Genomic DNA, 230,686 nt, shown 5'->3' on the forward strand with positions numbered 1-230,686 from the left:
GAGTCCATTTAGATAAGAGGTGAGTACCAAATCGATTGATAAAATATTTTTGTACCAGCCATTCCAGATTAAAAAGCAAGTAATTAACGTTTTTAAATCTTGTTCTAAAGGCTTACTTTCATCTTTTAGTATATTTAAACCATAGAGAGCGAAATCCTGTCTGATATCGTTTTCTTTTAAATTTTCCACAAACGTTGTCAGGTCGGATTTTAATTTTTCTTGAGTGATGGCAGGAATGTCTAAACTCAACCCTTTCATTTTTATAAAATAGAAAGCGGTACAGGTTTGTAGGTTCTTGGTTTGTTTTTTTAGCCAATCTTCACTGTTTTTGAATGTGCTGCCATCCCATCCATCTAGTCCAATCGATTCACCAAAACGTAAATAAATGGACGATTTTAATTGCTCTCGCTCTCCAGGTTGAATGCCATTACCGTAAAAATTTTCAAATATTTCAGAGACTTCTTGTTCATTATATTTATTACTGCTGGCATGACCCGCCATGATCATCCCATCGACATTGGCTAAATTTTTATAATAAGCACCAAATTGATCAATGATGTTTTGCTTTTTCTCATGTTGTTTGGCTTTTGGGAGAAGGTGATCCGTTATTTTATGTTGTAGTAAAAATTCCCCTGTGATTTCTGATAAATCACCAAGCCATCCTGATGCCATCAATCGGTCTTCAACAACAGGGACAATATCTTTTATCTTATCCCAGATCTTTGGGTTTTCAATAATGCTTTCTGGTACTGGTGTGAGTGGGCCGTTATGGTTGTTAGCATCTAAAATGGCAAAGATATGTGCGACATCGTATAGATCGTTATTTGACAGCACAGTCTCATGGCTATGTTGCATTTTTTGCGTGTAATCACTGGCAGGGAAAGGCGTGATGTTTGCTGTTTCAGGGATGAGAAGTTTATTCCAACCAAATGAATTATAATATATTTTTCGAAATTTGGTTAACATCAGGTTTGTGTCAGTTTCTAAAGATGAATTGTCTGCTTCTACCGATTTCATAAAGCCGATATATTCTGACATTTTATAGGTGCCATTTTCTGGCTCATCATTATGGACAGACTCTCCGAAATTAAAATTAAAAAGTTCGACGTCTTGCGTTTGCATTTGATTACTCCTGTCAAATCGATAATTTAATACGATGTCTATTGTGTTTAGCTTTTATTCAAATAGGGTTTTATCTTGTTGCTTTATGAAAACTTGAAAGCAGCTATTCGACTAATTGTTATATCTTTTTTGATATAATGTAAAGAGATTACCCTATTTAATTGGGGGGATTTTTTACTAAATGCTAGGTGTGATAGGTCTTCGACAAATAGGCTGAACAGTATAACGCTTACCTTGCTGACAGGCGTTGGGTTGAGCGACTTGGAATAAGTCACCTCAATAAAAAACCACACTGAAAGATATTGACTCTCTCAGCATGGTTTTCGGTGTACTTATCGCTTTCGCTTTTATTGAAACATCATCCATACGGATATGATATGACAATCACCATCCGGTTACTTGGAATCCGGTTACTTGGTTAAACCCAAAGCTTCATTCATCACGTGGAAGATATAGTTTTGTTCTACAGCACCCTGAAAAAGATAAGCTTCAGGGCCGCGGGCAAAAATAGCAACATCTTCACCTGAGTGGGTCTCAGAGGACAGTCTCACCAGCGATTGCTGTCTGTAGTCTAGACCCAAGACTTCTTTTTCTGTGGGATTCGAACGCGCACCTTTGACAGCACCCGGGCCATTGCCGTATGACAGCGTTGTATAACGTTTACCGTAATCATCGACGTTGTACTGACCATTTCTCTTTGACAGACCGAGAATCGGGTTGCCACGATCAGCATAACCATTTGAAATCAAAGTATGTGCATGGTCTGCAGTCACAATGATAAGCGTATCTTCAGGGTTGGTTTTGTCTAATGCGGCTTTGATTGCATCATCATAAGCAACGGTATCAATCAGTGCTCGGGCTGCATTGCCAGCATGGTGGGCGTGATCGATGCGTCCGGCCTCAACCATGAGCAGATAACCCTCTTTATTTTGGGACAGGATATCAATCGCTTTTGAGGTCATTTCTGCAACGGATGGCTCACCGTCTCTACGGTCAGCTTCGTACTTCATATGGCTACTTTCAAACAGGCCAAAGGCTTGTTTGGTATGACCATTCAGTGTGTCAAACCCTGTTTTGTCATCGACGTACTTGGCATCTGGGTGTTTTGCCTGCCATTCCGAAATCAGGTTACGACCGTCTTTGCGTTTGCCTTTCTTACCCTCTGGACCAACGGTTGTGGACGGTAAGAACTCACGACGTCCGCCACCGAAGACAACATCCATACCTTGACCACCGTTGAAATTGATCAACTGCTGCGCGATATCAATACAACCTTGGTTTTTAGCAATATTTGGGAGTTTCGAGTCATTTTCCCAGTTACGATCGGCTGAATGAGCGTAAGTGGTTGCTGGTGTTGCGTGCGTAATGCGTGCCGTTGAAACCACACCAACGGACAGTCCTTTCTCCGCCGCCATTTCCCAAGCTGTTTTGGCTTCGTGGCCGATTTGGGTATTACAAAAGCCTCTTTGAACGTTGTCATCAACGCTGATAATACCTTGTTTGGTTTTAACACCGGTGACCATTGCACTTGCTGTACCTGCTGAATCAGGCGTTTGGGCATCCGTATTGTAAGTTTTAGAAAGCGCGACATAAGGCAACTGTTCCATTGCAAGCTGATACTCTTCGCCTTGCATACCGCGACGCTGTCCCTCATAAATTCGAGCAGCGGTGATTGTACCGACACTCATGCCGTCACCAACGAATAGGATGACATTTTTAGCCGGTTTCGCGATGGGCTTATTCGCTTTTGCTTTGGCAATTTGTTGCTGAGCCTGAACAAACCAAGCATCGTTTTTTTGCGGTGTATTCATTTGAGACATTTCACCGGTTGATGTACAACCGACAAGTGACGCCATCAGTCCACTGGCTAATAATAGATGGTTATTTTTCACAAAAATTCTCCGTGTTTTCTTTTTTATAATATCCACTGATACCACATTGAGATTCGTCTTCTATTAACACTGAAAAACATGAATCATTTGTGAATAAATCATTAAACTTTTGTGTGGCTATATTTTTTATCGGTTGATTCAGTATATTGAAGGCAAGAGAAATCAGTCCTTAAAATAAAGTTTTGGATGAATTTATGATTGAAAGAAATGCGGTTTGGTTTTTATTTTTCTTGATTGGGTTAGGCTTACTGTCTGATAGTGTCAGTGCGCAGACTCAGCAACAATCAGTCGTGACGTTATCATGGGAAGACTTAATTCCCAAGGGGGAACGACATCCCGATCCCCCCGTTCGCGCGACCCCCATTGACCATGACAATGATACCCCGCCACAGTTGAAAATTGGTGGTGTTCGCCACGATCTGGATGGAAAAATAGTGAAAATCCCCGGATTTGTTATTCCGCTGGAGGGCGACGATAAAACAGTGACGGAGTTTCTGCTGGTCCCATTTCTCGGCGCATGTATTCATGTGCCGCCGCCGCCGCCGAATCAGATCATTTATGTCAAATTTGAGCATGGGGCGCCGATCCGGCAATTATGGGATATTGTTTATGTTGTCGGTCAGCTCAAAACAGAAACAATGAATCTGGATTTGGGAGAAACGGGCTACGTGTTGTATGGGCAAGATCTTGACGATTATGAGTCAGACAATCGTGGATGAAGAACGAAGAGGACCAGAATTAAGCGGGCAATCTGCTGGTCTAATGACCAATTTTCTATTTTGACGATAGCGAGTTGGGACGTAGGTGACAAATCTGTATGTTGATGAATAGGTAACGCTATGAAGCGAAGGTTGTTTTGGTTATCCTAAGCCCTGAATCGGAGTTGGATGGAGGTCACGATGGCGAAGGATTGGGATGAACTCGCTACGGCTTGGGAATCTGATCAGGTCAATAGAGAGCTGACAGAAAAAGTATTTGCTGAATTAACGAAGAATATTCATTTGGAAGGCAAACACATTCTGGATTTCGGGTGTGGAACTGGCTTGTTAAGTGAGTTGATGTCGCCACAAGCTCGCTCGATTATTGCATTGGATTCATCAGAGTCCATGATCGAAGAGCTCGATAGAAAAGAACTGACAAATGTTGAGCCTGTTGTTGACGCTTTGACGAGAGGGCTCGTTGCTCAGCATCCAGCTTTTCGTAAACAGTTTGATTTGGTGGTTGCCGTCTCTGTGTGTGAATTTTTACCTCATTTGGCGGAATCTTTAGAGATTATTTACTCGCTGCTCAATCAGGGGAGTACATTTATTCACTGGGACTGGATCATTGATGATGAAGACCGCACATCGGGCTTAGGGATGGTTGAAATGCAGGATGAGTTAATTCAGGCTGGTTTTACTCATGTGAACGTCGCTCAGGTGTTTAAGATTAAAACAGCGCAAGGCGCCATGTCTGTCATGATGGGGATTGCGGTTAAATAATTTATTGTTACAACTCGACACGTTTCAATTGTCATTTCAATTCTCGTTTTAGAAAACAGCGCCATTTCATTGAGGCGCTGTTTTTTTATGCTTTCTTTTGCTTCAGTTTTCTCCCTTAAGCTTTTCTTAAGTTTCCTACCTTATTCTGATTTCAGGTCTTCAAGAGGGTTGAATGATGCAAGCAGCTCTGCGTAATGCTTCAATGACATTAGAGATAATTAGTGAGACGCACCCTATGCGTCATCAGGTTGAACGGTATATAGCCGAAAGATATTCATATGCATTTGATGCCAATATCGAGCAATTCATGCCACTGTTTTTAGCGTTGTTACAGGGAGAGGACATTCAGTCAATTTGTGGTTATCGAGCCGCCTCTGAAGCACCGTTATTTCTGGAGCAATATTTGGACTTGGCTGCTGAAAAGGCAGTTTCTGAGGCTTTTGCACAGACCATCGAGCGTACGACGCTGATTGAGTTCGGGCAACTTGCTTCGTTTTCCAAAGGGTTATCACCATTTCATTTTTATCTGATTGCCCAACGCTTGGTTGAGATGGGATATCAGTGGTGTATCTGTACGGTTACGGATCCGCTTTACGCCCTAATGAAGCGCTTAGGACTGAACCCAGTCGTGATTGCTCAAGCGGATGCTCGAAGAGTCGATCATGCCGCTCAGTGGGGACGTTACTATCAGCTTCGTCCCCGAATTGTCGCTGGCGATCTGCAACAAAGTCTGGCTCATTTGAAGCGTTATTGGTTGACTAAAGGTATCTGTACAGAATGAGGCATTATCAATGAGTGAAAGTATATTATCTGCATTATTTTCTCATGCGAGTCAGCGTCCGGATGCCATTGCATTTATCGGCCAGAATGCACTTGGTGAACCTGAGACACTGACGTTTCAACAACTGTCTGAACAGGTTCTTCACTATGCTGATGTGTTCAGCGAATTACAGTCACGTTGCATCGCCATTTATGCAGAGAACAGTTTGTCCTGGCTGATTGCGGATTTAGCCGCAATGTATGCACAAATTCCTTGTGTGCCGCTGCCTAAATTTTTTAGCCCTGCTCAGATTGAACACGTTCTTTCTCAAACGGGGACAGACACGCTTATCTATGATCAGCCTTTGCAGGGATTTGAGCCTTGCGGTGAACTGCAAGAGTGCGCCATTGGGCGGCGCGCTGAATTCAACAATGAGTCTGAACATTCTCATTGTGTTCACGGGGGAATTCTTCCGGGAACCGTCAAAATTACGTTTACCTCGGGTTCAACCGGGCAACCCAAGGGGGTGTGTTTGAGTCAGCAGAGTCTCGATCAGGTGACATCGAGTCTGGCGCAGGCGATGGCCAAACAGAGTGGCTTAGAAAAACATCTGGTGATGTTGCCACTGTCCACTTTGCTGGAAAATATCACGGGCGTGTATGTCCCCTTAGTGCTTGGTTTAACATCGGTGGTGTTGAATGGTGCATCTGTCGGGCTTCAGGGCTCTAGCCAGTTTTCTCCGGAGCAATTTGCAGGCGCATTAATGAAATACCAGCCTCATTCGCTGGTACTGACACCGGCGTTGTTACACGCGTTGATCGCTGTGACTCGCCATGTTCCCCAACTCGCCGGGTCGCTTCAGTTTATCGCTGTCGGTGGTGCCAGAGTCACCCCACAAACATTGGTTGAAGCCCATCGCTTAGGATTGCCGGTGTATGAGGGATACGGATTATCTGAATGTGGCTCGGTGGTCAGTCTGAATACGCCGGATGCCAATCGCCCCGGAACCGCAGGAAAAATTTTGCCCCATGCTGAAGTGCGGATCACGGATGATGGTGAGATTCTCGTCAGAGGCGCTGTTGCACTTGGATATATCAATCAGCCTTTGGCTTCAGAATGGGTCGCGACCGGAGATCTGGGGCATGTTGATGAGCGCGGCTTTTTATCGGTTCAGGGGAGAAAGAAAAATCAGATTATTACTGGATTTGGCCGCAATATTTCTCCTGAATGGATTGAATCAGAAAGCCAGCAATGGGATGCTCTGCGAAGTTTGATTGTTGTCGGTGAAGCAAAGGACCGGCTCATGGGGGTTGTTCTGTCTCAGGATGTGGAAAAAGTGACGACTGCGATTGCCGCGTTGAATTGTCAGTTGCCTGATTATGCGCATATTTGTCAGGTGATATTGGTTTTGTCACCGCAAGAATACCGAGCATTGCTGACAGCAAATGGGCGCCCTAAACGACATCTGGTTGAAGAACAGGTGGACTTGTGGTGCGGCAATATTGCGTCTTTTCAGAATATGATAAAGCGAATTGATATTTAATTTTAACATTGATTGTGGAGTAGAACAGATGAGTGATTTTTTTAATCAGTTACAACAAGCAACCCAGCCTGCCCGTGAGACGATGTTGTCTGCACCGATTATCGCTGCATGTCATCAGGGCAACATTAATCTGGCTCAGTATCAGGCATTTCTGACCCAGGCATACCATCATGTGAAACATACGGTGCCATTGCTCATGGCATGTGGGGCTCGCCTCGGCGAAGAGAAAGAATGGTTGCGGACTGCGATTGCCGAATATATTGAAGAGGAAATCGGTCACCATGAGTGGATTTTGAATGATATTGACGCTTGCGGTGGTTCTGCCGATGATGTGCGTCACAATCTGAATGATGGTGCGGTTTGTTCAGCGATTGAATTGATGGTCGCTTATTTATATCACCAGATTGACCGAGGCCATCCGCTGGCTTTATTCGGTATGGTTTGGGTCTTGGAAGGGACAAGTGTTGGTATCGGTGGGCAGGTTGCTCAACAGGTTAAGCAAACGCTCAATTTGCAAGATGATGCATTGACTTATCTGACTTCTCATAGTGAACTTGATCAGGAGCATATTCAGTTTTTTGCCCGCCTGATGGGTCAGATCACCGACCCGGATGAGCAGCAAGTGATTATCCGTTCTGCCAATATGGTATTTCAGCTGTACGGACAAATGCTACAGACGCTAACCCAATAAACGGCAATCAATTGTCGTCAAGGAGCAACAGGTTATGAGAGCGAGTATAAGAAAGCGGATAATGACAGCATGCTGCCTTTTGATCGGGTCATCATCCGTATGGGCAAGTGGTGCTGACCCACTGGTCACGATTCAGAAAAAGTGGGCCGAGTGCCAGTATCAATCAAAGGATGAGGATCAGCAAGTTTACTGTCTGGAGAATCTGGTTAAATTGAGTGACAGCTCGCTTCAACATGCCCCGGATCGCAATGATTTAAAAATCTGGCTGGCAATTAGTAAGAGTTCACTGGCGGGCGCAGATGGTGGATTAGGTGGCCTCTCTTTGGCAAAACAAGCGAGAGCCTTGCTGGAAGACGTAGTAAAAACAGCACCAGAGACATTAGACGGGTCAGCATATGTCACATTAGGAACGCTGTACTATAAAGTGCCGGGATGGCCCGTTGGGTTTGGCGATGATGACAAGGCTGAAGAGATGCTCAAAAAGGCTTTGAAATATAATCCGAATGGGATTGATCCCAACTATTTTTATGCTGATTTTCTGGCGGAAGATGGGCGTAAAGCTGAAGCGATTAAATATCTGAAACGTGCGGCGGTGGCACCGGCAAGAGAAACGAGACCGCTCGCTGATCAGGGACGGATGGCCGAAGTTCAGCGACGTTTAAAAGAGTTAGGTGCTCAATGAGACTATTGCTCGTCGAAGATGATGTGTTATTAGGAGAGTCGATGGTGACGGCATTGCATCGTCATGGTTACACCGTTGACTGGCTTGAACGGGGTTCCGGTGTTGTGACTGCTCTGAAAACAGAGCAGTTTACGGCGATTATTCTTGATCTCATGCTGCCTGATATTGGTGGATTTGAGGTTCTGAAAGCGGTGCGGCGTGCGGGATATTCACTACCGATTATGATTTTAACCGCGCGTGATGAAATTCAAGATCGCGTGAAAGGATTAGATGGCGGCGCTGATGATTATCTGGTGAAGCCATTTGCATTAGAAGAATTACTGGCCCGTTTACGCGTGATGATTCGGCGACTCTCCGGTGCAACTGATAGTCAGGTGGAAGTCGGTGATTTAGTGTTGTCTCTGGACAGACAGGTTGTATTGTACCAAGGACAGGCACTGAAGCTGACCAACAATGAATTTAAGCTGCTGGCATCGCTGATGAATCAGGCTGGACGGGTCATGAGTAAAGAGCAACTTCAGCAGTCGTTACACGGTTGGGATGAAGGCAGCAGTGATAATGCGATTGAAGTGCACATCCATAATTTGCGCAAAAAAGTCCCGGGCAATGTGATAAAAAACATTCGTGGTGTAGGATATATCATTGAAAAGTATTAAAAAAATATATTCTATAAAAAAGCGTATTACGTTGTCGATGATTGCGCTCTCTTCGGTGTTTATTCTTGTTTCTCTGTTTTTCAGCTATAGCTCATCACACCATGAGATTCTGGAAGTCTATGATGCGCGGTTGGGACAGACGGCCAAGCTCTTTTTATTAAGTCTGCCGGATTCCGGTACGCTAAAAGTGAACTCTGAAAATGTCAGACAGCTAGACAGCTGGATGCAAAATATCCGGGATGCGCATAGTGATGATAAAGCAACCGCTTATGGGCATCCCTATGAACAAAAATTACTGATTCAGTTGTATCGGGATGGCAAAGTCGTCTGGGGATCGCACCTGCGTAATCATGTGATCGTGCATGATCCGACTTATTCCGGGTTTGGCTATGTTGATGTCGCCGGCAAGCAGTGGCGGTATTTTCAACTTCCCTTGAAGCGATATAATTCGCAGCATTCCGAGTACATTATTGTTGCGGAGCAGCAAGCGGTCCGGAATGAGATGATTACCGAACTTGCATTTTCCACGGTGGTCCCACAGTTGGTGCTGATCCCATGCTTAGCGCTGGTATTGTACTTTTTGATTGATCGCCATTTTGCTCCGATTACCGAATTACAACAGGCCATTTCCCGACGGAGTGTGAGCAAGCTCGATTCCGTGACGGTCGGGCTTGATACGACCGAGTTGTCATCGTTAGTGACAACTTTAAATCGATTACTTGCTGAACTGGATAGTGCGTGGAAACGAGAAAAACGTTTTACCGGGATGGCGGCTCACGAGTTAAAAACACCATTAGCTGTATTGCGACTGAATGCTGAAAACGCCTTAAACAGTGAGCGTGAAGAGGATTTGCATACCGACTTACACAATATTTTGCGAGGCATTGAACGTTCAGATCGTCTGATTCAACAGTTGCTCACTTTAGCCCGGGTTGAAAACATCCACAGTATGGAACGGGCTGAGATCGATTTGAAACGCTTAGTTCAATATGTCATGGGAGAACTGGCACCGTTGGCGTTGCGAAATAAACAGGAGATATCACTGAGCGGTGATGACTGCCTGATCCCCGGAGATGAATCGTTATTGGGAATTCTACTGAGTAATCTGATTGATAATGCCATTCGCTATGCTGGTGAGGGGCAACAGATTACGGTGACGCTGAAAGATTTGCCGGATAGGGTGCAGGTTTATGTCACCGACACCGGCGAAGATCTTACTGCTGAAGCGCGTGAAAAATTGTTTGAAAGTTTTTATCGCTCAAATCGGGAAAGAGGTGATGGCGCAGGATTGGGGCTTGCGATTACAAGAGATATCGTCAAGCTGCATTATGGAACGGTTGAACTGCTGCCCCGAGAGAATCAGGCAAATACATTTTTGGTGTCATTCATGAAAAATCAGCATGAGCTTTAGCCTTCTTGGTCAAAAGCAGTCACAAGAGACAGAATCATAAAAGGAACATGGGGTATGGATTTGAAGCGTAAACGTATTTTGTTAACCGGAGCTTCAGGCGGTATTGGTCAGGCGATGGCGACGGAGCTGGCATCTGCGGGTGCGCATCTGTTTTTAGTCGGACGACATCACGAGAAGTTAGAAGCAGTCAGAGCCACTCTGGCTGAGCCGGAAAAACATGTGGTGTTTTCTGCCGATCTCACCTGCGAAGCGGATCTGGAACGACTCAATCATACCGGCAATCAGTTCAATCAGTCTGGTGAGGGAATCGACATCGTGATTAATAACGCGGGGGTGAATGAATTTAACTTTCTTGCCAGTCGCACCATTGCGTCTGTACAGCAGGAACTGAATGTGAATCTGTTAGCACCGATGTTAGTCAGCAAAATGGCGCTGAATTGGTTGAACCGCCCGGGCATTATTTTGAATATCGGTTCGGCATTCGGGAGCATCGGTTATCCGGGCTATACCGTTTACTGTGGCGCCAAAGCGGGAATGTACCGGTTTAGTGAAGCGCTGGATCGCGAATTGGATGGCTCTGGGATTCGGGTACTGTATGTCGCGCCCCGGGCAACGGATACTGATTTAAATTCATCGCTGGTAAAACAGATGAATCAGGAACTCGGAAACCGCAGTGACTCGCCACAGGTCGTTGCAAAACAGGTCATCGAGTCCTTAAAACATGAAACAACATCTCGTTGGATTGGTTGGCCGGAGAAACTGTTTGTCCGGGTGAACCAGATTTTCCCCGCCATTGTCGCTCAGTCAATTCGCCGCCAGCAAGCGAAAATCCATCATTTCATTGGTCTTATTCATCCTGAAAAATGATGGCAAAAATACAAATACAAACAGACAGACATTGAAGACGAGTTTTGAATGTTGGGGCTGACCATCGGTAAAATTTTGTTCCATATCGCGGTCACGTTCATCGCACTCTGTGGTATTTTTTTGCGAAATAATTGCTCACCAAGGGTGATAAACGTTCCATTTTTACAGTAACTCATTATTATGTATACCTAGTTTGTGGGAATACCTCAGGCGCAGCCCCCTTTTATTGATAAACAAGGAGTCCAACGCGGATGGGCGAATTGATACAACAAGGCGTGTCTGGCTCTTTGATTGGCGTGGCCATTTTTTACCTGCTCAGCTCATTGCTCGTCAAACAGTGGGTTCGTATTGATATTTACCAACTGCTCCTATTCATGGCCGTTGCGTTTCTTGTGGCTATTGTTTGTGAGGTTGGTCTTGGTAAGCTGTATTATCTCGTCATGGGCAAACCACTCTGGCAGTATCATGTCTGGCCCATTCACGATGGTTACACCTCAGCACTGAATTTCATCATTTGGCCAGTATATGGCTTTTACCAATACTGCTTTCATCATGTGCTGACCCGCAAAAACCTGCACTTACGCCCCTATTGGCTCATGGGTCTGGTATCCGGTCTCGATGGGCCGATACTGGAGATTCTTGCCAATGGCTTTTTCTTACTGTTTTATCAGACCTTCTACTTCTATTATTTACCTGAGGACATGAGACACTTCACTTCGATCCAAGTTGTGCCCTTGTACATGATTATGGGCGTGATTCTTACGGTGGTACTCAAGCAACTACGAGAGCGTCCCCCGAGTTGGCTATACCCGATTGTATTTTACTCTGCGGGTGCTGCTTTTATTTTCATCGGCTAATCAGTAAAAATTAAAATCATCTTGGATAACCGGAAGTGGAACTTTGCGTTGTTTGAGTATGTTGATCTGACGTTTTGACCATTGGCGCTCAGTCGATTCGTCGCCAGCCAGCCAGAATCCATCATTTCATTGGTCTTATTTATTCAGGAAAATGATGAAAAAATACAATAAATTCTTAAATTAATGAATTGGTGTGAATTGCACACAATGTCACAACTGTTTTTTGTTTGGTGGGATTTTTTTGACGCAAGTCACATATTTTTTGTAAGAAGTCACGTTTAATAGCTCAACTGCTTGAGAAAGATTAAAGCTGATAACGTCAGTTGCAAGTATCAGTAACAAGCGCGGTGACTAACAACGCTGGCTGAAACGAAAAAAAATATAATAAAGTATGAATAAGGGCCTGTCTGAGACAGGCCCTTATTCATTCTAGCGCAAAGGAATATAGTGGATTATTTGCTGTGTTCTGGTTGTGACCACATGCCCTCCTTCTGATGCCAGTAGGCTCGATAATAATCCTCACCTGAATCATGCCAAAAACCGAGCGGTTGATTAGGAAAACTGTTCGTGCATCTTAGATTTTGTTCCTCAATCAGGACATGACATCCTAATGCGGGTGTCGTGCTGTACTGCCTGTCCACATAAGCTCCTGTGTCCACATAATCCCTGTCCACATCAGCCATTGGGTGGCCGATCAAGAAAGAACCGGCAATATCTTCTTCTTGAGATGCAGGAATCACACATATGTCGGGTTGAATATAGGAATAGATGTATTCGAATGGGGGCGGATAGTTGATAGCACCGCTGACGATTAGTGCCTGTAAAGACTCCATGGCATAGACGTGCCCCGGAGAAAACACTTGTTCCCGTAGATGATCCAGATAGGCAGAAGACATATGGATGATGTTACTTTGTGATTCTTCTGCCAGCGACCATAGTGCATGCATATTGGGGAAGAAGGGGGCACCGTCGTAAAATACGAGGGTTGCTCCACTGGCCAGTGCTGACGTATGCCAGATCAAGGCCGTGCTACTGCATGAGCAATGGCTGAGCAGGCGAGTGCCTGGCTGAATATTACAATGGAGTTGGTGCTCTTTTAAATGATTGAGAATGATGCCCCCGACACGATGGACGACTCGCTCGTTCTTGCCTGAAGGTTGCTGATGGTGATGAATGAAGAGCGGATCATTAAAGCCGACCCGTTCATAGTTGATTCCTCTGGATAGATAACTGGCCAGAATTGCCTGCCAGTCTGAAAATGTATCGACATAGTTAGATGAAAACTGCGGGGTTTGCAGGTATTCGATCTGACATGTATTGAGCAAACTTGTCAGATGATCAACCAGCTTTCGATTATTCTCTTCTGTGTTGATGGTCGCACCGGCTCGGTTATACCCATTGCTACAGAATAATACTTTGGGGTGCAGTGGTTGAAAACACGCCATAGTGGTTTGGATATCAGTATCTTCCGGAGAGAGAGAAGACCAGATTGCGCCCAGACTGGTGACTGCCAGCAGAGCCACAATGGTTTCAGGGATATGGGGGAGATAGCCAACCACGACATCCCCTCGCTCGACACCGTTTTGAGTCAGCCATTGCTGGACGAGTGAAACTTGATCGCACAGTTGTTGCCAAGTCTGCGTTTTTGTCTGACCGTTTTCATTTTTAAACCAGAGTGCAATGGCATCAGGCTCCTGAAATGCATAGGAGAGTAAATTTTCAGCATAATTGAGCTGTGCCTGAGGAAACCAGATCGTATCTCGGGCCGCGATGAACTTCTCCCATTTGGTAACGGATTCGCCGAAGACGCAATCTCCCCGGAATCCGATGACATCACAGTATTGCCATACTTCCAGCCAGAATTGTTTACTGTGAGTCACCGACCACTGATGCAGTTGCTCAAAACCTTCAAGCGCTTCACCTTGCATGTTGATGTGCTCAATAAATTGGTAAAGGTTTGATGAACGAATCGATTCAGGACTCGGTGTCCATAATTGAGCATCATTTGCCATAGTTATATCTCGTTGTCGTATACAGAACAGATAAGTTAATTGGCGGTACTTACCATACTTATTGCTAGATCAACGGAATCATTCTGATGAGTACATTCATACCCAGAGACATCATCTGAAGATACATATCTAAAGTCTTGTAAGATTTGGTGAAAACGTCAAATAAGAAAGTGTTATTGGCGGCGCTGAATCACGAATAAAGTGAGGTGTCTGACAAAATCCAGATAAAAAAATAGCCAGCCACAATATTGTGTGACTGGCCGTAATTTATTGTGAACAAGTATTCATTCACTAACAACGTCAGTTGGCTAGGTGACCCTCGGCTTAAGAAGGGTCGCTTAGAATAAAGCATGAAGCGTGCCAACTACAAAATACCGTTATTTTGTGCGTTTTGTAGGCAAATTAAGTCATATGAGCTCTGTTTTTTGCATATCGCAAGTGCAAAATGCAAATGGCGAACAAAATGCTAGTGATACCGTTATCATATTAATGTTAGAAAAATGTCATATGAATTAAAAAATATTTTGTTATACATCTAAATATTTGACGTCTTAAGTTATATGGTGGGCTTTATATTTTTATTGATTTAAATCAGATAATTAGATTTTTTATGGCTGTTTTTGTCTAAAATTACGCTTGAAATAAGCACAAATCATATGTTAGTGTTTTGGAAAATTAATTAGAGTTCAAAATAATTAGGCATTATCATGATCACCAACATACCATGGTCAGAAATGGCTAGAGCGACACTAGAGCGAAATCGTTCGCAGTGGATTTTTAGAACCCCGATTCGTTCAGATGGTCAGCGGATTCACGAATTAGTCAGTTTGTGTCCACCATTGGATGAAAATTCTGCATATTGTAATTTTTTACAGTCAATTCATTTCCAAAAAACGTGCATTCTTGCTGAACAGCAAGATGATATTTTGGGATTTATTTCTGCTTATCGTAAACCGGACAAGCCTTCAGAGCTGTTTATCTGGCAGGTTGCTGTACATCCGTCTGCCCGAGGGAAAGGTTTAGCTTTTGATATGTTAAAGCAGCTGATTTCTCAGGAGAACTTACAGGATATCGAAGCGATAGAGACCACGATTACCAGAGATAATCAGGGCTCTTGGAACCTATTTAAGAAATTCGACCGTGCTAACGGTCTGCAAGGGCAGGTTTCAACGTTTCTTGATGAGACGCGACATTTCGATGGACAACATGAAACGGAATATCTGTACCGCATTCCGTTTGAGTCAATCCCACAGACGTAGTGACGACTAAACGTAAGTATTTACTGAAGTGACAAGTACACTCCAGCGATTGCTGTTGTCTGCTTGCCCAATTTACCCAATTCATACATAGCAAATTCAAACAAAGGAAATGTATTCAATTATGAATATTTTCAACGAGAAAGAGTCAAACGTACAATCGTATGCTAATCACTTCCCTGTCGTGTTCGCGACCGCAAAAGGGAGCTGTCTGTATTCCGAACGTGGTGACCGCTATCTTGATTTCTTAGCCGGTGCCGGTGCATTAAATTACGGTCATAACAATGCCATTTTGAAACAGGCATTGCTGGATTATATCGACCGGGATGGTGTCACGCATGGTCTGGATATGTACTCTCAGGCTAAGGCCGAATTTTTACAAGCATTTGAGCACCACATTCTTCGACCACGTATGCTGGATTATAAAGTTCAGTTTACCGGACCAACAGGCACCAATGCGGTTGAAGCTGCATTAAAACTGGCTCGTAAAGTCACCGGTCGCAGTAATGTTGTCGCCTTTACCAATGGTTTTCATGGTTGTTCGTATGGTGCGCTTGCCGCGACCGGCAATCAGCATCACCGCGGTGCAGCAGGACTACATTTACATGGCATTCAACGTCTGCCTTATGACGGATATGCGGGACAAGACGGCTTGAAATTGTTTGAAACTATGTTAACCGATGGTTCTTCAGGAATGGATAAACCCGCTGCCGTACTGGTTGAGACCGTACAGGGAGAAGGGGGGCTCAACGTGGCTTCCGAGAGCTGGTTACAACGTTTGAATACGCTTTGTAAACGCCACAAAATTTTGTTGATTGTCGATGACATCCAAGCCGGATGTGGCCGTACAGGCACCTTCTTTAGCTTTGAATCTGCCGGTATTACCCCCGATATTGTGACGTTATCGAAATCAATCAGTGGTTACGGTCTGCCGATGTCACTGGTACTGATGAAACCAGAGCTGGATATTTGGGAATCCGGTGAGCATAACGGGACATTCCGTGGTAACAACCATGCGTTTGTGACCGCAACCAAAGCCATTGAAACCTATTGGACCAACCATGATCTTGAGCATCACATTGGTGAGTGTGCTCAAGTGGTCACTAACATGATCGAGAAAATGATCCGTCGATATCCAGAGTTGCTTTCACACCGTAAAGGGCGTGGATTGATGCAGGGGGTGGCGTGTACTTCCGGTGAAGTGGCCGAAAAAATCGCCCGGGAATGTTTCAATCAGAGCATGATCATCGAAACTGCTGGTCCTGACGGTGAAGTTCTGAAGTTCTTCTGTCCATTGACAATCAGCTCCGACGAGCTGCAAGAAGGACTGGATATTTTTCAGCGTGCGACAGAGACCGTGGCACCGCAATACATCAAAAAAGCATCTTAAGGGATTGTTATGATTGTCAGAACATTAAAGGAATGTATTCAGAGTGAGCGACGTGTCGTCGCGGAAAACTGGGAAAGCGTCCGCATGTTATTGAAAGATGACAATATGGGATTCTCATTTCATATCACGACGATTTATCAGGATACCGAGACACATATTCATTATAAGAATCATCTTGAATCTGTGTACTGCGTCTCCGGCAGCGGGGAAATTGAAGTTGTCGGTGGAGAGACCTTCCCGATTGAACCGGGAACGCTGTACATCTTGGATCAGCATGATGAACATTATCTACGGGCATATCCCGGACAGAACATGGTGATGGCTTGTGTCTTTAACCCACCGTTGAATGGACAAGAAGTTCATGATGCGTCCGGTGTCTATCCGCTGAGTTAAGTCGTCGTCAAAGTTGATTGTGATGTTGGAGGAATGTATCTATCCGGACAGTCAGGAGACTGTCCGGTCATAACAAGGAGAAAACATGTCATTTACCGTAGAGAAAATCGGCGGTACATCCATGACTGCATTTGATGCCGTCATGGAAAATATCCTGCTACGGCCGGAAAATCCTTATCAACGTATTTTTGTGGTTTCTGCTTATTCAGGCATTACCGATGCGTTATTGGAATGTAAAAAAACCGGTCAGCCCGGTATTTATCAGTTAATCGCCCAAAGAAGTGAGAAGTGGCAGGAGAAAATGGAAGAGTTAGAGCAGCGGATGATGCTCATCAACCAGAATATTTTTGCTGACCCGATGTCTCGTCTTCGCGCCGATAAGTTTATCCGCTCCCGTTTGTCTGAAGCGAAGAATTGTATCCGCAATATTATGGATACTTGCCAGCATGGACAATTTTCGCTGAATCGTTATCTGCCGCAGATTCGAGAGTTTCTGTCTTCTCTAGGAGAAGCACACAGTGCTTATAATACGGTCTTGAAGCTGAAACATTTTGGTATTAATTCTCGTTTTATTGATTTATCGGGATGGAATGAAGATCACCACGGTAGTCTGGATGATGTCATTCGTCATGCATTTGAAAGCGTTGATGTGACATGTGAACTACCGATTGTAACGGGTTATGCGTATTGTGATGAAGGTTTGATGAAAACGTATGATCGAGGCTACAGCGAGATGACATTTAGCCGTATTGCTGCCCTAACGGGCGCCGGGCAGGCGATCATTCATAAAGAATACCATCTCAGTACAGCGGATCCGGGCATTGTCGGTGCGGATGTTGTGCGCCCGATGGGAGAGACGAACTTTGATGTCGCCGATCAACTGGCGAACCTCGGCATGGAAGCGATTCACCCCAACGCTGCAACTGGACTACGCCAGCAGAATATTCCTTTGATCGTCAAAAACACCTTTGAACCGGAACACACCGGGACACGTATTTCAGGCGGACACGATCCTGAGAATCATCGTGTGGAAATTATTGCTGGCCGCGATAAAGTGTTTGCACTGCATTTGTTTGATCAATCGATGGTTGGATTGGTTGATACCGTCAGCTATGAGATGGCAGAGATGATCGCTGAAGCGAAAGTGGATCTGATCGGAAAAGAGATGAATGCCAACTCGATGACTTATTATTTACATGGGCAGAGTGATAGTTTGAACCGTCTGCTCACGAGTGTAGAACAGCGTTATCCTGCGGCATCTGTTTCTGGAAAAATGGTTGCGTTGATCTCGGCGATCGGGGCTTCGATGGACACATGTGAAGTGTTGGCAAATGGTATGGTTGCATTGGGGCAGGGTAATATTCAGCCGATGGCCGTGCTCTCGTCACTCAGAAATGTCAATGTGCAGTTTTGTGTCGAAGATAAGCATTATCATCAGGCGATTTGTTTACTCCATGAAATGTTGATTGAAGATCATTGTCCGAAAAGAAATGTAAGAAGTTATGCCGCCTGATTTAGGTTAAATGTGCATCACAATACCGAAAACGGATGACAGAGACTGTCATCCGTTTTTTTATAATGCGTTGTTCGGAGACTTTGTAGAGAAACAATAAAATAAATGTGAATCAAATATTGACGATTATTTTATAGGATGTAAATGCAGGGTCAAAATATATATTTTCCTCATGTTTTATATCAATTGATTGGGTGACTCGACGTCCGATTACCTGATAAATTTTATTACAATTATTTAAATTGAGTTTATGAAATAATTATGATAAGTGAAGTTTATTTTTGACAGTCGCGATAGTATTCATCCTATATGTCATGGTTTTCATCAAATAACATTAATCAAACCTTTGAAACAGGATTAGAAAATTTTTAACAAAAAAGGTTTTTTATAAAATAAAATTTAAAATTGATAGGTCAATCTATAAATTTAATAAAAATATTTTAATTTTGATGTTTGTCAGGTTTTTTTGGGAGAAAATATTGCACAATTTAAGTGCAATTGGTCTTGGGACATCATGATAGAGTCCGATGTATTGATTATATCGGCTGATGCATATGTTTGGCATATATTTACGGACAATGATGAAAATAAGGACATTACCTTTATCTATATTCTACATACTTTTCGTTTAAGTACGAAACTAATTGCGATAAAGATTATAGAAATTAATTAAAAGGTAAATGAAATGAATAAAAAATATTTATCCAAAACGATGGCTGCGTTGATGCTCTGTACCTCTTTTGCTTCTTTTGCAAACGCGGATAAACCGACTGTCAAAATTTACGCAACTGGAGGAACCATTGCGGGAAGTTCTGAATCAAATATGGATACAACAGATTATAAAGCCGGCAAAATCGGTGTTGATCTGTTGATTTCTGCTGTACCTGAGTTAAAAGATTTTGCCCATGTGATTGGTGAACAGATTGCAAACACAGACAGTAATAATATTAATCAGAATATTTTGTTAAAGCTCAGCAAATCGATCAGTCTGCAACTGGCTGATGCCGATACCAGTGGTGTTGTGGTCACTCATGGGACTGACACACTTGAGGAAACAGCATTTTTCCTTGATTTGACGGTAAAAAGCAACAAACCTGTTGTCATTGTTGGTGCCATGCGTCCGGCAACTGCGATTAGTGCGGATGGTGGCATGAACTTGCTGGAAGCTGTCAGACTGGCGTCAGACGATGATGCGCAAGATCGTGGCGCAATGGTTGTACTGAATGACCGGATCGGTTCTGCATTCTATACCACCAAAACCAATTCAACGATGCTGGATACATTTAAAGCAACGGAACAGGGATTTCTGGGCGCATTCTTAAGTGGTGCACCGCACTTCTATTATGAGCCGACAAAACCAGTTGATAAGCCTTATTTCGATATCAGCCATGTCAAACAATTACCAAAAGTGAAAATCTTGTATAGCTATCAGGATCAAGATCCTGCGTTGCTCCATGCCGCAATTAAAGAAGGTGCAAAAGGTATTGTCATTGCAGGCACCGGTAACGGCTCTTTATCAGATGTTATGCTTGAAGCCGTACAAGAAACAATGGATAAAGGTATTCCGGTTGTGCGCTCAACCCGTACCGGTAACGGATTCGTGACGCCAAAACAAGAAGGTATCGGCTCCGGTGTTTATAATCCTCAGAAAGCGAAAGTGCTGCTGTCTCTGGCACTGGCTCACGGTGATAACCTTAAGACAATCAGAAATTACTTCGAAAACTAAGCGGCACTGATACATATCTGCTAAAGGGTCTGCGATGCGGACCCTTTTCTATTTTGTGCCCACTTGAGATTCAACGTTCAACCTCACCGTAATGGCGATGAATCGGCGTCTCCCATTTCTTTACGAAACAGCTTCATAAGACAGCTTAATAAAACAGCTTCACGGGAAAGCTCAACGGAACAGTCACTTTTAGTGCCGGCTAATACTTTAGCGAAATACTTTAGCGGGACAGACACTTTAGCCAGCCATCTCATCATATCTATCTTGACAGGACAGCCATCTTAACCATTCAGTAATGGATCTCACTAATTGATTTTTTTCTGCAGGTAATTTGTCTGATTTCCTTATCGTTAGCTATATTGACCATTATCTAAGCAACAATTGTGATAAGGACTCCGATTATGATTCGTCATCTGTCATCGATGATTTTTACCGTACTGCTATCATTTACTTCACTATTACCACTAACGTCTGTCCACGCCGAAGATGCACCTGACAGTCTGAACGAGTTGATCCCTAAATTGGACAGCTGGGGAAGAGATCCTGTTCTGATTGAGGCCGTGAAAGCACAAAATAAGCAGGAAGTCTCTCTAGATGAGATAAAAAAAATGGATGAGACATGGAGAAACACATCGGATGTCGATGATTTCATGTCCTCTCTGATGGGTAATAAAGCCGCGAAAAGGTTGTTGGAACTTGAAAATAGTATGCCGTTTCTTATCGAGCTTTTTCTCATGGACAATCAAGGCGCTAATGTGGCGATGACCAACAAGACCTCTGACTATTGGCAGGGAGATGAGGCTAAGTTCATTCAGTCTTTCAATGGTGGTCAAGGTCAGGTTTATATTGGTGAAGTGGAATACGATGACAGTGTTCTCAGCTATCTTGTGCAGATTTCTGTCCCAGTGATTGATTCTCAGGGAAAAACGATCGGTGCGCTGACCATCGGGATTAATCTTGATGAGTATGAAGACCAATAAAGTGTTGCGGGATTGATTATCTTATCATGAATTAAACCACCGATTTTAACCAAGAATTCTCATCATCATCAGACAAGAAATCGTCGGCGGCACCTCTCCTGTTTATCATCTATAACCGGAGAGGTGGACTGTTTGGGAGGGGATTGATGAATTATTTTAAACATTTGGGGATTCGCTGGAAGTTATGTATTCCATTGATTTTTGTCATGTTATTGGTATTAACATTATCGGGCAAGAGTTTGTATTCAGAAGGATTACAGGCTGAAGCGATTACCGTTGTGACCCGCCAAGAAATCCCGGCACTGAGTATGGTGCAGTTAGCCAATCGGGATCTGTATCAGGCTTGGGTCGCGGAACGGAGTATGTTGACGTTACCCGTCAAAAGTGAGCAGTATCAACTCATGCAGAAAATGCATGATGAAAGTATTACAAACGCCAGTCACAGTATGGAAAAGCTCAAGTCATTTCAGTTGAATGCAGAGATGAAGCAACTGATAGAACAATTCTGGAAGACTTATCCTGAGTGGGTGAAAGTCACGAAGAGAATTGAACAAGAACGGAGCTCAAACTCCCGGGCCGGGCGCAGTACAGCGATAGGTTTATCGTTCAATGAGGGGTTTGAGTTATTTCAAAAGACGCAACATCACCTTGAATTAATTACCGATGTTGTCGCCTTCAACGCTGATGAACGCACGGATAAGTTAGAAGAGATGCATCAAAATTATCGTTCAGGTCAGCTGTGGTTAGTTGGTTTCTCTTTGTTTACTTGTTTGGGGATTATCTGGTTTTTCCCATTACTGATTACCGGTGATTTGAAAAACATTACACAGCAAATTCAGGCATTGGCGAAAGGGGGCGGTGATTTAACCAAACGGTTGAAATTAGATCGCCGTGATGAATTAGGAGAGCTTGCCACTTATCTGGACGAGTTCATGAGTGAACTTCATCATCTCGTGACACAGATTATCAGTAATGCGCAAGAGAACAATGTTCATGTTTCCTCGTTAGGAGAGATGTCACGCAAGGCCTGTCAGACCGCCGAGAAACAGGTGATTTCTATGCGAGAGGTCTCGGCTTCTAGTCAGGAAATGAATGTTGCTATTCAGGATGTTTCTCTCAGTACATCCGAAGTGTCAGATTCTACAGCAAAAGCAGGTCAGTCTGCCAGTGAGGGGGGACAGCAGGTCAGTGCAACCCAGCAGAGTATTGGTTTACTGAATGAAAGTGTGGAGCAGGCCGTAGCTGCCATTTCTCGCATTGATGATTTCACCAACAAGATTAATTCAGTCTTAACCATTATTAGTGGCATTGCCGAACAGACAAATTTGTTGGCCCTGAATGCTGCGATTGAAGCTGCAAGAGCTGGGGATTCCGGGCGTGGCTTCGCTGTGGTTGCCGATGAAGTTCGAGGATTGGCGAATAAAACCCAAAGTTGTACTGAAGATGTGAATGAAATGATTACCAATCTAGAGAAGAGTGTGCGAGATGCTGTCCAGATTATGAATCAGGCGACTGAAAGAGCCTCAGTGACGAAACAAGCGAGTGAGAAAACCCAGCGAGCCATTGATGACATGATGATGTCGATGGATCATGTGACCGAAAGAACCGCGCAAATTGCTGCTGTGATTGTCGAGCAGAGTAAGATGGCTAAACATATTCAGGAAGAGATTCATGTGATTGAGGCTCAGTCTCAGGAAAGTGTTGAAGAGTCTTCTGAGGTTGATCAGGCCTGCCGTAAGCTGGATGAGCTCCATCGACACTTATCTCAGGTACTTGGAAAATTTACCGTATAAACATATTGACTGCGTGGTATTGGATCAACTTCAAATTTTTTGATGAAGAGGCTCGAATGCACCTTCTCATCATTCACGGTTGAGTTTTTTAGAATTTGCTTGTCATTTGAATCATAACCGGAGAGTACCTATGTCAAACGTACGGCAAATTCACCAAATTATCCCGGCTCAGCCGACTTCTGATGGAGATGGTGTCAAAATTCGTCGGGTCGCCGGTTTCAACCACCAACAGTTTTCACCGTTTTTGATGCTCGATGAACTTAAATCTGATGAACGGGCTGATTATGTCGGTGGCTTCCCACCCCATCCGCATCGTGGTATTGAAACACTGACTTACATGATGCAAGGCCATTTTCAACATCGGGATCATATGGGGAATGTCGGAGAACTTCGTTCTGGTGGAGCACAATGGATGGCCGCGGGCCGTGGTGTCATTCATAGTGAAATGCCAATGATGGAAGATGGTTCCCTACACGGATTTCAGATTTGGATTAACCAGCCCGCGAAAAATAAGATGCAACCGGCTCAATACCATGATTTCCAGCCGGAAGTTATCACCGAATATACGCATGATGAGACGGGGCTGTTGAGAGTGCTTGCCGGTCAAGCTGAAGTTGCTGGCCAGATGTTAAGTGGTCCTTTACTGCAAACGGGTGTCCCCTTGCTTGTTGCAGACTGGCGGGCGAACTTAGGCAAGACGCTTCATCTCAAAATACCGCAACAGCATCAGGCCATGATCTATGTTTATCGGGGTGAAGTTCAACTGGATTCCCGTGTCATCAAAGCCGGAGAGCTTGCTTTACTGACTCAGGGCGATAGCTTAATGGCGCAGTCCAATACGCCTGACAATGGTATGTTGATTCTTGCCGGTGAACCCATTCACGAACCTGTGGTACACTATGGTCCGTTTGTGATGAACTCGTATGCTGAAATTGAACAAGCGATTAACGATTACAACAGTGGTCAATTTGAGACTTATTAATTGTTCATAGAAGTTTAACTGCAGTCGTGTGCAGCTTGATGTTAAATTAAGCAATGCCATCCGCGACTATATTATTGATATGCAGACTGCGCTATTGGTTTGGTAGAGGTCTATTTTTAGAGGATATCTCATCGTTCTCGATTGTGTCCATGCTTAGAATTTGTTCCAATGGATATGAGCCTGACGATGATTATCTTTGATGATCAATCGTCCCTGAAGTGAAGAAAAGGAGCACACCATTGAAATCATTATTGGCAGTGCTGGGACTATTGCTTATCGGCTGTAGCGCAGTATTGATTTATATGAGTTATCAAGATTATACCAGCCCCAAGAAAGTTTACGGTGCTTGGTTGGAAACGCAAGTCATGCATGATCGGCGAGAAGTGATTACATTTAATAAGCGTGGGGTTTATCGAAATAGTCACCTGATTACCACAAAATTTGATTTTGATGGGAAACTGGTTCAGTTTAAAAGTGGTGGCCAGGAACATATCTATCAGATTAGTGGTACTGCTGCATCTCCTCAGTTAAAACGTATTGAGCCGAGTCAACCGGTTCAGGTATTGATTAAAAAAGGTTACGAACACACACTGGAAAAGCCCGATAACGCTTGGCGTCGGGTCAATACCAGAAGCTCTTTCGCCGAAGGGTTCACCAGCGGCGATTAGTCTATTTTTTTAACGATGTGATCATACTTGGTCAGAATCGTGTCGATGGTGTGGATTGGCGCTGGTGATATACGATATTTTTTGTTAGCGTTCGACTCACTGATATCGATAATTGACCTCGACTTATGAATTCATGGATTAACGACATTCTTTCATCTCCTATATGGCAAAGAGAAGACACAAATGTGCTCTTGATTACGCTTGCCAGTTTTGTCGCCTGGATGGTATGGCGCTTTATCTATCGTCATTTGAATCAAATCACTGAAAAAACCAAAGTTCATTGGGATGATCTTCTACTTCACGCATTGCGCTCACCGATCAGTGTATTGATCTGGCTTTGGCCGGCGACGATTTCCCTCGGTTTGTTACTCGAAGATTTGATTACCAGCCGATTAGACTGGCTGGAAACCCTTAAATTGGTGCTGTTGGTCTGTTGCTTTGTCTGGACGTTGGTACGGTTAGTCAACAATATAGAAGATTACGTATTGCAGACGAAAGACAAGGATAAAACAACCGTTCAAGCCATTTCCAAAGTCGTCAAGTTATTGGTGTTTGCGATTGGTCTGTTGTCGATCATGCAAACATTTGGCCTCAGTCTGTCCGGATTACTGACGTTTGGCGGGGTCGGTGGTTTAGTGGTCGGTTTTGCTGCAAAAGATCTGCTGTCGAATTTTTTTGGTGGCATGATGATCTACTTTGATCGCCCTTTTAAAGTCGGGGACTGGATTCGCTCACCGGATCGTGTCATTGAAGGGACTGTTGAACGGATTGGCTGGCGGATGACGGTGATTCGCACATTTGATAAACGTCCGCTTTATGTACCGAACTCGGTATTCAGTAGCATCGTGGTTGAAAACCCGTCGCGAATGCTCAATCGCCGTATCTATGAGGTCATAGGTTTACGATATGGGGATTCTGAGAAGATTGCTACAATTGTCACTGATGTAAAGCAGATGCTGGAGGAGCACCCTGATATTGATGTGAACCAGACACTGATTGTTAATTTTGATTCTTTTGGCGCATCATCATTAGACTTCTTCATTTACACCTTCACGAAAACGGTCAACTGGATGCGTTATCATGATGTAAAACAGGATGTGCTGTTAAAAGTCATGGAAATTATCCACCATCACGGTGCTGATATCGCTTATCCAACCCAAACCCTCAGATTAGAGCCTGAAAGTGCGGGCACTGAATCACTCGCAGCGCACCTAAGCCAAAGTTAATCTCTGATATTTTTGGTTTTCCCTCCATTCAATGACCCGAGCAGCGCTTCGTCTGCTCGGGTATATTACTTGGTTTGTTGATATGAAGTGCTCATTCTTGTATCTCTGTGGCAATTTTGGTCATGGAGAGAGTAGATGATCTATTTGAATTTGATGAAATGAAATTGATTGCATAATATTAAATTTTGTCAGTGATGAAAACTTCCTGACAATATGATGTGATTCGAACAAATTAATCAATTCAGTTCATATTACAAAACATGAATCAAGGAGGAAAGATGCGTGTTGATATCGTTGGTCGGCTTTTGGGGGATTTTTTTCTTGAAGCAAAAGTGGCAATCGCTGATATCGGTTTGTATTACGGACTGGATGTCAGTGATTATCCAGAAAATATGACATTAGAAATGTTGGTTTATCAGCAGGTGGGCGACAAGCCTGAACAAGGAGATTCCTTTTGCTGGCAGGGACTAACCTGGGTGGTTGCCCGTGCTCGCGACTGGCAGGTTCAACTCGTCGGATTAAAGCTACCGAGGAATTGAATGGTTACGGTTGATGTCCGTGGGCATGCTCCGCTCAATTTGAGTCAAAGTTTCGGGATGAAATTGGGATTACTGAAAAGACCGCAAACTATAAAAAATATGCCAACTAAAGAGGTTAACCGCATTGAAAGGTAGATGCGCTGAGTGGCATCGGTTTATCAAGGTTGTACCGTCGTGAAGACGATGTCGCTGCACTGACACCGATAGTGGCGCTGATACCTGCGTATCGTCCATTTTTTGTAACGCTTATCTGCTAAATGTGGTTGATGGAACCGAGCGACCTGAACCATATGCTGTCATTCAGGCGGCTGCAATATATTTACGTTGGTTATGTTTCATGGCTTTGAGGGTAGCAATCAACTGATCAATATCGAAATCGATATTGAATTGTTGCTTTAAATTGGCAAGAAAGACAGCATCTTCACACATCGCTTTTTCGGGCTCGTCGCTGATCTTCGCCACAGGACGGCTATGACATTCAGCGAGTTTGATCACAATGGATAGCGGCTTATAGGGTTGCGCATCTTTGTTTTCCCAGCCACCCAGATCATTGGTTAGGAACGTCCCAATCCCGAAAGAAATCTGAGCGCGTCCCGCGAAATACTCACACAGTTCCAGTGCCTGACTAAAATCGAGGCTATCGGAGAAAATAAAGCGTTTTGTCTGCGGGTCGATCCCCAGTTTTTGGTAGTGTGCAATCATCTTTTCGCCCCAAGTGAAGGGGCAGCCTGAATCATGACGAACACCATCGTAAGCTTTCGCTAAATGCATATTAAAATCATCGAGGAAAGCATCGATATTGAGTGTATCGGTAGGCGCGATAGACAGTTGACCGTCAAATGCTGCCAGCCATTGCTCCAGTGCGACGCGTTGTGAGTCTCCCGGATTGACCAGTGCCTGATGCCCCATAAACCACTCATGTGCGATTGTACCAATCGGTTTGAGGTCAAACTTCCGGGCGAAATGATAGTTGCTCGTACCGAGTAATAGCTCAGGGATCTCTTGCTTCAACTCGGCCATGACTTGTTCTTGTATGTGTGCTGAGAAGCGGCGACGCGTTCCCATTTCGGTGAGTCTAAAGTTATCAATACCGCGTTCGGCCAACTCATGCTTCAGCGCGATAAGTTTATTGTGCAATACCTGACGAGGTAAGTCAGCAGGAACATCTTGCCAGTCATGTCGGCTTCTGACTTCTGAAATGATCGCCATAATCATCGTTTCATACAAAATCGTGTCGCGCCATGTTCCCCGAATCCCAATGCGCAGTTGACGTTTTGAACCTTGCTGGATGATGCCGAATTCAACCTGTTGTGTGGGTTGGAATTGAAAATAACGTAATGCATGCAGGAAAGCTGGTTTTAGATGAGGTGAACTCTTTTTCAGATAGTCAATGTCTGCCCAAGAAAAGCGTAACTTCGCCAGTTGTTCCACTTCACTGCGAATCTCCGGGAGTAAGCCCGTGATATCTTCTTCGGAGCGGACGGTCAGTTCGTAACGGACCTCAATGTTAGGGTAGAACGTATGGATGGCCTGCATCATATTGATTTTATATGCATCCAAATCCAACAGACTTTGAATGATATGTTTAGAAAAAAGATGATTGTTCATGGGGCCATCCTCACTATCTATGTTAGTAACATTGTGTGCCTAACCTAAGGCGGACATTAAATGAGACGCGGGCATTTGTCAATCATTAGTCTATGGTATCATGGACAGGAATATCTTATGAATGGTACCTCTTGGGTATAAAACTTTATTTATTCTCAGATTGTTTTGTCATTAAATCATCGATTGGGTTCGTAACATTCTGTGATTAAATTTGACCTATGATGATGTCATTTCATAGAATGAGCGGAGAGTTGTATGGGAAAGCTGCTTTATGATTGTAACTATCGATATGGTCTGCCTTCGTTTATCTGATGACGGCATTCAAGTTTTGCTGGTAAAACGGAATAATCCTGAGCGTCCGGATTTTGGGATGTGGGCGATCCCCGGAGGCTGGGTATACGACGAAGATTTTACCGCGCGTGGTGGGGAGCCTGCCGATGAAGATTTTGAAGCAGCACGTCGCCGAATTTGCCGACAAAAAGTGCATACATATCCTAATTTTATCAGTGACCCTTTGGTTGACGGTAATCCAAAGCGTAATCCAAATGGCTGGAGTGTCAGTATTTCCCATTATGCTTTGCTGAATCGCTCGAATATCAGACAAATTGAAGCTGCCGGAATGGATCGTAATCGTCTTGACTGGTTTGATTTGAGCCTTGTTTTACAGGGACAGATGACGCTGGCTTTTGACCATTCAGCTCAGATTCAACATGCATGGACCAAATTACGGGCAGCCGTCGAATATACTTCAGTCGTGCTCTTTTTTCTGGAAAAAGAGTTCCTGGTCGCAGAAATCATCGATGCTTATGCGAAGTTCGGGGTTGAAGTGAATCGGATGACGATTAAACGGCGGTTGATTAACTCAGAAGTGATTGTGAGTACAAATAAAATTGCGGCCCCGAATAAAGGTCGTGGACGGGGTGGAAAGCCCGCAACAGTCTATCGGCTGGCAAACAATGAAGTCAGCTACTTTCAGACTTGTCTGAGGGGCTAGAGCTAGCTCAGTCAGGCATTAGCCGTCATCCGTTTTTTGGTTTTGATCTTGCGCAGCTTGTTTGGGCTCGAGCCCATATGGGAGATCTCTGAATATTGCCGGATTTTGGTCATATTTCGGTGCTGCGTGGGGTCGTTGCCATCCCAGTAGCATAATTGCGAGTAGATTACGATGTTCACCCAGTGCCAGATTGAAGTCATCTTTTCCCGAAGGGATCATCTGCTTTAATGGCGGAATCGCTGCTTGAATCGCCTGTCTGGTCTGCGTGACGACCGGATCCTTGTCCAGCCCGGCAAGCAAAAAGCTCAGTCCGACTTCTGCAATCACATCCGGTTTTGTCCGTGCAATAATGGTTTCTATATTGGTACGAAAATAGTGGTAAATCCATTGATAATCTGCTGCTGAGACGGGATGCTGATAATAACCTGAAGCTGCAATGATGATGTGCGTCATGCCGTAAATCTTATTTTCATACTGCTGCTTGGACAGTGCTTTGTCCTGATCATCCGGATACGTTTTCCGAAATGCTTGAATAAACGCTTCTACGACATCCTGTTCACCCAATTGTCTGAGCCAGAACACTTGGTTGGCTAATTGGGCTGCCCACGCCCTGATCATCTGCGGATCGGTCGCGTACAGACTGAAATCATATTTACGCAAAACCTGACGCAGCCGCTTGTCATGTTTGTGCTTCAGACCATATTCATCTGCCCGAGCCATCGCACTGAGTAAATCAACGCCTAAGTAAATATATTCCGGATGATGTTTTGTTACCGAGAACCGTAACCGGGACCGCTCACCTTGACGCCCTTTATAAGAGGACAGGCGTTGTTGAGAGTACAGATAAATCGCTTCAGGTGTGGTGACATCGTTAGCGAAGTGATTCAGTGTACTGGCAACTCTGGCCATATCCTGCCAAATCCCCGCAGCATACTTGTTATCTAAGGTTTGTCGGTACATCCGTAGTGCGTAATGCCCTGCTTTGAAGGCCGGTAGTGTATAGAGGCGCTGCTCATAATATTCAGCGATTTGATCTGCGGAATCCTGATAACTGGGGGGAAATGTAGTCGCTTCATTTGCAGTGGGCGTTCCAATCTGCGTATTCGGTGCCGCAATACTCTGACAGATAAATATGATGAATAAAATTGAAGCTATGCCACATTTATTTAACATACGCAGACCCAGTTCACAGAGGATGATTTATAAACATATGCACTCGTTGCCGCAGTTATGTTAGCGCAGTGCAATAAGTCTGTGAAATTATCGCATTCGCTGACAGTTGCGGTACTTCTGCATCGTGATTCTTGATATTTTAAATGAAAAAATAAATCAGGTTTGGTCTTGTTTTATATTGTAGTTATTAATAACTAAGTCACTAGTGGGGCGTTCTTATTGGTTGAAAGTGGCTATTTTGATATGAACTGTTTGATTGTAATAAATTGTTAATGTCAGAGTGCTCTTTTGTCTATTGATCAGGTCAATGACCATTTCATGGCTGGAGGAATACGACATATTCACACCAGTCCCTCACGAGAGAGGAGCATTATGCGCGACGTTCTGTTCAAAAAATGGACAGTAATTGGTTTTCTTGTTTTACTTGCCTGTATTTTGATTGTGTTGGTTGAGTTTATTTTCCAGCGTCATCAAGAGGTGATGCGTCAAGAAATTCAAAGCCGGACAACAGAGGAACTTTCCATTATTCGATTTAAGCTGGAAGCGACAATTCTGGCCGATATTTATGTGGCGAAAAGTTTGTCAACGTTGACGACTGTGAATGCCAGCACCGTTGCTGAGAGTTGGGAAAAAGTCTCGCAACGCATTATGGAGCAAGGGAAATATATTCGATCACTGAGTCTTGCTCCCAATGATATTATTGAGTACGTCTATCCGTTGAAAGAAAACAACAAAAACAAAGTCGTCGGGTTGGATTTTCGGACGATGCCTGAGCAGTGGAAAACGGTTAAACAAGCGCATGAATTGAAAGAAATTTTTATTGCCGGTCCGGTTGCGCGGGGGGAAGACGATCAGGTGATTATTGCGCGCTGTCCGGTTTTTCTTGACCCGCCATATAATCAATTTTATTGGGGGGTGATCAGTGTCGATATTGATATCGATAGTTTGCTTGAGTCGCTTAAGGTTGACGAGGTTCTGCCCGGTTATGATATTGCAATCCGTGGGAAAGACAGTTCGGGAGAACAGGGCGCAGTGTTCTGGGGAGAACCTGATGTCTTTCAACATGCGTTTGCTCAGGAGATGATCTATTTTCCGCATGGCTCTTGGAGTATTGCCATTGCAGAACAAGACAACGTCAATATTCTTGATCAAGTCCCTTGGTTTCAGACTAATATTGTGCGCGTGATTGGTTATCTGTTACTGGTGTTTCTCATCGCTTCTTTTCTGGTGATTTATCGTCTTTACGATAAATCAAATCGCCTTTCTCTGTATGATGAACTGACTCATCTTCCGAATCGCCGTTATTTTATGAATGAACTGAATCGGTATTTCGAGCGAGAAAAGCGAGCCAAGCAACCGATGGGATTTGCCTTATTGTGTATTGATGTGAATAAATTCAAAACGATCAATGATACCCATGGACATAATGTCGGGGATCAGGTGCTGGTGGAGTGTGCCCGACGGATTGAAAATGCGATTCGGGACAACGATTGTGCAGCGCGTATTGGTGGTGACGAATTTTTAGTCTTGTTGAAAGGCGGTGAAAAAGGGGAAGATTTACGGAAAATTATGGATCGAGTGCGTCATGCGGTTGGCGTGACCCCCGTGATCTGTGGTGAGCTCGCAATCCCGGTTGGCATCAGTGTCGGTTATACACGCTACCAACCAGAAATGCAGAGTGTTAACGAAATGATTCATCATGCTGATAATGAAATGTACGATGAAAAATACGCGTCCTGAGTTCCGGTGAGTACCCGAATCATCGACAGGCACCTGACAGTGTTATTGGTCAGTCACAATTATATTGTCGGGTGCAGTGTAGCAGCTTGGCTTCCGGGGACAGACACTTCCTCTGGGGCAGATTAACCGGGCATCGTTGACGATACCGCGTTCTATCCACTTGATATTGAGTATTTTCGCCAGTGTCGTCAGTTCATTCTGAATCGCTGACGGTATGGCTGACATCCCGCCGTTTCTGACACAAGATTCTTTCAGTTCCATCGCCATTTGCCGGGCATCTCCTCCCTGAGCATTGATCGCTGGGTTCAGATCAATGCCGGCACATAGCACCCGGTTATTCCCCGCGGGATCAACGAGATTCAGCGATTCACAACAGTAGATTCTGGGCTCATCCCCGACATTAAGCAGTGATATTTGCGCAGAGCTGGATGACTGTGGATGTTTCAGTTGCCGAAAGACTGCCCAGTGTTGGCAGGGATCGTTGACTGTCCTCATATTGCCCCAAGGGAGTGGAATCCCGTTGCCACGGTAGACAGCTTTGAGCTTCCCTTCTCCATAGGCATCAAAGTAATGCCAGTAAGGATAAGGAGAGACCACCGTCATTCTGCGCATGGCGACGGATGGTGACACACCGACTTTCTGATGGACGCTGATCTCATAGCCATTGCGATCCAGCAATTGCCGGAATGGGACTTTCGGGCAGAGCAGTGCACCGGCAAAAAAGCTGGATTCGAAATCTCGCCAAGCCTGTAGGATATCTTTTGAGTTGAGCTCATAACTGGTTTGTGGATTTGCCATATCTTCCCAGCTACTGGTATGACCGATAGAGAGAACGGTTTTACAGCCCTCCTTGCTGTGAAGAATGTTGTGACCGATGTATACCGCGAGATCATACTTGAGACGAGTCGGATGATGTTTCATGACCTCATTGAGGTAAATCCCGTTCGGTGATTCGAAATAAGATGTGACTAACTGTTTGGCACTGAGCCCCAACTCATCTTGCACATCTTGAGGCGCTTGTGAAAACCAGTGGATCGCGAGCCCCAAATGTCTGGCAATATCCGTCAGATCCTCAACAGTCAGATTCAGTTTCTTGAGTCCGATGTTCTCTGCTGCACGCTCCAGATCCGGGAAATGATTCTGCAGGCTTTCTTGATGTGCCCGGATGAGTAGTTGGGCGAACTGACGACCGGTAATGCCTGTCTGAGACAACATCTCCGGGATTGCAATCTGGAGAATGTCTTGTGAAAACAGAAAGCTGGGCTCTAATGCCATCCCGTTGATGCCCCCCCGACTTCCTCTATCCGGGGTGATATCGATCTGTTCCGGTTGGTCGTCGAGAAACCACTGTGGACTTTTTTGGAAGACTTCCGCGATCACCGTGAGCATGTCGATACTCGGCACCCGTTTCCCCCGTTCAATCATCGAGAGATAAGACACCGAGGGGGCATATTCAGGATTCAGACGAATGCAACGAGATGATAAATCTTCCATTGTCAGATGATTTCGTTTCCTCAAATTTCTGACTTTGGTGCCCAGAAAGTGAGACTGTCGAATTAAGCTTTTAGATGCGGTCATTTGTAAAATTCACACTGTAAAATTTTTGTTGTGAAATTGTGTATAAAAATAGATTAGTCTAAAAAGTAAGCGAAATCACGATACAGCCAAAAAAGAGTATTGGATGGTGTGATTTTGTGAAGCGGGGAGTGTGAAACAAAGATAGTTTGCAACAAAGAGGATGTATGAATGAATATGCCAATGTTACAGAGTTCGTTAGAGACGGATCGGCCGTTAAAATCAAATGACTCATCATATGAGCAACAGTCAGGTCAGTTTATTACCGAGATGGTCATGTCCGTGGAGTCGTTGGGGGCAGGACAGACACAAGAAAAACAACTTCAGGCGAAGCAGTTACTTGACCAGCTTTTCCCGTTGCATGAAGGATCGCATCGTGATGTGACTGGTTATGTGATCGATTATCATCACTTGATGGCTTATTTTGAGGACGGACGTCATACCGGACTTCGTTATCCGCAACATTTCGTTGCCTACCTCGGGGATCGCAATGGTCCGGAAGCGATTTTGTTTCGTAATGGCGATGGATGTCACGTTGAAGTCACGCTGGGGAATGGCAAAGGAACGGGAATGCCGGAACTGGTTTTGGTTGATGACATTCAATTGGAAACTTATACCCACTTGAACTCCGTTGCTTCAGAAAGTCATGCAACGTTAGGTCTTCGTCATTGGGTCAGTTTGGTGAGAGCTGATGGACAAGGGCATCCTCAGGTGTGCAGCGAAAATAAAGAATATCAGTCTAAAGATGAAGCGGATTATCAGTTGGGTATCAGTTTCCATCTTAACTCATTCAGTGCTTGATGCGGTTTCGCGCTGCTATCGCATGTTCGTTCATTCACATTACTCAGTACACATCAATAACCGCGTATCGGTTGCCAAGCAATCCATACGCGGTTGGTGTGTTGACCGACAGTTCTTATAATCGTTAGCTGCTAAAAGCCCGCTCCTGCAATTTCGTTGCCCCACGGAGCATCGCTTCGACTAACTCGGTCGCGTGAAATTTTTCCAGTGCTTGATGGGCGCCAACCTGACGGGCGCGATCAACACAGATCTCACTGGAAAGTGAGGTATGGAGGATAATGTAGGCATGGTTCAGGGTATCATCATTCTGGATTTCGAACGCTAACTCATAGCCGTCAAGGCCCGGCATTTCGATATCGCTGACCAGAATGTCGATCGGGGAGCCTTGTTCTGCCCGATTGCGCATTAATTGCAGACCCTCTGCCCCGTTCTTGCAAATTTCATAGGGGATATTGATGCCGTCCAAGGCATCGGCTAACTGTTTTCGGGCCAGACTCGAGTCATCAACGAGTAAAATATTAAAGGACTTGAGTTTTTCTCGCTCTATATCCGTCAGAATCGGAATTTTGGTTGCTTCATATTGTGGATATATCTTCGACAGGAGTAGTTCGACATCCAGCATTTGGACGATATTATCCTGATAACGCGTGATGCCGGTAACAAAAATGTTATGTCCGGCCGTTGATGGTGCTGACTCTATCGAGCGCCAGTCACATTCAATGATTTTTTCAATCGACCGGACCATAAATGCAACGACAGTCCGCAGACAGTCGGTGACAATCAAATAACAATTTTGATATTCCTCCGGTGGAATTGACCGGAAACCAATGGCAGCGGCCATATCAATCACTGGAATGGTCATATTACGAATGGTAACTGTACCAACAACATTGTGATGAGAATACGGGATTTGTGTCATCGGTTGATAAGACACAATTTCTCGAATCTTTAAGGTGCCAATAGCAAACAGCTGACGTTTCAGATTGAGTGTAAACATCAACATCCCTTGCGATTGATTGGCTTTACTAACGGTTTTCGCCATGACGATTTACCTTAAAAAATACTTACGCCAATAATATACTTAAATTGCGCTAAGATGCGAGTTCCAATCGACTGGTACGTTGAGTCGTCTTTAGTTTGTCATTTCTGGAATATACATCACATCCAAGTGTAATTACGAAGATGATGCGCTTACTCATAAGCATACTGCAAAATGCCAGTTTATCGATTGTTCTGGCTATTTTATGCCCGATTTTTTGGTGAGAGAGATACGTGTAACCCGTATTCAACTTCGTTCTTGACGACTTTTGCTGCGTTAACTCTCTGTAACATCTCTATGACTTGTGTCGATATGAAAAATGTCTACTATGATAGAAAGAGTTCTGCCCATTGGTATTGAGAAAGAGGTGTCTTTCATGCTTTTTAACCGTTCCCTTGTCAAAGAAAATGAAGCCTTAAAAAAAGAGCTTCACATGATCAAACAGATGCAAGACAGCCTTGGCAAAGAAATGTTAACGATGACGCTGGACTCGAATGGTTTGGTGAGTTCGGTGAATTCGCTTTTTTGTAAAGAAATGAAATACGAGTCACAAAATGTCGAGGGATGTAAACTCACCGACATGGTGCCACCGAAAGAGCGTTCGACCGGACATTACCAACGCTTAAGTCATGCATTGAAAGACGGTAAGCATTGGAATGGTGCGTTGCAACTGCTGAAAGGGAACAGTGAAGAATCATGGTTACGGGCGATTTTGCAGCCAATCTACAATATTGATAAGCAGCTGGAATATTTTTTACTTTATGCTTCTGAACTCACCCAAACCATTCGCGCTTCAAGAGAGCATGAAGATATGATCGCAGCATTGCTGCGTTCGACGGCTGTGATTGAGTTTGATCTTGACGGGCATGTTCTGACAGCAAATGATAACTTTCTTCGCGCAACGAGTTATAAAAAAGAAGAAATTGTCGGTAAACATCACCGTATGTTCTGCGAACCTGGACTCTATAATTCTCCTGAATATGAGAGTTTTTGGCGTGAGCTGAGGAAAGGTAATTTTATCTCGGATCGATTTAAGCGAATCGATAAATATGGGAATACTGTGTGGTTGGAAGCGTCTTATAACCCGATTCACAACAACCATGGTGAACTCTATAAAGTTGTTAAATTTGCTTCTGTGATCACAGAACAGATGAATCGGGAAAAGGCCATCTCTGAAGCTGCAAACATTGCCTACGAAACATCCCAGTTAACTGATACACAGGCAGCAAAAGCACAGATTGTCATTCAGGATACGATTCAGACCATGGAAGAACTTGAACAGCAGATGATTCACGCCTGCCAAGGGATTAAGGATCTGGACGAGCTTTCTAAGAAGGTCAGTGATCTGGTGGGCAACATCAGCGGGATTGCCGATCAAACCAACTTACTTGCTTTGAATGCTGCCATTGAGGCAGCCAGAGCCGGTGATCAGGGGCGTGGCTTTGCTGTCGTCGCTGATGAAGTCAGGGAGCTTGCCTTACGCACCAGCAAAACCACTTCTGAAATTGTGGACGTGGTGTCCAAGAACCAAAAACTGACAGAAAATGCGGTTGGGCTGATTGAAAATGGCCAGCAGAGAGCGAAAGACGGGTTGCAGCTTTCGAATGATGCCGGGGTTGTGATGGCAGATATTCAGGATGGGGCGAAAAAAGTCGTGAATGCGATAGAGCAGTTCCATCAGAAACTGTAAGACAACAAGCTTGGTGATTGGGTGGATAGTGACTTCATTGATGAAGTTCGCTACACTTCGCGTCCTTTAAGCGGGGAGGCGATCCAATGGCAAAAACAGCAGCAGCGTTGCATATTCTGGTAAAACATCAGAATCAGGCTGAAGATATTCTACAGCAGCTTAAGAAAGGTGCTAAATTTCAAACGCTTGCCCGAAAATATTCTTTGTGTCCTTCCGGCAAGAAAGGAGGAGATCTGGGGGAGTTTCGTCAGGGACAAATGGTGCCCGCATTTGACAAAGCTTGCTTTCGTGGGGAAGTTCTCAAACCTCAGATTGTCAAAACCAAATTTGGCTGGCACGTGATTAAGGTGCTGTATCGGACGTGAGTGGACGTTTTCGTTCTGCTATCGGGTTCGGTCTTCAATCTCATCAAATGCTTCCACAGAACGGTGCATGTTATCCGTTGCCGAACGCCATATATTTTGAAATTCATCTATTTTTTCGCTTGGCACTCGCCACTTATATACGACTCTAAACATATAGCGTTCTACTGAATCTGTTGATGATGGGTTATTCTGACAAATCTGAGAGTGCTTTGGTCTTGCTCAGATAGTCATGTTGTAAAATATACATCCGTTTGACATCCTGATAGCGCCCATTAATAAAGAACTCTCCAATCAAATGCCCCTCTTCAATAAAACCAGCTTTCCGATACAAATAAATCGCCACTTCATTGTCGATAGCAACGTGCAGATAAATCTTGTGCAGATTGAGAATGGTAAATGAGTAATCCAATGCTTTGTTGATGAGATCTATCGCATAGCCTCTTCCCTGATATTCAGGGGTAATAATGATCTGAAACTCAGCGCTTCTGTGAATGTAGTTGATCTCAATTAATTCAACCAGACCGATCAGCTGCTTATTTTCATTTTCTACGACAAAACGTCTTTCTGCATTGTCGTGAATATGTTTGTTATACAACTCTTCAAGTTCATCAAAGGATTCATACGGTTCTTCAAACCAATATGACATGATATTTCTATTATTATTAAGATTGTGAATAAAACGGAGATCCTGACGTTCTAATGCCCGTAGGTAAAGTTCACTTTTCATGGAATGATCCGAAGTTAATCTTGCATTAAGTATTTTCATGAGACACATCTATCTGCCGATGTGCATCAGAGACTCGTATAACATAGCATGTTGAAAGGACAGGCACCAGAAAGCTTGCAACGTGTCGGGATGCTGAGAGGACAGGCACCTGAACGGCACATTGGTGAGGGGGCATGAGCATCGAGGGGACGTGATATTTTTGCTCTGAAAGGAAGTCAAGCAAGGGCATCACAGACCAGAATACCTTCGGTCTGTGATGGTTGAGTATTATTTCAGGTATTGAACATGGGCTTCCATTTCTTCGCCGATTTCTTGGCGCATATTCATTAAACGAATTGCTGACTCTCTGAGTGCAATGTCTTCCGGTGTGACTGGTAACCACTCTGGTACAGTGCTTGGTTTTCCATCTTCATCGACAGCAACCATAATCACAATACAGTGTGTGGTCAGTCGATTTTCTTGCAATTTAGGGTCACTTGCCTGAACGTCGATCGCGACATGCATGGATGTTCGCCCGGTATAGACGATTTTGGCGGTTACTTCGACGAGGTTACCAACCAAAATCGGGGCAACAAACCGGATACCTCCCGCATAGGCTGTAATGCAGTATTTTCCACTCCAAGCCGCAGAGCAGGCATAAGCGGCTAAGTCGATCCACTTCATCACGGCCCCCCCGTGAACTTTACCGCCGAAGTTTACATCGCTGGGCTCAGCCAGAAAACGCAGTGTGAGCTCTCTTTTATTATTTGTCATATCGACGTCCTCATCAATTGTGAATACAACCATACCTTGAAACAGTTCGAAAACGCACCCTGCTGTTGCTCATTAAGTACAACAAATATTTAACATGGGCAATATTAAAGAAACTTATTCTCAAAAATCTGAAAGTCAAGCAGATCGAGCGAACCCGGGATAAATCATGGAAACAGTTCCCGAATTCGATGCGGTGAGAGATTTGCCGGTTATACGATGCTGATGATTGACTGGCGAGGGGGAGACCACGGGTGAGACATGATGGATGATGAAATCAGTTGAATGATATTGTTCGTTTATTCATAAAAAATATTAATCATTATCAGTGCCATAGCAATCAATATATTTTTTAATCCAATTTAAAAAGGCCTGTAATTTAGGCCGTGTTTCATGACCTTTAGGACAAATTAAATCATAGCCATACCCTGATGGGACTCGTTCAAATAGTGAAACCAAGGCACCACTTTCAAGGTACGATTGAATCGTATGGTAGCGGCCTAAGGCGATGCCCATTGAATTTCGAGCGGCAACCATCGTTAGTTCTTCATGATTAAATACATACTTATGTTTTAAAATACCGGCGCTTCTACCCGTCGCACTGAACCAATGCTGCCATTCACTTAAGGGCGATAAAAATTCTAACGACTCGGTGCAATGCAGAAAAGTGGCTTCTTTCAGGCGTGATTCACTTTCATATAAATTCAGACGTTGTGCATATTCAGGAGTACATACAGGAACCAAGTTTTCATCAAACAGCCGGATGTGATAAAAATTTGGATGCGTTTCATTACCATAGTAAATCGCGATATCAACCGGTTGATTATGGAAGTCCAGTTTACTTGCCTTGACCCGCATCTTTACATCCAGATAAGGATATAAACGTTGAAATTCAGCCATTTTAGGGACTAACCATAAGTGGGCAAATGTTGGCGCGATCCCAATATACAATTCTCCTCTTAATTCATTGAAGCGAATATCGTCAACTTCAGTGAAGATATTTGACAGAGAGGAGGTCAGTGTCCTGAGCATTCGGTGACCATCTTCAGTCAGCTCGAGCTTTCTTGTGAGACGAACAAAAAGTGTGAAACCAAGATCGGCTTCAAGCTTTTTAATTCTTTGGCTGACCGCTCCCTGAGTCAGGCACAATTCTTCTGCTGCTAATGTAAAACTTAAAAACTTGGCTACAACACTGAAAGTATAAAGGTTTGCTAAGATATTTTGCTTATCTGCCATGTCGGTGAATCGTCCTATGCATTAGATATATTAATTCATAAATATCACGAATTCGTTTGTCGCTGTTGGGGTTGTCAGGTGCAATGAACACAAGAAGGACACACGAGAGAGTATTGCAAAATGAATAACAAATTAAAAGTTGTTGTGATTGGTGGTGGCTCAAGTTATACACCAGAATTAATTGAAGGTCTGATTCACCGCTATCATGAACTGCCAGTTGCTGAACTATGGTTAGTTGACATCGAAGACGGCAAAGAAAAAGTTAAAATCATTGCTGAATTAGCGCAACGCATGATTAAAAATAAAGGGCTCAATATCGACGTTAAAGTCACACTTGATCGTCGTCTTGCGTTGGAAAATGCAGATTTTGTTTGTTCACAATTTAGAGCGGGTTGTCTTGATGGTCGAATCCGTGATGAACGAATTTCTTTAAAGTACGGCATGATCGGGCAAGAAACCAATGGCCTCGGTGGTTTTGCAAATGCATGTCGGACAATTCCAGTTACGTTAGCAATCTGTAAAGAGATGGAAGAACTTTGCCCCGATGCATGGTTACTGAATTTCACTAATCCATCAGGCATGGTCACCGAAGCTGTATTGAAATATACCAATATTAAAGCCGTCGGTTTATGTAATGTCCCTGTCATTATGGAGAAAGGCATTGCACAAATGTTGGGTGCCAGTGAAGGTGAGTTCATTATGCAAGTCGCTGGTCTCAACCATATGATTTGGGTACGCAAAATATTGCATCAAGGAACGGACAAATTAAATATGGTGATGGATGAAATTTTAAACGGGAATGATCCATTAGTTCCGTCAAATATCCCGCCATTTGATTGGCCTAAAGATCTATTGAAAGAAATGGGCATGATCCCTTGTGCTTATTTGCGTTATTACTACACCAGTGACGACATCATGAAGCAAGAGCAACAAGAAGCAGATGGTGAGGGGACACGCGGTGAAGTGGTCAAAGCCATGGAAAAACGCTTGTTTGATATTTATAAAAATCCGGATGTGGTAGAGAAGCCCAAAGAATTGGAAAAGCGGGGCGGTCAATATTATTCAGAAGCGGCATGTGAGCTGATGGCTTCCATTTACAACGACAAACGGACCGTCATGCATGTCAATACACGTAATCAGGGTGCGATTAGTGGTTTACCGGATGATTGCGCTGTAGAAGTCAGTTCGGTCATCACTAAAAGTGGCCCGCTCCCCTTGAATGTTGAACCATTCCCAGAGGATACATTACGTCTGATCCAACTGATGAAAACGTTTGAAACACTCACGGTTGAAGCTGCGGTGAAAGGTGACTTGGTGGCTGCGAAACGAGGACTCATCCTCAATCCTATCGTGAATACCGGTACGATCTTAGATGAAGCCCTGCAAGAAACAGTCAAAGAAAACTTAGATTATATGCCTCAGTTTCGTTGGATGTTGACATCGGATCCGGTGAGCAATCACTGATGTAAATAATGAGGAGAAAAGAAGATGTGGAATCGATTAGAATACCCATTACTCCAATAGACAAAGACATCCGCTATGCTACAAAAAGAGAGTTTGCTGAAACTGGCAACGATGAAAATGCCGTTTGGCCGTTATGCCGGACGCGTATTAATTGATTTACCGGAAGAGTACTTATTGTGGTTCCAAAATAAAGGGGAATTTCCTCAGGGAGAACTTGGGGAATTGATGCAACTCTGCCTGACGTTGAAAGTTGAGGGATTGGATCGTCTCGTGAAACCATTAAAGCGGCAATCTTGAAAACTTGTTGTATGGCGGCAAACAGGGATGAAGATGATGGTGAAGCCATGGTATTCAGCGTTTGGTCATAATAAACCGAAAGCACCGGCTCGTGGTGCTTTCGGTTGGTACAAGAGACCCATTATAAACGAGGGCTATTCTCCGCAAAGTATTCATGAGAATCTGCGTTGTTGACGGCCTGATTCGGTGATGATTGTGCCAGACGACGTGCATTGTACTGCCCGTAAGCAATATCATCTGTCCCGCCATTGACCGTGAAATGACTCATTTCGTGAATCAGTGTGCCGGCTTTTGAGTCCGTGCCTGCCGTCGGTGCAGACCAGAAGGCGTTGCATAAGTGGATACGGTAGGGTTGATTCGGATAAACGTAAGCATATGCATTGGAAAGGCTGCCCTCACAGTAACAATCAGCGGTGACAGTTTTGTTTTGCAGCGCGTCGGTGATCTTCTGGAAATGTCCTTTGACGGTATTGTAACGACCACTTGAATATGAACCAAACCAAGTGGTATAGCGAGAAGTTACTGAACCTGCCCGTAAGTAACTGTAAGCTGAACCGGACATGCTTCGTGCCACGCTAACCGCAGAACTGATTTGACTTTTCTGACTATTTGAGCAGTTGCCGCGATAGCTGATTCCGCCTCTCAGTTCAGCGATATCGAGTTCTGACCCATTAATGGTTGCGATCTTTGGGTGAACCCCCTCGACCCAGAAACTGACATCATTTGAGCTGAGTGTCTGAACTTGATCTTCGGCCTGCAGTTTCGATTGTGCTTCAGACTTAATTAAATCCAGTGCGGTGACATTAAACTGAACGCTGTATGTCCCTTCACGAGTCATATCATAGAAAGAAGACAGATCGACCGTTTGGGTGACTGTCTGGCCGGCAGACAATGTCATGTAATCTTTAGCCGTTGGTGCGGGCCGTTTAATGATTGGGCCTGTATAGGCGACGGTTTCTCCATCGACGGTGACGGTGAAAGCATTTTTCTGAAGTTTGCTGTGATTGATGAGATACCAATCAAGGACATCGATATCATCCTGCCCATTATTCGTAATGCTTAGTTCAACTTTGACATCACTGCCTTCACCATAAGATTGATTTAAAGGGGTAACGGTGACATCCAGAGAGTGAGCATAAGCCAGAGATGACATACTTCCTACAATTGCACTCAACAATAAATTTGTTGCCTTATTCATTGGGTAAACTCCATTTTGTTTCATGGTTCATGAATCATCGATATGGTTACGACTCAGCGGATATCAATCATTCGTCACAGAATGTTTAAAGCAAGTCTTTTTTACTTTAAACATTATTTAAAGTTGTACTTGTTATTAATTTTTTAATTATGTTTTATTTATGTAAACGTGTAAAGTCTGAAATAAATAGAGGATGGTTAACTTTGTTTTTAATGATAAATATATAAATTAGTATTTATTTAACTATTAGTAATGACTGACATGTTACTTTTGATTTTAATTTTTTATGTTATTGATTTTTAATATTTTTTGTTTATTTTTTTGACGGCTGTATTATTTTTATTGTGCTATTTTTTAAATTGGATTTTATGAATGAATAGTGATGGGTTTTTCTATTTATAAATTTACTAATAAGAAGTGATGACAAGTTTAAATTAATGAGCTGGTTATTTGATTGGAATTAAATATTAAATGATTGAAAATAATGAAATTGCGTTCTTTAACATGATTACATATACAATGAATAAGCCCTATCTTGACCATAAAAAATTTTGACTGCTGTCGGGTTATTTTATTGTGTCTGTCCTCCACATAAACGCCCCTTTATATAAGCTCTTATTTATAGCGTTCTTATCCATATAAATACTCCGCCATATGAACAATGATGTTGAATGAGGATGATGTTTCATGAACAAGATGATGTCTCATGAACAAGTAGTGAGCGGAGAACGTTTCATCGGTTAAGGTTGTCTTCGCCATATGATTTTGTTTGTTCTGTAATATCATTGCGAAAAAGTTACAGCCTGCGTGTCTGTAGCTTCCCCTCATTGATATCGCTCGCGGTACTGTCACTCAGCAACAGGAATGGTTTATTTATTTGAAATACATCAAGTTTTTTATGAATCTGTATTGATAATTACAAATTAATAGTAATTAAATTACCAATAATGTTGACTTGAGTCACAAAAATGGTGATAATTTGAACTAAACAACGCTTGGTTGTGAAATAAAATAACGGTAGGAGCCGAGTCATGAGTTCAATGCTTTCTTCACAAATTACTATCAATGTTCCTAAAACAAAAATGAGTACGTCTGTCGTCGATACGGTTAAAGAACTTGCAGGTATTTTCGCAATGTTTGGTGTGACAGCCGTCATTACCTTTATGCTTGCTTTAACTTGGGTGAATTGATTATTACGATCAAGTCCATTCTGATTGCGACGCTTATTATTTTAAATGACCCTTACTTGTTTTGAATTCGGTGGCTTTGTTCCGATGATATCGGATGTTCCACCGAATGAATGTTCCCCGCCATCCAATTGCTTTCATTTCTGTTGACCATGGTATTGGTATCTGCGCCATTATTAATATCATTGGCGTTTAAATCAACGTCATACCAAGTATATTCAGCGTTGACTAAAAAGTTATCTGTGATTTTAAATCCAACATAGGCACCTGCAAATACAGCTTTGTCATCTCACCACTCATACCCATTGAATCGCGCTATCTGTAACCATTGAGTTGGGCATATTTGATTCCCGTTGGCACTAATCGTCGTGCACGGGGAATTTTCATGCATTCCGTTGGTCTTAACTAACTGTTCCTCAATTTATACCGTGTTTCACGATGTTGTACATCGGCACGATAACTGTCAGTAAAATGAATAAGAGATTGATATAGTGTTTGATTCTTTCTTTCCGAGACCTAAATTATTTTTCCTCAGCTTTGTTATTTGGGCACTGTTTTGTGTGATTTGCTGGTATACCGGAGGCCGTGAACTCGGTGCTGATCTTAGCCTCGGCTATCTGATCGGGATGGGGTTCCCTCCGCCGCTTCTGGTGGATGCCGCGCCAGCAGCGCAGAGCGCTTTTCAACAAGCGCAGGATAGTGCGGCCAATGTTTGGTTATATCAGTATATGTTTGTCTGCTATGCCTTGTTCATCGGTGTCTGGTTAAAATTCGGCGGACAAAAATGGGCTCGCTGGTCTGTCGCCGGTTCTGGTTTGATCGTATTCATTACTTGGTTTCAGGTCGAAGTCAGTGTCATGCTGAATGAATGGTATGGCAATTTTTACAACCTGATTCAGCAGGCATTGACGAAACCCAACAGCATTACCCTCGGTGAGTTTTATGGTGAACTGACAACGGTTGCGGTGATTCTGCTCATTGCCATTATGGTCGCAGTGTGTAACCACTTCTTCATCAGTCATTATGTGTTTCGGTGGCGTACCGCAATGACTGATTATTATACTGCCCGTTGGCAACAGGTCCGCCATATTGAGGGGGCATCACAGCGGATTCAGGAAGACACGATGCGTTTCGCTTCGATCATGGAAAGTTTAGGGGTCAGTCTATTGAATGCGGTGATGACCTTGATTGCTTTTTTGCCAATCTTATGGGGGCTCTCCGGTTATGTAAAAACATTACCATTGATCGGTGATGTGTCTCAGGGACTGGTCTTTGTGGCCATTATTTGGTCGATTATCGGCACTCTGTTACTGGCTGCTGCCGGGGTTAAATTACCGGGATTAGAGTTTAAGAATCAACGTGTTGAAGCGGCTTACAGAAAAGAATTGGTCTATGGTGAGGACCATGAGCACCGTGCTGAACCGCAAACCTTAAAAGAATTATTCAGTGATGTTCGGCATAATTACTTCCGTCTTTATAAGCATTATGTTTACTTTAATATTGTCCGTTACGGTTACTTACAGGTTGGCTCATTTATTCCGATCATTGCGCTGGGGCCGTCGATTGTCACAGGTGCTTTCACGCTGGGTATCATGCAACGAATTATCAATGCATTCGGACAGGTTGAGAGCTCTTTTCAATATTTGGTCAACTCTTGGACGACCATTGTTGAGCTATTGTCTATCTATAAGCGTCTTAAAGCATTTGAAGATGAGGCGGATGGTTTACAAAATATCCCGCTCATCGAAAATCCAGCCGAAAATTAATATCATTACGGGCTTCCGCTGACAGGAAGCCCTTACTTTATCCGTTATCTCTTTGATTTGGCATTGCGGGTGTGAGCGCTGAAATCAGCGGATTATGTTATTGTTATATCCAATTATGAGATATTCCTTCCGCAGTTGATGATGATTTTGACATTTGCATTACACAAACGACATTATGTTATTACATCATATTTCTTCCTGTCACGATGTGCTTTGGTCACAGAAGGTGCCTGCGTTACTGACAGGGGAAGGGAAGACGAGTGTGAGGCCGTGCTATGCTTCTGTGTAAGTTGTCCAATCGATAGGAGAGTATCAATGAAATATGGGCTGATTGCGATATTGGTTGTGTTTTTGAGTGCTTGTTCTTCAACTTGGAACGGTGTGCAAGAAGACTCTTCTGAAATATGGGACACAACCAAACAGAAATCGAGTGACGTTTATCACTCAACCAAAGAAGCAATCCATGAGGCAACCGCTGAAGAGTAATTGACTCTCGCGAGCCCTGGATTTTGATGAACCGATGCGTGTTTCACGGTTTGTCGCCCACTGAACATACAACCTCAGTCGTGAAACCGGTCGTCATGCCACCAACGTCTGATACAAATAGACCTGAGAAAAAGAAGTAGAAAGAATGTCCGATAATAACGCTCTATTGCTGGATAACCAGCTATGTTTTGCTCTTTATTCAACCTCTTTGGCGATGACGCAGATGTATAAACCGTTACTTGAGCCTCTGGGGCTTACGTATCCGCAATACCTCGTGTTACTGATTCTCTGGGAGCAAGATGGCATCGGTCTTAAAGATATTGGTGAGCGATTAGGACAGAAATCCGGTGCGTTAACACCCGTGATTAAACGGATGGAACAAGAGGGATTGGTGAATCGCACACGACAACTACATGACGAACGTTCATTGAATGTTCTTCTGACTCCGAAGGGGCAGCAGCTTAAAGCTGAAGCGCTGAAGATTAATCAGTGCCTGCTTGAGGCCTGTGGGATACCCAGTCGGGAACTGATTGATATGAAAGAAAAAATCATCACATTGAGAGAGAGCTTACTCAAGAATCAGTCGCAGTAAGCTGAATGTATCAAAAAAATATATTGCGCGATAACTATTATTGCAATAACATATATCCATCAGAGAGAAGAGCTTGGTCTTTTTTGAATTTAATAGTTATCGCGATAATTAATTGGAGATGATTTATGGAACTTTTATATACAGCACAAGTAACAACTACGGGTGGACGTGACGGAAAATCCGTTTCTGATGATCATAAATTACAAGTGAATTTGAGTACCCCCAAAGAATTGGGCGGGGCCGGTGGTGAAGGAACAAACCCAGAACAGCTTTTCGCTGCGGGTTATTCAGCATGTTTTATCGGCGCGCTGAAGTTTGTCGCAATGCAGGATAAGATCAAATTATCTCAAGATCTGGATGTGACGGCAAAAGTCAGTATTGGTCAAAACAAGGCAGGTGTTGGTTTTGCGATTGATGTCGAGCTGCATATTTCTCTGCCGGAACTTGATCGCAGTGTTGCGCAGACGTTGATCGAAAAAGCTCACCAAGTGTGCCCATACTCAAATGCTACACGCGGTAATATTCGAGTCGAATTAGTACTGGTATAACATCTTGAATGATATGAAACGAGGACAGGCACGCTAAGCGTGCCTGTCTTATTTTGTCCGCAGAAAACCGACCTTGCTACACACCTTTCAGCGACTCATCCAGCCATGTATTAAATTGCGAATACGGCAGTGCACCATTAATCAGATTGAGCCGTTGCCCTCGATGAAAAAACATCACTGTTGGAATACTGCGGATCTGGAATTGCGCGGCCAAGGTCTGTTGAGCCTCTGTATCGACCTTGATAAATCGAACCGTCTGTACGCGCTCTTGTGCCGTTTGCTCAAACACTGGGGCGAATCCGACACACGGGTTACACCATGGTGCCCAGAAATCAACAACCACAGGGATGTCGCTATTCACAATCGACTGAAAATTATCGACTGTCCCTTCAACAGGTAAGCCGTCAAGGAGGAAATGTCTACACTTGCCGCATACAGAGGACTCAGAAATACGCTCGATGGGAACACGATTCATCGCGTGGCATGACGGGCAGCGGGTTTTAATACTGGTCATAGGGACTGATTTCATCACCGGTGAATGGGAAACTCTAAATTACCACCAAATCAAAGCAGATAACAACCATGAATCGAATACGGGAAAGCGCGCTCATTTTCAGTCGTGTCTTAACCGAATGGTCCGTTTATGCTGAATTTGTGGGATGGATCCAAGAGGCTTTTTACGGGATGGCATATGCTTAAATGGTAATATGATTGGATAGTGACTCTGTAATGATATCTCAAGATATTTGATGGAGGTTAGGATGACATATAAAAAGCATGGCCTCACGATTGGTCTGGAACGGGTCGATCACGAATTTTTTGTATCGATTAAAGCTGTCGGTACGTTAACTCATCACGACTACGAGATGATCACGCCACTTCTGGATGCCGCACTGGTGAAGGTTAACACACCGAAAGTCGATGTATTCTTTGATGTCTCTGAGTTGGAAGGGTGGGAGCTTCGGGCTGCATGGGATGACTTTAAACTGGGTCTGCAACATGGTGCGGATTTTAATAAAGTGGCGCTCTATGGTCATCAGGAATGGCAAGCCCTCGCTGCAAAAGTCGGGAGTTGGTTTATCTCGGGAGAGATCCGTTATTTCGATGATTATGATGAAGCGATTCGATGGTTACAGGATTAGCTGAGCTACAGGATTAACTGAAAAATGGTTATCGTGACATGAGTCAGAGTTATGCTTTGATGTAACAATTACGTTACATCATCTTTATTGATTTGTGTAACATATTTATCACATCAAGGTCTTTTTGATTACATTACAGTACATCATGCTCTCTCATTGGGTATTCTGTTGTTAGACTTTAGGTACATCCACCATCAAATGAAAATATTAAACGTCGTGTTGGTCATATTTGTTTTATTGCATTAGGTCTGTTTTATCATTCAAATAATAATAAGTTTCGCAGAAGCTAATGCATATTAATTTTAGGATGCCATGATGTTTAGTAATTTTACCATCCGTATGCAGCTCGGCCTGTCTTTGGCCTTTTTAACTGCAATCATTGTTTTCTCCGGATTACAAAACCGGGATTCACTGAACCTGCTGGAACGTAATATTCAACTATTTGCTGAGCCGCTGAGGAAGGCTCAACGGGATGTGCTCAATGCTGATCGAGATTTGTATCAGGCACTCAAAGGGCAACAAGATGCGCTTCTGACCACTGATGAGAAAGTATTGAAGGGCGCACAAGATGATTATCAGGAAAATGCCCAACAGGCTTATGATCGCATGCAAAGCTATTTGGAATATATGGCTGATCATCGACACATTATCACACAGTTCGATAATTTTGACCGTGTTTTTCAAGATTGGAAGGCGCAAGCTGATCGGGTATTTTCGCTGATAGAACAAGGTGATAAGACACAAGCCCACACACAATTTATCGAGTCTGAGCAATATTTTGGGACACTGCGTCACGAGTATGATAAGGCCGGAGAACTGGTCGATAAGCTAGGCAATGAACTCTATGGACAGTCGAGTCACCTTATCGGGCAGCGAATTTTATGGAATATGATGATCTCCCTTATCTCAGTGGTGATTGGGCTGATACTGGTGTTTTTCATTCCGAAAGCGATTACGTCTGCGATTTATTCCGTAAAAGATAAGATCGATGATTTGACTCAGGGAGATGGTGATCTGGTGAGTCGTTTGACGGTGAAGAAAAAAACCGAGTTAGGTTATTTGTCAGGCAGCGTCAATAACTTGCTGGAACAGCTCCAACAACTGGTAAAAAGTGTCATTGATGGGGTTGAGAAACTGGGTGCGGATACGAGTCACCTTCAGGATGTTGCGAATAAAACTGAAGCGATTGGTCATAATCAGCAACAGCGGCTGGAACTACTGTTTCAAGCATTTGAACAAATTAATATTGCAATTCAAGAAATTACGACCAACGCGCAGCATACGTCTTCCAAAAGTGATGAAGCGAGTCGTTCGGCAAGCAATGGGGTGACGTTGGTCGATAGAAACGTGACATTGAACGATAAACTGTCAGTGAGTTTTCAAGAAGCCAGCCAGAAGATGTCATCACTTGCTGCAGATTCCGACAATATTACTTCAGTTCTGGATGTGATCCGTGGTATCGCAGACCAAACCAATTTACTGGCATTGAACGCTGCAATTGAGGCCGCACGAGCCGGCGAGCAAGGGCGCGGTTTTGCGGTTGTCGCTGATGAAGTGAGAACGCTGGCACAACGGACACAGTCTTCAACCGAAGATATTCAGGAGATGATTTCCAGCCTTGTTAAAGGTGTGAATGAAACTCAGGCGGCGATTCAAGGCGGAGAAGAAGCTGTGGCTGAATCGGTGGGAATGGCGGATGAAATGAGATGTGCTTTTCAGGATATCCGTGACTTGATTTCCACCGTTCAAGATATGAATATTCAGATTGCTGCGGCGACAGAAGAGCAGAGTTCGGTGATTGTTGATGTGAATCAAGGCATCCTTGAGCTGAAAGAACTGTCTGATAAAGCCACCAATGTCCATCAGCGTGTGGCTGATACCGGTAATGTGGTTGCCGATATTTCGTTGCGACTTTCCGACTTGGTGAGTCAGTTTAAAGTGTAGTTTTCATCGGGAGTCACGGGCCGGAGTATGGGTACTTTGTTGAGGGGAGGGTCTTGGACTCTCCCCTCATTTATTGCGATCTGATTGCATATCAACGCTTTTATTACAACAACAGTGAATTGAAAAGAATGAGAGAGATCCCAAATACAGGGCCTTTAAAGTGATTTATATTCACTTTTAGCTATAAATTGCCAAAAATGTAATCAAAATTTTTAAAATGGTGTTTTGGGCTCAAAACTAGCAAATGATAGTTAGTTTTTCTAACGATATGGTTTTTTAGTTTTTGCAAAGAGCACGATTCAATTACAAAATATGTACAGAATATGTTCCAACTGTCGATATACGTAACATAGTGTCTAAAAATGTCGGAGATGACATTTTTTTGATATATCTATCTGTTATGATTTAAATGGAACGCTTTTTATTTGTATACCACATTATGGAATGTAGCACTCATCGCTGGCTACAAATTGAGAAAGGGTCATGGATATAGTATGAAAAAGGTATCATTTAAGACGAAATTGCTTGCCATCGTTGTTGCCATTATCTGTGTAACGATATTCACTGCCTACGTTAGTGCTAATTTTTATATCAGTCGCTATATATATCACAGTGATAGCCAAGTGATCCGGACACAGATTGATTCGATCCGTTCTGTGGTGGAAGGGAAGCTGAAAGACAATATTGTTCTGGCCCAGTCAACGAAATTCAGTTTTTACGAAGTCAAACAGGCGATAGAAAAAACCGGTTTCAAAGATGCAATTAAAGTCGCCTTCGGGATGACCATCAATCGAGATGGGGCGATTAAAGATCCGAAAGAAGCTCAGCCATATATGGATATTTTTAAACAGGCGAATGGTGAGCTTACCATCAGTGATGTCTTTATCGATGATGGAAAACCAACGATTACGATTACCGTGCCTGAGGATAAAGATTCCGGAAATATATTCTACATCGACCTCTCTTCGGTCGGTGACATGCTGAGCGCAATGTCTATTGATGGCAGTTATCTTGAATTGACGGATGATAAGCAAACTCAGATTTTTTCCAATAAAGTCGAGGGGCATGACCTGACGCCATTGACCGCGACGATCAATGTTGCCGGAAAAGAGTGGAAACTTAACGGATACATTGATAACGACTATATTCAGAATGATACAGATACATTAAATGGCAGCATTACAATTGCGTTGGTGATTGCGGCCATTATCTTGATCCCCATTGCTATATTGCTGATCAACTGGGTCTTCAAACCCATTATCTTGTTAAGAAACTTGATTGGTGATTTGGCGAATGGCAACGGTGATCTGACCCATCGTTTGAAGGTGGATTCAAAAGATGAACTGGGCATGATTGCGGATGGCATCAATCAGTTTATCGAGAATTTACAGAACATGATGCGTCAAGTGAGAGAATCGACGGAGACGATTAGTCAGGAGATTGCTCAGCTTGAGCAGCAAACCGATTCGAATAGTCAATTGCTCCAGTCACATAGTCAGGAAATTGAATTGACGGTAACAGCCGTGAATGAAATGAGTTCGACGGCGTCTGTCGTGGCTGAGAATGCGGCCAACACCGCAAGCCAGACAGAAGCGACAAATAGTGAAGCTGAGCATTCTAAAGAAGTGGTACAACGGGCCGTTGCACAAGTCGGTGCATTGGCAGAAGAAGTGGAAGAGACCGCTCAATTCATTGCTGATATGAACACGCATACAGAAGAAATCGGTAAGTTACTGGGTGAGATCGGCGGTATTGCAGAACAAACTAACCTACTGGCTTTGAATGCTGCGATTGAGGCTGCGAGAGCCGGAGACCAAGGACGTGGTTTCGCGGTCGTCGCGGACGAAGTGCGGGCATTAGCATCACGGACCCATCGGAGTACCGAAGATATCGTCCAGATGTTAGATCGCTTGAGAGCTGGCACCGCCACTGTGGTTTCCAGTATGGAATCGACGCGTAACAGCTGTCGGACAACAGAAGAATCAACAGCCGTGGTGGTATCTTCATTGGATAAAGTGACGACGTCAGTCAATGAAATTAACGACTTGTCGATTCAGATTGCAACGTCAGCCGAAGAACAAAGTAGTGTGACCGAAGATATTAACCGCAGTATGGTTGCCATTCGTGAAGTGATGCATACCATCAACGACAATGGTGACAATACCGCAGAAACAACCCGCCGCTTGATTACCATCAATCAGCAGTTATTAGTGATTGTAAATAAGTTTAAAATTGAATAACTTGTTTCACTCATACCATCCAGCCTGAGTGCCCATCACTCAGGCTGGTGATTTTCTCACCTATGTTGAATTCCTCGCCTCGCTAATCTTGGAGTCCCTCAATGAAGCTATACATTGGTAATAAAAACTATTCGACCTGGTCACTCAGACCATGGATTTTGTTAGCAAAATCAAATATTTCATTCGATGAAGTTCAACTGTCGCTTGATACGCCACAGTTTTATACGGCTTTGGCATCGGTGACCCCGACGCAGAAAGTGCCTTGCCTGATCGATGGAGATATCACCGTATGGGATTCGCTCGCGATCTGTGAATATATCAATGATACATATCTTTCAGGAAAAGCATGGCCAGCGGATCCGCAAGATAAAGCTAACGCGCGTTCGCTGGCGGCAGAAATGCATTCAGGTTTTCCGGCACTGCGTAGTGAAGCACCAATGAATATCCGTGCAACGCGTTCACTGACCTTGTCTGAAGCTGCGCAGCAGGATCTAAAGCGGATTGAAGCTATTTTTGCGGAGCAGATGACGCGTTTTGCTGATCAGGGGGGATGGCTTTTCGGTCAGTATTCAATTGCCGACGCGATGTTTGCACCTGTTGTGATGCGTTTAAAAACGTACCAGCTGAGTTTCGGGGAAATGGCGCAACAATATGTGAATCATGTATTATCGTGCCCGGCGTTGCAGCAGTGGATTGATGCTGCGCTTGAAGAAACTGAGATTGTTGCAGCCGATGAAGCAGGAGAACCTTGTTAATCAGTGATTCATGGGTGCATCATGATTGAGCCAATGTCAGGCGCTCAACATATTCAACTGCCAATCGATGAGATATGCCGCATATCCGTTTGTATTCATCTTATTCTGCATGAATGAAACGGGTGCGGCATTTTTTATTTTTATGCTATTTTTGTTGTTTAATTGTACATTAATGGTGAATAAAATGTTGTTTTGCATGCATTTAGTGCAATAAATGTCTCTCCATTGTGCATATATAAAATATCGATAAAATTGAAAATTTCAGAAGCACTTTATATTTATATGCAGTAGAATCCCCATTTTGAGGCATCTATTTAAGTATTCATGCATTTTAGGTGTTTAAATATATTCTCTTCCGTTGAGACTGGAAAGAATCGTCGTCTATGGCATGAATTGTGCTGTTTTCAATGTTTATCAGATATGAGATATCACTATGAAAAGAATAACGAATTTGAGTCTGCTTCTACTGACTCTCGCTGCTCCTTTTGTTCAGGCTGCGGATCAGCCGTTGGTTCGGCTGGGTGTTGAGCCTGGATACGCACCTTTTGAAATGAAAAAGCCTGACGGCACTCTGACCGGATTTGATATCGATTTAGGGAAAGAAATCTGTAAGCGAATGGAGGCACGCTGTGTCTGGGTCGAAAGTGATTTCGATGGCTTGATTCCTTCTCTGAAAGCGAAAAAAATTGATGCAATTCTCTCTTCTATGTCGATCACACCACAGCGTCAGCAGGAAATTGATTTTACAGATAAGCTGTATGGCACGCCTGCTCGTTTAATTACGCCGAAAGGTGTTGATCTGCAACCGACAGCGGCCTCATTGGGCGGCAAACGTGTTGGTGTCTTTCAGGGAACCACGGCTGAAACTTATGCCAAAGAGCAATGGGCACCGAAAGGTGTCGATGTCGTGACTTATCAGAATCAGGATCTGGTTTATGCCGACTTAGTGAACGGGCGTCTTGATGCTGCATTTCAGGATGCTGTTGCTGCGAGCGATGGCTTTTTGAACCGTCCGGTGGGTAAAGGATTCGCATTCAGCGGCCCGGAAGTCAATGATGAAAAATACTTTGGTGTCGGTGCGGGGATCGGGGTACGCAAAACTGATCAGGCACTCAAAAATCAAATCAATGCAGCTTTGAGCGATATGCTGAAAGATGGCACCTATGATGCGATTGCTAAACAATACTTTGATTTTGATATTTACGGTAAATAAGCCGTCACTCCTGTCCGCTTCTTCATCCGAGGAAGCGGTGTTTATTTAGGAAGGCATTATGCTTTATGGATATGGTGGCATCATTTTTGATGGTGCAATCATGACGATTGAACTGGCAGTTCTTTCGGTAATTTTCTCAATTATTCTGGGATTGATCGGGGCTTGTGCCAAGCTGTTTGGCAGCCGTCCGGTCATCGCGCTCGCCCATGTTTATACCACGTTGATTCGTGGTATTCCTGACTTGGTGCTGATGATGCTGATTTTTTACGGCTTGCAGCTGGGGCTCAATCAGTTCACCGAATCTTTGGGATGGCAACAAATTAACATTGACCCATTCACAGCCGGTGTTTTGACGATTGGTTTCATCTATGGTGCCTATTTGACGGAAACTTTTCGCGGCGCTTTTCTGGCGGTCCCCAAAGGGCAGATTGAAGCCGGAACCGCTTATGGCTTTACACCATGGCAAGTGTTTCGGGTGATTCTTTTCCCGCAGATGATGCGTCATGCGTTACCGGGCTTGTCCAACAACTGGCTGGTGATCCTTAAATCAACCGCATTGGTTTCAATTATCGGCCTTGCCGATGTTGTCAAGACAACGCAGATGGCCGGAAAAGGAACCTATCAGTTTTTCTACTTTACGATTATTGCTGCTGCGGTTTATCTGATTTTTACCACATTATCAAATCTGGCATTTTATTGGCTGGAGCGTCGCTACGCATACAGTCATAGAGGTCGTTTGTCATGATTGAAATACTTGAACGCTACGGCAAAGCATTTTTGTGGTCGGATGGTTACCACTTTACCGGTGTGGCTGTGACGCTATGGTTATTGGTCATTTCCGTGTCGCTGGGATTCATTGTCTCCATCCCATTGTCACTGGCTCGGGTGTCTAAAAACCGTTGGCTGTCGTTACCCGTATGGCTATTTTCATATCTGTTCCGTGGCACACCGCTGTATGTTCAGTTGCTGATTTTCTATACAGGGGTATACACGTTGGGATTTGTCCGATCGACGGAGTTTCTCAACTGGTTTTTCCGGAGCGGCTATAACTGCACAATTTTTGCACTGTTTCTCAACACCTGTGCCTATACACTTGAGATTTTTGCCGGTGCAATCCGCGAAACCAACCAGGGAGAGATTGAAGCGGCGAAAGCATACGGCTTCTCTCGCTGGAAGCGTTACCGGTGTATTGTGATTCCTTCAGCACTGCGTCGCGCGATTCCCGCATATAGTAATGAAGTGATTATCATGCTTCATTCAACATCGTTAGCATTTACGGCAACGGTGCCTGATATTCTTAAAATCGCTCGGGATGTGAATGCGGCGACTTATAAATCATTTTATGCCTTTGGGATTGCTGCCATACTTTATTTAGTGATTTCATTTTTGTTGGTGGCGTTATTCCGACGTGCTGAAAAGAAATGGTTGCGTCACTTACATCCGATACCAGTCAAACATTAGAACATCGATTTTTAGGTTTCCGGTGGCGGCTCTCATTTGACGGGCTTGAGGATTCAGGAACTGATTTTTCAGGAAACCGGTTTTTCAGGAAACCGATTGTTAAGGAACAAGCATTATGCAAAACACAAAACTGGCCGTCAGTGATCTTTATAAAAAGTACGGTCAGCATGAGGTCATTAAAGGCGTATCTTTACAGGCCAATGCCGGTGATGTGATCAGTATTATCGGGTCATCCGGATCAGGGAAAAGTACCCTGTTGCGCTGTTTGAACTTTCTGGAGAAACCTTCGGCAGGTGCCATTTATATTCATGGCCAAGAGATTCAGATGAAGCGCGATACTGATGGGCAACTCAAGGTCAGTGACCATAAACAGTTGCAGCTACTTCGCACCAAATTGACGATGGTATTCCAGCATTTTAACTTGTGGAGCCATATGACCGTGTTGGAAAATGTGATGATTGCCCCGATTCAGGTGCTGGGCATCAGCAAGCAAGAAGCACGTGAAAGAGCGATTGCTTATCTCAGTAAAGTTGGCATCGATGAACGGGCGCAACAAAGCTATCCGACCCATTTGTCCGGTGGACAGCAGCAGCGAGTGTCGATTGCCCGTGCTTTGGCAATGGAGCCGGAAGTGTTGCTGTTTGATGAGCCGACTTCTGCGCTGGATCCTGAGCTGGTCGGTGAAGTGCTGAAGATCATGCAGCAACTCGCTGAAGAGGGCAAAACCATGATCGTGGTGACTCACGAGATGGGCTTTGCCCGGCATGTCTCAAACCATGTGATTTTTCTGCATCAGGGAAAAATTGAAGAAGAAGGGCATCCGGAAGTCGTTTTCGGTCAGCCGAAAAGTGAACGTTTGCAGCAGTTTCTTTCCGGTGCTTTAAAATAACGCGAAAATGCAGCATCATGATGCTGCATTTTCATATCTGTATTTACATCACAAGTGCTCTGAATGATAAATACTGACTCATCGATTTACCAAGTCGCGATCTATCTGCCTGATCGTTACTCTTGGTATACCATTGGATCGTTAGAAGCGCCTTTTCGCGTCGCTAATGACATTCTCGGAGCAGAGAAGTTTCGATGTGTTTATATTACTCCTGTCGGAGAGCAGGCGTTTTCCGAGTCATCTCATTTACCCAATTCTATGCTCTTATCGGATACTTTTGAGTGTGACTTGCTGGCCGTTGTGAGTGATTCCGTACCGGATGAAGCGGTCTCAGCGCTGGAGAAGAAAAAACTGCAACATTTTTATCAACAGGGGAAAACGATTCTCGCCAGTTATGCCGGTGTTTTCTGGCTTGCTGAGAGTGGGTTACTGCATCAGCAGCGTGCCGCCGTGCATTGGGCTTTAATGGACCGTTTTAGTGAGCGTTATGACTCGATTGAGCTGTCCGACCATCTGTATGAGCGTGATAAACGCCTGATTACGACTGCGGGATTAGCAGCAACGCTCGACTGTTTGGTGGACTTTCTTGAAGAGACCGAAGGCCAAGAACTGGCTTATGCTGTTTCTGATCAGCTTTGTATGGATCGCATTCGCCCGGCACAAGAGCGGCAGCGATTGCCATTCAAGCAGTTTGGCGGGGATATTCAACCTCGTTTGACGATGGCGGTTGAACTGATGGAAAATAATCTGGAAGAACCATTGTCAACGGATGAAATTGCCGAATTAGTTCATATCTCTCGTCGCCAGCTCGAACGGCTGTTCAAGCGTTATCTCGATACCATGCCTGCTCGTTACTACCTGCAGCTGCGCTTGAAACGGGCGCGTCAGCTATTGCTGACGACCCATACCTCGATTGTCCAAATTGGGTTATTGTGTGGTTTTTCCAGTGGACCGCATTTTTCCAGTGCTTATAAAGCTTATTACCACATGACACCGCGCGAAGAACGTTCAAAAATGTTACAGGCGAAATAGATGTGACGATGATGACGTCCTTTCTGGTCGTCATTATGACTGACGTTATCTCGTGTGGCATCTCTGATCACCCAACATCTCACAATGTTTTGGCAATCATACTCCCCGCAGCGGCAAGCATCATGATGCCAGCGCAACGGAAAAGCAGCATCTGAGCATTTTGGCTGGCAAGAAATCGTCGGACTTTCAGGGCCCCCAAAATAAAGATCGAACCGACTGCGATTAATACAGCAATGGTCAGCGGTACCAGTAACAGTCCCCATGTTTGTACCGAGACCGTATCTAAGGTAATGACCAGCGGTAAGATCGCTAAATAGAATGCGATCGTTTTGGGATTACCTAAAGTAATGGTGAAACCGGAAAACCACGCTGAAGTCAGCTCCCGTCTGGAGGTCTTTTGATCAATTTGAATACTGTCCGGTTTACAGGTAATGAATTGCCAAGCCAGCCAAGCCAGATAGAGAGAAGACGCCCAACTGATCAGGGTGAATAAGGTACTGAAGTGATGCGCGATCACCGCGAGACCGAATACCGCAAATGAAAGGTAGACTAAGTCCCCCAGAATCAACCCAGCCAGCATCGTAAACCCAGTGATTGCGCCGCCACTTACGCTCCGAGCCACCAATGCGGTCATTCCGGGACCCGGAATAGCAGCCGCGACGCCTAAGGCTGCAATATAGGCAAATATTTGTGTTGATTCTAGCATGGTTATTGATCCTACTTATATTGGACAGATTTGATCTGAGTCGTGCTGAAAATGACCATGGTGCAATCGACTCCTTTCGGTTGGATTTTATTGATTCTTATTCATGACTTCTCTGGCAAAAACAAGGTCTTGAACCGCCAGGCCGACAGATTTGAACAGTGTACGTTCAGGGCGGTTTTCCAGAAGATGTCCGCCTAATTCGCCAATTTCTGGACTGACATGATCGGCAGGTAAGTATCCTTTCTCTTGGGCTTGCTGAAGACACTGAGAGGCATTCCAGCATGACTCTCGTGAATCGACATAGTGTTCAACCGCCCCATAGATCGCCGGATCTAGCTCTTGGAATCCAATCGCTGATGCGCCAATCGCATTGATATGGCAGCTTTGCGGTAAATCACCAAGTTGCAGTAATGGGGCCCGGGCTGCGGTGACCGTACAGATAATATCAGCGTCGGAGACCGCTTCGGCTGGGGTTGCTGCAACCGTGATGTTGAGTGCTGGATGCTTGGCACACCATGTTGCAAACTGATCCACGTTGGTCTGGTCTCTGCCCCAGATTGTAACCTGTTGAATCGGACGGACAGCGAGCATGGCGAGCAAGTGTTTCCGTGCTTGCAGGCCCGTGCCCAGAATCGCAAGGTGTGTGGCATGTTGTGGTGCAAGTAAATGTGTTGCCCAAGCGGAGGCCGCCGCCGTTCTTAGCTCGGTGACTGAGCCTGCGTCAACCGCCACCATATGTCCGTTTGTCTGTTCATCAAATAATAGGATGCATCCTTCATGAGAGGCTGAACCTTGGTGTGGATTAAAATTGACTAAGACAGATTTCAGGCCGAAGCCTGAATATTTGCCCTCGGAGATATAAGCCGGCATCGTTCCCATCAGTCGTCCATCTGGTGCTGGGATAATACTTCGGACTGACTGCACCACTTTCCCCTGACTTTGCAAAGCAAATGCCGTTTGACTTAACTCAATGGCAAGAGGGATGGATAGGGTTTGTTCAACATCTGCTCGATTAAAGTAATGCATACAATCACCTCATGCCTCAACCGTATCCATGAATTGCGGTTCAACCGGTGTGTCTGCCAAGCTATTGAGTAAAGTTGACATGGTTTTCTGGGAGATACCTAAAATAACATCAAGCATATTTTGTTGTGTGAAGCCAACTGCTAAAAAATGGTGTGCTTTATCTTTAGGAATTGAGCCCTGAGAGAGAATCACTGCTTGCGTAAATTGGTGAAGTGCGGCTAATCGTGTCGGGAGTTGTTCAGGATGATGAATCATTTTATCGACAATATCACTTGCGACACCATTGTGAATGGCAATCCAGTAATGTGCTTTAATCGTATAAGGGCATTGGTTAATCACACCGGTTGTGAGCCAGACCACTGCTTTCTCTGTTTCGTTCAGGGAGCATTGTGAAAATCGGTCATGCGCAAACTGATAAGAAGCCAGCAGATCGGGGGATTCAGCCATGTACGCACTTTGGTTGGGGATCCATCCGAAATTATCAATCGAACTTTGCAAAAGCTTACGGCTGCCATCCGGTGCACTGTCAATCGTGTGTAATTTCATCTCTATCATTTTTCTCTTTTCCTTTCTTTTCTTTGTTCTTCTTTACGAATCTATTGATGGCGAAACATGTGAATGGGCCGCATTTTATGCCGAAGTCTTGCACCCAAATACAGACCACAACATATGGATGGGGCGGACATTGGATATAAACGATAAATTGTGCAGACCTGCTGCAATTTCTGTCGTTAAGGCAATATCGGCTTCATGTTGAGTGACAGCATTGGCGGCTTCACTGGTTGAATTCTTTTCAATAATGGTTTCTATCTGCAAACCTTGAGGAAGTAATTCATTAATTAATGGTATCGGTGCAGGATGAGATGCAATCTTCAGTGGCCGACGTGGTAATGAACGATTGGTTGCAATTCCGTATAAAGGCGTATCAAAAACAAATGTTGCTAACAGATTCAAATGAGAGTCCATGTAGAAATCATTAATTTTTTGATAGGCATTGGCAACAATCAATAACCCATTGTCTTGTTTGGTATGATCACGCGCCAGCTCATAGGTTTCATTCAGATTGATGATATTCAAACTGTCAGAATAGAATTCTCTCATCCGCTTACAAAAATATTTTGAAGCGAATTCACTGCTTGTCCCCGGTGGGCCTAATGTATAAACAGGGTGACATGTCGCATGCACAAGTCCCATGTCCATAAAATTCATGTTCATTTGTCTATCTCTCCATGATAAGCATCAATTCACACTCGTTAACCACTGTTGAAACTGATTCAGTTGTCCTCGAACCGACTTGATATACAAACGTTGAATTTCTGAGGTGATACTGTGGGGTTCAGCACTATTGAAATAACAGTGATCAATCTGCGTTACGGGGGAAACTTCCATCCCGGTCCCGGTCAGGAAGCACTCATTCGCAGCAAAGAGCTCGGATGGTGAAATATCTCTCTCTTCAACTTCAAGCCCTAACTCTTCTGTCGCCAAGGTCATGACTGTGCTTCTTGTAATCCCTTCGAGAATGTGAGAATTAATCGCTGGTGTGATGAGTTTATTTTTCTTGACTAAGAAAACATTCGATGTCGTTGCTTCTGCAATATTGCCGTGAACGTTGAGCATGATGGCATCGTCATATCCAGCGCGATACGCTGACTCCATGGCGAGTGCTGAGTTGATATAGCTCCCCGTTATCTTTGCGCGTGCCGGAATCGAGTTATCGGCAACCCTTCTCCAGTTTGAAATCGTACAGCGAAGACTTTTCTGAGCTGATACCGAAGGCATGTTTAAACTATTAATCGCAAGTCCTGAGCTGACACCGGAGAGTTTGACGCCAAATCCCTGCCCGGGGAGGAGACTCTTTTTAAAAGCAATCGGCCGGATATAACAATCCGTACTTGCCTGATTTTTTCTTAGCAGCTCAAGAATAATTTCTTTCATTTCCTGATGAGACGGCAAGTGATCAAGCAACAGCAGTTTGGCAGAATTGATGAACCGTTCGATATGCGCATCTAATTGGAAAACATTCAAGGTGTGCTTATCTTCAGTGAGATAAGCGCGAATCCCTTCAAAGACGCCGGTCCCATAATTAAATGCCTGCGTTGTAATTGGAATCGACGCTTCCGCTGCCGGTCGATATTCATTGTCGAGATAGATAAAAGGGTGATGGACACCTGAGTGATGTTGCTGAGGATTCATTTCAGTCGTGGTATCGGTCATTATTGAAACCCCTGTCCTAACAGCGCAATGGCTGCATCGCGATCAGCGTTATCACCTTGTGCTCTTAAATCATGTAGTCTGGCTGCTTTCCAACTGACCATGGCAGATGTACTGGTAATATTGGTGGTTTCACCGGCCTGAATATTGATCTCAACATGTTTGATTCGGTCTGCCATATAAGCTTTGGTTTGCGCGAGCATGACGGCTTGTTGCGGGACGTCTTCGATTAACTCAACAATAATATTTAAGTGATCGATACCATTTTTTTCATCAATCTGAATGGCATAGTCTAAACAGCCTGTCAGTTTTTCTAACAGAGCAGCCTCAATATCCCACGCGCAGTAGTTGCAGCCACCTAAAGTTAGTGTGTCCCGGACGCGACCAATCGGAACAATCTTCAGCCGACCGTCAGGCATCAGTGTTGCTCTGACCATATCACCAGTGCGGTAGCGAATCAGCGGTTTCTGTCCCTGATATAAATGAGTAATTACCAATTCACCGCTGGTTTCCGTTGCGGAAGCAGGAATAACGTCACCACTGATCGGATCGACTAACTCATAGTAGTTATTCATTGGGACAGTATAGAGTGATTGGTCACTGTCACAGACAGCCAAAATAGACGATTCCTGAGAGGCGTACATACAATTGTATACTTGGGCTCCCCATGTTTCACCGATATTACGCAGCAAAGCGGGTGTGGTGAGTTCGCCTAATGTCAGAATGACCCGCACACTACTTTTTGCCGGGGACACATGATTTTTCTTCAGGTATCGGGCGAGATTGATCGCCACTGCGGGTGTACACACGAGCGCTGTAATTTGTAACTCATTGATGAGTGCCATCGCACGGTTCATGCCGACAACGGGAGAGCGAGGCCACATTTTGACCACACTGTGGCCTAAACTGCGGAATACATCTTCAAATGTATCGCCTGTCGAGTGCAACTCGGTCGGACCCATCACGCCAACAATATGTTTGTCACCATGCTGTTGAAAAATTTGCCCGTAGCGGAGAATCAGTGGCGTATTATTATAAATTGAGTCAAGTTCATTCCGGGGGCATGGCGTAGGGGCACCGGTCGTGCCTGTCGTTTCGTAGTATACCCAACTTTTATCGAGTGATGCCGAGGCTAGGCGGTTTCTATTTTCACGGAGATCATTCTTGGTGGTAAATGGTAATGTGTTCAACGTAGAAAGAGAAAACTTATCAATATCTGACGCCGTGATTCCTGATAAATGTTTTTTATAAAAACCAGAACCATTGATAACATATTTTAGAACGTCTTTAAGCTTATTTTCTTGATGATGAATGAGTTGTTGGTGAGAATATTCGCCATTTTCAAATTTTTTATGTTGTTGGAAAATATATTTTGCTTGCTTGACTAATTCATCTTTAAAAATCGCATACATGAGATTTTCCTTAATCAATTCTCTATGTGTGTAATTGTTGGAGGTTATTGAATCTCTGGTTGTTTATTTAAATAACGGCAGATTTCCCGTGAGTTTATTGATGATTTTTTTCGGACCAATCATACCAATGGCGACTAATTCAATATGTTGACTGGTTACCGATGATATTCTTTCTCCATATTCATCATACGTTTTACATGACTGGGCCAGTGCACTAAAAGGCATGGTATAAATCTGATCATTTTGTTCAGCGGTGGCAAGCAGGCTTTGTATATGTTCTCCTGTCGAGAGTAACACGGGAAGTGGCGAGTATATGACACCCGGGTAATTCACATTATCCATGCTTTGCATGTCAGGGCCGACGAGATTATTGACTGTTTTACCAAAGCTGATTCCAATCACACTTGCTGCATTAATTGCTAAACCCGGATGTAAATCTTGATCGACAATAATGGTACATTTGTGCTTGCTTGCATCAAACTCCATGAATTCCTCACTTATTTTTAAATTGTATTTACAAGGTGGATAATAAATCCAGATATCCGGTGGCCAGAGAAAAATCGGTAGATAAATCGATATCAACAATATTCCATTCGGCTATCGCTTTCCATTTTTCAACACCTTCTCTATGATTTGGGTGGTCGATATATTTTTCCAATTCGTCGGTGTTATTGAATATTCCAATAACAATAAAGTCAGCAGCAATTTCTCGGCGGGATATATTGCGGCCACATATCCATCCTTTTATTTCCTCAATATGACGAGGGTGATTACGTGTTGCTTGTTCTGCCTCGATTGCATTGGTGGAAGACCAACTCCAGTTCTTTTTAAAAGTAAATAGCACGACATGTAGAATCATTGAATTCCATCCTTGGTGAATCATTGTTCTTGGTGAATGTGATGAACTGTAATTATGTTTTGACGTTGTTGTTGCTGTCCATTATGCATCAGAATGATAGAAATTTGTTACCTATATCACGTTAGGGGCAATGGTTGTAGGGCAAAATTACCCTATAAATGGCAAAAAAATGAAAGGATTTGACCTCAGTGGCACTAACAAAGACAGATATTCAAATTTTGACCTTGTTACAACAAGATGCACGGATGACCAATCAGGAGCTGGCCGATCAAATCGGCATGTCATCGTCACCCTGCTGGCGCAAAGTTCGTAAGTTGGAAGAAGATGAAATCATCCAAGGATACCGTGCGGTTCTGGATCGGAAAAAAATAGGCATGGGTGTGATGGTTTTCGTACGGGTGAGTATTGATAGCCACAGTGAAGCCGAAGCGCGCAAATTTGAGCAAGAAGTGACAGCACTTGAGAATGTTGTTGCCTGTTACAGTATTGGCGGGGATGCTGACTTCTTGATTCAGGTTGTCTCCCATGATCTCGATTCCTATGCGGAATTTGCAATGTCAGTGATTCGGCGTTTGCCGGGCATTAAAGAGATGCAGAGTATGTTTGTTTTAAAGGAGATCAAACCCTTTGCTTCTCTGCCCGTCGAAACCGTATCCGGCGCGTAAGCAACAAATACAATCTCTGATTGTTGATGATATCGTTTACATATAGGGGCGATTCCCCATCGTTTGACGTCAATTATCGCCTATATCGTCATGATCCGTGGGGAGATAAGTCAGCCCTTGCTGTTTTATCTCGCCATACTGACGCAATTATATGATATATCTGGATTAAGATGTATTCTTCGGTCTGTCGTGGCGACTGTTTTATCCACTTTTCTTGGGGATTTCAGAGAGATAATGTGATCTCTTTCCGATTGTTTCATATTAGTGGAAACGTTCTCACTAAACGGCGTGATGATCACAGTTTTCTTACAATTCGCTCAATATAGTACGCGGCATGTTCAACAAAATAATGATAAAGCGTCCCTATGAATCAAAAACAGAACGAGACTCATATTGAGCTGAAAACCAAATTATCCTACGGTCTGGGCGCATTAGGTAAAGATTTTGCCTGTGCGCCTATCTATATATTTCTGATGTTCTATTTTACTGATGTTGTTGAGCTCTCTGCCGCGTATGTCGGGATGGTTTTTCTGGCTGCCCGGATGATTGATGCGATCACCGATCCGATGATGGGGATTGTGGTCGACAACACACGCACCCGTTACGGTAAATTTCGGCCCTGGATTCTGATTGGTTCAGCGATCAATGCGTTTGTGCTGGTTGCATTATTTTGTTCGCATATGTTTGAAGGCACCGCTGCTTATGTCTATGCCGCAGTGATTTATGTTTTATGGGGCTTGACCTATACCGTGATGGACATTCCGTTCTGGTCGATGATCCCTGCGATTTCCAGCTCCCGTCGGGAACGGGAAAAGTTGGTTGTCTGGCCGCGGTTGTTTGCCAGTTTTGCTTGGTTCGTTGTCGGTAGTTATGGGCTGTGGATAGTGGCAAAGCTAGGCGGTGACGATCAGGGGCAAGGATTTTTTGAACTTTCGATCATGATTGCTGTTTTGTTCATCGTTAGCGCGCTGATTACGTTTAAGAATGTCAAAGAAAAAGTGGTTGCGACCGGACAGACGGTCGAGAAGTTCGGTTTTAAAGATGCAATCGGCATCATTGGTGGTAACGACCAGCTGAAAGTATTAATCGCAACGGTATTGGCGTTCCAGATTGGCAATATGCTGGTTGGTGGTTTCGCGATTTACTACTTTACCTATGCTGTGGGTGATAAAGAACTGTTTCCGGTTTATATGATGGTTGCCGGTGCTGCTGAAGTCGCCGGTATTTTCCTCTTTCCGCGGCTGGCGGCCTTATTGCCGCGTAAACATCTGTGGGTTATCGCCTGTATGTTCCCGATCTTGTCATGCTTATTGTTGGTGGTGATGGGCGTGGTTGCTCCGGGGAATGTGTATTTAATTGGCCTGTCCGGTGCGGCAATCAAGTTTGGTGTCGGGATCACCAATGGTCTGCAAACCGTAATGCTGGCTGATGTCGTTGATTATGGTGAGCATATCACCGGCCGACGCAGTGAAAGTGTGATTTTCTCTGTCCAAACCATGCTGGTTAAATTTGCCAGTGCTGCTGGCGCCTTTATTGTCGGGGTTGGGCTTTCGGCCGTCGGATATGTGCCGAATGTTCAACAATCTGAAGGGACAATTCTCGGATTACAGACATTAATGATTGGTATTCCTGTTGTACTGATGATCGTGAGTGCGTTGGTTTATCGACGTTACTACCGACTACATGAAGGCTTCCGGCCGGAAGATTTCGAAACCTATTCTTTAAATATGGCCAAAGAAACAACGGCATAACCAGCGTTGCTGGATTAAAAAAACAACTGCATTGATGAGCAAAAGACAGGCAGGATGGCGGTTGCCATCCTGCCTTATATTATAACGAGGTGTTCATGCGAACTTTTCAAGATATTATCGCGAGTCGAGATTGGCAGAATCCGAGCGCTGTCCGGATGCATACGTTGCCTGCTCACGTCCCGCTACACAGCTATCGTCACGTAGAAGATGCCCGTCAGGGGACAACGAGTCGTCGTCATTATCTCAATGGGCAATGGGCATTCAAACTCTATCCCACTCCTGAAATGGTTGAGGCATCGATCATTGATCCGGCAGAGGATTTATCGGCATGGAAACAGATTGATGTTCCCGGTAACTGGCAGATGCAAGGGGTTGATCATCCGATCTACACCAATGTGAAATATCCGTTTCCTGATCGGGCGCCAGAGGTTCCCGAGCAAAATCCGACGGGGTGTTATGCCTGTGATTTTTCAGTGGCACCAGTCGCCGGAGAGCAGACCCGGATTCTATTTGAAGGGGTGAATTCGGCATTTCATTTGTGGTGTAACGGACAATGGGTTGGTTATGCGCAAGACAGCCGTTTGCCGGCAGAATTTGATTTAACGGCTTATATCCACACCGGTCACAATCGCTTGGTTGTGATGGTGATGCGCTGGTCTGACGGGTCTTATCTGGAAGATCAGGACATGTGGTGGCTGAGCGGTATTTTCCGCGATGTGTACCTGTATCACAAACCTGCCATTGCAATAAATGATGTTTTTTTACGCCCGGAACTGGATGCCCTCTATCAGGATGGATCACTACATGTGACGACGAAGCTGAGTCAGCAAACGACGACGCATCACGTTGAGGTGCGGTTATTTGATGCCACAGGCCAACCTGTCGCGATGCAGGGGGAAACCTGTTGCGCGACCAATCACAATGCAGTTGATGAGAAAGGCGGCTGGGCAGATCAGGTCGAACACCACTTGACGATATCACGTCCCCGTCACTGGAATGAGCAGACCCCTTATTTGTACCGCTGTGTGGTGATGCTATTGGATGCGCAAGCACAGGTGATCGAATGTGAAGCGTTTGCGGTCGGGTTCCGCACGGTTGCCATTGAAGATGGGTTACTCAAAGTGAATGGCAAAGCCCTGTTGATCCGAGGCGTCAATCGGCATGAACACCATCCGGAAACCGGTCATTATGTCGATGAAGCGACGATGATCAAAGATATTCTGTTGATGAAACAGCACAACTTTAACGCAGTACGCACATCGCATTACCCGAATCATCCGCGTTGGTATGAACTCTGTGATCAGTATGGTTTGTATGTGGTCGATGAAGCCAATATCGAGACGCACGGTCAGTTTCCGATGTGTCGTTTGTCCGAGGATCCGCAATGGAATCATGCCTACATGCAGCGCATGATTGGATTGGTGGAACGGGATAAAAATCATCCGTCGGTGATTATTTGGTCATTGGGGAATGAATCGGGTATCGGTCTGAACCATCATGCCATGTACCAGTGGACCAAACAGCGTGATCCGTCTCGTCCGATTCAGTATGAAGGTGGCGGAGCCGATACGGTGGCCACGGATATTATCTGTCCGATGTATGCCCGGGTTGACCAGCATCAGGGGGGGGTGAATCCGAAATATGCGATTAAAGATTGGATTGGCCGGCCCGGAGAGCAGCGGCCGTTAATCTTGTGTGAATATGCGCATGCGATGGGGAATAGTCTTGGAAGTTTTGCCAAATACTGGCAGGCATTTCGTCAGTATCCGCGGCTACAGGGCGGATTTATCTGGGACTGGGTTGATCAGGGGCTCTCTCAGTGGGATGAGCATGGTCAGCACTATTGGGCGTATGGCGGGGATTTCGGGGATGAAATCAATGATCGTCAGTTTTGCATTAATGGCTTAATCTGGCCTGATCGCACGGTTCATCCGGCATTATTGGAAGCGAAGCGGGCTCAGCAGTTCTACGATATTGGATTTGACGGTCAACATCAGTTGACGTTGACCAGTGAACATTTGTTTGCTGAAGAGGCGCTGATTTGTTGCTGGACAGTACTTGAAGACGGCGTCGCCATCTCGACAGGGGAGCACGCTGTCATCATGGCGCCTGAATCAGCGCGCACGATTGAACTCCCACTTGATCACGGTCTGTATCAGTCAGGAAAAACGTATCATCTGAATGTTGACTTGCTGCTCGCTGAAGCAACGTTCTGGGCTCCGGCCCGTCATTCGGTTGCGCAGTCGCAGTTTGAGCTGAAGGCCGTATATTCCCGGTCAGATGCGGAACCGGCAACCCCATCGGCAGAGATTCGAGTCTCTGAGTCAGATGAGCAGGTGATCGTTGCGGTTGCGGACCAACAGTGGACTTTCCATCGTGGCAGCGGTTATCTCACGCATTGGGAGCAACAGGGCGAGCAGCGATTGGCGGCACCGCTGAAAGATCATTTCTATCGTGCGCCGCTCGATAATGATATCGGGACCAGTGAAGTTGACAGGCCTGACCCGAACAGCTGGATGGCGCGCTGGAAACAGGCCGGTCTTGATCGTCTGACTGGGCGGTGCGTCGCTATGAGTGTAGAAACCGGTGAGCATGCTGTAACGATCAAGACGCAGTTTGACTATACTGCGGTAGCCGAGACTGCGATAACCGAGCAGGCAGCGACAACCGGACAAGTGTTGCGGACGCAGTGGTGTTATACGATCAATCAGCACGGAGAACTGCATATTGAGGTTGATGTGTATCCATGTGCGGCATTACCGTCTCTGCCGCGAGTCGGATTCTCTTGTGCCTTGCCTTTGACTGAGCGTGTGACATGGTTTGGCCGAGGCCCGCACGAAAACTATCCTGATCGTTGTTTGTCCGCCCGAATCGGATGTTACGATGCGACGGTGAGCGAGATGCATACCCCTTATATTTTCCCAACGGATAATGGTCTGCGATGTGACACCCGAAAGCTGTCGCTGGGCGGTATTTCGGTGCAAGGTGAGTTTCACTTCAGTGTCAGCCGCTACTCACAAGCGATGCTTGAAACTGCCAGACATACGCATGAGCTGGTGGCTGATGAGGTGGTTTACCTGCATGTGGATGGTTTCCATATGGGAATCGGAGGCGATGATTCTTGGACACCGAGTGTTCATCCGGAATTCCTGTTGGATGCACCGCACTATCATTACCAGGTGGTGTTGACCGCAGCGCGGTAATGATTGGCTTGTATCGGTTTCCTGATTGATGCGAGCGCGTTCAGGAAGCCGATATACGACATTTTTTTATGACGCCCCCATTTACCACGCAATATGAATAGGGGTGCCTACCGGTACCAACCGAATAAACTCATCCATTTCTTCATTGGTTAAGGCAATACAACCATTGGTCCAGTCAAAACTTTGAATAAACTCTGGATGACGTCGATAGCCGTTCTTCAAACCATGAATATGAATATCGCCACCGGGGTTCAAATCGTATTGTTTTGCATAGGCAATGTCTTTGGCAGACGGATAGCTGATGTGAAATGCTTTATAGAAATTGGAATTGAGATTGATGGCATCAAGCACATAGTCACCTTCCGGTGTCCGGTGATCCCCTTCCTGATGTTTCGGGCCTTGCGGAAATTTCCCAAGGGCAATGCGATACGTTCTGATCGTCTGTCCCTGCTCAAGCAGATAAATACGCCGTTTGGACTTATCGACGGTGACACGATCAACTTGCGCAGCAACGGAAAAACTCAGAGATGCGATGAACATGATCAGTACAAAAATAGGGCATTTCGTCCGCATGGATGCTCTGGGTTCCTTATTGACCGTGAGGTGGCAAGTCATTGACGGGATCAAATGAGACTAGACCCAATGAGGCAGGCAAATGACATCAGCCAGCTATACATTGATCCGTTATATACCGACCAGTTATACACCGGAAAGCAATCTGGCGGAAGCCACACCCGATGATTGATCGTTGCTGGTCACAGGTTGATTACGAATCGGCGTCAGGGGCGCGTTAACGAGGGCATCTCCGCGATGCCCGTGCTATGTCGGAGCGGAGATGCCTCTGAATCATCGAACCGGTGGATTTACAGTTCCGGTAAGGTTTTTTTCTGCTTTTTACTGGTTTTCTTGTGCTGTTTTTCTGCCTCGGCTAACAAACGCAGCAACGGTTTGGGATCGTAGGCTTCTTGGCGAGACGAGTAGATCGAAGCCTGAAGTTTGCTCACTTCATTTTCGATGGATTCTCTTTCTTCCGCAGACAATCCCAGCTCAGCGATTTGTGCTTGCACCAGATGCTGAATTCGAATGCCATCTTGTTGCTTTAACGCCTCTTTCAGAGACAGCGGCTCGGTTTCGGTTGGCAAATCCGGTGCTTCAACGGGCTTTGAGCGTTTGGTATGCCAAATCCGATAGAGCCAGCAACCCGAGGTTACCATCCACAGGACAGCAAAAAGGGCCGTGAGATATGGCCAGATACCGGGATCTTTGACCTGAATCTCCCGAGGGGGAACCGAGGCTTTTGCTGATGATTGTGGCAGCGAAACCACGGTATCGACTGGCGCACCTTTGGCGACATTGAGAGTCAAACCCGTGAGTATCGCCCGCCGTTGTCGTTGTTTCTGCGTGTTCCACCAGTTGAGAGAAACCCCCGGTAACTTGATTTGGCCGGATTGATTGGGGATCAGCACTTGCTTCAGCGTCATCACCGTCTCATCGTTATCCAACGTTTTATATTGCGGTTTTTCCTGATAGACGCGCACGCTGTCCGGATAGTTGATTTGCAGGTCGGGGATTTTATCCTGACTCACACCTTTGAGTTTCAGTTCAAGTGTCCGGGTGATTGAATCACCGACTTTGAGGGCGGCACTGCGACCGGTGATCGGCTTGCCTTGGCTGTCGGTCCAGTGCTGCGTGAGCGATAAACTGGCGGTCGGGAGCCATGCCCCTTGATAATTTTTCGGTTTTGCCATGACCTGAATCGGGAATTGCTTGGCAGTCGTACTGAGTGTCAGCACCTTGGTTTCGCCATTCATACCACTATAGAGCAAGGTACTCCGAAACTGAGGTTCAGTGACGGTGAAACGGCCGGGCTTTTGGGCCGTCACTCTGAATGTCTGTTGCACCACGGTGACTGACAAACCACTGATAATCTCGCGGTGTTGTTCTGAGTCACTGGCGGCTTCTAAATTCATACCATCCGCTGACGGAGGTGTGATTTTAGTATCCTGAAGGCGACGAGGGTTAACCTTCACCATCATTTTGACGTGCAATAAGGTGCTTTCATCCGGGTAGAGTGTTTTTTTATCGAGGGTTGAATGAATTTCTATCAGATCATCATCATTCGGTAACGTCGAATCTTGGACAACCTGAATGGCAATCGGCTGGGTCTTTTCACCATTGACTTCAAAACTGGGAATGGTCACAACCCCGGTACGTGTTGCTGCAATCGAGACATCCCATTCACTCCGGACGCTGCGCTGACCGTTGATGATATTGGTGGATGTGCCAAAACTGGGACGATTGACGAAAAACTCGGGGGTGAGTTTTTCAAAGTTCACATCGTCGCCGGACGCTTTTTGATCGGTGATGATCTGAAGTTGAAATAATTCATTCAGGGTCACTTTATTCTTGCTGACAGTCGCATAGGTCGCTGCCTGAGTGCTCAGGCTGACTATCAGGCCGATGAACAGGATCCAGAATATACGTTGAAGCGAGTGCCGGGGTCTGTTTACCATGATTTGTGATTGTCCTCTGGTGGTTCTTTCTGTTCAGCCTGAAGCATCAGTTCTGCTCGCAGCAGACGGCTGGGATCTCTGGCATTTTCAACCTGTTCCAATTTACGGAATTCAGGATCAGAGGGGCGTTTCTGGGCTTGGGATGGTGACGCCTGATCCGATTGTTGAGGGGTTGATGCCTGTTGGCGCTGCAATTGTTTGGCTGCCGCATTGTTTTGCGCTTGCTCGTCTTTGGATGGCGCATTTTGGCGTTGACGCTGGGCGCGATGTTGTTCTGATGCCTTGCTTTGGCTTTGGCTTTGGCTTTGGCTGTTTTGCTGTGACTGATGACGCTGGGCCTGATCTTGTTGCGATTGGGCGGTTTGTGACTGTCCTTTTTGAGACTGTTTTTGCTGCGACTGATTCTGCTGTTGTTGTGATGATGAAGATTGGTTTTGCGCGGCAGCGTTGCTATTTTTTTGTTGCTGTTGCTGTGCTTTTTTCACAACATCAAGGTTATGACGTGCATCCTGATTATCCGGATCTTGTGCCAGAACCTGCTGATACAGATCGATAGCCTTTTGCAAATCACCATGCTTGGCGTATGCATTGGCCAAATTATACTGCTGACGCGGTGTCGGCGACTGGATGGATGATAAGGCTTCAATCGCTTGCTGATAATCTTTGGCACGATAATAGGCCGCAGCTTTCCAGTCTGGATCAGAGAACTGTTCAGCGGAGTGTTGATAATCCTGTGCATCGAAGAGATGTTTGGCTTGCTGATTGTGATTCAGCCATGGCGATGCTTGTGCCCGGGGCACCGTCCCGGTTGAAATCACCAAGGCAAGCCAACCAAAAATCAACCCCTTACGAAACATCATCAGCGCTGGAATCAGCAAGAGCGGCATGAGCCAGTAACCCTGATTAATTCGATTCGTCACTTGTTGTTTGCCGGAGGCCTGATGTTCGGTGGTATTGATTTGCGTCGCATCAACCAGTGTCTCGACATCCTGATTATTGAGTTGAACCGAAATAAAAGTGCCGTGTACCGATTGTGCCAATGATTTCATCTCATTGAAGTTGGCTTTGGCAATGACGGTCTGCCCTTGTGTTGTTTTGAGCAGCGCACCATTTTCAGTTGGAATCGGTGCGCCGGAACGTGAACCCATACCTAAAATTGCCAATTGCCAGCGAGTACCGGACAGTAAATCGGTTATCTCTTGGCGCTCATTGGCGTCTAATTCGTCGGTGATTAAAATGATTGCCCCCTGATGGAGTCCGGCATTTTTCATCATCTGAATCGCTTGTTTGACACCGCGGGCTGCATCTGCACCCTGATACGGCATGATCTCGGGAGTCAGATTGGGAAGCAGATTAAGAATCGTCGCGGTATCGGTTGTCATGGGGCTGATCGTGTAGGCATCTCCCGCATAGGCGACTAATCCGGTGACGCCTTCCTTCCAGTGTTTCAGCAAATCAACGGCTTTATAGCGCGCTTGTATCAGCCGGCTGGGTTGATTATCGGTCGCATACATCGAGCGGGACATGTCCATGACGAGGACCCGGGCTGCGGTATTGCTATAGGTCGGGCGGAGTTGGCGTTCGAAGCTCGGGCCGGAAAGTGCCACGATCGCTATCGTCCAACACAGCGCCAGCAGAAGCAGTTTATACGTCGATGTCGCTTCATGATACAGACCGAGAGCCTGAGCAATATGCGGGGCAATCAACGATTGCTGTTTTTTGCGCAAGGTCAGCCATGCGAGCAGCAGTGCCACAGGAAGAAGTCCGATCAACCAGATCGGATTGAGAAATACAAAATCAGACATGATTTCTCCTGACGATCACCAGAATAAATGAAAGAATTAAGGCCAGCGCCAGCGGATAAATAAACCATTCGCTTTGAGGACGCCAAGTCTGACTGGCTTGTTGAACTGGCTCTAACTGATTAATGGTTTCATAGATATGTTCCAAATCCTGACTATTACGAGCGCGGAAATATTTTCCGCCGGTTATATGAGCAATTTGCTTGAGGCTCTTCTCGTCCAAATCACGGGCAGTATTGACCTTGCGGGTAAACACAAAATCTTTTACAACCATTTCTCCGGCACCGATCCCGACAGTGTAGATAACCGCATGATATTTTTTCGCGATTTCGGCGGCCTGAATGGGATCCAGAACTCCTGCGGTATTGGTGCCGTCACTGAGCAAAATCATCACTCTCTGCGGTGCCTGTCCGTCGATGAAGGTTTTTGTCGCCAGTCCGATGCCTTCTCCAATTGCAGTTTCCGTACCGATAAGTTTCAAAACCGTCTGATTTAACTGTCTGCGGACCGTTTCCCTGTCAAAAGTCAGCGGTGTTTGCAGATAGGCGTGATCTGCGAAGAGTACCAATCCCAGCCGATCCCCCTGCCGCTTTTCAATAAACCGGTCGAGAACTTGTTTCACCGCGGTGAGGCGATCAATCAACTCATCACCGTTTTTCATATCTTTCTGGCTCATCGAATAGGATAAATCGACGACCAGCATCAGGTCACGATGCTTCGGTTGAACGGTGATCGGGTCGCCAAACCAAGCCGGACGGGCGCAGGCAACGACCAGCGCAACCCAAATTGCACCAGCCATCAATTGGCTAAACCAATGACTGGGTTTGGTCAGGCCGCCTTCTGTCGGGAGATAAGTGAGCTGAATCGCAGCCGGTTGTCGATGTGGTGGTAGTAATTTGGTCACCAACAATGGTAGTGGTAAGAGAAATAGCATCCACCACCAAATGAATTCAATATGTGCCAAAGATTATCTCCTTCTTCTTTTCTTTGGCGGCAAGGCTTCCTGTACCCAAGTCAGGCAGTCATCAATCAGATATTGCTGGGATGGTTCTGATTTTGATTTTTGATACAGCACCTGTTGCCACAGAGATTCATTGGGAATAAACAGCGGTTTGCTGATTTGCTCGTCTAAAAAGGCATACCAGTCATGTCCGGTTAAATGGGCAATTTCCTGACGAGGGAAGTAACTCAGACATGCTTGTCTGACCAATTCCATTGCATCGGATGGTGTGACATAACCATGTGAGGGTTGCAGTAACCGTAACGCTACTTTTTTCGGGGCAACTCGTTTGCGTTTCCAAATAATGAGCCATGTGATCAGCAGTATCACCACGATCACGCATCCGATGAGGCTTAGCCAACCCCATGCCAGCGGCCACCATGAGGGGGCGTCCGGTAGGTGCAGGGGCTGAAGGTCAAGTAAATCTGAGATCGATTGTGCCATTTAATAACTTCCGGATAGTTGTTTCAGCAAAGGTGAATCACTCGAAAGCCGAGTATAGGGAATCCCTAAAGACCGACAGAGTAATTCTAGCCTATCTTTCTGAGATTCAAAGGCTTTTCTGATTCCTGCCCGAGTATGCTTTGCTGAAAAATTAAGCCACCGACTTTGTTGTTGGTCAGCGACGAATTCAATGCCGCGAAAATCAGTTTCACCCTGCTCAAGTGGGTCATAAATATGGATCAGCCGAACCTGATTATGTCGGCGTAGCTGATTAAATTGCGGTTTGAGGTCGTCGTTATAACGGGTGTAGTCACTGATCATAATCACTTCACTCCCTTTGGGTGACAAGCGATTCAAGGCCGTTAGGCTATCGGACATCGAAGAGATTGCTGTTCCGGCATCATTGATTGGCGTCTGACTGAGCTGTAATTGTTGTTTGTGACTGTCAATGATTGTCTGCAGGAGCGCTAATACACCGGGTTGATGACTTTTGGGCTTAATATCGATCAGCCGATATCCCAAATCAATCAAGGCCCCACACCGATCTTTCTGGGCAAGAGACATCCATGCCAGTAACGCTGCCATATGTGCCGCTTGAACCGACTTCAGGAGTAAACGCGATCCCATTTGCATGGTTGTGCTTAAGTCAATATAGAGAATCACCGGTTTTTCTCGCTCTTCACTGAAAAGCTTGGTGTGCGTTTTCCCGGTCCGGGCTGTTACCCGCCAGTCGATGGTACGAATATCGTCACCGGGTTGGTAGCGGCGCACTTCAGAAAAATCCATGCCACGGCCCAACCGGCGACTCTGATACTGTCCTGACATGGTTGACCACAGGCTTTTCGCCGGTGGCAGCCAAGCGGCACAGTGCTGTTTATACACCAGCAACTCTTCTAAGCATAAAGTGACGCCATTACTATAAACGGGCAGTTCCATCCTCATCCCTTATCGTTTCTGCTGAATCATGATGTCTTGGTGTCATCAGGCACTGCCAACCAGAGACAAAATATGGTTGATAATCTGATTCGGATGAATGCCTTCGGCTTGCGCCTGATAGCTAAGTAACAGACGGTGACGCAGCACAGGAAAAGCCATGCTTTGCACATCTTCAGGGCTGACGAAGTCGCGTCCCGCAAGCCAGGCACTTGCCCGGGCGCAGCGATCCAGAGCGATGGTTGCCCGGGGGCTGACACCCATTTCAAGCCACTGTTTGAGTGTGTCGTCATATTTTTCTGGCTGTCGTGTTGCCATGACCAAACGAACGATATATTGCTCGATGCTTTCTGCCATATGAATATCCAGCACGGCTTGCCGGGCACTGAAAATATCGTCCTGAGACAGCTTGTTCGGCTGTTGGGGTTTAACGCCTTGTGCCTCACCGCGGTTGAGACGCAGAATCGACAATTCACTTTCTGCATCGGGATAATCGACATTAAGGTGGAGTAAAAAACGGTCCAGTTGCGCTTCAGGGAGCGGGTAGGTCCCCTCCTGCTCAATCGGATTTTGAGTGGCCATCACCAAAAATAGTTTGGGGAGCGCGTAAGTTTTCCGGCCTGCCGTGACCTGCCGTTCAGCCATTGCTTCGAGCATGGCGGCTTGCACCTTGGCCGGGGCACGGTTAATTTCATCGGCTAACAGCAGTGAATGAAACACGGGCCCGGGCTGAAATTGAAACTCTCCCGTTTCCGGGCGGAAGATATCAGTTCCGGTTAAATCGGCCGGCAGTAGATCCGGGGTGAACTGAACCCGATGAAAAGACCCTTCGATACTGTCGGCCAGTGATTTGATTGCCCTTGTTTTTGCCAGCCCCGGCGGGCCTTCAACCAAAATATGTCCATCGGCCAGCAAAGCGACCAACACCTGTCTCACCAGTGCTTCCTGACCAATAATCTGACTGTTTAAGTAGTGTTGTAATTGTTGAAAAGCGGTTGCTGATTGCATGACCCGTATTGCTCCGATTTTTGGGATTGATAAAAATTTGTTGTGATGGCTTAACGACTTCTCGATTAGTTTAACAAAAGTCAGAAAAGTTCACTTTTACCGATAGATGGCTTCAGTTATGTGTTGAATGGTGGCTTAAAGCAAGTGATAAAAGTATTACGAATGCCATTCACTATTACTGAGGCGATGAAGTATACTACACGGCTGATATTTGTCGGAGCGAAGCCCGCACCACAAAATCATTAGCCAGAATCTATGAACTTTGAGGGCGTATTGCACCGTATGTTGCTGATAATTTCAACCTCAAAGTCTGAATGATGAATTGGCCCGCAGTCTGTTTTGCTATGTGTCCGGCAATGTTTTGCAATCATTGCATCACCTCGTAGCGAGTGTTTGACACACCTTCAGCGGGCAGTCGTGAAAATAATTAAGGCCATAGCTATGTTTTTCGATGCAGTGAGTATTAAGAAGAAAGTCATATGGAGTATGGCATTTGCCGTACTCGCATCAACTGTCATTGTGGGCGGGATTGCCCAGTACCAGTCCAGAGAGGTTCTGGAACATCGTCTGGTGGATATTGAATTACCATCGTTTTTGGATGGCATCCGCCATCAAATCGACCGAGAAGTTGCGGAACTATTGCTGGCTTCTGAGCAGCTGGCAAATAATGAATTTGTTAAAGCCACGATTGATACAACCCACATTGACTCAAAGTCAGAAAAAGTATTGATTCAGCAACTGAACAATCTCAAACAGCAATATCATCTTAATGATGCCTCGGTTGCGAACCGCAAAACAGCCGATTACTGGAATCAGAAAGGTTTTTTGCGCAAGCTCAATCATCAACAGGATCAATGGTTTTATCAGTTTGTCGCATCCGGAAAACCGACGATGGTGAGTATGTTCCAAGAGCCGAATGGCGATGTGAAGATGTTTGCTAATTATCAATCGGTTAAGAGCGGGACTTTATCCGGGATGTCAAAGTCGATGGATGACATGGTGCGTTTGCTGGACGGGTTCCGGATCGAAGACTCTGGTTTTGTGTTTCTGACTGATGCGCAAGGCGATGTGAAAATTCATCCGGACAAGGCGCTGTCGGCCCAAACATTGTCGGATCTTTATGGTGCTAAAGCAACGACACTGCTCGGTAAGGATGGCTTTCATCTGATTGAAGCGCAGTACCAAGGTGAAGATGTTTTTGTGGCAAGTGAATACATCCCGTCGATGCACTGGTACGTCATTGCGTCTGTACCGAAGCGTGAAACTTATGCGGAAATGAATCATGCCGCGCAAAATATGATGCTGAGTACAGCGGTGATTGCAGCGCTATTTATTTTTATGAGTGCGTTGCTGGCGAATAGCATTACCAAACCGATTCGGCAGATTGCGACACGTTTTGCTGCGCTCGGCAAAGGTGATGGTGATCTCTCTCAGCGCATTGAGATTGTCGGCAATGATGAAATTACTCAGCTTTCACTCGGTTTTAATGATTTTATCGAGAAAATTCATCAATCGATGCAGGAAGTGGCATCGACGAGCCGGACTTTGTCACATGAGTCTCAAGTGGTCGCAGAGAAAGCCCATCTGACACACGATAACAGTCAGAGCCAGCGTGATCAGACCATCCAAGTGGTGACCGCGATGAATGAAATGGGGGCAACCATCAGTGAAATTGCATCGAATGCTGCGATTGCCGCTTCAACCGCCAACGATGCCTCGGTGAGTAGTGACTCGGGTCAGGTTGTGGTTAATCAGGCTAAAGATGCGATTCACCGACTGGCTGAAGATATGCAAAATTCCGCACAAGTGGTTGAAAAACTGGCCGCAACAACGCAGGAAATAGGTTCGATTCTGGCCGTAATTCATGAGATTTCTGATCAGACTAATCTATTGGCACTGAATGCTGCGATTGAAGCTGCGCGAGCAGGAGAACAGGGCCGAGGTTTCGCGGTCGTGGCTGAAGAGGTGCGTAATCTCGCAGGGCGGACAGCCGCTTCAACGGAGCAGATTCAAGTGATGATGACGCAGTTGAAAAATGATTCGGGCAATGCCGTACAGGCCATGCATGCCGGACAAGAGCGAACGCAAGAAGGGGTGACGGCTGCTGAAAGTACGGTGGAACAATTACGCCAGATTTCAGAGCGAATCTACGAAATCACGGATAGAAATACACAGGTGGCGACAGCCACTGAAGAGCAATCTGTCGCGGTACAGAGTATCAATGAGAATATTGAAGAAATTAATGCGATCAATGAACTGACGACAGCAACCTCAGAGGAACTGGCAGATGCCAGTCGCGAACTGAAAACCCTTTCAGAACGTTTGGATCATTTGGTTGGTGGTTTCAGGCTCTAAATGTTGAGGGATGCGTTGTTGAAGGGACCGTTGTTGAAGGGACAGACACATGTCGGTCGTTCGTTGCAATGGATCAGGTCTGAGAGATCGGAGCAACCGTGATACCTATGTCATGTGATAACTATGTCACATGATAACCATGTCACGTGATAATCATGTCACTGCTGAGAGTACACCGGCAGTGCGGTTGCTGAGAATCGGATTGTGCGGTGTGCATCGTATCAGCGCGCGGCTGGAGCATTTATCGAGAGCAGTGTACACTCGCAAAAGTGAGCCTGTGACAGACAATAAGAGGTAATGTATGAACGATTTTGAACAAGAACTCGCTGCGTTGGCAGAACAAGATGGCGGTCAGAAAGAAGCCACGCTGCCTTCTTTGGATGAACAGAAAGCCATTGTGGCAAAGCTGAAAGAATTAGAAGCGAAAGGGGAACTGACGCCCGAAGTATTAGAAGAATATTTCGGTCAGTATGCCGCTGATGCCGGGGTTCCGATTCATTAGATGAACGGCCTCTTGATTGAACAGGTTGCTTAATCGGTTCAATCATGACGTTAAAAATACCAACATGATTAAAAATCACAGACAGAGCCGATCATTCATCAAGTCTGACTGTCCGTTTTATTGCCAATACAGGAGAAGTGACGTGTTTCATCATATTACCCCTTATGCGGGGGATCCAATTCTGTCCCTTATGGAAGCGTTTATAGCGGATAGTCGCCCTGATAAAGTGAACTTAAGTATTGGTCTTTATTATGATGAAGCAGGTCAGATCCCTACTTTACCGAGTGTCCGTCTGGCAGAACAGGCATGGTTCTCAGCGGACAAAGAGCCTTGTATTTATTTGCCGATGGAAGGGATTGCCGATTATCGGCAAGCGGTTCAAACCTTAGTCTTTGGTGCGGAACATCCGGTGGTCAATGAAAAGAGAGTTGCCACTATCCAGACTTTGGGTGGCTCGGGCGCACTGATGATTGGTGCTGATTTCTTGCATCATTATTTTCCTGAATCAAAAGTATGGGTGAGTAATCCGACTTGGGAAAATCATCATGCAATTTTTGAAGGGGCAGGTTTTGCCGTCGATCGCTACCCGTATTTTCATCCTGAAACGCGGATGCTGGATTTCAGCGGTATGCTTGAGACATTATCACAATTGCCGGCGAAGGATATTGTCCTGTTACATCCCTGTTGCCACAATCCGACTGGGGTTGATTTGACACCGGAACAGTGGGATCAGGTGATCGATATCCTTGAATCGCGCCAGTTGATTCCGTTTTTCGATATGGCTTATCAGGGGTTTGGTGAAGATCCGGCTCAGGATGCCTATGTCATGAGAGCTTTGGCTGAACGGACATTGGTTGCATTTTTTGTCAGTAACTCATTTTCAAAGATCTTTTCTCTGTACGGTGAGCGGGTCGGTGGGTTGTCTGTGGTTTGTCATGACGCGCAAGAAACGGTGAATGTGTTGGGGCAATTGAAAGCCACGGTTCGACGTAACTATTCAAGCCCGGCGAAACATGGTGCGGTACTGGTATCCCGGGTGCTCAACGACCCTGAGTTAAATACGCAGTGGCTCGCAGAAGTGAGCACCATGCGTGAACGGATCGCAACGATGCGTCAGCAGCTACACCAGCATTTACAGGTATTGTGTCCGGAGCAGGATTTTGATTTTCTGATTCAGCAGAAAGGGATGTTCAGTTATACCGGCTTTTCTGTCGAGAGTGTGCACGCATTGCGGCAACAGCATGGTATCTATCTGATTGATAGCGGACGGATGTGTCTGGCTGGATTGAATGCGCATAATCTTGAGCGAGTCGCACAGGCATTTGCTGCTGTGGCAGAGAATCGCGAAAAATAAGAGCACTTCACCATGAGCGCGGGTCAGCGTTTAATGGAATGACGGGAGCGTATCTGCCAAACCGTCTAATGTTTCGTGGAGCTCAGCGATCGGCTGAGCGCCATTCAGCAAAATATGTTGTTCGATAATCATCGCCGGGACCGCCTGTATGCCGGCTTCTAACCACTGTTTTTCCGTTTGTACCACCGCAGATGACCACCCCGGATCAGTGAGTACCCGCCGACAGTCTCTGCGATCTAACCCCTGAGCGACTGCGATATCGAGGAGTGTGTCAGTATCATCCATGACTCTCCCTTCCTGAAAATAAGCTAGAAAGAGAGCTTTCTGAAATGGTGTCTGTTGTTGACTGCGAGCGGCCCACATCATTAGCTGATGAGCTTTGCGTGTATTATAAATGCGCATGTCCGCGGTAAACTGAAAATCAATCCCCAACGCATTGCCAAACTCAGTGATCCTTTGTTGGCTCAGTTGTCGCTGTTGTGCGGTCATTTGATATTTTGTTTGGAGATGCTGATTGAGTATTTCACCGCCCGCAGACAGGGTCGGGTTGAGCTCAAAAGGATGCCAGTGGATCTCAGGCTGAAGATGTTTATCCACGCGGAGTTGTTCGAGAACTTTCTCCAATCGTGTATAACCAATGAAGCACCAAGGACAGACCAGATCCGATAAAATATCGATACGCAGTTTCTTCATTGAGAGTCTCCAGAATCCTACCGATAGCTTTTAGTATACCGATGGTTCTGTATTCAAATCGAGCCGCCAGCTTAACAAGATGATATGAAAATGATGCAAAAAAGTGATCGTCATGTAATTTTCAAGGACATCGGTGTCAGCGATAGTGTTTTGTTTTCAGAAAATGTAACCGAAAAGGCTAAAGAAAAATACCTCTCGGGCGATAAGCAACGAGAGGCATAAATGGCGCATTTATATATGTTAAGCGAAGGGAACTTTGAGTTCCTTTAAATCTAGTTGACGATTGCTTTTTCGGCAAATTTATTTGTTATGTTTTTGTGTTTTTCTATATAACTCACTGTTATTCATAGATAATTATAACCATGATTTGACCGGGATAATTATACCAAATTGAATCGATAGTTTGATTTAGATTGGGTATTCACGATATTGATGAAGCTGAATGCGTAAAAACTGATTTACAACAACATCTTGCTGGACGGAGCGCCCTAGTATAAAAGCCGCCATATTTGATGGCAACACTGTGGGGTGTTCATTTTTCAACCAGTGAGAGTTATGTTATGGAAAGTCTGATAGATCGCTTTCTGCATTATGTGTCATTTGATACACAATCCAACCCATACCGGAACTGCTGTCCAAGCACGACCGGGCAAAAAAAATTAGCACAGGCAATATATGATGAATTGCAAGCACTTGGGCTTAGTGATGTAACACTCGATGCTCATGGCTATGTCATGGCTAAATTGCCGGCAAATGTTGACGGTGAGATACCATCGATCGGATTTGTTGCACACCTGGATACATCTCCGGATGCTTCAGGTAAAAAAGTCGTGCCTCAGATTGTGGAAAACTATCAGGGGGGAGATATTGCATTGGGGCGGGGAGATGAAGTGTTGTCTCCGATTCAATACCAAGAATTACACCAACTGCATGGGTACAATCTCATCACCACCGATGGGAATACGCTGTTGGGCGCTGATGATAAGGCAGGTGTAGCCGAGATCGTCACAGCCATGAAAGTATTGCTGGAACATCCGGATATCCCTCATGGTGAGATTTGTATTGCCTTTACGCCGGATGAAGAAATCGGCCGTGGGGCTGATCTGTTCGATGTTGAAAAATTCGGGGCTCAGTGGGCCTATACGGTTGATGGCGGACCCGTTGGTGATTTGGAGTATGAGAACTTTAATGCTGCAACAGCGCATGTCACTTGTTATGGTGTTTCGGTTCATACCGGAACCGCAAAAGGCAAGCTGGTCAATGCCATGAATATTGCGGCTCAATTCCAGATGATGATTCCCACCGATGAGACACCGGAGAATACCGAAGGATATGAAGGTTTTTACCATTTATCCTCCGCGAATATGGGTATTGCCCGGAGTGAGTTGACCTATCTACTGCGAGATTTTGACCAGCAAGGACTAGCGCGCAGAAAAGTGCAGATGAAAGATTGGGTCGGTACACTCAACCATCAATTACATCGCGGTCGGGTTGAACTCGAGATTACGGATGGTTATGCCAATATGAAGCAAGTGATTGCGTCCAATCTACATATTATTGAGATTGCCAAAGATGCAATGAGCGATTTGGGGATTGAGCCGCAAATCAAACCAATCCGGGGCGGTACGGATGGTGCACAGCTTTCTTTCAAAGGCTTACCGTGCCCGAATTTATTTACCGGTGGTTATAATTTTCACGGCATCCATGAATTTGTGACGATTGAAGGCATGGAACAGGCGGTGAAAGTTATTGTGAAAATAGCGGAAAAAACCGCGCGGACTTACCGTGGATAAGTCGCTCTCAACGCACAGTATCATGATGATTTGTTGACCCTTTGGGATGCCTTCGTCTTTTAAGGTGTGTCAGTTGTTTAGGGTTTATTACTCTACATTATGAAAAAACTCAGATAAACTTGCAGTCATTATATATACCCCAATTATCGATAAGATTGAGCCATCTGCACATCGGTTGTATGGATTGCTTCAGACCCGAGTCTTGTTCTTATCGATAATGGGGATGCGCATACAGAGTCTTTAAAAAGATCAATTCTGTTTTTGTGATGTTTGGTTGTGAGAGAGATGCATGGATTACTTAAACAACGTGCTAGATTATCTGCTGTTCCATAAGCTACTGTTTAGTGTCATTATCGTCGGTTTTATTTTAATTATCCGCCGCAGTGCACTTGCTCTGATTCGGGGTGATGGTGCGTTTATTACCGAAAAACAGCGCAAGTGGATGTCTCAGACCAAAAATGGTACGTTTGCCGCGCTGTTGATTATCGGGTTCTTCTTGTGGAAAGAAGAGATCAATGAGTTTGCCTTGTCTGTGACTGCCATTGCGGTTGCGATTGTTGTGGCATCAAAAGAGATCATTTTATGTTTTACCGGTTCGATTCAACGGGCAAGCTCTCGCTCTTTTCGTATCGGTGACTGGATTGAAGTCGGTTCGTTATGTGGTGAAGTGATTGAACACAATATGATGGCGACGGTTATTCAAGAGATCGATTTGGGTGGGGGGCTTTACCATTACACCGGCAAAACCGCAACGCTGCCCAATAGTATGTTTTTTACCTACCCGGTGAAAAACCTGAACTTCATGAAGCGCTATGTGTTTCATAATTTTGAAATTGTGGTACGTGATTTTGTGAACTTATATACCTTGTTTCCCCAATTTCGCAAGCGAATCGAAGTCCATTTTGAGCATTTTATTGAAGTCGCGCGTCGTTATAATCAGATGATTGAGAAACATGCCGGGGTGGATTTGCCGGGGGCGGAGCCGATGATTCACATTAGCAGCACCGCGACCGGTGAACAGAAAGTCCATGTAATGATTTTTTGCCCGACTGAGCGGGCTCACGAGCTTGAACAGTTGATTCGGGCTGATTTCATGAGCCTCTACGATGAACAATTTTCCAATCAAGCCGAACCCACTCAGTAACACGATGTATCTGATATCGCCTGATATTACATCTCCAGTTTGTGCGTTTTCCTGACCTGAATCCCTAACCGCTTTGCTAACCGGGTCAAATTGGCCCGGTCCGTTTGGAGTAATCTGCTGGCTTGAGCCCAGTTATAATCTGACTGAACTAACGCTTCTTTCACCAGCTGCCGCTGAAAATCATCGGTTGCCTGTCTGAGTCCGCCACTCATAGCAATGGGAGCGGATGCGGTCACTTCAGGATTGTCCTGCATCTCAGGCGTATTGATAGGCAAACTGTCTAAAACACCGACATCCGTTAATGTAATTGTGGTCAGTGTTTGCTGAGGTTGACGGGCTCTGGCCTTCAACGTCGCTCGATTGATCACATGCTCCATTTCCCGGACATTCCCCGGCCAGTTATATTGAATCAAGTAATCGAGCACATCTTGTGCCAGTTTTAGATGACTTATGCCAAGCTTTCTTCTGGCTTGTTCAAGAAAGTAACCCGCCAGCAGACTGACATCACCTTTGCGTTCTCGGAGCGGAGGGACATGAATCGGATAAACACTGAGACGGTGGTATAAATCTGCCCGAAAGCGACCGGCTTCCACTTCTTGTTTTAAATCACGATTTGTTGCCGCAAGCACTCGGACATCAATGTGCTGCACACGATCCTGACCGACGGGCTGAATCTCATTATTTTGTAATGCTCTAAGCAATTTGCTCTGAGCGGCAAGCGGAAGCTCGCCAATTTCGTCAAGAAAAAGAGTCCCTTCGTGGGCCAGTGCAAATTTGCCGAGTCGGTTTCTGTCGGCACCGGTAAATGCGCCTTTAATGTGACCGAACAACTCGCTTTCAATGAGGTTTTCCGGAATTGCTGCACAGTTGACATAAACCAACGGTTGTCGCTTTCTGGCTGACAGGTGGTGTATCCGTCTGGCCACCAGCTCTTTGCCGACACCGGTTTCACCGAAAATCAGGATATTAAAATCGGATGAAGCGACGACGTCTATCTCATCATGCATTGATTGCATCACACGACTGGTGCCGATGATGTCACTGCGATCTCTTTCCCAGCCTTCTTCATTCAGTTCTTGCAACCGCTGTTGTGTCTGACGGGCTTGTGTTTCTAACTGAGAAAAAGTCAGCGCCATTTTCAGCGTTGATGCAGCAATCGCTGAAAGCACTTCCAAATGGCGTGCCGGGATATGCGTAAACACCCCGGTTTTCAAACTGTCTAAAGTCAGTACACCGAGTAACTTTTCGTCGAAAATCAGCGGTAATCCCATGCAAGAATGAATCGGAACATTACCGTCGTGGTGCAACAGCAACCCATCGAATGGATCGGGAAGTGAACAGTCGGCATCAAACCTGACTGCCTGATGAGCACTGCAAATTTGCTGGAAACGAGGATGCTCTTCAATCATAAAGCGTCGTCCGAGCGTGTCTTTGGTCAAGCCTTGCATCGCCAAAGGAATTAGCGTATCACCTTGGCGGGACATCAGGGCGACACAATCACAGGGGATGACCTTGCGGATCGTTTCCAGTAGGCGGTTGAATCGATTTTCATCGTTGAGACCACTGGCAAGATCGATAGTCATTTCTGCGAGCGTTGACAGGGTTGTAATCGAAAAATTTTGCATAAGATGAAGGCAGTTTTTTATCTATTCTAATTGCTAAATGAGTGGATGAGAAGAGCGAGCCCCGTGAACGGTGAAAGTATGGGTTGTGCTAAGCGAAGAAGACGTTGACTGAGGCGGAATTGAATGACAATCTCATCGCGAGATGTGTGCTGAACGGCTTGAAACCAAAATGTCGAGACAAAAAATTAGCCAGCATACAACGCTGGCTATTTTCTAAATATTCTTGCCTATATGTTTAATTATAGGACTTTAATGTTTTCAGCTTGAGGGCCTTTTTGTCCTTGCGAAATGACAAACTCAACAGCTTGACCTTCAGCTAGGGTACGGAAACCGTCACCTTGAATCGCGCTGAAGTGAGCAAAAACATCGGGACCATTCTCTTGTTGGATGAAACCAAAACCTTTAGTTTCGTTGAACCACTTTACAGTGCCAGTCACTGTGTTAGACATAATATATTCCTGGTAAATCAAAGTAAAACTAAGCCGATACCGGCCATTCTAGCGTGGAAAAGTAGATTGCTATTGCGTACAGAACGACCGGGAATTACAAAAATCCAACAAGACGTTATGGTAAACAAAGAACTGCTTCCTAGCCTTATGTGAGTGTAGAGTAATCTTGAGGCTTGTCAATCAAATATTACGGTTAAACGTCAATGACCCTGATTTTTTTGATCGCTTTAGATTTTACTGAGATTTTCTTTTCATTGTTACATCATTATTTTTAATGAAATCATAAAAAACATTTTTTTACTTCTAACGAATTGACATGTCAATACAATGGCTCACAATACGTTGCTTTTTTATTCACCACCATAAGAGAAGTTTTCAAATGAAAAGAGAAAAGAGAAATCAGATTGCCAATCCGTCTGATGATGTTGAGATTCAACGTGGCACGATTACAGATAATGCGCTGAAAGCGTTGGTTACTAGCCCGGTGTTTAAGATGCGAGTCGAAAAACCGAAGAAAGGGAAGGGAAGCTTCCAACGTAAAGCAAAGCATCAGGTACGGGAGCCCTATTCAAAAGTTGCATTATGTTGCTTTTGAATAGGGTTTCTTCATCACTGTTGGTTGACAGTGCATGGTTAATTCTTTCAATAGACTATATTTCAATAGGCTATAGTTGAAAAAAGGGCAGTGTGGAGGACACGAAACATTGCTCCTGTTTCTGTCGTATTTCACTACCCTTCACATCCGACAAGGGGTTCAACATGGTTGTGACACTCTTTTGGCTGGAAAAATCGATGCTGACACTGGGAATCATTCTGATTGTCATGAGTATGATTCGTTACGGTAAAAGAAGTCAGGATTGGCGAGGCGTTGCTACAATGTTCTTTAAACGTATTCCAATGACGATTGAAGAATATCGTCGTTATCGTTTTGGCGTGGCATTGGTCGTGTTCGCAGTACTACTGCGGATTGTCACTCTGACATTATGGCCGACAGTATAAGTTGTACCATCAGGTCACAAAATGCATAAAAATTTGTCTGTTCTTGAGCACTTTATCGCTTTGTGTCTATAGATGTTGAATTCCCGTATACACTTTTAATAATGAAAGAAAAAGGTAAGGCCGATTATGGCGTTTTCAGTATTAATATGTGATGACTCTGCGTTGGCAAGAAAGCAAATTGCGAGATCATTACCAGCCTTCCTGAATGCCGATGTGCATTTTGCTGTTCACGGCTTAGATGCGTTGGAGCAGCTCAAACAACAGTCGTTTCAGTTGATGTTTTTAGATCTGACCATGCCGGAACTGGATGGTTTCGACACTTTGGAAGCGATGCAAAAGGCGGCTAACCAAACACCGGTGATCGTTGTTTCCGGTGATATTCAGCCCAAAGCGCAAGAACGTGTTCTCGGCCTGGGAGCCAAAGCGTTTATCCAAAAACCGATTGCAACGGATGCGCTGAAAAACGTGCTCAGTGAGCTCGTCGAACCGCCAACGCAACCGACGGTTATCACTCCGGGAAAGGTCGAGTATCCGATCCTGAAGCGGCGTGACATTTATATGGAAGTTGCCAATGTGTCTATCGGGCGGGCTGCGGATGCCTTAGCGCGCTATTTTGATGTATTTGTCGAATTGCCGCTGCCGAATGTCAATATCTTTGAAGTCAGTGAACTGCATATGGCACTGCGGGATCTGGTCGATAATGATCAGGTTTCTGGGGTTTGTCAGGGATTCAGTGGGGAAGGCATTGCCGGTGAAGCATTGGTGCTTTTAAGTGATTCCAGTGTCTCTGAACTGAAGCGATTAATGAATATCCCGGCTGAAAGTGATGATCTCGAAGAGCTTGAACTTCTGATGGATGTGTCCAACATTTTGGTGGGCTCTTTCCTCAACGGTCTTGGTGAACAGGCAGAAATTCGTTTTTTCCAAAGCTCTCCCGTATTACTCGGGCAACATATTCCGATTGAATCCGTGATTCGTTCTACAGCGGGTTCGTTCCAGAAAACGATGACCTTTGAGGTCAGCTATAACATTGAAGGCACGGCTATTCGTTGTGATCTGCTCTTTATGTTTGTCGATGAGTCGCTCCCGCTCTTGGATAATAAACTGGCCTACCTGATGGAGGATATTTAGTCATGAGTCTGCCTGCTGAATTTGAACAGTTCCACTGGATGGTGGATATGGTTCAAAACGTTGATCTCGGACTGATCGTGATTGATAAAAACTATGAAATTCAGGTCTGGAACGGTTTTATGACCCACCATAGTGGCAAACAGCCACACGAAGTGATTGGTCGTCCGTTGTTTGAGGTTTTTCCTGAAATTCCACCAGATTGGTTCAAATTAAAAACGAAACCAGTTTACCATCTTGGTTGTCGTAGTTTTATCACTTGGCAACAACGGCCCTATTTATTCAAATGCCGTAATGTTCGTCCCGTGACGCAACAGTGCGATTTTATGTATCAGAATGTGACTCTTAACCCAATGAGAACACCAACTGGTGAGGTCAATTCGGTTTTTCTGTCGATTCAGGATGCAACCGCAGAGGCGCTGATAGCCCAGCGATGTGAGTGTTAGATTCCCAATTCAAAAGATAAAGAATTCTCCCATGACGATGACGAATGTTTTTTATTCAACCCAACAGGTCCGTATTGGTGAATGCAAAGCGGCGAGTGCCAAAGGGCTGGAAATGTACAGTCTGATGGAACGTGCCGGACAGGCGGTTTTCGCGATTGGGATGGCACAATATCCCAGTTCTGAGCACTGGCTCATCTGTTGTGGTGGTGGTAACAATGGTGGTGATGGCTATATTGTTGCGAGCTTGGCGAAGTCGATCGGATTGTATGTGACGGTCTGGCAAGTCGGTGATCCCGAGATGCTGACCGGTGATGCACGGATGGCCTACGAACATTGGCAAAACCATGGGGGGAATGTCTCAGAACCTCAAGATCGCGTCCCGGATAGTGTCGATGTGGTGATTGATGCCTTACTCGGCACGGGGCTGAGTGGTATGGTTCGGCCGGGAATGCTTTCATTAATTGAAACACTCAATCAAAGTATGAAGCCTGTGATTGCCGTTGATATTCCCTCCGGTTTGTGTGGGGATACCGGTTGTGTTCTTGGCGGCGCGATCGTTGCAAAACATACCGTCAGTTTCATTGGTTTAAAACAGGGGTTAGTGACCGGAAAGGCACGGGAGTATGTCGGAGAACTGCATTTTGCCGGTTTGGGGGTAGAAGATGCTTTCAATCAACAGAATCACCCGGCGGTCACGGCGATTCACACCAAAATGCCGGGTCAGATGTTACCAAAGCGGTTTGCCACTTCACATAAAGGAACGCATGGCAAAGCATTGCTTATTGGCGGCAATGACGGTATGGGTGGTGCCATTATCTTGGCCGCGATGGCGGCAGCCAGATGCGGTGCCGGAATGACCGCAGTCTTATGTCATCCACATAATGTGACGCCTTTATTGATGAGCGCCCCGGAAGTGATGAGTGCTTGCTGGGACAAAGCGCAGGCGATTGAACGCCGACTACAATGGTGTGATGTACTGACCGTTGGGCCGGGGCTGGGACGAGATGAAACCTCTTTTGCCATTTATCAAGCCGTCCAGAATGTTGAAAAACCCAAAGTAGTTGATGCCGATGGTCTGTATTTTTTGATGCAGCAACCAAATCAAGATCCGTTGCGGGTGATCACGCCACATCCGGGCGAAGCCGCACAATTGTTGCAAGTTTCAGTCGAAGAAATTGAAGCGGATCGGTATGCCAGTGTGCAGGCACTGCATCGTCAGTATGGTGGTGTGGTTGTTCTGAAAGGCGCAGGGACCTTGGTGTATGACGGCAAGCAGATCTCAGTCTGTATGGCCGGAAATCCCGGTATGGCGAGCGCGGGTATGGGCGATGTTCTGGCGGGGGTGATTACATCACTGATCGCGCAGGGGCTACCTTTGGTTGATGCCACTCAACTGGGGGTTCTCATTCACAGTATGGCGGCGGATCAAAACTCAGAATCGTATGGTGAGCGGGGACTGCTTGCCAGTGATTTACTCCCTCATTTACGTCAATTAGTGAACCACTGAATTACCTATTGATTCAAAATATCGTCTCATCAAATAAAACGATCGTCATGATCTCACTGTCATACCTAACGATGGTGACGATCGTTGTCAGAAGCGGTAATGGGTTCCCAGCAGGAATACCGGGTTGGTGACAGCATCTTGTTCTTGTTCCTGATAAGAAATCTCAAAATTCAGCTCTAATCCTGATGTGATCCCTGATGGAATGGTTGCCCCAAGCGCGAAATAAGGCGAAATGTTTTTTGCTTCGATACCAGGCAGTGAGGTCTTCGTTGCCGGATCATTCCCCGCTCTTGTTAAACTCAGCCCGCCTTTCGCATATATCCAAGCGATATCGTAAACGGTGTGCTGAATGACTGCACCGCCAAAAATTTCTTGATAATACAAAGTCGGTTGATGAGGAAACTGTGACGACAATGAGGCCATTGGGTCCGGTTGATCCGAATTTTGGGCATAGCCTAAATCAAAACCAATGGTTGATGTCAGATTATAGTTATAGCCGTATTGTGTGACCCAAGCGTCTTCCGAACCCGTGTGTTTGGATTTCGTGATGCCGGCGCTTTGATAAAAATAGTTCGCATCCGGCCCGGCAATCGCTTGAACAGGTATCATACTGAGTAAAAGTAACACTGCAATGGTCAGAGAAATGGTCGATTCCATCCTGCACTCCATGCGATCTCTGAGGTGATTTTATTGATGTTTATTTTTGTGAGGCGGTTATGAGAAAGTCAAAGAGGGAGAAAACCTGCCAGCGTTTTTTAACTGTAGCAAACTTGAATGTCAGATGCTGCGCCGATGATGGAATTTTGTAGGTTTTTACGTAGAGCGCACAAAAGTAAATGTGAATGATGTAATGGTTGGTTTGCGCTGAGCATAGCCAACGAAAGGTGCGGGTGAAACTGGGGATAAATCATTGATTATAGAAATAAAACAGTTGCTGTTTTTACGGTTTTACAGGTATGCAATCTCTCGGATGGTAGCATAAAAAAAAGTACAATATCAGTCTTGCAGGAAATAAAGTGATGCCTATAATGTTGAAAACCGGAGCGTCTGCCAACGCTCCGGTTTTTTTGTGTCCGATAACGAAAGAGACTGGCGTCTGCCAACGTCAAAATCCTCGCACTGCGACATTGAAGCACAAGGTGAATCAATTAAGGAAAAAATAAATGCGTATCGAACAAGAATTAAAATTGGGCTTTAAGGATGTACTGTTTCGGCCGAAACGTTCTACCCTGAAAAGTCGTTCCCAAGTTAATTTAACCCGCGAGTTTACCTTCAAGCATAGTGGGCGTCAATGGCGTGGTGTGCCCGTCATTGCTGCTAATATGGACTCTGTCGGTAGTTTCGGCATGGCTGAGGCTTTGGCGAAATATGATGTGATCACCGCGATCCACAAGCACTATTCGCTACAAGAGTGGCAAACGTTCGTGCAGGCAGCCGATGCTGAGACACGCAAGCATGTCATGGTTTCCACTGGCACATCCGATGCCGATTTTACCAAAATGCAAGCCACGCTCGCTTTGAGTGAAGACTTGATGTTTGTGTGCATCGATATTGCCAACGGCTATTCGGAGCATTTGGTCGAGTTTGTGGCAAGAGTTCGCAGTGCCTTACCTGATAAGGTGATCGTCGCCGGAAACGTGGTTACCGGTGATATGACCGAAGAACTGATTCTTGCCGGTGCAGATATTGTTAAAGTTGGGATTGGCCCCGGTTCGGTCTGTACCACCCGGGTCAAAACCGGTGTCGGCTATCCGCAATTGTCCGCCATTATTGAATGTGCTGATGCTGCCCACGGTTTAGGTGGTCAAATCATCGGTGACGGTGGCTGTACCTGCCCCGGAGATGTCTCAAAAGCGTTTGGTGGCGGTGCTGATTTCGTCATGCTCGGCGGGATGTTGGCCGGACATCATGAATCCGGTGGCGATATTGTGGTGCAAGACGGGGAAAGTTATGTGCAGTTTTACGGTATGTCTTCCAAGAGTGCGATGGATAAATATGCCGGTGGCGTCGCGCAGTACCGAGCCGCTGAAGGCAAAACCGTGTTACTCCCTTACCGGGGCAGTGTCGAAGACACCATTCAGGATATTCTCGGTGGCGTCCGTTCAACCTGTACCTACGTCGGTGCCGCCAACCTGAAAGAACTCACCAAACGCACAACATTTATTCGGGTTCAGGAACAAGAGAATAATATGTTTGGCAAGGAGTCGTAAGCGGAATCATTTACAACCTGTTGAAGTAATTATAATTTGATATTGCCTCTTTACGCTCTATATTTTCGTCAATATACGACATAGGGGAAAGAGGCAAATTATAATGGATAGTATCTTGATTCCATCTTTTGACGTTGTTGAGGTTTTTAATGACGCCTTCATTGTTTCGATCTCAGGTTAAGCGCTTATTTCTATGCAATTACAACTCAGCGCCAGTAATGCGCTAAACAAATGGCTTAAAGCCGATTTACCACGGTTACCGCATGAGCCGGGTCAGCAAGTCGGAGTCAACAAACTGAGCTCCGACCATAATCTCATGAGTTGGCAGGTGCACCTGATCGATAACTACTATCGATCGGCGGAGAAAACCCTGATCGTCTGTGAAGCTAACAGTCGTTTTACCTATTTTATTCCGCTGAATCGAGGATTACTCACTCCCGATGAACTGAGTGAACGGTTAACAATTGAGTGGCAATTTGCCTTTGTCGAAGCTCTGGAAACACACGGTTTGGTTAGCTGTTATGACATTGCTAGGATGCTGTCAGCGTTAAATGACATGGCGTTCAAACCGCACTGGATAAAAAATACCGATCTCAGTATTAACGGCCACATCTCGGATGCGGCACAGTGGGTGACTCAAACATTAGAAGACCGAAACCTCGACCGCTTAAGCCAACCACTGGCGTTTGAGATCGCCACTTACATCAATTCCCAAACCAAAAGCATCAAAGTGAACCACCAGAAACAGCGCTTTGTTCCCATCGAGCGACTGCTCGCTTATGTTCAAGAAATCACGCTACCAAACGCCACAAGCAATGATCAAAGTGACGCCATGAGTAACGTCATTCCGTTGAGACGCTAGTCGCACTTTCAAGAGAATCACTCAAATTACACCGATGGCCGAGATGAACAAACGGTTGTCGTGATTGATGGTGGCTTTCAAACCGACACACCTTTGCCCGAAGGTGTGTCTCATCAAATATTTCCCTCTCCAAGTCTCAAGACAAATAACGCTTCACTGATTTCATTAGTTTTTGAAATGATGAGCAGTCTAAATGCGATGACTGCGGGCAAGTTGCCACATGCTTAAGGCTATCTCGCACAATTTTCAGGCGTTTGATCTGAATATCAATTTCTACCGCTTTTTGCATGAGCAAATTCCGGTCAATCGCCAAATCATCCGCAGTGTCAAACATTGTGGAGATTTCATTGAGTGATAATCCGGCCATCCGTCCGAGTGAAATAATATTCAATTGATTTAAAACTTTCGGGGCATATTGTCGCCTCAATCCTTTCCTGCCATTGGACCGGATCAGTCCGATTTTTTCGTAATATCTTAGCGTTGAGGGGGTTAATCCCGATTCTCGAGACACGTCAGCAATATCCATAAAATACCCTATTGACTTAAAGTCAACTTTAAGTTGTATGGTGTCTGCCAATATAACAAGCCTTAATAAAAGTACAACGTGTGAGGAGCATGAGAATGGAAACGTCAATGGGGTTACAAGTGATATTAGTTGGCATCGGTGCCACGTTCATCATGGATGTCTGGGGTTGGTTACAAAAAAATATATTTAATAGTCCACCACTGAATTATGCACTGATCGCTCGTTGGCTGGCATTCATGCCTAAAGGACAGTTGGTACATCGACCCATTATGGCGACGCCATCGATTCGGGGAGAAAAGCCGCTAGGTTGGGTGCTGCATTACTTGATAGGGATTGTTTTTGCATTGACTCATGTTTTCATTTGGGGAGAAGCATGGCTGGCTGAGCCGAGTGTGATTCCTGCGATATTCACTGGCATTGTCACGCTGGTATTCCCTTTTTGCATCATTCAGCCTTGTCTTGGTTTCGGGGTCGCTGCCAGTCAAACCCCAAGGCCTTGGAAAGCACGGTGGTTAAGTTTCTTAGCACACAGTGCTTATGGTATCGGCTTATTCGGGAGCGCTTTAAGTCTTCACATATGTAGCGTAATCCTGTGATTGAATCAATGCCGATAACTCAAACACCGCAGACTTGCTTCGTTTGCTATCGGTTGGGCGAGCCGCATTTTCACTTGCAGGCCTTTTCTTCAACTCAGCTTGTTTCAGCATATACTCTCCGACTAAAACCGTCACAATCACGCCACTCAACACCGGTGCGCTGTAACGCCAGTTGACACTGAAATCAATGAGCTCAGGGAACATGAACAGGACCAATGCTTGTACAATCACCAGATAACAGACGGTGGTCAGGGTGGACTGTACAAGCATATTTCCGGGGATTTTGAAGGCGCGTGGTGTTGCCAAGTCGCTGAACCAACGAGGTCTACCGCGCTCGTTCTGCTTACTTTGCTTCCACTCGTTTATCGCTTCTTCATCAATCAAGAAGGACAGAGTGCACCAAATATTCACTTTCGCCATAATGAGGTCTGTAGCATCAATGGCTAGGTGCTGTATTGCGCCTCTGTTTTTTGCCTTAAATGAGACCTTAACTTGCTTAGCTCTTCGACTGATACTGGTGTAGTGTGGGCAGATGAAGGGGATGCATGTGTTTGAACTGTGTGAGGGAAATAGTGGATTAACCGCAAGCTGCCGAAACTTTGCGCCTTTATTTGATATTCCCGAAGAATCAACAACGGGAAGTGCGAATGGTGCCCTTGCATGTTATATCGTGGCTAATAAATAACCACGATTTGTGCATTATTAACTAAGTTTAAATATCAATTCATCCACATTATATACTTTCGCCGTACTTGTTATGATATTTAAAGCTGACGCATCTTTTTCTTTGCAAATAGAACATACCGCATCTTCTAAAACTATGACATCATAATCTTCATCGTGAGCGTTAAGTGCCGTTGCTAGAACAACAAATTCAGTGGATACGCCACATAGTATCAAAGTATCAACATTTAATTTTCTAAGTATTAGTGACAGGTTAGTTTGATAAAATGGATTAACTCTATTTTTATTAACAACTAATTCACCCTCCTTAGGTTTCAATTCTTTAACTATTTCTGTTGACCATGTATCAAAATTTAAAATGCTATTATCCCTAACCATTTTAAATACTTCAGAACCCGTAGGACATGTAATGTAATTATTATCAAAACCAACTTTAACATGAATGATTGGTATGTTTATTTCTCTTGAAAAATTTAAAATTCTTTCAGCATTTTTAATTATATTTTTTTCTTTAGCTTCGTCAGCATATCCTAATTCTCCAAATTTTCCATCTTTATGGATTATTTCATTTAAAAAATCCAACATTAATAGAGCACATTTCATGCATAAATTCCTTTTTAAGTTAATTGGTCAATAATATCTGTAGAAATTGCTTCTGCATCTTGAATAAAATCTGTCCAGAATCCTGGACGACTACTACCTGCAGACATAAACCAACGCGTATGTTCGCAGGGAATACCTAAGAGATATAAGTTCTTAGCAGGTTTTCCATTCACATCAATTGGATGGTATGGTGCAGTAGTAATAGATATACCGTCAGTGACCAATTCTTTATCGTAATCTCTAATAACAAAAGGAGACAATATGTTATTCTTCTTCATGTTATTTAATAAAATAGATGTTTCTCTCTGAAAATTATTACTTGGCAATCGCGAATCGATTAAAGTTGAAACGTATATATCGCTATTTTCTACTTCATGTGAGCATAATTTGAAAAGTGATTTTTCCTCATCAGCTTTAATTGAAATATTTGGACCAACAATAGTTAATATTCCCTTTTTAATTAGAGCCATAATTTGTTCTGTACGGAATCTTGGTGGCCCTGCAGAAAGCAACATGCTGATTGGAGAATATTTTTGACGAAAATCTAAATAATATGAATCAGGAGTGAGCTGGCCAAAATCAACTACTGCTCTAACTTGTGGTCTAATATCTCTTAGGGTATCCAATGCAGCTTTAAGTGGATCGTCGATATTACCATTACATGCATGATTATAATCATTTTCTAAAACATCGTATAAATTATTGGTAAAATCATCTATAGATGTAAATTTCTTTCCATCAAATGGATGTGATAATTTAAATAAATCTAATTTTGGTATATCAGCACCAAAATTAATTGCAATATCTGGTATGGAAATTAATTCATCATCTTTTAAATTGCGTAATACACTGATGAATTCTTTTTCAGCAACTAAACCATATGTATTTCTTATATATGTAGCGTAATATATTAAATTTAGTTCACCCATAATTAAAGGCATGATCTCATCATTAAATGATACCTTTTTATTTTTTGTTAAATTTACAATTTTTTCATTAGTAAAGAATAATGGATTATAGATATGATTTGGGTCTTTTTGATTTTTACCTCTTCCTGGTATAGGTAAACTACTTCTAGATCCAGCAAATATTTTTGGTTCTCTACCACTTGGTACATAGTTTAAACAATTGTTCTGATCATAAACAAATTTACCTCCACGGCCTTCTGTAAATTCCATTACAATGTCTAAAAAGGACAAACCGAGACCAATTACGCCAACTTGCTCATTATATTTGATTTTATCAAGATTCATATCTGCTACGGAGTCACCAGGAATCCATGTACAGTTAGTGTGTTCATTTACAAAACTTTGATAAGAATCTTCTGTTTGTGTTGGTTGATTGTGACTATGTCCAGTTGCAATAACTACACGGTCCACTGATAGAGTTTTAGAATTTGAGTCAATTAACTTAACCTCATTTGTTTCGAGAACCATATCAACTATTTCTCTTTCTTCTTGAATTAAATGATGATTAGGATGTAAATGATTCTTAATAGAATGGAGTACGAATTTCATATACTCACCATATAAATACCGAGGAGCATAAATATTTTCTCCTTTGTATTCTTTTTCACCTGAACCTGATGGATGAAAATGTTTCCACCAAGTTGCAAGAGATGGTCCTGAACCAGGTTTAGCATTTAATACATCACCTAGACCAGAAAATGCGGAAACTTCATCGGCAACAGTATTCATTATAAAAGAATGACACTGATTTTCTTTCCATATTCTTCCAGTATCTAAATCTGATTTATCGAGATAATAGATATCAACTAGTTTATCTTGAAATGAGGATAATTTAAAAGATAAGCGTTCCAGTACCGATAAACCTCTCGGACCGTTTCCAATAATGGCAATTTTATACGAATTCATACAATTTCCACTTTATTTAAATATTCAAGTTGTAATCGTTCAATTGATTTATTAATACGATTAGCTGCTACTTCTAATTGCTCCATTGAACTAGAAAAAGATAATCTAATATAACTATCCCCTTGTGGACAAAAAGCGATACCTGGTGTTACAGCGACACCCGCATTTTCTAGAAACCAATTTGCAACTTGGGTACCATTACCAATATTTAGTCCTGAAATATCGGCATAAATGTAAAGTGCACTATCCGGCATTAGACAGGTAATACCATCAATTTTTGATAGATTTTTATAGAGAAAATTACGTCTTTTTTGATACTCTAAAACCATATCTATTTGGCAGTTTTGATCACCTATTAGCGCCATTAAACCACCAGACTGGACAAAGGACCCTGCACACCCGACTGAGTGTTGTTGTACTTTAAGCATTTCATTTATTATGGGGGCATGAGCGCAGACGTATCCTAGTCTCCAACCAGTCATTGCCCAAGCTTTTGAAAACCCATTAATTGTTATTGTACGTTCCTTCATCTGTGGCATAGATGCAAGACTTGTGTGAGTATTGCCATCAAAAATCACTTTTTCATAAATTTCATCCATGATTACAAAGATATCGTGATCTATAGAAAACTGCCTTAGCATCTCTAGTTCTGATTTATTTAGTATTCTTCCTGTAGGATTGTTTGGATTATTAATTAAAATAGCTTTCGTTTTACTAGTTACTTTTTCTTCGAGTAAAGATCTTGATAGTTCGAAGTTATAACTATTATGCATTGGTACTAATACAGGTGTTGCATTTGCTAGCTCAGCCATGGCTTTATAACTGACCCAGCTAGGAGTTGGTATAATAATCTCATCTCCCGGATCTAATATTGTCATAAGAGTAATGTATAATGCATGTTTGGCTGATGGTGTAATTATTAAATTTTCATCAGGAAAGCTTTCTATTTTTTTTGAGTTAGTCAAATAGTTAGAAACAGCCTTTAATAAGCTAGGATTACCACGGCTTGGAGTATAATGCGTATTTCCATCATGTAATGAAGTTATAGCAAAACTAGTTATATGTTTTGGTGTTTTAAAGCTAGGCTCACCACCACCTAAATCGATAATATCTTTACCTTGACTTTTTAATTCCCTGACTTTATCTAAAATAGAATATGTAGGTGATAGAGAAACATTTTTCACTCTTTGTGATACTTTAAGCATTCTGGATATCCTTATCGTTTAATCGTCTACTAATCCACGGAAATTATTTTTCCAATATGAAGAAAATTTATCTGCAGTTTCATCGTTTCGGAATGCATAAGTTTTTAGTAACCATCTAGTTGCAGCTTTTTCTGCATCACTGATATCGATACGTTCTCTTGAATGCAAACCATCCTGATTTGCAAAACAAAATAAATCACCAGTGAGAATTCTATGACGGAATTTAGTTGTTTTAGGTAAGGATTGCATGAATGCTATGAAGGCATCTTTTGCAATCTGTGGAGCGTCAGGTGAAACATTCGTCAAAGTTTCGATATAGCGAATGCTGCTCTCATTCTCGATAATAGGATGATCAAATGATTCAATCTGATTTTTATTCGATTCTTGGGAAAAAATATCGAATTTTGTTTTAAACCAAGGCTTTCTAAGAATTTCCTGTTCAGAATCAGTAAGATTTTTAAGAATATCTATACCGTCCATGTATCCGGTGTAGATTAATTCGTCTTCAGGAGAAATCATTCCTAGCAACGATACGTAGTCGGCACGAACTTCATGTGCGGTTCGATCATTATGATATACTAATTCGCTATCGCTATACCCCGTCAGCTTTCCACTATATTTTTTAATTGCAATAACATCCGTGAAAAATGATCCTTTATTACGGCTACCGTATGCAAGAAGAGGAGTTTTAGTAATAACTGAGAAGGTTTCTAATAGTGCCTCTCCGACAAAAGTGTTCTTTTTGGTAAATTTGTCATTAACTGGATCTTCAGGATCAAGATCAGGAAGATTATCATCTATTGGACAATTGCGAATAGTATGTATATTAGATATTTTATTCTTTCTTTCTTCTCGTATCTGTTCACATACTTTTCTAAAAAAGTGAGGGACTTTATCTTCTAAGTATAATTTTTCAATATTTCTATGAAAATTAACATAATCTTTGTATGGATTAATTTCAATTGATGATAAGAAATTTTTTAGCTCTGAATTTTCATTTTCTGACAATACATATATAGGTTTCATGATAATCCTTATTATTAATATTATCTCTATTTAATTTGGTATAGTTTATAGTTTATTGTTTATTGATGTTTATTTTTGAGATCTTTAAATGAAATGATGTATCCTGCGATAGCACTAGAAACTACAGTTTCTGGATTTGACAACCAAACTTTCCCAGGTCCCGATCGTCCAGGAAAATTACGATTAATTGCACTAATGGTAACTTGATTCGATGATGTAGAAGATCCTGGACCACAGTTAGCACAAGCTCCACAACCTGGCATAAGAAGAATAACATTCATCTTGTTGAAAGTACTTAGATACCCGCGTTCAGAACAATATCTATAGACGTCCATAGTTCCAAATTGCAAATAAAGTTTTGTATTATTTGATATACTAAGTCCATTAGAATCGGCCCACTTGAGCACTTGAAAATATGAGTCAAAATCACTTCGTTTTCCTGCTGTACAAGAACCTCCATATGCTATATCAACTTCTACTTTCTTATTCAATTTACTTATCTGAATTCCGTTTCCAGGATCACCTGGCTCTGCGAGCATTGGTTCTATATCATCGCAGCAAATGTTAATAATTTTACTATATTGGGCATCGATATCGCTCTTCATCCAGTTTTGAATTTCAAAGTTGACGCCTCTTCTTTCTTTTAAAAATGCTACTGTTTTTTCGTCTGGAGCAACTAAGCCTGAGACACCACCTAATTCTGCAACCATATTGGTTAATGTGGTTCGTTCATCAATGTTTAGTTCTTCTACTACGCTTCCACAGAATTCAAAGATCTTTCCTATTCCGTCTCCACGTTTAATTTCTTCTTTTGATAAAAGTGCTAATATTAAGTCTTTTGCACTACATTCTGTCGATAGGGTCCCACTAAATTCAACCTTAATTGATGTTGGTATATGAGGTAGTCTAAATAACCCAGTAACCATACTATTTGATAACTCGGTACTACCAACACCTATCGCTAGACATCCTAGTGCTCCGCAATGCGGTGTGTGAGAGTCTGTGCCAATAATTAGTTGTCCTGGCAAAGCGTAATTCTCTGCCATTATTGCATGAGATATTCCTTCTGAACCATCTGTATCACTATTATATTTATGAGATTTTAAATTCCATTGATTCGTGAATTTTCTGTGTTCATTAACTAAATTTTTTAGATCTGGAATCAAATTTTCCTTTATATGCTCCTGGCTTTGAGACATATAAGGAAGGTGATCCTCAAATGTAATTATTGACTCTGGTTCAAATAATTTTAGTTCTTCTCCATAGGTTTCATTAAGCATGAATCCACACATTGCTGTATAATATTCATGTATAAATCTCCAGTCTGAGGAAAGATACCATTCATTATTGTTAGATAATTTAACTGAAAAATAATGCTTTTCAATGATTTTTTCAGACAAAGTTTTAGGTTTGTCAATCTGATTTATCGAAATTATGTCTTTTTTATGATTATTAGTTAAATTTTTCTTCCAATATGGGAGAAGGCCACCAGATTTAATAATGTTTTGAGTTTCAATGTTTCTCTCTGCTATAATTTCATTTAAATCTATTGGTTTATTATTCAATATATCATCTATTAAATTCAAATTAGTAGATGTTATTAATCCTATATTATCAGCATTTTGTCTATAAATACGTTCAAAGCTTTCTGCTATGATTAGTTTAACGCCTGATGCCTTTTCTGCTAAAGGACTATGTTCTCTGGACGAACCTTTACCATAACGTTTACCTGCTATGACGACATTGATATCGGAATTTATGATATCTCCTTTTTTGATAGGATTAGTTTGCCGGCATTCCAATCCTGTCCAGACAAAATTACCAAGTCTATTATCATAAAAAGCTAATGCTGGTATTGGAGTGATTTCATCAGTTGAAATGTTATCTCTAAGATCTCTTAGAATATTTAGAGGTACTGTTTCACCTGATAATTGTTTTTTTATAGCATTTGGGTCATTAGTTAAAAATAATGGATTTGCAATTAGCATAATTAAGCCTTTTCAACTTGAGATATAACATTGCCACCCCATACTGCATAGATTAAAGCTCCTTTAGGGCTTTGCCAGCTATGTTCACTATCTTCTGTATAACAGACTAAATCTCCTTTTTTATACTTACCATTATCATCTTCAAACTCACCATCTAAAATTAGAAAGGTTTCATTACCTGTGTGCAAATGATTTTTTGCTGATGATCCAGGTGCACAATATACAAGTGAAATACGTTGTTCTTTTTCGTTGTTAACATATATGTCATAGATCTTTGAACCAGATCTATTCAAAGTTTCATGCTTTTCCCAGTTAATCTCTTTACGTAATTTTTCGACATCAAACAAATTTAATATTTGTGGTGTTAATTTACTCATGATCAAAGTTCCATATTTATTTTATTAAGAATGTAAATTATTTATGAATGTAGGATGATGTTCTATCTTATATGTTTTAAAGAGTTGTTTTTATGTTTTTTAATTTACTAAGTTTTGATGTTGATTTAGGGAAACATATATAGGCATAAATTGAACAAATTATCGATACAATCCAAACTTCGGTCCAAGAATAATGGATAGTTAAATATGGAACTACTAGTGGTGTTAGGAACAGTACAATGAATACAACAGAATTTCCCATAGCTAGTGCAGTAGCAACATATTTGCTACCAGCCATTGAAGCCAATTCAGTATATGCAACGCCATGCCATGCGGATACCAAAACTCCTGACAAGATAAATAATAAAATCAATACGATAGAGAATATTGTAGTCCCTTCATCTACAAGCCTTGGAAGCAAGGTGTTAGAAAGCGCCAACATTATAAATGCAACCGTACTTAATATTGCACAAGATTTTAAATAGATTTTTCTGTTCTTATTTCTATCAGTCCATCGTCCACTCCATATTCTTATAATCATTGCTCCAACTTGAATTATGGCTAGGCTAATTGATGAAACATAAACACTTACATGACCAAAGTCGTGCAAAAATACTGCGCCAAATGTTAATAGCACAAATTGAGGAGCGCATAGAATTCCTATTGCAGTTACTATCTTCCACATTTCAAATCTTTTCAGAGGAGAAGATATAACTTCATTGTTAACTGATTTTTTGTCAGAAATTTCACCTTTAGTAATATTTGGTTCATGTAGCCATAGCCAAGTAAAAAAAGCACATACGAATAAGACAATACCAGCGAAACTATAAAGTACCTTGAACCCAAAGTGTAATGCGATATATGGAAATAATAGGGCCCCTAAACCATACCCCATAGGTACTGCAGTTTGACGGATGCTCATTGCAAACCCTCTTTCTGCATCCGTAAACCACGACATAATTGCGCGACCGCTAGAACCATTGACACTACTACCAATCAAACCCATAGCTAGTACGAACAAAGTTAGTGAAAAAACCGAGGGTATATAGGTTGGACTAGGTACCGCAAAAAAGGACATTAGTAGAGCTATGATGGCGGTTCCAGAAAGCCCTGTTAGTAATACCGGTCTATCTCCCCACTTGTCCGTCACCATTCCCCATGGTAATTCGCTCAGTGCAACCCCCAATCCCATCATGCTGAAAATGAATCCTAAAGTTGAATTCGTTAACATATAGCTTGAGCGTAGCAAGACTCCTGCCGCAGGAAGTCCACCAATTATCATGGAAAAACTAGCATTTGCTACGACACCTATACCTAGCACTTTCCATCTATGTTTAGGAAAAGTATTTACTGTTTCCGATTTTTCTTTCATAAGACGTCCTTTATATAATAGATATGCAATTTTTCTAAAAGCTGATAACATCAACCTTGTTGTAATATTTGGGATTTTACTTTTAGGTAAGAAAAATAAAATCAAAACTATTTTGATTAATACTTTTGATTTTTTTAATTAAATGAGAAAGACGGATGAGAAGTTTAGATTTAGATTCATTGAGATGTTTCGTGTTAGGAATTGAGCTTGGTAGCTTTGCTAAAGCTGCCAGTAGGCTTAATCGTTCAGCCGCCGCCGCCAGCGCTCAATTAAAAAAATTAGAACAACAGTGTGGAGCACAACTTACCATTAAAAATGGACGGCATTTAAGACCAACCCAAGAGGGCGAAGTCATCCTAGGATATGCCAGGAGAATGATACAACTAAATGATGAAGTTATATCAAAATTAAAAGACACACGTCTATCTGGCTGTATATCATGTGGTCTGCATGAAGATTTTAGCGATATCTTACTACCTAAATTACTTAACCAAGTGTCTAAAGATTCTCCTCAACTAGAAATACAGGCCATTGTAGGTAGACACAGTCAACTACTGGAAAGCATTGAATCTGGAGAATTGGATTTTGCTCTAGGGTGGGAAAATAGTGAAATTCATCCTTATAGCGAATCATTGGGAAATCTAAATTTACACTGGTATGGTCCAGCTGATTCCAGTATGAGAGAGAGATTATCTCAAATGCGTCCACTACCCTTAGTCATGTTCGCAAATGGATGCTCGATTAGAACTCAAGCGACTGAGGCTTTAGATCATACAGGGATCCCCTGGAATGTAAATTTTGTTGGTCACAATTTAAAGAGTTTATGGCAGGCGGTAGAGGCCGGACTCGGCTTAACAGTTCGATCTTCTTTTGACATTCCACAAAACATTGCTCGTATAAACAACCTACCTAAACCTGGAAGTTTAAAAATATGCATAAATCGAAGTCAACGTACATTAAATAATGAAAAACAAACTTTATATAATTATTTAAAAAATAAATTGTTGCAACACATTGAGTTAATATCTTAAGTCGTCATATCAAAAGAGGAGTTGGAAAACTCCTTTTTTTACACGTACGATGGGCGGCTGACATTCTTCGCTTGGGTCGCTTGCTCCGCAGATTTAAGCCTTCTTCACGATAGATCCTCAGTACTTTCTTGTGGTTGAATCGCCAGCCCTTTTATTGAACGATAACAGTACACCGACAGACTCATTTTAATCAGACGACAATACCAAACACCAAATTAAGAAAAATGCCCCATTTTTGTGGGTATCCGGTTATTTTTAAAGTACCGAAAAATGAGAGACAAAATAATGAAAAAGTATTTACTAAGTATGATGTTTATCGCGATGCCGGCAATCGGAGCTTTAGAAAAGTCAGGTACAACCGAAGTCGACTCTGTATTTTCATACACTGTATTTGGAAGCGGTGATCTTACTTTTAACATTAAAGACAGACTAGGAAAATGCGAAGGAGGCTTTTGGTTTAATAAGAACGATCCCGGTTATGAAGCGAACATCAGCACCTTGCTATCTGCGTTTCATGTCAACGCAAAAGTTAAAGTGCAGGGACATTCTGAACAAAGATGGACAGGCTCACACAGCAATTATTGTCACCTCTACTTGATCCGCCTAGTAAAATAAAGGTTATCGTCTTTAGCAGGTATAACAAATTGCTAAAGACGGACAGCCAACGCTTGGCGAATTTACTTCAAAATACGTTTCGTGTTTATGGTGGTCTGTTTAACGATGGTATGTTGGCAGCCACTAGCACGGCGTCACAATAGGAGTACATAAAAATGCGTCCTAAAGAAATTCTTACTAAATTTGTGGAAGCCTTCAATAAAGCAGATATAGATACGCTTGCAAATCTATACAGTGAAGATGCTATAAACCATCAAGTAGCGGAACAACCTGTTGAAGGCCGTGAAGCAATCAAACAAATGTTTGTTGAAGAATTTTCTCAAGCAGACATGACCTGTATTGTTGAAAATATATTTGAAGATGGCGATTGGGCCATAATGGAATGGCGCGATCCATTGGGTCTTAGGGGGTGTGGTTTTTTCAAAATTGTTAATTCTAAAATAGTGTTTCAACGAGGGTATTGGGACAAACTTTCCTTTCTTCGCCAACAGGGTTTACCCATACCCAAAAATTGAATTATAACATGTCGTTGCAGCGGACTTCCGGGGCGAGGCCCTGAACTCCAACGTTAGCACTCAAGACGGCGTAAGATCTTCACACTGTTCTCTATTACTTCAGAACTTGCGCCTGTCATATAAGCTGTTGTGATTGCCCCTTCTTTTAGTAAACATATCGCATTGAGCAAATCTTCTGAATCCTCACTTAGCTTGCTTTGTATTAACTGGCGTACTTGTGCTTTGTGGAAGCTACAATAGCTAGATATTTCACTTTTAGCGTCATGGAATTCCGCAGAAGTGTTTATAAAGAAACATCCGTTAAAATGGCCTAGTTCAGGCTCATCACCGTCAAACCAACCCTTTAAAGAATGAAATAGTGTGTCAATCAACTCACTATTATTGGTTGTGTTTTCAAGTTTAGCTTCTAACCATTGCATAAAGGTAAGGTGTCTTTTCTCTAAAGCCCTGAGTACCAAATCTTCTTTGCTGTTGAAGTGGCTGTATAGCGTCTTCTTCGCCACACCAGAAACCTTGATTACTTCATTAATTCCAATGGAATTAATACCGTGTCGATAAAAAAGTTCTAATGCTGTACTTAATAGTAAGTCTCGTTTCTTACTCATAAAGACACCTCAAAGTCGGTTTTGCGTATATTGACAAAGGTAGACCGATCTGTCTACAATCAAAAGTAGACAGATTGTTCTACTTTTAATCGTGAGGTTTATATGAATCATTATGTGTCTGCTTTAGTAGCAGGAGTTGGGGCTTCAATTACTCTTGGTCTTCTCTTGATGGTAGAAGCTAATGTGGAAAGTGCAGCTTTGGTAATGGCTCCATTTGGGGCAACAGCAGTGCTAGTTTTTGGTTTGCCACAGAGCCCACTTGCTCAACCCAAAAATGTAATTTTTGGTCATTTGGTCACAGCCAGTATTGGTATAGTGTTTTCCCAGTATGTAGGTGTAACACCGATGAGTTTGGCTGTTGCGACAGGGTTAGGTATTACATGTATGTTGGTATCTAAAACAACGCATCCACCGGCAGGAGCGAATCCAATTCTAATTATGTTGGCAGGCCATGGTTGGTCATTCTTAGTTACGCCTGTCTTGATTGGCTCTGTCGTGATAGTTTTGATGAGTAAAGGTCTTCAAAAAGCTCAACAATACAGTTTAAAATCAGAGTTCTAACAAGCTCCTCAAGAGGGATTCGCAACATCCGGCATTTTTGGTATGCGGTTGGTTTTGGTAGCTACGGCGTTATGTGTTCGGAGGAAATATGGCACTTTTAGTTATTGCTGTTCCTGAGTTTTCAGGTGATGACTATGATTTAATTCAGTCTTTTAGGGCTGAGAACGATGTTCTATTTTATCACGTAGTAGAACCGCATTTTACGCTGGTGTTCCCCGTTTTTAATGTTTCAATCGAGGCATTTAAACGAGAGGTTATTGAAAAAAGTAGAAGCTTTCTACCTTTTGACTTCAAGATTAGGTGCGCGACTATCAATAAGGATGCGTTCAATAATTATCATCATGCTTTTCTTGTTCCGGATGAGGGGTTCAGTCATCTAATCAAATTGCATGATTCTCTATACAGCGGGCTATTGGCAGACAATCTAAGATTAGATATCGACTTTATACCCCATGTTGGTGTAGGGAATGATGAGAGTTCCAGGGAGTGTCAAGGCATGGTGCAGTTCTGGAATAATCAAGACTTTTGTATTAGCGGTAGAATTTCTAAGTTGCAGGTAGTTGAATTTGACTTTGACACAAATATACTGAGAAAGTTAGAGGAAATCCCTTTAGAACGCCCATACAAGATAAGTGGACTCCCGCACTCATGATTAACCTAAAGGTGTGACTTGTCCTAACATAGGTTGTCACTAGGAGATGAACGCCGGATGTATTTCATCGGGCGTTTTGTATTTTAATGCCATATTGGGGCCATCTCTAAGGGCGACGTTAGACACACTCAGCCTTCACAGCGTTTAATACCAAAAGGTTGTGAATGGCTAGAACTCGCTACAGCTTTGAATTGAATCGCATTTTAATCAGCAATATGCGCAAAATGAGAGTTGGTGGTGTTCTTTGTCAGCCCCTTCTTTTATGCTAACGCCATTCATCTACCACCAACCCTATGCCGCGATTATGAAAACAGCACTTGACCATCTGCCCGAATATAAACAGCGTGAGCTGGCGACGATCTCAACTATTCTGCGCGACACGTTAGACGATTATCTGCAAGGTAAAGTGGGGAGTAAGAGTGAATTCCGTGTTCTGAAAATCATCCTGTTTGGCAGCCATGCTAAGGGGAATTGGGTCAAGGATCCGGTTAATGGTTATATCAGTGACTACGATATTCTGGTGATTGTGAATAAAGCAGCAATGGTTGAGGAAGATGTCGTCTGGCAACGTGCCAAAGAGCAGATTGACCGTAAAGTCACCTCTGCTCCGCTGGGTTTGATTGTGCATGATTTAAACGAAGTGAATAATCGACTGCAACAGGGGCATTATTTTTTTCGGGATATTCGCGAAGAAGGGATTGAGCTGTTTGCCGCCACACCGAAACCACTGGCAGAGCCGGGTGATTTAACCGAGGCAGAAAAACGGGAAATCGCCCGTAAGCATTATGAGCAGTGGTTTGAGAGTGCAGAGCAATTTTTTGTCTCCTATGAAGATGATATCAAACGGCAATGGTTAAAGAAGTCTGCTTTTATGCTTCATCAATCTGCCGAACGTTTTTTGGCTTGCGCCCTACTCACCTGCACTAACTATCTGCCCAAATCTCACGATATTGAAAAGCTGGGTAAACTTTGTTCACAAATCGATCCTGATTTTGCGACGATTTTCCCGCTCGACAGCAAATTACACCGTCGCAGTTTCCGCCGCCTACAACGGGCTTATATCGAAGCGCGTTACTCTGAACATTACGAAGTCACTGAAGAAGAGCTTAATTATCTGGCAGGTGAAGTGCAGCGTTTGCAGGAGTTAACGGAGCGGGTTTGTCGGGATAAGATTGGGGATTGAGCGCCCCTGAGCGCTGTATTTTAACTTTGATTTACCCAGCCATTGGCACCGAATTTTGACGCACAATTACGTTTTTCGATTTCAGAGGCATTGGTGTCTTGTGCGCCAGTTACTCTTGCCAAGATGCAAGAGTAACCAGAAGATCTTTTTTGTTTGACGGCGTCGCACGTTGTCCAGAACCAGCTTTTACGGGCGTCCTGCCCGGAAAAGCCTAACCATTCATCCGTGAATGGTTTTCTTTGTTGAGTGGTTGATTTGAATTGGGTGAAACATAGCAAAAAGCCAATTTGGTCACAGGACTCAGGGTGAAAAATCAGGACGATTTTTCAGGATTGCTTGAGCAGGAGCGAATCAATCCGACCCTGATAACGCGTACTGAACCCAAAAAAGATGCTTTTGGTTCCTTTTGCATCCATCAAAAGGAACTGGGGCGCAGTCGAAAATGCTAATGAAATCAATGAATGTGATTGCGTCCCAAACCTCTGCACAAAAGTTTTATTTGCCTAGCCTCCGGCTCCCAAATTTGACGCACAATTCAGTTTCTCGATTTCAGTAACATCGGTGCTCCGTGCGCCAGTTCATCTTTCAGAGATGAAAGACGAACCAGAAAATCTTTTTTTGTTTGACGGCGTCGCATGTTGTCCAGAACCCGCTTTTATGGGCGTCCTGCCCGGAAAAGCCTAACCATTCATCCGTGAATGGTTTTCTTGGTTGGGTGGTTGATTTGAATTGAGTGAAACATAGCAAAAAGCCAATTTGGTCGATGCTCTCAGGGTAAAAATTCAAGGATGAATTTTTAGCAATTTCCTAACAAAAGAGCTGAGCAGGAGCGAATAAAATGCCAAAAAAGTAACTTTTACTTTTAGTAACACCAGAAGTAACAACAACCAAAATTAAATTATAAAAAAACCTATAAAACAATGAATTAAAAGTAAAATTCAGATTACGGAAGTCCGAGAAAAAATCACAGTAACTATCATCTGGTGTTCCACTATCCACTACATTATAGCAACCCAACTCTTTCTGAACGCTGCTAGAAGCATGTTTTACAACTGTATAAATGTCCAGATAAGGTTGTCTTCCTTTTGATGCTATTCCCACCTTCCCATTAATGTATTCACGCTTTATTCACTCTGGCCACTCTACATTTTCTGCACGTTCACAACATTAGGAATTATTAAGTGTCAACGAATAGTGCATACAACAAGCCTGGAAACAAAGGGCTGATAAGAATTGTTAAAGCCATTGGATATTCTTTTAAAGGATTAAAGTCCGCATTTTTCTACGAATCAGCCTTCCGGCAAGAAATCGCCATCACTCTATTACTGACACCTGTCTTGCTCTTGTCAGAAACGTCTTTCGTCGAGAAAGTCATTCTCGCCGGGACACTGGTTAATCTGCTTGTCGTTGAACTGATTAACTCAGCGATTGAAGCTACCGTGGATAGAATCGGCTCAGATTTTAATGAGTTGAGTGGTCGGGCAAAAGACATTGGCTCAGCCGCAGTATTTCTTTCCCTTTGCTTCGCATCAATAACCTGGATAGGGATACTACTATAATGATTCGCTTTAACGCTCTTAAGGAACTGCGTTTCCAATGCAGTAGTACGACATTCATCGTAGTGCTCGCTTTGTACTTTGGCTTTGTTCTCAACATCCCTTTAACGACAAAATTCATAGCACTCGCTTCAGAAAAGAGTAGTGGTTTATTTGCTTATTCCAGTCCTCTCCTATTGAGCGCAGCATTTGTAATCATATTTTCTTGCTTCAACATACCGTACTTCCGTAAACCCTTCTTTATTTTTTTAGTGCTTACCTCAGCGATGGCTAGCTATGCGACTCTCAAATATGGTGTACTGTTTGATTCCACTATGATGGAAAACATCTTCGAAACCAACAGCCACGAAGCGATTTCCTATCTCAATGCCAGCTCGATTTTATATATTATTGCTTTCGGTATCATTCCTTCACTGATGATAGCGAAAGTGCAGTTTAAAAAAGAGAGGTCATTAGTCGTTAGAAGTGCTTACAAACTGCTTGTGGTTATTGTGTCACTTTTAGTGATCACCACCATTTACTCGACATCCTATAAGAACTATATCTACATCGGGAGAAATAACTCTTATTTGAAAAAAATGATCACACCAGCGCACATATTCAATACCGCAAAATATATTAACAGAACCTATTTCACGCCCCCTTTAAAGTACAAACTTATTGGTGAAGATGCCCAGTCTATTAACGCAGTTAATGGAAAGCCTTCATTAATATTTGTTGTAATCGGAGAAGCTGCCAGGAGTATGAATATCGGCTACAACGGATATGCCAGAAATACGAACCCGTATACGAGTCAACTAGGAATTATATCTATAAACGATGTCTCTTCTTGTGGAACATCCACAGCACATTCTCTTCCTTGTATGTTTTCAAATATGGGTCGGAATCACTACAATAAGGAGCGAGCAGATAGTCAGGACAATGCCCTAGATATTATTCAAAGAGCTGGTACCACCGTATCATGGTTTGAGAATGACGGCGGAGATAAAGGAGTAGCAAAACATGTCAAGAAGAGTACATCTTTCTCTTCCAAGTATCCAGAGAGCTGCCCGGACGGGGTATGTCATGATGAAGTGATGTTAGACGCATTCAAACACCAGACCATATTGGATGGAAAAACGAACCAACTGGTTGTCTTTCACTTAATCGGAAGTCACGGCCCAACGTATTGGAAAAGGTATCCCAAAAACAGAGAAATATTTAAACCAGCTTGCCGTCGCAGTGATATAGAAAACTGCAGCGATATAGAAATTCGAAATGTATACGACAACACACTTGTCTATACTGACTATGTCTTATCTGAACTCATAAAAACACTGGAAGCTCAAAGTAAACATTACAATGTCGCATTAACCTATATTGCAGACCATGGAGAATCTCTGGGAGAAAAAGGACTTTACCTTCATGGTACCCCTTATTCAATCGCGCCCAAATACCAGACGAAAGTTCCGTGGTTTTTCTGGATGGATAGCCAATTTGAGCATGCTTATTCAATTAACAGGCACTGCCTGACTGAGTTAGCGAAAAGCGGTTCTTATTCTCAGGATAATTTATTCCATACTCTGCTTGATCTTGCAGAAATACAAACATCGGCAAAAGTTGCGGGTAAAAGCTTAATTAGCACCTGTCGTCACTAACAATAGAAAAAAGGGGCCAAAATACTCGGCTCCTTGTCGCACTTTCATTCTGGCCATATTAATCTTGCCACAATACCCGCGGACTCTTGCTTAATATCGAGTGTCCATTCAAGTTTATCACACACCTGTTTAGTCAGCTCTAGCCCAAAACCAAAACCAAAACTGATACTTTCCTGTCCATTCTGAATGCTGGTATCACAGTTATGTATCGTGACTGAATGATCATCCAGATGGCAAAGAATCCAACCTTCAGTGGTATATTGATAGGCATTTCTGAGTAAATTGTTTAGTACTATCGTTAATGGAACCACAGGCAGGTCCATTTCCAACTCCCCATCACACTTGAACTCAACGCTGACGTCTTCCCCCTGAATGAGATAACTCATATCGACCATTAATTCCGTTATTACACTCTTCAAGTTTACTCTTTCTATTTTAGGAGCAGAGCCATTTTTCCTGTTAATCCAAAGCAAGGTTTCAGTGGTCAGCTGCATATTCATGCTAGCTCTATCTAACCTCTCCAACGGCATGACTGTAGATTCTGGTAATGAAAGCCGCTGTAGATACTCCATATTGGAGCGAATGATGGCTATCGGTGTCCTCAGCTCATGGCTGGCATGCGACAGAAAACGTTTTTCCCGTTCCATTAAGCTTTGGTTCTGGTATAGCGTGTTCTCTAAACTGTCCGCAATTTGTTCGAATTCCTTGTAACGTAAACGAGGACGGGGATGATCAAGGTTCCTTATTGTTAAACCTTGTACCCAACTTGACAATGTTGAAATAAGAGAGCCGATGTGGCGGGAATATAGTCCCAGAGCAATCATAGCGATAATCAGATAGCCAATTGCAATATAAACCATCAAATACTCGCTTTTTAATAGGTCGGCGTAATCTTCGGGCTGAGTCAGCTTCGAATTAAAGTTTGATACGACGTAAAGGCTTCTGCCATCGTGCAGTATCATTCTGTATACAACGTAATAGTAATCTGGCTTCTCTGTACTTTCTGGGGGCTCAAATACGGCATATTCGTTCGGCTTCAACTTGAGGTGGATAAAAAAGTCGCCATACCGATCGATACTCCTATCTAAATTGTCTAAATAGAAACTCGTGACAAATGATGAGGTATCGCCCAGCTTCGGATTCCTCTCATATTCTTGGGCATATTTACGGGCATTCAGAACCACAGCGTACTTAGCAGCGGTGTCGATACCGCGATCAAAGAAACGAATCAGTAATTCGGTGTAAATACCAACAGTGAGCAGGGCTATTAACATGAAATAAACAGTTAAAGATCGATTCAGAGAAACTTGTTTACTCATGAAAGGTTTTCTCCCAACCGAAATCCATGTCCTTGAACGGTATGGATCAACGGCCTGGCAAAAGGTTTATCAAGCTGCTGACGGAGCTGATATATCTGCACCCGAAGATTATTTGAATCAGGAATATCATTAGGCCACAAAATATTCTCAAGCTCTCTCCGGTTTACCGTCGCCGGACTTTTGCGCATCAAGACTTCCAACAAGATCATATTGAGAGGTGTCAGTCTGATTTCTTGTCCCGCTCGAATCACTCGTTTCGCCAAAAGATCATACTCCAAATCAGCAATGAGCAGCTTGTGCACCTGACCACTTTTACGTCGAGATAACGCCTTGGTTCGTAAGGCAAGTTCTTGCATCGCGAACGGTTTTACCAAATAATCATCCGTTCCGACCTGAAACCCGGCAACTTTGTCCTCTAGCGTATCTTTTGCCGTCAGCATCAGTATCGGGGTATCATTTCCGCGACTTCTCAATATTTCGCAAAGGCTAAATCCGTCAATTCTCGGTAACATCAAATCCAGCAAGATAGCATCATAATGATTAGACATAGCTAAATTCAAGCCAGTATGACCATTATAAGCGTGGTCACAAATAATCTTATCCAGTCTAAGATAATCAGCGATAGAATGAGCAAGGTCTTTATCATCTTCAATGAGAAGTACTTCCGTTTGTGTTTCCCTCATTACACTCCCCCCCGAATCATTGCGCACAAGAATAGCATACCTGCTATCAAATGATTATAATCGGACAAGAAGGCACAGTGCTCTTATATAAAAGTGGGTGTATGAAATCTAATCTAGTTCAACTCAACAATCGAATTATCATCATTCCTTAGGAATGGTGGGATTTTGGTATACCTTGTATAAATCTAACCCACCCTAGAAGGTGGGTTTTCTTTTTCTACCTTTTAGGAACTAGTCTCTTGGAGGGATTCAAATGAAAAAGGTCGCCGTTTTTGGAAAGCCGGGTAGCGGAAAATCAACAGTCAGCAAAGCATTAGCGTTAGCGAGCGGTTTACCGCTTCACCAACTCGATTCATTGGTTTACAAACCAAATGGCGAGTTTGTAGCGCGAGAAGAATTTGATGCTGCTTACAACGAGATACTGCGTTCAGACTCATGGGTCATTGACGGCCTTGGTCCCATCAATTCCTTTTATGAGCGTTTAGCTGCGGCAGATACTCTGGTTTATATCGACCTACCATACTCAGTCAGCTACTGGTTCGTGACCAAGCGTTTGCTGAAAGGATTATTTATAAAACCTGAGGGTTGGCCTGATGGCAGCTCCATATTAAAAGGTTCTCTGAATAGCTATAAGACTTTGAAGTTATGCCCTAGGTTCTGGAATGATGATTTTTTGTCTAAGTTAATGGCGTACTCTGGAAGCAAAGATGTCTACATCATCAAAACCGTGTCAGAGCTGAATGATTTTGCTTTCGTACATGCTAAATAACACGTATATAAACGAGTATAAAAACACGTTAATTTGAATGGAGTAATACGTTGATTTCAGGATTAAATCATATCACGCTCGCAGTCAGTGATTTGGAGCATTCACTTAACTTTTATATCAACATTCTGGGTTTTACTGGACATGTGAAGTGGGAAAGTGGCGCATACATCTCTATCGGAGGTGTGTGGTTTTGTCTATCTTGTGACACACCATGTCCAAAAAATGATTACACACATATTGCCTTTGATATCACTCCCGAAGAATTTGAGAATTTTTCGTCACGTATACTTTCATTTGGTGCTGAAGTGTGGAAGCAAAACAAAAGTGAAGGGCAGTCGTTGTATATTTTAGACCCCGATGGACACAAATTAGAAATTCATGTTGGTTCGTTAAAAAGTAGGCTTGAGGCACTTAAAAGCAAGCCATATAGTGGACTCACTTGGCTTTAAATTGTAAATACGGGCGTATGATGGGTTAAAACTAATAAGCAGGACACGCACCTCACGGAGTGGATTTGTTCAGAGGTTGAAGTCGTTCTAGGTCTTCTAAACTAGCTCTCGATGTAAATTATTTTTTGCTCGATTTCATGTCGGGGTATTGAATAATTAAGGGCAGTTTTGCATCGATAAAGATGAATCATCGGTTTGAATGGATGACGAGTGTGGCAACTGAATTGATATTGAACGGTATTGTTCAGCAAATATGAATCCCGAGCATTCTCTGCTTTTTAAGTTGTTGTTTCGCGAGATTAAGCCGTTCGGTTGAACCGACCCAGAGTCTGGGTTTCTTTTCCAGCTCGGTGCAGAGTTTGAGGCATTCCTGCTGAGGCAGAGACAACCGCGTGAGGATATTGGGTAGGCGTTGGTGAATATAGCCCCGTTTATCTTCCCGGATTTGCCGCCCGACCCAATCGACCAATTCGATATAATCCATCAGTCGGAAAGGAATACCTTGGGGGTTATCCTGATGTTCATAGCCGATGAAATTCACTAAATTGTGGGTTTCGGTTTTTCCTTGCGCCAGTGAAGTCAGTCGGGCTTTAATCGAAGTGTACTCAGACTGCTCGGGTGTGTCAGCCATATTTGCTCTGACCGGATTGAGGTCGACATAGGCCATCGCTGCTAACAGGGCTTTCTCATCGAGTAAAGCCTGAGATTTAAACCGTCCTTCCCAGAATCGCCCTCTGCACTGGTCTTCGTTGTTGGCACGGACGGCAATCTCATGATTGAGCTCTTGCATAAAACAACTGAGGGAATAGAGTCGGTGACGCCAAGTTTCAATGAGTTGGGTGCAGGCATCACGCTCAGCTTGAGAAGTCAGTTGTCCATCGAGAAGGCGCTGAATGAGCTGGGGGAGTTGATGCTCTTGTCCCCATCGTTCAATGACCTCATGGTCAGAAAGAGAGATAGCCTTCTTTTTATCGATATAGACGACCATATGGTAATGGTTACTCATCACAGCATGGGAGCAAATCCCAATACAGTAGATAGAAGCTAATGTGAAGATACGCGATTCCACCCATTCCCGGCGATGTTCATAGGATTTACCACAATAAGGGTCATAACCACATAGAAATGAGCGACGGACACAGCGGGAGACGATGTGATAGTAGGGCGTGACCTCGGGGCAAATGAGTTGTGAGCGGGCAGTTGTCATGGGTGCTCTCGGGATGATGATAGATGAGTCTTATCGTGGAGGATTGAGGCTGGATAGGGAATCGATTCAACCGCTGATTCCGAGTGAGTTCAAATTTATTGGTTATCAATGGTCAGACTGATTTCATGATGATGAGAGATTGATTAGAGCGGGTGTCCTTATTTTGTTTTGTGGAGCATCGAATTCAGGATCACGACCATCTTTCTGATGCAGGCAATAATAGCCACTTTTTGGGTTTTCCAGCAGCTAAAAGGTGCTGATAAGTTGCTTTGATGACGGAGTTGGATTGCAGAGCTGACATGATTGCCATGTAAAGAACGGTACGAACTTGTGCTCGTCCTCCCTGAATGATTCGCTTACCTTTGTATCACCCGCTTTCACCACAACTTACAAAAAGATAAAGCAAGAAATTCTTCGCATTTTTCCCGTAACATCAGTATCCTGTGCGCCAGTAACTCTTACCAAGATGCAAGCGTAACCAGAAAATCTTTTTGTCTGGCTTGATTGCGTGTTGTTCAGAACCAGCTTTACGGGCGTCCTGCCCGAAAAAGCTTAATCATTCTTCCTTGGATGAAATTTGAGTGATTCCCTAACAAAAAAACTGAGCAGGAGCGAATAAAATCGTCCCGGCCAGCGTCCACGAATTAAACCGTTCTTGGGTACTTTGGGTACGCCAAAAATACCTGGGGCGCGTACATCAGATGCCGCAGAAATTAATAAACCCATTACGCCCCAAACAACTGCTCCTCAATGTTCATCTCCCCCCATTGTGTTTTTTACTAAGAACTACATGCACTCATCTCATGCCACTGATTGTCCTTGTAACAGAGCTTTGGCGGTGTTGCCGATAAATCAGCGGTTTGGCGGCTGCCATTATCACTGAAAATTACATTCAGTGAAGACAACGTCTGATGGAAATCATAGCAATAGCTGTTGTTTTCCGCGGTCATCGCCACGCCCGGCCATGAGACGGTATCGACCGGAGAGGTAGCCTCAACACTCCAGAAATAGAGATAAGGCTGAGCAAAATTTTGTGGGTTGTCATAACACACTTTGTTGTTTTGCACCGTGGGATTGCCACCTTCTCCCGGTTTGAGTGAAAAGCCACACTCACGCAGTGACTGCCAGTCGCCGTTGAAGTAACAAGTGCCGGATTGCGTGGTGAGATCGACCGTTTTTGAGGCGCCTTGGTCCGAGAAGATGACATTCAGTGTTGTCAGCTCGGTTGCGGGCTCAAAACAAGCAAAGTCACCATTTTTCGCCATCGCGACACCGGGCCAGCTTGTCGCTGCCAATGCACCGGTTGGCTCAACATTCCAATAGTACAGAGACGGTTGGTGAAAGTGGGTGTCTTTATCGTAGTAGCAAATCGCATGCTCACTTACTGCTGTTGCAGGAACCGGCTCGTTTGGTTGGGGTGTGGTTCCGCCTGAGATTTTAGCACCGACGTGAATTGCAGCCGCGCCTTGCAAAGACACATGAAACATGGCGTTGCCCTGACTATCGACATGTATCATATTGCCGCTGCACGCCCGATTACCCGAATCGAAATTACCGGAGATAATGTCACAGTAATCCCCTTCAGGCATGCCGGTGCTCAGAGTTTTGTCTAATGCGGCGGTATCACTGCGGTTAATCACGACAAATCCCAGCCCACCACGGCCGAATGCAATCTGGTTACTACCGTTGTCCCACCAGTGAGTGACTTGCTGCTGTGATGCGGTCACGTTGCGAAAGGCCACCATGTTTGCGACGCCGCGCCATTGATGGGTACAGATCCAGTCGCCGCCATTAAAACGACAGGCATTGCCTGAATGGACCCCAGTTGCCGGCGGTGCATCATCGCTGTGGTTAAATTGATAACCGGACATGATTTTCGGATAGCCATAAGGGTAGGCCAGCATGAAGACATTGCCGAGCATGTATAAATTGCCCTGATCTTTATAGGTCAGTTCATTGCTGGCATTGGTGCGCTCATCATCATGATTGGTGACAAATACAACCGCATCATCGCTGGGGAGCCAACCACTCCAGTGATTTAATTCTTTTAACTCGTTGATGTGACCGTTTTTAAATTTACTGCCGAGAGTGCGGGCAAAGTTGAATTCCGTGACATCCCCATTGCTAACATATTCTGAAGGTTGGATCGGTTCGCCGCCGGCGCCGATGACTTCCTGAAAGATGTATGGGTTGCCGTTGAGTTTACTTTTAATCGCAGCAATATCGGCTGCCGGAATATGTTTGGCTGCATCAATTCTGAAACCGGCAACGCCCATACTGATGGCATCATTCATATAATCCGCGATTTTTTGTCGCACATAGTCTGATTCGGTTTTTAAGTCGTTCAGCCCCACCAAGTCACAGTTTTGTACTTGCCAGCGATTGTTGTAGTTAATATTGTCCGTGCAGTTATGAAAATCGTTGGGGCCATAAGGGACATCGGGGAAATTCCGGTTTAACGCGGCCATATGGTTGATGACGGTATCCATGTAGATATCGACGCCAGCCGCTTTACACCGGCTCACCATATCTTTGAACTGTTCGCGATTGCCACTGCGACTGTCGAACTGATAGCTCATCGGCTGATAGCGAGACCACCACGCTGCGTTATCGATACTTTTTTGCGGGGGCGAAATTTGGACGGCCGCGAACCCCTTTGGCCCCAAAAAGTCTTCACATTCCGTCGCAATATCTGACCAGTGCCATTCAAATAAATGAACAAAAGTCGTTTTGGGCGCGTCCTGTGCGTACACTGGCGATAGCCCCCACAGGCTGCTGCATAGCATTATTCCGGTTAATAGTTTGTTATTCATATTCTCATCCTAACCATTCCAATTGGTGTTCATTGTTCCGTCAACATGTGTTTGGTTTCGTTAACGTGTCACTCAAGGGTTTTATATTCACGCAGCAACACATCAACAACACCTATCATAGAAACAAATCATAGCGGAGAGCTCATCCGCAGCTTCGGATGATGGGGAGGAATTCGCCAGGCGTAGAATTGCATAAACCGTTTATTCTGTGAGAGCAGTCACTGATTCAGGGATGAGTCTCCGGCCTTACCAGAGAGTGATGCCGTGATGATGAAGGACATGCGATCCTGAAACCACAGCGTCCTCTTGCGGAGGAATGCCTCAGGCATTAGATTTTTACGGCATTGCGTATTGCATAAAAACAGTTGAGTGCTTTTTGCAGAAATTGCTATGCTGAGTGAATCGGATAGTAAAGGACACGAGATGATTCACTTATATTTGCTGCGACACGGGAAAACCGAAGGCAAACCGGCGCTGAATGGACATACGGATGTCGGTGTCGATGAAGTGACCCAACAAACGATGGCGCGTGATTTACTGACCAATTATCAGTTTCAGACGATCTATGCCTCGCCTTTAACCCGGTGTCGCTATCTGGCGGAACAATTAACTGCATTGAATCCGGCGCTGCATTCAACCGTCGATGAACGGTTCAAAGAGCAGAATTTTGGTCGGTTTGACGGGGTGCCGTTTGATGCGTTGCAAGGGGCGTGGGAAACCTTAGAAAAGTTTTGGGCAGATCCGGCGCATGAGACATTACCGGAGGCTGAGCCGCTGGCTCAGGGCGTGGCGCGAGTGACGGCAGCGTGGGAAGCCCTGATCGAGCAATGCCAGCATGATACCTTGATCATTACGCATGGCGGTCCGATTCGTTTCATACTGGCACATGTGCTTGGGCTGGACTGGCAGAACCCACGCTGGTACACCGGACTGGCGATTGCGAATCAGAGTGTCACACATATTACCCTCAACCGCTATCAGGGGCAGGCTTATCTGACCGTTAACAGTATTGCTTGCCCGTTATAGTTTCTGCAACCTGAGTGTTGACGCTCAGGTTGTTCTGATTCAGTGCTGACCTTGTTCTCTCTCCTCATGTCATCTCTGATGCCACTAATTCGCTGATATGGCGACAAGTCGCCTGAAACGAGAGGGTGGTTTGTTTTTCCACAACACCGCCAATGACAATTAATGCGGGGGATTTGATTTGTGCTGCTTCTACACGCCGCGCAATATTGGCGACGGTGCCGACTTGCTGATTGTCCCGGCTGGCATAACGGACGACCGCCGCCGGGGTACTGACCGGTTTACCGCCCGCGATTAACTGCTGACAGATATGTTTGATTTGGCTCATGCCCATGAGAATTACCAGCGTCCCGTCCAGTCTGGAAAACTGTGTCCAATCGAGCGGATCTTTACCCTGTTGCAAATGGCCGGTGACTACATGAAAAGAAGACGCACAATCACGATGCGTGACCGGAATACCTGCATAGGCGAGTCCGCCAATCGCTGAACTGATACCGGGAATCACTTCAAACGCAATATCGAATGCTGCCAGTGCTTCGGCTTCTTCGCCGCCGCGGCCGAATACATAAGGATCGCCACCTTTCAAACGCACCACATTGTGTCCCTGCAACGCAAACTGAATCAGGCAATCGTTGATATCATCCTGAGGAATGGGATGATAATTGGGCAATTTGCCGACATTGACCATTTTGCAGTGGGATGGTGCTTCCTGCAAAATCTCATCACTGACCAGACGGTCATAGACGATCACTTCGGCCTGACGAATGCAGTAAAGTGCTTTCACGGTCAGTAATGTCGGATCGCCCGGCCCGGCGCCCACTAACCATACTTTGCCTTTCATCGTTTTATCCCCATGACATGTTGTGTTTGATTCATTGGTCGGTGTGACCATTGCGCTTATTGGGTTTTCCGTTCATTGGACTTTCCATTTATTGAACTATGGCTGCCAGAAAATATCGTTGATCTAGGAAGGGGTTTATATGCCGCCAATCAATATTTTTTTGGCAAGGTGATGTTCCTCTGCTCTGTCTGCACCCACTGTGCTCTGACGGCAATCACTCTAATCTGACTGGCTCGGGATTTACGGTACTATCTCTTTATTTTCGGCATGCGGAAAAGATATCTTTTGCCGGTCGATAAAGATGGGTTGAAACATTGAGAGCACCAAGCAGCGAATCAAACAGATTGTCTTGTGACACATGCACCGTTGCGGCTTGTTTTTTCAGGCAGGATTCATCGATATGCTGCGCGGTTTGATATCCATCAGACAACCACACCATCAAAGGTACATGTTTCTGTTCCATCGGTGCGATAGTGTAGGGTAAACCATGCAGATAGATGCCATTCTCACCCAAAGATTCACCATGATCAGAGAGATAGATCAGCGCGGTATTATAACGGTCAGAGAGTCGCTTTAACCGGCTGATCGTCTGAGCAACGACGGAATCGGTATAGCGAATCGTGTTATCGTAAGTATTGACGAGCTGCTCATGCGTACAGTTTTCAATGTCATCCCGCTGACAATCTGGCTGAAAGTGAGCAAATTCTTGCGGATAACGCTGAAAATAAGCCGGACCATGGCTTCCCATTAAATGGAGTACGACCAGGCGATTGCCCTGTAATGCATTAACATCCTGCTCGAAATTATGGAGCAAGGCCATATCTTTACATCCTTCGAGATTGCATAAGGGATTGCGAGAATTACGCTTTAATTCCTGATATTTAACATGTTTTGGAATCCCTTCGCTGGCACCATCATTCTCTTTCCAGAAGATATCGATCCCCGCTCTTTGTAAGACGTCGATCAGGTTGTCCTGATGATAGGCGCGTTGCTCGTTGTAATTTTTTCTGTCGAGGCGAGAAAACATGCAGGGAACAGAGACGGCTGTGGCTGTGCCACAAGAAGCGACATGTTGATAAGAGATGACCCCTTGCACATCGGTGAATGGTGTCGTGGGTCTTGGGTAGCCATTTGCATGATAATTGTATGTTCTGGCGGTTTCACCCAGGATGAATACTACCAATGACGGTTTTTGGCCGGGGACGACTGCCGTCTGTTTTGCATCCAGTCCAATTTGGACATAAGGTAGCGGGGTATAAAAATATGTCTGATGAATATATTCCGCAATACCATTGACATAATATGTCGGAATAATCATCCGCTTGATATAACCGTTATTTCGTCCGACCGAAACATAATCTTGATAATATGCTGAAGCAATCAGGCTAATCCCCAATCCAGAAATTAAAATAACCCCCAATTTTTTCATGAATAAAGCGAGGAATCTTTCCTGTTTTATAGGGGTTAAGATTAACAATAGGGTTGGTAAGACGCCCAGACCGAGAAACCAGAGCACCGACCGGAGACTGAGATAAGAAGAGGCCTCACCAACGTTAGTCTCAATCAGGTTTTCTATCATCTCAGCATTGAATATCGTGCCATAGTTGTAGGTGGCATAACTGACAAGACTCGACGTTAGCAGCAGGATAGCAAAGAATATTTTCGTTATTTTTGGCCATGAAAATAAACTAAAAATAATGGTTAAAGCAAAAGTAAAAAAGAATGGAATGGAGATAATGAACCCAGTATCTACTGCATCCAATTGATTAAAAATCTCATGCAGTGATTTATATACCGGCAAATTTAAAATAATCGCAAAATAAATAGCAATGATGATTGTGATTACATGATAAGATAATTTTAATTGTTTGATCGTATTTATTATTTTCATTTTTTCATGGCTTGTTAGTCAGAGTATTACTGAGAGCATATCTACAGCATTGATTGGTCCGGGTTCAATTACTTATGATTCAATTCCATATGAAAAGTTGCGTAACGTTATAGTTAAAGGTGTGATCTAGTCAACAAAAAATCCATATAATTGAGATTGGTACTCAATTTAGTTCGTATTGATATTACTCAACTATGTGATTTCCAATAGGTGAGGGTTATCACAAGATTATTGGTTATTCAGTAGGTAAATCATAATGGTACAAAGTCGTGGGGTAGGGGATGGCTGAAGGAGAGGTCAGTTTAAAGACGTGAGTAAAATAACTGTGACACCGATGCATGAGACTTTGCATCATGCATCAGCGTTGTCCAACTTGACACTGTTACTTTACTTTACTTGCGAGTTGCGCTGTTTTATTCAACCAAGCTTCCCGATGACTGTGACTTGCATTCATCATTGGGCCAAAATACGTCGAAGAGGTATTTTTTATGCCACAAAAGTCTAGAATGGCGTGCTTCAACTGTTTGTATATTGGGTTGCCATAGAGAAGTTTGTACCAGAAAAGTGGCGTATCAAGGGTGATGATTAGCTCAGATGTTCGCCCTTTTAATAGCTTTTGGGGAATGGATTTACCCTCTACGTATTTGAATGAGAAACTGGGTAAAAAGGTTCTATCAATCGCGCCTTTGAATTTTGCTGGTATTGTTCCCCACCAAACCGGGCTAATAATGACAATATGTTCTGCCCATTGAATCTTTTTTTGGAACTCTAATAAATCAGGCTCTAAGGTTGCTATTTCATCATACCCTTCGTTTAAACTGATTTCGAAATTGAGATCGCCAATGTGGATTTGTTCAACGTCATGTTTATCTGCCACAACAGATGTATATTTTTCAGCTAAAGATTTACAAAAACTACTAGATTTGGGATTAGCATTGATGACTAGAATTTTTTTCATCATCTGATCGCTCCGTATTGTATCGAGATGAGTAGTTTAAACTCTAACCTAAAGGTCAGAGTCAACCCCTAGAATACACCGGTCAATCGAAACGCGATAATCTGCAATCCGCTGTTTTTGTATTTCTAATGTTTTTATTTTTTCTTCGACGATTTTTAGCTGTTGTGCTAGAAAATCGCTCACTAACGCCCAGTCTAGATCTTCTTGATCACTTTTTAAGCTGACCAGATCGGAGAGCTGAATCCCAAGTGTCTGCGCTTCTTTGATAATCTTGATCAGACTGATGTGTTGTTGATTGTAAACACGATATTTGCCTGATCGGGAAACATTCAATAATCCGAGAGATTCATACAGTCTGATTGCCCGTTGAGTCGCGCCAGATCGTTTTGATGCTTCATTGATGAACACCGCTATCTCCTTGTTCTTTAACGTCTTACTATGTATAGAGATTGTTGCATATGATGTTAAAAAAACAAGTCAATCATTGCTAAAATTCGCTGAGGCGCAAATGTCTTATGCAATGCTGTTGTTATCTTTAAAATGAACGACTGATAATTTACTAAAGGAAAATAAGGGATTTGGAAAGAGGGGGAACTAGGTTTGAATATTAAATATGATATGAATCTGAGAGATATGAATGGCATCAGCGGATGCTGATGCCATATCAAGTATTACATTACAGTGACTTGCGCTGCTTGTAATCCTTTTTGACCTTGTTCAACAACGAACGATACTTTTTGGCCTTCGTTCAGAGTTTTGAAACCTGTTGAAACGATTGATTGGAAATGAACGAATACGTCATCACCGCCGTTATCTGGAGAAATAAAACCAAAGCCTTTCGTTTCGTTGAACCATTTAACTGAACCAGTTGTTTTATTAGACATAGATACCTCTATATTTTGATAATTTAATATTAAGTGTTGTTAGCTAATAAGCGCTATTATCTAATTTAGAGATATATATTTTATCGTAGGTACGCAAACGAAAAAATCGATGTAGAACCGAGAGAAATTTGATCTTAAAGTAAATAAATAGCTCTTTTCTTAAGAGCTGATGGACAGTATACCGATAAATTTGATAAAGGCTAGCTTTTTCTTGTTTTATTTTTTGATGGCTATTAAAGGCGAACAGTCTCCCCAAGTATTTAAAAATAAGATGTTGATATGAATCCTATTTTATTACAATTTGTGGCTTGTGGCTTGTGGCTTGTGGCTTGTGGCTTGTGGCTTGTGGCTTGTGGCTTGTGGCTTGTGGCTTGTGGCTTGTGGCTTGTGTCGTTCGGTCAGTCCAAGAGAAAATTTGGGTGCGATTGGAAAAAACAGAAAATCACTATCTATTTATTGGAATGTGTGTATAGTGACCGCAGCTCCTAAACGTGAGCTATTAATGAAACATATAGTCCAAGTATCTTCTTAGTTTTCTTTCGAGTCATTTCGTTATACAACGCCTGTAGCAACTTATTCTTTATCTTCCATTAAATAGCTTCATTTCCATCTGTTTAGGTGAATGATGAATCCTGGAAATGTCAGTTTTTGGATGTAGCCGTCACAAAAATAACTGGCCATATTGTGAGTTAGAGTTTTAGATAATAATGAATATTGGTGCTGAAATGTATAAATTGCGCACTCAATTTATCTAAGTGTCGATAGTTTTGATAAAAATAAAGTAACTCTAAATTTAATATTTACTCATGACTTTTACGAAATTTGTTTAGAAAGGAACAAGAATGAGAAAGAAACGCGATAAATCTCCCAAAAAGCATAAAAAAAGTGGTTATGAAGCCAAATTCGAACTGATGGTGAAAGAATACCATAGTGCCCAAGAGATTCTGAATGGTATGTCTGAGGATTCTGCTGATTATAGTAAGCAGAAAAAACACTGTGAATCTCTCTTTGCCAGCGCTGAGCGCTTCTTTAAGCAGCATCAATAATCCGATAAGCATCCACTGAACTGACTTTTGTCATAATGGTGTGTCGGTATCCTCACTTCCACATCATTTTGCTTCATTCTTGTTTTACTTGACGCTGTATTATAAGCCTCCGGTTAAATCTAAATAATTGCCTGTAGAGAATGATGATTTTTCAGAAGCTAACCAATAAATTGCCTCGGCAACCTCTTCGGGTAAACCGCCTCTTTGCAGAGGAATGACGCTTTTTAGTCTTTCAATGCGCTCCGGTTCACCACCGTCAGCGTGCATGTCTGTGTAAATAAAACCGGGACGAACACAGTTGACCCTGATCCCTTCCGCTGCAACCTCTAACGACAACCCTTTAGTTAAGGTGTCGATGGCTCCTTTTGATGCTGCATAATCGACATACTCATGTGGTGCTCCCGAACGAGCAGCACCTGATGACACATTGACAATCACACCACCTTGTCCTCCGTGCCGAGTTGACATGCGTTTGATGGCTTCCCGGCAGCACAAAAAGTAACTTGTAACATTATTGGTCAGAATGGTATTGATTCTGTCGGCGTTCATGTCCTCTAAGCGCATCTGAGGTTTTAATATGCCGGCATTATTGACCAGCACTGATACCGCACCTAATTGTTGATCCACTGTTTCAAACAAGCGCAGTACATCATCTTCGAGAGAAACATCTGCTTGTACCGTGATACAACGTCCCCCTTGCGTCGTAATTTCCTGTGCCAGATCATTCGCAGATGCAAAATTAGATTTATAGTTAATACAGACGGCATGGCCATGGTGCGCAAAAATCTTTGCGGTTGCGGCTCCGATTCCTCGTCCTCCGCCGGTAATGATCGCGACCTTTTGATGGTTCATTTTTTATCCTTTTCCATTCTCAATGTGAAACGCTTATCTCGTTCACTGAATGCATTTGTCGGCTGATCTAAGCATGCTTCAGTGATGAGCGTTAGGGGGATCTCTGGGTTAATTTTGAGGTTGTGACAAAAATTGTTTCAGAATTTTTCCAACCAATTCGGGGGATTCTTGATGGGCAGCATGCGCTGTCATAGGAATATTGGCAAACGCAGCCTCTGCAATTTTGGACTTTAATGAAACGGCCTCATCCAGTGAAAATAAGAAATCATTGTCACCACGCATGATCAATGTCGGGCAACGGATTCGTTCAACTTGCTCAAGTGGATAGCCGGACGCCGTTGTATCAAGCCATACGGCTTTGACTGCATCGACGAGTTTCGGAAAATTGGGCTTCGGATTCGAGGCATGATAATCCGCGACGTCGTCAGCGAATCTTGCTGCCCAAAAATCTGCGGTCAGCCCTTTGAATATACCAATGGACGGATCGTTTGCTTCTAACCGCCAATGAGCTCCTAACGTCATCAGACGAGTAACTTGTTCCGGTGCCTGTGCTGCTAATCGATATCCGACAATCCCACCGTCACTAAAACCAAAAATTGAATAACGCTCAACACCGAGATGATTGAGGACGTCTTGGACATCTTGTTGATATTGTAAGTAACTGAGAGGCAGATCTCCGAGCAGAGACTTGCCATGTCCCCGAAAATCGATGCTGATCAACCGATAATCTTGAGCAACATATTCGTGAATCGGTAACAGATCGTGCTGGGAGCCAAGCCCACCATGTAACATCACCAGTGGTTCCCCATTCGGGTTCCCCGAGAGTTCGTAGTAGAGGGCAGCCCCATTGATTTCGATATAACTACATTGATGACTGGTCATTTTATTCCCTTTATGACTTGCAACTGTTGTGTGAAACACGCTGAAAAACGCTGAAAAACGCAATAAATCATCTCCCAATCAGTGTTTGTAGACCACTGAGTCAATGTTTATTTCGTTAATGCCGATTCAACGGGGAATTAGCAAAGTTAACGCTGATTTCAGTCGCGTGGCACTTCATTTATAACAGAAATTAAAACATCACCACAAATAAGTGTCGGCAGTTAATCTGGGGTGTCTATCTGTCCGGTGATAACACTGTCCGTCAATAAAACATCCGTCAATAAAACGTCCGGCGATAAAAAAGCGCATGGAGAATTCATCCATGCGCTTTCATTGTTGATTTAGATATCGAATAATCGATATCTAACCAAGTCTTATTATCTCAGACTCAGTGTAATGCCAGAGTATGCTGTGTAGCCATTCAACATCACGTGGTAGGTTGTACCGTTGCGAGAGTTGATCGCACATGACTCATTGCTACCGCTTTTATACGGACGGCAATCATATGAGCTTGTACTTGGGCGACTGCCGGCTTTCACATAGAGATCCGCATCACCGCTACCACCAGAGATTTGGACAGTCATGTTTGAACCATCACCTTTAAAGGAATAGTAAGTCTGTGAGCTACGATTACCAGATAAAGTGACAGACTGACCTTTTTTCAGTACGCCACCTGTTGGTGGGGTAGCGCTACATGAAGCACTGACACCAACAGTGTTGAATGCGCTAGAGACATCAGACGTTGAATAGCCTAAATCGCTTGCTGCTTTAGTGACACCACAAGCTGCTTGGTCAAAGTTCGAGGTTGGTGTCCAGTACAGTTGGTTTGCAACAGCAAAGACTTCGAAGCCTTTACGAGCGTTCCAGCCTGATTTGTTGGCTAACAGGTAGTAGGCACGGTTGAAAACACCACTCGAGTAGTGGACGTTCAGACCGTTATAGTACTCAGAAGCGTTGTCGATTGAGCGGCCATCGCGGGAAGGTCGATCAAAATAGCGCAGTGCACCAGAACCTTTAGTAATGGCTGCACCGATTTTCCAGTCAACGCTGCCTTTCATAAAGTATTCAGCTGCTTCTCCGGCAATATCAGAGAACGCTTCGTTAATACCGCCAGGCATACCTTCATAAACGAGACCGGAGTTCTGTTCAGTAAAGCCATGACTGACTTCGTGAGCACTGACGTTCAGGTCAACCAGCGGATAGAACTGTGTGGCGCCGTCACCAAAAGTCATACTGGAGCCATTCCAGAATGCGTTTTCATAGTTTGTGTCATAGTGAACGCGCATGGTGAGCTGGAAATTCAGCGGTGCAGTGTTCAGCCAATCCTGATACATATCGAAAACAACTTTGCCGAAGTAGTGTGCATCGTTCAATGGTGAGTATGCACCGTTGATCGCTTTATAATCGTTGTAGTTCGATGATGTTGTACATCTGTAGCTGTAAGGGGTGCTACCAGACTTCCGGCCCTTGAGGTCTACTGTCTTCACAACACTGTTATTCATGGTACAGGTTGAGCCGGATTTGCTGATGATAAACCCAGGGAAATCTGACCCGTAGTTATATTGACCTGTTTTGCGGTTCCCGCCAGGGCCGGTGCCTCGTGCTTCAGCATGATTCAGGCCTTCCCAAGTCTTGATGACATCACCGTTGGTTGCATCGATGAAGAAGAATGGGCGGGCAGGTTGGTCATCAGCAACGAAGAAGTCAACTTGATAGACAAGTTGTGCATGATTGTTTTCATCAAGCCGTACCAGCAGTTCAGCTTTTTCATTTTCAATTTCAGCGGCGTCAATACTGACCGTTTGTTGTTGATAATAAGATTTAGCAATTGAGATCGCTTCTTTGAGTTCAATCGCTGGTGATGCGACTGAAATATCATCTGCAATCCCTTCTGCAACGACGCCATAAACATCGGTCGCACCAGAGGCGACACCTTTGGTTAAGGTTGCGGCAACCGAAGTATCATAGACAGGGACACCCATGTAAGTCTGTTGATAGCGGACTTTCACTTTACCATTTGGTAATGTGATTTGTTTGACTTCTTTAAACCCTGTTTCCAGAGGTGCAATGCTGTGAGCTTGGGTCTTTAGAACCTGATCAAGATGTGAGCTATCTTGCATGGTGACCATTTCTGCAGCGGATACTGGCAATGCAGCGGTCAGACCCGCAGCGAATATCCAATGAATGTGACGTTGTATTTTATTCATTTCTCAATCCTAGAGATTTGTTCTTAATTAATTAATTTCTGAAATATCAGTAATTAACCCTATTGCAATCGCTAGTGCGATAAAATGCATAATAACAATGCTGAATATTTCTAAATTCGTCTAGTCTTTAAAGCAAAAAAAAACAAAAAAAAATTTGTCTATGTTTATAAAAATTTACATATTGTCAGATGTAATCGATTGAATTTTTGAATAGGTAAACGTGAGATTTTTCTTGAGGTTAGGCTGTACAAGGTGTTTGAGTTAATTAATAGTTTTGTGACAATTTATGAGAACATAAATATATCAATAGTGGAAATCCTACTTTATTCGTTCTTTTATCTATAAATGTATTATTTATATTTCTATCACAAAAGAATCCGGTGGATTAATAATCATCATCCTTTGAAAATACTATAGACGATTTTTTTACCAATGAAATTAAATTTTGCTTAACTGATTGTAATAATTGGATAATGTTACGATATGTGGTTAATTGTGTATTTTTTGTGTCAATTTTGACGGGGTTATTTTGTGGTGAATATGGCGGAGTATCTGAGTAGGCGCGGTATGTGGGTTCGTACGTGTCAGATGAAGAACCATACTCACAAACCGTAGAATGTGAGTATGGTTGCGTGTCAAAACTTGATGAGTATGGATGTCGGGTCGGGTTGCTGCATTGGCTATGTTATCAACGTCTATGTTATCAACTTGCCGGATAAAGGTGACACGCAATCCAGTGCTCGTCTTGTGTTTGTGTCAGTGTCGGAGCCTCACGGGAGCATCGTTTAGTGGCGTACTTACAGCGAGGATGAAATGTACAGCCACTGGGGGGATTCAGGGGGGAGGGGATATCACCGATGAGTGGTACATGCTCGGTATTGTGGGTTGGATCCGGCACGGGAATCGCAGCTAACAACGCTTGCGTATAAGGGTGTTTGGGCTGACGATAGAGCACTTCCGCTGGTGCCCTTTCTACAATTTTACCCAAATACATCACCCCGACCTCATCACAGGTGTGCTGTACAACGGCCAGATCATGGGCAATGAACAGAAACGAAATTCCCCGGGTTTCCTGAAGTTCAGCGATCAAGTTGAGGACTTGCGCTTGAACGGAGACATCCAATGCAGAAACCGGCTCATCAGCGATAATCAATTTGGGTTCTAAAACGAGGGCGCGGGCAATACCGACACGTTGTCGTTGTCCACCGGAAAATTCATGTGGATAACGATTGAGTGCCTGAGGACGGAGCCCGACAGTATGCATCACTTCGGCAATCTTCTCCTCGCGCTGTGCGACCGTGCCAATGTTATGAATATCCAGCGGTTCGCGCAGAATATCATGGATGGTCATCCGCGGGCTCAGAGAAGCAAATGGATCTTGAAAAATCATCTGCATCTCTCTACGCATGGCTTTGAGTTCGCGGGCATTCATTCGGGTAATATCTTGTCCCGAGATAGTGACGGCTCCGGCTGAGGGTTCAATGAGGCGCAGGATACAGCGTCCCAGAGTTGATTTACCGCATCCGGATTCCCCGACCAACCCGAGGGTCTTCCCCTGATGAATTTTAAAACTCACATCATCGACAGCTTTACAGACGGATCGAGCGCGTTTGAATAACGATTTACCGGCATAGAAATGCTTTTCTAAGCCTTTGACTTCTAATAATACATCACTCATCTGGATGCCTCTGCGATGTGAAAACATGCCGCTTGGTGTTCTGGCGGTCCGGTCAGGATCGGTGTATTTTGGCGACATGTCTGAGTGACACGATGACAGCGGTCAGCGAAACGACACCCTGTCGGTAGATGAAATAAATCAGGAACCATGCCTTCAATGGTTGGCAGACGAGCAACTTTCTGTTGTCGAACGACGGGGATCGATTGGAGTAATCCTTGGGTATATGGGTGCTTCGGGTGACTGAAAATCGCTTCAACCGGCCCCTGCTCCACCACTTCGCCACAGTACATGACTACGACGCGCTGACAAGATTCAGCCACGACACCCAAATCATGTGTGACCAACACCACAGCCATGTTCAATGATTGTTTTAACTGTTTGATTTCATACATCACCTGCGCCTGAATGGTCACATCGAGCGCCGTGGTCGGCTCATCGGCTAATAACAGGGCGGGGCGACAGGAGAGCGCCATGGCGATCATCACGCGCTGACGCATGCCACCGGAGAGTTGATGCGGGTATTCCCGGATACGTTTTTCTGGTGACGGAATCCCAACCATACGGAGCATTTCAGTTGCCCGAATGGCGGCCTGTTTGCGTGAAATCCGCTGGTGGTTACGGATCACATCCACCATTTGCGTTTCGATTCTCAGTACCGGGTTCAGCGCTGTCATCGGTTCCTGAAAAATCATTGAGATGTCATTGCCGCGTAATTGACGGTAGGCTTTTTCATTCATACCGACCAGTTCTTGTCCCTGAAAGCAAATACTGCCGGAGGCAATTTTACCCGGCGGGCTTGGGATCAGCCCCATAATCGCCAATGAACTGACCGATTTTCCGCAGCCGGATTCACCGACAATCGCGACGCTTTCACCGGGCATCACCTCAAAACTGATCCCGTTGATTGCGCGGGCGATCCCTTTATCGGTCTGAAAATCGACGGTCAGCCCTTCCACTTTGAGCAATGGTTCTGTCGGCTTTGTCACGGTATGGTCTATTGCGTTCATGACACCTTCCTTGGATCTAACGCGTCCTGGAGCGAATCTGAAAATAAATTGAATGCCAGTACCAGTACAAACAACATACCGGAGGCAGCAAAAAAGTTACAGAAGTGTCCTGACGTCACTTCGGTACTGGCTTCCGCGATCATCAGCCCCCAACTGATGCTTTCTTTCACGCCCAGTCCGAGGAAACTCAGAATCACTTCACTCTTGATGGCGGTGATAAACAGTAAAGTCATCTCAACCAAAAGAATATGGCTAGTATTGGGCATTAAATGCCGGAAGATGATGCGATAGGTTGGTACGCCGAGTGCATGGGCGGCTTCGGTAAATTCCATATTTTTCAGTTTGATCACTTCTCCCCGAATGACCCGGGCGGTGCCGGTCCAAAATGCGAGTGTCATCGCGGTATGCATCGCATAAGGATTGCCTTCCATTGCGACGGCAATCGCTGCGACCAGTAAGAAATAAGGAATACAGTCGATACAGTTCATCACCCACAGAATGAATTCGTCGAGGAGCGAACCGGCATAGTAGCCCATCAAGGAACCGGTCAGTGCCCCGATCATTGTTGCTAATACCGCGACAACCAACCCGACCTCAAATGCGGTTTTGGTACTGTAAATGGCCCGTTGAAAAATATCTTGCCCATTGATGGTCGTTCCGAACCAGTGCTCAGCACTTGGCCCGCTTTGTCCTGCGGTTTGCAATACATCCCACTGTTGGGCAATCAAACCGAACCAGACCAGAATCGCAATGAGAAAATAAACCAGCACAATGGCTAAGCTGATCATCCCGATACGATCTTTGCGGAATTTCTCAATGCCTTTAGACCAGAGTGACTCTCGTTTCTGCGCGGTGTCCTGAACTTGTGTATGAATCGTTTCAGTCATCGGATGCCCTTATTTGAGTGAGATCCGAGGATCGACAAGTTTGTAAAGAATATCGACCGTACTGACGATGACGATAAACACCAGCGTAAGGAGGACGATAACGGCTTTGAGTACCGGCAGATCACCGGTGGTGATCGCGTTGTAGGTGATCAGACCGATACCGGGAATACCAAAGTAACTCTCCAGTAATAGAGACCCGCCGATCATCACGAACGGGATAGAAAACACGATCCGCGTCAGGATCGGAATCAGGGCATTCTTCAACACATGTTTGAATAACACTTGCAGATGGGAATGGCCGAACGCTCTGACGGTTCGAATGTGATCCCGGGTCATTTCTTCGACAAAAAGAGCACGGTAAAACCGGGTGCTGTACCCAACGGAAACAAAAATCGAGCAGAGTGTCGGCACCGTCACATAGTATAAATAGCTACTCAAGGAATTGACTTCCCACCCATACACCGGAAACAGATTCAGCCCGTAACTGGAGCAAAAAATTAATTGCAACACAATGATGATAATGAGGTAAGAAATACTCATCCCAATCACCGATGAAGACATAACGAGTTTGTCGATCCAACGCCCACGATGGTGCGATGCGAACAGACCCAGCCCGATACTGATCAAGTGGCCTAAAATAAACCCCGGTAATGCCAGTAATAACGAGATTGGAATGGTCCGTTTGAGAATTGTGGTCACCGACTCCCCACTGGAGTCGGAATAACCAAAATCAAACGTGATCACTTGGTGGAGATAGTGTAGGTAACGAATCCAAAACGGTTGATCATAGCCAAGCTCGTGACGAATCGCGTTGATTTCTTCAACCGTTGGATTGCGGCCTAACAGGTCATAGGTTTTATCCGGCCCGAAATAGACCATCAGTACAAAACTGATTAAGGTGACGCCAAAGAGCAGCGGCAGACTATAAATCAGTTTCCGCAGACAATAACGGAGTGTATCCATGTGTTACACCTCTACTGAATATCAATATATTTGAGGTAGTTACCGAGGATCTCCCGTTGTGGCCACATCGTGACATTTTTGTGCCATAGACGAACCCGGGTACGCGAGAAGCTGCCCATGCCAACGCAGTCATCGATTAAGATCTGGTTGAGCTGATGATAGATAGCCGTCCGCTCCGACCCCGGTTGCATCACCGCCGCTTTTTCAAATAGCGCATTATATTGCGGGTTATTGTAGTTTGCGCTGTTGGAGCCGGGAGAGCGGTTTGGTCCGTAGAAGAGTTGCAGCGTATTTTCTGCATCGGGATAGTCGAGCCCCCAGCCCATCGGGATCATTTGAGTCCGGCTATTCTTAATATCCCGGTTGAAGTCACCGAAGGTCGCATAAGGTTTGAATTTGATCTTATTTTTCGGATAACCGATTTTCATCAAATTGCCACGGAACTGTTCGAAGAATTGCTTATAACGGACAGTGGATGTCGCCGGATAGTAAAGGACCGGTAAATTGCGAGCATTCCAGTCGTTCTCTTTCAGCAGTTTCTTCGCTCCGGCAATATCTTGTGTAATGGAACTTTTGTCCAGATTCGGATCAAAAGCATCGGTTCCGGGAACAATGAAACCCGGATAGGCTTCACCAAGCCCTAAATAAAAGCGCGAGATACGCTGTGGCCAGTCAAATGATTTAATGATGGCACACCGCAATGCTTTATTTTGCGCATTGGTTTTGGGGTTATCCGAATGACCCAAATACTCATCATCGAAGTTGAACACGTTAAACACCATGCCTGCTTCACGTTGAGCGCGGAAGTTATATTTTGCGGCATATTCCGGTTTGAGGGTTACTGGGTGTTTGGATGACAGCACGGTATCGAGCTGTTCATTTTGCAACGTGGTATTGACGATTTCATTGCCTTTGCTGAATGAATTCCACCGCGCAGACGCTTGTTTCACCCAGTTAACTTCGACGCGATCGACCCGCGGGAGTGTTTTACCGTCCAGCGCCGCAATACCCGTCTTGCCGTGAACTTTCGGATCGTAACCGGCTTCAGCAAGGTGGAAGACTTCATGACGGTAGGTTGGGTTTCTCACCAGCACGGTTTTGGTTGAATCGTGTGAAATCAGTTTGAACGGGCCACTGCCCACTGGGTGACTGGCAAATTCACGGCCATAAGCTTCGACCGCTTCATGAGGGACGAGCGCTGAATAACCCATCGCCAAGGTATAAACCAGTTGCGGATAGGGTTTCACCAACTTGATTTGGATGGTGTACTTATCCGGTGCGCTCAGTCCTTCGAGCGGTTTACTATAATCCGCACCGGCCTCTTTCCATGCTGCAATACCCACAATTTTATTCGCCCACAACCAAGCGCCTTGTGAGCGGTTTGCCGGATCAAAGTGGCGTTTCATTGAATAGATAAAATCTTCAGCGGTAACTTCTCTGCCTTTGCCATCCGGAAATGCCGGATCATCAATGAAATGAACGCCCTGCTTGATATGCATGGTATACGTCAGCCCATCATCGGAAACTTCCGGCATTGCTGTGGCAAGATTTGGTTTTAATTCATACGGGCTCTTCAAATATTTATATTCGTATAAGGTATCGTATACCGCTGTCACAATGGTGTTGCTGTAGGTCGTCCCAGATTGAACCGAATCAAAGTTTGTCGGGGTACCGTCTTCAGAAAAGCGTAACACTTTGGGGGCTGCTGCTGAGGTGGTGTCTGCAAGAGCCGGCGTGCCGACAGAAATAAGGGAGGCCGCAAGTACCACGGCTAACGGGCGTAATATCAATCGTGACATACAAATTCCTTTTGTATTTATGGTTATGTGGGTTCAGTGAAATCGGCCATGGGTCGATTTCGCTCGCAACGCAATGTGCAACATTGCTGAAACATACTATAAAACACAAGGCATCTGCACTATGTCAATCATTGTGTGAAAAATATGAATCAAGTCGGATTAAACAGTGCGATTGATCACAAAAAAGAGCAATATTAAAGAGTTTTACTTAAATAGAAGCGGGTAAAAATGAGCTTTATTTCACCATGAAAATTCTGCGAATTGTCGGACGAGAATTCAATAACGCCATTAATATAAAACCTTGTTCATATTTGAGTTTGTCTATTTGTCGAGAGAGTTATCGGGGGATAAATCAGTCCGTCAAGAGCATGGTTGTTTAAGGTGTATATGGTTGAAGGGATGCCATTTTGAAGAGGGCCAATTATTGGGGGGTATACTGTTTGAGGAATATACTGTTTGAAGAATATATTATTTGAGGAATATATTATTTGAGGAATATATTGGTTAAGGCCGATAATCATGAATATCATATATTTATTTAACTATAGATTTGACATTTTAATTCAAAACTTAGCGTGATTTTTTATTATGATTGTACGCTTTAAATGATGGATAATATTTAAATATGGAATAAAAATTGACTCTGTTTTTAAGACAATAGGCGACATTTTTCATGGTTAATATCATATCTTGCTATTCTGACTATAATCACATTTTTTACTAATTCCCTCCTATGCAAAAAAAATCACCGACAGGCAAAAACATCCGTTATGAAAATCAATTAATATACAACTGAACATCATGTGACCCATGTAAAACTCAGCCGTTGTCGTGGCATCGCCTTGCCTTGCACGATGAGGCTTGAAGGCATAATGAACCCGACACCCAAGAGAATTGGGTATACAGGTCTCTGAAAGGAATAACTCTAGTATGGAATTCAACATGAAGAAAAAAATACTTGCGACAATTATTTCATCAACACTGTTCGTCAGCTATGGATTATATTCGGTCAGTGCTTTGGCAAAAACTGACCCTGTTCAAAATTCAGCAAATAGCGAACAACTAAAATCGGAACAGATTCAGGCAGTTCGGCACCATAATAGATATGATATTTTAGCAAAGGCTATTGTTGCCAGAATGTCAGATGAAGAAAAATTAAAAATGTTAGTTGGTGCAGGGATGGATCCCGATCAAGATCAGATCGTGAATTTAAAAGCCTCAGTCAATGGCGTCGCTGGGTATATCCACGGAGTTTATGACCACAAACGCCACTTGGATGTTCCGGCACTGAAACTGGCGGATGGCCCGGCTGGTATTCGGATTGACCCGACGCGTGATGGTGATGATCAAACTTACTATGCCACTGCATTTCCCAATGGTGCATTGATGGCATCCACATGGAATCCTGATTTAATTCATGATGTTGGTGAAGCCGTTGCCAATGAAGGGAAAGAATACGGGGTCGATTTCTGGTTAGCGCCGGGGATGAATATTCAGCGTAACCCGCTCAATGGCCGTAATTTCGAATATTATTCAGAAGACCCATTGGTGAGCGGCATGATTGCCTCCGCGATGGTACAGGGAGCCCAAAGTAAAGGTCTGGCAACAACCATTAAGCATTTTGTCGCCAATAACTCAGAAACGAACCGGTTCTTTATTGATGCGGTGGTTACACCACGTGCGCTACGGGAAATCTACCTGCGTGGTTTCGAATATGCGGTCAAAGAATCCCATCCATGGGGCATTATGTCATCTTATAATCAGGTCAATGGCGTGAACAGTGGTGAACGTTCTGACCTGATGACGGATATCCTGCGTCATGAATGGGGATTCAATGGCTTAGCGATGAGTGACTGGTTCGCGGGTTACAACCCGATTGATCTCTTGAATGCTGGTGTTGATGTCATTCAGCCCGGTGGTAAAAATGTGGTCGTTCCCGGCTTAGGTGACTGGAGTGAGTATGTGGTTGAGGGCTATAAAAAGGGTGACTTAACCCAAGCAACCCTCGACCGAAATGTACAACATATCGTTGCTCAGGCTTTAAAAACACCATCTGCGAAGCATTATCCCATTGCGAATAACCCCGATCTGCAAGCGCATGCGACCTTGGCCAAACGAGTGGCGGATGAAGGGATTATCCTGCTGAAAAACCAGAATTCAGTGTTACCACTGGCAACGTCACAAGCCATTGCTTCTTTTGGTATTACTCAGATCAATACCTTGAAAGGGGGGACCGGTAGCGGGGATGTTCATCCGGATCATGTCACAACTATCATTGATGGACTTGCGAAACAGTTCCCGGTGAATCAAGGATTAGCATCATTCTACAACGACTATTTTGAAGCAAACAAAGTGATAACAAGTGGTAGTTTGGGTGTGTCAAAAATTGTGAGTTGTACGGAACCTTCGGTGACGGATCTGGGGTCACAAATCAGCGGTGCAGCACAACATAGTGATGTTGCAGTGATCACCCTTGGTCGTGTCGCGGGTGAAGCCGCTGATCGTAAAGCCGAACGGGGTGACTACTTGCTGTCTGAAACTGAGCTGGGGCTGATATCGTCAGTATCACATGCTTTCCATGCGCAGAATAAAAAGGTCGTTGTGGTTCTGAACATTGCCGGTGTGATTGATATGAGTGAATGGCAGGATCAAGTCGATGGGATTGTATTGGCTTATATGCCGGGACAAGAATCCGGTGATGCGATTGCCGATATTATCTCGGGTAAGTCCAATCCAAGCGGCAAACTGGCACAAACGATTCCATTGGCTTATGCGGATGTTCCGTCTTCAGCAACATTCCCCGGTGTTGATGAAAATAACGACGGTACATTGGATCATCAATATTACAATGAAGATATTTATGTCGGATATCGTTATTACCAGACATTTGACAAAGCCGTCGCTTATCCGTTCGGTTATGGATTGTCATACACATCATTCAACTTATCGCGCACCAGAGTGCTGATAAATGGGCTGAATCATCGTCATCCGAGAAAAGGTATATTGCTCAAAACGGTCGTGGCAAATACGGGTGATGTCGCCGGTAAAGAAGTTGTTCAGGTCTATGTAGCTGCCCCTGAAGTGAAACTGAAAAAACCGAACATTGAACTGAAAGCGTTTGCTAAAACCAGAGTGCTGGCCCCCGGAAGATCACAACGAATGGTACTGGAAATATCACCGGAGACGTTGGCGAGTTTCGATCCTAAGAAAAATCAATGGATTGTTGAGCCGGGTACCTATCAGGTTTATGTCAGTCAGTCATCTGATATTACTTCAGTTGCGCCGGTTCAATTTGACGTACGCAGAGAAATAGTGGTTGAGAATACCACGCCGGGCGCGCTGGCATTGGAGGAAGGGGTGACGGCAGCGTCATTTGTAACAGTCGCGGAATAAAAATACATTTTGCATCATTTGGCGGGCTTTGCCCGCCTTTTTTGTCTCCAAAAACTATCGACAGCATCTTCGCTAATAACAATAAGGTTATTAATGGTGATGTACATTATGATTTATATTGCACATTTATATTTTGTTGTCGTGCCGTATCACTTTATCAATCAGTGATATCTTTTCCGGGCATGGATTTTTGTTAAATTGGCTCAGAACTCGCGCCGACATGTGTTTTCAGCGGTGATTGGTTGGAAGCAGTAGGTTGGAAGGCGGTTGGTTGGAGGCATATTGTTGATGGGACGAGCTTTTCAGGTGTGATGCCTTTGATATGTCGGTGAATTGGATGGTTAGACCGATTCGGACAAAGGATTTTGTTTTCAAAGTTTCAGAGAAAGAGCAACGATGAACGGCAGATATGAGAAAAGTGTCTCTAATGTATTAGCGCGTAATATGATTCAACAGTTGTCGCTACACGATATTGATATTGATACGATTTTAAGACGTTGTGGTATCAGCGAGTATGAACTCAATCGGCCCAATGGCAGGTTTGCCGAACGAACCCATTACCAGTTTATGCTCGAAACGATGAAATATAGTCGTTATATCTATGAGTCGTCGTCAATTCAGTCATTATTTAATAAATTTCCCGAACTGATTGGCTTATGCATGAACGAATCTTCAGCGGTTCAGGCAGCGGAGAGTTTTATTCGCTACCGTATGTTGATTGGTAGTTGTGACCGCTGTGATCTGAACGTTGAGGGGAATCGACTCAAATTGACATATATTGATGACGGCCCCGAAGAACTATCGACCAGTGCACTGGGGAATTTCATCATCTGTCGGGAACTGCTTAAAATGTATTTACCTGTAATGTCGGTACAGGTCAGTCTGACGCATGTGGGCTCGCTCTCCCGGCATATCGTTAATGATTGCCTGGAAACCCAGTGTTTACTGCATCAGCGTGAAAATTGTTTGATTATCGAAAGTCCTTCGCTGCACGCTTCCTATCCCCACTTTAATCCACAACTGAATCAGTTACAAAAAACGTATCTGGAGGATTCATGCCGTCAGATCAATGCACAGCAAACATTTGTGGTGGTGGTGGAAGAATTGATTGAGTCACTGCTGTTGCAGCAGCATATTCACAACGAACATTCGGTGCTCCAGTGTGTTTGCAGCCATTTAAAGATGAGTCGTTGGACGCTGAACAATAAGCTACAGCAAGATCATCAGTCTTTTACCGATGTGTTGAACCGGGTACGGCTGAAAAAAGCCTGTGAGTTGTTGGTTGAAACCCAAAAAAGCATGAAAGAAATTAGCGAGCTCGTTTACTTCTCTTCGCAGGCCGTGTTTTCGAGGTTTTTTCGACTTCATGCCAACATGTCGCCGATCCAATATCGGAAAAAATTAGCAAATCACTCGCCTTCATCCGTTGAGGTCTTTTGAACTGAGGGCCAAAGGCATCACCACACAACCGAATGCGCATTTTTATCACTTTCCGCCATTGGGTCGCGTGGCTTATACAAGCGTGTCAGAGGTGTGACTAAAAAAACTGCCAAACGACACTATGCTCAGATCCCATACTCCAAAGGAGTACCACCACTGCCAATAATGCTTCCAGAATCAATACACCGACTCCGAGTGTGGTTCCCGAGAGAATGAACCCCCGTTTATGGCTGATCCCCAGAAAGTTGGGTGTGCCCTTATACAGCAGATAAGCGGTATAGATAACCCCGCCTACTAAGGCGAGCAGACAAAGCCAAAACACCGGATAAATTGCAAAAATACCGGTCAAGAACATCGGTGTAGCGATGTATCCGGCAAAGATAATACAGTCACGCTGTGAGGGTCGATTGGGGAGCTTGCGGGCGAGCCAGTAGATCAGGCTACCGACAAGACCGACAGCGAGCAAAATTAAAGCATAAAATGCCACACCGAGAGCAAGTCCATTCATCAGAGACACTTTGTAGGTTTCTTCGCCACCAAATGTCCACCCAACTTGCGTTGTACCGATCAATGAAGCGACGACCGGGATCGCTGCCATCCATAATACATGATGTAAATAGAGGTGACTGATCGTTTCCTGTTCTGCATTAATCTCACGCCATTCGCGTTCTGGATGGTGTAATAATCCCCATACATGGTTACTCATCGTTAGCCCCTTATTTATTTCTGTTGTCAGAATGACTTTGACAGCTGAATAAAAGTGGTCAAATATTAACCATTATCAATCAGTATAGACTGAACCTTTCAAGGACACACAATCAGAATCATTTACATTTATCTCCCCGTTTAACCTCTCTGTTTCACCGCGAAATCGTGCGGCTATCTCACTAATCTATCGCTATTTACATCGACAGAGATTGAGGTCGTCAGTCGTAATCAGATGAGGTAATAAGCGTAATGCAGCAGAAATTGGCAATTGGGGAAAGCTGTTTGAGTGAGGCGGATAAAGAGGCGATCCTGTCAGATTATTTTATGGCATTGGATCAGCAAAAGGCCTCTTTTTTGGGGTATCAGACCAACCAACAGGTTGAATTCCCCTCAAGGCTGTTGCCTTTTCTTACTTTGAATTTGCTTAATCTCGGTGACGGATTCGAAGACGGCAGCTACCGGATCAATGCAAAACAATTTGAACGGGCAGTGCTGGATTATTATGCGCAGTTATGTGGCTTTGCCGGCTCGTATACACAGCGTCGGTATTGGGGATATCTGACCGCAATGGGGTCAACTGAAGGGAATCTTTATGCACTCTGGAATGCGCGGGATTTCTTACGGGGACATCCGGTTGAAGGCTCGGTTGAAGGTTACGCCGAGGCCGCCACGACAGATTATCCGCCCGTGTTGATCTGCTCGGGGGCGACCCACTATTCGATTTATAAAGCCAGTCAAATGGTTGGTGTCAGCTTATTCCACGATATCGGGCCGGGTTTAGGCGCGTGCCCGATTAATCAGGGCAACTGGTACCAGCCACTGGCTGTTGATGAAAACGATGCGGTGATCATTGAAGATCTATATGCATTGGTCGAATTTTTCACCGCTGCGCAGTATCCGGTGATTGTGGTGCTGAATCATGGCACAACGTTCAGCGGTGGCAGCGATGCGATTTATACGATTCTGACGCGCCTGAAGCCACTACTGGGGAACAACACCCCACAACAACGGCGTTACTGGATCCATGTTGACGGGGCACTGGCAGTCAATTTCTCACCTTATTTACATGTCGGATCCACACCATTTGCCATCACGGATGAACCCGATGAATTTCGTCATCCGGATGTGATGTCTTTATGTACCAGTCCTTATAAGTGGCTGGGCATGCCGTGGGCTTGCGGTATTTATCTCATGCAAGAACGCTATAAAGTCGGGTCATCTGCCCGGCCGGTTTATATCGGCAGCCGGGATTCAACGGTGTCCGGCTCCCGGCAAGGGATATTCTCCGTCTATCTATGGGATCTCCTCGTCACACTTGGCAAGGCGGGTTTGCAACAGTTGGCCGATGCCAATGAACATCTGGCCAATGATACCCAGCACCGCCTTGAGCAGTTGTTTCAGCAGTTAGACCCAAGCGGCAAACAGTTACGTGTGATGCCGCGGCCGCATCACAGTAATATTGTCCGCTTTACTGCGCCGAATCCTGCGGTGATCGATACATTCTCTCTGGCGCAGAATGATGTGGTGAGCGATGGGCAATTACAGCGGATGTGTCACGTGGTCATCTTAAGCCATGTGACCCCAGCCGCGATTGAGCGACTACTGGATGCCCTCGCACATCCCAACGCATTTTCACGACCATCCCGACCCAAAAATCCACTGACCGATCTGCGGTCAATGCGCCATCTCTACGGGGCATTATCTGATGATGCCGCATCGCAAGCGGAGCGTTTTATATGATCAAAAAAGAGATACTCTCGGCAATCGCCAGCTTGGTCTGGTTCTGTTCTCCAGCGCTATATGCTCAATATGTGGTGGACACGTCAGTCTCGATTAACAAAATCTATGGGGTGAATACGGTCGATCAGACCTATAAAGTTGACGGTTATCTGGTGACATCCTGGGATGAACCCGATCCGACTTATCGACCCGCCAGTGGCGAGCGGGTTTATGAGAATCATCACGCCGATCAATTGATGAATGACGGGCTCTGGGTTCCGGCATTTGAGTTTATCAATATCATCGGCCAGCGTCAGACCGCTAACCGACGGGTTGTGATCTCCGCCGATGGGCGAGTGACGTACAATGAGCGCTTTCAGGGACTGTTCACGACCACGATGGACTTTCGGCAATTTCCCTTTGATTATCAGACGTTTGTGCTGATGATGGAACCATTTTCTTATGAGCAGAAACAACTCGTATTTGGCACCGCCCGGATTAATATTGAGGCCTTAGAAAATCAAGCGCTCAGCGAATGGCAAATGCAAGGAAAGCCTCAAGCACGCGTGAGTCGCTCGGATTATGCACACTTACAAAGCGGTATTTTGAGTCACTTCTCGCGTTTAACGATCAGCATTCAGGCATTACGTAAACCTGATTATTATCTCTGGCGTTTTATTTTGCCGCTGTCTTTGATTTTAGTGGCGTCATGGGCCGTCTTTTGGATTGAAGGCTTTTCTGAACGTCTGATGACCTCTTTCACCATGATGCTCACCGTGGTTGCTTACACATTTTATACCAGTAGTTTGTTGCCGAGGCTGCCATATACAACCTTGATCGAGCGGATGGTGATTATGGGGTATGTCAGTATATTTGCGGCAATTATCGTGATTGTCTTCGTCAAAATCCGGGATGAGAAAGGACGGCCGGTCGAATATGTGATACCGCGTTGCCGGGTCATTTTCCCCGCCTTATTTCTGATCGCAATGAGTGTACTCATCGGGGTGAATGGTGGCTTATGAAATTATTACAATCAACTCGGACATGGTTTGATGCAACCCTTGCGGCGACTGTTTTCGTTGGGTTATTAGGCATCACCACTTATTTGTTATATGCCAAATCCGTCGGCGCACTCGAAGAGCAGATTAAAGCCGGGCTGATGTCAACGGTCAGCGCATCGGCAACCACCTTAGATGGCGATATCCATCGCCATTTTCAGGCAGACACATCACCGGATGAGCCGGAATATCATGCCATGGCAATGCATATGGAGCGTATTCGGCAGGCTGCAACAGGGGTACGGTATATCTACACCTGTATTCTCAAACCTCAAGGGGTTTATTTTGTCGTGAACCCCAGCCCACAGAATGACGGTGACGGAGACGGAATACCGGATCCACCACCTGCGTTAATGACCCTTTATGATGATGCCCCTCAGGAATTAATAGCGGCACTGACGCATCAGGAAGTCAGTGTTTCAAGTATGCCTTATCGGGATCAATGGGGCACATTTATCAGTGCTTATGCGCCGTTTTATGATGCGCAGGGAGAGTTTGTCGGGGTGTTGGCGATGGACTTAGAGTTAAGCGGTTTTTATAAGCGGCTGAGTCAGATTCAACGCGTGTTCGGCAAAGCGAAGATCATCATTTTGTTTATCGGACTGGTTACTGGTCTGGTGGTTTGGTGGATTCGACGTGCCTATGTGAATAATCTTCATGTACTGGAAGCGACAGAGAAGCAAGCCGCCCAGACCTTGGCTCACATGCGTTATCGGCGGGATGTACTGCTGGAAATCGTGCGATATTACTTTCATCAGTTACCGGAACCGTACCGTGATCAATTGACTGACAGTGATCAGCCGACAGACAGAGAGCAACCGACAGACAGAGCGCAACAAAGTAGCAGCATCAGCGACGGTTCTCCTGAGCAACATCCTTTCGAACCAACGGATACGCCCCATCTGACCGAGACTTTCAATCAGGTCAACCCCGAGGAAAACCACCAGCAAGCGATTTATCACTATGCCCGGAGTTTTGGTGATATGACGACCGTGGTGGAGTCATTTTACTTGGCAGATTGGTTCGACAAGCTCAATACAAACATACAACAGGGCGGGTATGCTTCACATCAATGGTTGGGTGAGATGCAGCATCCCGTAGAGGGAGACTGCCAAGTCCTGTTGGATACTTTCTGTGAGTTTTACCATCGTCTCAGTCAGCTGTTGCGGCAATCGGTGAGTGCACAGACTCAGATCGCGCAAGAAAGTCTCGCGCATTGGCAATTGGTGACGGAAATTTCAATCGAGGATGAGGTGCAATGGACACGATGTCGGCGGCTGTTCAAAATTTCAGCCGCACATGATATGACGCATCGGTTAGCTGCTTTATCTGCAACAGAGCTCCATCTTTTAAAAGTCATTTATCTGCTGCAACAGTTGGGGAGTGAATTGACACTGACGGATGATGGTGTACTGCGGATCACTTGGCAAGTCAGTAAGGAGCAAAGCGAATGAAAAATTATGCACCGATGTTACTCATCATGGCAACGCTGTTGGTTCAGCTCTCCTCCGGAATTAACTACGTCACGATACCCGTCGTGATGGATGAACAGGGTATTGGTAATACGTCTATCGGGATCGCGATGGCTTTTGAGATTATTGGTGTCCTACTGTTTTACCGACCGTTGAGTCAGTATCTGAGCCGCTTTGGTATCTTGATTTCGTTGTTGATATTAACGTTATTCAGATCCCTGAGTCTGTTACTGATGGCTCATGCAGGACACTACGGATTATGGCTGGTCAGTATTTTTAGCTATGGTTTGTCCACGGGAATGCTACTGGTTTTACTGCAGACTTGGCTGAATATTAGTGTTCAAGGGAAAGCGAAAGGTTTAATGATGGGGTTGTACTCCTCAGCGCTCTCTTGTGGCATCGCCTTAGGGCCGATCATCGTACAACTGATCCATCTTACGATCGATTGGCGGTTTGAGACCGGCGCGTTGATAACCTTATTGCCGTTACTCTTGTGTCTCGGTCTGAAAGCAAAGGGACAGGCAATGCATCGCTTGGGGGTTGTCCGGTTCAGTTTTGCTTTTCGGCACGCCAAAATCATCCTGGTGGCGGCGTTTGTCGGGGGAATCAGCTTTTTTGGTCTACCGGGATTTTTGACCTTGTACGGACTCCATAATGGATTATCTGAACCACAGGCTCAGCTATTACTCACTATGTTTATGACCGGCAGTGTCAGCCTTGGTATTCTCATGAGCGCTTTTGCCTCGATTCTGAACCGCCGTACGGTAGTGTTGTGCTGTATTTTCGGATCTGTGGTTTGTGCCGTGTTTCTGTCCATGGCGGTCTATGCGAAGTATTGGGTTGCGTTGGCGCTACTGTTTGTCTGGGGAGGCTGTATGGGGGGAATCTACGGGATTGGTCTGACGGTGATGGGAGAACGTTTCTGCCAACAGGATCAAATGTCGGCCAATATGAGTTACACCCTGATGGATTCTTTTGGTGGCATTATCGGTTTACTGCTGATAGGTGCGATGCTCGATATATTCGGTTCTGAAGGGATGACCACTGTATTGATTGTATTTGGTTGCCTGCTGCTGGTGTTTGCGGTGTACGAGATGTTGGCTCCGAGACGAACATACGAGTAAGACGGATTTCGATACAAATATTGGCGGAGATTGTCTTGATTATGCGTTATGGGCACCACGGATTGCAAAATGAGAATAAATTTTCATTTTGAGAAATTATTATGAGTCAATATGCTATAAATTGATTTCTTAATAAAAAATAATCAATTTAAACAGGTAGTTAAACTATATTGAAAAGTTGGCATGTATAGTGCACTAATAAGAGTGACCCTTTAAAGCCGAAGGGTCACCTAGCCAACTGACGTTGTTAGTGAACCTAATTTGTTCATATTGATAGCCAATCACGATTTTTGTGATTGGCTTTTTTTATTGGAGAGACCGTCTATGGGATTGCTTATCCTCAGTGTCAACATCCGCTGATAAGTTATGGGTGTTGTGATGTAGCCTTTGATTCTGTTGAAGTGGGTTGCGGACGAGAGATAAATTCAATTGGTGTGTGTAATTGGCCTTGAACCGTTTTTCCCTGAAGTGCTTTATGCATGAGCCAGACGCTTTGGTAGCCCATTTTAAACGGGAGTTGAATGACATAGCCGTACAGTTCTCCCTTCTTGAGGCTTTCAATCATGATTTCTTGCTCATCAAAGCCGATATGAACGACATCGGATGGACTCCGATGGTCTTCTCGGGCAATTAACACACCAATCGTCGTGGTATCATTCGGGGTGAAAATGCCATCGATTTGATCAAATTGATCGAGGATTTCTCCTGATCTTGAACGCGAATCACCGACTTGAGTGCCCAAATAAGCATCGGCAATAATGGTCAATCCTATCTTTTGAGCCTCATCGGCAAAGCCACGTTCTCTCGCATCTGTCGATGCCACGCCTTTCTTGAGTCGAAAGAGGATAACATTTCCCTGATATCCTAATGCTTTCCCCATTTTTTGAGCGGCCAGTTGCCCCGCAGCATAGTTATCCGTGGTCACAGAAGCAAGCCGATCACCACCGGTATCCCGATCAATATAAATCGTCGGAACACCCTCGGTATTTAAGCGAGTGATATCCTGATTACGACTGACATCTGACGGAGCGATAATGAGACCACGGCAGTGAAACAGCCTCATTGTATTATCTAAGACGAATTTTTGCCCGGCAGAATCGGAATCTTCAACGGTTCCTCTGGCGTAGATCTGCAATCCCAATTCTTTGCCTGCTTGCGTTGCGCCTTCAATAACTTTTGACCAAAATGGCCGACTGGTACTGCCGGATGTGATCACCGTGACACAATTTTGCCTCTCTTCCGAGGCGGATTGTGCGCTCAGAGGGATGGCTAGTGTGAGGATAAAACCAGTGATAAAAGCGGATACGATCCTGAAATTCATTATTTTTCTCTCGTCGTCGTCGTCGTCGTGACATTATCTCGATTATTATAAGTCTGATTTCATAGTTATGAGAAAATAAGTTCAAACTTGTTGTCGATGTCACGTAGCGAACCTCGTCCGGTTTTTCTGGCTCGCCCCGAATGTATATGTTTGCAAAATGAGAATTAATTTTTATTTTGCATTCTGCTTATGTCTGTGTATGCAATAAAATCTAAAGACATTGAAATAAAAATAAGTAAAATCAATTACTTAACTTATTTTAAAACTTGGCACGCATTGTGCTTTATATACATTGACCCTTATTAAGCCGAGGGTCACCTAGCCAACTGACGTTGTTAGTGAACCTAATTTGTTCATATTGATAGCCAATCACGACCTTGTGATTGGCTTTTTTATGCCTGTCGATTTATCTGCCCTGTGCGACGCTCCTGACTGCCTTGGTCATAATAAACTTCCCATTTCTTTCAGGAATCCCGTGATAATTTTTATATCGGTACGGTGATGGTATCTCTGGGTTCCTTGAGCGCTCATCCGGCTTACTGCTGGTTGAAAAAAGCCAGTAGTGATAGTCCCCCAAAGTATCCATATCGACGCTAATGGGGATATTGAAAGGTCGCTCATTGGCAATTGTATTGAAACATAAAGTAGTGGCTTTAGTCTCTGAGTGAAAGTATCCGGGCAAAAGTATCCGGGCAAAAGTATCCGGGCAAAGTTTTTCCAGCTTGTCAGGCTGTTGATATCGGTGATATCGCCTTACGTCGCTGGAAGAATCATCACATCCGTTTCAATCAGTTGGTTTTAAACTGATGACTCAGATTCAGGAGCTGTCTTGCACTGCTTTCCAGCTCTGCCGCTGCCCCGGAGACTCGTTCGGTATCGGCATAGGCCTGCGTAATTTGAGTTACGGTGAGCTCCATGTCTTTCTGAATATCATTCGCTTGCTGCTGTGTCTGCTGGCTGTCTTCCACCCAAAGGGTGATTTTTCCCTGTTGATTGAGAATCGTTCTGGCGCAATGTTTTAATTGCTCATAGCCTGACTGCGACGCTTCTGTCAGTGCCGTCATTTCATGTACGGAATTGTCCATCTGATGACATGCATCGCCGATGCTGGTGGTGATCCGGGAAAGGGTTTCCTGAATCAGTCCCAGATTTTTCTCGGTATGTACAGAGAGCGAACGTACCTCATCTGCGACCACGGCGAACCCGCGTCCCGCTTCTCCGGCCCGGGCGGCTTCGATGGCCGCATTCAACGCTAACAGGTTAGTTTGATCGGCCAAGGAATGGATCATATCAAGAATCGAATTAATCTCTTTGGTGTCTTTACTGAGCGCGGTCAACTGTTCTGACAGGGCCAGTTCATTTTTGAGATTACGATTCACGGCTTGATCGAGATTGGAGAAGGTTGCTTCAATATTATTGAGCTCCGCGACAGCATTGCTCAGCTCTGTTGAAAGCTGAGTGCTCTGATCGGTATTGGCTGCCAGTTGATCATACATAGCGTGACTACGATGGTTGGTACTGCCGACTTGTTCCTGACTATGGGTCAGATTACGCTGGATGCTGTGTGTGTTTTCAGACACTTGGTCAGAGAGCCGCACATTATGGTTCGCGGCCTCACTGACCTGATTGATACCGGCAGCAAAGCGGGTGAATAGCCGGTTCATATCCTCACTGATCGCACCGAGTTCATTTTTAATTTTGCTATCAAATTGGTGTGTTAAATCGAGATGCTCCGCAGCGGCAGCAAGCTGGACGCGAATTCTTTGCAGATGGCGTAGTAAGGGAGTACAGAAAAACCAGAAAGCCATGGTAGATAATACGAAGCCAAGCAAGGCAATTTCAGCGTTGGTAATCAAATACCCATTGAGAGTTTTGTTAATGTGGTCAATCGGTACGTCAGCACCAGCGATATATAATTTGCCGTTCGGGGAGTAAAAGGGAATAAACACCGACCGGAAATTGCCTTGGTCATCGGCATAGTCTTCGTAGGTAACGCGTGGGTTTTGAAAGACACCTTGCAGCAGATCGCTCGCATCTTCATATTCGCTCATATAACGTTCGTATGTGCCATCGGCAATCGTTGCATCCGGTGCGCTGGTAAAACTCTGAAATATTTTGCCGTTCTTTTCGACCATGGTGTACACGTAAGTCATGTGGGCTCGTGTGGCAAACGCAGAAATCTCTTTCACATGTTGCAAGTATTCATCATCACTGACGCTGGTTCTGTCTTGGTAGTCGGGCCCGAGAATGGTTGGTAATGCGGTTGCGCTGATGGTGAGTTGCGCGTCAATGCTTTTCAGTAAAAGTTCTTTCTCATTACTGTAAGAGAAGTAAGTAAAAAAACAGCTAATGAGTAAATTGATGAGTACAGCTAATATCAGTAGTTGTGAGCGTAAACTCTGAATATTCATACAAGCTCCATGTAATGATTGGTCATATTGACCACGGTCCGGATAAGTGTTTTTATCATGCCGGACTTTGAAATGACCCGGCATATTTCTTTTTGAGTCAGTATATTACGAGAATCTCTCTGTCAGCGAAAAGCATTACATCAGAATAACTAATAAAAAAAGTTAAAATAGTTAAAAAAAATATAGATAAGATGATTGCGTACCATCCAATGATTATAGTTGTTGTTTTGCAACTGAGTGCATTTGTGAGGGCGAATTGGCATCCCGAAGCGATTTTGGTCGTTCAGAATGTTTTTTTGCAAAATGGGAATTAATTTTTATTTTGCATCTTTGTTATGTCTTCGCATGCAATAAAACTAAGCTGTTAAAATAAAAATCAAATAAAATCAGTCTATTGAAAACTTGGCACGCATTGTGCTCTATATACATTGACCCTTATTAAGCCGAGGGTCACCTAGCCAACTGACGTTGTTAGTGAACCTAATTTGTTCATATTGATAGCCAATCACGACCTTGTGATTGGCTTTTTTTATGCCTGTCGATTTATCTGCTGTTTTATGACCCATTTCTGTCACAACGTTTCTGTTGGCCATCTCACCAAATCGGTACTGGTGCTTGCCGTTGTGATATCCCCTTTACTTATCGTGGGGATATACGTAAACATCATGCAATACATATCACTTGATCGGGAGAAAAAATAACATGGAGTTAGTGGCACTATCGCAAGCTTTTCAACCTGCTTTTGAATACTTCTATGAGGACTTTGCTCAAAGCGATGTCGAAAATGCTGAATATTATCTTGAGGGTAAAACAGATTTCTCAAAGTATGTTCAGCGGTTGAGTGAAGAAGCTGTCGGTATAAACCTACGTGAGGGTTATGTGCCATGTAGTCACTTTTGGTTGGTAGACCGAGAAAAGTCAATCATTGGTGCCATTCGGGTTCGCCATCATATCGATAATGACTTTCTTGCTTTAGAAGCTGGGCATATTGGCTACGATATCGCACCCTCATATCGAGGAAAGGGTTATGGTAAGTTGATGCTAAAGTTGGCATTGTCGAAAGCGGCTGATCTCGGCATAGAACGAGCGTTGTTGACCGCTGATGAGGATAACTTTGCATCGCGCGGTGTTATAGAAGCCAATGGTGGTGAGTTTGAAAAAGTCGTTATGGGGAAGGTTTTTCCCGGACCTTTGGTTCGGTATTGGGTCAACTGTAAGTAACGGTATAAACAGTTGGATGGTTAGGACTGGGTCACATGCTTAAAGTTAACCTTTTTCTACAAACGAAGTCGGCGGCTTTAAGCTCCTACTTCATTTTTGCGTTATCAATTTTCCCTAGTGTGATAAAGAACCAAAGCAGTCGAGCCAATCTTGATTGAATTGATCAATTGCTTCGTTTACGCATGGGTTCTCCATCATTTGATGGACAAGCGCGACGGGGATGGTCACACTCGCTTGGCGAATACTTAAGCAGTCGATGACTTGTTTGGTATTTTTGAAACTCGCACCGAGAATTTGACATGTCTGCGCATGATGAGAAAGGAGGTTCGATATCGATTCCACAGTTTCAATCGCATTGCCAGTCAGCATATCAATTCGATTGATATAAGGCGCAACAAACGAAGCCCCAGCTAATGCCGCGAAAAAAGCTTGTTGCGAGGTATATATCGCTGTACCTAAAGTCGTAACCCCTTCATTTTTTAACCTTTTAATCGCTTTTACGCCCTGCATGTTCACCGGTATTTTCACGATGAAATTATCAACCATCTGATTGAGTTTTAATGCTTCTGCCACAATGTCATCTGCATTCGTACTTATGACCTGACCAAAAATCAGCCCATCCCCATCTAAAGCGTCACGAATCCGGGGTAACAGATTGAGCATCTTTACACCGGATTTAGCAACGATTGTTGGATTCGTTGTGACACCAGCAATCGGTAATAAATCGGATAGTATCTTAATTTGTTCAATATCACTGGTATCAAGATAAACGGACATAATGAGCCTCTCTTATCGTACTGAATAAAAAGGCTAATACAGGGATTAAGGAGCATTGGGGGGAATACCTGTATTAGCATGTATAAATAATTTTTTACAAACAAAGCTTGGTGGATAGATCTTATATTGATGACGCTGAAAAAGACGTCACTTTGCCCACGAATAACAAGTCATGCCGTTATTGAATTTTCATTCATATATCGCTCGACAGATGTCGTTGAATTTTTCATCAATCCCATCAATCCGCTTACTCACCTGAGTTCATTCTTCTTTCATCATCCCGAGAACTATCGAGTACACCATTGTTTTCGCCTGTATTTTCATTTCGAAAGATATTTATTACATTTTATTTTATTTGATGGTTTTTTGCTTTCTGTGTTTTTAATGTAACGAGTTGCGCAGAACAATTCAATGCTATAATTTTTTATTTAAAAGTAAAACATAAAAGCATTGTTAGTAAGTTATTGATTTTTATTGGTTTAAATTTTATGGATTTTTTGTTTTAATTTCATTGTTTTCATTTGGTTTTCAATTTGTGAGATGCGTCTCTTTTAAAATGAAAGTTGAACTGCATAATGCAGCGACCAAATAACAACAAGGTGAAACAAAATGGATACCATAATTTTAGGCGCGGAATGGTTTATCGGACTATTCCAAAAAGGCGGAGAAACTTTGCTTGGTATGATGACAGGGATTCTTCCACTACTCATTTCTCTACTTTGTGCAATGAATGCATTGATTGCATTTATTGGAGAGCAACGAGTCGAAAGGCTGGCGAGCCGATGTGCAAGCAATCCAGTTTCTCGTTACCTCATTCTTCCCGTTGTCGGCACATTCATTTTTTGTAACCCGATGACTCTTTCATTGGGCAAATTTTTGCCAGAACGTTACAAACCGAGCTATTACGCAGCAGGTTCATACTCTTGTCACTCGATGAATGGTTTATTTCCACACGTAAACCCGGGTGAATTATTTGTTTATCTGGGTATAGCAAGTGGCATTACTACACTCGGTTTACCTCTCGCCCCACTGGCTGTCGCGTATTTATTTGTCGGTATGATTTCGAACTTCTTCAGAGGTTGGGTCACTGACTTCACGACCATGATGGTCGAAAAACAACAGGGTATTCAATTAGATCGTGACGTTCGTTTCGGTTAATGAGGAAGAGAGCATGACTACAACATTAAAAATCAAAGCAGGTAAAGGTGGTTGGGGTAAAGCACTGATCGTCGATTTCCCCACAAATAAAAAAATCATGTATATGGTCGGTGGAACCCGACCCGCGCTTGTTGACCGATTAGTTGAATTGACAGGTTTAGAAGCCGTTGATGGATTCGCTGACGGTTGTGAATATAAAGATATGGCGGTCGCTGTTATTGACTGCGGCGGCTCAATGCGCTGTGGCCTGTATCCTAAAAACAATGTTCCAACGCTGAATGTGATGCCGACAGGCAAGTCTGGCGTAATGGCGAAGTACATCAATGAAAGTAACTATGTTTCCAATGTTGACGTTGCTTGCGTGAGTGTCGTGGACGGTTTGGATGCTGCGACTCGGACTTCAACGGTGTCAGCGAACGAGATTTCCATGGGTTTAAGTGGTGCGGATTCAAGTAGTGCGGATTCAAGTGAAGCCGCCGTGACGGCAGAGGACATCGATACTACTAAAAAACTCACCGAACAGTCTGATGGCCTTTTAGCCCGTATTGGTATGGCTATGGGTAATGTTATGGCGGTATTTTTCCAAGCCGGCCGCGACACGATTGATACCGTCATGTCCACCATCATTCCATTCATGGCATTCGTTTCTATGCTCATCGGTGTGATATTGGCCAGTGGTATTGGGGACACAATTGCCCACGTGTTAGTGCCGCTTGCGACTAATCCTGTTGGATTAATCATCTTAGCACTGATTTGTTCGTTCCCGTTCTTATCACCATTCTTAGGTCCTGGTGCCGTGATTGCCCAAGTCATCGGTGTGTTGATCGGTACTCAGATCGGTTTAGGCAACATCCCACCGCACCTAGCGCTACCCGCTTTATTTGCTATCAATGCTCAAGCTGCTTGTGATTTTATTCCGGTCGGTTTAGGGCTTGCTGAAGCGAAACCAGAAACAGTACGTGTCGGTGTTCCATCTGTTCTTTATGGACGCTTCTTAACCGGTGCACCAACCGTTTTGTTGGCATGGTTTGCATCAATGTTCATTTACAACTGAGGGCAAGAAAATGAGTTTGTATAGCGTTGAAATCATTAAAGTTGGTGAATGTGCATTCGAAGCACTTGAAGACAATATGTTGATTTTATTCAACCAGTCCGTGCCAGCCGATGCCGCAGAGTACTGCTTTGTGCACACGCATGATCAATTGAAAGGTGACATTGCTGTCGGTGGTGAAGTGGTTATCGATGGCAATACCTACCCAATCACCGCTGTCGGGGATGGTGTGAATCAAAATTTAGGCAACTTAGGACATATTACATTGCGTTTTGATTCATCAAGCGAAGCTGACTTCGTCGGTAGCCTTCATTTAGCCGGTATTCAACCCCGTTCATTGGGTGTTGGTTCAACTATTCGTTTTATTTGATTTTTTTGGGAGGGGCGCAGAGCACCCGCTACATTTTAGGAGATTCGTTATGAAAACAGCAATTGTTGTTGGTGGTGGTCAAACACTTGGTGAGTATCTGTGTAAAGGACTTGCAGCAGCAGGATACAAAGTGGGGATTGCCGACTTGAATGTTCGGAATGCAACCCAAGTGGCTGATGAAATCTGTACATTACAAGGGGAGGGTATCGCAGTTGGTGTTGGTGTTGATGCCACCGATGAGCAAAGTGTTGCTGATGCATTTAAAACCATCAAAGCGCAGCTAGGGAGTATTGATGCTTTGGTTTATAGCGCAGGTGTCGCCAAAGCGACGAAAATTACCGACTTTACGCTGCAAGATTTTAACTTTAATGTGAATGTAAACTTAAATGGGTATTTCTTGTGTGCTCGCGAAGCGGCTCGTTACATGGTTGAGCAAGGTCATGGTGGACGCATTATCCAAATCAACAGTAAATCTGGGAAAGTGGGTAGTAAACATAATGCTGGTTATAGCTCAGCAAAATTTGGCGGGGTGGGTTTAACTCAGTCTATTGCACTCGACTTAGCGGATGACCAAATTACCGTGAATAGCTTGATGCTAGGTAACCTACTGGAATCCCCGATGTTCCAAAGTCTGATCCCGCAATATGCGAAGAAATTGGGGCTTGAAGAACACGAAGTCATGCAGTATTACATTGATAAAGTACCTCTGAAAGCCGGTTGCGGGTATGACGATGTTTTAAATGTCCTCAAATTCTATATCAGTGATGGTGCGAAATACTGCACGGGTCAATCGATCAACATCACTGGCGGGCAAGTGATGTTTTAAGCATCGTTACTAGCGGATGAAATCAGGATTGAAGGGGGCTGAAAAGCCCCTCATGTTTTCGAATCAAAGATAAAAAAATTGAAAATCAGTAAAATCACACCATCACTATGAAAATTGTGATACTTAAAAGCTATCATGATGTGTCATGCTTTCTCATTAGTTTATACACTATGACTATCCCTTTGAGGTAATCTATGGATTCTATTTCTTTATTCATCAGCATAGCGATTGTCGCGTGGGTCGCACAAATAGCGATGAGCTTTTTCCAAATACGCGCCTTTAATCGCATGATTCAATCGATGGCTAGAAAGGGGCAAGTGAAGATCGGTCGAACGAAAAGTCGTTGGAAAGCAAGAACAATTGTTGTTTTAGTTGAAGCTGAGGACGGTACTGTTACGGATGCTAAGGTACTCAATGGCATCACTGTTTTTGCCCGCCCGAAAACACTAGCCGAAGTGATTGGTTGCTCATATCCATTCAGTAAACAGACGCTGAACGGGCTGAGTCACGGGGTTCAGGAAGCGCTTAACGTTGCCTTTCAAACTGAATGACAGAGTTTTCAAATTACATTCAATATGATAATAATCTGGTGTAGAATAACCACAAATTAATCGGTAGATTTTATGATGAGTATTGATAGTAGACAAAGTCAGTTGGTTTCTTACCTTCAACAGAACGGCAAAACAGCAGTCAACGATCTGGCCTCCATTTTCCAGACATCTGGCGCCACGATTCGCAGTGATCTAAGAGCGTTAGAAGAAAAAGGTATTGTGGCAAGACGCTACGGAAGTGCAGAAGCAGTCACCAGTCATGGTGCGACCAACAGCGTTTCTGAAGAGATTGCGATGGATGAGAAGAAAACTTTAAATCTAGACAAAAAAATCCGCATTGCAAAAAAAGCGGCTCAGTTAGTCCGAGATGGTGACTCCATCATCCTCGATTGTGGGAGTACAACGCTACAGATGGTCCCCGAGTTTGATAAAATTATGTCTTTGACTTTAATGACAAATAGTCTGGATATTGTTCATGCGATGAACGAACTCAACTCAGAACATACGGTAATTATGCCTGGAGGGACTTACCGAAAACGTTCAGCTTCGTTTCATGGAAGTTTGGCCGAGAGTGCCTTTAGTCATTTTACATTTGATAAACTTTTTATTGGGGCTGATGGTTTTGATTTAATTCAAGGTTGTACAACTTACAATGAGGCTTATCAAGTCAGCCAAGCGATGTGTCAATCAGCCAATCAAATTATTGTTGTCCTAGACTCCTCAAAATTTGGTCGAAAAAGCCCAAATGTTGTTGTTCCCCTCGATTTGGTTGATATCGTCGTCACCGACTCAGATTTATCAGAAGAACATTTAAACGGATTGAAAAGCAAGGGAATTACGGTTTATCTGGTATAAAAATTTTTAATTTGAAAATTTCCATTGATGATTGAAATCACATTTCAGCGTTCTGTTTGTGTTTAAACTATCATTATGCATCAACATAGAGTGACGGTTGTATTTGTCTTTAGGTAAGCATAATGGAGTATTTAACCTTAAGTGCTGAGTGGTTTTTAGGGCTGTTTGAGAAAGGTGGTGACGTTCTTGTAAGCATGGTTACGGGGGTTCTCCCCGTGTTGATATGTCTGCTGGTTGCCATGAACTCATTAATCCGCTTGATCGGTCAGCATCGCGTTGAGAAATTGGCCGCAAAATGTGCGAGTAATCCTGTCTCTCGATATTTAATTCTTCCTTTCATTGGCACGTTTGTTTTTTGTAATCCAATGACATTGAGTCTCGGCAAGTTTCTCCCTGAGCGTTATAAACCATCTTATTATGCTTCAGCCTCTTATAGCTGCCACTCGATGAACGGTATGTTTCCTCATGTCAATCCAGGTGAATTATTTATCTATCTTGGTGTAGCAAGTGGCTTAACCCAGCTTGGTTTACCTTTAGCGCCTTTGGCAATGGGGTATCTATTGGTTGGGTTAGTTTCCAATTTTTTCAGAGGTTGGGTCACCGATTTTACCACGGTCATCGTGGCTCAACAGCAAGGGAAAATATTGTCTGATAAAGCAGACTTCTCATTAGATGGTGATCAATGATGAAGAGGGTGTTAAGCGTCGTTGCGGGGGAGCAAGGATGGGGAGGGCCTCTTTATATACCCATCGTATCGGGAAAAAAAATACTGTATGTCACAGGGGGAATGAAGCCTAAAGTTGTCGACTATATCAGTCAGTTAACGGGCCTTGAATCCATTGATGGTTTCAAAAATATCATCGCAGATGAAGATGTTGCCTTGGTTGTCATTGATTGTGGCGGTACTCTGCGCTGTGGTTTGTACCCCAAAAAACACCTGTATACACTAAATATTCACGCAACCGGAAAATCCGGCCCTCTTGCTCAGTTTATTCATGAGGGTATCTATGCCTCTTCCATAGACGAGTCTTGCGTCAGCATGATCGATCAAGACAACGTCGATGCAGCAGAAAACGCAGCTATCAGCAAAGCTCATCCGTTGACTTACGACACAGATAAAAAATTAAGTGAACAAAGTGGCGGTATTATCGCTAAAGTTGGTATGTCTATGGGGAACATCATGTCGACTTTTTACCAAGCGGGTCGGGATACCATTGACACTGTACTAAAAACGATTTTGCCTTTTATGGCATTTGTTTCGATGTTGATCGGGGTGATTATGGCGTCAGGTCTTGGCGATCTGGTTGCCGATTTACTCTCGCCACTATCTTCTAATCCGCTTGGTTTGATTGTTTTAGCGCTGATTTGTTCATTTCCCTTATTCTCTCCGTTTTTAGGCCCTGGCGCCGTGATTGCGCAAGTCATTGGGGTCATGATTGGTGTGCAGATAGGCACAGGAGCTATTCCGCCTCACTTGGCTCTCCCGGCACTGTTTGCGATCAATTCACAAGCTGCTTGCGACTTTATCCCCGTCGGTTTAGGGCTAGCCGGTGCGAAACAGGAAACCGTGGAAGTCGGCGTGCCTTCTGTGCTGTACTCCCGCTTTATCACTGGTGCGCCAACCGTATTATTGGCTTGGTTTGTTTCCATGTTCATTTATCAATAGGTTTACCAATAGGTCGGATGATGACTTTCCAATTCAAAGCGACAATCACTGAGATAGGTATGCTAGCGAATGAAGCGTTAAAAGAAAATATGATCATTTTGTTTAACCAAACTGCGCCAGAAGACGTGAAAGACTACTGCTTTATTCATGATCAAGGGCAGCATGTAGGCGCTATCACGACCCAAAGCACATTACTTATTGCAGATAAAGACTTTATCGTCACGGCAGTCGGGAGTGCTGTAAGCCAGAATTTGGCCAATTTAGGTCATATAACGATTAAATTTGATGGTCAACTGGAACCAGAACAACCAGGGACAGTTCATGTCATCGGTCATTGCCCAAACATCATACATGTTGGTAATGAAATCGTATTTGGTTAACACTGTTGCAAGCAAAGGCTCAACATTGGTCTTCAAAGGGTGAATAGCAGCAAACGCTGCGAATCACGGGTTGGTAACAGATTTTCAGATTGAAATGAATCATCTAAAAACTGTTATATCAAAGGAGTACAAAATGACTTCTGTTCATATTAAAAACGTCGTTTTTGACATCGGTAATGTGGTGGTTCGCTGGAATCCTTTGGAGATTATCCGGCTTACTTTTGATGACAGCAGTGCTGTTGAAGAGCAAGCGAAGTCAATATTTCAGTCTGAAACTTGGTTAAGTTTGAATAAAGGTTTGATCACTGAGAATGAGGCAAAAGCTCAGTATAAAGAAGCCTTAGGGTTAACGGAGCTAGAATGTGAGCGGCTGTTTTATTATGTGAAACAGACACAGATTCTCATCTACGGTTCTGTTGACCTGATTAAGCGCTGTCAATCTGCCGGCTACCATGTTCTGGCATTAACCGATAATGTTCATGAAATTGTCTCTTATCTAAAAACAACCTACACATTCTGGGATTTGTTTGACGGGGCGATAGTTTCTGCGGAAGTTGGCTTATTGAAGCCTCAGCCAGAAATTTACCGGTCACTGCTTGCTCAATATGATTTAAAGGCTTCAGAAACCGTGTTCATCGATGATATGCCATACAATGTCAAAGGCGCACAATCTGTTGGTATGACGGGCATTCAGTTTGAAAACGCTGCCCAATGTGAGCAAGGCCTAAAGTCATTCGGTGTCCGGCTTTAGTGTGTTGACGGCACATTGGTTTAGGTTGGTGGCGTTCACCTTACCGCGGTTTTATCTTTCCTTGAGTATCTTTGCCATATTCCTAAATTAGGTCTCTATGAATAAAGAATATAAGAAGCGTATCGATAGCGTTATTCAATACATTGAAACGCATCTGGATAACAAAATTTCACTGACTGAAGTGGCAAATGTCAGTCATTTTTCGGTCTATCACTTTCATCGAATTTTTACCGGTATGGTTGGTGAGACGGTCAATGATTACATTGTTAGGCGAAGACTTGAACGCGCCGTCAATCTCTTGATTTTTAAACCTGAGTTATCGGTGACTCAGATAGCTTTAGATAGCGGGTTCTCGTCAAGTGCCAATTTTTCAAAAGCGGTAAAGCTGCACTTCGGTTTTAGCCCGTCAGAAATACGTAACCCGGCAAAAGTGAAAGATAGCAAGATTGGAAAAATATCTAGCAAGTATGGAAAAGCTTTCCATCCCTCTGATTTGTATCCTGTTCGCATCACAAATGAAGTGATAAATCAACTTAACTCAGAGGATGTAAATATGAATATTGAAGTCAAAGAATTTGAGAGCCGACGCGTATGTACTTTAGCCTCACAGCGAGGTTATGAGCCAGAAGGCATATATGAAGCATGGGACAAGCTGATCGATTGGGCTGCTAACAATGGCATAAAGCAAGATGAGCAAAAACGATTCGCTTTTGCGTTTGATAATCCAACAGTGACGCCGGTTGATAAATGTCGTTACACCGCTTCAGTTGTGATTGGTGAGCAGGTTCAAGTCAAGCCGCCATTTTTACTGTCTGAAATACCGCAGGGTAAATATGCGGTGCTCTATTTTAAAGGTCGCCCAGAAGAAACCATTAAAGCTCAGTTGAGTATTTATGCCGATTGGTTGCCTGAGAGTGGATTTGAGCCAGATAATTTCCCGATGTTAGAACGTTATCTGAACGATGCGAGAGTGGATGGATATGTAGAAATGGAAATTCACGTTAAACTGAAGGAAATGTAAGCGGACAGGGTTAACGCGAAGATGGACAAAGTCGTCGAACTCATCAGGCAAGATCCAATCCGAGTTGAGGCACTCAATCACGTGTCTCAATTGGGGTTGCCTCAGTGCTATATTGCAGCGGGTTTCGTTCGAAATTTAGTTTGGGACGCATTGCATGATGTCAACGTGTCAACGCCTTTGAATGACGTCGATGTGATCTACTTTGACCCTCACGAGCAGAATCCCAGTGCCTGTTCGGTGTATGAATCGCGACTCAAAACTTGTATGCCACAACTGAATTGGCAAGTCCGTAATCAAGCAATCATGCATGAACGTCATGGTGACTCGCCTTACCAAGGCACCGTGGACGCAATGCATTATTGGCCAGAAAAAGAAACGGCTATCGCTGTTCGCCAAGTTGCTCCAAATCAGTATGAATGTGTTGCTGCTTTTGGTTTTGAGTCGCTATTTGGTTACTGCATCACACATAACCCTAAACGGTCACGGGAAACCTTTGAACAGCGTGTTGATGCAAAAGGGTGGCTCGTTAGGTGGCCATTGCTGAAAGTTGTGTTATAACAAAGCATCATGTTGATAAGGCTGTTGTTAATAAGGGGCTGTTGTTAATAAACATATTGTTAATAAAAATATTGTTAATAAGGCTATTATTGATAAGGTTATTGTATATAAGGATTGTTCATTATCAGTCATTCACTTTTTAAAATAGTCATACTGACTGGGTTGGCATTAATTGCTTTTGCTGCTAACTCGGTACTATGTCGATTAGCATTGGGTCATGAAGCCATCGATGCGTCAAGCTTTACGGCGATTCGGCTACTATCCGGCGCCGTTGTGCTGTTCTTGATCGTTCTCACTACGCAAAAGAATACCGACACCCTAACGCAAGATGCCCGTCCGAAAGGGAGTTGGACTGCCAGCTTCATGTTATTTCTATATGCGATGACCTTTTCCTATGCGTATATCTCGTTAGACACCGGAACCGGCGCGCTGATTCTGTTCGGTGCCGTTCAAATTACCATGATATTGCACTCCCTTTTCTCTGGCACAAAACTACATGTTACGGAGTGGTTAGGTATCACGACAGCTTTCGCCGGGTTTGTTTATTTGATTCTTCCGGGCGTCAGCGCACCATCCTTGTCGGGATTTTTGCTGATGGCGACATCTGGTGTTGCATGGGGAATTTATACCCTGAAAGGCCGAGCTTCGAAAAATCCGCTGTTGGATACAGCCTATAATTTTTTCAGGTCTGTTCCGCTGGTGATCATGCTAACCCTCATCACAATGCGCCATGCCGGTTACTCATCAGAAGGAATCTGGTTAGCGATTGTATCCGGCGGTATTACCTCCGGGATTGGTTATACGCTTTGGTATATTGCGCTAAGCGGCCTTTCCTCGATACAAGCCGCCGTGCTCCAATTAGCTGTCCCGGTCATTGCGACTTTTGGCGGTGTTATATTTGTATCTGAAGTGATTACTTCCCGTCTGATCATGTCAGCAATTTTAGTGCTGGGTGGGATTTTAATGGTGATTTTAGGTCGCTATTATTTTATAAAACGCATATCTGATAAAACATAAGCTATTTTATAAAAAGTAAGTCAGGCACAACAATATATATAATCCGTTGCTGCATACGGAAAATCATCTGTTACGCTGCTCACTGACCCGTGAGCAAGATGTTAGCGATAGCTTGAGGAGAACATGGATGCCATACGTCAATATTAAAATCACCAAGGAAGGCGCAACCGCTGAGCAAAAGGGAGAACTGATTGCCGGTGTGACCGAATTACTTGAAAGGGTGTTGAATAAAAATCCGGCCACCACGGTCGTTGTGATTGATGAGGTGGAAACTGATAACTGGGGCATTGGCGGTGAACAGGTGACCCATCGCAGAAAGAAAGGCATGTAATGGTGAAACTTGGCCTTGATCATCTTTGCGTCACGGCGGCATTTGCCTCGGAACCTCGACATGTACGCGCCGCAGAATATTTCATGATTGATGAGCCAAGCACCTTAAATTTACGGTATTATGTACAATTGACCCAATGATAGTGACTCATGATTATACCCACTAAAAATCTTTCTTCTTCAAATGTATCTTCTTCAAATGTATCTTGCTCAAACTGCGAAGCATGTTGCTGCCGTCTTGAAGTCATGATCATTTCAGATACCGGTGTGCCGGAAAAATTTATTGAACGTGACCAATACGGTAGTGAGACAATGATGCGTCTCGACGACGGTTGGTGCGCTGCTGTAGATCGAGAAACTTTAATGTGCACGATTTATGAAAACCGTCCCTGGATATGTCGTGAGTTTGAAATGGGGTCTGACGAATGCATCGATGAGCGAGAGAAATTCCTATAAAATAAATTTAAAGAATTCGAAGACTACGCGAGAATGTGGGGAGAGCGATAAATAAGACCGGAATAGAATTCAATTTTCAATATTCATGTTGCAGAAAAGATATATTTGAATCAGTTGATTCTTATAAATAATGGCAAGCAGAATATTGAACCTCATTCAAAAAATCAGGGTGATTTATATAATAATTGTGTTCTAAAGTTTGTAATTTTGTAAAGAGAACTTTGAATTCAATGAATTTATTCTAAAATTAGAATTTTAAAGGGATTAATTAATCGAAGTGATGTGTGATTGTCTCAAAGGGAAAAGAGCGGGAACGCAATCTAAAATAGAGAGTTATAAGGCAAATTTGGGCAAGTATAACTAACGGGTTATTCATGTAACCAAATGAAAAACAGTGGGTTGTTGTGCGTATCTCACACGATTTAGTCTACAATTTTAGCCAGTTAATATGGGCGTAACATGACTTTTACGTTAAGTTAATGACAGGTATGCTGGTTTTTTTTAAATTTAACAATAACAGATTTAGATAATAATTTATCCGCAGGGGTAATTATTTAAATCGAATGGTTTTGTTATTTTTTTTCATAACTGCATTATTAAATTAATTTTTATTTTGAGCGCGTTCACCTTTGGGAAAAATTGCATTGTCTATTCGGGGGGTGGCTTCTAAAATATTCATCACTTAACTCTTTTTAATAATAAAAGCAGTGTGTTAAGTCAAACAAAAACTTGCTTGCAAGAACATGAATTGTACTTAACGACCCAACCTCTGTAAGTCGTATTGGTTGAGAGGTAAAACTGGAGAATAAAAATGGCCATAGTGAAAACGACGACCACTCGTGCAAAAAAATTTTTGACTATTCTGACCGTAACTGCGGGCGTTTTGTCGGCAACTGCCAGTGAGGCAAAAACCCTCACCTCGAACGAAACCGGCACCCAAAATGGTTACTACTATTCATTCTGGACTGATGCGCCAGGTACCGTTTCTATGACATTGGGAGATGGCGGAAATTACAGCTCACAATGGCACAACACCGGCAACTGGGTTGGCGGTAAAGGTTGGAACCCGGGCGGCCGACGCGCCGTAAAATATTCAGGTACCTTTAACCCTTCCGGTAACGGCTACCTAGCGCTGTACGGCTGGACAACCAATCCGCTGGTTGAGTATTACATCGTTGATAACTGGGGCAGCTATCGACCCGGTACAAACGGAACCTATTACGGTACCGTGAATACTGACGGCGGCACCTACGATATTTATCGTACTCTGCGGGTAGATAAGCCTTCGATTGAAGGGGACAAATCCACATTCTATCAATACTGGAGTGTGCGTCAGCAAAAACGCACTGGTGGGACGATCACCACCGGCAATCACTTCGATGCATGGGCCGGCAAGGGCTTAAACCTCGGAAAATTCAATTACATGGTAATGGCTACCGAGGGTTATCAAAGCAGTGGTAGCTCGAACATCACGCTGGGCAGCACTGGCGGCGGTGATAATGGCGACGGTGACGTCGGCTCGAGCAGTACCGATATTGTGGTCCGCGCAATGGGCATCAGTGGCCAAGAGCACATTAACCTACTGATTGGGGGTACTGCGGTCGCCAGCTGGAATTTAAGCAACAGCTATCAAGAGTACACCTATAAGGGGAAAGCTGCCGGGGATATACAAGTTCAGTATGACAACGATACCAATGGTCGTGATGTCGTCTTAGACTGGGTCTATGTCAACGGTGAAACCCGACAGGCTGAAGATATGGAATACAACACCTCTACCTATGACAATGGTAAGTGCGGTGGTGGCTCATATTCTGAAAACATGGACTGTAATGGTGTCATTGGCTTTGGTAATACTGATGATTGCTTTAGCGGCAACTGCTCTGGCAACGGCAACAACGGCGGCGATAACAACGCGTGCCAAGGTTATGTCGGTATCACTTTCGACGACGGCCCTACCAGTAATACAGGGACACTCATCAACCTTCTGAAACAAAATAACCTTAAACCGGTAACATGGTTTGCTTGGGGGCAGCGCGTTAGTCGCAACTCGTGGCGGATATCCCAAATGAAAGAGGTGGGTGAAGTTCAAAACCACAGCTACACTCATCCCCACATGTCGAATTACAGCTATCAACAAATCATCAATGAGCTAAGCCGAACCAGTCAGGCGATCCAAAATGCCGGAGCGCCGGCACCGACTTTGTATCGTCCGCCATATGGTGAAGTGAACTCAACGATTCAGCAGGCAGCACAAAATCTTGGTATGCGCGTGGTAACTTGGGATGTGGATTCCAAAGACTGGAACAACGCGAGCACCAGCGCCATTGTGAATGCAGCGAATCGACTGCAAAACGGACAGATCATTTTAATGCACGATGGCTACAGCAACACCAACAACGCCGTTGCGCAAATTGCCCGTAATTTGAGAGCGAAGGGGTTATGCCCCGGACGGATTGATCGATACAGTGGCAAAGCAGTTGCGCCATAGGTTGAGTGGGCGAAACATTTCTCGCCCGCAATGAAGTACCGATCATAAAGTACCGACTATATTCGCGAGGGAGAGCGACAGTTAGATAGTCCCCCATTTCTGACTTACTCCCACCTCAAGGCCGCAGATATCCGTCTGCGGCCTTGTCTGTTCTTCGTGATAAAAAAGTGGTGAAGTTAACCCATTCATCAGTCAAAGTGACTTCTTGATGTTTCTTAAACAGCGAGAAGCTTTAGCAACAAGCTTTAGCCACAAGAAAAATGAAATAAGAAAGGCAAGGAAAGTGAATCCTACTAAGCCTGAACATCACGCAATCTCAGAGGCAAATATATGGCTGACAAGATCAGTGGTTTAGGTATGATGGCAGAGTGGCGCATCACTTTCATTGGGGCGGAGGAAGAAATTTGGCAGTCGTATCTAAGGATAATTCAGAACATTATCAATGGGGTGGGCAATGTGATGGTTGGCACTTGGTTAAGTCTCAGAGCCTCAGCGTCATTCAAGAGCGAGTTCCCCCGGGTTGTTCAGAGGTTCGTCATCTGCACAACAAGTCAGAACAATTTTTCTTTGTGTTATCCGGTTGCGCGACACTCGAAGTCAATGGCGAAACTTTTGAATTACTGCAAAACCAAGGTTTTCATGTACCAAGCAACACACCTCACCAATTGAGTAATCGTGGTCATACCGATCTACATTTCGTTGTCACATCTACGCCACCAAGTCATGGTGATCGTGTTGAAAAACCAGCATAACGAGAAAACACTAGTCTAGCACTGTGTACCACCATCAGTCGCCTAAGCGTTAAGTGCTGAAGAGCAAAGGTCAGTATGGCAATCGCTTATCGGCAGATAAGTATTGATGACGATCTCGACTTATGTATTGATGCCAGAAAAGATGCATACTTTTGTCGCTTCGGACATTATGATGGATTCGATGACTTCATCAGAGGTATCGCAGAGAGTTGGCGAACGATTGGTGACCGCGGGATGGTGCGACATCCACATATTTTTTAGCTCAGCTACCAAAAAGGATTCACTGATGAATGTGGATAAAGCGAAAAAACGCATACTGAAACGCGTACAAAGGGGGTTCAACGGTTATCCGCAAATCTCCGTAGAGTATTTCGGCAAAACGGCAGATATGGCGACGGAAGTCGCGATCACCTTTTTATCTGAAGAGAATGGCGAACCTCAAATACAACGATTCACGAGTGATAAAGACGTCAGAGAAGACGAAGCGATTCAATCGGTGTTGTTAAAAATCATTGAGCGTGCGGGCGCGAACACCGTATTAGAAAATCGAGTCATATCGGTTTGTTAAAGGTTCGCGGTTATGTTTCGTTTTTCTGTGATTTCAACATCGGCAACGAAACATACAAACGAGAGCATGGAGCCAGTCATGACATGCAATCCGATATATAGCCGTCCAATTCAATCATAAAACGATTCAGGGCTTGCTGCCCATTTCTTGGTAAGGCAAGACATTCAAGGCCGTAGATATGTATCTGCGGCCTTTTCCATTCTGACGCCTCACTCGCACCAGCACCTCAACATTGCCGCATGAAAAATAAAGTGGTGTGAAGTGCCTCGGGAAAAGCAGCGATACGGATTCAAACTGTTGCATTGAAGGGGTAGATTATTTCGGGGTTATTAGGGTTATTTTAATGTGCTTATTTATCCTCGGGGGGTTATAATAACTCCGTGTTAAAAAATAGGAGATTCAGTGAAAAGTGCAGACTTAATTAATCTCTTGAAAAAGAACGGGTGGGAGTTAGTCAGTGTCAGAGGAAGTCATCACAAGTTCCGACATCCAGCTCATGATGATCCGATCATTGTTCCACATCCCAAAAAAGATTTAAAAATTGGGTTGGTCAACAAAATAAAGAGACAAGCGGGGCTGTAAATCCTTTTGGTTGCACTTATCACTGATAACCGAACGTAGGATACGTAGGAGCGAACATTATGTTATATCCCATTGCAATTGATACCGGCGATAAGGAACATGCTTACGGCGTGACGTTTCCCGATTTACCCGGATGTTTCTCAGCCGGAGATACCTTGGATGAAGCATTGTTAAACGCAAAAGACGCGGCTGAGTTTTATTTAGAAGATTTGGCTGAACACGGTAAATTACCACCGAAAGCGGGTGATCTTTCGACGTGGCAAAAAGACCCGGAATATCTCGGGTGGGCTTGGGCTGTTGTTGATATTGATGTTGAGCCGTTTTTGGGGAAATCCATTAAGATTAATGCAACGCTCCCGACCCTTTACCTGAAAAAGATCGATGATTTGGTCAAGGTTCATCCAGAGTACAAAAACCGTTCACATTTCTTACAAATTGCTGCTACGCATGAGTTTGAAAAGCTGGCCGGGTGAGTTATCCGCATATTTGAGTAGAGCGCCGATTGGCGCTTTCGAAGCGTATTCGGGTGGTGGCAGGGGCGTTGTGTGATCACGGCTATGATGTAGAGACTGAGATCTTTTCCTTATGACGCCTCACTCGCACCAGCCCCTCAACATTGCAGCATAAAAAATAAAGTGGTGTGAAGTGCCTCGGGAAAAGGTCGCGATATGGATTCAAACTGATGAAAAGCCATAGACTTTTACGCAGCAGCTCGCCACACTGTGGGTATTGTTCACTAACTGATTCAAATCATTCAGGTATGAAGACTTCACTCGACCACCTTCCCGAACGTAAACAGCATGAACTTGCGCTGATCTCGACCATTTTGCGCGATACGCTGGAAGAATACCTCGTTGGTAAGCAGGGGAGTAAAGCCGAGTTTCGGATCCTGAAAATCATTCTGTTCGGCAGCCATGCCAAAGGTGGTTGGGTGCGGGATATTCCCAACGGCTATGTCAGTGATTACGACATTCTGGTGATCGTCAACAAATCCTCACTGGTGGAAGAAGATCTCATCTGGCGCAGGGCGGAAGAGCAGATCGACCGCAAAGTCAAAAGTGCACCGCTGGGTCTGATTGTGCATACCTTGGAAGAGGTCAATGAACAGCTCAGACAGGGTCACTACTTCTTCAAGGATATTCGCGAAGAGGGCATCGAAATCTTTGCCGCGACGCCGAAAGCGCTGGCCGAGCCGGGGGATCTGACCGATGAAGAACGCCATCAAATCGCCCAGAAGCATTATGATTACTGGTTTGAAAGTGCACAGCGATATTATTATGTCTATAGCACTCTACTATCTGAGAAAAAATGGTTAAGTGAAGCTGCTTTCAATCTTCATCAAGCCGCAGAGCGATTCTTTGCCTGTACCTTACTGGTTCTGACCAACTACCTACCCAAAACCCACAATATCGAAAAGCTGAAAAAATACTGTGCCGAGCAAGACCTTGCCTTTGCCGATATTTTCCCGATGGACGACAAATTCCACCGCCGCAGCTTCCGCCGCCTGCAACGCGCTTACATCGATGCCCGTTACTCGATGCATTACGAAATCACCGAAGAAGAACTGGTGTATCTGCAAGGGGAAGTGGAAAAATTGAAAGCACTGGTGGAGAAGATTTGTCTGACGCGGCTTGAGGGGTGATTCCACTTATTCAGCATGCATCGAAAATGATGTGTGCCCCGTATTTTCCTCTTTATCCCCTTATTTTCATCCGCTAGCCAGATTGTTTTTTTATAGTCGATTCCCCATTTACCGTAGGCATTACAGTGACTCTTTGCTATAAATATATGCAATGAATTGATAAATGTTTATACCCACATTTCGTATGCGAAAGAGCGGTAGCGTGGAAAAATGTCATGTTACACCATGAGATGTGAAAGCGGACTCTTTACACCACCCAATAAAGATACGTTTTAATGGTTTTTCACGCGTAGTAACGAGCCAGCATCAACTCTTTTAAATTCGTGAGAAACAGGAATGTCATTAATAACTCCAGCACTGTTTTTATGTACAGTTATTATCAAATCACAACGTGGATAAATTAGATAGAACAAGTCAGTATTTTGCGATAGATGTTGAAAAAGATCCGACTTTTTTACTACTTGATGGTGAGTTGTGAGATTTAGTTTAGAAAAAGAATTAAGTTATACAGAAGCATTCTCATAGAGTGGTTCTGTATAAGGAATGTTATGCCTCTGAACGAAATTGGTGAGTTTAATGTTTGATGATATTGAAATAATTAAGTTAGTCTTACAATTAGGATCTATTCTTGTTGCCTTCGCAACATTTTATCTCGCTCAAGTTAGAATGGATAAAAGATTGCAAAATGATATAAAGGCACGATTTGAACATCTTGAAAAACAACAGTCGTTAGCTCGTGAGGAAGCTGCGAACAAGTTGAAAATTGATAAAACGGAAGAAGCTTATTTTTACTTTCTGCAATCTAAAGAACCTCTTTATGAAGCAATAAACAAGCTAGAAAGACACCCATTCCTTTTCAGGGAAGAAGCTGGAATATTCTTGAAAGAAGTCTTTGAAAGTTCTAGAAAACTGTTTATTAAAGGGGAAGTGATCGTAAAGTTACACTTTAATGGCATTTCTATTCATAATCCCTTCAATGGTGAAGATTTAGTTGGTTTTATGAGCAGGCGTGAAGACGCAAAAGCTGTTTCAGTCCAAAGAATAGAAGATATAATTCGGATTATATCTTCTATAGAGTCATCCCTTGCCTATAACATTAGTGGGCAATCACAAAAAATGTTCAATCTTGAAGTATGTAGTGATAAACAGGCATAACAAGACGAAGCAATTGACAAAATACATGCCACGAATTTTGCTTCACAAAATATAGTGCCAAGTATTTTGCAACTGTTCCTAGCGTTATGTCTTTTGGGAGAAAATATGCAGTTTTACCAACCAGATGAATATTTGGCATCTTGTGAAAGCCTCTACCGTAAGTACGAACTTGAGATAGCTGCTTTACTTCCAGACGCAACAATTGAGCATATTGGAGCTTCTTCTATCCCTAATGCTATATCTAAGGGAGACTTGGACATACTTGTTGGTGTTAACGGTAACGAGTTAGAGGAAGCAGTCAAGTTACTTTCTACTTTAGGTTTCAATGAAAAATCCAATACGCTAAGAACTCCAGAGCTTTGCATGCTGGAAAATAGCTCAGGTGAAGACGTCGCTTTCCAAGTCGTAGCGAATGGCTCAGAATTTGACTTCTTTGTGGGGTTTAGGGACAAGCTCCGCGAAAGCCCTGAGTTGGTTCAACAATACAATGAACTCAAAATGTCTTGTGCAGGTTGGTCTCACAAAGAGTATCGTCGAAAAAAGTCAGCTTTTATTGAGCGCGTTTTAGGACAGGCATAACAAGCGGTTAAGACGGATTCGCAACACTTGGCGGTTTTGGTTTGATTTGGATTTTGTGTTTACGGTGCAATAGTTGAATGTAGTGGTAGCGTTGCTCATCACTTAAGCGGGCGTTATGTTTAATTTATGTTTAAGTAGGTATAGATAGGAGATATAAATTGAAAAAGGAACTTTTTATTGGAGTTGTCTGCGCAGTATTGGGTAGCTCAGCCACTTTCGGATTTGATGTTTTGAAATCAAAATATTTAAAGACAGATGACCCCTTGTCTCAAGGCATAGTTGAATTAACACATATTTCGAAAGAGTTAATTCTTGAGCAAAAATCCTTGAATGAGCGAATTGCGTCAATATCTAGTAAATCTGATGTTCCTAGTAATATTAAAGTGGAGCTTGGTGATATCGTAAGTCGTGTAAATAATATAGTGCAAACAAGTGCTTATTTTGAAACAAAATCACGTGATATTGTAGGTATGGCAATTGCAACAAAAAGCCACAACATGAATGCTAGTTTTAATTCTAATGCAGACTTGATTCTATCATATGGCCAAGCTGTGACTTTGTGTGGCAATGAAAATACTCTCGGTATAGAGAATGAGTCTGGGAGAAACGCCGTTATATATCTTAATAATACTAAAAGATATGCAAGTGTGGGAGCGGAATATACTTTTATGTCCCCTATGGGACCAAGCTTAGTTAGCTATCTTGGAAAGAGTGCGGATCAATATATGTTTAGGCTGGTGTGTGGCACGGAGGTCAAATAAACATAACAAGGTCATCAAAATTGACGTCTTTTCCATTGTTTGTTTTGTGGCCTAACCCTACGCTATCGCAAATCGAACAACTCCAAGGTCGCAATTTATGGTGGCGTTATGCATCATAGAGTGGAGGAAAATATGAGCCCAGAAGTTATAAATGGAATATTTGTAGTTCTTGGAGCGTTAATTGGTGTCATCGGTACAGCAATTATAATGAAGAAAAATAAATCATTACCTCACTTAACTATCTTTAGTTCTCCTTCTTCACAGCTGTTAGATATCGAAGATATGGTTAAGTCTGATATTGAAATTAAATACAAGGGAAAGGTAATACCTGAGTTATTTCATGGCGAAGTTGCTGTTCAGAATACAGGTACTGAGAGCCTAGAGAACTTAGAAGTTAAGTTGCTTCCAGGTGATGATTCTCCATTGTTTGACGTTAAAGTTTCTACCACAAATTATTATCAAGATGATGGCGCGACTTATATAGAAACAAATGATAGTGGTGAGGTTTCGATTGACATTAGCTATCTCAATCCTAATGATCGTGTCGTTTTCTCTTATAGAAGCTCCGGCAGTACAAAGCCCGCCGTTGCAAGTCGAAAAATAGGTGTGGGAGTGGAATTTAAGGATGAAGCTGTAAATTGGGTTCCAGACATCTATGCAAAATTGATGTACGAAATTGTAGAGCAAGTCCCCATTTTACACTGGTATTTGAAACTTGTATTTAAGCCTTACAGACTTTATACAGAGTCAAAGAAGTCAAATGATGCATAACAAGCGGTTAAGACGGATTCGCAACGCTTGGCGGTTTTGGTTTGATTTGGATTTTGTGTTTACGGTGCAATAGTTGAATGTAGTGGTAGCGTTGCTCACCACTTAAGCGGGTGTTAGGTGTCTAATGGAGAACAATTTTGCAGCAGTTATTTTTTATCGAAAAATCAGTAGCTGGTCGGTGTGGCCCTGACAACTGTATGTGGGACCTTGATGAGCTACACAATAACAATGTAGTTGCCATTCTATCTGTGAATGACGGTGAAATGGTGCATGTTTCTCTCTTGGATTCATTGGGTATTTCCTACAAAAACGTTCCGCTTTCAAGTAATGCACCAGCTCTTGATGGTGATTTGGAGCTTTGCTTAAATTCTCTCCCGCAGATACTCGATTTCATTGCACAGCATGAGCGCAATGGTGTGGTTGTTATTCACTGTAAATCAGGCAAAGATCGCACTGGGCTAGCTTTGGCCGCATATCTAATGAGGACTAAAAAATTGTTCCCTGTAGAAGCTATTGACGCAGTTAAACGGGCAAGGAGTATTGCTTTTACTGCGCCAGGTTGGGAAGAATTTTCGCTCAAGGTTCTGAGTGCGTTGAAATACACCTGACAAGAGGCAATGCAGTTGACCGCCTTTAGTGGCAACTGATTGCGGCGTTATGCGTAAAAGCCAGGAGGCAAATTTATGATCACAATTAGAAAAGCGAATAAAAGTGATGCTCAGGTGATTTACGACTTAAGAAGTCGCGCAATCCATAATCAGTGTTCACAGTATTATTCCGAAGAACAACTTTTATTGTGGACGCAGGGTGGACTATCTGATCGTTTCATTGAGGATGTTGTTGAAACTTTTTATGTGTCAGAAGTAGATAGTCGGGTTGTTGGTAGCGGTAAGCTCAACACTGAAACAGGTATGATCGATGCGATATTCGTTGATCCTGATTATTTTGGGATGGGTGCTGCAAAAAAAATGCTCAAGTTTCTAGAGGGTCTGGCTGAGGAAAGCGGTTTGCAGTTGTTAATGTTAGAGTCAACTATAAATGCAGCGCCTTTCTATCGCTCATGTGGTTTTATTGGAGACAAACTATCTACTTATCACTCACCACGAGGTATCAGTTTGGATTGTGTTCCTATGGAAAAACATCTGGATAAATACGCATAACAAATGCCTCAAGAGGGACTATCAACGCGTGGCGTTTCCAGTCCCATTGAGCCGAAGTGGCTATGGCTGTTGTATTTGAGTTTAGTGGTAATGCGTTGCCAGCCCCTTAGGCGGCATTAGGTTTATGGTGAAAATATTATGGTAGATGAAAGACAAATAAATTTTACAGATAAAAGTGTATCAGAGCAGATGGTTTGGTGGTCATACTCTATGAGAGGCTTTTTATTCTTTTGCTTAGTTATGATATTGATTGGTCAGTCACCAATAAAATATTATCTATATTCAGTAGACCCAATTGTATCGAAAACCATTACTTGGACGATAGTTTGTATAGCATTTGGTGCAATTTCAGTACTTTATAAAATAAATAAAATTAAGCCAGTATTTTTACGTTCCAACAATAGAATAAATACAAAATCTTGGTGTTTATATAATGGTGTTTTATCTGTTCTATTCTTGATTTTTGCCTTTGCTACCCATATGGCGTCATTTTTATCTATAGAAGCTTGGGTTTATACAAAGCTATTTTTTGGCTTCTCACAGTACATCATTATTATCGGAGTTGGTGTTTGGGCTGCATCTACATCTAAGTAAATACAAACCAACTATGGCGCATGGCGGTTTAGATAGAGGGAGTCCATATCATTCGTTAGCTGCTTATCGAATCCATATGTCCGTTGAACTGTACAGCTAGTTTTTGGGGATTATACTTGTCCTGTTAACTGTACATGTGGAGGTTTTATGAAAATTGTATCCTTTACGGAAGCGAGAAATAGTTTAAAAGCTGTTCTCGATGGTGTCGTGAATGATGCTGATACAACAGTAATTACTCGTCGTGATGCAGAGGATGCAGTCGTCATGTCCTTGGATTACTACAATAGCTTGATGGAAACCGTTCATTTACTTCGTTCTCCAGAAAACGCAGAGCATCTAAATCGTTCGATCGCTCAATATCGTGCAGGTCAAACAACCCGCTCGATATTTAATGGATGAGTAGTAGCCAGCGATTGCTTTCATGGACTGATGAATCTTGGAATGATCGTTTATATTGGCAAATACAAGATAAAAAGACATTGAAGCGTATAAATAAATTAATTAATGATGTAAAACGTTCACCATTTGAAGGTATCGGAAAGCCCGAACCATTAAAAGAAAATCTAGCCGGCTTTTGGTCACGCCGTATTGACGACACTAACCGATTAGTTTATGCGGTTGATGACCAAGCTATCACAATTATTTCATGTCGTTATCATTACTAATGAGCCTTTGGTGAAGGGCAGCGAACAAATTGAAGCAATTGACAAAAACACCTGTCACGAATTTGGGGACCCAAAATGTAGCGCCAGATATTTTTGTAACTATTCTCAGTATTATGATTTTCCAAGAATGAGAAGGTAATTATGGCAGTTTTAGACATTCTCACGGTGCCGGATCCAAGGCTTAAAGTCAAAGCGGAAAAGGTACAAGATGTTTCGTTGATACAAACGTTAATCGACGATATGTTAGAAACCTTGTATGCCACCGACAATGGTATCGGCTTGGCTTCAACTCAAGTTGGTCGCAAAGAAGCGGTTGTCGTTATCGACCTTTCAGAAAATCGAGACAAACCATTGATTTTGGTTAACCCAGAAGTGGTCAGTGGTTCAGACAAAGCATTCGGTCAAGAAGGGTGTTTGTCAGTCCCTGATTACTACGCAGATGTAGAGCGTTTTACTTCAGTTGTCGTGTCTGCTCTCGATCGTGAAGGAAAGCCCATTAAAATTGAGAGTGATGATTTTCTGGCTATCGTCATGCAGCACGAAATTGATCATTTGTTGGGTAATTTGTTTATTGATTATCTTTCACCACTGAAGCGTCAAATGGCGATAAAAAAGGTTAAAAAGTACGTTAAAGCGCACTCTTAAGCCGTCTATTACAAGGCGTCTCAACCGACCCGCTTCGCCCTAAAAGAGCGTTGGTCACTGGCGGTCGAGCTTGACGTTATACATGAGGAGATAAGTTGTACAGTGAAAGGTAAAATCAGAAGCGCAGAATCAACAGATGCCAAAGCAATCAAAGAAATATACGAATGTGAGCATACTTATACGGGGACGTTACAACTCCCATACCCTTCGATAGCAACTTGGGAAAAACGCGTTTCAAATGTGCCTGAAAATGTGTATCAGTATGTGGCGCTATTAGATGGTGAGATCGTCGGACATATTGGTTTTGAAATTTGTAAAAACCCTCGCCGTCGGCATGTTGGCAGTTTCGGTATGGGTGTTAAAGATCATGTGCAAGGCAGAGGTGTGGGTAGTCAGTTGTTGACAACAGTCGTAGAGCTTTCAGACAAATGGTTAAACCTAAGACGTTTAGAAGTTGAGGTTTATGCTGATAATGAGCGAGCGATTAACCTTTACAAAAAATTTGGCTTTCAAATTGAAGGGGAATCAGTGGATTATGCCTTTAGAAATGGTAAATATGTGAATGTCTATCATATGGCGCGAGTCGTAAAAAATGTATAACAAGCATTGCCATGCGTGGGATTTTTAAGTCGCTGAATAGAGAACTATTTCTGACTCACTGTTACATTCAAGGCCGCAGATATTCGTCTGCGGCTTTTTCTTTTTTTGACGTCTCAATCGCACAATCAGTGTGACTGACAGCATGAACGACGCATCGGTGTGAAGTGCCTCGGGAAAAGATAACGACACGGATTTAACCCGATGAAAAGGCATAGACTTTTGCGCAGCAGCTCGCCACACTGTGGGCATTTGGTAATCTAGCGGTTATACCATTTTAGAGTTCTTCGACTGAGACTGAGCAGCGAGTTTAAAAGGATTGAACAATTGAATGATTTGAAAATAGCGTTGGCATTCATAATCTTGACATCAATATCGGCAAATGCCCATGATGTTGGTTTTCGACGGTTAGATAATGTCTCAACAAATGGTTTATCAATGTTTGTGCTTTATCCGACCACATCGAAGCCAAAGTCGGTTGATTTCGGCCCTTTTACGCTGAATGTTGCGATTGGCGGGGCAATGGAAGACGGTCGCTTTCCATTCGCTGTTTTATCACATGGCTCAGGGAGTAATGGCTTATCCTATAAGGATATCGCGCTTTCACTCGTGCATCATGGCTTTATTGTTGCGATGCCTTTGCATCCTCATAATAATTACCTCGATAATTCACTGGAAGGTCAGGTCGAGAATTATGTCAATCGGCCGAAGGATATCTCTGCGTCGATAGACAAGTTATTCGCAACACCAACTTTTAGCGCTCATATTGACCCACAAAAAATTGCTGTATTAGGGCACTCGATTGGCGGGTACACCGCCCTTGTTGTTTCAGGGGCCATCGCGAAGACCAAAGCACTGATTGATTTATGTAAAAGTTTACCGACACTGGCCGATCCGTATTGTGCTCCGGTCTTGAGTGGTGAATTAACCCAAAACATTACGGTGAATTCAAAAGATACCAGAATTCGGGCTCAGGTATTAATGGCGCCTGTTGGTGCGCTCTTTTTGTCTAAACACGCCTTTGACAATGTCGATATTCCAACGTTATTGCTCGTCGCTGAGAAAGATCAAGAGCTGACTGCGGCGTACAATGCGCAAGTGATAAAAAATGGCCTTGAAAAAATGGGGCAATTCACTGACAAAGTCATTCCTAATGCGGGGCATTACTCATTTTTAACGGCTTACCCAGATTCTTTGAAAGCGACGTTAGGCGTCATCGCACAAGATCCGCAAGGCTTTGATCGTGTTGAGTTCCAAAAAAGTATTGGCGATCAAATTGCCACTTATCTTATTCAAGTCTTGTCACCACACACATAATCATCATTTAGCGTGTTTTATTATTTAAGGAGGAAACTTGAACACAAATGTTACGATCAGTCTGGCTCAAATCCCAGTCATCAAAGGCGATGTAAAAGCCAACCTTGAACAGCATCTTTATATGATTGAACGCGCATCTTCTGCTCAAGCCGATGTCGTGGTATTTCCGGAACTTTCATTAACGGGGTATGAACTTGAGCTGTTGGCTGAGTTGGCTGTACCGCCAGAGTCATCGCACTTCCAGATGCTATCTCAAGCCGCTGTTGACCATGATATTGTCGTTATCGCCGGATGCCCGCTTAAACCGGAACAATCGCGCAAGCCAACAATCGGTGCGGTTATCTGTTTTCCTGACGGTGCTGTGCAGTTTTATGCAAAACAGTCCTTACATGCGGGAGAAGAGAGATATTGCTCACCGGGTGAAATGGATTACTGTTTTCACATCAAAGGATATCAAATCGCATTGGCGGTTTGTGCCGACTTTGCCGACCCTCAGCATGCTCAGCGCGCCAAAGCAGCTGGTGCCGATATCTACGTTGTGAGTGCTTTAATCTCAGATCACGGCTTTGTGCCGGATGCCAAGATTTTATCTCAAACAGCGACTGAACATGGTTTTCCTGTTTTTTTGAGTAATCATATTTCAGTCACCGGCGGGTGGGACACGTGTGGTCGCAACGCCGTCTGGAACTCATATGGCGAGCTTGTGTTGAGTTCTGAGACTAAAGATAGCTGTCTGGTCTTGGGGACGGTCACTGGCAATCAGATCGAAGCCGCGAAAATATAACGGCTCTGTCATCGGAAGTAATCATATCTAAATGAACGAGGAAGCAATCATTGTGACGAAAAAGAGAAACCCAATCTGGGCAGCACTGCTGTCAGTGCTCACGCCGGGTCTTGGGCATGTCTATGCCGGTGATTTAAAAAAGGGCTTGTCACTTATCGGTGCTGAATATGGTGTCATCCTCGTGGCAGGCATCGCTGGTGTGCTATCGACGTTCTATGGCATCGCAGTGTTGATTGTTTTTTTTATCGGGTTTTATATTTTTGTCATCATCAGTTCAGTGAGACTGGCCCTGAAAAACCGGCAATACCAATTACAGTCATATAACCGCTGGTATTGGTATCTGGCGATATTGATGGCGGTCTCGCTGCTCGCCAATACATTGTTCTCTGCGCGTGGCGCTATTCTCGGTTATCAGACGTATCAGATTCCTTCCCGAGCGATGGAGCCGACTTTGCAGGTCGGTGACTTGATTACGGTGAATACCCGATATCACCAACCCAAAGTGGGGGACGTGATCGTATTTTTATACCCGAAAGATCAGCGGATTCTCTATGTTAAAAGAGTTGCGGCAGTGGGTCATGATACGGTATCGATACACGATGGTGTGGTGTATCGCAATGGCAAGCCTGAGCCCTTGCTCGCTGTCCCGGAGGATCGCAGAGTCAGAAATATTTCGGTCTCTATGGATGAAAGACGTATTCCTGAAAATGAGCTGTTTGTTCTTGGCGACTGGCGAGATAACAGCAGCGACAGCCGGTTTTGGGGAACTGTCCCGGTCAATGATGTGATTGGTCAGGTGACGCAAATCTGGTTTGCCAACGATGCCAGCAGGATTGGCAAAACGGTCAAATAATACTCATCTGCATCAATGCTTGTGTAGGTTTCCAATGACAGCCCCAGCGCCTTGAAAGACGTTGGGGCTGTTCGTTTATGAGTGCTTTTTATTGATGAGTACTTTTTATTTATGGGTACTTTTTATTCATGAGCACTTTTTTGTTGATGAACAGACCTCACTCATAAAAACAGTGCATAGACGGAAAAGGAGCGGTTATGTGCCTCGCAGTTGCAATAAGTTATCGGCCAGCTCCGAGAATCCATAGCCACCGTTGCGTTCGGTGATGAAACTGGGCTGATGGGTCAAATCATCCATGACCGCAAGAATATTATTGACGCCAAAGGTCAGGGGCAGCCAAGCGAACATACTTTCGTCATTGTGAGAATCACCGATGTAGGTCACGGTTGCCAAATCAATTTCATCTTGCTGCGTGATACTGCGTAAAAACGATTTGCCACTGCGTTGTTTGCTATGTTCGCCTACCCACGCATTGATATGGATCGAACTCAGCATCACATTAACGGGGTCGCCATCGATGCTTAAATCACCAATTTGCCGGGCAATGTCTTGTGCTATGGTTTTGTTGACCGGAATGCGATCCTGACTCAGATTAATCGCAACATCACAGATTCGGTAACCTTGGTCTGCGGCAAAATCGACATCCGGGTAATCGGCTAAAATCGTCCTGATTTTTTCTCTGAGCTGTTCCTGACGCTCACGCATCGTTTCAACCGGTTGGGTGTAGTGGGTTTGAAAGCCGTGGCGATTTTTGATCATCCAGAATGCGCCGTTTTCGCCAATCACCCCGTACAACGGCCAAAGTTTAGCGATATGATCGCACCATCCGGCACAAGCGCCGGTCACGGCAACGACTTTCACCCCAGCGCGGTGCAGCCGTTCGAGAGCGGTGAGCGTCTCGGGTGGAATTCTCCCGCGCCACGTTAAGGTGTCATCGACATCAGTGAGTAACCATTCTATCTTTTTGGCTCGCTCTGCGGTCAGTTGTTTGATCAGACTAACCATTGATGATCTCGCTCTGTACGGTGACGGATAACGGAGAGGGCAGGCGTTGTTCACTGGCTGTATCAAACAGGTGAAGATGTTCGAGAGGAATTGCCAGACCTAACGTTGCACCGATATCAAATTGCTGCCCTTCATGGACGCGAATAATCAGCTTTTGAGCGTCATTGTCACGGATGTGGCAGTACAATAATACGTCTGCACCCAATGCTTCTATCATCTCTATTGTCGCCTCAAACATCGGATTGTCCTCGACGATCTGAATATGTTCCGGGCGCATGCCCAGTTTGACTTGCCCGAGCTCCCACCAAGTGGTGTCCATCTTCAACGGATACCGCCCCAGTTCGAGCCCGTCGGCCGTGACAAGGCAATCCAGAATGTTCATGGCAGGTGCGCCGATAAACGTGGCCACAAACAGCGACGCTGGTTGTTGGTAAATCGCCATCGGTGTGCCGACCTGTTCAATATTGCCTTGATTGAGCACGACCAGCTTATCGCCTAAAGTCATGGCTTCGACCTGATCGTGGGTGACATAAACCGCAGTGGTCTGCAAACGACGCTGGAGCTTTTTAATTTCCAGCCGCATCTGAACACGGAGTTTCGCGTCAAGGTTCGACAGCGGCTCATCAAATAAGAAGACTTTGGGGGAACGGACAATCGCACGTCCCATCGCCACGCGCTGGCGTTGTCCGCCGGAAAGCTGTTTAGGTTTGCGTTCCAGCAGATGGTCAAGCTCTAACATAGTGGCGGTGTCTGTCACCATCTCACGTATTTTCTCTTTGGGAACTTTACGGTTTTTCAGCCCGTAAGCCATGTTGTCGAACACCGACATATGCGGATAGAGCGCATAGTTTTGGAACACCATCGCAATATCCCGTTGCCCGGGTTCGAGATCGTTGACCGGTTGTTCGTTGATCATCAACTGCCCGGCACTGATCTCTTCGAGGCCGGCGATCATTCTGAGCAGGGTCGATTTACCGCAGCCACTTGGCCCGACTAAAACCACCATCTCACCGTCGTCAATCGCGAGATCAACGCCGTGTATTGCCTGAAATCCGTTCGGATAAGATTTTTGAATGTCTGTCAGTGTTAATGTCGCCATGATTTATTTCTCCGCATCGACCAAACCCTTCACAAATGCTTTTTGCATACCAATGACCACCAGTACCGGTGGCAGCATTGCAATCAGGGTAATCGCCATAATTTTGTTCCATTCCACAATGCCATCATTGACGTTTAATAACTGCTTAATGCCCATCACGATGGTGTAGTATTTGACATCCGTGGTAATCAGTAACGGCCAGAGGTACTGGTTCCAGCCATAGATAAAGGTAATCACAAACAGCGCTGCGATATTGGTGCGTGACAATGGTAGTAAGATGTCAAAGAAAAACCGCCACGGCCCCGCGCCATCGATGCGTGCAGCTTCGACCAACTCGTGCGGCACGGTCATGAAAAACTGACGGAACAGAAATGTCGCGGTCGCACTGGCAATCAGCGGAATCGTCAGCCCGTAAAACGAATTGAGCATGTGTAAGTCAGTAATTACTTCAAAGGTCGGCATAATGCGCACTTCGACCGGCAGCATCAGCGTGAAAAAGATCACCCAGAAGGCCAGCATTCTGCCCGGAAAGCGGAAAAACACCACGGCATAAGCCGATAGGATCGAAATCACCAGTTTGCCGACGGTGATACAGAGCGCCATGATCAACGAATTGGTCAGCATCAGCGCGAGTGGGAAGTCGGAGCCATTGACTTTATCGCCGGAAGAAAACAGCGTCTTGAATACATCCAGCCCCAGATGACCGAACCATAGCGGTGTGCCGGTGGCGAAATCACCGTTGCTGTGTGTGGTTGCCACAATTGCCAGCCAGACCGGAAATGCGACCGAAGCAATGCCAAGAATCAGCGTCAGGTGACAAAACAATTTGAATAAGGGTCTTTGTTCAACCATCAGTAGGTCACCTTTTTCTCGACATATTTAAACTGAATCACCGTCAGCAGGGCGACAATGATCATCAGAATGACTGACTGTGCTGCCGATGAGCCCATGTCCAGCCCGATAAAACCATCGTTATATACTTTATAGACCAGTGTTGAGGTGCTGTTACTGGGGCCACCCTGAGTCATGGCGTGAATGATGGCGAAGGTATCAAAGAAGGCATACACGAAATTCACCACCAACAGAAAGAAACTGGTCGGCGTGATCAGCGGAAAACTGATGGTCAGGAAACGTTTGATCGGCCCGCTGCCATCAATGGCTGCCGCTTCATGCAGCGATTTCGGCACTGATTGCAATGCAGCCAGAAAGAACAGAAAGTTGTAGCTGACTTGTTTCCACGTCGCGGCAATCACCACCATGGTCAGTGCCTGCGTGCCGTTCAGTTTCGGGTTCCAGTCCACACCAAGCAGACGAATCCAGTCACTGACGATACCGATGGTCGGATCGAACAGAAATAGCCACAGTGAGCCTGCAACCACCGGGGCGACGGCATACGGCCAGATCAGCAGGGTTCGGTAGGCCAGTGCCCCGCGGACAACATTCTCGGCCACGCCCGCCAACACCAGCGCACTGATTAACGCCAGACAGGCGACCGCACTGCTGAACACAAAGGTGGTCCCGAGTGAGCCAAGATAGTGACTGTCGGCAAATAAGCGCAGAAAGTTTTCGGCGCCGACAAACTCGGTTGATATGCCAAAGGCATCTTCGAGCTGGGTGGACTGCACAATCGCTTGTCCGGCAGGCCAGAGAAAGAACACAAACGTAATAAATAGTTGAGGTGCAATCAGCATCAGTGGTAACCAACGATGCTTAAACACCACTTGAGATGACATCATAATTCAGTCACTTATTTCAGGTGAAAGCGGATCGAACCGATCCGCTTGTGTCGCATGGTGCATATCATGAATTTGCGTGAAACCGGTTATTTTTGCGTCCGTTCAAAGCGGCGTAATTGTGCATTGCCGCGTTTGACCGCATTGTTGAGTGCTGTTTGAGCCGATTCTTTGCCAGCCCAGACCGCCTCAAGCTCTTCATTAATAATGTCACGTGTCTGAAGGAAGTTACCGAAGCGGATTCCTTTTGAGTTTGCCGTTGGTTTTTTTGATGTCATCTGAATGACAGCAACTTCCGCCCCCGGGTTTTTCGCGTAGAATCCCTGCTGTTTGGTTAGTGCGTACGCCTGTTTGGTGATAGGCAGATAGCCGGTGAACTGGTGCCAGTCCGCCTGAACTTTCGCACTGGACAAGTATTTAAAGAATTTTGCAACTCCTTTGTACTCGGCTTTGGCGTGACCTCTGAGTACCCACAGTGAAGCGCCACCGATGATGGTATTTTGCGGCGATTTGATCACATGCGAATCATAAGGAAGCTGGGCAACACCGACATCAATGCCTTTCATGTTTTCTTTAATCCCGGCCAGACCGGCAGAAGAGCCCATGCTCATCGCGCACGTTTGGGTATAGAACAGCGGCATCGCATCAGACTGACGTCCCCCATATTTGAAGACCCCGTTTTTTGCCCACTGCGCCATCTGGTTGATATGGTTGACAAAAGGTTTGGTGTTGAATTCGAACTTGGTTTTCAGGCCGCCAAAGCCGTTGTTTTGCGTTGCCATCGGAATGTTATTCCGCGCACCGAAGTTCTCGATCTGAGTCCAGGATTGCCATGTGGTTGTGAAACCGCATTTTGCCCCGGATTGCAGCAGTTTCTGCGACACTTTGCCCATGTCATCCCATGTTTTCGGTGGCGTGGTAATGCCGGCTTTTTGAAACATATCTTTGTTGTAGTACAACACCGGGGTTGAGCTGTTGAACGGCATGGACAGCATTTTGCCATCGTTGGTGGTGTAATAACCGGTCACAGCGGAAAGATAATCGTTGGGGTTAAATGGTTCTTGGGTATCTTTCATCAGTTGATAAACCGGATAAATCGCTTTTTTGGCGCCCATCATGGTCGCAGTACCGACTTCGAACACCTGCACGATTGCCGGCTGTTCTTTGGCCCGAAAAGCGGCAATGGCACTGGTCATCGTCTCCGCGTATGTGCCTTTGTACACCGGTTTGATTTCGTATTGATCCTGACTCGCATTAAAATCGGCGGCAATCTGGTCAACTTTTTTCCCTAAAGCACCGCCCATGGCGTGCCACCATTGAATTTCAGTTTTGGCAAAGACCGGTGCGCTGACCAGGGTCGTTGCAAGCGTCAAACCAATGAGTTTTTTAAGCGTCATGCTAATTATCCCTATCATTCTCATTTAAAATTCAAGCGAACATTCACTTGGCGTGAAAGTACCTGATTGATGTTCATATGAACGTTACGCAAGCAAAATGACGCTTAAATGACAGATAAATGAATTTATTTGAACCCTATAAACTGTCATTTGAACGTAATCTTTCCGTCACATCGGTTTGGAATGCTTCTTACATCGATGAAGGAAAAAGCATCCGTGAGGAAGATAATTATGCAGGTCATGGCGCACCGGGGATATTCGAGTCAGGCACCGGAAAATACGTTAGCCGCATTTAAACGAGCCATTGCGTTCGGCTGCCAATGGATTGAGTTGGATGTGCAGTTAACCGCAGATCACATTCCGGTCGTGATTCACGACCAGACATTAGAACGTTGCACCAATGGCGTGGGTCAGATTGGTGAACTGACATTCAGTGAGCTGACACAATATTCGGCGGGTCATTGGTTTGATCAAGCATTCCGTGATGAGACGGTGCCAAGTTTAGAAGCGACCTTGCAACTGGCGAAACAGCATCAGATCAACCTGAATATTGAGCTAAAGCTGTATCCCGGAGATGACGAAACGCTGCTCTGCCAACGGGTGGCGGCGGTGATTGATGCGGTCGGAATTGCTCAGGAACAACTGCTATTTTCCAGTTTCAGCGTGACGGCACTGGCTGTCATGCAGCGGGTGATGCCAGCCATTCGCCGTGGGGTGTTATGGGAAACCATACCGAGCGATGCTTTTGAGATTCTGGAGGCGTTAGATGCCTTTAGTGTTCACTGTGATTATCGTCATTTGGATGAACCGCAGGCCGCCGCGATGAAACAGCGTGGTTATGCGCTGTATTGTTATACGCCGAACCATCCGCTGGATGTGGCCGAGCACTGGCGGTGGGGCGTGGATATGATGATTACGGATAAACCGCACTGCTATTCACCACAGTTGACCGGTGACTGATGGCAGATTTAACCGTTCGCCAAGAACAAATTCTGGCGCTGGTCCATCGTGATGAATATTGCACCATTGAGGCGCTGTCACACCATTTTGCGGTGACGACGCAGACCATTCGTCGTGATATCAATGCACTCTGTGCGATGGGGCTGGCAAGGCGACATCATGGCGGGGTCGGTTTACCGGCGACACTGTCGAATCGCAGCTATTTAGCACGTCAGGCAACCGATCAGGCCGAAAAGCGCCTGATTGCTGAACGTGTCGCACCGTTGATTCCTGACGGAAGTACCGTCTTTTTAGGCATCGGCACGACAATCGCCTTGATTGCGGAACGTTTGGTGCACCATCACGAACTGCGTGTGGTCACCAATAATTTTGAAGCCGCGCATATCCTTTCTCAAAATGAACACATGGAAATCTGGCTCCCGGAGGGACGGATACGCAGTCATGACGGAGATATCGTCGGTGACCATGTCAGCCAGTTTTTTAGTCGCTTTTCCGCGGATATTGGCATTATTGGCTGTGCTGCGGTCAGTCACTTGACGCAACCACCGATGCCCGGCCGCTTTGAAACTGAATCGGCGGAATTTGCCATGGAATATGAACTCCGTGAGGCTGCGGTCAGTCAGGCGATTGTTCATCACTCACAGCAGAAATGGCTGGTGGCCAGTCAGGCGAAATGGCAAAGAAAAGCCAATGCAAAAGTGATTGCGCTCAACCAGTTTGATCGTCTGTTTACCGCGGAATCATCACACGATGAATGGACCGACGCATAGCGGTGGTGTTTGCCTCACACCGCTTATCACTTCATTACACCATTTGTTAAGCCATTACATCATTGGTCACATTATTGGCGTACCGTTTCAAACGGTCATTGATGAAATCGGAGTGCTGCGGTCAGTTGTTGTGTGATTTCATCAATAAACACGCGCACGCGGGCTGGCATGTAATGGGTTTGTGCATATTGCATGACAATCGCACCGTGATAGCTGCTTTTAATCGACCAGTCGGGTAATAACCGGACGATTTCACCACTGGCTAACGCTTCCCGAACCACAAAGTCGTGAAAAATCCCGATGCCCAGCCCATGTTTGACGCCGTTAAGCCGCATCTGTGAATGATTGACGGCATAGCGTCCGGTGACGGTGACCGTATGGGTTTCCTGCATGTGCATGAATGTCCAGATGTTATCTTTATTATGTTCGGCCAGATAGAGACAGTCATGGTGTTTTAAGTCTAATGGATGGGCCGGCTGGCCTCGCTCAGCCAGATAAACCGGGCTGGCACACAGCACTAAATTCGTCTTGCCGATTTCTTTCATCACCAGACTTTCATCGGGTTTGTCGGTTAAACGAATGGCGACATCAATATTGTTTTTAAACAGATCAATATGGCCGTCCTCGGCGCGTAAACGCAACTGAATATCCGGATACTGTTTGAGGAAGGGGACGACCAAAGGTTGCAGGACTGAATTGAGAAAGGCCTCCGGCGCTGCGACCGTCAGGGTTCCCGACGGATGAATATGCTCCGAGGTTGAGAGATCAACTGCCTGCTGAGCTGCTTGCATCATCACCAGACATTGGTCATAAATCTGTTGACCTGACTGGGTAATCATTAGTTTGCGGGTGGTTCTTTCCAACAATTTGACGTGGAGCGATTGTTCCAGTCTGGTAACTAACTTACTCAGGGCGGAAGGCGTGACCCCCAGTTTCGCGGCTGCTGCTGTGAAACTGCCTTCATTCACAATCAGAATGAAGGTTGCCAAATCCGGTAATAAGCTGATTAATTGTGCCTGAAGCATTGAAATAGACCATCCCGTCAAAAAGGTTGCTGAGCCTATCATACCGGAGTGCTGTCGGGGACGGGTAGTGCGATGAGCAGCAGCGGTTTATTTTATGTTAAACTGTCGGTTCATTTTCGAGGATAGATCGCGGGATTAGGCGTGATGTGTGCGGACGTGATGTGCTCGGATAAAAACCTGCACACGACAGAAACATGCGATTGAGAAAAACATGATTGATAGATGAGTTTGGGAAGGACATGAGAAAAATTGCCACACTGGGGCCGCAGGGAACATTTTCGGAAACCGCAACCCGTCGCTATATTGCCGGGCTGTCAGCATCAGCGACGAATACGCCGGCACTGCCATCCGAGTTGGTGTATTTCCCGACCATCGAACGGGCGTTGGCTGCGATTGGTTCGGTTTGTGATGTGGGTGTGTTGCCGATTGAAAATTTCTCTGAGGGCTTTATTCCATCCGTGCTCGATCAACTGATTCATGCGGATCTGAAAGTCATCGGTGAAGTGATTCTCCCGATTCGTTTTGCTTGTGTGAGTACGGTTGCGTTGAGTGAGATTCAACAATTATTTGTTCAGTTCGTCGCGAAAGGGCAGTGCAGTCGTTTTATTGAATCATTGGGACCCTGTCAGATTGTTCTGACCGAGAGTAATACCGAATCGCTGGCTTTGGCTCGTCAGGCATCACAACCCAGTGCGGCCATTGTGCCGGCGGATCATGTGCAGCAAGAGACGTTTGCTGCAGTGGTTGAGAACGTCAATGACTATGAGAATAATCAGACTCGGTTTTTGGTCTTTGCTGCCCAACATTACCCGGAGACTTATGATGCTGAAGCCGACTATAAAACCAGCCTGATGGTCGTCGATGAGCATGATCACCCCGGTTTTCTCGGTGAGATTCTGACTTCTTTCTCCCGCCGGAAAATCAATCTGACGTCGATCATTTCCCGGCCGACCTGCACACAATTCGGTAAATATCACTTTTTTATCGATTTGGACGGCCACCACCAAGACTCAGCCGTCGCAGCGGCTCTGACCGAAATCGAGGCAATCAGTAAAGTAAAATGTCTCGGTTCTTATTTGAAAGCCCGGGTCCTTGAGCGGTCGCGTTTTTGAATGTCTGAACCGGCTAGCAATTCAAAATACCAAGCATTTTGAGTTTACGGTAGATCGTATTGCGGCTGACACCGAGTAACCGGGAGGTCTGGCTGATATTTCCCTGAGTTGCCTGATAGGTTTGCAGCAAACGGTTTTCGACCGTGGTTTTTAAATCTGGCATTCGCTGTGCTTTGCTGACCTCTGGTGGTGAGGTGTCCGCCAGTTGAATCGATGAGGGGTCGGTTGGTGGTGCTGACGTCGTCAACGATTTCAGAATATGACCGGGCATATGTGCCAGTTGTAGTAACGGCTCGTCGCTGGTGAGCAGGCAAGTGACTTTCAGCATATTATCCAGTTCGCGAATATTGCCCGGCCAGAGATAAGCTTGCAGAATGTGCAGTAGTTGCGGACAGATTTGTTGCTGATTGAGACGATACTGACGGTGAATCTGTTCAATCAGTTGGGCTTTATCCTGCCGCTCCCGCAGTGGCGGTAGTTCGAGCACCAGCCCGTTGAGCCGATAGTAGAGGTCTTGGCGGAATCGTCCGGCTGCGACTTCTGCGGTTAAATCCTTATGGGTGGCCGCGATGACCTGAATATTGACCGCTTGACTCTGACCCGACCCAACCGGAATCACTTCTTTTTCTTGTAAGACATGCAGCAGGCGACATTGTGCATCCTGCGGCATGTCGGCAATTTCATCGAGAAACAACATACCTTGATGGGCTTGGCGGATTTTACCCTGATAACCTTTAGGGCTCGCCCCCGTGAAGGCGCCGGCAACATAACCGAATAGTTCGGATTCGATCAGATCTTTGGGGATCGCGCCACAATTGACGATTACCAGCGGATGATGTTTGCGTGAGCTGTGCTGATGTAAGGCTTTGACGAATTCATTTTTACCGACCCCGGTTTCTCCGAGAATCAGCAAAGGAATATCTTTATCGATCAGTTTATGCGCCTGTTGCCAGGCTTGTTCAATCCGGTCATCGCCGAAATGAAGTTCACAGGATGTGGTGAATGCGCTGGCCGCGCGAAACGTGCTGGATTTTGTTGCAGCGGATTGGAGAGGCTGTTTTTCAAAAACCAGCGCCCGGTCTTGCTGTTGTAATAGGTTCTCAATGGACAGCCCAATAATGTTGGGGCGTTCAAGTAACTGAAATGCAATGTGGTTATGCGCAAGAACTTTACCGGATGCGTCCGCAACCAACACCCCCTGCCAGCCGCTGTTGAGTAAGTTTTTTTCACAGGCCAGATTGATTTTAACCGCACCGTCAGGGATATCGCATAAAAGATGGTTTTCCACCTGTTGAACCATATTCTGCACCAGCATTTGCGTGGAAAGATCATGCTGCTGTTGTTCGCTGGTAATATCCAAAATACCGATGAGTTGCCCGTGGTGATTAAACACCGGACTGGCAGAGCAGCTAATAAACTGGTGCTGATGAACGTAGTGTTGTTTGCCGATAATCGTTAATGGTCTGGCTTCGACAATCGCAGTGCCGATGGCGTTGGTCCCTTTGAGGTTTTCCTGCCAGCAAACACCATTCTCTAATGCGATCTGAGTCAGGCGTTCTTGAAACCGTGGTTGCCCCCAGCTTGCCAGAATGACCCCTTCCCGGTCGGTCAGGATCAGGCGACTGTCACTATGCGCAAACATCTGATTAAACAACGGCACCGCATAAGTTTCGACAGCTTGAATCAGCGGGTTCACCGACCATTTCCGTTCTTTGAGTTCCGCACCGGACATGATGATGTTGTCAGGTTGTCTACGCTGTTTTAAACCGGCTTGATGACAGCGATCCCAAGAGGATGTCAGCCAGTCACCAGCAGAAAATTGAACATGTTGCATCACTGTTTCACTCTTTCACATGAACGGTGTTCCATTTTGGAACACTTGAACAATTTGGAGAGAATCATTGGGTTATCCCAACACCAATGGGTTACTGTTGTTATTTTTTGTTAATCATAGTGTTACAAAAAGGTAACAACAAGCTTTTCCATGCTGGCCTGTGATTTGCGTTACACAGAAAATAACAGGTAAAACAGAACGTCTGAATAAGCTCATCATAAACAATCTCATAATAAATAATGTCATCACAAAAAATGACATGAACGTGAACGATAAAATCGGCCAGAAGGAACGACATATGATTTATGCGCAACCCGGAACAACAGATGCAATCATCAACTTTAAATCCCATTATGATAACTATATTGGTGGTCAGTGGGTCAAACCGGTTGGTGGAGCCTACTTTGACAATATTTCTCCGGTGAATGGTCAGCCTTACTGTCAGGTTGCCCGCTCTTCGGAAGCAGATATCAACCTTGCTTTGGACGCAGCGCATGAGATTCGTGCTCAATGGGCTGCAACATCCGTCACTGAGCGTGCCAACATTCTCCTCAAAGTTGCCGATCGCATTGAAGCACATCTGGAAGAGCTGGCTGTTGCTGAAGCATGGGAAAATGGCAAACCTGTCCGTGAAACGCTGGCTGCGGATCTGCCGCTGGTGGTGGATCACTTCCGCTATTTCGCCGGTTGTATTCGTGCGCAGGAAGGGTCAGCCGCAGAGCTGGATAGCACCACGGCAAGTTATCATTTCCCTGAGCCGATCGGCGTCGTCGGACAAATCATTCCGTGGAACTTCCCGATGTTGATGGCGGCCTGGAAACTGGCACCGGCACTGGCGGCGGGCTGTTGTGTGGTATTAAAACCAGCAGAACAGACACCAACGTCTATACTGGTACTAATGGAAAAAATTGGTGACCTGTTGCCACCGGGTGTCGTCAACGTCGTCAACGGATATGGTGCTGAAGCCGGACAAGCATTAGCCGTCAGTAACCGCATTGCCAAACTGGCGTTTACCGGTTCAACCCAAGTGGGCAACCATATCTTGAAATGCGCAGCCGATAACCTGATTCCATCAACCGTTGAGTTGGGTGGTAAATCACCAAATCTCTACTTCTCCGATATTTTCGATTACGAAGATGAATATTTAGAGAAGTGTATTGAGGGGATTTTGCTGGGGTTCTTCAACCAAGGCGAAGTCTGTACGTGCCCGTCTCGGGTGTTGGTGCATGAATCGGTTTATGAACGGTTTATTGAGAAAGTGATTGAACGGGCGAAAACCATCAAACAGGGCAATCCGCTCGATACTGAAACGCAAGTCGGATCGCAGGTATCACAGGAACAATTCGACAAGATTCTCAGCTATCTTGAAATCGGTCGTAACGAAGGCGCTCAAGTTCTGTTTGGCGGAGAAACATCGCAACAGCATGGCAGCCTCGAAAATGGCTACTATATTCAGCCGACCATGCTCTTCGGTCATAACAAAATGCGCGTCTTTCAGGAAGAAATTTTCGGCCCGGTGATTGCGATTACGACGTTTAAAGATGAAGCCGAAGCCTTGGCGATTGCCAATGATACGGAATACGGTTTGGGTGCCGGAGTATGGACGCGCGATACTAACCTCGCCTATCGCATGGCAAGAAATATCGAAGCGGGTCGGGTTTGGGTGAATTGCTACCATGCTTATCCGGCGCATGCGGCTTTCGGTGGCTACAAAAAATCAGGCATTGGTCGGGAAAATCATAAAATGATGCTCGGCCACTATCAGAATACGAAGAATATACTGGTGAGTTACAGCATCAACCCACTGGGATTCTTTTAGAGTTTTGTCCCCCCCGCTTCACGAAAGAGAAGTTGTGAAGCACTTATTGTGCTATGAACTAAGGACGGTTTAGCACGCTTACGCAGCGCCTCTGTTTTCAGAGGCGCTTTTTTATTGGCAGATTTTTATTCGTAAGCTGGTCGCGGCCTGTCCCTGTAATTTGTTTTTGTTACTTGGTATGCATTGTTTATCATTTATCCGGTCACACCGTCACGCCAGAATTGTGATGTACATTTATGTGCATCGATGCTATAACCCCTTTTGCATTACTTTTTTAGCTTATTGTTTTTAACTTATTGTTTTTTAAATTGTTATTTTTGTAAATTATTTTTCCAATAAAATTTTGAGATGGTGTTATGAGTATTTTTCAACAATCAGATCCGGCTCGTCGGCGTTATGGCCTCGCGGCATTCATTGGCCTTATTGCAGGTATTGTTTCTGCATTCGTGAAGTGGGGGGCTGAGCATCCGCTACCGCCTCGTAGTCCCGATGATATTTTCAGTGCGGCTTGTGCACCGGAATTACTCAATCGTGTCGCAGAACAGATTGACTGTTCGCGTAATTTTTTAAATCCACCTTATGTTTTTCTGCGTGATTGGTTGGGAATGGTTGATCCGAATAGTGCGGTGTATACCTTCGCCGGACATGCGTTCAACTGGGTTGGCGTGACACACATTATTTTCTCCATTGTGTTTGCCGTTGGTTACTGTGTGGTGACCGAACGGTTCCCTGTCTTTAAACTATGGCAGGGTCTGCTTGCCGGTGCATTGGCACAACTGTTTGTCCATATGATCTCTTTCCCACTGATGGGTTTAACGCCACCGGTTTTGGATTTGCCTTGGTATGAGCATGTTTCTGAAATTGTCGGGCATTTAATCTGGTTCTGGTCGATTGAAATTATTCGTCGCGATTTACGCAATCGGATGACCCACGAACCGGACCCTGAAGTGCCAATCACGGCTCGGTGAATTTAACCTGCATCGATGACGGTGTGATTGAGGTCCTTGCGATCGTTTGACGCGTTCGGTGACGACTCTCGAAGTCTTCAAATCATGTCGCCCTTAAGAACCGATGAGATGCCACCACGTCTGCTGTTTTGACGTGGTGGCATTTTTTTTTGGATCGCTTTGGTACTGACGGGGCTGAAGGGTATTGAGAAAAAGTGTATTGAGCAGAGAGGGTATTGAGGAAAAAAGGTATTGAGAAAAAAACAGATTGAGAAAGAAAAGTATATTGGATAACAATTACTTAGACTTCCAGCCATCTTGCAAAAGCCCGAGGCCGATATGCTAGACTGGTAAGAACGATGTACAACAATGGTGATTGAGCAATGTCATTTAAGATGCCACCGGTGACTGACACGCACCAAGGTGCGGTCAGAAAAGTAGGATTTGAATTGGAATTTACCGGTTTGACGCTTGAACAAGTGATTGAGCCCTTGTGCTCAATTTTAGGGGGACAAGTTGAACAGCGGTCCGCGGTTGAGTTTCATGTACGTACCGACGATTTAGGTACGTTCAATATCGAACTAGACTGGGATTTCCTCAAACGTAAAGCCCAAACGGCTTGGCAGAAAGACGATGGTCATCAACTGGTCGATATGTTGCATCAGGCTGCTTTGCCGGTTGTACCGCTTGAAATTGTCAGCCCGCCGATTCCGCTGGATCAACTTGAGCCGCTGAATCAACTGATTCCTGCATTGCGAAAAGCGGGGGCGAAGGGGACCGAAGATTCTGTGATTGCTGCTTTTGGGGTGCATATCAATCCTGAATTACCGGATTTGAGTGCTGCCACGATCAATCGCTATCTCAAAGCATTTGCTTTATTACAGTGGTGGTTAGTCGAGGCGCATGGGGTTGATCCGACACGGCGAATCAGTCCTTATATTGCGCTCTATCCGGAAGCTTATGTGAAAGAGCTGCTCACGGATACTTCCGCTGATTTGACGCATCTGTTTGATCGCTATCTTAAACATAATCCTACGCGCAATCGTGCGCTGGATTTACTGCCGTTGTTGGCTGAGATCGATGCTGATCGGGTGCGTCAGGTGGTTGATGATCCTAAAATCAAAGCGCGTCCCACATTCCACTACCGTCTGCCGGACTGCCGGATTGAAGATGCGGGCTGGGATCTGACCAAGAGTTGGGATTTGTGGTGTGTTGTTGAAAAGCTTGCAGCGGATCCACAGGCTATCGAGACGCTGGCCGCACGCTTTCTTCAATTAGAACGTCCTTTGATTGGTGTCGAACGCAAAGTTTGGGTAAAGGAGATCTCACAATGGCTCAACGACCAAGGGTGGGTGTAACGGGGAATGGCAGACGCTGGTCCCCCTCGTGGTGGTGTACCCGGATTGCATTATGGCTGGTCGGTGCGCGGGCGATCCGCCTGAGTGTTCATCACGCATGGACGGGCGAACCGTTGGATGCGTTGATCATTGGTGGTGGTGACGACATCAGCCCCGAGCATTACGGCGACGATGTCAATCAACAGGTACGGCTCGATCCGGAGCGCGACCAACTGGAAATTGACTGGATTGAATGGGCGCTCGAACACCGGAAGCCCTTGCTGGGGATATGCCGCGGATTACAGTTGATCAATGTGGTCAAAGACGGCTCTTTATATGTTGATATCAGTGAGCTGCGGCAACAGACATATAACCGTTCAGGGCTACTCCCGACCAAGCAGGTGAAGCTCCGTGCGAATTCAAAACTGGCGGCACTCTGTAGAAAAACGCATTTACGTGTCAACAGCTTGCATCATCAGGCGGTCAAAAATGTCGGTCAGGACTTACAAGTGGTCGGCTGGGATTTAGACCAGTTTACGCAAGCCGTCGAAAGCACCGATCACACCCCGATACTCGGTGTGCAGTGGCATCCTGAATACCTCTTTTATTTACCCGCCCAACTTGCGATTTTCCGCTGGCTTTGCTGTCAGGGAGCCGCTTGTCAAGCGAACTCCTAATCTTGATGACTGTTGATTGCCTGAGGCAACCAACAGTTCATACTAACCTTTTCAACATTCTCCTGATTCAAATCAAATGTCTTGAATCAGAACGGTTATACTAATGCCTCCCGGTCTTTCTGGGCCTGGATTGGATCAGCCGATTGTGACGCATCAGGCAACTCAAGCTCAGCTAAGTCAGCTTTGATTTGGGATAATTTATTGTTATCCAGTTTATAGAACAGCATGAATATCGCTAATGCTGCAAAGAAAACCCCGGGGATCACGGTAAACAATAAGTTGATCGCATTAATTGCTTCTGGTGTTTGAACGGCAGCGCCGCCTTGATATCCCGCCCAAGCCAGAATCCAGCCGACACCGGCACCACCAATTGCGATACCAAGCTTGATGGCAAACAGATTGGTTGAAAATACCATGCCGCTCAGTGAGCGATTACTCCGAGTTTTTTCGTAGTCAACCACATCCGACATCATGCTCCATAAAATCGGAGTGGTACTCATCTGTACGACACCCAGCAGAACGACTAATGTAAATACTGCCGGAACATTGGTCGGTTCGACGAAGTAGAGCAATGCTGCGAGAATCCCGGAAATGACAGTCAGAATGCGATACATGGTGGGTTTGTTATATTTGCCGAATAACGGAGAAGATACCATTGCCCCAACAATGTTCGCCAACATGCCGGAAACCATAAAAATAGTGGCAAGGTCAGCCCGGCCCATCACGACTTTCACATAGTACATCGTTGATGCGCCTTTAAATACAACCCCCGTAAGCAGCACGACGTTAACAATGAACAAGATTCGCCACTGGCTATTTTTCATTAACCGTTTTAAGTCTTGCAATGCAGATTGTCTCTCCTCGGTTGGGACATAGCGCTCTTTGGTGTTGGCGAAACTGAAAAAGAATAATGCGATAGCACCAAGTCCCATGATGGCCATTGCGCCCAGATATCCTTTTTGCGTGTTCCCTTGGCCGATGATATCTACCAGCGGGAGTGCAACCATGGCAACAATCAGACCACCCGCTGTACTCAATGCGAAACGATATGACTGTAGTGAAGTCCGTTCACTCGAGTCATTGGTCAGCGCATTGGCCATCGCACAATACGGGACATTGATTGCTGTATACATCAGGGTTAAGAAAATATAAGACGCGTAGGCGTAGATGAGTTTGCCGGTTTCTCCAAAATTCGGGGTGAAAAATGCGAACATACAAGCGGCCCCGAAAGGGACGGCGATCCACAGCAGGTAAGGTCTGTAGCGGCCATGCTTTGAACGGGTTCTATCGACAATTGAACCCATTATCGGGTCTGTTACGGCATCAATGAAACGGACAAGTAAGAACATGGTTCCCATATGTGCGGGAGAGAGCCCATAAATGTCCGTATAAAAGTAAGCTAAAAAAAGCATGACGGTCTGCCAGACAAAGTTGCAGCCGGTATCGCCTAAGCCATACGCAATTTTCTCTTTGGCCGACAATTTAATCGTAGTCGTCGTAGTCATTTTATTTATTCTCCAGGGTACAGTTTTTACCAATATTTATAGTATTTATTGTGTAAGGTCGTGAGATATAATCAACTTGTCTAAATTAATAATGGTTTTATGATATTTTATTAATGTGACAAATATTGCAGAAAGAGTAATTTATCAAGTAATAAAGTTATTAAAAATCAATGACTTATTTTTAATATCAAATTGTTTTTTGATGATATTTGCGACGTAAAGCACAATTAAACAATAGGAGATATCAAGAATAAAAAAACGTAATTATTGGAAAAATACTCATTTGTTCATCTGAATCGATTATAAAAATAGATAATTTTTCGACTCACAGGATGAATAAATATTTAAAAGTAGAGATGGAAGATGCGAACAGTCATCATGTATTTCATTTTACCATTCTCTGTTGTGAAACATCGCTACCAAAAATGAGACAGATGTCGCCTTGTGTTGTATGAACCATACAAGCAGAGATAATTCTGTTTATTTGTGATATTTATCCAAATATATTTCAATATAAATAATTTTATCATCATGATGATGATTTGAATGCTAGGTATATTTCACGAATTGACGGGATTCGTCAATGATAGATGAGTGAATGATAGATGAATATGTGCTGTATTTTTCTATATCTTCTTTTTTATCAATTAATAGCGGTCATACTATGATGACTGTTCATTATATTTTCAAGGCATTGGATAAATGGTTTAAATTAAAAAATTATTTGTTGAAAAAATGTAAATATAAATATATTTTGTAAAAATCAATTACAAAAAAAGACTCAATATGAAAGCAGGGATCGCATTTTTATTGACGTTGAGCTTCTCGGTTCAAGTTTATTCCGGCTCTCCGCCTCAGGATGAAAAACTACTACAGTCACTGATTCAACGTGGGGTTATCTGTCAAGGTTTAACCTACGAAGAACAGCAAGAAGCACTGCGTATTTATCTGCATAAAAAAGCAAAAATGCATCCAGATAAATCGTTAGGCGCTCAATCATCAGAAGCATCTGAAACAACGGCTTCGAAGTCATGTATTGCACCATCTAAACAATAATTTCACCCACAACAAACCTGTTTGTTTTGATTTTATCCTTGATCAAAATTCAGGATGCGTTGGCTATTTGTAACATAAAAAAATAAGAAGGATTATCCAATGATAATAATGAGGAAAACCTTGCTTGTAACGGCAGTGATGAGCTGTATCGGCATCAGCAGTTATACGCATGCACATGCCCCGGTTGATATGGGGGTTGTGAATGAAGAAAAACTGATTGAAATGCTGATTCGCAAGGGAGTCGTTGATCGTTACGCCTCTGAAGAGGCCAAACAACTTGCTCTTAAAGCATACTTGGCGAAAAAAATTAATCATGGCTTTAGCGGTGATGATCGGCTTGGGAAGAAAGCACTGCTCAACCGGGCAAAAGTGCTGAAAGCGATGAAAGCAGGGAAAGGCAGTCAACAACACAATGTTTTCGCGCTGGATGTCAGCCAGAAGCGCAATGATAAAGTGCTTGCTTTGTTGATTGATTTTCCTGATTTGCCATGGAATGACAACCGATTGACTCCAGAACTGACGGATATGTTTTATGCCGATTATCTGCCCGAACATTATCAGTCGTTATTATTTTCCGATACCGGTTATGACGGCCCAAGCGGGCAGAATCTGATCTCAATGCGTCAATATTATCATCAGGAATCCGGTGATAGTTACGGGGTGTCCGGTCAAGTCATGGGATGGTATCACGCGGCTCATGAAGCGGCTTACTATGGGGGACACAGCAAATCCGGCGGTAATGATGTCAACCCGCAACAACTGGTTCGTGAAGCGCTCGACCAACTTGCCAATGATCCCAATATCAACCTTGCTGATTTTGATATTGAAGATCGCTACGACTATGACAATGATGGCGACTACCGCGAGCCGGATGGTGTGATCGATCACCTGATGGTCTTCCACTCATCCGTTGGCGAAGAAGCCGGTGGTGGGGTGCTGGGTGATGATGCCATTTGGTCACACCGCCATAATCTGGGACAGTTTTATGTCCTGCAAGGCACGCAGAGTAACGTCCCGGGCCGGTTCAATGGTCAGTATGCTGCCTATGACTATACCATGCAGCCTATCGATGCGGCCGCTGGGGTCTGTGCGCATGAATATGGGCACGATTTGGGATTACCCGATGAATATGACACCCAATATACCGGTAAAGGTGAGCCGGTGTCTTACTGGTCAATTATGTCTTCAGGCAGTTGGGCCGGGAAGGTTCCGGGTACAGAACCGACCGCATTTTCGGCTTGGTCGAAGCAGTTCTTGCAAGATGCCGTCGGTGGTAAGTGGGTCAAACCGACAGAAGTAACGCTGGATGAGCTGGCACAACATGCCAAAGTGATTAAGCTACGCCAGACCACCGATACTGAGCAACAAAATCTGGTCAAAATTCCTTTGCCTCCGAAACAAGTTGAAGACTTGCCACCGTATGAAGGCAGTTATGATTTTTATTCAGATAAAGGCGATAGTCTGAAGAACAAAATGCATCGTACTTTAACGGTACCGAATGCATCCAATGTGACGTTGAAGTTCAAAGCGTGGTATCAAATCGAAAAAGACTATGATTTCGCGAGAGTCACGGTGAATGGTGAGTCTGTTGCCGGCAATATCACCACCATGGACGATCCGCAAAATACGGGATTGGTGCCAGCGATTTCAGGCGAATCACAAGGCTGGGTCGATGCTGAATTTGACCTGTCGAAGTGGGCCGGGCAGGAGATTAATCTAGGATTTGAGTATGTCACAGACGGCGGTCTGGCAATGGCGGGTCTCTATCTGGATAATCTGCAACTTGAAGCGGATGGGGTAACAACGCTGATTGATGATGCCGAAAGTACACCGACGTTTACGTTTGACGGTTTCCGCCTCAATAATGGTTTCCACACGGCCGACCATTATTATCTGCTTCAGTGGCGAAGCCATGAAGGTGTGGATGCCGGTTTGGGTCACTTACGGCGCTTCAACGATTTAATGTCGTTCGAACCGGGTCTGTTGGTTTGGTATGTGGATGAGTCCTTAACCGATAACTGGGTCGGCAATCATCCCGGTCAAGGCTGGCTCGGTGTGGTTGATGCGGACCAGAATACTCTGGTTTGGGCCAACAGTGCTCAAGCGGCACAAACCCGTTTCCAAGTGCGTGATGCAGCATTCTCATTGCAAGATCAAGCACCGTTGCGCCTGGTCAACAATGCTGGCGATGTACTGGAAGATAGCAGCTTGATTGCCAACGCTAACTTTGCCGATGATCAGGATTACAGCAACCCCGGTCAACCGGATGCCGGGCGGTTATTGACGGAACTGGGGCTACAAATCGATGTGTTAGAACATGGGGAAAATAATCAATATGGTTTGATTAAGATTACCCGACAATCGACACCCAATACGGCACCCGAGGCTGATTTTGATTTCACAGTGAATGATCTGACTGTCTCAACCACCAACCTTAGCCAAGATCCTGACGGCAGTATTGTCAGTTATCACTGGGACTTCGGTAACGGTCAGACGAGTACCGCGGCAGCCCCGACGTGGACGTATCAAAAGCCGGGTTCCTATCGTATTTCCTTAACGGCAACTGATGATCAGGGCGCAACCGATAGCATCAGTAAACAGGTCACAGTGTCTGAACCCGGTCAGGCTCCGATTGCACGTGTTTGGCATTTTAATTTATTCCGGACGGTTGTGGTGTGGTCGACCAGTTGGGATGAAGACGGCCATATTGTTGATACCAAATGGACGCTGCCCAACGGTGAAGAGAAGCATGGCGTGTCGCTGATACATACGTTCCCTCAGCATGGTCAATATGATGTGTTATTGACGATTACGGATAACGATGGAAAGATGACAACCAAAACCATTCACTTCGATCTATAACGGTCTGATTTATCGACCATTTATATTGACAATGATGTGTTTTGATACTGACAAAGTGCAACCTTTTGGTTGCACTTTTTGCGTCAAAGCTTTTGCATCAAAGCTTTTGCGTCAAAGCGACCGGAAATGGGATCAAACACGCGCGATGCATATGAATTACGGTATGACTCGTTTTCGAGTTTCGATAACGCTGATTTGAATCGGATGAATGGAGGCAATGCAGCAGAGTATTACGCGTTGATACTCTTTGCTGTTCTGTCAAACGTAAAGCCGATCCGTTGTATCATCCCTTCAACCATCCGAATTTGTGCTTCGTTGACCCCTGCGGCTTGTAGGTCGGCCAATAATTGTTCGGAAGCAATTTGAAGGGGCTCACTATACCGGCCTTGGGCTGCCAATCCATAAGCTTCTGCCAACACCGTTTGCCAATGTCGGTACGATGAGGTTTGTTGATTCAAGCCGAGCGTGTTTAACATCCGGCTGAAGCGCAGAATAATATGGCCGAGGTTGAGCCCTGTCAGCACGATATCGGTCATTCTCTGTCGCTCCGGTGTCGGTTCTCCGGCGATGGAACGGAGGAGTCGATCGGTCATCCGGGCGTTAAAGCGGGTTTCTTCATTTTCCTGATGACATGAAAGGGACTGCAAATCGTTCACCGTCGCTTTTAAGACGCCTTTTTGAATCAGTTTCAGGCTCGGGCCGGTGATGATTTGGAATAACCAATACAACAGGTAGCTGCCGCAGATAATTCCCAGCCCGCTACTCAGTGCGAAGTCGATAGAAAACGACAGGCTCATATCCGACCCGGGGCGAGTCAAAATCGTGAACGGAATGCAAAAACCGAGTCCGTAAGGCAGGGTCGGACGGTTGGCCAGTGCCAGAAGGCCGAGAAAATAAGGCCCGGCCAGAACCATTAAGAGTAAAATATAATCGGCCGAACTTTGGGCAAGAATATTCAGCGCATAAAAAATAGCGACACCAACGGCAACGACGGCACTGATCGTCAGTCGTTTCAGCACGATGGTGACAATGTTGAGCGGTAAACGCGCCATCATCATCGAAAAGATCACGGGCAGAATCATCATCAGGATCACCGCTGATGAGCCAGTAAAAATCCAGAGCGTGGAAGAAATGGCGAAAACACTCACGGTTCTCAGTGCGACGGAAAACCCGATCCACGGATCACGATGGGGTTGAAACTTCGGCGCATGGAGTCGTGTGCCTTCACGGTGGAAAATGGCCTGATAAGTGGTTAAGACCACGATCAGATCTGCGGACATTTCCATGGCAACTTTGACCAAGCGTAATTCTATCGGACTCGGTTGCTCCGTAGACTGCTTGAGTATGAGCAGTTTTTGTCGCAGGTTTTTCGCAATTTGATAACAGACTTGTCGGTCCGTTTCGACTTTCATTTGGCAGACGGATTCGCGGATATGCCGGACGACTTCATTGAGAAACGGGCTATCCAGCTCGGGGTGATAACGTTTGACCCGGCCAAAGATTTGAATCACAGCCAGTAACGACATGATTTTGTTATTCAGCAGAGAGATAGCCCGGTAAATACTGGGGCCTTGCGGACCTTCATACTGAACCGCACTGGTACTCTCATTAAGTTGGGCCAGTGTTTCCAAAATCGCGTCAAGCGCCTGATGACGTTCCTGATGGGTTTTGTGTTCGTCCAGCTCATGATCGAGATAATGCAATGTCTGATTGACAACCACACGGGAGAGTTCGTGCAGGCTGTCTTTGATATGTGTCGGCCAGAAAAACAGGCTGATGAATGTGGCACAGACCGAACCGACAATCAGCTCACTCATCCGCGCCTGAGCGACATCAAATACAGTATGGCTTGAGATGGTTGCTGCCGGTTGCGCCATGGTCAGCACGACAATGATGATCGGCGTGACACCGGCCATCGTATAGGCATAGGTGGCATTGGGGTTACGTACCATGGCAGAACTATACGCCATGATTCCCAGCCAGAGCGCCAGCGCCGGTAATGCCAGTTCCGGGAATGGCATCAACCCGTTCAGAATCAAAATGCCGATGCCGCCCCCGACCAAGGTGCCGCTGATTTGGCTGATCCCTTTTTCAATGACCAGTCCGCTTTCGGGCCTGATTTGCAGAAACACGGCCGAAACCAGCGCCCAATAAGGGCGATCTAACTGACAATACATGGCTACATATAATGACAGGGCCATTGCGATAATCCCTTTGGTGGCAAAAATAACTGCCGAACGCTGCGGGAAAAAGATGGCCTTGGCGAGGACGGATGCACTCACTCCGTTGGTTCCTGTATGGTGATTGAGGCGGTCATACCGGCACTGAGTTGCTGTTGATCGACTTGATCATCGAGCTGGATATTCACCGGAATACGTTGGGAGAGCCTTACCCAGTTAAATGTTTGCTGGATTTGTGGTAGCAACTGACTGTTGGTATTGGTGTTGCTGTTTGCAATCGCACGACCAATGCTCAGCACTTTACCGGTCAGCGGTGGTTGCCTGTTCATCAACTGGATCGTTGTGGGCTGGCCGAGCTGAATTTTAGCGATTTTCGTTTCTTCAAAATAGCCGGTGATGTAAAACGAATTCTTTTCAACTAATGCCAGCACTGACGTCCCCTGACGGACGTAATTGCCGGAGCGCAGGCTCAGATTAATCACCGTACCGTCAAACGGTGCCGTTATCTTGGTTCTTGCGAGATTGAGCTTTGCTTCATCTAACCGGGCCTGAGCCAATTGATAATTTGCTTTGGCGATATCCATATTGATGCGGGCTGTTTCCAGATCTTCACTACTGATCGAATCTTGACTCGGTAGATTTTTACGCCGTTCATATTTGTGCTTTGACAATTCCCAAGCCGCAAAACGATTTTTCAGTGTCGCATTGGCCTGAGAGACTGCAATTTCGTAACGTTTCGGATCGATCCGGAACAGCGTTTGTCCCTGACGGATGGTCTGATTATCACTGACCGCAACCTGTGTGACAAAACCGGAAACATCCGGTGAGATGGTAATGATATGGGCGTTGACTCTTGCATCTCTGGTCCATGGCGTCAGCATATAGTGATGCCAGAGCCAGTAACCGGAGCATATAGCGATCAGGATCATGATGATAGTCGAAAATTTTTTCATCGCGTTACGCTCCATAGAGTGTGATAGAAAGAGATAAAATGCAGACAAAAAGACTGACTAACATCCATGCTGGCTTCCAGATTTTTGTATAGAGACCGGTGCGAAATAGCACGATCCGGATGAGGTACGTGATCCCCAGTGCAAAAGGGATGTAAACCACCAGCGGGCTAAAGAGAAGCCCCAAAAATGGAATTTCGTGTAACACTTGTGCTCCCTTAAATTAAGCTGTCATGGGCTTGATGACAGTCATACGATAGATGAGGTCAAATACTGCTTGGCGCTCCCACAGGCAGGGACTTGGCTATGATACGACGTTTATGTCACGCGGAAAAGAACAGCATGGGTTGTTGAATGACATCCTCACCAGTCACTAGCAAAGATGCTATGTCGAAGTGATTTGAGCTGTATTAAATTATGCTAGCGCATTGTTAGTAACAAAAGAAGTATTAACAAAAAAGTATGAACCAAGAAGTATGAACAAGAAAACGATGAACAAGAAAGGTGTTGAAACGGTTCGGTTTTATCATCTGAGTCCGCTTGATCACGGAGATGAATCGCTCGGCTCATTTCATCTTATTTATGCTTGTGTAAACGTTTCCACTGTGTGGTTTTAATCACAGAAACAGAGATAGTGGTGCTGTTAGACTCACATTTGATTTAGGGGTGGCCGATAAGCAGAACAAGTGCTGAAAGCGTGCATGATTTGGCAGCGGTCGTCTTCAACCTGAATGGTTAATGAGTTTCCTGTTTGTATTCATGCATAAAGAGTAAGTGACAATGACAAATCAATTATTTGACCCGAGTGCTCATCCTCATCGTCGTTACAACCCGCTGACCGGACAGTGGGTGTTGGTTTCGCCGCATCGGGCTAAGCGACCATGGAGTGGGCTCAACGAACCGCCCAGTCACAGCGATGTACCATCCTATGATGAATCTTGTTTTTTGTGCCCGGGGAATCAGCGGGTCTCGGGAGAGATGAACCCTGATTATGCGGACACTTATGTTTTTGGGAACGACTTTGCAGCGTTGATGCCGGATTCTCCCTCGGCACCTGAAACCGGCAATCCACTGCTAAAAGTGCAGGGCGTGCAGGGATTAAGCCGAGTGATATGCTTCTCTCCTGATCATAGCAAAACGTTGCCGGAACTTGCGCCACCACAGATCCGGCAAATCATTGATACATGGAATGCACAAATCGAAGAACTGGGACAGTCCTATGTTTGGGTACAGGCCTTTGAGAATAAAGGTGAACTGATGGGTTGCTCTCAGCCTCATCCGCATGGTCAGATTTGGGCCAACAGCTTTTTACCGAATGAAATTGAGCGTAAAGATAAACAACTGAAAGCGTATTTTGAGCAACATGGCACCAATCTGCTGGTCGATTATGTTCAGACCGAGTTGAATGATGGCTCTCGAACTGTGGTTGAAACGCAACACTGGCTGGCAGTGGTGCCTTTCTGGGCGGTATGGCCTTATGAGACACTGTTGTTGCCGAAAACGCATGTGCGTCGGATGAACGATCTGACGGATGAACAGCGGGATGATCTGGCGTTGGCAATCAAAAAACTTACCTGTCGATATGACAATTTATTCCAATGTTCTTTCCCTTACTCGATGGGATGGCATTATGCGCCATTCTTTGAGCCAGGCACGGATATTGACCACTGGCAACTGCACGCGTTGTTTTATCCACCGTTACTACGTAGTGCTTCGATACGCAAGTTTATGGTGGGTTATGAAATGCTGGCTGAAACGCAGCGAGACCTGACAGCGGAGCAAGCGGCGCAGTATTTGCGCGATGTCAGTGAGATTCATTATAAAGAACAATAAAGAGAAACAAGATGTCGAATCTAACTCAACATGTAAAAACATCATTCTCCGAAATTTTCGGATATCAACCGAGTCATCTGATTCAGGCGCCCGGTCGCGTCAATTTGATTGGTGAACATACCGATTACAACGATGGGTTTGTCTTGCCTTGTGCGATTAATTATCAGACGGTTGTCGCAGCGGCGAAACGTCAGGATACACGTATTCGGGTGGTCGCTTGTGATTACCAGAATGCTGTCGATGAATTTGATCTCAATGCACCGATCGAATTTCAGCCCGACAAAATGTGGGCGAATTATATCCGTGGCGTTGTAAAGTGCTTAATTGAACGCGGCTATTCACTGGGTGGTCTGGATATGACGGTCAGTGGTAATGTCCCCCAAGGCGCAGGGTTAAGTTCTTCCGCTGCGCTGGAAGTCGTGATTGGACAAGCATTTAAAGTGTTACTGAACCTTGAAATTAGCCAGCAAGAGATTGCGTTGAACGCACAACAGGCAGAAAATGAGTTCGTCGGCTGCAACTGTGGAATTATGGATCAATTGATCTCGTCGGAAGGACATGAACATCACGCCTTGTTGATTGACTGCCGGGACTTAACGACTCAGGCGGTATCGCTCCCCACCGAGATGGTTGTTATGATCATCAATTCAAATAAACAGCGAGGCTTGGTTGACAGCGAATATAATACGCGTCGTGAACAGTGCGAAGCAGCAGCGCGTCAGTTTGGCGTCAAAGCGTTGCGGGATGTGACGCTGGAACAGCTCAACGCACGGTTCAGTGAGCTGGATGAAGTGGTTGCCCGAAGAGCCCGGCATGTGATTACTGAAAATGACCGGACTTGTAAAGCAGCGCAAGCCCTTGCTGTCGGTGATATCCACACAGTTGCTGAACTGATGGCTCAATCCCATATTTCAATGCGGGATGATTTTGAAATAACAGTACCAGAAATCGATATACTGGTTGATTTGATAAAAACGGAGATCGGCGAACAGGGTGGTGTCAGGATGACTGGTGGTGGTTTCGGTGGATGTGTGGTCGCGTTAGTGCCGCCTGCATTCGTGGAAAGAGTCCGGACAGCCGTTGAGACGCAGTATCAAGCCGCGACTGGTTTGCAAGCATCTATCTATGTCTGCCAAGCGACACAAGGGGCAGGTCTGATTTCCGAATCATGAGGACATAATAATGCAGAAATCATTTGCCGAACAAGCATCGGCAGAGAATCAAAGGCAATGGAAAGACGCGGTTGTTTTGCAAAATTCGCGAGGCATGCGTCTTGAACTTGCCCCAATGGGAGCCACTTGGCTCAGTTGCCAGCTACCTCTCGGTCAGGGTGACATGCGGGAAATGCTGCTGGGGGTCGATTCTGAACAGACATTGCTGACCCAGACAAGCTATTTAGGGATGACGATCGGGCCTTACGCCAACCGGATTGCCAATGCCAGTTTCACACTTGATGGCAAACAATATGCGCTTGATGCGAATGAAAATGGCAATTGCCTGCATAGCGGCAAACATGCGTTTCATAATCGTCGCTGGGATGTTGCGGAGCAGACAGAAAACCAAGTCCGGTTTTCTACCACGTCTCCGGATGGTGAGATGGGGTTCCCCGGTGACTTAGAGGTCTCGGTGACGTATACCGTGACGGAAGCCGATCAGGTGTTGATTGAATATCATGCGACAACGGATCGACCAACCCCCGTTAGTCTGACTAATCACGCTTATTTTAATCTGCACGGTGCCGATCAGGGAAATTCTTGTCTCGACCATTCTCTCTGGTTAGATGCAGATGCGTTTTTACCGATTAGTGATGCAGGGATTCCGTTGGGGCCGCTACAAGATGTGACTGACACCGGTTTTGATTTTCGGCGTACCAAACAAGTGCGATCCGATTTAATGCAGGATCAACAGCAAATGACCGCACAAGGCTACGACCATGCCTACTTATTCCGAGCTGAGCGTGATGTGTCAAGCCCGGTGGCATCATTAACCAGTGCTGATGAGCGAATTCAGATGCATGTCACCACCACAATGCCGGCTATCCAGCTTTATACCGGTAACTGGCTGACAGGAACACCGGGACGTGGTGATCATGTCTATTCTCAATATGCGGGGATTGCTTTAGAAACGCAGTTCTTACCGGATTCCCCCAACCATTCTGAATGGCAGCAACCTAGCTGTATTCTGCAACCGGGTGAAACATATCATCACACGACTTGTTATCAGTTTGAGTTTTAAAAACTGGCCAATATGATGGGGTGACAGATCACGAAACGGCACCATGAAAAAGATCTCTGCACATAGAGATCTTTTTTAACTGAAAAATCGATGTCTAAATCGTGATATTGCCAGCCTGTTTACTAAAGCCTGTTTACGATAAATTGCCTAGCAATAAGTTGAATATATTATCAGTGATAACGCGGATTAAATCGTACTGTTTCTTTCGCTGACAATGTCACTCATATACTCAACAAATTCGACTTCAAATCCTGCCGGGTCGATAAAGTAGATATTTTTCCGGTGTGGGTGCGCTGCGCCGTCTTTTGCAATTTCGAATCCGGCATCCGTCAGGCGAGCAATGACAGCGTCAAGATTATTGGTGATATAAGCAAAATGTGCCAACCCAACCTGATGGCCTGTCAAATCCCGGTTTTCCCCTTCGCCATTGTCACTGATTGCCAGATACTGGTAATCATCGCCAAAGTGGAGCCATGTCCGCGGTTTACCATACCATTCTGACACGCCTTGATCTCTGATATGCCAGTGTGGAAAAGCCGCCTGATAAAATTTCAGCATGGCAGAAATATCATCTTTCCGGACAACCAGATTAACGTGTTCTAAATGAATCATCATGAACTCCTTATCTTATTTTGAGAATTTATCGCCAACGCTATGATTGAGTTTGGCATCAATACGTCTCGTTATTCATTACTGCTAACTCATAAGGAAATATAAAACCTCAAGTTAACTTGAGGTAAAGCATTTTTTTTAATTTTTTTGGTTGCGGTGCATAACTTCAGAGGTTGTGCCTGCTCAGTTGGTTTTAAGGGGAACCGCCCATCAAGTCATTGAGTCAAATGTATTGTTCTGCGATGATGGTTTGGTATCGATCACGTGCGTGCTTCAATGTGTACGTCTGTGCCGGAAAACATACATCAATCGAGGAGCAATTTAAGATGGAATTTCCTATCCATGGTGCCTGTCAATGTGGTCAGGTCACTTACGAATTACTTGCGGCACCGCAAAAAGTGATCGCTTGTCATTGTCAAGAATGCCAAAAGTTGTCTAGTGCGCCTTTTAGTGTCACAGCACTGGTCTCTGCTGAAAATATTCGTTTCTCCGGGGAAATGAAAGAGTGGCATCGAGTAGCAGAGAGTGGCAATACTAATGTTGCTAAATTCTGCCCTGATTGTGGTGTGCGCATTTATCATGTGGATCCGGCGCTACCGGATGCCATCAAATTAAAACTGAAACCAGCCGGATTGGCCGACGATACGCTGTTCGCACCATCACGCCATATATGGACGAGTGAACAATTGAGTTGGGATACTATTCCGGAAGGAATGCCGACGGTGGAAAAGCAGGCTTGAGCAAGTTGTGGTTTTGCACGAAAAAACACACCTGATTCTTGTCGAACACCGCAAGCAAATGGACGGCAGCCATGGCATTTGGCTGCCGTGATTGAAAGCCAATCGTTGAAATCCAATCGTTAAAATCAGTGAGGTGAGCGGTCCGAGCTCATATGCTGATTCATTGACCGCTTCGTCTGTGATGAGTCTGTTTGTGTATTTACCCGCGAGACATGCGTAGTACGACCCTCCCTGATATTTTCAGCGTATGCTCAGCGACAACCAATGGCGAACCTTTAAAATCAATGGCCAATTGCTTTTCGGGTAATCGCTGAATATCGTTGACTGAATACAGGCCATCGAAATCGATGAGATAACTCCCGGAAACCGCTTGTTGTGCCTCCTGATCGACAATATAGATATGATCTTCTTCACGAATCGCAATCACATTGGTGATGGATAATTCATCCAACAAGAACTGCTCCAGTGTTATCGACCCATCCTGAGCCAACTTGCCATTTTTTAGCCAAAAGAGATCAATATCAATCAGCTTTTTGACCTCATCATTGTCTCCCTGATAGGCATGAGTTGCCGCATTTGGATAGGGCGTCCCTTCTCCCAACAACAGCCACTTTAAAGAAACACCTTTATGCAAATGAGACCGGATAGCCAGATCAAATGGGCAACTATTACGCTGATGCCAAGTTGTAATGGTTGAATAAGAGACCTCTGCATTTTCTGCCAAAGCCCGTACACTCTTGATATCTAAGACTTCTCTGATTCTATCAGTTACTTGCTTACCTAACTGATAGTCAATTGTGGGTAATAAAACTTGTTTTTTATTCATATGCGATCAATAATGAACTCAATTGAGCATGAAAACAGAAGGGCAAGCCTGTTATCCATGCTGAACAAACAGTGCGAATCAGAATACCATCGATTGTCGGAGGGACGTAGTATCGGGTTAAATTTATTTCATATGCAAACATGTTCTGCGATCGGCGACAAAGTTTTCTCACCAGAAATGGTGTGATTCGCTTGATTGTTCGTCCTTGATCTTCAGTCAGAGAATGAGATGATATATTGATATTTTCTCACGTGTGAGCGCTTCTCCGCAGAAGCGTCAGTGCGTTGTTGTCTGATGTTTTTTCAGGGAGGTGATCATGAAGGGGTATTATATCAGCGCAGATAAAAAGAAACTGGATTTTGATGTTATCTATTCTTATTTATCAACAAGTTACTGGGCTGAGAATATTCCGGAGTCCGTCCTTCACAAAGCGATTGAAAATGCCTTTTGCTTTGGGGTGTATTTAGATTCCGGAGAGCAGGTTGGTTTTGCCAGAGTAATTACGGATCAAGCGACTTTCGCTTATCTGGCGGATGTGTTTATTCTGGAGGCGCATCGCGGGAAAGGGTTGAGTAAATGGCTGGTGGCAACGATCCTTGAGGCCCCCGACTTGCAGGGGCTACGGCGTATACTACTCACGACAAAAGATGCGCATGGCCTTTATGCTCAATATGGTTTTGTTCAAGTTGAACATCCTGAAAGATTGATGCACATCTGGCACCCCGATATTTACTTCACCGAGAGTGACTCAGCAACCGGGCACTAAACGATGTCACGTCTCATCCTCGGTCAGAGATTGTCTCCGGGACATAAATAAGACCACTTGTCCGGCGACTTTGACGTCGGATTCGTTGACCGTCAAAGCGGACCCATCAAAATTCAGTGCCAGCTGTTTACCCGGTAGACGTTGCAGTGCATTAATTGACAATAGGCCATCAACATTGAGCAGATAAGTTCCGCTGACTGCTCGGGTGGCTTCCTGATCAACCAGATAAGTCATATCCCCGTCGCGGACAGCAATGACATTGGAAATCTCCAATTCATCTAAAAAGAACTGATCCAACGTCATCGTCCCTCGATGATTGAGTTGCCCATTCTTCAACGCAAACAAATCAATATGTACCAGACGTTTTGGTTCATCATTGACATGATATTCATGAGCGGCAGCATTCGGGTAAGGATCACCTTCATCGAGTAGTAGCCACTTTAAAGAAATCCCCTTGTGTAAATGTAATCTGATTGCCAGCTCATAAGGGCAGACATTTCGTTTATGCCATGTCGCGAAAGTCGATGTCGGAACATTGAGTTGCTCGGACAGAGCGCGCGTACTCTTGGCGTTTAGTATGTTGCATAGCTTTTCTGTGACCTGCTTCCCAGCAAGATAGTCAAAAGGCGGCAATGAAACTTGTTTTTTACTCATATGCGATCAATAATATCCTCAAATGAGCATGTTATGTAGAAAGGCAAGCCTGCATTACATGCTGAATAAACAATGACTTAACAGGATAACATGATGGCTTTTCTGCCAATAGCCTTAAATACACTTTTTATGAAGTCACTCCATAATCTACGCATTTGAATCAATAAAATATTCAATTGCTATTTCCTATGATGGGGAGATCCACACCCGTTTTACGTGAAACCCATGCTGGATCGGATGATGACGACATTCTCTTGTCTGTCTATTCCGGTTGTTGCTTTGCCCTCAATTTGAGGGCTTTTTTTCAGCTTGGTTGCAGCGCTAAATGATTGAATGACACTTTGTATTGGGAATGATGATGATCAATGAATTCGATTTGGATACTGAAACATCCGCATGCGTCACTGAGAAACCTCGAAAGCGTCCAATTTACTGGAAACACTCACCCATATATTGGCCGGCACTTTCTTCACAACAAGCAGCACGGGAGATTCCGCTGAAGTACGTCTCCGATAAGGTTGATATCACGATCTTATCTCCGAATGAATGGTGGGAATTCTTGTCACTGCTGTATCATCGAAAGCATCAGCGACCACCTGAACATCTCACGCTACCCGCCTGTGATCCACTGGTGCTATGTGTGGAATTGGGCATCACAGCCTACGTCAAAAATTACAATCACAACACTTATTTGGTGTTACCGGAGTATCGGAAGCATCTTATGACTTTACTCTCTGGTGACTACTTCCGTCATCGGCATCCCCAAATTCTGACATTAGGGCTGGGCGCGCTAAGTATTGAAACCAATATCTCTTTGGCAACACATGTCATTTCATCGGTAGAAATATTAATCGGGGAATCGCGGCATATGTTGCAATACCTGATGAATGATGAGCAACTGTTAAGTCAGTTAGGACTTGGGCATGTATCACTTTTGGCTCAGTCGATTACCACTGCTGGGACGTCACTGTCTCTGGAAGAATCCTTTCCAGTCTCACTCTGCGTTGGTTTAGGTTTGGTGTTGGTCAGTATCGCCTCACCGGTGTGGGAAACCGAGCGTAAAACGATATTTTCACAGGCGATGGTTGATAAAATGTCAGAGCTTGTGATCAGTGAGGCTGAACTCCCGGAGTAGAGCATCCGTACGGCTGGTCAGTCTGCTCGGAAAATCAATCAGATATTGCGTTATCGTAACGATGCTCCATACTTAATTTATACTAAAGCTGTCTATACTAAAATAATTCTAAGTTCTGGGGCTAGGAAGTGATGGATAGTGATCCATAAAAGTTTATTCTGATGGAAGCTCTAAAGTGATACTGACCAGAAAATTTCCGAAACTATTTTTGTTTTATAGCCTACTGGTAGGTACGTTTTTATTATTGTTATCAATGCTTTATCGGGTCGAGTTACATAAAGTCGATACGACCATGATGAACAATGCAAGTAACCAAATATTCAGTGCTAGAAAAGCGCTTGAAAACGCACTCAGATGGCGTGTGAGTGATATGAACTTCTTTGAAAAGACACTCATGGCGGCAGAGTTCGATCAACCCGGGCATCTGAAAGCTGAAAAAATCGCATCACTATGGCGCACTTTTATTCAATCTCGTCGAGTTTATACAGAAGTGAAGTGGGTTGATTTCTCTGGACAAGAACAAATTAAAATTAGTTATAGGGCAAGACGAGTCTCAATTGCTCAGGAAAAGAATCTAACTAATATCAGCAAAATGTCTTATTTTAAAGATATTATGGCATTCCCTCGTAAGAAAATATTTATCTCACCACTTAGTATCGATATGAAAGAAAGTGTCAACGCAATTAATGATGTACCCGTGTTGGTACTTGGTGAGAAGGTAGAAAATATATCGAAAAATAAAAGCCTGAAAGGAATACTGATTGTTAGCTATAAAGTCGATAATCTATTGAGTCGTATGTATAATATTAATGAAAACCTCTGGATTTCAAATAATATGGGGCAATGGTTTAAAATTGCTTCGGATCGTTCACTCGAGAAAAAATATCAGTTGAAATATCAAATTAAAATGCCAATTGACCATCTTCAAGTCTGGAAAAAGATCAGTGCAGAAACCTCAGGAACATTTATTGATGACCACGAATTTGGGGCCTTTGATACATTATTAACTGTGGAAAAAAATGGTAAGCTCCGTGGCACGAGATTTTATGTCAGCGATGCAGAACGCCAGTTCCCCCACTATCCGTTGAAAATTATCTATTATATTGAAAAGAAACATTTAGAGGCTTTAAAAAAATCCATCCATGATCATCATATTGTGATGATTGGCGGTTTCTTTATTTTCTTTGTTTTCTTTGGCTATTATATTTTCTCTATGTATTTTAAATCTCAGAAGACAATTAATAAGTTATTGGTAGCAAATACAATTATCGACAATTATGTGATTCATGCTACTGCGGATTTAGACGATCATCTTGAATCTGTGTCTGAGGCTTTTTGTCAGGTCTCTGGATATACTGACGAAGAACTACAAGGTCAGTCATATTATCGACTTTGTCACCCGGATATATCTAAATACCTTCCTGCTGATATAAAAGATAATATTCTGGCAGAGAAATCCTGGAGCGGAGAGATCAAAAAGCTCAGTAAAACTGGTGAAGTATATTGGGTACTCGCTTATATTGAACCGACTTACGACATCAATAAACGTCTGATTGGATATACCACTGTGGAGCAGAATATTACGGACCGCAAGTATCTTGAAGTGCTGTCTGTCACTGATCGGCTGACCGGGATGCATAACCGCCTGAAATTAGACGAAACACTGGAGAGAGAAGTATCCCGAGCGGATCGTCATAATAATCCTTTATCGATAATTATGTTTGATATCGATGATTTTAAAGTGGTCAACGACACCTTCGGTCATCAGGCCGGTGATGAAGTGTTATGGAAGATTGCCGAACTATTAAAACAACATGTGAGGACGACCGATATTCCCGGCCGCTGGGGAGGCGAAGAGTTTCTGGTGGTATGTCCTGAAACGGATCACTATGGCGTACGTATTCTGGCAGAAAATATACGCCAGTTATTTATGAATTATGATTTTGGTGTAGTAAAACGTTGCACATGTAGCTTCGGAGTGGTGACACGTCAGGATAATGAAAGTATCGACCAGATGATAGAGCGTGCTGATATGGCTCTGTATACCGCGAAAGGCAGAGGTAAAAACCGAGTTGAGTCAGGCGAGCGCCGGCTCATTCAAATGCGTCAACATAAACGATGATCGATAAACAAGATGATCGATAAACAATGAGCAAAGCGCACAGCCATTGAGCCCATGACAAACTCATTTTACCGATGCAGCATCGTGACATATCAATTTGATTGTCATTTAAAGTTCATATATTTGTGATTGATAGCCTCAGAATGAACATGAAGGGGACCAAAAACACATTGTGAGCGGTTGACCATTGTGACTTTAAAATATAAAAATACTCTCATTTGAAAAACGAAACCTCTAGAGTTTTGCGCCTTGGCTTATCTTGATATATGTGATGAGTATCGAATTCACATATATCATTCATTATGAAACTGGCGACACGATCAGTTCACAAAAACGTTGGCAGGTATAAACATGAAAAAAAATTATTCGGAATATTCCGAGCAGGCGGTCAGGAATTTTATGGCTGACCTCTTTGAAACGTTCGATTCGCAACTGAAGGATAGTCAGGATCCTCGCGTTGAACTGGAATTCTTCGGCGGAACAATCGAAATCCGCTTGCTCTCTTTTGAAGGGGTCTATAAACCTCAGCTCGTTGCTCTGGCCGAACCTGAATCTTCCTGATCTTTTCAGTGAGCAGAGAGACTTCAGGTGGTATGTCCTGAAGTCTTACCTCTGAAACCTGGTAAACGTTATGCTCCTGTTGATGGCTGTGATGCAGATTCAATCATTTGCAATGCGGTGTGTAGCGCTGTTTGAAATTCAGCGAAATAATAATCTTCACCAATCTGTTGTATGATGCCGACTTTTTGTAATTTATAAGTGACTCGGGCGTTGGCGCCGGAGATCATCACTCGGATATTCCGGCGTCTGAAATCCTGAACCATCTCTTCCAGTGTCTGTAAGCCAGTCATATCCATAAACGGCACCCATTTCAGTCGTAATATCAGAATTTGGGGCTTGTCCGGGATACTGTGCATGACACGTTCAAAGGCATCCGCAGCGGCAAAGAAAAATGGTCCTTCCAACGCATAAACTGCCAGTTCAAGCGGTAATTGTGTGATGCCTTGATGTGCCAGTTCATCAGCCAGTTCAACATTGGTACTGGCTTTGACTTCAACACTCGTCGCCATGCGTTTAACAAAGTGCAAAACGGCAATAATGACCCCGATATTGACAGCCACAACCAGATCGGCAAAAACCGTCAGGAAGAATGTAATCAGTAGAATGAGGACATCCGCTCTCGGGGCCCGTTTCAGTAGTTTGAGAAAGTGCCGGACTTCACTCATATTCCACGCGACCACGAACAAAATTGCACTCAGGGCTGCAAGTGGGATATTGACCGCCAGCGGGGCGAGCAGGAGCAGGATGATAATGAGGGTGGCGGTATGGACAAGGCCTGCCAGCGGACTATTGCCACCGTTACGGATATTGGTCGCTGTCCGGGCAATCGCTCCTGTTGCAGCAATGCCACCGAACAGGGGAGACACCATATTCGCGATACCCTGACCAATTAACTCTTGATTTGAATTATGCCGTGTCCCAGTCATTCCGTCTGCAACCACCGCAGATAAAAGTGACTCGATTGCCCCTAGCATTGCAATCGCAAATGCAGGGCCGATCAACGGAATCAAGTCCGCAAGACTTGCTTGTGGCAGCGTCACTGATGGTAACCCCTGAGGGATGCCGCCAAATGCTGTCCCGATGGTACGGATACTGTCGAGATGTAGCGTATTCTGTAACAGCGTTGCGACGACCAGTGCCAGCAACGGACCGGGGACTTTGGTCAGTTTCGGGATCTTCGGTCCGTAAATGACAATCACCAAAGACAGCAGAGCCAGCCCGGTTGTTTGCCAGTCTAACTGAGGGAAAGCGTGATAGATGGACAGCAGCTTCTGATGAAAGTGTTCACCATGAATTTGCGGTAAACCGAAGAACTCCTGCCATTGTCCGACCCAGATAATGACCCCGATACCGCTGGTAAAGCCAATAATCACCGGATCAGGAATAAACCGAATGATGCTGCCAAGCTTGGTAATGCCCAACAGCAGCAGAAAAACACCTGCCATCATGGTAGCAATTTGTAAGCCACTGATACCGTAGTCATGGACCACGCCGGACAATAACACGATGAAAGCACCAGTCGGCCCTGCGATTTGAATGCGGGAACCACCGAACAACGAAACGAGTATGCCGGCAACGATAGCCGTGTACAGACCCTGCTCCGGTTTCACACCTGATGCAATTGCAAACGCCATTGCCAGGGGTAAAGCGACCACACCGACAATGACACCCGCGCTAATATTCCGTAACCATTGAGAAGGATGAAAGAGCCCGGCTTTATAGGACTCATAACAGGCAATCATGCTAATAACCATTAAAAGAGAAAGGAGACCAGATCTTACAACGATGTTTTACACTGTAAAGAGCAACTAGTAATAATTTCATGATTTCGGTATAAAACCAGAGCGGACAGCAAAATAGTCAACATGAATGCAACATAATAACAGTCGCTGCCGTTTATTTTATTGTTCAGTCTGAGGAATGAAGTGATGAAAATATCAGTATTTAGCTCGAAAGCTTATGATCAGGCGTATTTTACCCAGGCCAATCAGGCATACGGATTCGAGCTTGAGTTTTACGAAGTCCGGTTAGACCAAAAAACCGCCAGACTCGCGCATAACAGCCCGGTTGTCTGCGCATTTGTAAATGATGATCTGTCGGAGCAGGTGCTACAGACCTTAGCTGAAAATGGCACCCAATTATTGGCAATGCGCTGCGCGGGGTATAACAATGTTGATCTGGCAGCCGCCAAAAAGTACCACATTACCGTGGTGCGTGTACCGGCATACTCGCCTGAAGCGGTGGCTGAGCATACCGTCGGTTTAATGATGACACTGAATCGGCGCATTCATAAAGCCTATCAACGTACCCGCGATGCCAATTTTTCACTCGACGGATTAGTCGGGTTCAACATGCATGGTAAAACAGCCGGCATTATCGGAACCGGAAAAATCGGTGTGGCGACCCTGCGGATTTTGAAAGGATTCGGCATGCGATTATTGGTGCATGATCCGTATCAGAATCCTGCGGCACTTGAGCTCGGGGCAGAATATGTCGATTTAGATACGCTACTGCAAGCGTCGGATGTGATTAGTCTGCACTGTCCGCTCTTCAAAGAAAATCACCACATGCTCGATGCTCAGGCTTTCGCTAAAATGAAAAAGGGCGTGATGATCATCAATACCAGCCGAGGTGCATTACTGAATGCACTTGATGCGATTGAAGCACTTAAACAAGGTGTTATCGGCTCTCTGGGGCTGGATGTTTACGAAGAAGAACAAGAACTGTTTTTTGAAGATAAATCCAATGTTGTGATTACCGATGATGTGTTCCGCCGTTTATCGGCTTGCCATAATGTCCTGTTTACCGGCCATCAGGCATTTCTGACTAAAGAAGCCTTATTATCGATCGCCAGTACGACATTCGACAATGTGAACAGCTTCCAGCAGCACACCCGCAGTGGTAATGAGGTCGAGTCAGTCGTTGCAAAATAAAAACATTTGCATTTTAAGAATGACATATGAGTTTCACTGTATTGCGAATAGGTTTATATTTATGCGAATCTTTTAAAATCAAATAGTTATATTTATTTTAAAAGTTGGCACGCATACTGCAATATCTATCGTGACCCTTATTAAGCCGAGGGTCACCTAGCCAACTGACGTTGTTAGTGAACCTATTTTGTTCATATTGATAGCCAATCACAATTTTGTGGTTGGCTTTTTTTTGGGTAAAAATCGATAGTGAGGTGGTTCTGCTATAAACATTTGATCATTAGTCGCTCTTCAATTGAACATATAAAAAAGTGATTGTTTACTAAAAAATAATAATAAAGTTGTCAATATTTATATCGATGATATTATTCCTACCCTATATTTGTCATTTCCATGACATTTGTGTTTTTCAATCTTTATGAAAAGTTGATATGAGTCAATATATTCGAAAGTTATAATATATTGGTGGTATTGATTTTTCTGGGTTTATTCAATTCCGGGGTCAGTGCTGGTTATATGTGTTCTGTTCAAAGTATTCAATTATTTCTCTGCGTACTATTGTTGTCTATTTTTAGACCAGCCTTTGGCCATGTAGTCGCAGGAAGCCAGAAGAGTGGTGCCGAACAAGTATCGGTAAGTCAACGTTCAAATCAATATTATATCCGAATTGCGAAAGCAAATGACTATGGTGTGTCATTGAACTATTTCGATAGCTTTGATGCTCAGGAAAAAGATATTGTTTTACTTAATTCACCAGTCATGAATGTTAAAGTGGCTCAAGCACCGGCACAAACAATTGTATTGATTGTCAAGGATAGCCAGCTTGCCAATATCAAAAATATTCGGGTGGAAGGTCATGCTGCTGATATAGTGCTGGCTGCACCGAAAGGGATTCGTTGCGATGGGTGTTCGATTGAGAATGCTGAACGTGTAACGCTCGCAACTGGTACGATTACTTCTGATTACGGCGAACTGGAAACAATTAAAATAACCAATGGCAGCATGGAAATTACTGGTGATGGGTTCAGCGCCACCGATTTATCGTTATTAGATATTGCTGCGGGGCATGTATTGGTGGATGCGCCATTCAGAACAAATATGAGAGGGAGTCTTTCCACTCGGAATCATCAACAGGTCAAAGAAATCGATGAAGCCGGAGAATTAGACGTTTCGAATGGTGATGTACAAATAATCGTTGGTCAGAATCATTTTCGCTATTCTGATAGGCAGTCCAATGCTTATTATAAAAACTTTTCCATCAAAGACTATGCATCATTATATGCTCTGGAAATTACTCACAGCGGAACATTTGCTGTTGGTAATCTCCATCTTGAATCGACTTATGACAACGGTATTGTTTTTGTCGGTGGTCAGATCAAGGCTCAGGGTGCTTGGGCTTATGTCGGGCGATATAATGATCAAAGTATTGTCCCATTGGAATCAGTGAAAATTAAAGCGAATGGTAACATCTATCTTTCCGATCAAATTATTGCTGCCAATCGAGTTGATATTGAGTCAACAGGGCTGGTTGAGGTTAAGGCTTTATCAGCGGGCAATAACTATTTATTGGATAGTATTTCCGCCGCTGAGGTGAATATTGCAGCTGTTGGCGTGATGAAAAATGCAGGGGCGATTGTTGCAGAGTCAGTGTATGTTTCGGCACAAGAGATAACCAATGAAGGAGATATTGAATCGACCCGAGATTTATATCTCAATGGAAAAAGTGGCATCGCAAATCAGTATGGTGGTGTGATTCTTGGTGAAAATATTGAGATGAAATCTGAAAAGGATGTGATTAATGGTCAGCTTTATCCGTTCAAACCCTCAAAATGGTGTGCCTATAGCCAAAGATCAATTATATCGGATCATTCACTAGAAACTGGTGGAAAAATATCTGTTCCACTATTTAAAGGATGTGGCAAAGTTGCCGTTGATTCTCTTAGTGCTTATATATTGGGACAAAACATTAAGGTTGAAGCTCAAAATTTCACTAATGCCAATCCTTATGAAGTCTCAAGAAATGGTTATACAGATCCTGAACTGAAATTAGATTTTATCAAAAGTTCTCAGGTTGTTATTTCAGCGGAGTCCATTCTGGAGTTTCATCTCAAGGAGCGGCTTTGGAATATGTCAGCGATTGCAGAGTCTTGGACGGGAAATGTCGTTTTAGATACGCCGTTGATTGACAATGAACGATATCATATCTGGGCTGATACCTATACAACAAAGTCCCCTCAGGTTACTTGCACAAGAAAAGAAGATAAACCGGGAAGCCCAATCATGACATATGAGAGGAGAGAGTTGTGCCTAGTGAATCCCAATATCTTAGTCGATAAAAAAATACAGTACATTAAAGTATTATCCCCACCAGCTCGATTGAATGTCGGCGGTAGCCTTGTATTAAAAAGTAATATGTTTAGCAATGAGCATAGCAGTGTTGAAGTCAGGAAAGATATTTCTGGATCGGTTTTTAACGTATGGATGGAAGGGTTGCAGCTTCGGGATGTTTTTGAGCAAACAACAACTCAGTATCACTCAAGAAGGTATTGTAGCAAACGTTTTTTCAGACATTGTATCAGGCATAAAACGGATCACTGGAAAACTTCAACCACTAAATTAGTTAAAAATGAAGTAACAGCTGAATACCCATTTATTTTTTATGTCGATGGACATATTTATGAGGGCTTTGGCAGTGATTCTTATTCATTGCAAAATATTACGTTTGGTCCTTATGCAACTGCTTATATGCCACCACCTTCACCAACATCTAAACCAAGTAAATATGTGCCGATATTTAATGGGGATACCACTATCTTCATTCCAAATCCTTCTTATCGGGAGGGAGAATGATGCCCGATTGTCATTCTGTTTTTGAAAATATGATTTATTTATTCAGTGGATTAGAGTTTGGTAAATAAGATGATGAAAAATAAAAAAATACCATTATGGCAGCGTCTGACTTCTAGTATCTTGTTGCCAGTGCTTCTTACACATATGGCTTTCCCGGTTTATGCCGCGGCGGTGCAGCATGTTGCTCTGGAATCGATTACTAATGCTGTGGCTAGTTCAGCACGTTATCGACTGCAAGAACAAGTACGGGATTACCTGTATGCCGGGGCGATAGAAAAAGATGAGCTGGCAATTTTTGACGGATTTGAATTCTTCTTTACTCAGATTAAAGCCAAATATCCTGAGATGTTGTCTGCCTATCAAGGGGCAAATACCACGTTAGATGATATTCCGACCCGTTTCGGAACCCCCTATGTAGAGCGGGGAATCATCAGAGAACAGTTGGTTCAATTATTAAATAAGAACTGGATTTCAGCGCCCGGTTATTCAAGTTATAACGAACAGACCAAAAAGCTGTATGAGAATGCTGTCCGTTATGCGAAATCGGCTGGGAAAAAGCTAGGCGAGCCTCTCACCGAAGAACAAATTTCCCAGCTTTCTACAGATATGGTCTGGCCTGAAACCCGAGTTGTGAACGGGCATGAATATCTCATTCCGTTTGTGTATCTGGTACCCACCACCATTGAACAGCAGCGGTTGACTGAGTCTACATTGACAGCCGGATCCGCAGATATTCATACCAACTCATTCGTAGTTAACGGTGCACATGTTGATATTAAACATAAGGCACTTCTCGATATCACCCATGATTTTATTAATACCAAAGGAACAATTTCGGGTGGGCAACTAACTATCCGTACGGGACGCGATCTACAAAATCTTTCGGGGACCATTACTGGTGATAATGTTTCTCTGATTGCCAACCGATTGGTGAATGACACGCTGGTCACTCGTCTTGATTATGGGCATGGTTACGCAGAAAGTTTTGACCAGATTGGTTCGATTGTTTCACTGGGCGATCTGAATATTCAGACCACGTCTGATGTGGTCAGTCACGGCGGGCAATTCTCTGCACAGGGCGATTTACAAATTCGCTCTGAAGGCAACATCATTCTTGTCCCTCAAGTCACCAAAAGCGCACGTAAAGAATCCGGCCAGCATTGGTCAGAAAGTGAATCGTCGCTGGTTAATCTGCAAACCCATCTTTCTGCTATCGATACATTGTCGTTGATTTCGGGTGGCGAGGTTTATATCGAAGGTGCTGCCCTAGAGAGTCAGGGGTTGCTGGAGATCCTCGCAGCCCACGGCATTACCCTAAAAAGCGCAGCAGATATGCATACTTTTGACAGCCGCTTTCATGCTGAAAGCGGTGGCATGTTCGGGACCAAAGAAAGTGAGTCCGAGAGTCGCAATGAAGCTGAGATCGTCAGAACTTTATTGAAAGCCGGGCAGAGTCTGGTATTACGAACCTTACAGGGTAACATTCTGCTTGAAGCCGTTACGGTTGATAGCCGGGGTATTTCAAAAATTATTGCTGAGCATGGGGAGATTGATTTCGAACTGGCAAAGCTGCTTGAAACCTATAGCTATCAAAAGTCCTACGATGGCGCTTTATCGTTCCGCCATCAGGGGCATGGTTATCAACGTGAAGTTGCTTATTACTCTGAGTTTATTAACTCCGGTGGCATCATGCTCGATGCCTACAACGGTGTTCGGATTCAGTATGCTGGGGATAAATATAATTTAGATTCGACATTGGCAACACTAGCGCAGTCACCAGAGCTCGCATGGATGGAGGACATCCGTAATGATCCTTCTTTGAATGTGGACTGGCAGGATGTGCAGTTGGTCATGGAAGAGTGGGATTATGACCAATCCGGGCTGACACCGGCTGCGATGACGATTCTGGCGATTGCGATGGCGATCGCTACCGGGCCTGGAGGATTGACAGCTTTCAGTGGCCAAGGCGCGATGATCGCTGCAGTGAATACCGGGGTGTCAACATTGGTGATGCAGGCATCTGCCAGCTTACTGGCCAATGGATTTGATATCAAAGACACCTTGAAGTCGATGGCTTCTGATGAAAGCCTAAAGTCACTCGCAACCAGTATGGTGACCGCTGGTGTACTGGGTAAGCTCAACGTTGGCGGGCTTTCTAACGGTATCCAATCGCAAGTCACTCAGATGCTGATGCGTTCGGCAGTGAGTTCGGGGATTGCAACGGTTATCAACGGTGGCAGTGTCAATGACTTCAGCGATTCTTTTAAGACCAGTTTTTCGACTGCAGTCGTGACAGCGATTGGCGCTGAATTAGCGGAAAAAATTGGTGATGCTGCCGGAGCACACGGTGCCACCGAGTCTAACCCAACGGGTACGGCACAGATTGATGTAGCAACCAAGTATATTGCCCACGCTGCATTAGGATGCGGCTTAGGTGGTGCGATGACATCCATCAGCGGCGGTAATCACTCCGATTATCAGAGTGGCTGTATTTCAGGTGCTGCCGGTGGCGTGATCGGTGAGTATGTTGCAGGACAGTATCTGGATGAGATCGCGTCAAAGCAACTCAAAGTTGAGCGGGCGGCTGCTGATATTCTCAGTGATAACCAACTGACTGAGACTCAGCTCAAGCAACATATCGCAGAGATGCGCGCACAGGGCGTTGATATTTCCCGTATGGCGGCAGCACTTACCGTCTTTGCATTTCATGGTAATGTTGATATTGCCGATTATACGGCTGGCAATGCCGCTCAGCATAACGTCTTGTTCTTGTTGGTGTTTGCCTTTAACGTCGGTATGGCGGTTTGGACGGCATATGACATCTACAATACCATCGATTCTTTTGTCAAAGCATTAGAAAGTGGTAAGCCACTGGATGAGTTAGTTCAAGGTGCAATTCTTGAGTTAGCGATTAACCTGACCGTTGGTAAATTCGGTAAAGCCGGTCGTGCGATTCTGAAAAGTAAACCAGCCGATGAGTTGTTCGACATCATCCGCAAAGAGCTAGAGCATATTGCGCCGAGCCTGACGAAAAAATTTGATGAGTTTGTTAAAAACTTCCAACTTTCAAAATCCGGAAAACCTTTAACCGCTGGGCCGGGTAAAGAGCCGGTAGATATTGATGATTATGTTAGTGTTCCGAGTAAGCATCCAATACCGAATGTTGGTAAACTATGGCCAGATAAGACAACCCAGCATGTTATCAAAGGTGATTTTGATGAGCTGAACAGGCTTGTTGGGGGAATGCATACCGCGGAAGGGCTTGCTGACTTTATTAAATTAAGGGAATTATCCGGGACCAAATATACATTGAAAGAAGTGGATGCGTTTTTATCTCGTAATGATACCTCTGAGATCTGGGTTCAGACATTACCGAATGGTGTCAAAAGGTTGCAACTGCCGCGAGAAGGGTTACATAGAAACGCTTTTGAAAGGGGAAGTGTGAAGATCGGTGATATCAGAGTAAAAGGTATTAAGACCATTTTCCCCGAAAACTTTACCCATCAGGATATTGTTGCAGCAAGTCAGAAAGTTTTGCAGGATAACTATGACAAGGTGACAAAAGAGGAGCTGTATGGTGTCTATAAAGGTATTAGTATTCGCTTATCGCGAGATTTAAACACAGGAAGGATTAAGACAATCCATCCGAGTTGGAATCAATAAGGGGGAACCAATGGATCATTTCGAATTAAAGCTTGAGGATATATATAGGAGTGAGTATTTTGATGAAGCCTCCTATATTAATATCGATGACTTTCTACATAGTCATCCTTCTTATGTAGATTTCTTTGTACAGAAGCTGGAATCAGAGCCGGAGAATATGGAGGTTTTATACCTGATTATTATTCAAATCGTTCCTTTAGACTGTTGTATTAAACATGCCTTAGAGTGTGAAGACTGGACATATCAAGACTTTGATGAATGTAAATTTAGCTGGTACAAAGACAGAGAAAGCTTTTCACCAATGACGCGTGAAGAATATGAGCAATGGCTGGCGAAGCAGATGATTAACGAAGGGCGGGCATCGTTGCAGTAATGTGCGAGACTGTTCATTATTCTGTGTCACGCCCATTTTTATAAATCCAGATATGGAGTGAGTCTGCCTTCAAAGTGGATGCTGAGCTGAGACAGTGTCAGGTTCCAGTTCTGCACCGGATGCGTCCACTTTTCACTGGCTTTCAACATACCTGCATACAACAGCTTGAGCAAGCTGGTTTCATTAGCAAAACCGCCCTTGGTTTTGGTCAGTTTGCGGAACTGACGATGTACCGCCTCAACCGCATTGGTGGTGTAAATGGCTCTGCGGACCTGTTCGGGATATTTGAAATACACCGATAAGTTCTCCCATTTATTGCGCCATGACTGAATCACCAGCGGGTATTGTGGTCCCCATTTGGCTTCCAGCTCATCCAGCTCATGTTCGGCAGCTTTAAGGGTTGCCGCTTTATAAACACATTTTAAATCCGCCATAAACGCTTTCTGATTTTTGCTGGCGACATACTTCATCGAGTTACGGATTTGATGGATAACACAGAGTTGGACTTCAGTCTGCGGGTAAATGGTTTCAATCGCCTGAGGGAACCCTTTGAGGCCATCGACACAAGCAATACAAATATCTTTGACACCGCGATTTTGTAAGTCGGTCAGGACACTGAGCCAGTAATGCGCGCCTTCGGCATCAGAGAGATAAATCCCCAGCAGCTCTTTTTTTCCTTCGATATTGAGTGCAAGGATGGTGTAAATGGCTTTGGAAACAAAGCGACCGTTTTCCTTGATTTTGTAGTGAACGGCATCAAGCCAGACGACCGGATAGACGGGGTCTAAATCCCGCTCCTGCCATGCTCTGAGCTCAGGGATAAGACGGTCGGTGATGGCGTTAATCGTGCCATTGGAAACGCTGATACCATACATATCCAGCAGATATTCCCGGATATGTTGATAGCTGTTGCCAAGGGCAAACAGGGAGAGGACATTACGTTCCATCTCATCGGTCAGTCGGGTCTGGTGCTTCTTGACAGTTTGCGGGTCAAAAGAGCCATTTCGGTCACGGGGCGTTTCAAGTTCAAATTCCCCGGATGAGGTTTTAACGGTTTTGCGGGATTTTCCATTTTTGCGATTGTCGGGCTCAGCTTCAAGGTGCTGTTCGATTTCAGCCCCGAGCGCGGCTTCAGTGATTTGCTTAATCAACGGGGTGAGCAAACCGTCTTTGCCGTTGAGGCCCTGACCGGATTGCAATGCTTTGGCAAAAGCTTGAATATCAATTTCGAATTTATCGTCAGACATAAGGTGTCATTTCCTTTTTGGTTCAGTTTAAAGAAATGACACAGAAATTTGAACACTACCTTTTCCATTTTTGCGATTGTCGGGCTCAGCTTCAAGGTGCTGTTCGATTTCAGCCCCGAGCGCGGCTTCAGTGATTTGCTTAATCAACGGGGTGAGCAAACCGTCTTTGCCGTTGAGGCCCTGACCGGATTGCAATGCTTTGGCAAAAGCTTGAATATCAATTTCGAATTTATCGTCAGACATAAGGTGTCATTTCCTTTTTGGTTCAGTTTAAAGAAATGACACAGAAATTTGAACACTACCGCAAAAAGCCAATCACAATTTTGTGGTTGGCTTTTTCAGGATTGCATGACAAACCGACGACAATAAACCGCGCTTATCCAAAAACAAGCAAGAATTATATCACCCCTTGAACAATCATTTTGACGGCAAACAAGCTGAGTAACATTTTGATGATTTGAATCATTCGCTCATTATTGCTTCTTAAACGCAGCCTTGTGCCTAAAAATGATCCCCACACCGCGCCGATAATCATATCAATAATCAAATTTAAATCAGTGAGTAAGCTTGCCGTTACAGTTAAATAGACTGGGATTTTGGTGAGGTGACTGATCGTCATAAATAATGAACTTGTTGCAATAATGCTATCTTTCGACTTCAGTTGTTTGGTTAAGACATTTAAGGCCAAAGGGCCGGTCACACCAACGACCAGCCCCAAACCTGTTTGCAAGAAACCAATCGAATACAGTTGCTTGTTATTTGCAGGTTTTGATCAGATCTCTTGTCATAAAGCGGCTGTGCGGATCGTCTTGATAGTGAGCAAATGGCCCGCAATAACGGAAACCAAATTTTTCGTATAAGTTTCTGGCCGGGCGGAAGAAATCATGAGATCCCGTTTCAAGGCTAACGGTCTGATAGCCGCGCTCAGTGGCGATATCAAGTGCATGCATGAGTAGTTGCGTCGCGACACCGGATTGACGGGCAGCGCGTGAGGTTCGCATCGATTTCAACTCAATATGCTCGGGGGTCAGTTGTTTGATGGCAAGACAACCTTGCAGTTCATTACCGAGCCAAGCGCTGAAGAAGGTTATCTCCGGGGATTTTAGTGCATCTACATCTAAGGCATGCGCGCTTTCCGCGGGTGAGGTCTTATACATATCTGCCAGATGCTCTTCGAGCAGTCTGATCACCTCGCCACCCGATAAATCATCAATTTTGATTTCCATATGCTGGATTGTCCTTTTATTTATATAACATTTACTTATATAACGTTAAATGAAGGGAGAGCGCACCTGAATGCCGTGCCAAAATTTGTCTTTCACCACAAAAATCGTTATATATCAAAATGTCACACAGCACAGATTTCTGATGAATCGTTTTGGTGTATTGCTAACGACAGCCTTGTCAATTGATCAAAAAACCGATTTCTTTGATTTGCTGGTCAATCTCTTTAATGAAGTAACGCGCTAAACGTTCTCCCGGAACGACGTCGCTGGTCTGCTTCCACACGATCTGGACCACGTCATTGTTACGCAGTACCGCCAGTATTTCTCGATCAAGGCTTAACGATGTGAAGAATTCATTTTCTTGCCATAATTTGAGAACATGTTTTTTATTATTGGGATCCTGCGCTTCTTCGTCTGTTTGATAAGCACAAAAAGCAGCCCAGTCTTGCCGGTTTGAAGCGTTGACAACGGCATCAATCATCGGCTGGGCGATGGCTATAATTTCTTGGTCGGTTTTACTGGTAATTGACATATCGTTTCTCCGCATGACTGATTTAATTGAGCAATTTAACGAAATACTTTGGCGATTCTACATATCCATTTTGATCATAAAAGCGGTGTGCATCAACACGTCTGGCATGGCAATGGACTTCGATGCGATCACAGCCGCGCGCTTTTGCAATTATATGAAACCCCGTTTAAAGCGGTTAGATATTGGAACCTTTATCTATGTTCCTTTTATCCAGTTTATGAACCCATATGAAATTAGATTGATTTGGTTATGATAAGTCGATTGTACTTATTTGTAATGATGAGAAGCACGATGTCAGTCACTCAAATGAAAGGTGATTTTCGCACTATCAGCGGTTTTGTTCCAACGTCGAGAACAGTCGATGCAGTAAATGACATGAACGATGTGATTAACATGAGTTCATTGTTAGAAAAGATCCTTATGTTCATTCCTGCATTTCAGATATTTGCAGGTCGAAATACATACACAAATGTGACACTTGCTTCTACAGCGCAGAATATAAAGGACTACGACTGGGTGATGTTTGCTCAGGCCGTTCAGTCGATTGATACCGTCAAACGAGAAAGGTTAGAGAAAATCGCGTTTCAAGCTGCTCTGTTATCAATGGGGAAGGAGAGAACTTTTTGGGAGTGTGTTTACAATGCGTTATAAAAAATGGCTGGTGGTAGTGTTATGTTTTTTTTGCTATTCAGTCAACGCCATATCGATGGATGAATATTTACGGCAAAAAATGCTGACAAGTTATGACAACTTGAATGTGAAACTCGAACACTGTCGTCATCAGAGAGTAAAAATTGTTAAAGATGAAATCAAATCGGCTTGGCTAGCCTCGCTTTCTCAAGAAAAA

218 protein-coding genes and 4 pseudogenes (2 of these 222 only partly in view) are annotated in these 230,686 nt (G+C 44.4%); 138 read left to right on the forward strand and 84 right to left on the reverse strand.

The annotated features are described in order from the left end of the window. A protein-coding gene (locus OCU60_RS18290) for a hypothetical protein (protein WP_074375182.1) crosses the window boundary here: on the reverse strand, positions 1-1,122 show its 5' portion. 33 nt of this gene lie to the left of the window's left edge; the window shows 1,122 of its 1,155 coding nt (coding positions 1-1,122); it begins with the start codon at positions 1,120-1,122; the stop codon falls past the left edge of the window. A gap of 410 nt (positions 1,123-1,532) precedes the next feature. Beyond that, positions 1,533-3,014 carry an alkaline phosphatase gene (locus OCU60_RS18295; protein ID WP_074375183.1) on the reverse strand — a complete coding sequence of 494 codons (1,482 nt, stop codon included), beginning with the start codon at positions 3,012-3,014 and terminating at the stop codon, positions 1,533-1,535. A gap of 194 nt (positions 3,015-3,208) precedes the next feature. Here OCU60_RS18295 and OCU60_RS18300 point away from each other — a divergent pair, with 194 nt between their 5' ends. The 10 genes from OCU60_RS18300 (at position 3,209) to OCU60_RS18345 (ending at position 11,962) form a co-directional block, all read left to right on the forward strand. Then, positions 3,209-3,733 carry a DUF3299 domain-containing protein gene (locus tag OCU60_RS18300; protein WP_074375184.1) on the forward strand — a complete coding sequence of 175 codons (525 nt, stop codon included), beginning with the start codon at positions 3,209-3,211 and terminating at the stop codon, positions 3,731-3,733. Between the two features lie 180 nt (positions 3,734-3,913). Further along, positions 3,914-4,495 (forward strand): class I SAM-dependent DNA methyltransferase, encoded by a 582-nt coding sequence (locus OCU60_RS18305; RefSeq protein ID WP_074375185.1) that lies wholly within the window; start codon positions 3,914-3,916, stop codon positions 4,493-4,495. A gap of 175 nt (positions 4,496-4,670) precedes the next feature. Then, positions 4,671-5,276 carry a thermostable hemolysin gene (locus OCU60_RS18310; protein WP_074375269.1) on the forward strand — a complete coding sequence of 202 codons (606 nt, stop codon included), beginning with the start codon at positions 4,671-4,673 and terminating at the stop codon, positions 5,274-5,276. A gap of 10 nt (positions 5,277-5,286) precedes the next feature. Then, complete coding sequence (locus OCU60_RS18315; RefSeq protein WP_074375186.1) at positions 5,287-6,798, forward strand: AMP-binding protein; 1,512 nt, start codon at positions 5,287-5,289, stop codon at positions 6,796-6,798. Between the two features lie 28 nt (positions 6,799-6,826). Then, positions 6,827-7,489 (forward strand): TenA family transcriptional regulator, encoded by a 663-nt coding sequence (locus tag OCU60_RS18320; RefSeq protein ID WP_074375187.1) that lies wholly within the window; start codon positions 6,827-6,829, stop codon positions 7,487-7,489. 34 nt (positions 7,490-7,523) lie between these two features. After that, positions 7,524-8,171: a tetratricopeptide repeat protein gene (locus tag OCU60_RS18325; protein WP_074375188.1), complete on the forward strand. Its 648-nt coding sequence runs from the start codon at positions 7,524-7,526 to the stop codon at positions 8,169-8,171. Beyond that, the gene (locus OCU60_RS18330) at positions 8,168-8,827 is read left to right on the forward strand and encodes a response regulator (RefSeq protein WP_074375189.1); all 660 of its coding nucleotides are present in this window, start codon (positions 8,168-8,170) and stop codon (positions 8,825-8,827) included. The genes OCU60_RS18325 and OCU60_RS18330 overlap by 4 nt, the downstream gene beginning before the upstream one ends. A 37-nt stretch (positions 8,828-8,864) precedes the next feature. Next, positions 8,865-10,238: a sensor histidine kinase gene (locus OCU60_RS18335; protein WP_083602797.1), complete on the forward strand. Its 1,374-nt coding sequence runs from the start codon at positions 8,865-8,867 to the stop codon at positions 10,236-10,238. A 54-nt stretch (positions 10,239-10,292) separates the two neighbouring features. After that, positions 10,293-11,105, forward strand: a complete 813-nt coding sequence (locus tag OCU60_RS18340; RefSeq protein WP_074375191.1) for an SDR family oxidoreductase — start codon at positions 10,293-10,295, stop codon at positions 11,103-11,105. A gap of 251 nt (positions 11,106-11,356) precedes the next feature. Continuing rightward, entirely contained in the window at positions 11,357-11,962 is a 606-nt protein-coding gene (locus OCU60_RS18345; protein WP_074375192.1) for a hypothetical protein, read from the forward strand. Positions 11,963-12,414: 452 nt separating this feature from the next. Here the strand turns inward: OCU60_RS18345 and OCU60_RS18350 are convergent, their stop codons facing one another. After that, positions 12,415-13,974, reverse strand: a complete 1,560-nt coding sequence (locus tag OCU60_RS18350; RefSeq protein ID WP_074375193.1) for an AMP-binding protein — start codon at positions 13,972-13,974, stop codon at positions 12,415-12,417. A gap of 707 nt (positions 13,975-14,681) precedes the next feature. On the opposite strand from OCU60_RS18350, the gene ectA reads away from it, so the two are divergent. From ectA to OCU60_RS18405, 11 genes are all read left to right on the forward strand, one after another. After that, positions 14,682-15,233 (forward strand): diaminobutyrate acetyltransferase, encoded by a 552-nt coding sequence (ectA, locus tag OCU60_RS18355; protein WP_074375194.1) that lies wholly within the window; start codon positions 14,682-14,684, stop codon positions 15,231-15,233. Between the two features lie 121 nt (positions 15,234-15,354). Next, positions 15,355-16,620, forward strand: a complete 1,266-nt coding sequence (ectB, locus tag OCU60_RS18360) for a diaminobutyrate--2-oxoglutarate transaminase (RefSeq protein WP_074375195.1) — start codon at positions 15,355-15,357, stop codon at positions 16,618-16,620. A gap of 9 nt (positions 16,621-16,629) precedes the next feature. Next, positions 16,630-17,013 carry an ectoine synthase gene (locus OCU60_RS18365; protein ID WP_021021325.1) on the forward strand — a complete coding sequence of 128 codons (384 nt, stop codon included), beginning with the start codon at positions 16,630-16,632 and terminating at the stop codon, positions 17,011-17,013. An 85-nt stretch (positions 17,014-17,098) separates the two neighbouring features. After that, positions 17,099-18,526 carry an aspartate kinase gene (locus OCU60_RS18370; RefSeq protein ID WP_074375196.1) on the forward strand — a complete coding sequence of 476 codons (1,428 nt, stop codon included), beginning with the start codon at positions 17,099-17,101 and terminating at the stop codon, positions 18,524-18,526. A gap of 685 nt (positions 18,527-19,211) precedes the next feature. After that, a complete protein-coding gene (locus OCU60_RS18375) occupies positions 19,212-20,252 on the forward strand; it encodes a type II asparaginase (RefSeq protein WP_074375197.1) in 1,041 nt (346 codons plus the stop codon). A gap of 401 nt (positions 20,253-20,653) precedes the next feature. Next, the gene (locus OCU60_RS18380) at positions 20,654-21,232 is read left to right on the forward strand and encodes a PDC sensor domain-containing protein (protein WP_205410556.1); all 579 of its coding nucleotides are present in this window, start codon (positions 20,654-20,656) and stop codon (positions 21,230-21,232) included. Positions 21,233-21,378: 146 nt separating this feature from the next. Then, positions 21,379-23,025, forward strand: coding sequence for a methyl-accepting chemotaxis protein (locus tag OCU60_RS18385; RefSeq protein ID WP_074375198.1), 1,647 nt, complete (start codon positions 21,379-21,381; stop codon positions 23,023-23,025). A gap of 130 nt (positions 23,026-23,155) precedes the next feature. Beyond that, on the forward strand, positions 23,156-24,007 hold the full coding sequence (locus OCU60_RS18390; RefSeq protein ID WP_074375199.1) for a pirin family protein: 852 nt from the start codon (positions 23,156-23,158) through the stop codon (positions 24,005-24,007). 239 nt (positions 24,008-24,246) lie between these two features. Continuing rightward, complete coding sequence (locus OCU60_RS18395) at positions 24,247-24,675, forward strand: DUF2850 domain-containing protein (RefSeq protein WP_083602789.1); 429 nt, start codon at positions 24,247-24,249, stop codon at positions 24,673-24,675. Positions 24,676-24,800: 125 nt separating this feature from the next. Then, positions 24,801-25,901: a mechanosensitive ion channel family protein gene (locus OCU60_RS18400; protein WP_074375201.1), complete on the forward strand. Its 1,101-nt coding sequence runs from the start codon at positions 24,801-24,803 to the stop codon at positions 25,899-25,901. Positions 25,902-26,179: 278 nt separating this feature from the next. Then, a complete protein-coding gene (locus OCU60_RS18405; protein ID WP_074375202.1) occupies positions 26,180-26,440 on the forward strand; it encodes a transporter associated domain-containing protein in 261 nt (86 codons plus the stop codon). 300 nt (positions 26,441-26,740) lie between these two features. Here OCU60_RS18405 and pncB read toward each other — a convergent pair whose 3' ends face one another. Further along, the gene (gene pncB, locus OCU60_RS18410; RefSeq protein WP_074375203.1) at positions 26,741-28,048 is read right to left on the reverse strand and encodes a nicotinate phosphoribosyltransferase; all 1,308 of its coding nucleotides are present in this window, start codon (positions 28,046-28,048) and stop codon (positions 26,741-26,743) included. Between the two features lie 271 nt (positions 28,049-28,319). On the opposite strand from pncB, the gene OCU60_RS18415 reads away from it, so the two are divergent. Beyond that, positions 28,320-29,042: an NUDIX hydrolase gene (locus tag OCU60_RS18415; protein WP_074375204.1), complete on the forward strand. Its 723-nt coding sequence runs from the start codon at positions 28,320-28,322 to the stop codon at positions 29,040-29,042. An 18-nt stretch (positions 29,043-29,060) separates the two neighbouring features. Here the strand turns inward: OCU60_RS18415 and OCU60_RS18420 are convergent, their stop codons facing one another. Continuing rightward, entirely contained in the window at positions 29,061-30,215 is a 1,155-nt protein-coding gene (locus OCU60_RS18420; RefSeq protein ID WP_074375205.1) for a DUF3541 domain-containing protein, read from the reverse strand. A gap of 372 nt (positions 30,216-30,587) precedes the next feature. Here OCU60_RS18420 and OCU60_RS18425 point away from each other — a divergent pair, with 372 nt between their 5' ends. Continuing rightward, entirely contained in the window at positions 30,588-31,955 is a 1,368-nt protein-coding gene (locus tag OCU60_RS18425) for a diguanylate cyclase (RefSeq protein ID WP_159439506.1), read from the forward strand. Between the two features lie 42 nt (positions 31,956-31,997). Here the strand turns inward: OCU60_RS18425 and OCU60_RS18430 are convergent, their stop codons facing one another. Then, entirely contained in the window at positions 31,998-33,533 is a 1,536-nt protein-coding gene (locus OCU60_RS18430) for a DUF3612 domain-containing protein (protein ID WP_074375206.1), read from the reverse strand. A 174-nt stretch (positions 33,534-33,707) separates the two neighbouring features. Here OCU60_RS18430 and OCU60_RS18435 point away from each other — a divergent pair, with 174 nt between their 5' ends. Beyond that, positions 33,708-34,331: an aldolase/citrate lyase/malate synthase family protein gene (locus OCU60_RS18435; RefSeq protein ID WP_074375272.1), complete on the forward strand. Its 624-nt coding sequence runs from the start codon at positions 33,708-33,710 to the stop codon at positions 34,329-34,331. A 124-nt stretch (positions 34,332-34,455) separates the two neighbouring features. On the opposite strand, the gene OCU60_RS18440 is transcribed toward OCU60_RS18435, so the two are convergent. Continuing rightward, positions 34,456-35,373, reverse strand: a complete 918-nt coding sequence (locus OCU60_RS18440) for a chemotaxis protein (protein ID WP_074375207.1) — start codon at positions 35,371-35,373, stop codon at positions 34,456-34,458. A 373-nt stretch (positions 35,374-35,746) separates the two neighbouring features. On the opposite strand from OCU60_RS18440, the gene OCU60_RS18445 reads away from it, so the two are divergent. After that, positions 35,747-37,060 carry a methyl-accepting chemotaxis protein gene (locus OCU60_RS18445; protein WP_074375273.1) on the forward strand — a complete coding sequence of 438 codons (1,314 nt, stop codon included), beginning with the start codon at positions 35,747-35,749 and terminating at the stop codon, positions 37,058-37,060. Positions 37,061-37,146: 86 nt separating this feature from the next. Beyond that, positions 37,147-37,425 (forward strand): peptidylprolyl isomerase PpiC, encoded by a 279-nt coding sequence (gene ppiC / locus OCU60_RS18450; protein WP_074375208.1) that lies wholly within the window; start codon positions 37,147-37,149, stop codon positions 37,423-37,425. Between the two features lie 184 nt (positions 37,426-37,609). On the opposite strand, the gene speG is transcribed toward ppiC, so the two are convergent. The 3 genes from speG to OCU60_RS18465 all read right to left on the reverse strand — a co-directional run bounded on the left by speG (position 37,610) and on the right by OCU60_RS18465 (position 40,138). Then, positions 37,610-38,152, reverse strand: coding sequence for a spermidine N1-acetyltransferase (gene speG, locus OCU60_RS18455; protein ID WP_074375209.1), 543 nt, complete (start codon positions 38,150-38,152; stop codon positions 37,610-37,612). A 267-nt stretch (positions 38,153-38,419) separates the two neighbouring features. Next, complete coding sequence (locus OCU60_RS18460) at positions 38,420-38,905, reverse strand: acyl-CoA thioesterase (protein WP_074375274.1); 486 nt, start codon at positions 38,903-38,905, stop codon at positions 38,420-38,422. A 312-nt stretch (positions 38,906-39,217) separates the two neighbouring features. Continuing rightward, positions 39,218-40,138 carry a LysR substrate-binding domain-containing protein gene (locus tag OCU60_RS18465; protein WP_074375210.1) on the reverse strand — a complete coding sequence of 307 codons (921 nt, stop codon included), beginning with the start codon at positions 40,136-40,138 and terminating at the stop codon, positions 39,218-39,220. A 120-nt stretch (positions 40,139-40,258) separates the two neighbouring features. Here OCU60_RS18465 and OCU60_RS18470 point away from each other — a divergent pair, with 120 nt between their 5' ends. Both OCU60_RS18470 and OCU60_RS18475 read left to right on the forward strand, forming a co-directional pair. Next, on the forward strand, positions 40,259-41,602 hold the full coding sequence (locus OCU60_RS18470; protein WP_074375211.1) for a 6-phospho-beta-glucosidase: 1,344 nt from the start codon (positions 40,259-40,261) through the stop codon (positions 41,600-41,602). A gap of 75 nt (positions 41,603-41,677) precedes the next feature. Continuing rightward, complete coding sequence (locus tag OCU60_RS18475; protein ID WP_021021363.1) at positions 41,678-41,899, forward strand: DUF3820 family protein; 222 nt, start codon at positions 41,678-41,680, stop codon at positions 41,897-41,899. Between the two features lie 121 nt (positions 41,900-42,020). On the opposite strand, the gene OCU60_RS18480 is transcribed toward OCU60_RS18475, so the two are convergent. Next, a complete protein-coding gene (locus OCU60_RS18480; protein ID WP_159439507.1) occupies positions 42,021-43,097 on the reverse strand; it encodes a M35 family metallo-endopeptidase in 1,077 nt (358 codons plus the stop codon). Positions 43,098-44,128: 1,031 nt separating this feature from the next. Between OCU60_RS18480 and OCU60_RS18485 the strand changes: the two genes are divergently transcribed. The 5 genes from OCU60_RS18485 to OCU60_RS18505 all read left to right on the forward strand — a co-directional run bounded on the left by OCU60_RS18485 (position 44,129) and on the right by OCU60_RS18505 (position 47,676). Then, the gene (locus OCU60_RS18485) at positions 44,129-44,287 is read left to right on the forward strand and encodes a hypothetical protein (protein WP_159439508.1); all 159 of its coding nucleotides are present in this window, start codon (positions 44,129-44,131) and stop codon (positions 44,285-44,287) included. A gap of 488 nt (positions 44,288-44,775) precedes the next feature. Next, the gene (sbmA, locus tag OCU60_RS18490) at positions 44,776-46,050 is read left to right on the forward strand and encodes a peptide antibiotic transporter SbmA (protein WP_074375213.1); all 1,275 of its coding nucleotides are present in this window, start codon (positions 44,776-44,778) and stop codon (positions 46,048-46,050) included. 315 nt (positions 46,051-46,365) lie between these two features. Beyond that, entirely contained in the window at positions 46,366-46,536 is a 171-nt protein-coding gene (locus OCU60_RS18495; RefSeq protein WP_162841959.1) for a hypothetical protein, read from the forward strand. Positions 46,537-46,681: 145 nt separating this feature from the next. Beyond that, positions 46,682-47,128, forward strand: a complete 447-nt coding sequence (locus tag OCU60_RS18500) for a MarR family winged helix-turn-helix transcriptional regulator (protein WP_074375214.1) — start codon at positions 46,682-46,684, stop codon at positions 47,126-47,128. A gap of 125 nt (positions 47,129-47,253) precedes the next feature. Continuing rightward, positions 47,254-47,676, forward strand: a complete 423-nt coding sequence (locus OCU60_RS18505) for an organic hydroperoxide resistance protein (protein ID WP_074375215.1) — start codon at positions 47,254-47,256, stop codon at positions 47,674-47,676. Positions 47,677-47,752: 76 nt separating this feature from the next. On the opposite strand, the gene trxC is transcribed toward OCU60_RS18505, so the two are convergent. Then, positions 47,753-48,190: a thioredoxin TrxC gene (gene trxC, locus OCU60_RS18510; RefSeq protein WP_074375216.1), complete on the reverse strand. Its 438-nt coding sequence runs from the start codon at positions 48,188-48,190 to the stop codon at positions 47,753-47,755. 247 nt (positions 48,191-48,437) lie between these two features. Here trxC and OCU60_RS18515 point away from each other — a divergent pair, with 247 nt between their 5' ends. The 9 genes from OCU60_RS18515 (at position 48,438) to OCU60_RS18555 (ending at position 58,352) form a co-directional block, all read left to right on the forward strand. Beyond that, a complete protein-coding gene (locus tag OCU60_RS18515; RefSeq protein ID WP_074375217.1) occupies positions 48,438-48,818 on the forward strand; it encodes a SpoIIAA family protein in 381 nt (126 codons plus the stop codon). A gap of 312 nt (positions 48,819-49,130) precedes the next feature. Then, complete coding sequence (locus OCU60_RS18520; RefSeq protein ID WP_083602792.1) at positions 49,131-50,762, forward strand: methyl-accepting chemotaxis protein; 1,632 nt, start codon at positions 49,131-49,133, stop codon at positions 50,760-50,762. 494 nt (positions 50,763-51,256) lie between these two features. Then, positions 51,257-53,002, forward strand: coding sequence for a methyl-accepting chemotaxis protein (locus OCU60_RS18525; protein ID WP_074375219.1), 1,746 nt, complete (start codon positions 51,257-51,259; stop codon positions 53,000-53,002). Positions 53,003-53,103: 101 nt separating this feature from the next. After that, positions 53,104-53,757, forward strand: a complete 654-nt coding sequence (locus tag OCU60_RS18530) for a glutathione S-transferase family protein (protein ID WP_074375220.1) — start codon at positions 53,104-53,106, stop codon at positions 53,755-53,757. A gap of 433 nt (positions 53,758-54,190) precedes the next feature. Continuing rightward, on the forward strand, positions 54,191-54,970 hold the full coding sequence (locus tag OCU60_RS18535; protein ID WP_074375221.1) for an ABC transporter substrate-binding protein: 780 nt from the start codon (positions 54,191-54,193) through the stop codon (positions 54,968-54,970). 58 nt (positions 54,971-55,028) lie between these two features. Beyond that, the gene (locus tag OCU60_RS18540; RefSeq protein ID WP_074375222.1) at positions 55,029-55,715 is read left to right on the forward strand and encodes an ABC transporter permease; all 687 of its coding nucleotides are present in this window, start codon (positions 55,029-55,031) and stop codon (positions 55,713-55,715) included. Beyond that, a complete protein-coding gene (locus OCU60_RS18545) occupies positions 55,712-56,431 on the forward strand; it encodes an ABC transporter permease (protein ID WP_074375223.1) in 720 nt (239 codons plus the stop codon). Before OCU60_RS18540 ends, OCU60_RS18545 begins: the two co-directional genes overlap by 4 nt. Positions 56,432-56,546: 115 nt before the next feature. Continuing rightward, on the forward strand, positions 56,547-57,320 hold the full coding sequence (hisP, locus tag OCU60_RS18550) for a histidine ABC transporter ATP-binding protein HisP (RefSeq protein ID WP_074375224.1): 774 nt from the start codon (positions 56,547-56,549) through the stop codon (positions 57,318-57,320). Between the two features lie 63 nt (positions 57,321-57,383). Next, a complete protein-coding gene (locus tag OCU60_RS18555) occupies positions 57,384-58,352 on the forward strand; it encodes a GlxA family transcriptional regulator (RefSeq protein WP_083602793.1) in 969 nt (322 codons plus the stop codon). Positions 58,353-58,431: 79 nt separating this feature from the next. On the opposite strand, the gene OCU60_RS18560 is transcribed toward OCU60_RS18555, so the two are convergent. The 8 genes from OCU60_RS18560 to OCU60_RS18595 form a co-directional block, all read right to left on the reverse strand. After that, entirely contained in the window at positions 58,432-59,058 is a 627-nt protein-coding gene (locus tag OCU60_RS18560) for a LysE family translocator (protein WP_074375225.1), read from the reverse strand. Positions 59,059-59,145: 87 nt separating this feature from the next. Further along, on the reverse strand, positions 59,146-60,084 hold the full coding sequence (locus OCU60_RS18565) for an ornithine cyclodeaminase family protein (protein WP_074375226.1): 939 nt from the start codon (positions 60,082-60,084) through the stop codon (positions 59,146-59,148). Between the two features lie 9 nt (positions 60,085-60,093). After that, positions 60,094-60,639, reverse strand: coding sequence for a carboxymuconolactone decarboxylase family protein (locus OCU60_RS18570; RefSeq protein ID WP_074375227.1), 546 nt, complete (start codon positions 60,637-60,639; stop codon positions 60,094-60,096). A gap of 75 nt (positions 60,640-60,714) precedes the next feature. Next, positions 60,715-61,299 carry a type 2 periplasmic-binding domain-containing protein gene (locus OCU60_RS18575; RefSeq protein WP_074375228.1) on the reverse strand — a complete coding sequence of 195 codons (585 nt, stop codon included), beginning with the start codon at positions 61,297-61,299 and terminating at the stop codon, positions 60,715-60,717. A 24-nt stretch (positions 61,300-61,323) separates the two neighbouring features. Continuing rightward, positions 61,324-62,298 (reverse strand): branched-chain amino acid transaminase, encoded by a 975-nt coding sequence (locus OCU60_RS18580; protein WP_083602794.1) that lies wholly within the window; start codon positions 62,296-62,298, stop codon positions 61,324-61,326. Further along, a complete protein-coding gene (locus tag OCU60_RS18585) occupies positions 62,298-63,707 on the reverse strand; it encodes a phenylacetate--CoA ligase family protein (protein WP_074375229.1) in 1,410 nt (469 codons plus the stop codon). Before OCU60_RS18585 ends, OCU60_RS18580 begins: the two co-directional genes overlap by 1 nt. A 63-nt stretch (positions 63,708-63,770) precedes the next feature. Next, on the reverse strand, positions 63,771-64,193 hold the full coding sequence (locus OCU60_RS18590) for a DUF2000 domain-containing protein (protein WP_074375230.1): 423 nt from the start codon (positions 64,191-64,193) through the stop codon (positions 63,771-63,773). 28 nt (positions 64,194-64,221) lie between these two features. After that, complete coding sequence (locus tag OCU60_RS18595) at positions 64,222-64,566, reverse strand: Dabb family protein (protein ID WP_074375231.1); 345 nt, start codon at positions 64,564-64,566, stop codon at positions 64,222-64,224. A gap of 188 nt (positions 64,567-64,754) precedes the next feature. On the opposite strand from OCU60_RS18595, the gene OCU60_RS18600 reads away from it, so the two are divergent. The 3 genes from OCU60_RS18600 (at position 64,755) to OCU60_RS18610 (ending at position 70,185) form a co-directional block, all read left to right on the forward strand. Further along, positions 64,755-65,231, forward strand: coding sequence for an Lrp/AsnC family transcriptional regulator (locus OCU60_RS18600; RefSeq protein WP_074375232.1), 477 nt, complete (start codon positions 64,755-64,757; stop codon positions 65,229-65,231). Between the two features lie 365 nt (positions 65,232-65,596). Beyond that, entirely contained in the window at positions 65,597-66,982 is a 1,386-nt protein-coding gene (gene melB / locus OCU60_RS18605) for a melibiose:sodium transporter MelB (protein WP_074375233.1), read from the forward strand. Between the two features lie 95 nt (positions 66,983-67,077). Beyond that, a complete protein-coding gene (locus tag OCU60_RS18610; protein WP_074375234.1) occupies positions 67,078-70,185 on the forward strand; it encodes a beta-galactosidase in 3,108 nt (1,035 codons plus the stop codon). A gap of 81 nt (positions 70,186-70,266) precedes the next feature. On the opposite strand, the gene OCU60_RS18615 is transcribed toward OCU60_RS18610, so the two are convergent. The 7 genes from OCU60_RS18615 to OCU60_RS18645 all read right to left on the reverse strand — a co-directional run bounded on the left by OCU60_RS18615 (position 70,267) and on the right by OCU60_RS18645 (position 77,885). Next, positions 70,267-70,725: a L,D-transpeptidase family protein gene (locus tag OCU60_RS18615; RefSeq protein ID WP_074375277.1), complete on the reverse strand. Its 459-nt coding sequence runs from the start codon at positions 70,723-70,725 to the stop codon at positions 70,267-70,269. Positions 70,726-71,048: 323 nt separating this feature from the next. Beyond that, entirely contained in the window at positions 71,049-72,698 is a 1,650-nt protein-coding gene (locus tag OCU60_RS18620; protein ID WP_074375235.1) for a BatD family protein, read from the reverse strand. Beyond that, positions 72,692-74,503, reverse strand: a complete 1,812-nt coding sequence (locus tag OCU60_RS18625; RefSeq protein ID WP_074375236.1) for a VWA domain-containing protein — start codon at positions 74,501-74,503, stop codon at positions 72,692-72,694. The genes OCU60_RS18620 and OCU60_RS18625 overlap by 7 nt, the downstream gene beginning before the upstream one ends. Beyond that, the gene (locus OCU60_RS18630) at positions 74,496-75,464 is read right to left on the reverse strand and encodes a vWA domain-containing protein (RefSeq protein WP_074375237.1); all 969 of its coding nucleotides are present in this window, start codon (positions 75,462-75,464) and stop codon (positions 74,496-74,498) included. The genes OCU60_RS18625 and OCU60_RS18630 overlap by 8 nt, the downstream gene beginning before the upstream one ends. Positions 75,465-75,467: 3 nt before the next feature. Beyond that, entirely contained in the window at positions 75,468-75,944 is a 477-nt protein-coding gene (locus OCU60_RS18635; protein ID WP_074375238.1) for a DUF4381 domain-containing protein, read from the reverse strand. Continuing rightward, the gene (locus OCU60_RS18640; RefSeq protein ID WP_074375239.1) at positions 75,945-76,886 is read right to left on the reverse strand and encodes a DUF58 domain-containing protein; all 942 of its coding nucleotides are present in this window, start codon (positions 76,884-76,886) and stop codon (positions 75,945-75,947) included. Positions 76,887-76,925: 39 nt separating this feature from the next. Next, positions 76,926-77,885 carry an AAA family ATPase gene (locus OCU60_RS18645; RefSeq protein WP_074375240.1) on the reverse strand — a complete coding sequence of 320 codons (960 nt, stop codon included), beginning with the start codon at positions 77,883-77,885 and terminating at the stop codon, positions 76,926-76,928. A gap of 441 nt (positions 77,886-78,326) precedes the next feature. Here OCU60_RS18645 and OCU60_RS18650 point away from each other — a divergent pair, with 441 nt between their 5' ends. The 3 genes from OCU60_RS18650 (at position 78,327) to OCU60_RS18660 (ending at position 82,096) form a co-directional block, all read left to right on the forward strand. After that, on the forward strand, positions 78,327-80,240 hold the full coding sequence (locus OCU60_RS18650; RefSeq protein ID WP_074375241.1) for a methyl-accepting chemotaxis protein: 1,914 nt from the start codon (positions 78,327-78,329) through the stop codon (positions 80,238-80,240). A 301-nt stretch (positions 80,241-80,541) separates the two neighbouring features. Next, entirely contained in the window at positions 80,542-80,742 is a 201-nt protein-coding gene (locus OCU60_RS18655; RefSeq protein WP_074375242.1) for a chromosome partitioning protein ParA, read from the forward strand. A gap of 142 nt (positions 80,743-80,884) precedes the next feature. Next, on the forward strand, positions 80,885-82,096 hold the full coding sequence (locus tag OCU60_RS18660) for an amino acid aminotransferase (protein WP_074375243.1): 1,212 nt from the start codon (positions 80,885-80,887) through the stop codon (positions 82,094-82,096). A 30-nt stretch (positions 82,097-82,126) separates the two neighbouring features. Here the strand turns inward: OCU60_RS18660 and OCU60_RS18665 are convergent, their stop codons facing one another. Beyond that, complete coding sequence (locus OCU60_RS18665) at positions 82,127-82,789, reverse strand: DsbA family oxidoreductase (protein WP_074375244.1); 663 nt, start codon at positions 82,787-82,789, stop codon at positions 82,127-82,129. Positions 82,790-82,879: 90 nt separating this feature from the next. On the opposite strand from OCU60_RS18665, the gene OCU60_RS18670 reads away from it, so the two are divergent. The 3 genes from OCU60_RS18670 (at position 82,880) to OCU60_RS18680 (ending at position 85,726) form a co-directional block, all read left to right on the forward strand. Continuing rightward, complete coding sequence (locus OCU60_RS18670; protein ID WP_261854756.1) at positions 82,880-83,011, forward strand: hypothetical protein; 132 nt, start codon at positions 82,880-82,882, stop codon at positions 83,009-83,011. Positions 83,012-83,349: 338 nt separating this feature from the next. Further along, positions 83,350-84,582: a peptidase T gene (gene pepT, locus OCU60_RS18675; protein ID WP_074375278.1), complete on the forward strand. Its 1,233-nt coding sequence runs from the start codon at positions 83,350-83,352 to the stop codon at positions 84,580-84,582. Positions 84,583-84,871: 289 nt separating this feature from the next. Next, positions 84,872-85,726 carry a mechanosensitive ion channel family protein gene (locus tag OCU60_RS18680; RefSeq protein WP_074375245.1) on the forward strand — a complete coding sequence of 285 codons (855 nt, stop codon included), beginning with the start codon at positions 84,872-84,874 and terminating at the stop codon, positions 85,724-85,726. A gap of 26 nt (positions 85,727-85,752) precedes the next feature. On the opposite strand, the gene norR is transcribed toward OCU60_RS18680, so the two are convergent. Both norR and OCU60_RS18690 read right to left on the reverse strand, forming a co-directional pair. After that, a complete protein-coding gene (gene norR, locus OCU60_RS18685) occupies positions 85,753-87,351 on the reverse strand; it encodes a nitric oxide reductase transcriptional regulator NorR (RefSeq protein WP_074375246.1) in 1,599 nt (532 codons plus the stop codon). A 239-nt stretch (positions 87,352-87,590) separates the two neighbouring features. After that, positions 87,591-87,800, reverse strand: coding sequence for a cold-shock protein (locus tag OCU60_RS18690; RefSeq protein WP_074375247.1), 210 nt, complete (start codon positions 87,798-87,800; stop codon positions 87,591-87,593). A gap of 379 nt (positions 87,801-88,179) precedes the next feature. Here OCU60_RS18690 and OCU60_RS18695 point away from each other — a divergent pair, with 379 nt between their 5' ends. From OCU60_RS18695 to OCU60_RS18715, 5 genes are all read left to right on the forward strand, one after another. Next, positions 88,180-88,395 carry an alternative ribosome-rescue factor A gene (locus OCU60_RS18695; protein ID WP_074375248.1) on the forward strand — a complete coding sequence of 72 codons (216 nt, stop codon included), beginning with the start codon at positions 88,180-88,182 and terminating at the stop codon, positions 88,393-88,395. 164 nt (positions 88,396-88,559) lie between these two features. Then, positions 88,560-88,799, forward strand: coding sequence for a hypothetical protein (locus OCU60_RS18700; protein ID WP_074375249.1), 240 nt, complete (start codon positions 88,560-88,562; stop codon positions 88,797-88,799). Positions 88,800-88,925: 126 nt separating this feature from the next. After that, positions 88,926-89,930 carry a response regulator gene (locus OCU60_RS18705; RefSeq protein ID WP_074375250.1) on the forward strand — a complete coding sequence of 335 codons (1,005 nt, stop codon included), beginning with the start codon at positions 88,926-88,928 and terminating at the stop codon, positions 89,928-89,930. A gap of 2 nt (positions 89,931-89,932) precedes the next feature. Then, a complete protein-coding gene (locus tag OCU60_RS18710; protein WP_074375251.1) occupies positions 89,933-90,373 on the forward strand; it encodes a PAS domain-containing protein in 441 nt (146 codons plus the stop codon). Positions 90,374-90,404: 31 nt separating this feature from the next. Continuing rightward, entirely contained in the window at positions 90,405-91,880 is a 1,476-nt protein-coding gene (locus tag OCU60_RS18715) for a bifunctional ADP-dependent NAD(P)H-hydrate dehydratase/NAD(P)H-hydrate epimerase (RefSeq protein WP_074375252.1), read from the forward strand. A gap of 87 nt (positions 91,881-91,967) precedes the next feature. Here OCU60_RS18715 and OCU60_RS18720 read toward each other — a convergent pair whose 3' ends face one another. Next, complete coding sequence (locus OCU60_RS18720) at positions 91,968-92,537, reverse strand: outer membrane beta-barrel protein (protein WP_074375253.1); 570 nt, start codon at positions 92,535-92,537, stop codon at positions 91,968-91,970. Positions 92,538-93,043: 506 nt separating this feature from the next. On the opposite strand from OCU60_RS18720, the gene OCU60_RS18725 reads away from it, so the two are divergent. Both OCU60_RS18725 and OCU60_RS18730 read left to right on the forward strand, forming a co-directional pair. Then, positions 93,044-94,090, forward strand: a complete 1,047-nt coding sequence (locus OCU60_RS18725) for a GMP reductase (protein ID WP_074375254.1) — start codon at positions 93,044-93,046, stop codon at positions 94,088-94,090. A 193-nt stretch (positions 94,091-94,283) separates the two neighbouring features. Further along, complete coding sequence (locus tag OCU60_RS18730) at positions 94,284-94,952, forward strand: amino acid adenylation (RefSeq protein ID WP_074375255.1); 669 nt, start codon at positions 94,284-94,286, stop codon at positions 94,950-94,952. A 136-nt stretch (positions 94,953-95,088) separates the two neighbouring features. On the opposite strand, the gene OCU60_RS18735 is transcribed toward OCU60_RS18730, so the two are convergent. Beyond that, the gene (locus OCU60_RS18735; RefSeq protein ID WP_074375256.1) at positions 95,089-95,478 is read right to left on the reverse strand and encodes a helix-turn-helix domain-containing protein; all 390 of its coding nucleotides are present in this window, start codon (positions 95,476-95,478) and stop codon (positions 95,089-95,091) included. A gap of 95 nt (positions 95,479-95,573) precedes the next feature. On the opposite strand from OCU60_RS18735, the gene OCU60_RS18740 reads away from it, so the two are divergent. Next, positions 95,574-96,074 (forward strand): DUF2938 domain-containing protein, encoded by a 501-nt coding sequence (locus tag OCU60_RS18740; protein WP_074375257.1) that lies wholly within the window; start codon positions 95,574-95,576, stop codon positions 96,072-96,074. A gap of 279 nt (positions 96,075-96,353) precedes the next feature. Here OCU60_RS18740 and OCU60_RS18745 read toward each other — a convergent pair. Further along, positions 96,354-96,470 (reverse strand): annotated as a pseudogene (locus OCU60_RS18745) (IS5/IS1182 family transposase); the annotation flags it as partial. Positions 96,471-96,497: 27 nt separating this feature from the next. Next, positions 96,498-96,617: pseudogene (locus tag OCU60_RS18750) on the reverse strand (IS5/IS1182 family transposase); the annotation flags it as partial. Between OCU60_RS18750 and OCU60_RS18755 the strand changes: the two are divergent. After that, a complete protein-coding gene (locus OCU60_RS18755) occupies positions 96,616-96,759 on the forward strand; it encodes a PhzF family phenazine biosynthesis protein (protein WP_370738708.1) in 144 nt (47 codons plus the stop codon). The pseudogene OCU60_RS18750 and the gene OCU60_RS18755 sit on opposite strands and share 2 nt — an antisense overlap. Before the next feature lie 17 nt (positions 96,760-96,776). Here the strand turns inward: OCU60_RS18755 and OCU60_RS18760 are convergent, their stop codons facing one another. From OCU60_RS18760 to OCU60_RS18790, 7 genes are all read right to left on the reverse strand, one after another. Continuing rightward, positions 96,777-97,361, reverse strand: coding sequence for a cysteine hydrolase family protein (locus OCU60_RS18760; protein WP_074375259.1), 585 nt, complete (start codon positions 97,359-97,361; stop codon positions 96,777-96,779). A gap of 14 nt (positions 97,362-97,375) precedes the next feature. After that, positions 97,376-99,235, reverse strand: coding sequence for an FAD/NAD(P)-binding protein (locus OCU60_RS18765; RefSeq protein ID WP_074375260.1), 1,860 nt, complete (start codon positions 99,233-99,235; stop codon positions 97,376-97,378). Next, positions 99,232-100,440 carry a pyridoxal phosphate-dependent aminotransferase gene (locus OCU60_RS18770; RefSeq protein ID WP_074375261.1) on the reverse strand — a complete coding sequence of 403 codons (1,209 nt, stop codon included), beginning with the start codon at positions 100,438-100,440 and terminating at the stop codon, positions 99,232-99,234. Before OCU60_RS18770 ends, OCU60_RS18765 begins: the two co-directional genes overlap by 4 nt. An 18-nt stretch (positions 100,441-100,458) precedes the next feature. Next, the gene (locus OCU60_RS18775; RefSeq protein WP_074375262.1) at positions 100,459-101,466 is read right to left on the reverse strand and encodes a Fe(II)-2OG oxygenase family protein; all 1,008 of its coding nucleotides are present in this window, start codon (positions 101,464-101,466) and stop codon (positions 100,459-100,461) included. A 59-nt stretch (positions 101,467-101,525) separates the two neighbouring features. After that, complete coding sequence (locus tag OCU60_RS18780; protein WP_074375263.1) at positions 101,526-103,454, reverse strand: aconitase family protein; 1,929 nt, start codon at positions 103,452-103,454, stop codon at positions 101,526-101,528. Between the two features lie 2 nt (positions 103,455-103,456). Further along, entirely contained in the window at positions 103,457-103,831 is a 375-nt protein-coding gene (locus tag OCU60_RS18785) for a cupin domain-containing protein (protein ID WP_074375264.1), read from the reverse strand. Between the two features lie 76 nt (positions 103,832-103,907). After that, a complete protein-coding gene (locus tag OCU60_RS18790; RefSeq protein ID WP_074375265.1) occupies positions 103,908-105,203 on the reverse strand; it encodes an MFS transporter in 1,296 nt (431 codons plus the stop codon). Between the two features lie 155 nt (positions 105,204-105,358). Here OCU60_RS18790 and OCU60_RS18795 point away from each other — a divergent pair, with 155 nt between their 5' ends. The 3 genes from OCU60_RS18795 to OCU60_RS18810 all read left to right on the forward strand — a co-directional run bounded on the left by OCU60_RS18795 (position 105,359) and on the right by OCU60_RS18810 (position 107,364). After that, positions 105,359-106,234, forward strand: coding sequence for a LysR substrate-binding domain-containing protein (locus OCU60_RS18795; RefSeq protein WP_074375266.1), 876 nt, complete (start codon positions 105,359-105,361; stop codon positions 106,232-106,234). A 285-nt stretch (positions 106,235-106,519) separates the two neighbouring features. Then, positions 106,520-106,849 carry a hypothetical protein gene (locus OCU60_RS18805; protein WP_074375267.1) on the forward strand — a complete coding sequence of 110 codons (330 nt, stop codon included), beginning with the start codon at positions 106,520-106,522 and terminating at the stop codon, positions 106,847-106,849. Positions 106,850-107,004: 155 nt separating this feature from the next. Beyond that, on the forward strand, positions 107,005-107,364 hold the full coding sequence (locus tag OCU60_RS18810) for a nuclear transport factor 2 family protein (RefSeq protein WP_074375268.1): 360 nt from the start codon (positions 107,005-107,007) through the stop codon (positions 107,362-107,364). A gap of 53 nt (positions 107,365-107,417) precedes the next feature. Here OCU60_RS18810 and OCU60_RS18815 read toward each other — a convergent pair whose 3' ends face one another. Next, the gene (locus OCU60_RS18815) at positions 107,418-107,969 is read right to left on the reverse strand and encodes a TetR/AcrR family transcriptional regulator (protein WP_182289015.1); all 552 of its coding nucleotides are present in this window, start codon (positions 107,967-107,969) and stop codon (positions 107,418-107,420) included. A gap of 102 nt (positions 107,970-108,071) precedes the next feature. Here OCU60_RS18815 and OCU60_RS18820 point away from each other — a divergent pair, with 102 nt between their 5' ends. The 5 genes from OCU60_RS18820 to OCU60_RS18840 all read left to right on the forward strand — a co-directional run bounded on the left by OCU60_RS18820 (position 108,072) and on the right by OCU60_RS18840 (position 113,558). Continuing rightward, positions 108,072-108,530, forward strand: a complete 459-nt coding sequence (locus OCU60_RS18820; protein ID WP_074375126.1) for an HPP family protein — start codon at positions 108,072-108,074, stop codon at positions 108,528-108,530. Between the two features lie 88 nt (positions 108,531-108,618). Next, entirely contained in the window at positions 108,619-109,182 is a 564-nt protein-coding gene (locus tag OCU60_RS18825; RefSeq protein ID WP_261854757.1) for a 2'-5' RNA ligase family protein, read from the forward strand. A 304-nt stretch (positions 109,183-109,486) separates the two neighbouring features. Further along, positions 109,487-110,365: a HEPN domain-containing protein gene (locus tag OCU60_RS18830; RefSeq protein WP_074371315.1), complete on the forward strand. Its 879-nt coding sequence runs from the start codon at positions 109,487-109,489 to the stop codon at positions 110,363-110,365. A 1,181-nt stretch (positions 110,366-111,546) separates the two neighbouring features. After that, a complete protein-coding gene (locus OCU60_RS18835) occupies positions 111,547-111,924 on the forward strand; it encodes a diacylglycerol kinase (protein ID WP_074371304.1) in 378 nt (125 codons plus the stop codon). Further along, complete coding sequence (locus OCU60_RS18840; protein ID WP_074371303.1) at positions 111,924-113,558, forward strand: phosphoethanolamine transferase; 1,635 nt, start codon at positions 111,924-111,926, stop codon at positions 113,556-113,558. The genes OCU60_RS18835 and OCU60_RS18840 overlap by 1 nt, the downstream gene beginning before the upstream one ends. Before the next feature lie 44 nt (positions 113,559-113,602). Here the strand turns inward: OCU60_RS18840 and OCU60_RS18845 are convergent, their stop codons facing one another. After that, positions 113,603-114,877 (reverse strand): sensor histidine kinase, encoded by a 1,275-nt coding sequence (locus OCU60_RS18845; RefSeq protein WP_074371302.1) that lies wholly within the window; start codon positions 114,875-114,877, stop codon positions 113,603-113,605. Then, positions 114,874-115,560, reverse strand: a complete 687-nt coding sequence (locus tag OCU60_RS18850) for a response regulator transcription factor (protein ID WP_074371301.1) — start codon at positions 115,558-115,560, stop codon at positions 114,874-114,876. Before OCU60_RS18850 ends, OCU60_RS18845 begins: the two co-directional genes overlap by 4 nt. Positions 115,561-115,813: 253 nt before the next feature. Between OCU60_RS18850 and OCU60_RS18855 the strand changes: the two genes are divergently transcribed. Both OCU60_RS18855 and fos read left to right on the forward strand, forming a co-directional pair. Continuing rightward, entirely contained in the window at positions 115,814-116,329 is a 516-nt protein-coding gene (locus tag OCU60_RS18855) for a P-loop NTPase family protein (protein ID WP_021019091.1), read from the forward strand. 50 nt (positions 116,330-116,379) lie between these two features. Next, a complete protein-coding gene (gene fos / locus OCU60_RS18860) occupies positions 116,380-116,778 on the forward strand; it encodes a fosfomycin resistance glutathione transferase (RefSeq protein WP_074371300.1) in 399 nt (132 codons plus the stop codon). A gap of 244 nt (positions 116,779-117,022) precedes the next feature. Here the strand turns inward: fos and OCU60_RS18865 are convergent, their stop codons facing one another. The 3 genes and pseudogenes from OCU60_RS18865 to OCU60_RS18875 form a co-directional block, all read right to left on the reverse strand. Next, positions 117,023-117,985 (reverse strand): transposase, encoded by a 963-nt coding sequence (locus OCU60_RS18865; protein ID WP_074371299.1) that lies wholly within the window; start codon positions 117,983-117,985, stop codon positions 117,023-117,025. A 158-nt stretch (positions 117,986-118,143) separates the two neighbouring features. Further along, positions 118,144-118,352, reverse strand: a pseudogene (locus OCU60_RS18870) (IS110 family transposase); the annotation flags it as partial. Positions 118,353-118,764: 412 nt separating this feature from the next. Then, positions 118,765-120,798 (reverse strand): starch-binding protein, encoded by a 2,034-nt coding sequence (locus OCU60_RS18875; RefSeq protein ID WP_074371298.1) that lies wholly within the window; start codon positions 120,796-120,798, stop codon positions 118,765-118,767. Between the two features lie 423 nt (positions 120,799-121,221). Here OCU60_RS18875 and OCU60_RS18880 point away from each other — a divergent pair, with 423 nt between their 5' ends. Continuing rightward, positions 121,222-121,824 carry a histidine phosphatase family protein gene (locus OCU60_RS18880; protein ID WP_074371314.1) on the forward strand — a complete coding sequence of 201 codons (603 nt, stop codon included), beginning with the start codon at positions 121,222-121,224 and terminating at the stop codon, positions 121,822-121,824. A gap of 64 nt (positions 121,825-121,888) precedes the next feature. On the opposite strand, the gene cobA is transcribed toward OCU60_RS18880, so the two are convergent. From cobA to OCU60_RS18905, 5 genes are all read right to left on the reverse strand, one after another. Further along, on the reverse strand, positions 121,889-122,662 hold the full coding sequence (gene cobA, locus OCU60_RS18885) for a uroporphyrinogen-III C-methyltransferase (RefSeq protein WP_074371313.1): 774 nt from the start codon (positions 122,660-122,662) through the stop codon (positions 121,889-121,891). A gap of 256 nt (positions 122,663-122,918) precedes the next feature. After that, a complete protein-coding gene (locus tag OCU60_RS18890) occupies positions 122,919-124,553 on the reverse strand; it encodes a phosphoethanolamine transferase (RefSeq protein WP_074371297.1) in 1,635 nt (544 codons plus the stop codon). Between the two features lie 382 nt (positions 124,554-124,935). Beyond that, a complete protein-coding gene (locus tag OCU60_RS18895) occupies positions 124,936-125,514 on the reverse strand; it encodes an NAD(P)H-dependent oxidoreductase (RefSeq protein WP_306345718.1) in 579 nt (192 codons plus the stop codon). Between the two features lie 45 nt (positions 125,515-125,559). Continuing rightward, positions 125,560-125,919 (reverse strand): MerR family transcriptional regulator, encoded by a 360-nt coding sequence (locus tag OCU60_RS18900; RefSeq protein ID WP_074371296.1) that lies wholly within the window; start codon positions 125,917-125,919, stop codon positions 125,560-125,562. 263 nt (positions 125,920-126,182) lie between these two features. Then, complete coding sequence (locus OCU60_RS18905) at positions 126,183-126,395, reverse strand: cold-shock protein (protein ID WP_038177868.1); 213 nt, start codon at positions 126,393-126,395, stop codon at positions 126,183-126,185. A gap of 842 nt (positions 126,396-127,237) precedes the next feature. Between OCU60_RS18905 and OCU60_RS18910 the strand changes: the two genes are divergently transcribed. Beyond that, the gene (locus OCU60_RS18910; RefSeq protein ID WP_074371295.1) at positions 127,238-127,441 is read left to right on the forward strand and encodes a hypothetical protein; all 204 of its coding nucleotides are present in this window, start codon (positions 127,238-127,240) and stop codon (positions 127,439-127,441) included. A 99-nt stretch (positions 127,442-127,540) separates the two neighbouring features. On the opposite strand, the gene OCU60_RS18915 is transcribed toward OCU60_RS18910, so the two are convergent. The 8 genes from OCU60_RS18915 to OCU60_RS18950 all read right to left on the reverse strand — a co-directional run bounded on the left by OCU60_RS18915 (position 127,541) and on the right by OCU60_RS18950 (position 137,716). Beyond that, positions 127,541-128,293 (reverse strand): SDR family oxidoreductase, encoded by a 753-nt coding sequence (locus tag OCU60_RS18915; RefSeq protein ID WP_074371294.1) that lies wholly within the window; start codon positions 128,291-128,293, stop codon positions 127,541-127,543. A gap of 108 nt (positions 128,294-128,401) precedes the next feature. Continuing rightward, entirely contained in the window at positions 128,402-129,175 is a 774-nt protein-coding gene (locus OCU60_RS18920; protein ID WP_074371293.1) for an alpha/beta fold hydrolase, read from the reverse strand. 377 nt (positions 129,176-129,552) lie between these two features. Then, on the reverse strand, positions 129,553-131,382 hold the full coding sequence (locus tag OCU60_RS18925) for a M4 family metallopeptidase (protein ID WP_074371292.1): 1,830 nt from the start codon (positions 131,380-131,382) through the stop codon (positions 129,553-129,555). A gap of 703 nt (positions 131,383-132,085) precedes the next feature. Continuing rightward, positions 132,086-133,060: an ABC transporter ATP-binding protein gene (locus tag OCU60_RS18930; RefSeq protein ID WP_074371291.1), complete on the reverse strand. Its 975-nt coding sequence runs from the start codon at positions 133,058-133,060 to the stop codon at positions 132,086-132,088. After that, complete coding sequence (locus OCU60_RS18935; RefSeq protein WP_074371290.1) at positions 133,057-134,067, reverse strand: ABC transporter ATP-binding protein; 1,011 nt, start codon at positions 134,065-134,067, stop codon at positions 133,057-133,059. Before OCU60_RS18935 ends, OCU60_RS18930 begins: the two co-directional genes overlap by 4 nt. Further along, on the reverse strand, positions 134,064-134,954 hold the full coding sequence (locus tag OCU60_RS18940) for an ABC transporter permease (protein WP_074371289.1): 891 nt from the start codon (positions 134,952-134,954) through the stop codon (positions 134,064-134,066). The genes OCU60_RS18935 and OCU60_RS18940 overlap by 4 nt, the downstream gene beginning before the upstream one ends. Before the next feature lie 9 nt (positions 134,955-134,963). Further along, positions 134,964-135,917, reverse strand: a complete 954-nt coding sequence (locus OCU60_RS18945) for an ABC transporter permease (protein WP_074371288.1) — start codon at positions 135,915-135,917, stop codon at positions 134,964-134,966. 11 nt (positions 135,918-135,928) lie between these two features. After that, the gene (locus OCU60_RS18950; protein ID WP_074371287.1) at positions 135,929-137,716 is read right to left on the reverse strand and encodes an ABC transporter substrate-binding protein; all 1,788 of its coding nucleotides are present in this window, start codon (positions 137,714-137,716) and stop codon (positions 135,929-135,931) included. A gap of 942 nt (positions 137,717-138,658) precedes the next feature. On the opposite strand from OCU60_RS18950, the gene OCU60_RS18955 reads away from it, so the two are divergent. Together OCU60_RS18955 and OCU60_RS18960 are read left to right on the forward strand one after the other, a co-directional pair. Continuing rightward, the gene (locus tag OCU60_RS18955) at positions 138,659-141,109 is read left to right on the forward strand and encodes a beta-glucosidase (RefSeq protein ID WP_083602554.1); all 2,451 of its coding nucleotides are present in this window, start codon (positions 138,659-138,661) and stop codon (positions 141,107-141,109) included. A gap of 396 nt (positions 141,110-141,505) precedes the next feature. Next, the gene (locus OCU60_RS18960) at positions 141,506-142,549 is read left to right on the forward strand and encodes a helix-turn-helix transcriptional regulator (protein WP_074371285.1); all 1,044 of its coding nucleotides are present in this window, start codon (positions 141,506-141,508) and stop codon (positions 142,547-142,549) included. A gap of 97 nt (positions 142,550-142,646) precedes the next feature. Here the strand turns inward: OCU60_RS18960 and OCU60_RS18965 are convergent, their stop codons facing one another. Continuing rightward, on the reverse strand, positions 142,647-143,255 hold the full coding sequence (locus tag OCU60_RS18965) for a Yip1 family protein (protein ID WP_074371284.1): 609 nt from the start codon (positions 143,253-143,255) through the stop codon (positions 142,647-142,649). A 251-nt stretch (positions 143,256-143,506) separates the two neighbouring features. Between OCU60_RS18965 and OCU60_RS18970 the strand changes: the two genes are divergently transcribed. The 4 genes from OCU60_RS18970 to OCU60_RS18985 are packed head-to-tail and all read left to right on the forward strand — an operon-like array spanning position 143,507 to position 148,630. After that, positions 143,507-144,997, forward strand: a complete 1,491-nt coding sequence (locus OCU60_RS18970) for a pyridoxal-dependent decarboxylase (protein WP_074371283.1) — start codon at positions 143,507-143,509, stop codon at positions 144,995-144,997. Continuing rightward, the gene (locus OCU60_RS18975; protein ID WP_074371282.1) at positions 144,994-145,998 is read left to right on the forward strand and encodes a ligand-gated ion channel; all 1,005 of its coding nucleotides are present in this window, start codon (positions 144,994-144,996) and stop codon (positions 145,996-145,998) included. Before OCU60_RS18970 ends, OCU60_RS18975 begins: the two co-directional genes overlap by 4 nt. Continuing rightward, complete coding sequence (locus OCU60_RS18980) at positions 145,995-147,488, forward strand: PDC sensor domain-containing protein (RefSeq protein ID WP_074371281.1); 1,494 nt, start codon at positions 145,995-145,997, stop codon at positions 147,486-147,488. Before OCU60_RS18975 ends, OCU60_RS18980 begins: the two co-directional genes overlap by 4 nt. Next, complete coding sequence (locus OCU60_RS18985; protein ID WP_074371280.1) at positions 147,485-148,630, forward strand: MFS transporter; 1,146 nt, start codon at positions 147,485-147,487, stop codon at positions 148,628-148,630. The genes OCU60_RS18980 and OCU60_RS18985 overlap by 4 nt, the downstream gene beginning before the upstream one ends. A gap of 364 nt (positions 148,631-148,994) precedes the next feature. Here the strand turns inward: OCU60_RS18985 and OCU60_RS18990 are convergent, their stop codons facing one another. Both OCU60_RS18990 and OCU60_RS18995 read right to left on the reverse strand, forming a co-directional pair. Next, positions 148,995-149,951, reverse strand: coding sequence for an ABC transporter substrate-binding protein (locus OCU60_RS18990; RefSeq protein ID WP_083602549.1), 957 nt, complete (start codon positions 149,949-149,951; stop codon positions 148,995-148,997). A 788-nt stretch (positions 149,952-150,739) separates the two neighbouring features. Further along, positions 150,740-152,362 carry a methyl-accepting chemotaxis protein gene (locus OCU60_RS18995; RefSeq protein WP_159439431.1) on the reverse strand — a complete coding sequence of 541 codons (1,623 nt, stop codon included), beginning with the start codon at positions 152,360-152,362 and terminating at the stop codon, positions 150,740-150,742. Between the two features lie 702 nt (positions 152,363-153,064). On the opposite strand from OCU60_RS18995, the gene OCU60_RS19000 reads away from it, so the two are divergent. Next, on the forward strand, positions 153,065-153,583 hold the full coding sequence (locus OCU60_RS19000; RefSeq protein WP_074371278.1) for a GNAT family N-acetyltransferase: 519 nt from the start codon (positions 153,065-153,067) through the stop codon (positions 153,581-153,583). A gap of 114 nt (positions 153,584-153,697) precedes the next feature. On the opposite strand, the gene OCU60_RS19005 is transcribed toward OCU60_RS19000, so the two are convergent. Further along, positions 153,698-154,360: a transaldolase family protein gene (locus OCU60_RS19005; protein ID WP_074371277.1), complete on the reverse strand. Its 663-nt coding sequence runs from the start codon at positions 154,358-154,360 to the stop codon at positions 153,698-153,700. Positions 154,361-154,969: 609 nt separating this feature from the next. Here OCU60_RS19005 and srlA (OCU60_RS19010) point away from each other — a divergent pair. The 36 genes from srlA (OCU60_RS19010) to lepB all read left to right on the forward strand — a co-directional run bounded on the left by srlA (OCU60_RS19010) (position 154,970) and on the right by lepB (position 181,263). Continuing rightward, a complete protein-coding gene (gene srlA / locus OCU60_RS19010; RefSeq protein ID WP_074371276.1) occupies positions 154,970-155,518 on the forward strand; it encodes a PTS glucitol/sorbitol transporter subunit IIC in 549 nt (182 codons plus the stop codon). 13 nt (positions 155,519-155,531) lie between these two features. Continuing rightward, on the forward strand, positions 155,532-156,572 hold the full coding sequence (srlE, locus tag OCU60_RS19015) for a PTS glucitol/sorbitol transporter subunit IIB (protein WP_074371275.1): 1,041 nt from the start codon (positions 155,532-155,534) through the stop codon (positions 156,570-156,572). Between the two features lie 10 nt (positions 156,573-156,582). After that, the gene (locus OCU60_RS19020; protein ID WP_074371274.1) at positions 156,583-156,939 is read left to right on the forward strand and encodes a PTS glucitol/sorbitol transporter subunit IIA; all 357 of its coding nucleotides are present in this window, start codon (positions 156,583-156,585) and stop codon (positions 156,937-156,939) included. 49 nt (positions 156,940-156,988) lie between these two features. Beyond that, positions 156,989-157,765, forward strand: a complete 777-nt coding sequence (gene srlD / locus OCU60_RS19025) for a sorbitol-6-phosphate dehydrogenase (protein ID WP_074371273.1) — start codon at positions 156,989-156,991, stop codon at positions 157,763-157,765. Positions 157,766-157,959: 194 nt separating this feature from the next. Beyond that, positions 157,960-158,316, forward strand: coding sequence for a transcriptional regulator GutM (locus OCU60_RS19030; protein WP_074371272.1), 357 nt, complete (start codon positions 157,960-157,962; stop codon positions 158,314-158,316). 72 nt (positions 158,317-158,388) lie between these two features. Then, positions 158,389-159,171, forward strand: coding sequence for a glucitol operon DNA-binding transcriptional repressor SrlR (gene srlR / locus OCU60_RS19035; RefSeq protein WP_235862122.1), 783 nt, complete (start codon positions 158,389-158,391; stop codon positions 159,169-159,171). Between the two features lie 122 nt (positions 159,172-159,293). Beyond that, positions 159,294-159,857 carry a PTS glucitol/sorbitol transporter subunit IIC gene (srlA, locus tag OCU60_RS19040; RefSeq protein ID WP_074371271.1) on the forward strand — a complete coding sequence of 188 codons (564 nt, stop codon included), beginning with the start codon at positions 159,294-159,296 and terminating at the stop codon, positions 159,855-159,857. Further along, positions 159,857-160,837, forward strand: a complete 981-nt coding sequence (gene srlE, locus OCU60_RS19045; RefSeq protein WP_074371270.1) for a PTS glucitol/sorbitol transporter subunit IIB — start codon at positions 159,857-159,859, stop codon at positions 160,835-160,837. Before srlA (OCU60_RS19040) ends, srlE (OCU60_RS19045) begins: the two co-directional genes overlap by 1 nt. A gap of 20 nt (positions 160,838-160,857) precedes the next feature. Beyond that, entirely contained in the window at positions 160,858-161,217 is a 360-nt protein-coding gene (locus tag OCU60_RS19050; RefSeq protein ID WP_074371309.1) for a PTS glucitol/sorbitol transporter subunit IIA, read from the forward strand. A 133-nt stretch (positions 161,218-161,350) separates the two neighbouring features. Beyond that, positions 161,351-161,968, forward strand: coding sequence for an HAD family hydrolase (locus OCU60_RS19055; protein WP_074371269.1), 618 nt, complete (start codon positions 161,351-161,353; stop codon positions 161,966-161,968). A gap of 97 nt (positions 161,969-162,065) precedes the next feature. Continuing rightward, complete coding sequence (locus OCU60_RS19060; protein ID WP_074371268.1) at positions 162,066-162,989, forward strand: AraC family transcriptional regulator; 924 nt, start codon at positions 162,066-162,068, stop codon at positions 162,987-162,989. Between the two features lie 21 nt (positions 162,990-163,010). After that, the gene (locus tag OCU60_RS19065) at positions 163,011-163,547 is read left to right on the forward strand and encodes a nucleotidyltransferase family protein (RefSeq protein WP_074371267.1); all 537 of its coding nucleotides are present in this window, start codon (positions 163,011-163,013) and stop codon (positions 163,545-163,547) included. Between the two features lie 114 nt (positions 163,548-163,661). After that, on the forward strand, positions 163,662-164,564 hold the full coding sequence (locus OCU60_RS19070) for a DMT family transporter (protein ID WP_261854758.1): 903 nt from the start codon (positions 163,662-163,664) through the stop codon (positions 164,562-164,564). A 127-nt stretch (positions 164,565-164,691) separates the two neighbouring features. Further along, positions 164,692-164,895, forward strand: coding sequence for a 2-hydroxymuconate tautomerase family protein (locus tag OCU60_RS19075; RefSeq protein ID WP_074371266.1), 204 nt, complete (start codon positions 164,692-164,694; stop codon positions 164,893-164,895). Between the two features lie 149 nt (positions 164,896-165,044). Further along, a complete protein-coding gene (locus OCU60_RS19080) occupies positions 165,045-165,350 on the forward strand; it encodes a YkgJ family cysteine cluster protein (RefSeq protein ID WP_074371265.1) in 306 nt (101 codons plus the stop codon). A gap of 811 nt (positions 165,351-166,161) precedes the next feature. Then, positions 166,162-167,838: a glycoside hydrolase family 11 protein gene (locus OCU60_RS22975; protein ID WP_083602548.1), complete on the forward strand. Its 1,677-nt coding sequence runs from the start codon at positions 166,162-166,164 to the stop codon at positions 167,836-167,838. Between the two features lie 404 nt (positions 167,839-168,242). Continuing rightward, on the forward strand, positions 168,243-168,590 hold the full coding sequence (locus OCU60_RS19095) for a cupin domain-containing protein (protein ID WP_074371307.1): 348 nt from the start codon (positions 168,243-168,245) through the stop codon (positions 168,588-168,590). Positions 168,591-168,665: 75 nt separating this feature from the next. Continuing rightward, positions 168,666-168,851, forward strand: coding sequence for a hypothetical protein (locus OCU60_RS19100; protein ID WP_162493844.1), 186 nt, complete (start codon positions 168,666-168,668; stop codon positions 168,849-168,851). A 25-nt stretch (positions 168,852-168,876) separates the two neighbouring features. Beyond that, positions 168,877-169,158, forward strand: a complete 282-nt coding sequence (locus OCU60_RS19105; protein ID WP_182288787.1) for a hypothetical protein — start codon at positions 168,877-168,879, stop codon at positions 169,156-169,158. A gap of 402 nt (positions 169,159-169,560) precedes the next feature. Continuing rightward, entirely contained in the window at positions 169,561-169,740 is a 180-nt protein-coding gene (locus tag OCU60_RS19110) for a type II toxin-antitoxin system HicA family toxin (protein WP_074371264.1), read from the forward strand. Positions 169,741-169,799: 59 nt separating this feature from the next. Next, positions 169,800-170,213: a type II toxin-antitoxin system HicB family antitoxin gene (locus OCU60_RS19115; protein WP_021021012.1), complete on the forward strand. Its 414-nt coding sequence runs from the start codon at positions 169,800-169,802 to the stop codon at positions 170,211-170,213. Positions 170,214-170,500: 287 nt separating this feature from the next. Further along, positions 170,501-171,382 (forward strand): HEPN domain-containing protein, encoded by an 882-nt coding sequence (locus OCU60_RS19120; protein WP_074371263.1) that lies wholly within the window; start codon positions 170,501-170,503, stop codon positions 171,380-171,382. Positions 171,383-171,958: 576 nt separating this feature from the next. Beyond that, the gene (locus OCU60_RS19125; protein ID WP_074371262.1) at positions 171,959-172,537 is read left to right on the forward strand and encodes a hypothetical protein; all 579 of its coding nucleotides are present in this window, start codon (positions 171,959-171,961) and stop codon (positions 172,535-172,537) included. A 105-nt stretch (positions 172,538-172,642) separates the two neighbouring features. Next, a complete protein-coding gene (locus tag OCU60_RS19130; protein ID WP_074371261.1) occupies positions 172,643-173,116 on the forward strand; it encodes a GrpB family protein in 474 nt (157 codons plus the stop codon). Positions 173,117-173,274: 158 nt separating this feature from the next. Further along, on the forward strand, positions 173,275-173,877 hold the full coding sequence (locus OCU60_RS19135) for a hypothetical protein (protein WP_074371260.1): 603 nt from the start codon (positions 173,275-173,277) through the stop codon (positions 173,875-173,877). A gap of 132 nt (positions 173,878-174,009) precedes the next feature. Continuing rightward, the gene (locus OCU60_RS19140; RefSeq protein ID WP_139302084.1) at positions 174,010-174,648 is read left to right on the forward strand and encodes a hypothetical protein; all 639 of its coding nucleotides are present in this window, start codon (positions 174,010-174,012) and stop codon (positions 174,646-174,648) included. Positions 174,649-174,785: 137 nt separating this feature from the next. Further along, entirely contained in the window at positions 174,786-175,256 is a 471-nt protein-coding gene (locus tag OCU60_RS19145) for a protein-tyrosine phosphatase family protein (RefSeq protein WP_074371258.1), read from the forward strand. Between the two features lie 75 nt (positions 175,257-175,331). Beyond that, positions 175,332-175,808 carry a GNAT family N-acetyltransferase gene (locus OCU60_RS19150; protein ID WP_074371257.1) on the forward strand — a complete coding sequence of 159 codons (477 nt, stop codon included), beginning with the start codon at positions 175,332-175,334 and terminating at the stop codon, positions 175,806-175,808. 138 nt (positions 175,809-175,946) lie between these two features. Continuing rightward, positions 175,947-176,402, forward strand: a complete 456-nt coding sequence (locus OCU60_RS19155; RefSeq protein WP_074371256.1) for a hypothetical protein — start codon at positions 175,947-175,949, stop codon at positions 176,400-176,402. Positions 176,403-176,549: 147 nt separating this feature from the next. Continuing rightward, positions 176,550-176,801 carry a type II toxin-antitoxin system Phd/YefM family antitoxin gene (locus OCU60_RS19160; protein ID WP_074371255.1) on the forward strand — a complete coding sequence of 84 codons (252 nt, stop codon included), beginning with the start codon at positions 176,550-176,552 and terminating at the stop codon, positions 176,799-176,801. Continuing rightward, positions 176,798-177,067: a Txe/YoeB family addiction module toxin gene (locus OCU60_RS19165; protein ID WP_074371254.1), complete on the forward strand. Its 270-nt coding sequence runs from the start codon at positions 176,798-176,800 to the stop codon at positions 177,065-177,067. The genes OCU60_RS19160 and OCU60_RS19165 overlap by 4 nt, the downstream gene beginning before the upstream one ends. A 141-nt stretch (positions 177,068-177,208) precedes the next feature. Beyond that, positions 177,209-177,712, forward strand: coding sequence for a peptide deformylase (def, locus tag OCU60_RS19170; RefSeq protein ID WP_074371253.1), 504 nt, complete (start codon positions 177,209-177,211; stop codon positions 177,710-177,712). A 102-nt stretch (positions 177,713-177,814) separates the two neighbouring features. Continuing rightward, on the forward strand, positions 177,815-178,312 hold the full coding sequence (locus tag OCU60_RS19175) for a GNAT family N-acetyltransferase (RefSeq protein WP_021020996.1): 498 nt from the start codon (positions 177,815-177,817) through the stop codon (positions 178,310-178,312). Between the two features lie 435 nt (positions 178,313-178,747). Beyond that, positions 178,748-179,626 carry an alpha/beta hydrolase family protein gene (locus OCU60_RS19180; protein ID WP_139302083.1) on the forward strand — a complete coding sequence of 293 codons (879 nt, stop codon included), beginning with the start codon at positions 178,748-178,750 and terminating at the stop codon, positions 179,624-179,626. 37 nt (positions 179,627-179,663) lie between these two features. Further along, positions 179,664-180,410 carry a carbon-nitrogen hydrolase family protein gene (locus tag OCU60_RS19185; RefSeq protein ID WP_074371251.1) on the forward strand — a complete coding sequence of 249 codons (747 nt, stop codon included), beginning with the start codon at positions 179,664-179,666 and terminating at the stop codon, positions 180,408-180,410. Between the two features lie 52 nt (positions 180,411-180,462). Further along, entirely contained in the window at positions 180,463-181,263 is an 801-nt protein-coding gene (lepB, locus tag OCU60_RS19190; protein WP_159439430.1) for a signal peptidase I, read from the forward strand. Positions 181,264-181,458: 195 nt separating this feature from the next. On the opposite strand, the gene OCU60_RS19195 is transcribed toward lepB, so the two are convergent. The 5 genes from OCU60_RS19195 to ugpB form a co-directional block, all read right to left on the reverse strand. After that, on the reverse strand, positions 181,459-182,268 hold the full coding sequence (locus OCU60_RS19195; protein ID WP_074371250.1) for an HAD-IIB family hydrolase: 810 nt from the start codon (positions 182,266-182,268) through the stop codon (positions 181,459-181,461). After that, positions 182,261-183,367: a sn-glycerol-3-phosphate import ATP-binding protein UgpC gene (locus OCU60_RS19200; RefSeq protein WP_074371249.1), complete on the reverse strand. Its 1,107-nt coding sequence runs from the start codon at positions 183,365-183,367 to the stop codon at positions 182,261-182,263. The genes OCU60_RS19195 and OCU60_RS19200 overlap by 8 nt, the downstream gene beginning before the upstream one ends. Before the next feature lie 3 nt (positions 183,368-183,370). Continuing rightward, entirely contained in the window at positions 183,371-184,219 is an 849-nt protein-coding gene (ugpE, locus tag OCU60_RS19205) for a sn-glycerol-3-phosphate ABC transporter permease UgpE (protein ID WP_074371248.1), read from the reverse strand. Next, positions 184,219-185,100 carry a sn-glycerol-3-phosphate ABC transporter permease UgpA gene (ugpA, locus tag OCU60_RS19210; RefSeq protein ID WP_074371247.1) on the reverse strand — a complete coding sequence of 294 codons (882 nt, stop codon included), beginning with the start codon at positions 185,098-185,100 and terminating at the stop codon, positions 184,219-184,221. The genes ugpE and ugpA overlap by 1 nt, the downstream gene beginning before the upstream one ends. Positions 185,101-185,189: 89 nt before the next feature. Next, positions 185,190-186,497 (reverse strand): sn-glycerol-3-phosphate ABC transporter substrate-binding protein UgpB, encoded by a 1,308-nt coding sequence (gene ugpB / locus OCU60_RS19215; RefSeq protein ID WP_074371246.1) that lies wholly within the window; start codon positions 186,495-186,497, stop codon positions 185,190-185,192. A 231-nt stretch (positions 186,498-186,728) separates the two neighbouring features. Between ugpB and OCU60_RS19220 the strand changes: the two genes are divergently transcribed. Both OCU60_RS19220 and OCU60_RS19225 read left to right on the forward strand, forming a co-directional pair. Next, a complete protein-coding gene (locus OCU60_RS19220) occupies positions 186,729-187,457 on the forward strand; it encodes a glycerophosphoryl diester phosphodiesterase (RefSeq protein WP_074371245.1) in 729 nt (242 codons plus the stop codon). Continuing rightward, positions 187,457-188,227, forward strand: coding sequence for a DeoR/GlpR family DNA-binding transcription regulator (locus tag OCU60_RS19225; protein WP_074371244.1), 771 nt, complete (start codon positions 187,457-187,459; stop codon positions 188,225-188,227). The genes OCU60_RS19220 and OCU60_RS19225 overlap by 1 nt, the downstream gene beginning before the upstream one ends. Positions 188,228-188,322: 95 nt before the next feature. Here the strand turns inward: OCU60_RS19225 and OCU60_RS19230 are convergent, their stop codons facing one another. Then, positions 188,323-189,252: a LysR family transcriptional regulator gene (locus tag OCU60_RS19230; RefSeq protein WP_074371243.1), complete on the reverse strand. Its 930-nt coding sequence runs from the start codon at positions 189,250-189,252 to the stop codon at positions 188,323-188,325. A gap of 239 nt (positions 189,253-189,491) precedes the next feature. On the opposite strand from OCU60_RS19230, the gene OCU60_RS19235 reads away from it, so the two are divergent. After that, positions 189,492-190,364 (forward strand): prephenate dehydratase, encoded by an 873-nt coding sequence (locus tag OCU60_RS19235; RefSeq protein WP_074371242.1) that lies wholly within the window; start codon positions 189,492-189,494, stop codon positions 190,362-190,364. Between the two features lie 13 nt (positions 190,365-190,377). On the opposite strand, the gene OCU60_RS19240 is transcribed toward OCU60_RS19235, so the two are convergent. Then, positions 190,378-192,198 carry a sigma-54-dependent Fis family transcriptional regulator gene (locus tag OCU60_RS19240; protein ID WP_074371241.1) on the reverse strand — a complete coding sequence of 607 codons (1,821 nt, stop codon included), beginning with the start codon at positions 192,196-192,198 and terminating at the stop codon, positions 190,378-190,380. A 298-nt stretch (positions 192,199-192,496) separates the two neighbouring features. On the opposite strand from OCU60_RS19240, the gene exaC reads away from it, so the two are divergent. The 4 genes from exaC to OCU60_RS19260 all read left to right on the forward strand — a co-directional run bounded on the left by exaC (position 192,497) and on the right by OCU60_RS19260 (position 196,978). Further along, positions 192,497-194,017 (forward strand): acetaldehyde dehydrogenase ExaC, encoded by a 1,521-nt coding sequence (gene exaC, locus OCU60_RS19245; protein ID WP_074371240.1) that lies wholly within the window; start codon positions 192,497-192,499, stop codon positions 194,015-194,017. 356 nt (positions 194,018-194,373) lie between these two features. Then, a complete protein-coding gene (locus tag OCU60_RS19250; protein ID WP_074371239.1) occupies positions 194,374-194,985 on the forward strand; it encodes a YagU family protein in 612 nt (203 codons plus the stop codon). A 362-nt stretch (positions 194,986-195,347) separates the two neighbouring features. Further along, positions 195,348-196,322 carry an amidoligase family protein gene (locus OCU60_RS19255; RefSeq protein ID WP_074371238.1) on the forward strand — a complete coding sequence of 325 codons (975 nt, stop codon included), beginning with the start codon at positions 195,348-195,350 and terminating at the stop codon, positions 196,320-196,322. Further along, positions 196,295-196,978, forward strand: coding sequence for a gamma-glutamyl-gamma-aminobutyrate hydrolase family protein (locus OCU60_RS19260; protein WP_074371237.1), 684 nt, complete (start codon positions 196,295-196,297; stop codon positions 196,976-196,978). Before OCU60_RS19255 ends, OCU60_RS19260 begins: the two co-directional genes overlap by 28 nt. A 95-nt stretch (positions 196,979-197,073) precedes the next feature. Here OCU60_RS19260 and OCU60_RS19265 read toward each other — a convergent pair whose 3' ends face one another. Further along, positions 197,074-198,483 (reverse strand): glycoside-pentoside-hexuronide (GPH):cation symporter, encoded by a 1,410-nt coding sequence (locus tag OCU60_RS19265; protein WP_074371236.1) that lies wholly within the window; start codon positions 198,481-198,483, stop codon positions 197,074-197,076. Between the two features lie 786 nt (positions 198,484-199,269). Here OCU60_RS19265 and OCU60_RS19270 point away from each other — a divergent pair. Continuing rightward, positions 199,270-199,539 (forward strand): hypothetical protein, encoded by a 270-nt coding sequence (locus OCU60_RS19270; RefSeq protein WP_074371235.1) that lies wholly within the window; start codon positions 199,270-199,272, stop codon positions 199,537-199,539. Positions 199,540-199,638: 99 nt separating this feature from the next. Continuing rightward, a complete protein-coding gene (locus tag OCU60_RS19275) occupies positions 199,639-202,401 on the forward strand; it encodes an immune inhibitor A domain-containing protein (RefSeq protein ID WP_074371234.1) in 2,763 nt (920 codons plus the stop codon). Between the two features lie 230 nt (positions 202,402-202,631). Here the strand turns inward: OCU60_RS19275 and OCU60_RS19280 are convergent, their stop codons facing one another. From OCU60_RS19280 to OCU60_RS19290, 3 genes are read right to left on the reverse strand one after another with little or no spacing between them, the layout of a single operon-like run. After that, the gene (locus OCU60_RS19280) at positions 202,632-204,683 is read right to left on the reverse strand and encodes an FUSC family protein (protein ID WP_074371233.1); all 2,052 of its coding nucleotides are present in this window, start codon (positions 204,681-204,683) and stop codon (positions 202,632-202,634) included. Then, positions 204,680-205,534, reverse strand: a complete 855-nt coding sequence (locus tag OCU60_RS19285; protein WP_074371232.1) for an efflux RND transporter periplasmic adaptor subunit — start codon at positions 205,532-205,534, stop codon at positions 204,680-204,682. Before OCU60_RS19285 ends, OCU60_RS19280 begins: the two co-directional genes overlap by 4 nt. 4 nt (positions 205,535-205,538) lie before the next feature. Beyond that, on the reverse strand, positions 205,539-205,739 hold the full coding sequence (locus OCU60_RS19290) for a DUF1656 domain-containing protein (RefSeq protein WP_074371231.1): 201 nt from the start codon (positions 205,737-205,739) through the stop codon (positions 205,539-205,541). A gap of 572 nt (positions 205,740-206,311) precedes the next feature. Here OCU60_RS19290 and OCU60_RS19295 point away from each other — a divergent pair. The 3 genes from OCU60_RS19295 to galM are packed head-to-tail and all read left to right on the forward strand — an operon-like array spanning position 206,312 to position 209,599. Then, on the forward strand, positions 206,312-207,364 hold the full coding sequence (locus OCU60_RS19295; RefSeq protein ID WP_074371230.1) for a UDP-glucose--hexose-1-phosphate uridylyltransferase: 1,053 nt from the start codon (positions 206,312-206,314) through the stop codon (positions 207,362-207,364). An 11-nt stretch (positions 207,365-207,375) separates the two neighbouring features. Next, positions 207,376-208,536 (forward strand): galactokinase, encoded by a 1,161-nt coding sequence (gene galK, locus OCU60_RS19300; protein ID WP_074371229.1) that lies wholly within the window; start codon positions 207,376-207,378, stop codon positions 208,534-208,536. Positions 208,537-208,546: 10 nt separating this feature from the next. Further along, positions 208,547-209,599: a galactose-1-epimerase gene (galM, locus tag OCU60_RS19305; protein ID WP_074371228.1), complete on the forward strand. Its 1,053-nt coding sequence runs from the start codon at positions 208,547-208,549 to the stop codon at positions 209,597-209,599. A gap of 186 nt (positions 209,600-209,785) precedes the next feature. Here galM and OCU60_RS19310 read toward each other — a convergent pair whose 3' ends face one another. Further along, positions 209,786-210,211 carry a VOC family protein gene (locus OCU60_RS19310; protein ID WP_074371227.1) on the reverse strand — a complete coding sequence of 142 codons (426 nt, stop codon included), beginning with the start codon at positions 210,209-210,211 and terminating at the stop codon, positions 209,786-209,788. A gap of 326 nt (positions 210,212-210,537) precedes the next feature. Between OCU60_RS19310 and OCU60_RS19315 the strand changes: the two genes are divergently transcribed. Further along, positions 210,538-210,951 (forward strand): GFA family protein, encoded by a 414-nt coding sequence (locus OCU60_RS19315; RefSeq protein ID WP_074371226.1) that lies wholly within the window; start codon positions 210,538-210,540, stop codon positions 210,949-210,951. 199 nt (positions 210,952-211,150) lie between these two features. On the opposite strand, the gene OCU60_RS19320 is transcribed toward OCU60_RS19315, so the two are convergent. Beyond that, positions 211,151-211,777 carry a helix-turn-helix domain-containing protein gene (locus OCU60_RS19320; protein ID WP_074371225.1) on the reverse strand — a complete coding sequence of 209 codons (627 nt, stop codon included), beginning with the start codon at positions 211,775-211,777 and terminating at the stop codon, positions 211,151-211,153. Between the two features lie 316 nt (positions 211,778-212,093). On the opposite strand from OCU60_RS19320, the gene OCU60_RS19325 reads away from it, so the two are divergent. Continuing rightward, positions 212,094-212,543 (forward strand): GNAT family N-acetyltransferase, encoded by a 450-nt coding sequence (locus tag OCU60_RS19325; protein ID WP_074371224.1) that lies wholly within the window; start codon positions 212,094-212,096, stop codon positions 212,541-212,543. 6 nt (positions 212,544-212,549) lie between these two features. Here OCU60_RS19325 and OCU60_RS19330 read toward each other — a convergent pair whose 3' ends face one another. Continuing rightward, a complete protein-coding gene (locus OCU60_RS19330; RefSeq protein ID WP_074371223.1) occupies positions 212,550-213,197 on the reverse strand; it encodes a phage repressor protein CI in 648 nt (215 codons plus the stop codon). Between the two features lie 376 nt (positions 213,198-213,573). Here OCU60_RS19330 and OCU60_RS19335 point away from each other — a divergent pair, with 376 nt between their 5' ends. The 3 genes from OCU60_RS19335 (at position 213,574) to OCU60_RS19345 (ending at position 217,015) form a co-directional block, all read left to right on the forward strand. Continuing rightward, the gene (locus tag OCU60_RS19335) at positions 213,574-214,332 is read left to right on the forward strand and encodes a hypothetical protein (RefSeq protein ID WP_159439429.1); all 759 of its coding nucleotides are present in this window, start codon (positions 213,574-213,576) and stop codon (positions 214,330-214,332) included. A gap of 295 nt (positions 214,333-214,627) precedes the next feature. Next, positions 214,628-216,454 (forward strand): sensor domain-containing diguanylate cyclase, encoded by a 1,827-nt coding sequence (locus OCU60_RS19340; RefSeq protein ID WP_449361638.1) that lies wholly within the window; start codon positions 214,628-214,630, stop codon positions 216,452-216,454. A 351-nt stretch (positions 216,455-216,805) separates the two neighbouring features. Continuing rightward, entirely contained in the window at positions 216,806-217,015 is a 210-nt protein-coding gene (locus OCU60_RS19345) for a hypothetical protein (RefSeq protein WP_074371220.1), read from the forward strand. Between the two features lie 68 nt (positions 217,016-217,083). On the opposite strand, the gene OCU60_RS19350 is transcribed toward OCU60_RS19345, so the two are convergent. Continuing rightward, positions 217,084-218,757 carry a SulP family inorganic anion transporter gene (locus tag OCU60_RS19350; protein WP_074371219.1) on the reverse strand — a complete coding sequence of 558 codons (1,674 nt, stop codon included), beginning with the start codon at positions 218,755-218,757 and terminating at the stop codon, positions 217,084-217,086. Positions 218,758-218,940: 183 nt separating this feature from the next. Here OCU60_RS19350 and OCU60_RS19355 point away from each other — a divergent pair, with 183 nt between their 5' ends. From OCU60_RS19355 to OCU60_RS19370, 4 genes are all read left to right on the forward strand, one after another. Beyond that, positions 218,941-219,948, forward strand: a complete 1,008-nt coding sequence (locus tag OCU60_RS19355; protein ID WP_306345715.1) for a 2-hydroxyacid dehydrogenase — start codon at positions 218,941-218,943, stop codon at positions 219,946-219,948. A 465-nt stretch (positions 219,949-220,413) separates the two neighbouring features. Further along, positions 220,414-222,798 carry a two-partner secretion domain-containing protein gene (locus OCU60_RS19360; protein ID WP_074371217.1) on the forward strand — a complete coding sequence of 795 codons (2,385 nt, stop codon included), beginning with the start codon at positions 220,414-220,416 and terminating at the stop codon, positions 222,796-222,798. 69 nt (positions 222,799-222,867) lie between these two features. Further along, complete coding sequence (locus tag OCU60_RS19365) at positions 222,868-226,461, forward strand: DUF637 domain-containing protein (RefSeq protein WP_074371216.1); 3,594 nt, start codon at positions 222,868-222,870, stop codon at positions 226,459-226,461. Between the two features lie 10 nt (positions 226,462-226,471). After that, positions 226,472-226,834 carry a hypothetical protein gene (locus OCU60_RS19370; protein ID WP_074371215.1) on the forward strand — a complete coding sequence of 121 codons (363 nt, stop codon included), beginning with the start codon at positions 226,472-226,474 and terminating at the stop codon, positions 226,832-226,834. Positions 226,835-226,872: 38 nt separating this feature from the next. Here the strand turns inward: OCU60_RS19370 and OCU60_RS19375 are convergent, their stop codons facing one another. The 5 genes and pseudogenes from OCU60_RS19375 to OCU60_RS19395 all read right to left on the reverse strand — a co-directional run bounded on the left by OCU60_RS19375 (position 226,873) and on the right by OCU60_RS19395 (position 229,839). Then, the gene (locus tag OCU60_RS19375; protein ID WP_261854726.1) at positions 226,873-228,081 is read right to left on the reverse strand and encodes an IS256 family transposase; all 1,209 of its coding nucleotides are present in this window, start codon (positions 228,079-228,081) and stop codon (positions 226,873-226,875) included. 60 nt (positions 228,082-228,141) lie between these two features. Next, positions 228,142-228,324, reverse strand: a pseudogene (locus tag OCU60_RS19380) (IS256 family transposase); the annotation flags it as partial. Between the two features lie 154 nt (positions 228,325-228,478). Beyond that, on the reverse strand, positions 228,479-228,811 hold the full coding sequence (locus OCU60_RS19385) for a TSUP family transporter (RefSeq protein WP_074371316.1): 333 nt from the start codon (positions 228,809-228,811) through the stop codon (positions 228,479-228,481). A gap of 25 nt (positions 228,812-228,836) precedes the next feature. Then, positions 228,837-229,307: a GNAT family N-acetyltransferase gene (locus OCU60_RS19390; RefSeq protein WP_074371317.1), complete on the reverse strand. Its 471-nt coding sequence runs from the start codon at positions 229,305-229,307 to the stop codon at positions 228,837-228,839. Positions 229,308-229,485: 178 nt separating this feature from the next. Beyond that, the gene (locus OCU60_RS19395) at positions 229,486-229,839 is read right to left on the reverse strand and encodes a hypothetical protein (protein WP_074371318.1); all 354 of its coding nucleotides are present in this window, start codon (positions 229,837-229,839) and stop codon (positions 229,486-229,488) included. Positions 229,840-230,130: 291 nt separating this feature from the next. Here OCU60_RS19395 and OCU60_RS19400 point away from each other — a divergent pair, with 291 nt between their 5' ends. Together OCU60_RS19400 and OCU60_RS19405 are read left to right on the forward strand one after the other, a co-directional pair. Further along, positions 230,131-230,490 (forward strand): hypothetical protein, encoded by a 360-nt coding sequence (locus tag OCU60_RS19400; protein WP_235862125.1) that lies wholly within the window; start codon positions 230,131-230,133, stop codon positions 230,488-230,490. Then, positions 230,480-230,686, forward strand: the 5' portion of a protein-coding gene (locus tag OCU60_RS19405) for a hypothetical protein (RefSeq protein WP_074371319.1). It continues 276 nt past the right edge of the window; only the first 207 of its 483 coding nucleotides appear in the window; it begins with the start codon at positions 230,480-230,482; the stop codon falls past the right edge of the window. Before OCU60_RS19400 ends, OCU60_RS19405 begins: the two co-directional genes overlap by 11 nt.

Source organism: Vibrio spartinae (assembly GCF_024347135.1).
GTDB lineage: Bacteria > Pseudomonadota > Gammaproteobacteria > Enterobacterales > Vibrionaceae > Vibrio > Vibrio spartinae.

Excerpts from the sequence above, each read along its gene's own strand:
- OCU60_RS18875 (WP_074371298.1), bottom strand. The coding sequence starts at position 120,798 with ATGAATAACAAACTATTAACCGGAATAATGCTATGCAGCAGCCTGTGG.
- OCU60_RS18505 (WP_074375215.1), top strand. The coding sequence starts at position 47,254 with ATGGAACTTTTATATACAGCACAAGTAACAACTACGGGTGGACGTGAC.
- OCU60_RS18320 (WP_074375187.1), top strand. The coding sequence starts at position 6,827 with ATGAGTGATTTTTTTAATCAGTTACAACAAGCAACCCAGCCTGCCCGT.
- OCU60_RS18620 (WP_074375235.1), bottom strand. The coding sequence starts at position 72,698 with ATGGTAAACAGACCCCGGCACTCGCTTCAACGTATATTCTGGATCCTG.
- OCU60_RS18730 (WP_074375255.1), top strand. The coding sequence starts at position 94,284 with ATGCAATTACAACTCAGCGCCAGTAATGCGCTAAACAAATGGCTTAAA.
- OCU60_RS19075 (WP_074371266.1), top strand. The coding sequence starts at position 164,692 with ATGCCATACGTCAATATTAAAATCACCAAGGAAGGCGCAACCGCTGAG.
- ectA (WP_074375194.1), top strand. The coding sequence starts at position 14,682 with ATGATCACCAACATACCATGGTCAGAAATGGCTAGAGCGACACTAGAG.
- galK (WP_074371229.1), top strand. The coding sequence starts at position 207,376 with ATGTCGAATCTAACTCAACATGTAAAAACATCATTCTCCGAAATTTTC.
- OCU60_RS18300 (WP_074375184.1), top strand. The coding sequence starts at position 3,209 with ATGATTGAAAGAAATGCGGTTTGGTTTTTATTTTTCTTGATTGGGTTA.
- srlA (WP_074371271.1), top strand. The coding sequence starts at position 159,294 with ATGGAGTATTTAACCTTAAGTGCTGAGTGGTTTTTAGGGCTGTTTGAG.
- OCU60_RS18925 (WP_074371292.1), bottom strand. The coding sequence starts at position 131,382 with ATGAATAAAATACAACGTCACATTCATTGGATATTCGCTGCGGGTCTG.
- pepT (WP_074375278.1), top strand. The coding sequence starts at position 83,350 with ATGGAAAGTCTGATAGATCGCTTTCTGCATTATGTGTCATTTGATACA.
- OCU60_RS19125 (WP_074371262.1), top strand. The coding sequence starts at position 171,959 with ATGTTTGATGATATTGAAATAATTAAGTTAGTCTTACAATTAGGATCT.
- OCU60_RS19060 (WP_074371268.1), top strand. The coding sequence starts at position 162,066 with ATGAATAAAGAATATAAGAAGCGTATCGATAGCGTTATTCAATACATT.
- OCU60_RS19240 (WP_074371241.1), bottom strand. The coding sequence starts at position 192,198 with ATGCAACATGTTCAATTTTCTGCTGGTGACTGGCTGACATCCTCTTGG.
- OCU60_RS19345 (WP_074371220.1), top strand. The coding sequence starts at position 216,806 with ATGAAAAAAAATTATTCGGAATATTCCGAGCAGGCGGTCAGGAATTTT.
- exaC (WP_074371240.1), top strand. The coding sequence starts at position 192,497 with ATGATTTATGCGCAACCCGGAACAACAGATGCAATCATCAACTTTAAA.
- OCU60_RS18430 (WP_074375206.1), bottom strand. The coding sequence starts at position 33,533 with ATGACCGCATCTAAAAGCTTAATTCGACAGTCTCACTTTCTGGGCACC.
- OCU60_RS18365 (WP_021021325.1), top strand. The coding sequence starts at position 16,630 with ATGATTGTCAGAACATTAAAGGAATGTATTCAGAGTGAGCGACGTGTC.
- OCU60_RS18755 (WP_370738708.1), top strand. The coding sequence starts at position 96,616 with ATGCATGTGTTTGAACTGTGTGAGGGAAATAGTGGATTAACCGCAAGC.
- OCU60_RS18845 (WP_074371302.1), bottom strand. The coding sequence starts at position 114,877 with ATGAGTAAACAAGTTTCTCTGAATCGATCTTTAACTGTTTATTTCATG.
- OCU60_RS19220 (WP_074371245.1), top strand. The coding sequence starts at position 186,729 with ATGCAGGTCATGGCGCACCGGGGATATTCGAGTCAGGCACCGGAAAAT.
- OCU60_RS18700 (WP_074375249.1), top strand. The coding sequence starts at position 88,560 with ATGGTTGTGACACTCTTTTGGCTGGAAAAATCGATGCTGACACTGGGA.
- OCU60_RS19370 (WP_074371215.1), top strand. The coding sequence starts at position 226,472 with ATGGATCATTTCGAATTAAAGCTTGAGGATATATATAGGAGTGAGTAT.
- OCU60_RS18865 (WP_074371299.1), bottom strand. The coding sequence starts at position 117,985 with ATGACAACTGCCCGCTCACAACTCATTTGCCCCGAGGTCACGCCCTAC.
- OCU60_RS18805 (WP_074375267.1), top strand. The coding sequence starts at position 106,520 with ATGAAAAAGTATTTACTAAGTATGATGTTTATCGCGATGCCGGCAATC.
- OCU60_RS18915 (WP_074371294.1), bottom strand. The coding sequence starts at position 128,293 with ATGAACCATCAAAAGGTCGCGATCATTACCGGCGGAGGACGAGGAATC.
- OCU60_RS18335 (WP_083602797.1), top strand. The coding sequence starts at position 8,865 with ATGATTGCGCTCTCTTCGGTGTTTATTCTTGTTTCTCTGTTTTTCAGC.
- OCU60_RS18305 (WP_074375185.1), top strand. The coding sequence starts at position 3,914 with ATGGCGAAGGATTGGGATGAACTCGCTACGGCTTGGGAATCTGATCAG.
- OCU60_RS22975 (WP_083602548.1), top strand. The coding sequence starts at position 166,162 with ATGGCCATAGTGAAAACGACGACCACTCGTGCAAAAAAATTTTTGACT.
- OCU60_RS19130 (WP_074371261.1), top strand. The coding sequence starts at position 172,643 with ATGCAGTTTTACCAACCAGATGAATATTTGGCATCTTGTGAAAGCCTC.
- OCU60_RS18315 (WP_074375186.1), top strand. The coding sequence starts at position 5,287 with ATGAGTGAAAGTATATTATCTGCATTATTTTCTCATGCGAGTCAGCGT.
- ugpE (WP_074371248.1), bottom strand. The coding sequence starts at position 184,219 with ATGGTTGAACAAAGACCCTTATTCAAATTGTTTTGTCACCTGACGCTG.
- OCU60_RS19065 (WP_074371267.1), top strand. The coding sequence starts at position 163,011 with ATGGACAAAGTCGTCGAACTCATCAGGCAAGATCCAATCCGAGTTGAG.
- OCU60_RS18420 (WP_074375205.1), bottom strand. The coding sequence starts at position 30,215 with ATGTTAAATAAATGTGGCATAGCTTCAATTTTATTCATCATATTTATC.
- OCU60_RS18950 (WP_074371287.1), bottom strand. The coding sequence starts at position 137,716 with ATGTCACGATTGATATTACGCCCGTTAGCCGTGGTACTTGCGGCCTCC.
- OCU60_RS18940 (WP_074371289.1), bottom strand. The coding sequence starts at position 134,954 with ATGACTGAAACGATTCATACACAAGTTCAGGACACCGCGCAGAAACGA.
- OCU60_RS19255 (WP_074371238.1), top strand. The coding sequence starts at position 195,348 with ATGTCATTTAAGATGCCACCGGTGACTGACACGCACCAAGGTGCGGTC.
- OCU60_RS18690 (WP_074375247.1), bottom strand. The coding sequence starts at position 87,800 with ATGTCTAACACAGTGACTGGCACTGTAAAGTGGTTCAACGAAACTAAA.
- OCU60_RS19080 (WP_074371265.1), top strand. The coding sequence starts at position 165,045 with ATGATTATACCCACTAAAAATCTTTCTTCTTCAAATGTATCTTCTTCA.
- OCU60_RS18695 (WP_074375248.1), top strand. The coding sequence starts at position 88,180 with ATGAAAAGAGAAAAGAGAAATCAGATTGCCAATCCGTCTGATGATGTT.
- OCU60_RS18965 (WP_074371284.1), bottom strand. The coding sequence starts at position 143,255 with ATGAGTAACCATGTATGGGGATTATTACACCATCCAGAACGCGAATGG.
- srlD (WP_074371273.1), top strand. The coding sequence starts at position 156,989 with ATGAAAACAGCAATTGTTGTTGGTGGTGGTCAAACACTTGGTGAGTAT.
- OCU60_RS18580 (WP_083602794.1), bottom strand. The coding sequence starts at position 62,298 with ATGACCGATACCACGACTGAAATGAATCCTCAGCAACATCACTCAGGT.
- srlE (WP_074371275.1), top strand. The coding sequence starts at position 155,532 with ATGACTACAACATTAAAAATCAAAGCAGGTAAAGGTGGTTGGGGTAAA.
- OCU60_RS18720 (WP_074375253.1), bottom strand. The coding sequence starts at position 92,537 with ATGGAATCGACCATTTCTCTGACCATTGCAGTGTTACTTTTACTCAGT.
- OCU60_RS18525 (WP_074375219.1), top strand. The coding sequence starts at position 51,257 with ATGAAAAAGGTATCATTTAAGACGAAATTGCTTGCCATCGTTGTTGCC.
- norR (WP_074375246.1), bottom strand. The coding sequence starts at position 87,351 with ATGCAAAATTTTTCGATTACAACCCTGTCAACGCTCGCAGAAATGACT.
- OCU60_RS19340 (WP_449361638.1), top strand. The coding sequence starts at position 214,628 with ATGAACAATGCAAGTAACCAAATATTCAGTGCTAGAAAAGCGCTTGAA.
- OCU60_RS18960 (WP_074371285.1), top strand. The coding sequence starts at position 141,506 with ATGAACGGCAGATATGAGAAAAGTGTCTCTAATGTATTAGCGCGTAAT.
- OCU60_RS18990 (WP_083602549.1), bottom strand. The coding sequence starts at position 149,951 with ATGAATTTCAGGATCGTATCCGCTTTTATCACTGGTTTTATCCTCACA.
- OCU60_RS18670 (WP_261854756.1), top strand. The coding sequence starts at position 82,880 with ATGATGCAAAAAAGTGATCGTCATGTAATTTTCAAGGACATCGGTGTC.
- OCU60_RS18345 (WP_074375192.1), top strand. The coding sequence starts at position 11,357 with ATGGGCGAATTGATACAACAAGGCGTGTCTGGCTCTTTGATTGGCGTG.
- OCU60_RS19330 (WP_074371223.1), bottom strand. The coding sequence starts at position 213,197 with ATGAGTAAAAAACAAGTTTCATTGCCGCCTTTTGACTATCTTGCTGGG.
- OCU60_RS18840 (WP_074371303.1), top strand. The coding sequence starts at position 111,924 with ATGATTCGCTTTAACGCTCTTAAGGAACTGCGTTTCCAATGCAGTAGT.
- OCU60_RS18440 (WP_074375207.1), bottom strand. The coding sequence starts at position 35,373 with ATGGCGAAAACCGTTAGTAAAGCCAATCAATCGCAAGGGATGTTGATG.
- OCU60_RS18470 (WP_074375211.1), top strand. The coding sequence starts at position 40,259 with ATGAATAACAAATTAAAAGTTGTTGTGATTGGTGGTGGCTCAAGTTAT.
- OCU60_RS19375 (WP_261854726.1), bottom strand. The coding sequence starts at position 228,081 with ATGTCTGACGATAAATTCGAAATTGATATTCAAGCTTTTGCCAAAGCA.
- OCU60_RS18640 (WP_074375239.1), bottom strand. The coding sequence starts at position 76,886 with ATGAGGATGGAACTGCCCGTTTATAGTAATGGCGTCACTTTATGCTTA.
- OCU60_RS18465 (WP_074375210.1), bottom strand. The coding sequence starts at position 40,138 with ATGGCAGATAAGCAAAATATCTTAGCAAACCTTTATACTTTCAGTGTT.
- OCU60_RS19165 (WP_074371254.1), top strand. The coding sequence starts at position 176,798 with ATGAGTAGTAGCCAGCGATTGCTTTCATGGACTGATGAATCTTGGAAT.
- OCU60_RS19120 (WP_074371263.1), top strand. The coding sequence starts at position 170,501 with ATGAAGACTTCACTCGACCACCTTCCCGAACGTAAACAGCATGAACTT.
- OCU60_RS19395 (WP_074371318.1), bottom strand. The coding sequence starts at position 229,839 with ATGTCAATTACCAGTAAAACCGACCAAGAAATTATAGCCATCGCCCAG.
- OCU60_RS19055 (WP_074371269.1), top strand. The coding sequence starts at position 161,351 with ATGACTTCTGTTCATATTAAAAACGTCGTTTTTGACATCGGTAATGTG.
- OCU60_RS18485 (WP_159439508.1), top strand. The coding sequence starts at position 44,129 with ATGAGTTCAATGCTTTCTTCACAAATTACTATCAATGTTCCTAAAACA.
- OCU60_RS19000 (WP_074371278.1), top strand. The coding sequence starts at position 153,065 with ATGGAGTTAGTGGCACTATCGCAAGCTTTTCAACCTGCTTTTGAATAC.
- OCU60_RS18970 (WP_074371283.1), top strand. The coding sequence starts at position 143,507 with ATGCAGCAGAAATTGGCAATTGGGGAAAGCTGTTTGAGTGAGGCGGAT.
- OCU60_RS18710 (WP_074375251.1), top strand. The coding sequence starts at position 89,933 with ATGAGTCTGCCTGCTGAATTTGAACAGTTCCACTGGATGGTGGATATG.
- OCU60_RS18515 (WP_074375217.1), top strand. The coding sequence starts at position 48,438 with ATGACATATAAAAAGCATGGCCTCACGATTGGTCTGGAACGGGTCGAT.
- OCU60_RS19365 (WP_074371216.1), top strand. The coding sequence starts at position 222,868 with ATGATGAAAAATAAAAAAATACCATTATGGCAGCGTCTGACTTCTAGT.
- OCU60_RS18380 (WP_205410556.1), top strand. The coding sequence starts at position 20,654 with ATGATTCGTCATCTGTCATCGATGATTTTTACCGTACTGCTATCATTT.
- trxC (WP_074375216.1), bottom strand. The coding sequence starts at position 48,190 with ATGACCAGTATTAAAACCCGCTGCCCGTCATGCCACGCGATGAATCGT.
- srlE (WP_074371270.1), top strand. The coding sequence starts at position 159,857 with ATGAAGAGGGTGTTAAGCGTCGTTGCGGGGGAGCAAGGATGGGGAGGG.
- OCU60_RS18575 (WP_074375228.1), bottom strand. The coding sequence starts at position 61,299 with ATGAACATGAATTTTATGGACATGGGACTTGTGCATGCGACATGTCAC.
- OCU60_RS18530 (WP_074375220.1), top strand. The coding sequence starts at position 53,104 with ATGAAGCTATACATTGGTAATAAAAACTATTCGACCTGGTCACTCAGA.
- OCU60_RS19030 (WP_074371272.1), top strand. The coding sequence starts at position 157,960 with ATGGATTCTATTTCTTTATTCATCAGCATAGCGATTGTCGCGTGGGTC.
- OCU60_RS18890 (WP_074371297.1), bottom strand. The coding sequence starts at position 124,553 with ATGAAAATAATAAATACGATCAAACAATTAAAATTATCTTATCATGTA.
- ectB (WP_074375195.1), top strand. The coding sequence starts at position 15,355 with ATGAATATTTTCAACGAGAAAGAGTCAAACGTACAATCGTATGCTAAT.
- OCU60_RS18825 (WP_261854757.1), top strand. The coding sequence starts at position 108,619 with ATGGCACTTTTAGTTATTGCTGTTCCTGAGTTTTCAGGTGATGACTAT.
- OCU60_RS19115 (WP_021021012.1), top strand. The coding sequence starts at position 169,800 with ATGTTATATCCCATTGCAATTGATACCGGCGATAAGGAACATGCTTAC.
- OCU60_RS19250 (WP_074371239.1), top strand. The coding sequence starts at position 194,374 with ATGAGTATTTTTCAACAATCAGATCCGGCTCGTCGGCGTTATGGCCTC.
- OCU60_RS18540 (WP_074375222.1), top strand. The coding sequence starts at position 55,029 with ATGCTTTATGGATATGGTGGCATCATTTTTGATGGTGCAATCATGACG.
- OCU60_RS18735 (WP_074375256.1), bottom strand. The coding sequence starts at position 95,478 with ATGGATATTGCTGACGTGTCTCGAGAATCGGGATTAACCCCCTCAACG.
- OCU60_RS18715 (WP_074375252.1), top strand. The coding sequence starts at position 90,405 with ATGACGATGACGAATGTTTTTTATTCAACCCAACAGGTCCGTATTGGT.
- OCU60_RS18850 (WP_074371301.1), bottom strand. The coding sequence starts at position 115,560 with ATGAGGGAAACACAAACGGAAGTACTTCTCATTGAAGATGATAAAGAC.
- OCU60_RS18810 (WP_074375268.1), top strand. The coding sequence starts at position 107,005 with ATGCGTCCTAAAGAAATTCTTACTAAATTTGTGGAAGCCTTCAATAAA.
- OCU60_RS19285 (WP_074371232.1), bottom strand. The coding sequence starts at position 205,534 with ATGAAAAAATTTTCGACTATCATCATGATCCTGATCGCTATATGCTCC.
- def (WP_074371253.1), top strand. The coding sequence starts at position 177,209 with ATGGCAGTTTTAGACATTCTCACGGTGCCGGATCCAAGGCTTAAAGTC.
- OCU60_RS18595 (WP_074375231.1), bottom strand. The coding sequence starts at position 64,566 with ATGATTCTACATGTCGTGCTATTTACTTTTAAAAAGAACTGGAGTTGG.
- OCU60_RS18445 (WP_074375273.1), top strand. The coding sequence starts at position 35,747 with ATGCTTTTTAACCGTTCCCTTGTCAAAGAAAATGAAGCCTTAAAAAAA.
- OCU60_RS19275 (WP_074371234.1), top strand. The coding sequence starts at position 199,639 with ATGATAATAATGAGGAAAACCTTGCTTGTAACGGCAGTGATGAGCTGT.
- OCU60_RS19195 (WP_074371250.1), bottom strand. The coding sequence starts at position 182,268 with ATGGTTAGTCTGATCAAACAACTGACCGCAGAGCGAGCCAAAAAGATA.
- OCU60_RS18625 (WP_074375236.1), bottom strand. The coding sequence starts at position 74,503 with ATGTCTGATTTTGTATTTCTCAATCCGATCTGGTTGATCGGACTTCTT.
- OCU60_RS19350 (WP_074371219.1), bottom strand. The coding sequence starts at position 218,757 with ATGATTGCCTGTTATGAGTCCTATAAAGCCGGGCTCTTTCATCCTTCT.
- OCU60_RS18980 (WP_074371281.1), top strand. The coding sequence starts at position 145,995 with ATGAAATTATTACAATCAACTCGGACATGGTTTGATGCAACCCTTGCG.
- OCU60_RS19200 (WP_074371249.1), bottom strand. The coding sequence starts at position 183,367 with ATGGCGACATTAACACTGACAGACATTCAAAAATCTTATCCGAACGGA.
- cobA (WP_074371313.1), bottom strand. The coding sequence starts at position 122,662 with ATGAAAGGCAAAGTATGGTTAGTGGGCGCCGGGCCGGGCGATCCGACA.
- OCU60_RS19315 (WP_074371226.1), top strand. The coding sequence starts at position 210,538 with ATGGAATTTCCTATCCATGGTGCCTGTCAATGTGGTCAGGTCACTTAC.
- srlR (WP_235862122.1), top strand. The coding sequence starts at position 158,389 with ATGATGAGTATTGATAGTAGACAAAGTCAGTTGGTTTCTTACCTTCAA.
- OCU60_RS19390 (WP_074371317.1), bottom strand. The coding sequence starts at position 229,307 with ATGGAAATCAAAATTGATGATTTATCGGGTGGCGAGGTGATCAGACTG.
- OCU60_RS19265 (WP_074371236.1), bottom strand. The coding sequence starts at position 198,483 with ATGACTACGACGACTACGATTAAATTGTCGGCCAAAGAGAAAATTGCG.
- OCU60_RS18920 (WP_074371293.1), bottom strand. The coding sequence starts at position 129,175 with ATGACCAGTCATCAATGTAGTTATATCGAAATCAATGGGGCTGCCCTC.
- OCU60_RS19180 (WP_139302083.1), top strand. The coding sequence starts at position 178,748 with ATGTTTGTGCTTTATCCGACCACATCGAAGCCAAAGTCGGTTGATTTC.
- speG (WP_074375209.1), bottom strand. The coding sequence starts at position 38,152 with ATGAAAAGTGAACTTTACCTACGGGCATTAGAACGTCAGGATCTCCGT.
- OCU60_RS18310 (WP_074375269.1), top strand. The coding sequence starts at position 4,671 with ATGCAAGCAGCTCTGCGTAATGCTTCAATGACATTAGAGATAATTAGT.
- OCU60_RS18330 (WP_074375189.1), top strand. The coding sequence starts at position 8,168 with ATGAGACTATTGCTCGTCGAAGATGATGTGTTATTAGGAGAGTCGATG.
- OCU60_RS18650 (WP_074375241.1), top strand. The coding sequence starts at position 78,327 with ATGTTTTTCGATGCAGTGAGTATTAAGAAGAAAGTCATATGGAGTATG.
- ugpA (WP_074371247.1), bottom strand. The coding sequence starts at position 185,100 with ATGTCATCTCAAGTGGTGTTTAAGCATCGTTGGTTACCACTGATGCTG.
- OCU60_RS18830 (WP_074371315.1), top strand. The coding sequence starts at position 109,487 with ATGAAAACAGCACTTGACCATCTGCCCGAATATAAACAGCGTGAGCTG.
- OCU60_RS19155 (WP_074371256.1), top strand. The coding sequence starts at position 175,947 with ATGGTAGATGAAAGACAAATAAATTTTACAGATAAAAGTGTATCAGAG.
- OCU60_RS19140 (WP_139302084.1), top strand. The coding sequence starts at position 174,010 with ATGAGCCCAGAAGTTATAAATGGAATATTTGTAGTTCTTGGAGCGTTA.
- OCU60_RS18795 (WP_074375266.1), top strand. The coding sequence starts at position 105,359 with ATGAGAAGTTTAGATTTAGATTCATTGAGATGTTTCGTGTTAGGAATT.
- OCU60_RS18405 (WP_074375202.1), top strand. The coding sequence starts at position 26,180 with ATGCGTGTTGATATCGTTGGTCGGCTTTTGGGGGATTTTTTTCTTGAA.
- OCU60_RS18815 (WP_182289015.1), bottom strand. The coding sequence starts at position 107,969 with ATGAGTAAGAAACGAGACTTACTATTAAGTACAGCATTAGAACTTTTT.
- OCU60_RS18820 (WP_074375126.1), top strand. The coding sequence starts at position 108,072 with ATGAATCATTATGTGTCTGCTTTAGTAGCAGGAGTTGGGGCTTCAATT.
- OCU60_RS19310 (WP_074371227.1), bottom strand. The coding sequence starts at position 210,211 with ATGATTCATTTAGAACACGTTAATCTGGTTGTCCGGAAAGATGATATT.
- OCU60_RS18585 (WP_074375229.1), bottom strand. The coding sequence starts at position 63,707 with ATGTATGCGATTTTTAAAGATGAATTAGTCAAGCAAGCAAAATATATT.
- srlA (WP_074371276.1), top strand. The coding sequence starts at position 154,970 with ATGGATACCATAATTTTAGGCGCGGAATGGTTTATCGGACTATTCCAA.
- OCU60_RS18905 (WP_038177868.1), bottom strand. The coding sequence starts at position 126,395 with ATGTCTAATAAAACAACTGGTTCAGTTAAATGGTTCAACGAAACGAAA.
- hisP (WP_074375224.1), top strand. The coding sequence starts at position 56,547 with ATGCAAAACACAAAACTGGCCGTCAGTGATCTTTATAAAAAGTACGGT.
- pncB (WP_074375203.1), bottom strand. The coding sequence starts at position 28,048 with ATGAACAATCATCTTTTTTCTAAACATATCATTCAAAGTCTGTTGGAT.
- OCU60_RS19320 (WP_074371225.1), bottom strand. The coding sequence starts at position 211,777 with ATGAATAAAAAACAAGTTTTATTACCCACAATTGACTATCAGTTAGGT.
- OCU60_RS19005 (WP_074371277.1), bottom strand. The coding sequence starts at position 154,360 with ATGTCCGTTTATCTTGATACCAGTGATATTGAACAAATTAAGATACTA.
- OCU60_RS18930 (WP_074371291.1), bottom strand. The coding sequence starts at position 133,060 with ATGAGTGATGTATTATTAGAAGTCAAAGGCTTAGAAAAGCATTTCTAT.
- OCU60_RS18370 (WP_074375196.1), top strand. The coding sequence starts at position 17,099 with ATGTCATTTACCGTAGAGAAAATCGGCGGTACATCCATGACTGCATTT.
- OCU60_RS18740 (WP_074375257.1), top strand. The coding sequence starts at position 95,574 with ATGGAAACGTCAATGGGGTTACAAGTGATATTAGTTGGCATCGGTGCC.
- OCU60_RS18400 (WP_074375201.1), top strand. The coding sequence starts at position 24,801 with ATGAATTCATGGATTAACGACATTCTTTCATCTCCTATATGGCAAAGA.
- OCU60_RS18390 (WP_074375199.1), top strand. The coding sequence starts at position 23,156 with ATGTCAAACGTACGGCAAATTCACCAAATTATCCCGGCTCAGCCGACT.
- OCU60_RS18460 (WP_074375274.1), bottom strand. The coding sequence starts at position 38,905 with ATGACAAATAATAAAAGAGAGCTCACACTGCGTTTTCTGGCTGAGCCC.
- OCU60_RS18475 (WP_021021363.1), top strand. The coding sequence starts at position 41,678 with ATGCTACAAAAAGAGAGTTTGCTGAAACTGGCAACGATGAAAATGCCG.
- OCU60_RS19225 (WP_074371244.1), top strand. The coding sequence starts at position 187,457 with ATGGCAGATTTAACCGTTCGCCAAGAACAAATTCTGGCGCTGGTCCAT.
- OCU60_RS18435 (WP_074375272.1), top strand. The coding sequence starts at position 33,708 with ATGCCAATGTTACAGAGTTCGTTAGAGACGGATCGGCCGTTAAAATCA.
- galM (WP_074371228.1), top strand. The coding sequence starts at position 208,547 with ATGCAGAAATCATTTGCCGAACAAGCATCGGCAGAGAATCAAAGGCAA.
- OCU60_RS18565 (WP_074375226.1), bottom strand. The coding sequence starts at position 60,084 with ATGCATTACTTTAATCGAGCAGATGTTGAACAAACCCTATCCATCCCT.
- OCU60_RS18385 (WP_074375198.1), top strand. The coding sequence starts at position 21,379 with ATGAATTATTTTAAACATTTGGGGATTCGCTGGAAGTTATGTATTCCA.
- OCU60_RS18495 (WP_162841959.1), top strand. The coding sequence starts at position 46,366 with ATGAAATATGGGCTGATTGCGATATTGGTTGTGTTTTTGAGTGCTTGT.
- OCU60_RS18955 (WP_083602554.1), top strand. The coding sequence starts at position 138,659 with ATGAAGAAAAAAATACTTGCGACAATTATTTCATCAACACTGTTCGTC.
- OCU60_RS18340 (WP_074375191.1), top strand. The coding sequence starts at position 10,293 with ATGGATTTGAAGCGTAAACGTATTTTGTTAACCGGAGCTTCAGGCGGT.
- OCU60_RS18975 (WP_074371282.1), top strand. The coding sequence starts at position 144,994 with ATGATCAAAAAAGAGATACTCTCGGCAATCGCCAGCTTGGTCTGGTTC.
- OCU60_RS18610 (WP_074375234.1), top strand. The coding sequence starts at position 67,078 with ATGCGAACTTTTCAAGATATTATCGCGAGTCGAGATTGGCAGAATCCG.
- OCU60_RS19270 (WP_074371235.1), top strand. The coding sequence starts at position 199,270 with ATGAAAGCAGGGATCGCATTTTTATTGACGTTGAGCTTCTCGGTTCAA.
- ugpB (WP_074371246.1), bottom strand. The coding sequence starts at position 186,497 with ATGACGCTTAAAAAACTCATTGGTTTGACGCTTGCAACGACCCTGGTC.
- OCU60_RS18760 (WP_074375259.1), bottom strand. The coding sequence starts at position 97,361 with ATGAAATGTGCTCTATTAATGTTGGATTTTTTAAATGAAATAATCCAT.
- OCU60_RS19260 (WP_074371237.1), top strand. The coding sequence starts at position 196,295 with ATGGCTCAACGACCAAGGGTGGGTGTAACGGGGAATGGCAGACGCTGG.
- OCU60_RS18555 (WP_083602793.1), top strand. The coding sequence starts at position 57,384 with ATGATAAATACTGACTCATCGATTTACCAAGTCGCGATCTATCTGCCT.
- OCU60_RS18705 (WP_074375250.1), top strand. The coding sequence starts at position 88,926 with ATGGCGTTTTCAGTATTAATATGTGATGACTCTGCGTTGGCAAGAAAG.
- OCU60_RS19400 (WP_235862125.1), top strand. The coding sequence starts at position 230,131 with ATGTCAGTCACTCAAATGAAAGGTGATTTTCGCACTATCAGCGGTTTT.
- OCU60_RS18680 (WP_074375245.1), top strand. The coding sequence starts at position 84,872 with ATGGATTACTTAAACAACGTGCTAGATTATCTGCTGTTCCATAAGCTA.
- OCU60_RS19105 (WP_182288787.1), top strand. The coding sequence starts at position 168,877 with ATGAATGTGGATAAAGCGAAAAAACGCATACTGAAACGCGTACAAAGG.
- OCU60_RS18945 (WP_074371288.1), bottom strand. The coding sequence starts at position 135,917 with ATGGATACACTCCGTTATTGTCTGCGGAAACTGATTTATAGTCTGCCG.
- OCU60_RS18855 (WP_021019091.1), top strand. The coding sequence starts at position 115,814 with ATGAAAAAGGTCGCCGTTTTTGGAAAGCCGGGTAGCGGAAAATCAACA.
- OCU60_RS18590 (WP_074375230.1), bottom strand. The coding sequence starts at position 64,193 with ATGGAGTTTGATGCAAGCAAGCACAAATGTACCATTATTGTCGATCAA.
- OCU60_RS19150 (WP_074371257.1), top strand. The coding sequence starts at position 175,332 with ATGATCACAATTAGAAAAGCGAATAAAAGTGATGCTCAGGTGATTTAC.
- OCU60_RS18375 (WP_074375197.1), top strand. The coding sequence starts at position 19,212 with ATGAATAAAAAATATTTATCCAAAACGATGGCTGCGTTGATGCTCTGT.
- OCU60_RS18665 (WP_074375244.1), bottom strand. The coding sequence starts at position 82,789 with ATGAAGAAACTGCGTATCGATATTTTATCGGATCTGGTCTGTCCTTGG.
- OCU60_RS18785 (WP_074375264.1), bottom strand. The coding sequence starts at position 103,831 with ATGAGTAAATTAACACCACAAATATTAAATTTGTTTGATGTCGAAAAA.
- OCU60_RS18350 (WP_074375193.1), bottom strand. The coding sequence starts at position 13,974 with ATGGCAAATGATGCTCAATTATGGACACCGAGTCCTGAATCGATTCGT.
- OCU60_RS19020 (WP_074371274.1), top strand. The coding sequence starts at position 156,583 with ATGAGTTTGTATAGCGTTGAAATCATTAAAGTTGGTGAATGTGCATTC.
- OCU60_RS18775 (WP_074375262.1), bottom strand. The coding sequence starts at position 101,466 with ATGAAACCTATATATGTATTGTCAGAAAATGAAAATTCAGAGCTAAAA.
- OCU60_RS19100 (WP_162493844.1), top strand. The coding sequence starts at position 168,666 with ATGGCAATCGCTTATCGGCAGATAAGTATTGATGACGATCTCGACTTA.
- OCU60_RS18880 (WP_074371314.1), top strand. The coding sequence starts at position 121,222 with ATGATTCACTTATATTTGCTGCGACACGGGAAAACCGAAGGCAAACCG.
- OCU60_RS18325 (WP_074375188.1), top strand. The coding sequence starts at position 7,524 with ATGAGAGCGAGTATAAGAAAGCGGATAATGACAGCATGCTGCCTTTTG.
- OCU60_RS18560 (WP_074375225.1), bottom strand. The coding sequence starts at position 59,058 with ATGCTAGAATCAACACAAATATTTGCCTATATTGCAGCCTTAGGCGTC.
- OCU60_RS18790 (WP_074375265.1), bottom strand. The coding sequence starts at position 105,203 with ATGAAAGAAAAATCGGAAACAGTAAATACTTTTCCTAAACATAGATGG.
- OCU60_RS18500 (WP_074375214.1), top strand. The coding sequence starts at position 46,682 with ATGTCCGATAATAACGCTCTATTGCTGGATAACCAGCTATGTTTTGCT.
- OCU60_RS18780 (WP_074375263.1), bottom strand. The coding sequence starts at position 103,454 with ATGCTAATTGCAAATCCATTATTTTTAACTAATGACCCAAATGCTATA.
- OCU60_RS18985 (WP_074371280.1), top strand. The coding sequence starts at position 147,485 with ATGAAAAATTATGCACCGATGTTACTCATCATGGCAACGCTGTTGGTT.
- OCU60_RS18520 (WP_083602792.1), top strand. The coding sequence starts at position 49,131 with ATGATGTTTAGTAATTTTACCATCCGTATGCAGCTCGGCCTGTCTTTG.
- OCU60_RS18615 (WP_074375277.1), bottom strand. The coding sequence starts at position 70,725 with ATGTTCATCGCATCTCTGAGTTTTTCCGTTGCTGCGCAAGTTGATCGT.
- OCU60_RS18480 (WP_159439507.1), bottom strand. The coding sequence starts at position 43,097 with ATGAATAAGGCAACAAATTTATTGTTGAGTGCAATTGTAGGAAGTATG.
- OCU60_RS19295 (WP_074371230.1), top strand. The coding sequence starts at position 206,312 with ATGACAAATCAATTATTTGACCCGAGTGCTCATCCTCATCGTCGTTAC.
- OCU60_RS18570 (WP_074375227.1), bottom strand. The coding sequence starts at position 60,639 with ATGATAGAGATGAAATTACACACGATTGACAGTGCACCGGATGGCAGC.
- OCU60_RS18545 (WP_074375223.1), top strand. The coding sequence starts at position 55,712 with ATGATTGAAATACTTGAACGCTACGGCAAAGCATTTTTGTGGTCGGAT.
- OCU60_RS18935 (WP_074371290.1), bottom strand. The coding sequence starts at position 134,067 with ATGAACGCAATAGACCATACCGTGACAAAGCCGACAGAACCATTGCTC.
- OCU60_RS19050 (WP_074371309.1), top strand. The coding sequence starts at position 160,858 with ATGACTTTCCAATTCAAAGCGACAATCACTGAGATAGGTATGCTAGCG.
- OCU60_RS18535 (WP_074375221.1), top strand. The coding sequence starts at position 54,191 with ATGAAAAGAATAACGAATTTGAGTCTGCTTCTACTGACTCTCGCTGCT.
- OCU60_RS18770 (WP_074375261.1), bottom strand. The coding sequence starts at position 100,440 with ATGCTTAAAGTATCACAAAGAGTGAAAAATGTTTCTCTATCACCTACA.
- ppiC (WP_074375208.1), top strand. The coding sequence starts at position 37,147 with ATGGCAAAAACAGCAGCAGCGTTGCATATTCTGGTAAAACATCAGAAT.
- OCU60_RS19325 (WP_074371224.1), top strand. The coding sequence starts at position 212,094 with ATGAAGGGGTATTATATCAGCGCAGATAAAAAGAAACTGGATTTTGAT.
- OCU60_RS18765 (WP_074375260.1), bottom strand. The coding sequence starts at position 99,235 with ATGAATTCGTATAAAATTGCCATTATTGGAAACGGTCCGAGAGGTTTA.
- OCU60_RS18655 (WP_074375242.1), top strand. The coding sequence starts at position 80,542 with ATGAACGATTTTGAACAAGAACTCGCTGCGTTGGCAGAACAAGATGGC.
- OCU60_RS18645 (WP_074375240.1), bottom strand. The coding sequence starts at position 77,885 with ATGCAATCAGCAACCGCTTTTCAACAATTACAACACTACTTAAACAGT.
- OCU60_RS19160 (WP_074371255.1), top strand. The coding sequence starts at position 176,550 with ATGAAAATTGTATCCTTTACGGAAGCGAGAAATAGTTTAAAAGCTGTT.
- OCU60_RS19235 (WP_074371242.1), top strand. The coding sequence starts at position 189,492 with ATGAGAAAAATTGCCACACTGGGGCCGCAGGGAACATTTTCGGAAACC.
- OCU60_RS18895 (WP_306345718.1), bottom strand. The coding sequence starts at position 125,514 with ATGATGAAAAAAATTCTAGTCATCAATGCTAATCCCAAATCTAGTAGT.
- OCU60_RS18415 (WP_074375204.1), top strand. The coding sequence starts at position 28,320 with ATGATTGTAACTATCGATATGGTCTGCCTTCGTTTATCTGATGACGGC.
- OCU60_RS18425 (WP_159439506.1), top strand. The coding sequence starts at position 30,588 with ATGCGCGACGTTCTGTTCAAAAAATGGACAGTAATTGGTTTTCTTGTT.
- OCU60_RS18995 (WP_159439431.1), bottom strand. The coding sequence starts at position 152,362 with ATGAATATTCAGAGTTTACGCTCACAACTACTGATATTAGCTGTACTC.
- melB (WP_074375233.1), top strand. The coding sequence starts at position 65,597 with ATGAATCAAAAACAGAACGAGACTCATATTGAGCTGAAAACCAAATTA.
- OCU60_RS18910 (WP_074371295.1), top strand. The coding sequence starts at position 127,238 with ATGAGAAAGAAACGCGATAAATCTCCCAAAAAGCATAAAAAAAGTGGT.
- OCU60_RS19230 (WP_074371243.1), bottom strand. The coding sequence starts at position 189,252 with ATGCTTCAGGCACAATTAATCAGCTTATTACCGGATTTGGCAACCTTC.
- OCU60_RS18635 (WP_074375238.1), bottom strand. The coding sequence starts at position 75,944 with ATGGCACAATCGATCTCAGATTTACTTGACCTTCAGCCCCTGCACCTA.
- OCU60_RS18725 (WP_074375254.1), top strand. The coding sequence starts at position 93,044 with ATGCGTATCGAACAAGAATTAAAATTGGGCTTTAAGGATGTACTGTTT.